General features: G+C 58.5%; 160 protein-coding genes, 2 tRNA genes, 1 rRNA gene, 1 pseudogene and 1 riboswitch. Of the genes and pseudogenes, 99 read left to right on the top strand and 65 right to left on the bottom strand.

The window, feature by feature from the left end; translation table 11 throughout:
• Positions 1 to 184 precede the first annotated feature (184 nt).
• A complete protein-coding gene (locus ABRP84_RS06730; RefSeq protein WP_023022522.1) occupies positions 185 to 706 on the bottom strand; it encodes a YbjN domain-containing protein in 522 nt (173 codons plus the stop codon).
• Positions 699 to 1,190, bottom strand: coding sequence for a YbjN domain-containing protein (locus tag ABRP84_RS06725; RefSeq protein ID WP_005283185.1), 492 nt, complete (start codon positions 1,188 to 1,190; stop codon positions 699 to 701). Before ABRP84_RS06725 ends, ABRP84_RS06730 begins: the two co-directional genes overlap by 8 nt.
• A 666-nt stretch (positions 1,191 to 1,856) precedes the next feature.
• Between ABRP84_RS06725 and ABRP84_RS06720 the strand changes: the two genes are divergently transcribed.
• Positions 1,857 to 3,073, top strand: a protein-coding gene (locus ABRP84_RS06720) for an IS3 family transposase (RefSeq protein WP_349853098.1) whose coding sequence is annotated in 2 segments (ribosomal slippage) — positions 1,857 to 2,118 and positions 2,118 to 3,073 — 1,218 coding nt in all. Because the reading frame shifts where the segments join, the coding sequence is not laid out codon by codon here.
• Between the two features lie 137 nt (positions 3,074 to 3,210).
• Here the strand turns inward: ABRP84_RS06720 and ABRP84_RS06715 are convergent.
• Together ABRP84_RS06715 and ABRP84_RS06710 are read right to left on the bottom strand one after the other, a co-directional pair.
• Positions 3,211 to 3,597, bottom strand: coding sequence for an alpha-amylase inhibitor (locus ABRP84_RS06715; protein WP_349853097.1), 387 nt, complete (start codon positions 3,595 to 3,597; stop codon positions 3,211 to 3,213).
• Positions 3,598 to 3,608: 11 nt separating this feature from the next.
• The gene (locus ABRP84_RS06710) at positions 3,609 to 3,905 is read right to left on the bottom strand and encodes a hypothetical protein (protein ID WP_302521202.1); all 297 of its coding nucleotides are present in this window, start codon (positions 3,903 to 3,905) and stop codon (positions 3,609 to 3,611) included.
• 765 nt (positions 3,906 to 4,670) lie between these two features.
• Between ABRP84_RS06710 and ABRP84_RS06705 the strand changes: the two are divergent.
• Positions 4,671 to 4,997: pseudogene (locus ABRP84_RS06705) on the top strand (transposase); the annotation flags it as partial.
• Positions 4,998 to 5,000: 3 nt separating this feature from the next.
• Here ABRP84_RS06705 and ABRP84_RS06700 read toward each other — a convergent pair.
• Together ABRP84_RS06700 and ABRP84_RS06695 are read right to left on the bottom strand one after the other, a co-directional pair.
• Positions 5,001 to 5,429, bottom strand: coding sequence for an IS3 family transposase (locus ABRP84_RS06700; protein WP_349853096.1), 429 nt, complete (start codon positions 5,427 to 5,429; stop codon positions 5,001 to 5,003).
• 121 nt (positions 5,430 to 5,550) lie between these two features.
• A complete protein-coding gene (locus tag ABRP84_RS06695) occupies positions 5,551 to 5,751 on the bottom strand; it encodes a transposase (RefSeq protein WP_023022506.1) in 201 nt (66 codons plus the stop codon).
• Positions 5,752 to 6,503: 752 nt separating this feature from the next.
• On the opposite strand from ABRP84_RS06695, the gene ABRP84_RS06690 reads away from it, so the two are divergent.
• Entirely contained in the window at positions 6,504 to 7,001 is a 498-nt protein-coding gene (locus ABRP84_RS06690) for a 3'-5' exonuclease (protein WP_023022500.1), read from the top strand.
• Between the two features lie 39 nt (positions 7,002 to 7,040).
• Here ABRP84_RS06690 and ABRP84_RS06685 read toward each other — a convergent pair whose 3' ends face one another.
• Complete coding sequence (locus tag ABRP84_RS06685; protein ID WP_349853095.1) at positions 7,041 to 8,384, bottom strand: TIGR01777 family oxidoreductase; 1,344 nt, start codon at positions 8,382 to 8,384, stop codon at positions 7,041 to 7,043.
• A 145-nt stretch (positions 8,385 to 8,529) separates the two neighbouring features.
• On the opposite strand from ABRP84_RS06685, the gene pyrR reads away from it, so the two are divergent.
• The 25 genes from pyrR (at position 8,530) to whiA (ending at position 36,192) form a co-directional block, all read left to right on the top strand.
• Entirely contained in the window at positions 8,530 to 9,138 is a 609-nt protein-coding gene (gene pyrR, locus ABRP84_RS06680; RefSeq protein WP_284771923.1) for a bifunctional pyr operon transcriptional regulator/uracil phosphoribosyltransferase PyrR, read from the top strand.
• Positions 9,135 to 10,091, top strand: coding sequence for an aspartate carbamoyltransferase catalytic subunit (locus tag ABRP84_RS06675; protein ID WP_005279061.1), 957 nt, complete (start codon positions 9,135 to 9,137; stop codon positions 10,089 to 10,091). Before pyrR ends, ABRP84_RS06675 begins: the two co-directional genes overlap by 4 nt.
• A 37-nt stretch (positions 10,092 to 10,128) precedes the next feature.
• Entirely contained in the window at positions 10,129 to 11,466 is a 1,338-nt protein-coding gene (locus ABRP84_RS06670) for a dihydroorotase (RefSeq protein WP_349853094.1), read from the top strand.
• Positions 11,467 to 11,508: 42 nt separating this feature from the next.
• Positions 11,509 to 12,669: a glutamine-hydrolyzing carbamoyl-phosphate synthase small subunit gene (carA, locus tag ABRP84_RS06665; RefSeq protein WP_349853093.1), complete on the top strand. Its 1,161-nt coding sequence runs from the start codon at positions 11,509 to 11,511 to the stop codon at positions 12,667 to 12,669.
• Positions 12,670 to 12,694: 25 nt separating this feature from the next.
• A complete protein-coding gene (carB, locus tag ABRP84_RS06660; RefSeq protein WP_284610197.1) occupies positions 12,695 to 16,036 on the top strand; it encodes a carbamoyl-phosphate synthase large subunit in 3,342 nt (1,113 codons plus the stop codon).
• The gene (pyrF, locus tag ABRP84_RS06655) at positions 16,020 to 16,859 is read left to right on the top strand and encodes an orotidine-5'-phosphate decarboxylase (protein WP_349853092.1); all 840 of its coding nucleotides are present in this window, start codon (positions 16,020 to 16,022) and stop codon (positions 16,857 to 16,859) included. Before carB ends, pyrF begins: the two co-directional genes overlap by 17 nt.
• A gap of 259 nt (positions 16,860 to 17,118) precedes the next feature.
• A complete protein-coding gene (gene mihF, locus ABRP84_RS06650; protein WP_023017443.1) occupies positions 17,119 to 17,442 on the top strand; it encodes an integration host factor, actinobacterial type in 324 nt (107 codons plus the stop codon).
• A gap of 8 nt (positions 17,443 to 17,450) precedes the next feature.
• A complete protein-coding gene (gmk, locus tag ABRP84_RS06645; protein WP_005283138.1) occupies positions 17,451 to 18,020 on the top strand; it encodes a guanylate kinase in 570 nt (189 codons plus the stop codon).
• Between the two features lie 40 nt (positions 18,021 to 18,060).
• Positions 18,061 to 18,363 (top strand): DNA-directed RNA polymerase subunit omega, encoded by a 303-nt coding sequence (rpoZ, locus tag ABRP84_RS06640; protein WP_005279075.1) that lies wholly within the window; start codon positions 18,061 to 18,063, stop codon positions 18,361 to 18,363.
• Between the two features lie 138 nt (positions 18,364 to 18,501).
• Positions 18,502 to 19,755: a bifunctional phosphopantothenoylcysteine decarboxylase/phosphopantothenate--cysteine ligase CoaBC gene (gene coaBC / locus ABRP84_RS06635; protein ID WP_284869651.1), complete on the top strand. Its 1,254-nt coding sequence runs from the start codon at positions 18,502 to 18,504 to the stop codon at positions 19,753 to 19,755.
• 97 nt (positions 19,756 to 19,852) lie between these two features.
• Positions 19,853 to 21,085 (top strand): methionine adenosyltransferase, encoded by a 1,233-nt coding sequence (gene metK / locus ABRP84_RS06630; protein WP_023022480.1) that lies wholly within the window; start codon positions 19,853 to 19,855, stop codon positions 21,083 to 21,085.
• Positions 21,086 to 21,096: 11 nt separating this feature from the next.
• The gene (locus ABRP84_RS06625; protein ID WP_349853091.1) at positions 21,097 to 23,127 is read left to right on the top strand and encodes a primosomal protein N'; all 2,031 of its coding nucleotides are present in this window, start codon (positions 21,097 to 21,099) and stop codon (positions 23,125 to 23,127) included.
• A 52-nt stretch (positions 23,128 to 23,179) separates the two neighbouring features.
• Positions 23,180 to 23,695 carry a peptide deformylase gene (gene def / locus ABRP84_RS06620; protein ID WP_349853090.1) on the top strand — a complete coding sequence of 172 codons (516 nt, stop codon included), beginning with the start codon at positions 23,180 to 23,182 and terminating at the stop codon, positions 23,693 to 23,695.
• A gap of 75 nt (positions 23,696 to 23,770) precedes the next feature.
• Complete coding sequence (gene fmt, locus ABRP84_RS06615) at positions 23,771 to 24,712, top strand: methionyl-tRNA formyltransferase (RefSeq protein ID WP_349853089.1); 942 nt, start codon at positions 23,771 to 23,773, stop codon at positions 24,710 to 24,712.
• Positions 24,709 to 26,319, top strand: coding sequence for an RsmB/NOP family class I SAM-dependent RNA methyltransferase (locus ABRP84_RS06610; protein ID WP_502879790.1), 1,611 nt, complete (start codon positions 24,709 to 24,711; stop codon positions 26,317 to 26,319). Before fmt ends, ABRP84_RS06610 begins: the two co-directional genes overlap by 4 nt.
• Before the next feature lie 10 nt (positions 26,320 to 26,329).
• Positions 26,330 to 26,998, top strand: a complete 669-nt coding sequence (gene rpe, locus ABRP84_RS06605; RefSeq protein WP_349853088.1) for a ribulose-phosphate 3-epimerase — start codon at positions 26,330 to 26,332, stop codon at positions 26,996 to 26,998.
• An 11-nt stretch (positions 26,999 to 27,009) separates the two neighbouring features.
• Complete coding sequence (gene ribD / locus ABRP84_RS06600) at positions 27,010 to 28,032, top strand: bifunctional diaminohydroxyphosphoribosylaminopyrimidine deaminase/5-amino-6-(5-phosphoribosylamino)uracil reductase RibD (RefSeq protein WP_411702209.1); 1,023 nt, start codon at positions 27,010 to 27,012, stop codon at positions 28,030 to 28,032.
• A 38-nt stretch (positions 28,033 to 28,070) separates the two neighbouring features.
• Positions 28,071 to 28,685 (top strand): riboflavin synthase, encoded by a 615-nt coding sequence (locus ABRP84_RS06595; protein WP_284869657.1) that lies wholly within the window; start codon positions 28,071 to 28,073, stop codon positions 28,683 to 28,685.
• An 11-nt stretch (positions 28,686 to 28,696) separates the two neighbouring features.
• Entirely contained in the window at positions 28,697 to 29,974 is a 1,278-nt protein-coding gene (locus tag ABRP84_RS06590) for a bifunctional 3,4-dihydroxy-2-butanone-4-phosphate synthase/GTP cyclohydrolase II (RefSeq protein ID WP_284869658.1), read from the top strand.
• Positions 29,971 to 30,447, top strand: a complete 477-nt coding sequence (gene ribH / locus ABRP84_RS06585) for a 6,7-dimethyl-8-ribityllumazine synthase (protein WP_284869659.1) — start codon at positions 29,971 to 29,973, stop codon at positions 30,445 to 30,447. Before ABRP84_RS06590 ends, ribH begins: the two co-directional genes overlap by 4 nt.
• Before the next feature lie 63 nt (positions 30,448 to 30,510).
• A complete protein-coding gene (locus tag ABRP84_RS06580) occupies positions 30,511 to 31,059 on the top strand; it encodes a PH domain-containing protein (RefSeq protein WP_284869660.1) in 549 nt (182 codons plus the stop codon).
• A gap of 3 nt (positions 31,060 to 31,062) precedes the next feature.
• On the top strand, positions 31,063 to 33,132 hold the full coding sequence (gene uvrC, locus ABRP84_RS06575; RefSeq protein WP_284869661.1) for an excinuclease ABC subunit UvrC: 2,070 nt from the start codon (positions 31,063 to 31,065) through the stop codon (positions 33,130 to 33,132).
• Between the two features lie 44 nt (positions 33,133 to 33,176).
• Positions 33,177 to 34,058 (top strand): RNase adapter RapZ, encoded by an 882-nt coding sequence (rapZ, locus tag ABRP84_RS06570; protein WP_198010490.1) that lies wholly within the window; start codon positions 33,177 to 33,179, stop codon positions 34,056 to 34,058.
• Between the two features lie 23 nt (positions 34,059 to 34,081).
• Positions 34,082 to 35,059, top strand: coding sequence for a gluconeogenesis factor YvcK family protein (locus tag ABRP84_RS06565; protein ID WP_023022456.1), 978 nt, complete (start codon positions 34,082 to 34,084; stop codon positions 35,057 to 35,059).
• Positions 35,060 to 35,202: 143 nt separating this feature from the next.
• Entirely contained in the window at positions 35,203 to 36,192 is a 990-nt protein-coding gene (whiA, locus tag ABRP84_RS06560) for a DNA-binding protein WhiA (RefSeq protein ID WP_284869662.1), read from the top strand.
• 127 nt (positions 36,193 to 36,319) lie between these two features.
• Here whiA and ABRP84_RS06555 read toward each other — a convergent pair whose 3' ends face one another.
• Positions 36,320 to 37,966: an L-lactate permease gene (locus ABRP84_RS06555; RefSeq protein WP_023022452.1), complete on the bottom strand. Its 1,647-nt coding sequence runs from the start codon at positions 37,964 to 37,966 to the stop codon at positions 36,320 to 36,322.
• A gap of 547 nt (positions 37,967 to 38,513) precedes the next feature.
• Between ABRP84_RS06555 and gap the strand changes: the two genes are divergently transcribed.
• The 4 genes from gap (at position 38,514) to secG (ending at position 42,131) form a co-directional block, all read left to right on the top strand.
• On the top strand, positions 38,514 to 39,521 hold the full coding sequence (gene gap / locus ABRP84_RS06550; RefSeq protein ID WP_349853087.1) for a type I glyceraldehyde-3-phosphate dehydrogenase: 1,008 nt from the start codon (positions 38,514 to 38,516) through the stop codon (positions 39,519 to 39,521).
• Between the two features lie 128 nt (positions 39,522 to 39,649).
• Positions 39,650 to 40,867 carry a phosphoglycerate kinase gene (locus tag ABRP84_RS06545; RefSeq protein WP_023022448.1) on the top strand — a complete coding sequence of 406 codons (1,218 nt, stop codon included), beginning with the start codon at positions 39,650 to 39,652 and terminating at the stop codon, positions 40,865 to 40,867.
• Between the two features lie 46 nt (positions 40,868 to 40,913).
• Positions 40,914 to 41,696 (top strand): triose-phosphate isomerase, encoded by a 783-nt coding sequence (gene tpiA / locus ABRP84_RS06540; protein ID WP_023022446.1) that lies wholly within the window; start codon positions 40,914 to 40,916, stop codon positions 41,694 to 41,696.
• A gap of 198 nt (positions 41,697 to 41,894) precedes the next feature.
• On the top strand, positions 41,895 to 42,131 hold the full coding sequence (gene secG / locus ABRP84_RS06535) for a preprotein translocase subunit SecG (RefSeq protein ID WP_023022444.1): 237 nt from the start codon (positions 41,895 to 41,897) through the stop codon (positions 42,129 to 42,131).
• A gap of 148 nt (positions 42,132 to 42,279) precedes the next feature.
• Here the strand turns inward: secG and pgl are convergent, their stop codons facing one another.
• From pgl to tkt, 5 genes are all read right to left on the bottom strand, one after another.
• Positions 42,280 to 43,041 (bottom strand): 6-phosphogluconolactonase, encoded by a 762-nt coding sequence (pgl, locus tag ABRP84_RS06530; RefSeq protein ID WP_005279117.1) that lies wholly within the window; start codon positions 43,039 to 43,041, stop codon positions 42,280 to 42,282.
• Positions 43,042 to 43,088: 47 nt separating this feature from the next.
• On the bottom strand, positions 43,089 to 44,024 hold the full coding sequence (locus ABRP84_RS06525; protein WP_349853086.1) for a glucose-6-phosphate dehydrogenase assembly protein OpcA: 936 nt from the start codon (positions 44,022 to 44,024) through the stop codon (positions 43,089 to 43,091).
• Positions 44,025 to 44,038: 14 nt separating this feature from the next.
• Positions 44,039 to 45,571 (bottom strand): glucose-6-phosphate dehydrogenase, encoded by a 1,533-nt coding sequence (gene zwf / locus ABRP84_RS06520; RefSeq protein WP_349853085.1) that lies wholly within the window; start codon positions 45,569 to 45,571, stop codon positions 44,039 to 44,041.
• A gap of 99 nt (positions 45,572 to 45,670) precedes the next feature.
• Positions 45,671 to 46,756, bottom strand: a complete 1,086-nt coding sequence (tal, locus tag ABRP84_RS06515) for a transaldolase (protein WP_349853084.1) — start codon at positions 46,754 to 46,756, stop codon at positions 45,671 to 45,673.
• A gap of 31 nt (positions 46,757 to 46,787) precedes the next feature.
• Positions 46,788 to 48,860, bottom strand: a complete 2,073-nt coding sequence (gene tkt, locus ABRP84_RS06510) for a transketolase (protein ID WP_349853101.1) — start codon at positions 48,858 to 48,860, stop codon at positions 46,788 to 46,790.
• Between the two features lie 364 nt (positions 48,861 to 49,224).
• Between tkt and ABRP84_RS06505 the strand changes: the two genes are divergently transcribed.
• Positions 49,225 to 50,169 (top strand): heme o synthase, encoded by a 945-nt coding sequence (locus ABRP84_RS06505; protein WP_349853083.1) that lies wholly within the window; start codon positions 49,225 to 49,227, stop codon positions 50,167 to 50,169.
• A 53-nt stretch (positions 50,170 to 50,222) separates the two neighbouring features.
• Here the strand turns inward: ABRP84_RS06505 and ABRP84_RS06500 are convergent, their stop codons facing one another.
• The 5 genes from ABRP84_RS06500 to mptB form a co-directional block, all read right to left on the bottom strand.
• Positions 50,223 to 51,191 carry a quinone oxidoreductase family protein gene (locus ABRP84_RS06500; protein ID WP_349853082.1) on the bottom strand — a complete coding sequence of 323 codons (969 nt, stop codon included), beginning with the start codon at positions 51,189 to 51,191 and terminating at the stop codon, positions 50,223 to 50,225.
• 57 nt (positions 51,192 to 51,248) lie between these two features.
• Positions 51,249 to 52,277 (bottom strand): COX15/CtaA family protein, encoded by a 1,029-nt coding sequence (locus tag ABRP84_RS06495; protein ID WP_284869665.1) that lies wholly within the window; start codon positions 52,275 to 52,277, stop codon positions 51,249 to 51,251.
• Positions 52,278 to 52,347: 70 nt separating this feature from the next.
• A complete protein-coding gene (locus ABRP84_RS06490) occupies positions 52,348 to 53,112 on the bottom strand; it encodes an ABC transporter permease (RefSeq protein WP_284869666.1) in 765 nt (254 codons plus the stop codon).
• 84 nt (positions 53,113 to 53,196) lie between these two features.
• A complete protein-coding gene (locus tag ABRP84_RS06485; protein ID WP_349853081.1) occupies positions 53,197 to 54,126 on the bottom strand; it encodes an ABC transporter ATP-binding protein in 930 nt (309 codons plus the stop codon).
• A gap of 6 nt (positions 54,127 to 54,132) precedes the next feature.
• A complete protein-coding gene (gene mptB, locus ABRP84_RS06480; protein WP_349853080.1) occupies positions 54,133 to 55,857 on the bottom strand; it encodes a polyprenol phosphomannose-dependent alpha 1,6 mannosyltransferase MptB in 1,725 nt (574 codons plus the stop codon).
• A gap of 215 nt (positions 55,858 to 56,072) precedes the next feature.
• Here mptB and ABRP84_RS06475 point away from each other — a divergent pair, with 215 nt between their 5' ends.
• The 9 genes from ABRP84_RS06475 to ABRP84_RS06435 all read left to right on the top strand — a co-directional run bounded on the left by ABRP84_RS06475 (position 56,073) and on the right by ABRP84_RS06435 (position 65,402).
• Positions 56,073 to 56,810, top strand: a complete 738-nt coding sequence (locus ABRP84_RS06475) for a helix-turn-helix transcriptional regulator (protein ID WP_349853079.1) — start codon at positions 56,073 to 56,075, stop codon at positions 56,808 to 56,810.
• A complete protein-coding gene (gene sufB, locus ABRP84_RS06470) occupies positions 56,807 to 58,246 on the top strand; it encodes a Fe-S cluster assembly protein SufB (protein WP_005283048.1) in 1,440 nt (479 codons plus the stop codon). The genes ABRP84_RS06475 and sufB overlap by 4 nt, the downstream gene beginning before the upstream one ends.
• A 4-nt stretch (positions 58,247 to 58,250) precedes the next feature.
• Complete coding sequence (gene sufD, locus ABRP84_RS06465) at positions 58,251 to 59,405, top strand: Fe-S cluster assembly protein SufD (protein ID WP_349853078.1); 1,155 nt, start codon at positions 58,251 to 58,253, stop codon at positions 59,403 to 59,405.
• A 28-nt stretch (positions 59,406 to 59,433) separates the two neighbouring features.
• On the top strand, positions 59,434 to 60,192 hold the full coding sequence (gene sufC / locus ABRP84_RS06460) for a Fe-S cluster assembly ATPase SufC (RefSeq protein WP_005279139.1): 759 nt from the start codon (positions 59,434 to 59,436) through the stop codon (positions 60,190 to 60,192).
• Positions 60,193 to 60,238: 46 nt separating this feature from the next.
• Positions 60,239 to 61,483, top strand: a complete 1,245-nt coding sequence (locus ABRP84_RS06455) for a cysteine desulfurase (protein ID WP_126319072.1) — start codon at positions 60,239 to 60,241, stop codon at positions 61,481 to 61,483.
• Positions 61,483 to 61,935, top strand: coding sequence for a Fe-S cluster assembly sulfur transfer protein SufU (sufU, locus tag ABRP84_RS06450; RefSeq protein ID WP_284631548.1), 453 nt, complete (start codon positions 61,483 to 61,485; stop codon positions 61,933 to 61,935). The genes ABRP84_RS06455 and sufU overlap by 1 nt, the downstream gene beginning before the upstream one ends.
• Positions 61,936 to 62,343, top strand: coding sequence for a metal-sulfur cluster assembly factor (locus tag ABRP84_RS06445; protein ID WP_349853077.1), 408 nt, complete (start codon positions 61,936 to 61,938; stop codon positions 62,341 to 62,343).
• Between the two features lie 93 nt (positions 62,344 to 62,436).
• Positions 62,437 to 64,068 (top strand): ABC-F family ATP-binding cassette domain-containing protein, encoded by a 1,632-nt coding sequence (locus ABRP84_RS06440; protein WP_023030716.1) that lies wholly within the window; start codon positions 62,437 to 62,439, stop codon positions 64,066 to 64,068.
• Positions 64,069 to 64,073: 5 nt separating this feature from the next.
• The gene (locus ABRP84_RS06435; RefSeq protein ID WP_005279149.1) at positions 64,074 to 65,402 is read left to right on the top strand and encodes a DUF2254 domain-containing protein; all 1,329 of its coding nucleotides are present in this window, start codon (positions 64,074 to 64,076) and stop codon (positions 65,400 to 65,402) included.
• Between the two features lie 61 nt (positions 65,403 to 65,463).
• Here ABRP84_RS06435 and ABRP84_RS06430 read toward each other — a convergent pair whose 3' ends face one another.
• Together ABRP84_RS06430 and ABRP84_RS06425 are read right to left on the bottom strand one after the other, a co-directional pair.
• Positions 65,464 to 66,828, bottom strand: a complete 1,365-nt coding sequence (locus tag ABRP84_RS06430) for a PFL family protein (RefSeq protein WP_349853076.1) — start codon at positions 66,826 to 66,828, stop codon at positions 65,464 to 65,466.
• Between the two features lies 1 nt (position 66,829).
• Positions 66,830 to 67,099, bottom strand: a complete 270-nt coding sequence (locus ABRP84_RS06425; RefSeq protein WP_349853075.1) for an ACT domain-containing protein — start codon at positions 67,097 to 67,099, stop codon at positions 66,830 to 66,832.
• 115 nt (positions 67,100 to 67,214) lie between these two features.
• On the opposite strand from ABRP84_RS06425, the gene ABRP84_RS06420 reads away from it, so the two are divergent.
• From ABRP84_RS06420 to ABRP84_RS06400, 5 genes are all read left to right on the top strand, one after another.
• Positions 67,215 to 67,883: an NAD(P)H-binding protein gene (locus ABRP84_RS06420; protein ID WP_023022405.1), complete on the top strand. Its 669-nt coding sequence runs from the start codon at positions 67,215 to 67,217 to the stop codon at positions 67,881 to 67,883.
• Positions 67,884 to 67,901: 18 nt separating this feature from the next.
• Positions 67,902 to 68,879 (top strand): nucleoside hydrolase, encoded by a 978-nt coding sequence (locus ABRP84_RS06415; RefSeq protein WP_349853074.1) that lies wholly within the window; start codon positions 67,902 to 67,904, stop codon positions 68,877 to 68,879.
• A 123-nt stretch (positions 68,880 to 69,002) separates the two neighbouring features.
• Complete coding sequence (locus ABRP84_RS06410) at positions 69,003 to 69,749, top strand: ECF transporter S component (protein WP_023022400.1); 747 nt, start codon at positions 69,003 to 69,005, stop codon at positions 69,747 to 69,749.
• Complete coding sequence (locus tag ABRP84_RS06405) at positions 69,749 to 70,441, top strand: energy-coupling factor transporter transmembrane component T family protein (RefSeq protein WP_023022398.1); 693 nt, start codon at positions 69,749 to 69,751, stop codon at positions 70,439 to 70,441. The genes ABRP84_RS06410 and ABRP84_RS06405 overlap by 1 nt, the downstream gene beginning before the upstream one ends.
• Positions 70,432 to 71,586 carry an ATP-binding cassette domain-containing protein gene (locus tag ABRP84_RS06400; protein ID WP_349853073.1) on the top strand — a complete coding sequence of 385 codons (1,155 nt, stop codon included), beginning with the start codon at positions 70,432 to 70,434 and terminating at the stop codon, positions 71,584 to 71,586. Before ABRP84_RS06405 ends, ABRP84_RS06400 begins: the two co-directional genes overlap by 10 nt.
• A 69-nt stretch (positions 71,587 to 71,655) precedes the next feature.
• Here the strand turns inward: ABRP84_RS06400 and ABRP84_RS06395 are convergent, their stop codons facing one another.
• Together ABRP84_RS06395 and can are read right to left on the bottom strand one after the other, a co-directional pair.
• Positions 71,656 to 72,231 (bottom strand): TetR/AcrR family transcriptional regulator, encoded by a 576-nt coding sequence (locus ABRP84_RS06395; RefSeq protein ID WP_349853072.1) that lies wholly within the window; start codon positions 72,229 to 72,231, stop codon positions 71,656 to 71,658.
• Between the two features lie 194 nt (positions 72,232 to 72,425).
• Positions 72,426 to 75,242: an aconitate hydratase gene (can, locus tag ABRP84_RS06390; RefSeq protein WP_023022392.1), complete on the bottom strand. Its 2,817-nt coding sequence runs from the start codon at positions 75,240 to 75,242 to the stop codon at positions 72,426 to 72,428.
• A gap of 374 nt (positions 75,243 to 75,616) precedes the next feature.
• Here can and ABRP84_RS06385 point away from each other — a divergent pair, with 374 nt between their 5' ends.
• The 3 genes from ABRP84_RS06385 to ABRP84_RS06375 all read left to right on the top strand — a co-directional run bounded on the left by ABRP84_RS06385 (position 75,617) and on the right by ABRP84_RS06375 (position 80,287).
• Positions 75,617 to 76,090: an Rv1476 family membrane protein gene (locus ABRP84_RS06385; protein ID WP_349853071.1), complete on the top strand. Its 474-nt coding sequence runs from the start codon at positions 75,617 to 75,619 to the stop codon at positions 76,088 to 76,090.
• A 1,708-nt stretch (positions 76,091 to 77,798) separates the two neighbouring features.
• Positions 77,799 to 79,181, top strand: coding sequence for an NlpC/P60 family protein (locus ABRP84_RS06380; RefSeq protein ID WP_349853070.1), 1,383 nt, complete (start codon positions 77,799 to 77,801; stop codon positions 79,179 to 79,181).
• 32 nt (positions 79,182 to 79,213) lie between these two features.
• Positions 79,214 to 80,287: a ferrochelatase gene (locus tag ABRP84_RS06375; protein WP_023022386.1), complete on the top strand. Its 1,074-nt coding sequence runs from the start codon at positions 79,214 to 79,216 to the stop codon at positions 80,285 to 80,287.
• A gap of 22 nt (positions 80,288 to 80,309) precedes the next feature.
• On the opposite strand, the gene ABRP84_RS06370 is transcribed toward ABRP84_RS06375, so the two are convergent.
• Positions 80,310 to 81,083: an Rv1486c family protein gene (locus tag ABRP84_RS06370; protein ID WP_349853069.1), complete on the bottom strand. Its 774-nt coding sequence runs from the start codon at positions 81,081 to 81,083 to the stop codon at positions 80,310 to 80,312.
• 33 nt (positions 81,084 to 81,116) lie between these two features.
• Between ABRP84_RS06370 and ABRP84_RS06365 the strand changes: the two genes are divergently transcribed.
• Positions 81,117 to 81,956: a DUF3097 domain-containing protein gene (locus ABRP84_RS06365; RefSeq protein ID WP_349853068.1), complete on the top strand. Its 840-nt coding sequence runs from the start codon at positions 81,117 to 81,119 to the stop codon at positions 81,954 to 81,956.
• 26 nt (positions 81,957 to 81,982) lie between these two features.
• On the opposite strand, the gene ABRP84_RS06360 is transcribed toward ABRP84_RS06365, so the two are convergent.
• Both ABRP84_RS06360 and ABRP84_RS06355 read right to left on the bottom strand, forming a co-directional pair.
• A complete protein-coding gene (locus ABRP84_RS06360; protein ID WP_023022380.1) occupies positions 81,983 to 82,555 on the bottom strand; it encodes a hypothetical protein in 573 nt (190 codons plus the stop codon).
• Positions 82,556 to 82,584: 29 nt separating this feature from the next.
• Positions 82,585 to 83,325 (bottom strand): TVP38/TMEM64 family protein, encoded by a 741-nt coding sequence (locus ABRP84_RS06355; RefSeq protein ID WP_349853067.1) that lies wholly within the window; start codon positions 83,323 to 83,325, stop codon positions 82,585 to 82,587.
• 339 nt (positions 83,326 to 83,664) lie between these two features.
• Between ABRP84_RS06355 and ABRP84_RS06350 the strand changes: the two genes are divergently transcribed.
• Positions 83,665 to 84,081: a hypothetical protein gene (locus tag ABRP84_RS06350; RefSeq protein WP_349853066.1), complete on the top strand. Its 417-nt coding sequence runs from the start codon at positions 83,665 to 83,667 to the stop codon at positions 84,079 to 84,081.
• Here the strand turns inward: ABRP84_RS06350 and ABRP84_RS06345 are convergent.
• Together ABRP84_RS06345 and ABRP84_RS06340 are read right to left on the bottom strand one after the other, a co-directional pair.
• Entirely contained in the window at positions 84,078 to 84,377 is a 300-nt protein-coding gene (locus ABRP84_RS06345) for a hypothetical protein (RefSeq protein ID WP_349853065.1), read from the bottom strand. The two genes, ABRP84_RS06350 and ABRP84_RS06345, sit on opposite strands and share 4 nt — an antisense overlap.
• Before the next feature lie 319 nt (positions 84,378 to 84,696).
• Positions 84,697 to 84,782 (bottom strand) — tRNA-Leu (locus ABRP84_RS06340).
• 239 nt (positions 84,783 to 85,021) lie between these two features.
• Between ABRP84_RS06340 and ABRP84_RS06335 the strand changes: the two genes are divergently transcribed.
• Together ABRP84_RS06335 and ABRP84_RS06330 are read left to right on the top strand one after the other, a co-directional pair.
• A complete protein-coding gene (locus ABRP84_RS06335; protein WP_023022376.1) occupies positions 85,022 to 85,561 on the top strand; it encodes a YbhB/YbcL family Raf kinase inhibitor-like protein in 540 nt (179 codons plus the stop codon).
• Positions 85,561 to 85,953, top strand: a complete 393-nt coding sequence (locus ABRP84_RS06330) for a hypothetical protein (protein WP_349853064.1) — start codon at positions 85,561 to 85,563, stop codon at positions 85,951 to 85,953. The genes ABRP84_RS06335 and ABRP84_RS06330 overlap by 1 nt, the downstream gene beginning before the upstream one ends.
• A 65-nt stretch (positions 85,954 to 86,018) precedes the next feature.
• On the opposite strand, the gene ABRP84_RS06325 is transcribed toward ABRP84_RS06330, so the two are convergent.
• Together ABRP84_RS06325 and ABRP84_RS06320 are read right to left on the bottom strand one after the other, a co-directional pair.
• Positions 86,019 to 87,134 (bottom strand): quinone-dependent dihydroorotate dehydrogenase, encoded by a 1,116-nt coding sequence (locus tag ABRP84_RS06325; protein WP_349853063.1) that lies wholly within the window; start codon positions 87,132 to 87,134, stop codon positions 86,019 to 86,021.
• Positions 87,135 to 87,137: 3 nt separating this feature from the next.
• Complete coding sequence (locus ABRP84_RS06320) at positions 87,138 to 88,184, bottom strand: NHL repeat-containing protein (protein WP_349853062.1); 1,047 nt, start codon at positions 88,182 to 88,184, stop codon at positions 87,138 to 87,140.
• 66 nt (positions 88,185 to 88,250) lie between these two features.
• Between ABRP84_RS06320 and ABRP84_RS06315 the strand changes: the two genes are divergently transcribed.
• The 9 genes from ABRP84_RS06315 to ABRP84_RS06275 all read left to right on the top strand — a co-directional run bounded on the left by ABRP84_RS06315 (position 88,251) and on the right by ABRP84_RS06275 (position 97,989).
• Positions 88,251 to 89,105, top strand: coding sequence for an undecaprenyl-diphosphate phosphatase (locus tag ABRP84_RS06315; RefSeq protein ID WP_349853061.1), 855 nt, complete (start codon positions 88,251 to 88,253; stop codon positions 89,103 to 89,105).
• 33 nt (positions 89,106 to 89,138) lie between these two features.
• Entirely contained in the window at positions 89,139 to 90,377 is a 1,239-nt protein-coding gene (gene mshC / locus ABRP84_RS06310; RefSeq protein ID WP_349853060.1) for a cysteine--1-D-myo-inosityl 2-amino-2-deoxy-alpha-D-glucopyranoside ligase, read from the top strand.
• A gap of 24 nt (positions 90,378 to 90,401) precedes the next feature.
• Complete coding sequence (locus ABRP84_RS06305; RefSeq protein ID WP_349853059.1) at positions 90,402 to 90,785, top strand: hypothetical protein; 384 nt, start codon at positions 90,402 to 90,404, stop codon at positions 90,783 to 90,785.
• Between the two features lie 124 nt (positions 90,786 to 90,909).
• Positions 90,910 to 91,632: an HAD family hydrolase gene (locus ABRP84_RS06300; protein ID WP_349853058.1), complete on the top strand. Its 723-nt coding sequence runs from the start codon at positions 90,910 to 90,912 to the stop codon at positions 91,630 to 91,632.
• 43 nt (positions 91,633 to 91,675) lie between these two features.
• Positions 91,676 to 91,939, top strand: coding sequence for a phosphoribosyl-ATP diphosphatase (locus ABRP84_RS06295; protein ID WP_349853057.1), 264 nt, complete (start codon positions 91,676 to 91,678; stop codon positions 91,937 to 91,939).
• A 42-nt stretch (positions 91,940 to 91,981) separates the two neighbouring features.
• Positions 91,982 to 92,827, top strand: a complete 846-nt coding sequence (hisG, locus tag ABRP84_RS06290) for an ATP phosphoribosyltransferase (RefSeq protein ID WP_349853056.1) — start codon at positions 91,982 to 91,984, stop codon at positions 92,825 to 92,827.
• Positions 92,828 to 92,938: 111 nt separating this feature from the next.
• Positions 92,939 to 94,498: an aspartate ammonia-lyase gene (gene aspA / locus ABRP84_RS06285; protein ID WP_284771887.1), complete on the top strand. Its 1,560-nt coding sequence runs from the start codon at positions 92,939 to 92,941 to the stop codon at positions 94,496 to 94,498.
• Positions 94,499 to 94,864: 366 nt separating this feature from the next.
• On the top strand, positions 94,865 to 96,172 hold the full coding sequence (locus tag ABRP84_RS06280) for an anaerobic C4-dicarboxylate transporter (protein WP_284771886.1): 1,308 nt from the start codon (positions 94,865 to 94,867) through the stop codon (positions 96,170 to 96,172).
• A gap of 149 nt (positions 96,173 to 96,321) precedes the next feature.
• On the top strand, positions 96,322 to 97,989 hold the full coding sequence (locus ABRP84_RS06275) for a formate--tetrahydrofolate ligase (RefSeq protein ID WP_349853055.1): 1,668 nt from the start codon (positions 96,322 to 96,324) through the stop codon (positions 97,987 to 97,989).
• Positions 97,990 to 97,995: 6 nt separating this feature from the next.
• Here ABRP84_RS06275 and ABRP84_RS06270 read toward each other — a convergent pair whose 3' ends face one another.
• Positions 97,996 to 98,823 carry a RecB family exonuclease gene (locus ABRP84_RS06270; RefSeq protein ID WP_349853054.1) on the bottom strand — a complete coding sequence of 276 codons (828 nt, stop codon included), beginning with the start codon at positions 98,821 to 98,823 and terminating at the stop codon, positions 97,996 to 97,998.
• A 46-nt stretch (positions 98,824 to 98,869) separates the two neighbouring features.
• Here ABRP84_RS06270 and ABRP84_RS06265 point away from each other — a divergent pair, with 46 nt between their 5' ends.
• The 13 genes from ABRP84_RS06265 to ABRP84_RS06205 all read left to right on the top strand — a co-directional run bounded on the left by ABRP84_RS06265 (position 98,870) and on the right by ABRP84_RS06205 (position 114,165).
• Positions 98,870 to 100,123 carry a M18 family aminopeptidase gene (locus ABRP84_RS06265; protein WP_349853053.1) on the top strand — a complete coding sequence of 418 codons (1,254 nt, stop codon included), beginning with the start codon at positions 98,870 to 98,872 and terminating at the stop codon, positions 100,121 to 100,123.
• A 28-nt stretch (positions 100,124 to 100,151) separates the two neighbouring features.
• Positions 100,152 to 100,988 (top strand): tRNA (adenine-N1)-methyltransferase, encoded by an 837-nt coding sequence (locus tag ABRP84_RS06260; RefSeq protein ID WP_239268120.1) that lies wholly within the window; start codon positions 100,152 to 100,154, stop codon positions 100,986 to 100,988.
• Between the two features lie 83 nt (positions 100,989 to 101,071).
• Positions 101,072 to 102,652 carry a proteasome ATPase gene (arc, locus tag ABRP84_RS06255; protein ID WP_349853052.1) on the top strand — a complete coding sequence of 527 codons (1,581 nt, stop codon included), beginning with the start codon at positions 101,072 to 101,074 and terminating at the stop codon, positions 102,650 to 102,652.
• Positions 102,637 to 104,181 (top strand): depupylase/deamidase Dop, encoded by a 1,545-nt coding sequence (gene dop / locus ABRP84_RS06250; RefSeq protein ID WP_349853051.1) that lies wholly within the window; start codon positions 102,637 to 102,639, stop codon positions 104,179 to 104,181. The genes arc and dop overlap by 16 nt, the downstream gene beginning before the upstream one ends.
• 31 nt (positions 104,182 to 104,212) lie before the next feature.
• Positions 104,213 to 104,404: a ubiquitin-like protein Pup gene (locus tag ABRP84_RS06245; protein ID WP_005279201.1), complete on the top strand. Its 192-nt coding sequence runs from the start codon at positions 104,213 to 104,215 to the stop codon at positions 104,402 to 104,404.
• Between the two features lie 38 nt (positions 104,405 to 104,442).
• Positions 104,443 to 105,822, top strand: a complete 1,380-nt coding sequence (pafA, locus tag ABRP84_RS06240; RefSeq protein WP_349853100.1) for a Pup--protein ligase — start codon at positions 104,443 to 104,445, stop codon at positions 105,820 to 105,822.
• Between the two features lie 35 nt (positions 105,823 to 105,857).
• Entirely contained in the window at positions 105,858 to 106,844 is a 987-nt protein-coding gene (locus tag ABRP84_RS06235) for a helix-turn-helix transcriptional regulator (protein ID WP_349853050.1), read from the top strand.
• Positions 106,845 to 106,848: 4 nt separating this feature from the next.
• Complete coding sequence (locus ABRP84_RS06230; RefSeq protein WP_239268111.1) at positions 106,849 to 107,802, top strand: helix-turn-helix transcriptional regulator; 954 nt, start codon at positions 106,849 to 106,851, stop codon at positions 107,800 to 107,802.
• A gap of 114 nt (positions 107,803 to 107,916) precedes the next feature.
• Positions 107,917 to 108,186: a Sec-independent protein translocase subunit TatA gene (gene tatA, locus ABRP84_RS06225; RefSeq protein ID WP_023022332.1), complete on the top strand. Its 270-nt coding sequence runs from the start codon at positions 107,917 to 107,919 to the stop codon at positions 108,184 to 108,186.
• Between the two features lie 127 nt (positions 108,187 to 108,313).
• The gene (gene tatC / locus ABRP84_RS06220; protein ID WP_349853049.1) at positions 108,314 to 109,423 is read left to right on the top strand and encodes a twin-arginine translocase subunit TatC; all 1,110 of its coding nucleotides are present in this window, start codon (positions 108,314 to 108,316) and stop codon (positions 109,421 to 109,423) included.
• Between the two features lie 21 nt (positions 109,424 to 109,444).
• Positions 109,445 to 112,261 carry a DEAD/DEAH box helicase gene (locus ABRP84_RS06215; protein WP_349853048.1) on the top strand — a complete coding sequence of 939 codons (2,817 nt, stop codon included), beginning with the start codon at positions 109,445 to 109,447 and terminating at the stop codon, positions 112,259 to 112,261.
• Between the two features lie 35 nt (positions 112,262 to 112,296).
• Entirely contained in the window at positions 112,297 to 113,418 is a 1,122-nt protein-coding gene (locus tag ABRP84_RS06210) for a M24 family metallopeptidase (RefSeq protein WP_284869690.1), read from the top strand.
• Positions 113,419 to 114,165 carry an SDR family oxidoreductase gene (locus ABRP84_RS06205; protein ID WP_349853047.1) on the top strand — a complete coding sequence of 249 codons (747 nt, stop codon included), beginning with the start codon at positions 113,419 to 113,421 and terminating at the stop codon, positions 114,163 to 114,165. It abuts the gene before it with no gap.
• Here the strand turns inward: ABRP84_RS06205 and ABRP84_RS06200 are convergent.
• Positions 114,162 to 114,971: a precorrin-3B synthase gene (locus tag ABRP84_RS06200; protein WP_349853046.1), complete on the bottom strand. Its 810-nt coding sequence runs from the start codon at positions 114,969 to 114,971 to the stop codon at positions 114,162 to 114,164. The genes ABRP84_RS06205 and ABRP84_RS06200 overlap by 4 nt on opposite strands.
• 64 nt (positions 114,972 to 115,035) lie before the next feature.
• Here ABRP84_RS06200 and ABRP84_RS06195 point away from each other — a divergent pair, with 64 nt between their 5' ends.
• From ABRP84_RS06195 to ABRP84_RS06185, 3 genes are read left to right on the top strand one after another with little or no spacing between them, the layout of a single operon-like run.
• On the top strand, positions 115,036 to 115,638 hold the full coding sequence (locus ABRP84_RS06195; protein WP_349853045.1) for an FxsA family protein: 603 nt from the start codon (positions 115,036 to 115,038) through the stop codon (positions 115,636 to 115,638).
• Complete coding sequence (lnt, locus tag ABRP84_RS06190) at positions 115,639 to 117,156, top strand: apolipoprotein N-acyltransferase (protein ID WP_349853044.1); 1,518 nt, start codon at positions 115,639 to 115,641, stop codon at positions 117,154 to 117,156. It abuts the gene before it with no gap.
• Positions 117,157 to 117,170: 14 nt separating this feature from the next.
• Complete coding sequence (locus tag ABRP84_RS06185; RefSeq protein WP_284771869.1) at positions 117,171 to 118,070, top strand: polyprenol monophosphomannose synthase; 900 nt, start codon at positions 117,171 to 117,173, stop codon at positions 118,068 to 118,070.
• Positions 118,071 to 118,148: 78 nt separating this feature from the next.
• Here the strand turns inward: ABRP84_RS06185 and ABRP84_RS06180 are convergent, their stop codons facing one another.
• The gene (locus ABRP84_RS06180) at positions 118,149 to 118,526 is read right to left on the bottom strand and encodes an RNA polymerase-binding protein RbpA (protein ID WP_005279221.1); all 378 of its coding nucleotides are present in this window, start codon (positions 118,524 to 118,526) and stop codon (positions 118,149 to 118,151) included.
• A 127-nt stretch (positions 118,527 to 118,653) separates the two neighbouring features.
• Between ABRP84_RS06180 and ABRP84_RS06175 the strand changes: the two genes are divergently transcribed.
• From ABRP84_RS06175 to ABRP84_RS06160, 4 genes are all read left to right on the top strand, one after another.
• Positions 118,654 to 118,995, top strand: coding sequence for a hypothetical protein (locus tag ABRP84_RS06175; protein ID WP_284853929.1), 342 nt, complete (start codon positions 118,654 to 118,656; stop codon positions 118,993 to 118,995).
• Positions 118,996 to 118,998: 3 nt separating this feature from the next.
• Entirely contained in the window at positions 118,999 to 119,700 is a 702-nt protein-coding gene (locus ABRP84_RS06170; RefSeq protein ID WP_349853043.1) for a YceI family protein, read from the top strand.
• A gap of 3 nt (positions 119,701 to 119,703) precedes the next feature.
• Positions 119,704 to 119,868: a hypothetical protein gene (locus ABRP84_RS06165; RefSeq protein WP_284853931.1), complete on the top strand. Its 165-nt coding sequence runs from the start codon at positions 119,704 to 119,706 to the stop codon at positions 119,866 to 119,868.
• A gap of 659 nt (positions 119,869 to 120,527) precedes the next feature.
• On the top strand, positions 120,528 to 121,433 hold the full coding sequence (locus tag ABRP84_RS06160) for a Dyp-type peroxidase (RefSeq protein ID WP_349853042.1): 906 nt from the start codon (positions 120,528 to 120,530) through the stop codon (positions 121,431 to 121,433).
• 5 nt (positions 121,434 to 121,438) lie between these two features.
• Here the strand turns inward: ABRP84_RS06160 and ABRP84_RS06155 are convergent, their stop codons facing one another.
• Positions 121,439 to 122,752, bottom strand: a complete 1,314-nt coding sequence (locus ABRP84_RS06155) for a class I SAM-dependent methyltransferase (protein ID WP_349853041.1) — start codon at positions 122,750 to 122,752, stop codon at positions 121,439 to 121,441.
• A 204-nt stretch (positions 122,753 to 122,956) separates the two neighbouring features.
• On the opposite strand from ABRP84_RS06155, the gene ABRP84_RS06150 reads away from it, so the two are divergent.
• The 4 genes from ABRP84_RS06150 to ABRP84_RS06135 all read left to right on the top strand — a co-directional run bounded on the left by ABRP84_RS06150 (position 122,957) and on the right by ABRP84_RS06135 (position 127,476).
• Complete coding sequence (locus ABRP84_RS06150; RefSeq protein ID WP_239268085.1) at positions 122,957 to 124,312, top strand: NAD(P)/FAD-dependent oxidoreductase; 1,356 nt, start codon at positions 122,957 to 122,959, stop codon at positions 124,310 to 124,312.
• 102 nt (positions 124,313 to 124,414) lie between these two features.
• A riboswitch (TPP riboswitch) is annotated at positions 124,415 to 124,510 on the top strand.
• Positions 124,498 to 125,322, top strand: coding sequence for a hydroxyethylthiazole kinase (thiM, locus tag ABRP84_RS06145; RefSeq protein WP_349853040.1), 825 nt, complete (start codon positions 124,498 to 124,500; stop codon positions 125,320 to 125,322). (Overlaps the previous riboswitch by 13 nt.)
• Entirely contained in the window at positions 125,319 to 125,948 is a 630-nt protein-coding gene (gene thiE / locus ABRP84_RS06140) for a thiamine phosphate synthase (RefSeq protein WP_349853039.1), read from the top strand. The genes thiM and thiE overlap by 4 nt, the downstream gene beginning before the upstream one ends.
• A complete protein-coding gene (locus tag ABRP84_RS06135) occupies positions 125,941 to 127,476 on the top strand; it encodes a bifunctional hydroxymethylpyrimidine kinase/phosphomethylpyrimidine kinase (RefSeq protein ID WP_349853038.1) in 1,536 nt (511 codons plus the stop codon). Before thiE ends, ABRP84_RS06135 begins: the two co-directional genes overlap by 8 nt.
• 4 nt (positions 127,477 to 127,480) lie before the next feature.
• Here the strand turns inward: ABRP84_RS06135 and ABRP84_RS06130 are convergent, their stop codons facing one another.
• Positions 127,481 to 128,083, bottom strand: a complete 603-nt coding sequence (locus ABRP84_RS06130) for a class I SAM-dependent methyltransferase (protein ID WP_239268077.1) — start codon at positions 128,081 to 128,083, stop codon at positions 127,481 to 127,483.
• Positions 128,084 to 128,199: 116 nt separating this feature from the next.
• On the opposite strand from ABRP84_RS06130, the gene corA reads away from it, so the two are divergent.
• Positions 128,200 to 129,273, top strand: coding sequence for a magnesium/cobalt transporter CorA (corA, locus tag ABRP84_RS06125; protein ID WP_239268075.1), 1,074 nt, complete (start codon positions 128,200 to 128,202; stop codon positions 129,271 to 129,273).
• Here the strand turns inward: corA and ABRP84_RS06120 are convergent.
• Positions 129,270 to 129,725 carry a PaaI family thioesterase gene (locus ABRP84_RS06120; RefSeq protein ID WP_349853037.1) on the bottom strand — a complete coding sequence of 152 codons (456 nt, stop codon included), beginning with the start codon at positions 129,723 to 129,725 and terminating at the stop codon, positions 129,270 to 129,272. The two genes, corA and ABRP84_RS06120, sit on opposite strands and share 4 nt — an antisense overlap.
• A 59-nt stretch (positions 129,726 to 129,784) precedes the next feature.
• On the opposite strand from ABRP84_RS06120, the gene gnd reads away from it, so the two are divergent.
• Entirely contained in the window at positions 129,785 to 131,236 is a 1,452-nt protein-coding gene (gnd, locus tag ABRP84_RS06115) for an NADP-dependent phosphogluconate dehydrogenase (RefSeq protein ID WP_349853036.1), read from the top strand.
• A gap of 63 nt (positions 131,237 to 131,299) precedes the next feature.
• On the opposite strand, the gene ABRP84_RS06110 is transcribed toward gnd, so the two are convergent.
• Positions 131,300 to 132,829 carry an SLC13 family permease gene (locus ABRP84_RS06110; protein WP_023022292.1) on the bottom strand — a complete coding sequence of 510 codons (1,530 nt, stop codon included), beginning with the start codon at positions 132,827 to 132,829 and terminating at the stop codon, positions 131,300 to 131,302.
• 225 nt (positions 132,830 to 133,054) lie between these two features.
• On the opposite strand from ABRP84_RS06110, the gene ABRP84_RS06105 reads away from it, so the two are divergent.
• Genes ABRP84_RS06105 through ABRP84_RS06095 form a run of 3 tightly spaced genes read left to right on the top strand, consistent with a single transcriptional unit; the run spans position 133,055 to position 136,085 of the window.
• Positions 133,055 to 134,362, top strand: coding sequence for a DEAD/DEAH box helicase (locus tag ABRP84_RS06105; RefSeq protein WP_023022290.1), 1,308 nt, complete (start codon positions 133,055 to 133,057; stop codon positions 134,360 to 134,362).
• Between the two features lie 31 nt (positions 134,363 to 134,393).
• Positions 134,394 to 135,242, top strand: coding sequence for a 3-methyladenine DNA glycosylase (locus ABRP84_RS06100; protein ID WP_349853035.1), 849 nt, complete (start codon positions 134,394 to 134,396; stop codon positions 135,240 to 135,242).
• Between the two features lie 48 nt (positions 135,243 to 135,290).
• Complete coding sequence (locus tag ABRP84_RS06095; protein WP_349853034.1) at positions 135,291 to 136,085, top strand: vWA domain-containing protein; 795 nt, start codon at positions 135,291 to 135,293, stop codon at positions 136,083 to 136,085.
• A gap of 61 nt (positions 136,086 to 136,146) precedes the next feature.
• Here ABRP84_RS06095 and ABRP84_RS06090 read toward each other — a convergent pair whose 3' ends face one another.
• The 5 genes from ABRP84_RS06090 to secA2 form a co-directional block, all read right to left on the bottom strand.
• Positions 136,147 to 136,710, bottom strand: a complete 564-nt coding sequence (locus tag ABRP84_RS06090) for a MerR family transcriptional regulator (RefSeq protein WP_005282882.1) — start codon at positions 136,708 to 136,710, stop codon at positions 136,147 to 136,149.
• Between the two features lie 146 nt (positions 136,711 to 136,856).
• Entirely contained in the window at positions 136,857 to 137,450 is a 594-nt protein-coding gene (locus ABRP84_RS06085) for a bifunctional nuclease family protein (protein WP_349853033.1), read from the bottom strand.
• Between the two features lie 38 nt (positions 137,451 to 137,488).
• The gene (ftsR, locus tag ABRP84_RS06080) at positions 137,489 to 138,235 is read right to left on the bottom strand and encodes a transcriptional regulator FtsR (protein WP_349853032.1); all 747 of its coding nucleotides are present in this window, start codon (positions 138,233 to 138,235) and stop codon (positions 137,489 to 137,491) included.
• A gap of 98 nt (positions 138,236 to 138,333) precedes the next feature.
• Entirely contained in the window at positions 138,334 to 138,768 is a 435-nt protein-coding gene (gene odhI / locus ABRP84_RS06075) for an oxoglutarate dehydrogenase inhibitor Odhl (protein ID WP_023022279.1), read from the bottom strand.
• 85 nt (positions 138,769 to 138,853) lie between these two features.
• Positions 138,854 to 141,145: an accessory Sec system translocase SecA2 gene (secA2, locus tag ABRP84_RS06070; RefSeq protein ID WP_349853031.1), complete on the bottom strand. Its 2,292-nt coding sequence runs from the start codon at positions 141,143 to 141,145 to the stop codon at positions 138,854 to 138,856.
• 87 nt (positions 141,146 to 141,232) lie between these two features.
• Between secA2 and ABRP84_RS06065 the strand changes: the two genes are divergently transcribed.
• From ABRP84_RS06065 to ABRP84_RS06045, 5 genes are all read left to right on the top strand, one after another.
• On the top strand, positions 141,233 to 142,393 hold the full coding sequence (locus ABRP84_RS06065) for a bifunctional alpha/beta hydrolase/OsmC family protein (protein WP_349853030.1): 1,161 nt from the start codon (positions 141,233 to 141,235) through the stop codon (positions 142,391 to 142,393).
• The gene (locus tag ABRP84_RS06060) at positions 142,393 to 142,791 is read left to right on the top strand and encodes a YchJ family protein (protein WP_349853029.1); all 399 of its coding nucleotides are present in this window, start codon (positions 142,393 to 142,395) and stop codon (positions 142,789 to 142,791) included. Before ABRP84_RS06065 ends, ABRP84_RS06060 begins: the two co-directional genes overlap by 1 nt.
• A 76-nt stretch (positions 142,792 to 142,867) precedes the next feature.
• Positions 142,868 to 142,941, top strand: a tRNA-Pro gene (locus ABRP84_RS06055).
• A gap of 355 nt (positions 142,942 to 143,296) precedes the next feature.
• Entirely contained in the window at positions 143,297 to 145,291 is a 1,995-nt protein-coding gene (locus tag ABRP84_RS06050; protein ID WP_349853028.1) for a site-specific DNA-methyltransferase, read from the top strand.
• Positions 145,292 to 145,294: 3 nt separating this feature from the next.
• Positions 145,295 to 147,916, top strand: coding sequence for a DEAD/DEAH box helicase (locus ABRP84_RS06045; RefSeq protein ID WP_349853027.1), 2,622 nt, complete (start codon positions 145,295 to 145,297; stop codon positions 147,914 to 147,916).
• 170 nt (positions 147,917 to 148,086) lie between these two features.
• Here the strand turns inward: ABRP84_RS06045 and ABRP84_RS06040 are convergent, their stop codons facing one another.
• A complete protein-coding gene (locus ABRP84_RS06040) occupies positions 148,087 to 148,659 on the bottom strand; it encodes a cadmium resistance transporter (RefSeq protein ID WP_349853026.1) in 573 nt (190 codons plus the stop codon).
• 149 nt (positions 148,660 to 148,808) lie between these two features.
• Positions 148,809 to 149,006 carry an antitoxin gene (locus ABRP84_RS06035; RefSeq protein ID WP_023028787.1) on the bottom strand — a complete coding sequence of 66 codons (198 nt, stop codon included), beginning with the start codon at positions 149,004 to 149,006 and terminating at the stop codon, positions 148,809 to 148,811.
• 195 nt (positions 149,007 to 149,201) lie between these two features.
• On the opposite strand from ABRP84_RS06035, the gene ABRP84_RS06030 reads away from it, so the two are divergent.
• Positions 149,202 to 150,452, top strand: coding sequence for a site-specific DNA-methyltransferase (locus ABRP84_RS06030; protein WP_349853025.1), 1,251 nt, complete (start codon positions 149,202 to 149,204; stop codon positions 150,450 to 150,452).
• Here ABRP84_RS06030 and ABRP84_RS06025 read toward each other — a convergent pair.
• From ABRP84_RS06025 to ABRP84_RS06015, 3 genes are all read right to left on the bottom strand, one after another.
• Positions 150,449 to 151,195: a CE1 family esterase gene (locus ABRP84_RS06025; RefSeq protein ID WP_349853099.1), complete on the bottom strand. Its 747-nt coding sequence runs from the start codon at positions 151,193 to 151,195 to the stop codon at positions 150,449 to 150,451. The genes ABRP84_RS06030 and ABRP84_RS06025 overlap by 4 nt on opposite strands.
• A 230-nt stretch (positions 151,196 to 151,425) precedes the next feature.
• The gene (locus tag ABRP84_RS06020; RefSeq protein WP_349853024.1) at positions 151,426 to 153,168 is read right to left on the bottom strand and encodes an ABC transporter ATP-binding protein; all 1,743 of its coding nucleotides are present in this window, start codon (positions 153,166 to 153,168) and stop codon (positions 151,426 to 151,428) included.
• Positions 153,168 to 154,601, bottom strand: coding sequence for an ABC transporter transmembrane domain-containing protein (locus ABRP84_RS06015; RefSeq protein ID WP_349853023.1), 1,434 nt, complete (start codon positions 154,599 to 154,601; stop codon positions 153,168 to 153,170). Before ABRP84_RS06015 ends, ABRP84_RS06020 begins: the two co-directional genes overlap by 1 nt.
• A 37-nt stretch (positions 154,602 to 154,638) precedes the next feature.
• Between ABRP84_RS06015 and ABRP84_RS06010 the strand changes: the two genes are divergently transcribed.
• A complete protein-coding gene (locus tag ABRP84_RS06010) occupies positions 154,639 to 155,454 on the top strand; it encodes a class I SAM-dependent methyltransferase (protein ID WP_349853022.1) in 816 nt (271 codons plus the stop codon).
• Here ABRP84_RS06010 and ABRP84_RS06005 read toward each other — a convergent pair whose 3' ends face one another.
• The 19 genes from ABRP84_RS06005 to rrf all read right to left on the bottom strand — a co-directional run bounded on the left by ABRP84_RS06005 (position 155,455) and on the right by rrf (position 173,014).
• Positions 155,455 to 156,840, bottom strand: coding sequence for an anaerobic C4-dicarboxylate transporter (locus ABRP84_RS06005; RefSeq protein WP_023022247.1), 1,386 nt, complete (start codon positions 156,838 to 156,840; stop codon positions 155,455 to 155,457).
• A gap of 277 nt (positions 156,841 to 157,117) precedes the next feature.
• Positions 157,118 to 157,786 (bottom strand): GNAT family N-acetyltransferase, encoded by a 669-nt coding sequence (locus ABRP84_RS06000; protein ID WP_349853021.1) that lies wholly within the window; start codon positions 157,784 to 157,786, stop codon positions 157,118 to 157,120.
• Positions 157,787 to 157,868: 82 nt separating this feature from the next.
• Positions 157,869 to 159,452, bottom strand: a complete 1,584-nt coding sequence (der, locus tag ABRP84_RS05995; protein ID WP_349853020.1) for a ribosome biogenesis GTPase Der — start codon at positions 159,450 to 159,452, stop codon at positions 157,869 to 157,871.
• Positions 159,449 to 160,141 (bottom strand): (d)CMP kinase, encoded by a 693-nt coding sequence (gene cmk / locus ABRP84_RS05990; protein WP_284628883.1) that lies wholly within the window; start codon positions 160,139 to 160,141, stop codon positions 159,449 to 159,451. Before cmk ends, der begins: the two co-directional genes overlap by 4 nt.
• Complete coding sequence (locus tag ABRP84_RS05985; protein ID WP_005279286.1) at positions 160,141 to 161,052, bottom strand: pseudouridine synthase; 912 nt, start codon at positions 161,050 to 161,052, stop codon at positions 160,141 to 160,143. The genes cmk and ABRP84_RS05985 overlap by 1 nt, the downstream gene beginning before the upstream one ends.
• Positions 161,053 to 161,107: 55 nt before the next feature.
• Positions 161,108 to 161,662, bottom strand: coding sequence for an SMC-Scp complex subunit ScpB (gene scpB, locus ABRP84_RS05980; protein WP_023017548.1), 555 nt, complete (start codon positions 161,660 to 161,662; stop codon positions 161,108 to 161,110).
• Positions 161,663 to 161,699: 37 nt separating this feature from the next.
• Positions 161,700 to 162,497: a segregation and condensation protein A gene (locus ABRP84_RS05975; protein WP_023017549.1), complete on the bottom strand. Its 798-nt coding sequence runs from the start codon at positions 162,495 to 162,497 to the stop codon at positions 161,700 to 161,702.
• Positions 162,498 to 162,503: 6 nt separating this feature from the next.
• Complete coding sequence (locus ABRP84_RS05970; RefSeq protein ID WP_023022236.1) at positions 162,504 to 163,376, bottom strand: ParA family protein; 873 nt, start codon at positions 163,374 to 163,376, stop codon at positions 162,504 to 162,506.
• A 164-nt stretch (positions 163,377 to 163,540) separates the two neighbouring features.
• Positions 163,541 to 164,431 carry a site-specific tyrosine recombinase XerD gene (gene xerD, locus ABRP84_RS05965; RefSeq protein ID WP_284782885.1) on the bottom strand — a complete coding sequence of 297 codons (891 nt, stop codon included), beginning with the start codon at positions 164,429 to 164,431 and terminating at the stop codon, positions 163,541 to 163,543.
• A complete protein-coding gene (locus ABRP84_RS05960; protein ID WP_349853019.1) occupies positions 164,428 to 165,066 on the bottom strand; it encodes an NUDIX domain-containing protein in 639 nt (212 codons plus the stop codon). The genes xerD and ABRP84_RS05960 overlap by 4 nt, the downstream gene beginning before the upstream one ends.
• A gap of 2 nt (positions 165,067 to 165,068) precedes the next feature.
• Positions 165,069 to 165,977: a copper transporter gene (locus ABRP84_RS05955; protein WP_349853018.1), complete on the bottom strand. Its 909-nt coding sequence runs from the start codon at positions 165,975 to 165,977 to the stop codon at positions 165,069 to 165,071.
• 15 nt (positions 165,978 to 165,992) lie between these two features.
• On the bottom strand, positions 165,993 to 167,153 hold the full coding sequence (gene steA / locus ABRP84_RS05950; protein ID WP_349853017.1) for a putative cytokinetic ring protein SteA: 1,161 nt from the start codon (positions 167,151 to 167,153) through the stop codon (positions 165,993 to 165,995).
• Positions 167,154 to 167,163: 10 nt separating this feature from the next.
• Entirely contained in the window at positions 167,164 to 168,834 is a 1,671-nt protein-coding gene (recN, locus tag ABRP84_RS05945; protein WP_349853016.1) for a DNA repair protein RecN, read from the bottom strand.
• A complete protein-coding gene (locus ABRP84_RS05940) occupies positions 168,834 to 169,715 on the bottom strand; it encodes an NAD kinase (protein ID WP_349853015.1) in 882 nt (293 codons plus the stop codon). The genes recN and ABRP84_RS05940 overlap by 1 nt, the downstream gene beginning before the upstream one ends.
• Complete coding sequence (locus ABRP84_RS05935) at positions 169,715 to 170,521, bottom strand: TlyA family RNA methyltransferase (protein WP_349853014.1); 807 nt, start codon at positions 170,519 to 170,521, stop codon at positions 169,715 to 169,717. The genes ABRP84_RS05940 and ABRP84_RS05935 overlap by 1 nt, the downstream gene beginning before the upstream one ends.
• Complete coding sequence (locus tag ABRP84_RS05930; protein WP_005282788.1) at positions 170,521 to 170,682, bottom strand: hypothetical protein; 162 nt, start codon at positions 170,680 to 170,682, stop codon at positions 170,521 to 170,523. The genes ABRP84_RS05935 and ABRP84_RS05930 overlap by 1 nt, the downstream gene beginning before the upstream one ends.
• Positions 170,673 to 171,656 (bottom strand): HAD-IIA family hydrolase, encoded by a 984-nt coding sequence (locus tag ABRP84_RS05925; protein WP_349853013.1) that lies wholly within the window; start codon positions 171,654 to 171,656, stop codon positions 170,673 to 170,675. Before ABRP84_RS05925 ends, ABRP84_RS05930 begins: the two co-directional genes overlap by 10 nt.
• Complete coding sequence (locus tag ABRP84_RS05920) at positions 171,656 to 172,477, bottom strand: tetratricopeptide repeat protein (protein WP_349853012.1); 822 nt, start codon at positions 172,475 to 172,477, stop codon at positions 171,656 to 171,658. The genes ABRP84_RS05925 and ABRP84_RS05920 overlap by 1 nt, the downstream gene beginning before the upstream one ends.
• A gap of 419 nt (positions 172,478 to 172,896) precedes the next feature.
• Positions 172,897 to 173,014 (bottom strand): 5S ribosomal RNA (gene rrf, locus ABRP84_RS05915).
• Between the last annotated feature and the right edge of the window lie 225 nt (positions 173,015 to 173,239).

The raw sequence follows: 173,239 nt of genomic DNA, 5'->3' as shown, positions 1-173,239 counted from the left end.
TGAAACGGGCCAACAACTCCAGGCACAACAACACCCTCCTAAAGGGGAAAGTGTTGCAACGACCCTCTGAACTCAAGAAGGGTAAAGGCGTCTAAAAATCCCCGCACCGTCGCCGCGCCCCAGCACGCGAATGCGTGAGGCGGGCGAACTAAGTACGGGGAGACAGGGCCTAGGAAAAGGCAGCTTAATCGTTTCCAGACGGCGCCGAGTTTCCCTCGTCGCCGTTTCCGGCCTTCGCAGCGGTTTCAGATCCGAGCTTGGCCATTTCCTCGGCGGCAGACACCATGGCGTCCTGGCCGTTGATGACGGCGTCGACGGCCTTCTTCAAAGCGGTGGTGAGCTGCTCATCGGTCATTCCGGCCGCGGCGGGAATGTCGCGCTCGGTGCGGACGACGAGCATGTCATCGTGCTCAGAAATAACGGCTCGCGCGCCAAATGCGACAGAGTTGATCTGGTTGGCGGCGAGGAAGAGCCCGGCATCGGCCTTGGAAAATGAGGCATCGGTTGGCACATCGCAGCGCACGATGACAACGGAATCCAAGACCGCAAACATGGTGGGCAGGCCATTGAGGTTGGCGGTGGCGGCGTCGATTTCGCCTTCCACCTTGGTCAGCTCAATATCGAAGGTGCCCATGGCGGCAACGACGCGGTCCAGATCGACCTCGGGCAAGTTGTTTTCGGTGGATGCGGTGGATGCATTAGTCATGGTTATGCTCCTCCCAGGTGACAAGCTGTGGGTAGTGCTCTTCAACAAAAGCCATGGACTGCAGCATGGAGTCCAAGGTGGACATTACGAAGGCACCGATCTGGTTGCGGGACAGGCCATGGGAAATGTTGATTTCGCGCACGCCGGAGACGGCCAGATTATTTTCGGACGACTCAAAAAAGCGCAGGGTGGGCGCGAAGTGCTGTTGGTTCCACTTGTTGAGAACCATGAGCAGTTGTGGGCCCTCCGAGGCTGGGGCATTACCGCGCCAGACGGAGTCCGCCACGAGGACATCGTCACGCACCTGCAGGGCAATAGCGATATTGGAAAAGCCGGTGCGCAGGATCTTTACCGTTTCGCCTTCGCCGACGGTCTGTTCTTCTACGCGGTACTCGAGCTTTTCGGAGTCAAAAATCTCACCGATGCGCTCGAGGGTGACATCCTCAATGGGCGTATCGGGATACAGGGTTGGTTCTTCAGACACGTAAGTAGTCTCAATCCATGTACTAATCGGGGATAATGGTCAACCCTGCCTAGTTTACCTAACTACACCGGCGCTTTCTGGCAAGTGAGTATTGTGGCAGGTCTTATTCACCGTCCGGGCCACAGGCTGAAGTGCGGCCTGACCCCCGGAAAATGGACACGTCGGGGGTTAGGCCCCACCCGAATGTATGTGCGATCCGCGTATAGCTAGCACCGTCAAGGAACATCGCAAGGATCTGTTTGAAGTTAGCCACAACAATGGCCTCTTTCCAAGTAGAAGTTGATGCGACACCAACGAATCGTGGTGTCGCCAACATCAACTATGAAAGAAAAACCCTTGCAGTACCAGGTACCCGTAACCCTGGTACCAACTACGCGGACTCACGGTACCAACTACCCCAAATCCACACAGATACGCAGTGGGATCGATATGATGGGGGTTAGCGGCCATCGCGGTCATATTCCTTTCGAGGATAGGTTGAAGTTGATTCGAAAGGTACCCGTGATGGTCGCCTTGCTGTGCACCGGCACAAGGCTTACCGCGGGCTACAGATACACCACACTAAAGGACACAACCCATTAGGTCCGATAACCTCAACCAACTTGGTGAGGTTACCCTCGTTTGGTGGACACCCGATTAGTGCGGATTTTGTGTCCGTAGGAGAGGATGTTCATTGTGAGTCAACAACGCCAGAAATACACGCCTGAGTACCGGCGTGAAGCCGCAAACCTAGTAATCGAGTCAGAACGCCCGATTGCTCATGTATCCAAAGAAATTGGTGTCGCACCTGGCCTTTTAGGCCGGTGGGTGAAAAATGAGCGTCAACGCCGAGGATCCTCTGATGGGCTAAGCGAGGCGGATCTTCGTGCTGAGAACGCTCGTCTGCGTCGTGAGCTGGCAGAAGCCAAGATGGATAACGAGTTTTTGTCAAAAGCGACAGCCTTCTTCGCCGCAAAGCAACGCGATCAGAAAAGTTCGAGTTAATGCAGCAGGAGAAGGCGAATTTCAGTATCAAGCGCATGGCGCGCTTGTTGAAGGTATCTCGGTCTGGATACTACAAATGGGCCCATATGCAGCAGCAACGCTTATCCGGTAATGATGATCGGACATCTTTTTACGATGATGTTGATCGTAAGATTCATCAGATCTGGAAAGACTCCGATGAGGTCTATGGTGCTCCGCGGATTACCGCAGAACTCGCCGATCGCTACCAGATCAGTGTGAATCGTAAGACTGTGGCTAAGCGGATGCGCCTGATGGGAATTGAAGGGATTTCACCGCGTGCTTTTGTGCCCGTGACAACGATTCAATCTAAACGTAAGTCGAGTCTTCCTGACCTGGTAAAGCGCATGTTTGATACCGGCGAGCTCAACCGGGTATGGATGTCGGACATTACCTACCTGCGCACCGGCGAGGGTTGGTTGTACTTATGCGCAGTTCGCGATGGTCATTCCCGCAGGGTACTGGGCTGGGCTATGGATAGTGTGCAAGATACAAGTTTGGTCGAACGAGCACTGCGGATGGCGCATACGCTGCGCGGTGATGTTCCTGACGGGCTGGTGTTTCACGCTGACCGGGGGACGCAATATACCAGTGAGAAGCTCTGGGAGGTGCGCCGCAACCTAGGTGTTGTTCAGTCTGTGGGGCGTACCGGGGTGTGCTTCGGTAACGCGATGGCCGAGTCGTTCTGGTCGACGCTGAAAACCGAGTTCTACGACCGGAAGCGCTGGCCAACCCGCGATGCTGCCCGCAAGGCCGTTGCCTACTGGATTGAAGTGGTCTACAACCGTCGACGCCGGCACTCCGCCCTCGGGATGGTCAGCCCCGTCGATTTCGAAAACCACACCACCCAAACCAGAAACGAAGAAGAAATAGCTGCCTAACCACTAGGTAGCTTGACTAGGTGTCCACGATTTGCGGGCAACCCCATTGGACCTTGGTTGGGGTTATTTTATTGTCCCAGACCGACCGTGTACGCGACAATCAGACTGACTATACCTATCCTAGATATTCGTGAGCATTAGCAGGAAACAACTCCATCAAACCTTGCTCTGTGGTTGAACCAGCTGCCGAAGTGATGATCGTGCGTTGCGTGAGGTTCGAGATATACGCATTCAGAATCTTTGCCGAAAGCGATTAAGACTTTGATTCCCTGTTTCCCTGGGCAGTTATTTGTTACTTTTACGTTGTCAGCACTTGGCTGGACGTTAACGCAGGTAGCAACCGGGGACGAAGCGGAAAAGAAACTAATTCCGCCCTTAGTTGTGTCGGGGAGAAAACCGTCTGGGTCGACAGAGAGTGGCACGGTGTCCCCAGGTTGATACTGATTATTTTCAGATGCGTGGGCGGTGACGGGGGACACTGCAGTTAGTAAAGTGCAGCCCATTAAAATGAGACCCTTTTCCACGTCATTGACAATCATCCTTTCTGGATATATTCCATAGAATTTAATTTATTCTTTTCGGGAGTTGAGGTAAGGAACATCTCTACGAAACCAGAGCCCTGAAGTATTTCATCCCACTCGATAGATTCTTCATTTCTACTTAAATCAGGGAATCTTCCCCAAAGGCGAACGACGTTTCCTTCGTGAAGTCTAGGGTTAAAGAGGTCGAAGTGGTACCAGAGCTGATTTTCGGGGGAGCCGCTGTTTCTTCCCGCTTGGATGCCGACTCCGGCTAAAATTGTTTCCTCTGGAAGTATGGTGTCTTGAAACATTTGGGTTGATATATTTTTCAAAAACTTGATTTCATCAGTTGTGATAGAAACAAATTGATTGATGACTATTCTCCTAGCGGTAGAAAGCAGTGATTATTCCGACAGGTCGGCCGTCTCCGCTTGCGGGATCTACTCGTTCTGTGGCAACAACCGTCATAACCCTTCCATTGATTGGGTAAGAGCATGTTTTCTTGCCATTTCCTGCATTTAAGCCGCCTTTGCAGTCGGGGGCGTTATGTAAAACTGTGTCAATCTCTGTAGTGGCTGGAACGAAACCGTCGTGACTGTCTTTGATGTGAGAAAGCCCAAAACCAACACTGCCGGGTTCATCTCCTTATCCTACGCGGAGTGGAAGATCCTCGCCTTTCGGACCAATGATTGTTTGGCTGATGGTCCAGTCAATTGGCTAAGCGGCCACTGCAGTGGGGGAAACAAGTAATCCGATAAATGCCGCCAAAATTGGCGGATAAAAATTTCTTTACTTTCACGGGCAACGTCTTTCAAATGTATTTGGAAGATTTGCGACGGGAGAGAATGAAACCTTTGGTGCTGATGTTGGTGTCAAGTGAGGCATGAATCAAAAAGGAAACCCTGTCTCATTAATTATGATGGTCTAACTCTCCGTTTCCCGCAAGACCTTTTTGTGAATGCATAAATTAATTTATGCATTGCTTCAATCGGGCTGCTACTCCGAAAACACAGTAGAACTTATGCCATAGTCTATGGGACTATCGCGACAGCTTTACTGATCCGATTCGCCAGCTGCTGGTGTTTCACGCCGACCGTGAAACCCAATTCACCAGTGAGAAGCTCTGGGAGGTGTGCCGCAACCTAGGCATTGACCAGTCTGTGGGACGTACCGGAGTGTGTTTCGATAATGCGATGGCCGAGTCATTCTGGTCGACGCTTAAAACCGAGTTCTACGACCGTAAGCGCTGGGCAACCCGTGATGCCGCACGCAAGGCCGTTGCCTACTGGATTGAAGTCGTCTACAACCGTCGGCGCAGGCACTCCGCACTTGGGATGGTCAGCCCCGTCAATTTCGAAAATCACATCACCCAAACCAGAAACGAAGAAAAAATCGCTGCCTAACCGCTAGGTAGCTCCACTACGTGTCCACGATTTGCGGGCAACCCCAGACGCGCATGTGGTCTGCGAGCGCATAACCTGCAAGTTTCCGCGAGTAAGTGCCAATAACGGTGGCCAGGCTTGCGCCTGGTAGTGACACATCGGCGGCGCTTGGTAAAGCCTTTGAAATCCCATGGATTTCATGATGCGTGCGACCTTCTTGTGGTTGATCGGGGTAAACGCCGTGTCCTCGTTCAGGCTTGCGGCGATGCGTTTAGCACCATAAAGACCATGCTCATCATCAAAGATGGTTGCGATCCTCGCACCAATAAGACCATCGGAACACATCTTTAACCTGCGCTTTTCACGGGTTTGGACCCATTTATTAAACGAGGAACGATTCAGCTTCAACACCTGGCACATCCGTGTGAGCCGAGTATTCGGTTCGGTGGTCATAGACACACTGGAAGCAGAACTCCCGTGAGTCTGCTTTAAGCAAAATACTTAGCGGCCTTGCGCAGGATGTCGCGTTCTTCGCGCAGTTTAGAGAATTCCTTTTCCAACTGGCGGATGCGTCTCACGATTCATTTGCCGTTTGGGCTTTATCCTGCATGGCTTTTATGCGGGCACGTTTGCCGGTGCCGTACTTCTTGACCCATGAATGCAGCGAGGCTCGGTTGATGCCGAGCTCTGCTGATGCTGCGTTCAGCGAGAGGTCCTCATTGTTTTCATAGAGGGCCACACCGTCGCGTTTGAACTGTTCGGAGTACCTGGACATGGTGGTAGATTACCTTTCTTGCCAGCCCGACTGGGCTGGATATCAGGTGTCCACCAAAAAGGGGTCAGGTCCGTCCTGCAAGCTTGCCGACATGGTCATTGGCATAACTCCGCTCAAGCTCGTGCGCGAAATACTTCGCTTGATGGTTGGAGAGGTGCAGTCCGAAGGAGATACCGGGGTTCTCATGGCGCGTGCTCTCCGGTACAGAATGGTCTGGGCTCTGAATCATAATTTTCCCGATGTAGTGAAACTGCTTGCATGTGTCAGCGTCATTCAACTTTAGCGGGCGGGGCGCGATGGGTGAAACGCTTCCAATAGATTTTGTTTCTATGCGGTGCCGTGTTGAACCCATTCAATTATCTATTCTAACGATCTAGAGTCAGCCTTGGGCCAGTCTTGCTACTCGACTTGTGAAGGTGGTTTGCTAGCGAGGAAGGGGGATTAGTACGTTTATTTGGTTGATAGGCGCTATCAGGATTGAGGGGAGGGTAGGGCTTGACCTCGGAAAGTAAACACACCGGGGTCAGGCCCGATCGGGGATGGATCGAATATGTATATAGCTTGAGTGTGGGGTTAGGTTTATAGGTATTTGTCGAAGCTGTCGGGGTAGGCCACGGCCATTTGGGTGATGGTTTGTTTCCAGCCGGAAACTCGGGCTCCTTCCATGAGTCTGCCGGCTGTCGCTGAGACTCGTTTGGACTGCTCTTTGCCGTCTGGGCTATGCCACCGCGATTCTGGAGGGCACAGAGTGGGTGGACTCCGAAGAGGACGTGGATGAACTCACCGGGTATCACTCGGTGCGCCAGGGCCCTGCGCCCATAGTGGTGCAGTCCTCCCCTAAGGCGGAGGAGGCCGCGGTGCTTGCCGCCCACATTAAGGAATGGACGCAGGGGGAGGAGGACGTCTCCATCGGCGTGCTCACCCGCACCAACCAGCGCGGGGAAGAGATTGCCCGACAGTTGGGCGAGCACGACGTTGCCGTTAGCGCCGGCCGCCGTACCTCGCAGGAGCGCCCGGTGGCCGTGATGACGATGCACAACGCTAAGGGGCTAGAATTTACCCACGTCATCCTGCTTGACGTCAACGCCGAGGCCCTCCCGCAGCGCTATCTGTTCAAGGGGCTGGCACCCGCCGAGGCCGACGAAGCGTTGCAGCGGGAGCGCGCACTGCTCTACGTTGCGGCGTCGCGTGCCCGCGACATGCTCCTAGTCAGCGTGGTCGGGGAGGCATCGGAGCTCTTGCCTGCGTAGGGGCGTTTCGGCCGCCAAGAGTATTGCAATGGCCTGGACTTAGAGCAGGCTTTCGCCGCCGAGTTCGTGCGCCAAGGCGCCGTCGATGGTGGGGTAGCGGAAGGTATGGCCTAGATCCTCCAGCACCTGTGGTTTCACGCGCTGGTCGGCCAAGGCGAGTTCTTGCGCGCCTTGCTTGCCCAAAAGCAGGGCGGGGCCGAATTGGGGGATTGGCAGGATGGTGGGGCGGTGCAATTCGGTTCCCAAGGCGGAGACGAAGTCCTTATTGAGCACCGGGTTTGGTGATACCCCATTGACCGGCCCCACAAGCTTCTCATCCACGATGGTGCGGATATAGACATCGGTGAGATCGTCTAAGGCGACCCAGCTGTACCAAAAGTTGCCGTCACCAAAGGCGCCGCCAAGCCCTGTGGAAAACAGTGCGCGCAAGAGCGGCAGCAGGCCGGAATTGCCGGACATGACGATGCCGGTGCGGATATTGACCACGCGCTTTCCGGCCTCGCGGGCGGGGTCGCAGGCTCGTTCCCAGTCCGCCACGACATCGGCAAGAAAGCCCTCGCCGCGCTCGGCGTCCTCGGAAAGCAGCTCAGCGCCGCGCTCAGAACCGTAAAAGCCGATGGCAGAGGCGCACACCATCGCCTGCACGGAATCGGTCGCGGCGACCAGGCGGGCGAGGTTTTCGGTGGGGCCCACGCGGGAGTCGCGGATATCGGACTTGTGGCTATCGTTGAAGCGCCCAAAGATGGGTTCGCCCGCCAGGTGTACGAGCACGTCGACGCCCTCGAGGAAATCGGGCCGCGGGTGGTGCGGGCGCCACTCGCGCTGGCCTGCCTCCGCCGTGCCGCGCACCAGCGGGATCACCGTGTGGCCCAGGGTTTGTAGCTGCGCGGTCAGCGCGCTGCCCACACTGCCGCGCGAGCCGGTCATCGCGATGGTCAAGGGCTTGTGGCCAAGTTGGCCTTCGCGCAGGCGGTTTTCAAAGGCAATATCCTGGATGAGCTGGTGCTGCCGATAGGCGAATACCGAGGTGAGGGCCGCGGCGGGAATGCGGGTATCTACCTCGTCCGTGATCAGCGTCCCGTCTGGGTGATCGGCAAAACGGTGCGTATGGCGCCACTTGGCAAATTTGCGGATGGGGGCGTTGACGCACACATCGCTGAAACTATAGCCGGCCTGGTAGCGCGCAAGGTCGTGCTGAGCCGTCCACTGCAAACCACCGGGCAGGGCGAGCAGGGAGGTGCCAGTGCCCAGATCGGTGGCCTGCTGCACCGGCTTCAACAAGGTGAAGGGGGCGTTCAGGCGCGTGAGCGCCCCTGGCCGGGTATGCCATTGCCAGACGTGTTCGCGGGAGGCTGGGACTACGTGCTGCGCGGAGAAACTCACTGCGTGATGCACCTCTTTCGGCTAAGCCTCACCCACGGGGTGGGTAAGGTGCTAGAGTAATACGTGTCTATCAGCATAGACGTCTACAAGTTCATTGACAGGCATCCTTTAAGGACCGCACCGTGAGGCGGGGAAGGAGGTCACGATGAGTGGAACTGACGTGAACGCGAACGAATTGGAGCTTTTAAGCGCCGATGATGTCTCGCGTACCGTTGCACGCATCGCGCACCAGATTATTGAAAAGACGGCGCTCGATTCCGCGGAGGCCCCGCGGGTCATTTTGCTGGGCATTCCCTCAGGCGGAGTGCCCCTAGCGGAGCGCCTCGCGCAAAAGATACACGAGTTTTCCGGGGTCCCCGTTCCATGGGGCTCGCTCGACATCACGTTGTACAGGGACGATTTGCGCAATTTCCCGCACCGCGCCCTGCAACCGACCTCCATCCCAGACGGAGGCATCGATAATGCCACGGTCATCTTGGTCGATGATGTCCTTTATTCCGGCCGCACCATCCGCGCCGCCCTCGATGCAGTGGGCGATGTTGGCCGGCCTTCGATTATCCAGTTGGCCGTATTGGTGGACCGCGGTCACCGCGAAGTCCCCATCCGCGCCGATTATGTGGGCAAGAACCTGCCCACGGCGCGGGAAGAAGATGTCTCCGTATATATCCAGGACATCGATGGCCGCGATGCCGTAGTCCTCACCCGCTCTACGTCTGCGGGCGATGCCGCGCAGATAAGGGGAACGCACTCATGAAACACCTCATCGATAGCGCGGAACTATCCCGCGCAGAGATCATCGGCCTGCTGGATGAGGCCGATCGTTTCCGCGAGGCGCTCGATGGCCGCGAGGTCAAAAAACTGCCGACGCTGCGCGGGCGCACGATTTATACGCTCTTTTATGAAAACTCCACGCGCACGCGCTCGTCCTTTGAAACGGCCGGCAAGTGGATGTCCGCTGATGTTATCAACCTCTCGGCGTCGACCTCCTCTGTGAAAAAGGGCGAGTCCCTCAAAGATACGGGCCTGACGCTGGCGGCCATCGGTGCCGATGCCATCATCATGCGCCACCCGTCCTCCGGCGCGCCGCAACAGCTGGCCCAGTGGGTGGACCCAGATGGCAACGGCCCCGCCGTCATCAACGCCGGCGACGGCGCACACCAGCACCCGACGCAGGCCTTGCTCGATGCCGTCACGATGCGCCAGCGACTGGGCCTGCGCGGCGATAATGGCTTTGAGGGCCTGAAGGTAAAGATTGTGGGCGATTGCCTGCACTCGCGTGTGGTGCGCTCCAACGTGGATCTCCTGCACACCTTGGGCGCGGAGGTCACCCTCGTGGGGCCTGCGACCTTGATGCCGTGGGGCGTGGACAAGTGGCCGGTCCGCGTGTCCTATGACTTTGATGCAGAGCTTGCGGATGCCGATGTCGTGATGATGCTGCGCGTGCAGCAAGAGCGCATGGACGGCGGCTTTTTCCCCTCCCACCGCGAGTACGCGCAGCTCTTCGGGCTCTCGCAGCAGCGCGCCGCGGCGCTGCACAAGGACGCCATCGTCATGCACCCAGGTCCCATGCTGCGCGGCATGGAGATTAACTACGCCGTGGCCGATATGGATAAAACCACGGTATTGCAGCAGGTCAATAACGGTGTCCACATGCGCATGGCAGTGCTTTTTACGCTGCTGACCAATGGGGACAACGCCGGGATTTAATTCGGGCAGAGCATAAGCCACGTAAAAGGGAGAGAAAATGACTACGTACCCAGCTACCGGCCGGCTGTCCGCACCGGCCGAAAACCCACTACTGATTAAAAATATTCGCCTGTACGGGGAAGGCGAGCCCACCAACGTCCTCATCCGCGGTGGCGTTATTGACGCCATCGGCCCCGAGGTGCAAGCGGAGGACGCCGAGACCATCGACGGCGGCGGCAACGTGCTGCTGCCAGGCCTGGTTGACATGCACGTGCACCTGCGCGAACCAGGCCGCGAGGATACCGAGACCATCGAGTCCGGTTCCAAGGCCGCGGCCAAGGGCGGGTTTACCGCGGTCTTTACCATGGCCAATACCACGCCGGTCACGGATCAGCCCATCATCGCCGAATCCGTGTGGGCGAAGTCCCAGGCGCTGGGGCTTTGCGATGTCCACCCGGTTGGCTCCATCACCAAGGGCCTAGAAGGCAAGTCCTTGACGGAGTTCGGCATGATGGCGCGTAGCGATGCCAAGGTGCGCATGTTTTCTGATGACGGCAAGTGCGTGCAAAACCCACAGCTCATGCGCCGCGCGCTGGAATACGCCAAGGGAATGGACGTGCTACTGGCCCAGCACGCCGAGGATGACCGCATGACTGGTGGGTCTTCCGCCCACGAGGGCGAAAACGCCGCACGGTTGGGCCTGCGCGGCTGGCCGCGCGTGGCGGAAGAATCCATCGTTGCCCGCGATGCCCTGCTCGCTCGCGATTACGGCAACCGCGTGCACATCTGCCACGCCTCCGCGCAGGGCACGGTGGAGCTCGTGCAGTGGGCGAAAGAACACGATATTCCGCTCACCGCAGAGGTCACCCCGCACCACTTGCTGATGACCGATGACAAACTGCGCACCTACGACGGCCTCTTCCGGGTTAACCCGCCGCTGCGCGAACAGCGCGATACCGAGGCGCTGCGCCAGGCGCTTCTCGATGGCACCATCGACTGCGTCGCCACCGACCACGCTCCGCATGGCTCCGAGGACAAATGCGTAGAATTCGAAAACGCCCGACCGGGCATGTTAGGGCTGGAGTCCTCACTCGCGGTCATCGCCAAGCTTTTTGTGGAAACGGGCTTGGCGGACTGGCGCTTTATCGCTCGCGTCATGTCCGAGCGCCCCGCCGAGATCACGCGCCTTCGAGGCCACGGTCGCCCCTTGGAAGTAGGGGAGCCAGCCAACCTCACCATCGTCGACCCACAACACCACTGGGTATCCGATTCCGCGCAGCTCGCATCCAAATCCCAGAACAACCCATACGCGGGCGAGGAATTTGGCGCGCGCGTCACGCACACCATCTTGCGCGGGTCGGTAACGTTCGATCTGAACGCCGGTACTCAGGACTAACCTTGCACACAGCAACCAATCAAGGCACAGAAAGGCCACGACGTGACTGATAAAACCCCAGCAATCCTCGTCCTTGCGGATGGGCGTACCTTCCGTGGCTACGGCTTCGGCGCGACCGGCACGAGCCTCGGCGAGGCCGTGTTTACCACCGCGATGACCGGCTACCAAGAAACGATGACGGATCCGTCCTATCACCGCCAGATCGTCGTATCGGCAGCACCGCACATCGGCAATACCGGCTGGAACGATGAGGACAACGAGTCTCACGGCAATAATATCTGGGTCGCAGGCCTCGTTATCCGCGATCTTTCCCGCCGCGTATCCAGCTGGCGCGCTGAGCGCAGCTTGAGCGAAGAAATGCAGGCGCAAGGTGTCATCGGCATCCGCGGCATCGATACCCGCACCCTGGTGCGCCACCTGCGCAACTATGGTTCCATCTCCGCGGGCCTCTTCTCCGGCGAGGCCGCCGCCCGGCCCGTCGAGGAACTCCTCGAGGAAGTAAAGAGCCAATCCTCCATGGAGGGCGCGGATCTTGCCGCCGAGGTATCCACCGATAAGCCCTATGTTGTTGAGGCCCAAGGAGAAAAGAAGCACACCATCGTCGCCTTTGACATGGGCGTGAAGTCCGCAACGCCGCGCTACCTCTCCCAGCGCGGCATCGAGACCATCGTAGTGCCGTCAACGACCACCTTTGCAGAAGTTCAGTCCTATAACCCGGATGGCGTCTTTGTCTCCAACGGCCCGGGTGACCCGGCTACTGCCGACGACACCGTTGCCACCATCAAAAAGGTGCTCGCGGCGGACATCCCGTTCTTTGGCATCTGCTTTGGCAACCAGCTGCTCGGGCGCGCGCTGGGCCTAGATACCTACAAGATGAAATTCGGACACCGCGGCATCAACGTCCCGGTACGCAACCTGCTGACTGGCAAGATCGACATCACCTCCCAAAACCACGGCTTCGCGCTGCAGGCGCCAGATAATTACGACCTGGCCGATAAGGACGCCGAATTCGCCTCGGACTTCGGCTCGGCCCACATCACGCATATCTGCTTGAACGATGACACGGTCGAGGGCGTCGCCCTGCGCAATGGCATGGCCTTTTCGGTGCAGTACCACCCGGAATCCGCCGCCGGCCCGCACGATGCCAACCCGCTCTTTGATCAATTCTTAGAGCTCATGGCCAACCACACCCCGAATAAGTAGTCACCCAGGAAAAGGAAGAAATATTATGCCAAAGCGCACTGACATTAATCACGTCCTGGTCATCGGCTCTGGGCCCATCGTCATCGGCCAGGCCTGCGAGTTCGACTACTCCGGAACCCAGGCCTGCCGCGTCCTCAAGGACGAGGGCCTGCGCGTGACCCTGGTGAACTCGAACCCGGCCACCATCATGACCGACCCCGAGTTCGCTGACCACACCTACGTCGAGCCCATCGAGCCGGAATACATCGAAAAGATCCTGGTCAAGGAGTCCGAGGAAGGCCACCCCATCGACGCCGTGCTGGCTACCTTGGGCGGGCAAACCGCGCTGAACGCCGCGGTGCAGCTGGACCGCCAGGGCATTTTGGATAAGTACGATATCGAGCTCATCGGCGCCGATATCGATGCCATCGAGCGCGGCGAGGACCGCCAGAAGTTCAAGGACATCGTGGCCTCGGTAGGTGGGGAATCCGCCCGCTCGGCGGTGTGCCACAACATGGATGAGGTCCACGAGACCGTCGACAAGCTCGGCCTGCCCGTCGTGGTGCGCCCGTCCTTTACCATGGGCGGCCTGGGCTCTGGCCTAGCCTTCAATAACGAGGATTTGGATCGCATCGCCGGCGGCGGGCTTGCGGCCTCCCCGGAGGCCAACGTGCTCATCGAGGAATCCATCCTCGGCTGGAAAGAATTCGAGCTCGAGCTCATGCGCGATGGCGATGACAACGTGGTCGTCGTCGCCTCCATCGAAAACGTCGATGCCCTGGGCGTGCACACCGGTGACTCCGTGACCGTGGCGCCGGCGCTGACGCTGACGGACCGCGAGTTCCAGAAGATGCGCGATCTGGGCATCGACATCATCCGCGAGGTCGGCGTTGATACCGGCGGCTGCAATATCCAGTTCGCCTTGAACCCGGATGATGGCCGCATCATCGTCATCGAGATGAATCCGCGCGTCTCCCGCTCCTCGGCGCTGGCCTCCAAGGCCACGGGGTTCCCCATTGCAAAGTTGGCCGCGAAATTGGCCATTGGCTATACCTTGGACGAGGTGCAAAATGACATCACCGGCGAAACCCAAGCGGCATTCGAGCCGACCTTGGACTATGTCATTGTCAAGGCGCCCCGCTTTGCCTTCGAGAAGTTCCCCGGCGCCGATGACACCTTGACCACCACGATGAAATCGGTGGGCGAGGCCATGGGCATCGGCCGCAACTACATCTCCGGCCTGAATAAGGTGATGCGCTCGCTGGAAAACAAGCCCAACGGGTTCTGGACCAAGCCGGATGAGTATTTCGCGGGCGAGCGCGCCACCGACGTGCAGGCGGTGCTCAAGGATCTCGAGCGCCCCACCGAGGGCCGCATGTACGATATCGAGCTGGCCCTGCGCCTTGGCGCTACGGTCGACGAGGTCCACGAGGCCTCCGGCGTGGATCCATGGTTCATCGCGGAGCTCGAGGGCCTGGTGGAATTCCGCCAGGAGCTTGTTGATGCCCCCGTGCTCACCGAGCAGCTCCTGCGCGAGGCCAAGGTCTTTGGGCTTTCCGATGCCCAAATTGCCGCCCTGCGCCCCGAGTTCAACGGCGAAGACGGCGTGCGCAGCCTGCGCTGGCGCATGGGCATTCGCCCCGTCTTCAAGACCGTCGATACGTGCGCCGGTGAGTTCGAGGCGCAAACGCCGTATCACTATAGCTCTTATGAGCTGGACCCCGATGCCGAAACCGAGGTGCACCCGGCGCCGGAAGGCTCGAAGGGCAAGGTCATCATCTTGGGCTCTGGCCCGAACCGCATTGGTCAGGGCATCGAATTCGATTACTCCTGCGTGCACGCCGCCCTTGAGCTTTCCCGCAAGGGCTATGAGACCGTGATGGTCAACTGCAACCCTGAGACGGTATCGACCGACTATGACACCGCTGATCGCCTGTACTTCGAGCCGCTGACCTTCGAAGACGTCATGGAGGTCTACCACGCAGAGGCAGCCTCCGGCGAGGTCGCCGGCGTGTTGGTGCAGCTGGGCGGCCAAACCCCGCTGGGCCTGGCAGAGCGCCTCGACGCCGCCGGCGTGCCCGTGGTGGGCACCAGCCCCGCGGCCATCGACTCCGCCGAGGACCGCGGCGAATTCGGCAAGGTCCTCGATGAAGCAGAGCTGGCAGCGCCATCGTATGGCACCGCCACCTCCTTCGAGGAGGCCCGGAAGGTCGCAGCCTCCATCGGCTATCCGGTTCTGGTTCGTCCTTCCTACGTCTTGGGCGGCAGCGGCATGGAAATCGTCTACGATGAGCAGTCGCTGGAGAACTATATCGAGCGCGCCACCGAGCTCTCCCCAGACCACCCGGTCTTGGTGGACCGCTTCTTGGACTCGGCCATCGAGATCGACGTCGACGCCCTCTGCGATGGCAACGAGGTCTACTTGGGCGGTGTGATGGAGCACATCGAGGAAGCCGGCGTTCACTCCGGCGACTCCTCCTGCGCCCTGCCGCCGATGACGCTGGGACCAGAGGACATCGACAAGGTACGCGAATCCACGCGCCGCTTGGCCGAGGGCATTGGCGTAAAGGGCCTGATGAACGTCCAGTTCGCCTTGAAGGATGACATCCTTTATGTCATCGAGGCCAACCCGCGCGCCTCGCGCACCGTTCCGTTCGTTTCCAAGGCGACCGGCGTGCCGCTGGCTAAGGCCGCCGCCCGCATCATGATGGGATCCACCATCGCGGAACTGCGGGAAGAAGGCCTCATCCCATCGGCCTACGACGGCGGCTCCTTGCCGCTTGACCACCCGATTGCGGTCAAGGAAGCGGTCTTGCCCTTCGAGCGCTTCCGCCGGCCAGACGGCAGCCTTCTCGATACCCTGTTGTCGCCGGAGATGAAGTCCACCGGTGAGGTTATGGGGCTGGCCACCAACTTTGGTGCGGCCTATGCCAAGGGTGAAATCGCCGCCTTTGCCGTGCCGCCCACGGAAGGCACCATCTTCGTCTCCGTGGCCAACCGGGATAAGCGCACCCTGATTTTCCCCATCCAGCGCTTGGCGCGCATGGGCTACAACATCGTCGCTACCGCAGGTACCGCGCAGATGCTGCGCCGCAATGGCATCGAGTGCGAGGTTGCCGTCAAGGTCTCTGAGGCCAAGGAGGGCGAAGAGTCCATCGTGGACAAGATTTTCAACGGCGAGATTGACTGGATTCTCAATACGCCAGCCGGCTCTGCCGGTGCGCGCCACGATGGCTACGATATCCGCGCCGCAGCGGTGCACATGGGCCTGCCGCTCGTCACGGTGGTCCAGGGCATTACGGCGGCGGTGCAGGGCATCGAGGCGCTGCGCCAGGGTGATTTGCAGGTCCGTGCACTTCAGGAGCTTGAGCATGGCCCACGTAACTAAATCCTTTGGCCAGCGCTTGGAAGGCGCCGGCCGCGAGCGCGGGCGGCTTTGCGTAGGCATCGACCCGCACCCGTACCTCTTAGAGCACTGGGGGCTGGAAAATACCGCAGAAGGCCTGCGCACCTTCAGCCTGCGCTGCGTCGAGGCCTTTGCGGACACCGCTGCCTTGGTAAAGCCGCAGGTGGCCTTCTTCGAGCGCTTCGGCGCTGCTGGCTTTGCGGTTTTGGAAGAAACGCTGGCCGGCCTGCGCGAGGCAGGATGCCTGACGGTAGCAGATGCCAAACGCGGCGATATCGGCTCCACGATGGAAGGCTATGGCGATGCCTGGCTAGGGGAGACCTCGCCGCTGCGCGCTGACTCGGTTACACTTTCGCCTTACCTCGGCGTTGGGGCGCTGGGCGCGGCCATTGCTACGGCGCAAGAAAACAACCGCGGCGTCTTCGTCTTGGCGGCAACCTCTAATCCAGAGGCGCGCGCCATTCAGGCGGTGCCCGCGGGGACTGCGGACTCGATTGCCCAGGCGGTTATCGATGAGTGCGCCGCCTTTAATGCCTCAGCGCTTGAGGCTGGCGTTGCTGGAAGCGTCGGCGTTGTGGTGGGCGCGACCGTCGAGAACCCGCCCCGCTTGGACGCGCTTAATGGCCCGGTGCTGCTTCCCGGCGTCGGCGCCCAGGGGGCGGGTCCCGCGCAGGTGCACTCCATTGTGTCTGCGTGCCCGCAGCTTGGGTTCGCCAATGTCTCGCGCGCCGTCTTGCAACGCGGCCCCCAGGTCGATGACCTGCGCAAAGCGGTAATCGATACCGCGGACCAATTCCGGGATTAGAACACGCGGCGGGGCCAATTAACGGCCGCGCCGTTTACCTGGTATTTTGGTCTAAGCATGTGCGTTGACGTGCTAAAACGAGCGGCCCATCTGGGCCGTTGATCGTCATCGTGTCACTAGCGGTGCTAGGATAATCAGAAGTCGGTGTGCTCGAAGGTTCAGGGTAACTTTCCGCGGTATTTCCATCGCGTTTGGCAACCGGAATCTGGTACCAAGTATCAGAAGTAATAGAAGCAATCTAATGAATCGGAGGAAACTCGTGGCCCTTCCAAAGTTGACTGATGAGCAGCGTAAGGAAGCTCTCGCAAAGGCCGCTGAGGCCCGCAAGGCTCGCGCTGAGCTCAAGGCTGCGCTTAAGCGCGGCGAGACCGACCTGAAGGACGTGCTGGAAAAGGCTGAGACCGATGAGATCATCGGCAAGACCAAGGTTTCCGCACTCCTCGAGGCTCTGCCTAAGGTTGGCAAGGTCAAGGCCAAGGAAATCATGGAAGATCTGGAGATTGCGCAGACCCGTCGCCTGCGCGGTCTGGGTGAGCGCCAGCGTCGTGCTCTGCTTGAGCGCTTCGGTTACGACGACGAATAATCACGTCTATGGCTGACGCAACTGCTCGCGGTCGCCTCGTCGTGTTGGCGGGTCCTTCCGCAGTGGGGAAATCCACCGTAGTCTCGCGTCTACGGCATGACGTCGAGGGGCTGTATTTCAGCGTGTCTATGACTACGCGCCAGCCCCGCCCCGGGGAGCAAGATGGCGTGGATTATTTCTTCGTCACCCCTGAGGCCTTTCAGGAACGCATTGATGCCGGTGAGATGCTCGAATGGGCAGATATTCACGGCGGATTGCAGCGTTCCGGAACACCCGCCCGGCCCGTAGAAGAGGCCTTGGACGCCGGTCGCCCGGTCCTCGTCGAGGTCGATTTGGCCGGTGCGCGCAGCGTTCGCAAGGCCTTGCCGGAAGCGGATTTGGTCTTCTTGGCCCCTCCTTCCTGGGAGGTGTTGGTAGAGCGCCTGACCGGTCGCGGTACCGAACCGCAAGACGTCATTGATCGTAGGTTGCACACTGCGTACGAGGAACTAGCTGCACAGGATGAGTTTGATCACGTTGTGGTCAATGAAAACCTAGATGAGGCAGTGGCCGCCATTAGTGATATCCTGCGTGGATAGACTCTTCTTTTGACCATCTTCAACCAATGTAAAGGTGCATGTGACTAACGTGACCACCCCTTCTAACACTGAATCCGCGAAGTCGGAACCGGTATTTGATGACCCGATTGGCATTACGGACCCGCCAATCGATGAGCTGTTGGACAAGGTTTCTTCCAAGTACGCCTTGGTAATTTTCGCTGCCAAGCGTGCGCGCCAGATCAATAGCTACTACCAAGAGCAAGATGAAGGCGTCTTTGAGTTCGTCGGCCCACTGGTTAACCCAGAGCCCGGCGAGAAGCCACTGTCCATCGCGCTGCGCGAAATCGACGCAGGCCTGTTGGACCACGAGGAAGGCAAGTAACTAGCGCGCGCTTTCGCGTGCGCACCTTGTGCCTCATTTCAGCCCCGTCCGGCCAACCCCACATGGTTTCACTTTTGTGGAACTACCGTGGTGGCCGGGCGGGGCTCTTGCCATGCCTGCACGGTACGATTGGGCGATGTGACTGACTTAAAATCTCCTCGCAATATCGTGTTGGGCGTTGCCGGTGGCATCGCCGCGTATAAGGCCTGCCACTTGGTGCGCAATTTCAAAGAACATGGCGATAATGTCCGCGTCGTTCCCACAGATAGCGCATTGAACTTCGTAGGTGCCGCCACTTTTGAGGCATTATCCGGAAATCCGGTTTCCACCAGTGTTTTTGAAGCCGTCGAGGACGTTCAACACGTAGCTGTAGGGCAGGAGGCTGATGCCGTGGTCATCGCCCCTGCCACGGCTGACCTCATTGCGCGTTTGGCTGCGGGACGCGCCGATGATCTCTTGACCGCGACAGTGCTGGTGGCAACGTGTCCCATCATTGTGGCGCCTGCCATGCACACCGAGATGTGGAATAACCCAGCGACACAATACAACGTAAAGACCCTGCGCCGGCGCGGAATTACCGTCATGGAGCCGGCACACGGGCGTCTTACCGGAAAGGATACGGGCGCAGGAAGGCTGCCAGACCCAGAACAGATTGCAGCCATCGTACGCACCGAACTCGCTGGCTTTCATATCGACCACAGCTGGTCGGGGCTAAAGGTTGTTATCTCCGCCGGTGGCACGCAAGAGGAATTGGATCCGGTTCGCTATATAGGAAACCGTTCCTCCGGGCGGCAGGGGTTTGCGCTGGCAGAGGTGGCCGCGCACAAGGGTGCGGATGTCACGATTGTGGCCGGCAATACGGCGGAGTTGCCGGTACCGAGCGGCGCTACAATCCGGAATATCGTGTCCGCGCAAGACCTAGAAACCGCGATGCGCGAGGAATCCCGCGATGCCGATATCGTCATCATGGCCGCGGCGGTCGCGGACTACCGGCCTGCGAACGTGGCCGAGTCCAAGATGAAAAAGGGCAAAGCGGATGATGTGCTTGCCGCACTGGAGATGGTGGAAAACCCAGATATTTTGAAGTCTCTCGTAGCAGCGCGCGAGGAGGGTGAGGTGCCGCAGGATTGCGTCATCGTTGGTTTCGCGGCCGAGACGGGAGATGCAGATTCCTCGGCACTGAAGTATGCCCAAGAAAAATTTGCGCGAAAGGGGTGCGACGTCCTGATGGCCAATGAGGTTGGCCGCGGCGTGACCTTTGGCCAGGAAAATAGCGAGGGGTGGATCCTGCGCCGGAACGCGGAACCGCAGCGCGTAGAGCACGGATCTAAGCAGGTAGTCGCGGCGCAGATTCTCAGCGTCGTGAATGAAATGATTGAACCGGGAAATTAAATATTGCGTTTATAGACCGCTTAGTCTAGGGTGGCGATATGATGGGTAGGGGCAGAATGCCTCGGTATCGAATACGTAATAATCAAAGGAAGTTTTTGTGACTGATAACGCTGCAGTGGAAGCTCGTCTTTTTACAAGCGAGTCCGTTACTGAGGGGCACCCAGATAAGATCTGTGACGCCATTTCGGATGCCATCCTGGATGCGCTTTTAGATAAGGATCCGGAGTCCCGCGTCGCCGTGGAAACGCTGGTTACCACCGGCCAAGTACACGTCGTGGGCGAAGTTCGCACCAATGCCTACGTGGAAATCCCGGCTCTGGTGCGTGAGACCCTGAAGTCCATCGGCTTTACCTCTTCCGATGTGGGCTTCGACGGCAATACCTGTGGCGTTAATATCGCCATCGGCGAGCAGTCGCAGGAAATCGGTGCGGGCGTGGATACCTCCACCGAGGCACGCGATCAGGGTGCTGATTATGACGAAGAAAATGACACCGCCGGCGCCGGCGACCAGGGCCTGATGTTTGGTTACGCGTCGAATGAAACTGCGGAGTACATGCCATTGCCTATCGCCTTGGCACACCGCCTGTCCCGCCGCCTGACTCAGGTGCGCAAAGAGGGCATTGTGGACCACCTGCGCCCGGATGGCAAGACCCAGGTGACCTTCGCGTATACCGAGGACAATGAGCCGTCTCACCTGGATACGGTCGTCATTTCTACCCAGCACGATCCTGAGGTAGATAGCAAGTGGCTAGAAACCCACCTGCGCAGCGAGGTGTTGGAATGGGTTATCAAGGACGCCGGCCTTGATAAGTACTACACCGAGGACACCAACCTCTTGGTCAACCCTTCCGGCTCCTTCATTTTGGGTGGCCCGATGGGCGATGCAGGCCTTACCGGGCGCAAGATCATCGTGGATACCTACGGTGGCATGGCCCGCCACGGCGGCGGTGCTTTCTCCGGCAAGGACCCCAGCAAGGTGGACCGCTCTGCGGCCTACGCCATGCGTTGGGTGGCTAAGAATATCGTCGCCGCAGGCCTGGCAGACCGCGCAGAGGTGCAGGTGGCCTACGCCATCGGTCGCGCCAAGCCGGTCGGCCTATACGTCGAGACGTTCGGCACCGCGAAGCAGAACTTGACCGATGAGCACATCCAAGCTGCCGTCAATAAGGTCTTTGACCTTCGCCCAGCCGCCATCATCCGCGAATTGGATCTGCTGCGTCCTATCTACGCCCAGACCGCCGCCTACGGTCACTTCGGTCGCACCGACGTTGACCTGCCTTGGGAGCAGTTGGACCGCGTGGAGGAATTGCGCGCTGCCGCTGGTCTGTAGAATATGGGCTTATGCCTAAGAAAACACCCGCCGCCCGGAAACCGGTCGCGCGGGTGTTGCCTCTTTTAGGGGTTGCTCACCTTGATCGGGGATTTGATTACCTGGTAGATGAGGCCGAATCTGACAGTGCCCAAGCCGGGGTGAAGGTACGCATCCGGTTCAATGGGCGCCTGGTGGATGCGATCATCGTCGAGCGCAAGCATGATTCCGACTTCGGTGGCCAGCTGCGCTTTATTGAGCGAGTCATCTCGCCATTCCAGGTCTACCCACCGCAGCTGTCCCGGCTGGTAGAAGCCCTGGCGGATCGCTATGGCGGGATTTGCTCCGATATCATTCGCTCTGCCATTCCGCCGCGCCATGCAAAGGCAGAAGAAGCGGATTTGGACACCCCGTGGGAAGCTCTCGGCGCAGCCAGCGAGCCCGATTTATCAGGGTGGTCTGCCTATCAGCATGGTGAAACGTTTGTTGATTCCATCTTGGGCGGGAAGTTAGCCCGCGCCGCGTGGCAAATCGCCCCCGGCGATGAATGGGAAGACGCGCTGGCGGCCTTAGCTGCCAAGGTCGCCTTGGGCGGGGGAGGCGTACTTATCGTCGTCCCAGACCAAAAGATGGTTGATGCCCTGGAAAACGCCCTGCGCGCTGTCGTGGGGCCGAAACAAATCACGGTGCTGACCAATAGTATGGGCCCGCAAGCGCGCTATCGCCGCTATCTTTCGGCCTTGGTGGGCCAGGCGCGAATAGTCATTGGTACGCGCTCGGCGGCTTTTACTCCCGTGGACAACCTCCAGCTAGCTGTTATTTTTGATGACGGTAACGATAACTTGGTGGACAATATCAAGCCCTACGTCCACGCCCGGGAGGTGCTTACCACCCGCTCTGCCTTTGAAAATTGCAGTTTCATTGCGGCCAATCATTCGCGCACGGCAGAAACCCAATTATTGGTGGACTCTGGGTGGGCACACGACCTTATACCGAGCGCCTCAACCATAGAAGCGCGCCGGCCCGATATTTTGGCCATTGGTGCCTACGGGCTGTCCATTTCCCGGGATTTGGAGGGCGGTACGACCTCTGTGCAAGCGTCGGCCTTTCAGGCAGCACAGCAGGCCCTCGACCGCGGTGAACCGGTGCTTGTGCAGGTCCCGCGCAAGGGCTACGCGCCTATTTTGGCTTGTCGAAAGTGCCATTCTCCTGCGCGGTGCCGCCACTGTAACGGGCCATTGGGGTTGCCTCCGAGCTCCGAGCGCTCAAGCGAGGAGGCGGTCATGCCTACCTGCCGCTGGTGTGGGCGCATTGCCACCAATCACCGCTGTACCGAGTGCGGCTCGCCGCGGCTGCGCGCCATAGTTTTAGGCTCTGAACGCACCGCGGAGGAATTGGGGCGCGCCTTTCCCAATACATCCGTTGTGGTCTCCGGCGGAAATAAGGTTGTGGGCTCAATTGAAAATGCCCCGGCATTAGTGATTGCCACCCCGGGCGCTGAGCCGCGGGTGAAAGGCGGCGCCTATGGCGCGGCCCTCTTATTGGATGCGGGCACTTTGTTAAACCGGCAAGACTTGCGCGCCACCGAGGACTGCCTGGCCAAATGGGCGCAGGCGGCCACCATGGTCAGGCCGCATTTTAAGGGCGGGCGCGTCATCATCGCTGCGGATCCGGAACTTCCCGTGGTTCGCCACTTCATAAGTTGGGACATGGTCGCGGCCGCGGCAGAAGAATTGCGTGCCCGGCGCGAGGTGCGCTTTCCGCCGGCCGTGCACTTCGCCGCCATTGACGGGGCGGACGCCGCTTTGGATTCCTTCGAGCAGTTGGTGGATCTGCCAGAGCACGCCGAGGTTCTAGGCCCGGTTCCGCTCCCGCCAGGGGACAGCCTCCCCGGGGAATACGATGCGGACCGCTTTGGCCCACCGCAACGTCTAGTGGTGCGAGCCCCGCTGGGGCCGCGGTCGCAGCTTGGGCGCGCATTGCGCAAGGCTAATGCGGCGCGCAGCGCCCGGAAGGATGAATTGCCACTACGCATCATGGTCGATCCCATTCACGTGGGTTAGAAGTGCGCATAAACTTAGGCGAATAGGCAGTACATGAGGAAGGGAAGAAGCAGTGGCAGAATTAGACATCAGGCTCTACGGGGATCCCGTACTGAGTACGCGGGCAGAAGAGGTTACTACCTTTGACTCTGGTCTTCGCACTTTGGCACAAAACATGCTGGAGACCATGGATGCCGCTGGTGGGGTAGGGCTGGCGGCGAATCAAGTGGGCATACTCAAGCGCTTCTTTGTCTATGACTGTTCGCATACTCAGACCGGGTTGCGCGGGGCTCTGATTAACCCTGTGTGGACGCCTTTGGGAGAGGACATGCAGACTGGCCCGGAAGGCTGCCTATCCATTCCTGGGATTCGCGCCGATACGCCGCGGCACAATCGGGTATTTGTCTCTGGGCGCGATGTAGAAGGCCGGCCGGTGGGAATGGTGGCCTCCAGCCTTTTGGCGCGGTGCATTCAGCATGAAACCGATCACCTTGATGGGGTGTTATTCCTGCGCCGGCTTGGTGACGACGACCGCAAGGCCGCCATGCGCACCATCCGCGAAGCCGAGTGGTTTAATACCGCGGGCTAGGCGAGCTTCGGCAACGCAGGCGGGGTCGTTGTACCCTAGAATTTTCACCCGAGACCTCGAGGAGACTCATCCAGTATGCGGATTATTTTTGCTGGCACCCCAGAGCCGGCGGTGGTGGCATTGGAGAAATTGCTTGCCTCCAGCCACGAAGTGGTAGCGGTCATTACCCGGCCCGATGCAAAGAAGGGCAGGGGCCGCAGCCTTCACCCGAGCCCGGTGAAGGCGCTGGCGCAAGAACACGGCATCGAGGTGCTAACCCCGGCCACGCTGCGGCCTGGTACGGAAGATGGCGATAACCTGCGCCAGCGCTTGGCCGAGCTGCAGCCAGAGGCCATCCCGGTGGTGGCCTATGGCAATCTCATTAGCAAGGATCTCTTGGATGTCGCGCGCCATGGCTGGGTCAACCTGCACTTTTCCCTTCTTCCCGCCTGGCGGGGTGCGGCACCGGTGCAAGCGGCTATCGCGGCGGGCGATGATATTACCGGCGCGTCCACCTTCCGGATCGAAGAAGGCCTGGATACGGGCCCGGTCTTCGGCACGGTCACAGAAACCATAACCGGGACAGATACTGCGGACGACCTGCTCACGCGCCTGGCGTATTCCGGCGCGGATCTCCTGGTAGCCACCATGGATGGGCTCGAGGCCGGCACGCTGGAGCCGCAGGCCCAAAATGGGGAGGCCACCTATGCGTCGAAAATCTCTACTGCCGCAGCCCGCATCGACTGGACGCAGCCAGCGTTTGCCATTGACCGGCATATCCGCGCCCACACCCCGGGCCCGGGCGCGTGGACGCTGCTTGACGATGCCCGCCTCAAGGTAGGCCCGGTCCGCCTCACCGAGGGCATCGACAAGCTCCTGCAGCCTGGCGAGGCGCTGATTAGCAAGGACGCGGTGTATATCGGGACCGCGACGCAGCCGGTGCAGCTGGATAGGATTCAGCCACCGGGCAAAAAGATGATGAATGCGGCCGATTGGGCGCGTGGATTAGGAAAGAACGCAGAGGTGAGGTTCCAGTGACTGGTGGATTCCGCTCCCGCAGTAAGTCTGGCGACAAGGCGCCGGAGTCTAAACAGCACGGCAAGAACGGCGCGCCCCAACGCGGCGGTGGGCAGCGAGGCAAGGCTCAGCGCGGCCAAGGTCAGCGTAGTTCTGCCCAGCGCGGACGCGGCACACAAGGCCAACGCAACCGCGACTACCGGGATAACCGAGGTAATCGAGGTACTCGGGATGCGGGCGCAAAGAACAAAGGCGCGGGGAAGTCACTTGTGCAGGCAGCCATCGACCAGGGCGTGGATCCGGCCCGCGCTGTCGCCTTCGAGGTGGTGCGCCGGGTAAGCGAAGAGGAGGCGTTTGCCAACCTCGTCTTGCCCAAGGCACTGCGCAAGCAGAAGCTTTCTGGCCGCGATGCCGCATTTGCCATGGAGATTACCTATGGCACCCTGCGCACCCTGGGCGTGCTCGATGCGGTGATCGCGCAGTGTTCTTCGCGCGAGCTTGAGTCAATCTCGCCGGTGGTCATCGATGCGCTGCGCTTGGGCACCTACCAGGTGCTGTATACACGCGTAGAACCCCACGCGGCGGTAGATACCTCCGTCCGGCTCGTTGTAGCAGGTGGGGAAGAAAAAGCTAAAGGATTCGCCAATGGCATCTTGCGCACCATTACCCGCACGCCACCGAATGAGTGGCTCAAGCGGCTCGCCCCAGAAGGCGAAATCGCAGGCCTGGCCTTTAGGCATGCGCACCCAACGTGGATTGCAGAGTCTTTTGCCCGCGTTGTAGACCCCGAGGAATTGCCCGCTGCCCTAGCGGCGGATTCCGAGCGCCCGAGCGTGCACCTAGTGGCGCGTCCAGGCGAAATTTCCGCCGAGGAATTGGCGCTGATTACGGGAAATGAAGAAGGTACCTATTCGCCCTACGCGGTGTATATGGATTCCGGGGACCCAGGCCAATTGGAACCGGTTCAGCAGGGAATGGCCGCGGTACAAGATGAGGGCTCGCAGCTTATCGCCCGCGCGGTCTGCGAGGTGCCCGTCAGCGGTACTGATCAGGGACGTTGGCTCGACCTGTGCGCGGGCCCGGGCGGCAAGGCGGCCCTGATGGGGGCCTTAGCGCGCATCGAATCCGCGCACGTTGATGCGGTGGAGGTATCACCGCACCGCGCGAAACTGATTGAAAAGACCGTGCAGGGGTTGCCGGTGACCGTCCATGTGGCCGATGGCCGCGACCCGCAGGTGGGCTCGGGCTTCGATCGCATCTTAGTGGACGCGCCGTGTTCGGGGCTGGGCGCTTTGCGGCGCCGTCCAGAGGCACGCTGGCGGAAATCTGAAGCCGATATTGCCGAGCTTTCGACATTGCAATTCGAGCTATTGTCCTCTGCTCTCAAGCTCGTGCGGCCGGGCGGGGTCGTGGTGTATTCCACGTGTTCGCCGGATCTGCGCGAAACCCGCGCCATCGTGGACCAGGCGGTAGAAAAGCTGGGCGCCCAGGAGCTGGATGCGCGGGAATTTATCCCTGATATGGGCAATGTGGGCAAAGAAAAATCCGTCCAAATGTGGCCGCACCGCCACGGCACCGATGCCATGTTCATGGCGGTATTGCGGCGCGGCGATGAGGAAGGGCGCTAGGATTAACGGTATGCCTGCACCACTTATTTCTCCGTCAATTTTGGCTGCTGACTTCGCGCGGCTAGGTGAACAACTAGAGGCCATCTCGAATGCCGATTGGATCCATGTAGACATCATGGACGGGCACTTTGTGCCCAACCTTTCCTTCGGTCCGGATATTACGGCCACGGTGAAAAGGTCCACGGATAAGCCGCTTGACGTGCACCTCATGATTGAGGAGCCGGCGAAATGGGTGGAGACTTATATCAAGGCCGGTGCCACCACCATCATTTTCCACGTGGAAGCGGTTGAGGGTGAACTAGCCGCGGTGGAATTGGCAGAAAAGATTCGGGACTTAGGCGCGTGTGCCGCTTTTTCCATCAAGCCGGATACGCCTATCGAGCCGTGGCTGGATAAGCTGCACCATTTTGATGAGGTGCTGGTCATGTCCGTGGAACCAGGTTTTGGCGGGCAGAAATTTATGCCCGCCATGCTGGATAAGGTCCGCGCCCTGCGCGAAAGCATTGACCAGCAGAACCTGGATACCGTCATTGAAATCGATGGCGGCATCGATCCGGAGACCATTGGCTTGGCCGCGGAGGCCGGGTGCGATTCCTTCGTGGCCGGTTCGGCCGTATTCAAAAACGATGATCCAGCGCAGGCTGTGGAAGAACTGCGCGCGCTTGCGGCGCGTTCATAATGGCCGGCGCGATGGATGAAACCAACGTTTCCGGAGCTTTGGTTCAGGCCATGCGGGCCGGTGCGGTGGTGCGCGGTACCACGAGCCCCAATCCACCGGTAGGTGCGGTGATTTTATCCGCAACCGGCGCCGTTGTGGGCATTGGTGCGACCCAGCCGGTGGGCGGTGCCCACGCGGAAGTCATGGCGCTGCGCGCGGCCGGCGAGAAGGCGCGCGGCGGTACGGCCGTGGTTACCCTGGAGCCGTGCGCACATACGGGCAGGACGGGTCCCTGCGCCACCGCACTTATCGATGCCGGAATTGCCCGCGTGTACTACCTGCATGCCGACCCCACACCACAAGCAGGCGGGGGAGCGCAGGCCTTAGCCGCAGCCGGGGTTGAGGTGGGCCAGCTCACCGCACCAGATGGCGTCGAAGACGCGGTGCTTGCATGGTTGCGCGCTGTGAAGCTACAACGCCCGCATGTCACCCTGAAATTTGCGCAGACCCTAGATGGATTTACCGCTGCCGCCGATGGCACGAGCCAGTGGATCACCGGGCCTAAGGCCCGCGAGTGGGTCCACGCCGATAGGGCGCGGCGCGACGCCATCATCATCGGCACCGGCACCGCGCTTGCCGATAACCCCTCGCTTACTGCACGTAATGGCGATGGGAGCCTGCGGGAGCACCAGCCGCGCCGGGTGGTCATCGGCAAGCGCGAGCTCCAGGCCGCCGGTGAGAAGGCCTCTCACCTGCAGCAACTGGGATTCGAACAATATGACACCATCGAGGGCGCGTTGAAGGAGCTGTATGCCAGCGGCGCGCGGAACGTCTTGGTTGAAGGTGGGGCGGGACTAGCCCAGAGCTTCATCGAGGCCGGTGTTGTGGACGCGCTTGCTGCGTATATTGCCCCTATTTTGCTAGGCCAGGGGCGCGGGGTTCTGGCAAATGCGGTGGCGCACACGCTTGCCGATGCCCCACGTTTTACCACCGTGCGCACCACCAACCTCGGGCCCGATGTCCTCATCGAATACGAGGCGCGGAACGAGCGTTAAAAGATTAGATACTTTAGAGATAAATACAAGGGGAATCATTGTTTACAGGGCTAGTACAAGAGCTAGGCACGGTGGCCGCACTTGAGCCACAGGCGGATTCGCTGCGGTTGAGCATCCGCGCGCCGCAGACGGTGAGTGACGCGCGCCTAGGGGATTCCATTGCCATCAATGGCGTGTGCCTTACCATCGCGGAATTGGATGGGGATATTTTCTGCGCCGATGTGATGCAAGAGTCATTGGATCGGACGGGACTCGGTCAGCTGGATGAAGGCGCGCGGGTGAATGTCGAGCCGGCAGTACTGCCCACCACGCGGCTGGGTGGACACATTATGCAGGGCCATGTCGATGGCACAGCACGGTTGGTCTCGCGCGAGCATTCGGAGAATTGGGACGTGCTGCGTTTTAGCTTGCCCCGCGAGCTTGCCCAGTACGTCGTGGAAAAGGGCTCTATTGCGGTCAATGGCACGTCTTTGACGGTCAGCGCCGTAGGTGACGACTGGTTTGAGGTCTCCCTTATTCCCACCACCTTGCGGGAGACGACGCACGGCGAATCTCAGCCCGGCGATATCGTAAACCTCGAGGTGGATGTGCTGGCGAAGTATGTAGAAAAGATGCTTCACCCCGAATCCGGAATTGCTCAAGCAAAGGACTAGACTGCTAGGTTATGTTCGCGACTGAAGAGAGCATCCATTTTGATGCCATCGATCACGCCATTGCGGAGATTGCCGCCGGCAAGCCGGTCATCGTCATGGATGATGAAGGACGGGAAAACGAAGGGGATCTGATCTTTGCCGCGGAACTGGCAACCCCGGAACTGGTCGCGTTTATGGTGCGGTATTCCTCCGGATATGTCTGTGCCTCATTAATGCCGGAAGATTGCCAGCGGCTCGATTTGCCGCCGATGATGGCGCAGAATCAGGATGTGCGCCAGACCGCGTATACGGTCACCGTGGATGCTGCGACGGGTTCTACCGGAATTTCTGCGGCCTCCCGCGCGGAAACCATCCGCCGCTTGGCTGATTCTTCGACTCGCTCCAGTGACTTCACCCGGCCCGGCCACGTGGTCCCCTTGCGCGCGCGACCCGGCGGAGTATTAGAGCGCGATGGGCACACGGAAGCCGCCGTCGATTTGGCGCGCCTTGCAGGCCTTCGTCCCGCCGGCGTGCTGTGTGAAGTCGTATCAGAAGAAGACCCGACGGATATGGCCCGCGGGCCGGAACTGCGCCGCTTTGCCGATAAGCATGGCCTTGCGCTGATCTCTATCGCGCAGCTTATTGAGTGGCGCCGCCACCATGAGGTGCAAACCCAGCGCGCGGTGGAAACCCGCCTGCCCACGGAGTATGGCGAATTCACCGCGATTGGTTACCGCCATGACCTTGACGGCCAAGAACATATTGCCCTAATCGCCGGGGATCCCGCGCAGCTTCGTGGAGCCCGCGATGTCGTGGTGCGCGTGCATTCCGAGTGCCTTACCGGTGACGTCTTTGGCTCGCGCCGGTGCGACTGCGGCCCCCAATTGCAGGAATCCCTGCGCAAGGTGCAAGAAGTCGGCAGCGGGGTAGTCATTTACCTGCGCGGCCACGAAGGCCGCGGAATCGGATTGGTGCACAAGCTCCAGGCGTACCGCCTCCAGGACGAGGGCTGGGATACAGTCGATGCCAACTTGGAACAAGGACTGCCAGAAGATGCCCGGGAGTATTCCGTGGCGGGCCAGATCCTGAAGGACCTTGGGGTGGAATCGGCACAACTGTTGACCAATAACCCGCACAAGGGGGAAGGGCTCGCCGGATTCGGCATCGAAGTCAGCCAACATACCCCACTTACCATCGCCGCCAACGCCGATAATATTCGTTATCTGCGGACCAAACGCGACCGCATGGGCCACGATCTTCCGCAGGTGGCACAGTGGGACGCGCAGCACGAAGGAGAATTAGGCAAATGAGTAAAGAAGGATTACCCGCTATCGCGCAGGTAGATGCGCGCGGCCTCCGCGTCGCGGTCGTGACCGCGACTTGGAACGAAGAGGTCTGCGATCAGTTACACCAGCAGGCGGTGGAGACCGCACGTGCTAATGGGGCAGAGGTTGCGGAGTTCCGCGTCGTCGGTTCCCTGGAATTGGGCGTGGTTGTTCAGGCGGCCGCGCGGAAATTCGACGCCGTCGTTGCCTTGGGTTGCGTCATCCGCGGCGGCACTCCGCACTTCGATTATGTCTGCGATTCCGTCACCCAAGCCCTAACGCGTATCTCCTTGGATGAATCGACGCCGATTGGCAATGGGGTCTTGACGGTCAATGATCAGCAGCAGGCCATCGACCGCGCAGGATTCCCTGACTCGGCGGAAAATAAGGGCGCAGAATCCATGATTGCGGCTTTAGACACCGCGTTGCAATTGCGTAGACTAAACACAGAATATTAATAAAAGGCCAATCGAAATCCTGACCACTTACAGGCAGGCAGGACTTCCAGAGGAGTAAAGCACATGAATGAGGCCGCAGCCTCGAATGAACCCCAACCGCGCCGCACCCTTAGTGATGCGGAGGTATTGGCCTATACCAGCGCGGATCCCTTCGCACGGACCACGTCGAAGCCGTGGGAATACACCGCCAAGTCCCCGTTCTTGCGAAAGATTGCCATCGGTTGGGTCATTCTTGTCATGGCCATCCATATCTTTATGGGTGTCACGCTCGATATTTCCTTTACCGGTGCGCACGTGACCACCATCGATAAATTCGCCTTTCCTGGTGTCGGCGTAGTCATTTCCATCTTGTCGTGGATTGCGCTCAACCGGCCGCGACTGCGAGCCAATGAAGACGGGGTAGAGGTCCGCAATATCATCGGCACGCGCTTTTACCCGTGGCAGGTGATATATGGGCTGTCTTTCCCCGTCGGCCAGCGCATGGCCCGCCTTGAGCTGCCCGAATTTGAGGCCGTCCCCGTGTGGGCATTACAGTCCGGCGATAAAGACACCGTGATCACAAGAGTCCGTGACTTCCGCGATCTGGAAGCCAAATACATGCCGCAGGATTAAGCATTGGCAGATCCAACGACCTATCGCCCCGCCCCGGGAACCATTCCGACGGAGCCGGGCGTATATAAGTTCCGCGATGAGAACGGGCGCGTCATTTACGTAGGCAAGGCCAAAAACCTGCGGGCGCGCCTGTCTAATTATTTCCAAGACATTACGCAACTGCACCCGCGCACGCGGCAAATGGTGTTGACCGCGAGCTCTGTGGAGTGGACGGTGGTTGCCAGCGAAGTTGAAGCGCTGCAGCTGGAATATACCTGGATCAAGCGGTTCGATCCGCACTTTAACGTCATGTACCGCGACGACAAGACGTATCCCATGCTTGCCGTCTCCGTGGGAGAGGTGGTTCCGCGCGCCTTTTTCTATCGCGGTCCTCGGCGCAAGGGAGTGCGGTACTTTGGCCCCTATTCCCATGCGTGGGCGGTGCGGGAAAGCCTCGACCTGCTCACCCGCGTCTTCCCCATGCGCACCTGTTCTAAAGGCGTATATAACCGGCATGAACGGCTGGGGCGGCCGTGCCTTTTGGGGTACATCGGCAAGTGCGATGCGCCCTGTATCGGGCGGGTGAGCAAAGAAGAACATCGCGAAACCGTCAATGAGTTGGTCTCATTCATGAATGGCAATACGGCTGGTGTTAGGCGCAAGCTGGTTAAAGACATGGAGGCTGCCGCCGAAAACCTGGAATTTGAGCGTGCCGCGCGGTTGCGCGATGACCTTGGGGCCATCGATAAGATCATGGAGCAGCAGGCGGTTGTCTTTGCCGATGGCACCGATGCCGATCTGATTGCGTTTAATTCCGATGAATTGGAAGCCGCGGTCCAAATTTTTCACGTGCGCGGCGGCAGGATCCGGGGCCAGCGCGGCTGGGTTGTTGAACGCGCCGGCGACCAGGCAACCTCTGAACCCATCGAGGAGGGCCAACCCGATCCGGCCTTGCCCGCCTTGGTGCAAAACTTCCTCATCCAGTTTTACTCCGATGCCGTGGAGCGAGAAGAACAAGAAGCCCGTGAGGATGCGGCTTTAGCTGCGGATGTGCCACGACGCGGCGTGGACCAGGAATCGCACATGGAACAGCGCCATGTCCACGTCATACCGCGTGAGATTTTGGTCCAAGCCATGCCGGAAGAATCCGAACAAGTGGTCTCCCTCTTGGAAGAGCTGCGTAGCGCGCGGGTTGATCTGCGCGTACCGCAACGGGGTGACAAGCGTTCGCTTATGGATACCGTGGAAAAGAACGCTAAGGAGCAGCTGCGCCAGCATAAGCTCAAACGCGTCGGTGACCTTACCGCGCGGTCCGCGGCGCTGCAGGATATCCAGGATGCCTTGGGGATGGACCAAGCACCGTTGCGCATCGAGTGCACCGATATTTCGCATATCCAGGGCACCGATGTCGTCGCCTCCCTGGTGGTTTTTGAAGACGGTATCCCGAAGAAGTCCGATTACCGGCGCTACCGCATCAAGGAGGCAGCCGGCGATGGGCATTCCAATGACGTCGGCTCCATTGCGGAGATCACGCGGCGCCGGTTTAAGCGCCACAACCAAGATAAATTGGCGAACCCGGATGAGGAAAAGGAAGAATCCTCCTTCGCGGAAGAAAAAGTGGCAGAAGAATCCGCTGAGGCAGGCCGCCGCTTTGCCTATCCTCCTCAGCTGTTCATCGTGGACGGCGGCGCGCCCCAGGTGGCTGCGGCGCAAGAGGTATTTGATGAGCTGGGCATCGTCGATGTCACCCTCGTGGGGCTGGCCAAGCGCTTGGAGGAAATCTGGGTGCCAGGGGATGATGAACCGGTGATTTTGCCGCGCAATTCCCAGGCTCTGTTTTTGCTGCAGCAAATTCGCGATGAGGCACACCGATTTGCCATCACCTATCACCGGCAACAACGCTCTAAGCGCATGCGCTCCTCGGCGCTCGATGCAATTCCGGGGCTTGGTCCGCAACGCCGGACGGATTTGGTCAAGCATTTCGGTTCCGTCAAAAAGCTCAAGGCGGCCACGGTGGATGAGATTTGCGAGGTCAACGGCTTTGGGCTGAAACTGGCGCAGACCGTCTACGATAAGTTGCACGACGCACAGTAAATAAGCAGCTTTCTGGCAGAAGTGCCGAGCGCGAAAACGCTAGACTGGTGTGCATGACGCACTTCGACACTCCGCCCATCTTGATTACCGGCATGTCCGGCGGCGGGTTGAGCTCCGCCGCCAAGGTTTTTGAGGATAAGGGCTACTATGTGGCGCATAATATCCCGCCGCGCGCCATCGTGGACCTGTGGAAATTGTGTAACCAGGAAGAAACGCCCGTTGAAAAGGTAGCGGCGGTAACGGACGTGCGCTCTCGCATGTTTCCGGGCTCCCTCATGGAGACCATCGATGAGCTAACGGCATTGGGCATGAAACCCACCGTGCTCTTCCTTGATGCTCGCGATGACGTGCTCATCCGTCGCTTCGACTCCGTGCGTCGCACCCACCCGCTGCAAGGCGACGATACCTTGAAGGTGGGTATCCAACGCGAACGCCAAGCGGTGGCGGAAATTAGGGATCGCTCCGATATCATCATTGATTCCACGAACCTGTCGATTCATGATTTGCGCCGGGCTATCGAAGCTGCGTTTGGCGAATTTCAAAATACCAATCAGCACGTCACGGTGGAATCGTTCGGTTTTAAGAATGGTTCCCCGCGCGATGCGGATATCGTCGTTGACGTGCGCTTTTTGCCCAACCCCTATTGGATTCCGGAGCTGCGCGGCTGCCGCGGTACAGATGCGCCCGTGGCCGATTATGTCCTGTCGCAGCCTGCCGCGCAGAAATTCGTGGATAATTTTGTCGCCATGTTTTCCACCATGCTGGAGGGATACCGGCACGAGGGAAAGAACTTCATCACCGTGGGCGTCGGCTGTACGGGCGGGCATCACCGCTCGGTGGCGGTAGCTGAGGACATCGCCAAGCGCCTGCGCGCTAATGACACCCTTGACGTCAGCATTTTGCACCGGGACATCGCCCGTAATTAGGGCTGAGGAGCAATAATAACTGTATGAAACACCCTTCTCATATGGTCTGCCTTGGCGGCGGCCATGGCCTTTATCAAACGCTTTTATCCGCACGGCGCAGTAATGCGGCGGATATTTCTGCCATCGTGACGGTTGCCGATGATGGCGGTTCCTCGGGGCGCCTGCGCCGGGAACTGGATATCATTCCGCCCGGTGACCTGCGCATGGCGCTGGCCGCGCTAGCCGATGACAATCGCGTAGGCGAGCTGTGGGGCAAAACCCTTCAGCATCGCTTCGGCGGCAATGGCGCCATGGCTGGCCACGCCGTGGGCAACCTCATGATCGCGGGTTTGACCGGGGTCTTGGGCGATTATCAGGCCGCCTTGGACGCGGTAGCGGAGCTTACCCACTCGCACGGGCGGGTCATCCCCGTGGTTCCGCACCCCTTAGAGATTGAGGCCGATGTCTCAGGGCTTGACGATGACCCCCGAGTCATGCGCCAGGTCCGCGGCCAGGTCGCGGTGGCATCGACGCCGGGGCATGTGCGGCGCGTGCGAATCCTGCCTGAAGCCCCACAAGCCAATCCCGCCGCGCTGGAGGCCATTAGGCAGGCTGACCTTATCACCATCGGTCCAGGATCCTGGTTTAGTTCGGTCTTGCCGCACACGTTGGTGCCAGAAATCGTCCAGGCCATTTCTGAGTCCAATGCTTTGCGCGTGGTCATGCTCAACCTGTCGGCCGAGCCGGGAGAAACCCAAGGCTTTTCCGCGGAGCGCCACGTGCATGTGCTGGCCCGTCACGCCCCGGATTTGCGCATCGACCGCATCGTCGTGGATGCGGCAGCGCTGCCAAATGAAAGCGAACGGGTATATGTGCAGCGCGCCGCGCAAGCCTTGGGCGCACGCGCGGTATTTGCGGATGTCAGTATCCAGGATGACAATGGACAGCGATTGATGAAACACGATCCAGACAAACTTTCTTCTGTCATCGTGGATCTTTATAACGAGTACCGGCGGGCCTAGCTAAGGTCAGGCCAGCCAGTCCTCAGGGCGCGGGACTCGGTAAAATAAGAGAATTCCGTTTCCCACGCAGTAGTTGGTGTGCGTGGGACCGTGCATTGCACATGCGTCATTCGTGACTGTGACAGAGAAATGGGGCGAACTAGGTGACCACACCGTTGACCGAACAGGTCAAAGAAGAACTAGCGGCGGTTGGCGTGACACGTCAGTCCGCGCGTGCGGCGGAGCTTGCATCTATCCTGCGCTTTGCGGGAGAAGTAGATGTCTCTGGCGAGAGCATGGCCTATGAGCTTGAGCTCGATAACCAGGCAATTGCGCAGCGCATCCTCGTGGAATTAGACGAGCTTTACGGGATCGAAGCGGAAAGCCACGTTGTCGGCCCTGCGGGGACGGTGAAGAAATCGCGCGTCATCGTGCGCATCACTAAAGGAGCGAAGGAGCTTACCCGGCGCCTAGGCCTGATTACTCGCTCCGGTCATGCCGTGGTGGGTCTTCCGCCGCAGGTCATTTCCGGCACCGTGGCTGATAGCGAGGCGGCGTGGCGCGGTGCCTTCCTTGCGCACGGCAGCCTGACGGAACCAGGGCGCTCTTCGGCATTGGAGGTAACCTGCCCCTGCCAAGAGGCCGCGTTGGCACTCGTGGGCTGCGCACGGCGCCTGGGGATTTCCGCGAAGACTAAAGAGACCCGCGGCGAAGATCGGGTGGTTGTCCGCGACGGCGATGCCATCGGTGCACTGCTTACCCGCATGGGCGCGCAAGTGACCCGCTTGTCTTGGGAAAAGAAGCGGGTAAAGCGTGAGGCGCACGATACTTCGCGCCGGTTGGATAATTTTGATGATGCCAACCTGCGCCGCTCGGCACGGGCCGCCGTGACCGCCGCGGCGCGCGTGGATCGGGCGATGGAAATCCTCGGTGATGACGTTCCTGAGCACCTAGCCGATGCCGGCCGCTTGCGCGTGCAGCATCGCGAGGCCTCGTTGGAGGAGCTTGGCAGGCTCGCGGATCCGCCCATGACTAAGGATGCCGTGGCCGGGCGCATTCGGCGCTTGTTATCCATGGCGGATAAGCGGGCCGAAGAATTGGATATCCCCGATACCAACGAGTCCATCTCGGACGATCTTTTTGGTGACTCATAATCGCAGGGCACGATTGACTTCAGCTCATTGATCCACGAAAGGCGGGAAGGAATGCATTGAGGTGCTTTCCTTCCCGCCTTGTGTTGTGCCGCGGCTGAGGTGCTTTTAGTTAGCGGTGGCTTGTGCTTTATGGGACCAAGAAGCCCAAGACGTTGGTCATCAAGAAGACGATGACACAGACAACGGCCAAGAACGCGATGGAGTAGCCCACGACGTTTTTCAGGATGACGGATTCCTTGCCTTCCATGGATACGGCGGTTGCCGCAATGGCCAGGGACTGTGGCGAAATCATCTTACCCACAACACCACCGGCGGTATTGGCGGCCAGCATGAGGTCAGGGTTCACACCAATGCGGTCAGCGGCGGCGACCTGCAGGTTGCCAAAGAGCGCATTTGCAGAGGTATCGGAGCCAGTAACCGCGGTACCAATCCAGCCCAGCACCGGAGCGAAGAGCGCGAAGATGGAACCAGCGGAGGAAACGAATTCACCGATGGCGATGGTCTGACCCGAGTAGTTCATCGTGTAGGCCAAAGCGAGGACCAAGACAATGGTCAGGCCGGAGAACTTCATGCGGTTGGCAACTTCACCAAAGGCCTGCACGGGTTGGGCGAAGCTGAGCTTGTAGCGGCCGTTTTCGTTCCAGAAGTGGTAAACGATGGCCACAATAATGCCGGAGAGCAAGAGCAAGGTACCCGGGTTGCCAAAGACATTGAAGCTAAAGCTGGTGTCCATGGCCTCACCGTTAGTGCCGATGACGGTGCCATCAAGCAGCGGCCACGCGAACTTCAGCTTCCAGAATCCGAAGATCGCTGGTGCTGCGGTAGCAACGGCAAATACTGCGGTAACGACGGCGTAGGGCAGCAGCGCCATCCAGATGCGGCGGCCGTTCAAGTCGGTCGCGGTTTCTGCGGCGGGCAGCTCCATGCGCTCGCGCAGCTGGGTAACGCCCCGTGGTTTCCACACGCGGAGGAAGATGAAGGCGGCCCCCAAGGACACAATGCAGGCAATAACGTTGGTGAGCTGGTAAGCAAAGAAGGTTGCGGTAAGCCACTGTGCTCCGGCAAAGGAAATACCGATGACCGCGGCGGCGGGCGCAGTTTCCTTCACGCCGCGCATGCCGTCCAGGATGAATGCGATAAGGAACGGGACGATGGCGGCAATGACCAAGACCTGCAGGGCAATAAGGCCGGCAATATCTTGGGTTTGCTCGGCGGTACGTCCGCCGACCTCACCGGCGGTGGTGACTGGAATACCAACTGCGCCGAATGCGACTGGAGCGGTATTCGCAATAAGAACTACCGTGGCTGCGCGCAGAGGCTTGACGCCGAGCGCCATAATCATCGTGGCGGTAATGGCCACGGGGGCACCGAAGCCCGCAAGGGCTTCAAGGAGGCCACCGAAGCAGAACGCGATGAGCATCGATTGGATGCGGATATCGCCATCGCCTAAGAGATCGAATGTCTTACGTAGATCTTCGAAGCGGCCTGAGGCGACCGTGATCTCGTAAAACCAAATTGCCGTAATAATGACCCAGACAATGGGCAGTAGGCCGAAGAGCCCACCGCGGACTGCAGAGGACAATGCCATATCGACGGGCATCGCAAAGGCAACTATGGCTAGGATGATGGAGGTCGCAAGGGCGACGGCTCCTGATGTATGTGCGCGGGCTTTAAAGCCCATCAACATAATGAAGAAAGCGACGAGGGGGAGAATCGCCACGAGCGCGGTGAGCCCAAGACTGTCTCCCACAACAGAGGTGTTTATCTCAAACATTGAGTATCCTCGATTCTAACGGGGGTACTATCGCAGACGCATTCGGTCTGCGGGGGGATGTAAATTTGTTGCTCACGCGTTTCAGGAGAGAGATTAGCGCCCAGCGAATGCTCGAGTGCTACCTGGAACACAGTGAGTTAGCGATAAGCATATCGCGTCATAAAAACTGTGGTGTGATTTGGGTTAAATTAGTTTATAGCACCGCATCTTTGGCGATCGGTGTGCGAGGAAGTGGGAAAATGCTTCGCGTAGTGATATATCGCACATTAACGGTGTAAAGTCCACAAGAACCAACCTAAACGGGCTTGAACAGCCGGTTCATTCGGAAAAAACAAAAGAACTCGGGAAGATTGTACGCCTATATCGGGAAAGTTTCAGATACTGCACTGCCAGCCGTGAAGGCCTCTGCACGCTGTTTAAAGGCTCTGTAGTATTGCGGTTGTTGGGCAAAGCCTCGGGCACCTTACTCACCCAGAGCAGTAAAGTACTCGAAGGACCCGCGGTAGGCCCATAGAAATAATTACTCGACTCTTTGAGGAGATTTACAGTGACTACCCGCGTAGGCATTAACGGCTTTGGCCGCATTGGTCGTAACTTCTTCCACGCTGTTAACCGGACCGACAATGACCTTGAGGTCGTTGCCGTCAACGACCTGACCGATAACCAGACTCTCTCTAACCTGTTGAAGTACGACTCCGTACTGGGTCGCTTCGACGGCGAGATTACCTACGACGATGACTCCATCACCGTCAATGGCAACCGCATCCGGGTCTTCAACGAGAAGGACCCGAAGAACCTGAAGTGGGGCGAACTGGACGTAGACCTCGTTATCGAGTCCACCGGCCTGTTCACCAACGGTAACGACGCAAAGGCTCACATTGAGGCCGGCGCCAAGAAGGTCATCATTTCCGCCCCTGGTAAGGAAGTTGACGCAACCTTCGTCTACGGTGTTAACTCCGACACCTACGACCCAGCTGAGCACAACGTTATTTCCGCAGCTTCCTGCACCACCAACTGCTTGGCTCCAATGGCCAAGGTCTTGAATGACAAGTTCGGTGTGGAAAAGGGCCTGATGACCACCGTTCACGCTTATACCGGTGACCAGCGCCTGCAGGACGCTCCCCACAAGGACCTGCGCCGCGCCCGCGCCGCAGCCGTCAACCTGGTACCTACCTCCACCGGTGCAGCTAAGGCCGTGTCCTTGGTTCTGCCTGAGCTGGAAGGCAAGCTGGACGGCTACGCTATGCGCGTTCCGGTCATCACCGGTTCCGCAACCGACCTGACCTTCACCGCTTCCCGCGACGTCACCGTTGAGGAAATCAACGCAGCACTCAAGCAGGCAGCTGAGGGCGAGCTGAAGGACACCCTCGCATACACCGAGGATCCTCTGGTTTCCACCGACATCGTAACCTCCCCGCACGGCTGCATCTTCGACGCCGGCATGACCAAGGTCTCCAATGGCAACCTAGTCAAGGTTCTGGGTTGGTACGACAACGAGTGGGGCTACACCTCCCAGCTCGTCCGCATGACCAACCTAGTTGCAGAAAAGCTCTAAAGTTCTGATACAGAGCAGCCCTTAATGCGATACCGGCCACAACGAACGCCCTGACGGCACGACGTTGTGGCCGGTATCATTTTATGTAGCAACCTCAACTGCAGAATCCACTCTAAAAGGAGTAACACATGGCTTTTAAGACGCTAGATAACCTGCTAGAAGAAGGCGTAGAGGACCGCCACATTCTGGTCCGCTCTGACTTCAACGTGCCGCTGGATGATGACGGAAATATCACCGACCCCGGCCGCATTACCGCTTCTCTTCCCACCATTAAGGCGCTGGTCGATGGTGGCGCGAAGGTCATCCTTTCCGCCCACCTCGGCCGACCCAAGGGTGAGGTAAATTCCAAGTACTCCCTGGCCCCGGTTGCAGAAGCGTTGTCTGAAGCTTTGGATCAGTACGTTGCCTTGGCCAACGACGTCACCGGCGAAGACGCCCACGAGCGCGCGAACGGGCTAAACAGCGGCGATGTCATGCTGGTAGAAAATGTCCGCTTTGATCCGCGTGAAACCTCTAAGGATGAGGCAGAGCGCGGCGAATTCGCCGACGAGCTCGTTGCCCTGGCTGCCGATAACGGCGCTTTCGTCTCCGACGGCTTTGGCGTTGTGCACCGCGCGCAGACCTCGGTATATGACGTCGCCAAGCGCCTGCCCGCCTACGCCGGTAAGCTGGTGGAAAAGGAATTGGACGTATTATCCACCGTGGCAAAGGATCCGGCGCACCCATATGTCGTTGTGCTGGGTGGCGCGAAGGTTTCCGACAAGCTTGGCGTTATCGAAGCCCTTGCTGGAAAGGCCGATAAGATCATCATCGGCGGCGGAATGTGCTACACCCTGCTGGCAGCCAAGGGCTACAACGTTCGGGAGTCCTTGCTGCAAGAGGACCAGATTGAAAACTGTAAGAGCCTGCTGGAGCGCTTCGGTGACAAGATTGTCCTGCCCGTTGACCTCACCGCCGCCAGCGAATTCGCCGCAGATGCTGAGACCAAGGTCGTTGAGCTCGATGGCATTCCTGAAGGCTGGATGTCCTTGGACATCGGACCGAAGTCCGTCGAGAAATTTGCCACCGTACTGGCAGACTCCAAGACCGTATTCTGGAACGGCCCCATGGGTGTATTCGAAATGGAAGCCTTCTCAAAGGGCACGGCTGGGGTAGCGCAGGCGATTATCGATGCCACCTCCTCTAACGGGTCCTTCTCCGTCGTCGGCGGCGGCGACTCCGCGGCCTCCGTGCGCACCCTGGGCCTCGATGAGGAAGGCTTCAGCCACATTTCCACCGGAGGCGGCGCATCCCTCGAATACCTCGAGGGCAAGGAGCTGCCGGGCGTTTCCGTGCTCGAAGCATAAACCGCCTAAAACAGTTAACTAAAGGCGTACAAAGAAAGGACTAATTATGGCACGTACACCACTTATTGCTGGTAACTGGAAGATGAACCTCGATCACATTGAGGCCATCGGCTCCGTTCAAAAGTTCGCGTTCTCCCTGCCGGAGGATTACTACGACAAGGTAGATGTAGCCTACATAGTTCCATTTACCGATATCCGTACGATTCAGACGCTCGTTGAGGGCGATAAGCTGAAGATCACCTACGGTGCGCAGGACATCTCCAAGCACGAGTCTGGCGCCTACACCGGTGAGGTATCTGGCCAGATGCTGAACAAACTGGGATGCAGCTGGGCAGTCGTCGGCCACTCCGAGCGCCGCGAATACCACGGCGAAACCGACCAGCTGGTCGCTGAGAAGGCCGCAGCGGCCTTGGAAAATGGCATCAGCCCCATCGTCTGCGTGGGTGAGCCGCTCGACGTGCGCGAGGCCGGCACCCACGTTGACTACGTGGTGAACCAGACCCGCGATTCCCTGCAGGGACTCAGCGCCGAGCAACTAACCAAAACCGTTATCGCCTACGAGCCCGTGTGGGCCATCGGTACCGGCAAGGTTGCCTCCGCTGATGACGCGCAGGAAGTCTGCGCCGCTATCCGCGGCCTGGTCAAGGAACTCGCGGGGGACGAAGTTGCCGACGGCATCCGCATCCTGTACGGCGGTTCCGTAAAGGTTGACTCCGTTGCTGATATCGTCAGCAAGCCGGACGTAGACGGCGGCCTTATCGGTGGTGCTTCCTTGGTAGGAGAGGACTTTGCCAAGCTGGCTGCCAATGCCGCTAATGCCGTTAGTTAACAGGCGTTAACAACCATCACAAGGTGACTGGTATGCCGCGGGTTGGGGTGAGCCCTTCCCGCGGCATGGTGTACAGTAGGCCCTTGTGATTGCTTTGCGTAGGCAAAGCAGGTAAGTACTTCGCGCTGGTGGCTAGCGTGTCCTTCGATAGTACGCAGAAGGTGCCACTGGGCGTACGTTGAGAAAAGGAAGAACCTCATGGTCTTAGCACTGGAAATCATTTTGCTAATTTCAGCTATCTTGATGACCATCTTTGTGCTTTTACACAAGGGCAAAGGCGGCGGCCTGTCTAGCCTTTTCGGCGGCGGTGTGCAATCGAACCTGTCCGGTTCGACCGTGGTGGAAAAGAACTTGGACCGCTATACCGTCGTCATGGTGATTATCTGGTTGGCCTGCATCGTTGGCCTAAACCTCATTCAGGCGTACGCGTCCTAAGACGCAAGGGGCGGTACCCCGCTAAGCTTTAGCGAGGACCTGCCCAGACAACAGCGCCGGTACTTCGGACCCGGAACCTTTCGCAGAGAAAGGAAAGGAGTCGAGGTACCGGCGCTTTGTACGTTAAGCAGGAAGGGCGGCGGGGCTTTTAAAGCTCCTGAGCGGCATCGTCTGCCAAGAACAGGATCGTTTCTTTCGTCCCTTGCGCACCAGCGGCCGGGCATTCTTCAGCGTCGACGCCGTCAACGATGTTCTTTGCGGCAGTGGCCTTTTCTTCACCGGCGACCAAGAGCCAGACGCGCTCAGACCTATTGACCGCCGGCAACGTCAGGGTGATGCGCTCGCTGGGCGGCTTCGGCGAATCGTGTACCGGTACCGCGAGTTCTTCCTGCTCACGGATGGCAGGAGAGTGGGGGAACATGGAGTTAATGTGGCCTTCTGCGCCCATACCCAAAAGGTGTAGGTCGAAGCCTAAAGGCGCGAAGTCCTTTAACTCTGGCTCGTAGGCATTGGCGGCCGCCTCCATGGAGACCGCACCGAGGTCGAAACCGTGGATATTCTGATCTGGGATATCCACGTGATCGAGCAGCGCGGAACGCGCTTGGCCTTCATTGGAATCTGGGTCGCTGACCGGAACATTGCGCTCATCGCCAAAGAAGATGTGCACGCGGGACCAATCGATGCGCAAGGCGGGGTAGTTCTCGCCTTGCTGCTGTGCGGCGAAGTCTAAGCGCGCGAGCTCGTGCAGCAGCCCAATTCCTGCGCCCCCGCCAGTTAGTACGACTCTTGCCACGCCGTCACCATGGAGGCCACCGTTGCCGGCCTGAATACCGGCGATGGTCTCAATGAATTTGAGTGCGGCTTGGGAAATAAGGTCATCTACATCGCTGACGCGGTGAAGCGTTACCATTCGGTATCAGAATCCTTTGCAAAGAATCGGTATGAGCAAGTGCGCTATTAAAGCTTACTGTAGTCTACTTCTCCCAGAGCACGAAGCGCCTGAGCATAAGTTTTATCGGCGTCGAGGTGCCGCAATTCCTCCGAGAGGATTTCGGTTTGCGTGCGCGGGCTCAAGCTGACCAGTGAGTCTGGCGTGCCAGGCACGCGCACCCGCACGGTGCGCTCGTCCACGACATCCACATCCACGTGGGTCGTCTCCCGGTTAAAGCGCAGGTGGGTAACCGGGAAATAGCCACTATTAGCTTCCTCGGCCGTGCGCTGTACCGGGACGCTGAGGCGGTCGAGCAACCAACCCGCTGCGAAGTTTGGCGCAGGATGCCCGGCGGGGCCGGCGACCTCTACCGATATCACCTTCTCATGGGGATGGTGATCGAGCGCCGATGCGACAACCCCGCGCCATAGCGTGATGGAGGCCCAGGACATATCGGAATCGCCGGGGGAATAGCCATCAGATAGCGCGCGCAGATCCTGCTCGCCCACGGTGCCTTTATGAGCCACATTGGTGATGCGGCGTTGGGCCAATTTGCCCACGGGGCTCTTTGACGGCACCTGGGGGCACACGTTGGGCCACCATGCGACTAGCGGGGTATCCGGCAGCAAGAGCGGGGTGAGCACGGACTCGGCTTGATCCGCGAGCGCACCATGCAATTGCATGACGACGGTCTCAGAGGCACCGGCCTCGCCGCCGACGCGGAGCTGGGCATCGAGCTGGGTATCAGAATTCGGGTCGCCGGGGACCACGACGAGCACGCGGGAGGGGTGTTCATGAGAGGCATCGCGCACAGAGGCAAGGATTTGCTCCAGATCGTCACCTTCTTGTGCCTCCACGATTAGGGTGAGCACCCGGCCCGTGGTGCGGGTGTAGTGCTCTTGGGCATCGACAAGCTTCTTGGCTATTTCACCGGTGGTGGTATTAGGCAATGGAATAATCATTGACTACGTCCCTTCTACGGGCGGCGCCAGGAATGACCCCGGCGGCGCAGCATCTTATCGGCTGAGGTGGGCCCCCATGTACCCGCCTTATAATCTTCGGGCTCACCATGCTTGGACCAGTAATCGATGATCGGATCCAAAATCGACCACGATAGTTCGACTTCTTCATTGGTGGGGAACAGGGATGATTCATCGAGGAGGGCATCCAAGATGAGGCGCTCATAGGCCTCGGGGGATTCCTCGGTGAATGCCTCGGCATAGGCAAAGTCCATGTTCACATCGCGTACCTCCATGGTGGAGCCCGGCACCTTTGAGCCAAAGCGCATGGTCACGCCCTCATCTGGCTGAACACGGATAACCACCGCGTTTTGGCCAAGGGCATCGGTTTCGCCATCGACAAAAGGCTGGTTCGGTGCGGCCTTGAAGACTAGGGCGATCTCGGTGACGCGGCGCCCCAGCCGCTTGCCCGTGCGCAGGTAGAACGGAACGCCTCCCCAGCGCCGCGAATTGACCTCCAACGTACATGCCGCATAGGTCTCAGTAGTGGAGGCGGGATCAAAGCCTTCTTCTTCGCGCAAGCCCTTTACATATTCCGAGCCCTGCCAGCCGGCGGTGTACTGGCCACGAGCGGTGGTCTTATTCAGCGGATGCACCGGCTGCGTGGCGCGCAGTACCTTGACCTTTTCGGCGCGCAGCGCCTCCGGCTCGAAGGAGGAGGGTTCCTCCATTGCGACGAGGGCGAGCAGCTGCAGAAGGTGGTTTTGAATAACGTCGCGTGCAGCGCCGATTCCGTCATAATAACCAGCGCGGCCGCCGAGGCCGATATCTTCAGCCATGGTAATTTGCACGTGGTCGATATAGTGAGCGTTCCACATTGGCTCAAAAATCTGGTTGGCAAACCGCAGGGCCATGATGTTTTGTACGGTTTCTTTGCCCAGGTAGTGATCGATGCGGAAGACGGCCGATTCGGGGAAGACCGCGTTGACGATTTCATTGAGCTCGCGCGCGGATCCCTGGTCATGGCCAAAGGGCTTTTCGATGATCACGCGGCGCCAGGAATCCTCCATGGAATTGGCCATGCCCACGCGTTCCAATTGGTGGCAAATATCGGAGAAGAACTCTGGCGGCACCGAAAGGTAGTACGCCCAGTTGCTTCCCGTTCCGCGGGCCTTATCCAGCTCGGCCAACCGCGCAGAAAGCCTGTCGAAGCCCTCATCGTCGAAGGAGCCTTGCACGAACTCGATTCCCTGGGATAAGTGCTCCCACACATCGTGGTTAAAGTCAGTGCGGGCACCGGCTTCTACCGCGTTACGGAAATAATCGCAGAAGTCCGCGTTATCCCAGTCCCTGCGGCCATAGCCGACGAGCGTGAAGCCGGCGGGCAAGAGGCCGCGGCTGGCAAGGTCATAGATGGCTGGCAGGAGTTTTTTGAAAGCTAAATCGCCGGTCACGCCAAAGATGACCATGCCTGCGGGGCCCGCGATGCGTGGCAATCGTTTATCGGCGGCATTACGCAAGGGATTGGCCCAAGCGGCTGAGTCCGTCACGGATTATCCTTCCTGGAGGGAAAAGCTAAGCAGTCTTTCAACTAATGGCGTCATAATGCCCCGCCGGCTTTCCGGCGGGGCTAGGACCACGGTCGTAGTTTACGCGAGTCGCTGATTGAGGGAATCAAGGAGGTCATTCCACGCGGCGACGAACTTATCCACGCCCTCGCGCTCAAGGACCACAAAGACATCTTCTAGGTCAATGCCCACCGATTCGAGCTGGGAGAAGACCTTCTCGGCTTCTTCGCCGGCAGTGGATAGGGTATCTCCGTGGAAACCACCTTCCTGCAGGACCGCATCAATGGTCTTTTCCGGCATGGTATTTACCGTGTGCGGCCCAGCCAGCTCGGTCACGTACAGCGTTGCTGGGTAGTCAGGGTTTTTTACGCCCGTGGAAGCCCACAGTGGTCGCTGTACGGGTGCGCCTTCTGGGAGGCCGTTGTCACCGAGCAATTCCTCTTGGAAGAGGGCGTAGGCACGCTGGGCGTTAGCGACACCGGCCTTGCCGCGGAGGGACAAGGCCTCTTCGGAACCGATAGCCTCTAAGCGCTTATCAACTTCCGTATCTAGGCGGGAGACGAAGAACGATGCGACCGAATGGATCTTGGTGATGTCCTTGCCACCCTCGGCCGCGCGCTTGAGCCCAGCCTGGAATGCGGAGATGACCTCGCGGTAGCGAGACACCGAGAAAATCAAGGTGATGTTAACGCTGATTCCATCTGCGAGGGCATCCTCGATAGCGGGGAGGGAGCCTTTGGTCGCCGGAATCTTGATCATCGCATTGGGGCGGTCAACTTGGGCCCACAGTTCGCGGGCCTGCTTGAGGGTTGCCGCTGCATCGTCGGAGATGCGCGGATCCACCTCGATGGATACCCGGCCATCCTGGCCGTCGGTATCGGCGTAAATATCGGCGAAAAGGTCACAGGCGTTTTGCACGTCCGTAATGGCCAAGGAGTAGACGGCCTCATCGACCGAGGCGTTCTTCTCCTTCAATGCAGCCAAGTCCGCGTCATAGGCCGTGCCACTAGTCATGGCAGTGGCGAAGATGGCCGGGTTGGTCGTTACACCCACGATGGACTTGGAGGAAATAATCTCTTTTAAGTTTCCAGACTCCATACGCTGACGCGAAAGATCATCGAGCCACGTCGAGGTACCTAATTGGGCAAGTTCAGAAATGTTATTCATAGTCATTCCTTTAAGCGTCGGTGAGGTGGGCTTAGCGCTGCGTATCGGCGATGCTCTCGCGTGCGGCATCGGCAACAGCAGCAGAGGTGAAGCCAAACTTTTCGAAGAGCTCGTCGCCGGGAGCGGAGGCGCCGTAGTGCTCTAGTGAGACGTTGCGGCCGAAAGTACCGGTGTACTTGTGCCACGACATGGCGAGGCCAGCTTCGACGGAAACGCGGGCCTTCACGCTGCTGGGCAGGACCGATTCGCGGTACTCTGCGTCCTGCTCGTTGAACCACTCCAGGCACGGTGCCGAAACCACGCGAGCGGCCGTGCCTTCGCTTTCGAGCTGCTGGGCGGCTTCCACGGCGAGCTGTACCTCCGAGCCGGTGGCCAACAAGATGACGTCTGGCTCATCCTTAGATCCTTCGACCAAGGTGTAGGCGCCGCGGCGAACGCCATCGCGTGCCTTTTCCTTGGTGCCTTCCAAGATGGGGAGGTTCTGGCGGCTGAGCGCAAGGCCCTTCGGTGCAGCCTTGTATTCCATCGCTGCGGCCCAGGCCTGTGCGGTTTCATTGGCATCGGCAGGGCGGATAACGGACAGGTTCGGAATGGCGCGCAACGCCGACAGGGTTTCTACCGGCTGGTGGGTAGGGCCGTCTTCGCCCAAGCCAATTGAATCGTGCGTCCACACGTAGTAGGTATCGGTAGACATCAGCGAGCCGAGGCGAACGGCTGGGTACTGATACTCGGAGAAGATGAGGAAGGTACCGCCATACACGCGGGTATTTCCGTGGAGGGCAATGCCGTTCATGATGGCGGACATCGCGTGCTCGCGAATGCCAAAGTGGAGGTTGCGGCCATAAGGCTGTGCGGACCACTTATTGGTGGTGATGTTTTCAGGACCGAAGGAATCTGCGCCCTTAATCACGGTGTTATTGGAACCCGCCAAGTCGGCCGAGCCGCCCCACATTTCCGGCAAGGCAGCAGCCAAGGCTTGGATGGTCGCCTCAGAGGCTTTACGGGTGGCAATCGCGTCACCTGGCTCCCATACAGGCAGCTCGGCGTCGAAGTTCTCCGGCAATTCGCGTGCGGTCACGCGGTCAAAGAGCGCCTTATTCTCGGCGTTTTCCGCTGCCCAAGCGTCGAACTTCTCCTGCCACTGCGCGTGCTTTTCGGCACCGCGCTCACGCAGCTTGCGGGTGTGGGCCAAGACCTCATCATCGATGTGGAAAGTCTTTTCCGGATCGAAGCCGAGCACGTCCTTGGTGGCGGCAACTTCGTCATCGCCAAGCGCGGCGCCGTGGACGCCACCGGTGTTCATCTTGGTGGGGGCCGGGTAACCAATCACCGTCTTAACGCGGATGAAGGAAGGTCGCTCCGTTTCCTGCTGGGCATTGCGCACTGCCTCTTCAATGGCGACGACGTCCTCGCCGGATTCAACGGTCTGGACGTGCCAGCCGTAGGCCTCATAGCGCGCGGCGACGTCCTCGTTGAAGGCGATATTGGTGTCATCCTCGATGGAAATCCGGTTATCATCCCAGAAAACGATCAGGTTGCCCAGCTTCTGGGTGCCAGCCAGGGACGATGCCTCTGCGGTAACGCCTTCCTGCAGATCACCATCGGAGGCAATGGTATAGACGTAATGGTCAAATGGGGATTGACCGGTTGGTGCCTCAGGATCGAAGAGGCCGCGTTCCTTGCGGGCGGCCATGGCCATACCTACCGACGATGCAAGGCCCTGGCCGAGCGGGCCGGTGGTGATCTCCACGCCATCAGTGTGGTGCACCTCAGGGTGTCCAGGGGTAAGCGAGCCCCAGGTGCGCAGCTCCTGGAGATCTTTCATCTCCAAGCCGAAACCGCCCAAGAAGAGCTGAATGTAGAGGGTGAGGGAGGAGTGGCCAACAGACAGCACGAAGCGGTCGCGGCCCGCCCAATTGACGTCATTGGGGTCGTGGTTGATGACGCTCTGGTAGAGCGTGTAGGCGAGGGGAGCAAGCGACATCGCCGTGCCTGGGTGCCCAGAGCCGCAATTTTGGACGGCATCGGCAGCAAGCACGCGCACGGTGTCGACCGCGCGAGTATCGGTCTCTGTCCAGTCGTCCGGATAACGGCGCTCGACCATAGCTTGCAGGTCTGGGGACAAATTATCTTTCGACACGGTATAAGGCCTCGCTTAACTCTAGGCGTTAATTGCTGAACTCCACACAGTCTAGTTACTTTTTTGACGGCGGTGCGGAATTATTGAAAGCTGCGGGTAACCGGTAAGCTGGCATGGCTAAGCGGTGTACGGCATAGCATTAGTTACTCTCTGCATTTCCGCTGCATTGATACGATCCATGTGCAGCGCATTTTAAATGTAAGCCATAGTGTGAATTAATTCTCCGGAACTTTTGTGCCGGGGTGTGCGACCACTACACCGTGGGCATGCCGCGCTGTGTAGCGTGTGTGCTGTAGATCAACGTCTGTTCAGATAGTGGAGGAATTCCTTGGAGACCATCAAGGCCTATTTTGCGCTAACGAAGCCGAGGATTATTGAACTCCTCCTCGTGGCCGCAATTCCGGCGATGCTCCAAGCACAACGGGGTGTTGAGGCGGTTTCTGAAAATATCTGGCTCATCATTTCCACCATTTTCGGTGGATGGATGGGCGCTGCGGCCGCCCATACCTTTAATAATGTGGTCGATTATGAAATTGACCAAAAGATGCAACGCACCCGCGCGCGGCCACTAGTGCGCGCCACGATTTCTAAGCGGAACGCGGCGATCTTTGCCTGGATCATGCTCGTGGTGTCGGTGCTTTGGCTGGGAATCCTTGCAAATTCTTGGTTGGCGGCGTTCTTCGTCATCCTCACGAACTTTTTCTATGTATTCGTCTACACCAAGTTTTTGAAGATGCGCAATGCCCAAAACATCGTGTGGGGCGGTTTAGCAGGATGTATGCCGGCCATGGTGGGCTGGGCCGTGATCCGCGATAACGCGCCAGCGGGCGAGCCCGACCGCTGGTGGCAGGCAATAGTGCTATTCCTTATTATCTTTTTCTGGACCCCGCCGCACACTTGGGCCTTGGCCATGAAATACAAGGAAGATTACCGAAAGGCCGGCGTTCCGATGTTGCCGGTAGTGGCGACGGAGCAAGAGGTAACCCGCCAAATCGTGTGGTATTCCATCGGCACGGTCATCGTCACGCTGCTCATCGTCCCCGCGGCATCGTGGATTTACCTCATCTCAGCCGTTACTTCCGGCGCGGTCTTTTTGTGGCTATCCATTCGCCTGCACCAAGGCGTAAAGAAAGGCGCAAAGGTAAAACCCATGCGCCTGTTTATCTATTCAAATAATTACCTATCGGTACTCTTTATTGGCCTGTCTATCGATGCCGTCTTGGGTTGGGAACCAATCGGCCGGATGCTCGGTTGGTCCGCCACCCTGTTTTAGATTCCAGCAGCACGGTCAAGCGTGAGCCTTTGTAGCTCGCGCTTCTTTCTGCTTTAGTCCTGCTTTACCCGCAGGACAATAGAACCGGTGGTGCTGCGCGATTGTAGATCGCGGTGGGCCTGCTCTGCTTCCTCCAGGGGATAGGAGGCCGATACGTTGAACTTGAGGTCTCCGTCCATGACGGCCTGGACGACCGCTTGCGCGCGCATCTGGAATTCGCCCTCTTGCGCCGTCCACGCGCCGAGCGAAGGCCGGGTCAAGAAAATAGAGCCATGCTTATTGAGCAGCTGGGGATCGATGGGCTCAACCGGGCCGGAAGCAGCACCAAAGAGTGCGACAGTGCCGCGCGGACGAACGGCCTCGAGCGATTCGAAGAAGGTGGATTGCCCCACGCCGTCATAGACCACATCGACGCCGCGGCCGCCGTTAAACCGGCGAACCTGCTCGCCCAGGCCATCGCTGTAACGGAAGACGTGGTCGGCGCCGCACTTGTACGAGATCTCTTCCTTTTCATCGGTGGAGACGACCGTGTAGACCGTTGCGCCCAAAGAGGACGCCATCTGGGTCAAGAGCTGGCCCACACCGCCCGCACCAGCAGTGATGAGGCACGTGGCGCCTTTGCCAAGCTCATACACGCCGTGGGAAAGGAAGTGGGCGGTCATGCCCTGTAGCAGCATGGAGGCAGCGATCTCGGTGGGAAAATCATCCGGTACGGCGACAAGGCCATTCCGGGGGACGCAGACCTGCTCGGCATAGGAACCAAAGGCGTGGTGCCATGCCACCAGGGTGCCCTCCGCAATTTCTCCCTTGGGATCATGGACAACGCGCCCCGTTCCCTCAAAGCCAGGGATAAAAGGCGTCTGGGCGTTATAGATACCCTCGCGGTAGTAGGTATCGATATAGTTCACGCCCGCCACGGTGACATCGACTAAGACTTCGTCCTCAGTGGGCGTGGGCGCAGGAACCTCGGCGTAGCGCAGGACTTCCGGCCCGCCCGTTTCTGTGATCTGGATAGCATGCATAGGGCCATGCTATCCCACAAAGCCCAGTAGCTGCAGAAAAATGGTGCTGCCTAGGTCCTAGACGGCGGCGCGTTCCTCTTTTAATGCGTGCTGGCGAACGGCGTATTTATCGTCGCCGGCGGGAGAGCCTGAGATGAGGTCTGGCGTGCCGCCGACGCGGTGGCGCCCGTGTGCCCAGAGCAGGGCGGTAAAGCCGGTGACCACGGCGGACATACCGATGTGGAAGGGGACCGTCCACCGCGGCACACCCAGGTAGAACTGCAAGACGCCCACCGCCCATTGGATGAGGATGCAGACGATAAGGACCCACCCGGCCCTCTTGGTCTCCTGCGGGGTGCGGTGCTTGTACAGCAGGAAGACGGTAATGGCGGTAAAGATGAGGTAGACGTACATGCACATGGCGTGGGCGATGGCCATGGACTCGGTATCTACATCCAAGCGGCCGTCCATTCCCACTCCGGAGTCGCCGGAGTGGACGCCAGAACCGGTCACCATGGTGCCAGTAATCAGGACGATCGAGAGGGCGATGGTCGCAATGACGGCGATGATGCGAATAGCTTGTGGGAAGCGCGGCTGTGCGGTGCCATCATCGGGTTCTTTGATGCGGGCGTACAACATGCAGGCAAGCCACACCAGCACCATGGAGGGCAGGAAGTGAAGCGCCACGGACCACCAGCGCAGATCCAAGTGCACGGAGATGCCGCCGATGACGGCCTGCAGGACGATGCCGGCCACGTTGAGCCAGGCATAGACCCTGAGCTCAGGACGGCGGCACGCCATATACATGGCGATGACTGCCGCGCCGGCGGCGGCGGAATCGACGAAGGTGAGTAGGCGGTTACCAAATTCAATGATCTGGTGGATTGCCGGGGCTGCGCCTTCGACCGGCACCAAGGAACCAGGCTGGCATTGGGGCCAGGTGGGGCAGCCCAGGCCGGAGCCAGTGACGCGGACGATGGAACCAGATACGGTGATGCCGCCTTGGCAGAAGATCAGGATCAGCGCGATGAGGCGCTGTTGCTCCACGGTAGGGACGGCTTCTTTAAAAAAGCGTTTAGTTCTGGTCCAGTAATTCACAAGCTGCATCTTACTAGGGGGTGTGTAGCGAGCCGAAACCTTTGGCTCTATTTCGCGGGGAACTGGGTATAACTCACATTTAGCCGTCGAAGCGGAACCAACGAACGGCCGCATACGACGCCACTGCCAGCCACGCGGTCAAGGAAATGAGCTCGATGCCGGGGAAGATGGAATTGGAGGCATCGGCAAGCGCGCCCGCTAGCGCCACCGTAGGAACGATATTGAGCAGGCCATTATCGCCCAAGCCTTGGGAGTACAGGGCCCATCCGACGATCGCCAGCAGGATGAACCAAATGAGGTTAGCCAGTGCGAGTACGGCCTCAGAGCTGAGGGTCCCGCCAAGCACCAAACCCATGGCGGTAAAGGCAGCGACGCCAAATATGAGCGAGACGATCATGAGCAGAATGCCGGGCGCACTGATGCGCAGGCCCAAGGCAAAGGCCGTGGCACCGAGCACGAGAATCTGGAATACCACCATCGTCAACACGCCGATGATTTTGCCGCCGATAATCGCCCATGCCGGTACGCCGGAGGCGCCGGTGCGCTTTAAGGCCCCGTAGCGGCGGTCAAAGGCCAGGGAAATGGCTTGCCCGGTAAAGCCAGCCGATGTCGCCGCCACCGCAAGCACCATGGGAAAAACCTCGTGCAGACCATGGCCGGTGGTGGATTCCAAGTGTGCGGTCCCAATCAGGATGGTGAGCGGGATAATGATGCTGAGCAATTGTTGCTCGCCGTGGCGCAGCATGAGCTTGGCCTCCATGCCGCCTTGGGCAAGGATGATGGCGACTGCACTCGCCCGCTTGGGTGCCGGGCGGAAGGTGCCGGGGGAAAACGTTGCGCTCATAATCGGGGGCCTACTCCTTGAAAATTCAAAGTGGTGGTTGTAGGTACTGGTGATTCTAGGATGAAGACAGGACACAGGGCTTCATCAACTGCGCAAGTGCCTGCCTGTGAGATCGAGGAATACTTCCTCGAGGTTCCGGTGGTGGGATTCCAGGCTTCGCAAAAGCACGCCTTGCCGGGCGAGCTCGGCGGCGAGGGCGGAAATCAGTTCCGGCGAACTGGGCTGGCTCACCCTGTAGTGCAGCGGCCGCGAGGCGGTCGTGGGGATCCCAATTCGCTGCAAGGTGTCCAAGTCAACTGCGGAGTTGGCGCTAAAACTAAAACCGGCGCCCTCGCCCTGGGAGGTAAGTTCTGCCGGGGTTCCCTGCGCCACGAGCGCGCCGTGATCCATGATGGCGATGTGATCTGCCAGCGATTCAGCCTCATCCATCAGGTGGGTGGTCAATATAACGGTGGCCCCGTCGCGCTTGAGGGCGCGGATGAGATCCCACACGGCGAGACGGGATTGGGCGTCCATGCCCGCGGTGGGTTCATCGAGGAAAACCAGCTCTGGCCTGCCGATGACCGCGAGTGCGAGCGATAGCCGCTGTTGTTGCCCGCCGGAAAGCCGCCGGTAGGACGTGCGTGCAACGCCTTGCAGGCCCAAGGTTTCTAGCAGCCATTCCGGTGGCAGTGGATTGGCGTTATAGCGAGCCGTCAATTCCAACATCTCTAGCACGCGGATACCTGAGTAGGATCCGCCGCCTTGCAGCATGATTCCCACTTTTTCGCGCACCTTATCTGGTGCGGTGCTGGGGTCAAGGCCCAATACCTTAATGGAACCTGCGGTGGGGTGGATAAAGCCTTCAGACATTTCGATGGTGGTGGATTTGCCAGCACCATTGGGCCCAAGCAGGCAGAATATTTCGCCATGTGCAACGCTCAGGCTGAGCCCGTTGACGGCTGCCGTGGGGCCAAATTTCTTTACCACACCTTCCAAGGACAGGGCGGGGCTATCGGCTGGAATTACATTCACGGGTGCCTAGTTTAAGACACGGATTCCATTTCGGCGCATAGCAACCCACCACACTCCGGCCACTACGGCGAATGCGCAGGCAGCGGCGATATAAATGGAAAGCACCGTTCCCGCAGGTAGGCCCAAGCCGCGCGGGAGTACGAAAAAGCTCATCGCACCGGTATAGGCAACGACGCTAAACCGGAAGATGTGCCGGTTCGCCCACGCCGCCAACGGCAAAACGGCCCACAGGATGTACCAGGGGTGGACCACTGGGAAGAAAATGACGAGCACCAGGGTAGAAATTCCCAAGCCGCCGACGGGATGGATATATCCGCGCAGGGTGGCATACAGCATGCGGGCCATGAAGGCGACGGCGACCAAGACGCCGAAACTGCGGGTGATGGTCAATATGGCGTCTGTATGGTCCCCAAGCCCTAAGAACATCCCGAGGAAACCGGCGCCCACTCCCACAGCCGTGGATAGGGAAAGCCAGGAGCGAATCGTGGCGGCGCCGCCTTGCCCGGTAATCCATCCGAGGTTAATGCCCGTGATGAGGCTGATGAGCGCAATGGTGGCTATGAGCACCGCAGCCTGCACGGCGATGGCCGTGAATAAGGCCTTCCAGCGCGGCACGCGCGCCTGCACGTGCAAGTGGCGGGCATAAGCCATGCCGATAAAGCCGAGCCCAATAAAGCCGGTGACCTTGACCATTCCGGCGCTGGATAGGAAAATTCCCGAGGCTATCAGCGCTAAGTAGGCCCCTCTTTTATCCTGCCCCAGCTTATCGATGCCCCTTAATCCAAACTCCATGCCCAACAACGACAATCCAAGCATGATGGATTCATTATGAATACCGCCGACGAGGTGAAGGATGGTCAGCGGGTTCAAGATGCCGAGCCATAGTGCGGAGGCAGGGGAGACGCGGCATCGCTGAGCAAGCTGCGTGATGGCCCAGCCGGCCACGATGATTCCTACGATGGAAAGTAGGCGGTGGGCGATGACGCCTAAGACAATGGAATTTCCGGTGGCGATGCTGACTATGGCCGCCAGCCCCAGGGCAACTGGCCCATAGGGCGACGGTGAATTTGCCCAGATAAACGGAACGGAACGCGCGAGTTCGTTGCCAGCACCCAAGAGCTGCACCGGGCCGGCGGAATAGGGATCCATCCCTTGGGCCACGATGGAGCCATTGGCCAAATAAGAATAGATGTCTTGGGTAAATAAGGGAGCGGTGAAGATGAGGGGGATGACCCACCCAGCCCACGTGATCCACAACTGGCGCGGGGACACGAGCCGGCGGGAGCGACCGCTGGCGGGCTCGCCGGGTCGCGCCTGGCGCAGCGGGGTGCCCACGAATGGGGCTAGGAAAATCCAGGCAGTAACTAAAAGCCCCACGCCCACCATGACAAGGGCAGACGAGGTCTGCAGCATGCGTGACATGAGCGAGCCAAAGGGCACATTGTCATAAGGGTTGCCCACTACAGGCAGCGCGCCTGCTCCCAAAGCGCCAAAGGCAATGAGGAGGGATCCGACGGTTCCGGCCCACCGCAAGATGAAAAAGGTGCGCTTTTGGGAGACCGTGGTGTGCTGGAGAACCTCTGGCGCTTGGGTGATGAAATCGTAGCGAGTATCACCGGCTTGCGCGCCTGTTCCTTCAGCGTGCAGCTGCGCGGAACGAGAACCTGCGGTACCCAAGCGTGGCAATTCTGCCTTAACGCTATCGAGTACTCCCCGTAGTTTCCCTTTCATGGCTTTAGACCTTACGCGAGGACCGCGGGGTGGGAAATTCCCCCCCGCCGCCACGCCCGGTAACTGCAATGGTGGCATTCCGGAATGAATTAAGGAACACTAGTGTTGTCTAATGATGAAAGCGCAGTTATGGCGCTTGCGTAGCGACGGCAATTTCGGCGCGACGGAGCGCGGTGGCTGCAGGCAACTGACCTAAGGAAGGGAGGTTTTAGGGCATGGGTAACTCACAGCGCGCGGCAGCGGCGCATGTGGCGGTTAAAGAATCGCGGTCCACGGATGGTGATACCCGCCGCCAGGTACTGCTGCTATTGCTTAAAGATGGCCCTGTAACCGCCTCTTACCTGGGTGAGCGCCTTGGTCTTTCGACCGCCGGGATCCGCCGGCATTTAGACATTCTGGTGGAAGAAGAACTAACGGAAGTTGTCGAGCGCCGTCCAGTTTCTCGTTCGCGGATGCATTCCGGAGCGGGTCGTGGGCGACCGGCAAAGCACTTCCGCCTGACGGATCGTGGGCGTGCGCAATTTGGCCACGCCTATGATGAATTAGCTTCTGAAGCGTTGACCGCGCTGCGCTCTGCGGGCGGTTCAGAGGCTGTAAAGAACTTCGCTAAGGCTCGGTTTGAGCGCATCATCGCCGATGTGCGTCCCTTCGTGGACGCGGAAGAATCGGTTGAGGAAGTAGCGCGCAAACTGGCTGAAACCCTGGATCAGCACGGGTACGCCGCAACCGTGGACCGCGCTGGCCAGGGAGTGCAAATCTGCCAACACCACTGCCCGGTTGCCCATGTGGCGGCGGAGCATCCCGAACTGTGCGAGGCAGAGCAGGAAGTCTTTTCCGCCCTCTTAGGCAAACACGTACAACCTTTGGCGTCTATCGCAGATGGCCACGGAATTTGTACCACGAATATCCCCTTGACACCTGTCAAAACTAATACTGAAAGGAGCGAGTCATGACCCAGGCACAATCGGCACCTGACAATAAGATGACCGATGATGAGATCATCGATTCTATTGGTGCGTATGAGTACGGCTGGCACGACTCTGACTCGGCCGGCGCTTCTGCCGCCCGTGGCCTGAACGAGGACGTTGTCCGCGATATTTCCGCAAAGAAGGGCGAGCCCGAGTGGATGCTGAACCAGCGTCTCAAGGCTCTGAATATCTTTGATAAGAAGCCTATTCCCTCTTGGGGAGCGGATCTCTCCGGCATCGACTTTGACCAGATCAAGTACTACGTCAAGTCCACCGAAGAGCAGGCGCAGACCTGGGACGACCTCCCGGATGATATTAAGGCCACCTACGATAAGCTGGGCATCCCTGAGGCGGAAAAGCAGCGCTTGGTTGCCGGCGTGGCCGCACAGTACGAGTCTGAGGTTGTCTACCACCAGATTCGCGAGGACCTGGAAAGCCAGGGCGTTATCTTCGTCGATACTGATACCGCGCTGCGCGATTACCCGGAGCTTTTTAAGGAACACTTCGGCACCGTTATTCCTGCCGGTGACAATAAGTTCTCCGCGCTCAACTCCGCAGTGTGGTCCGGCGGCTCCTTCATTTACGTGCCGAAGGGCGTGCACGTTGACATCCCGCTGCAGGCCTACTTCCGTATTAATACCGAGAACATGGGCCAGTTCGAGCGCACCCTCATCATCGTGGATGAGGATGCCTACGTTCACTACGTGGAAGGCTGCACCGCGCCCATCTACAAGTCTGATTCCCTGCACTCCGCGGTGGTGGAGATCATCGTGAAGAAGGGCGGCCGCTGCCGCTATACGACGATTCAGAACTGGTCCAGCAACGTCTACAACCTGGTGACCAAGCGCACCAAGGTGGAAGAAGGCGGCACCATGGAATGGGTCGATGGCAACATCGGCTCCAAGGTCACCATGAAGTACCCGGCCGTGTGGATGACCGGACCGCACGCTAAGGGTGAGGTACTTTCCGTCGCCTTCGCTGGCGAGGGACAGTTCCAGGACACCGGTGCGAAGATGACGCACATGGCGCCCTACACCTCCTCCAATATCGTCTCCAAGTCCGTTGCCCGCGCCGGCGGCCGCGCTGCTTACCGCGGCTTGGTGCAGGTTAACCAGAATGCGCACCACTCCACGTCCAACGTGGAATGCGACGCCCTGCTCGTGGACAATATCTCGCGTTCGGACACATACCCGTATAACGACATCCGCAACGAGTATGTCACGTTGGGCCACGAGGCAACCGTTTCACAGGTTTCTGAAGAGCAGCTGTTCTACCTCATGTCCCGCGGCATTGCGGAAGAAGAAGCAATGGCAATGATCGTGCGTGGCTTCGTTGAGCCGATTGCTAAGGAGCTGCCGATGGAGTACGCCCTCGAGCTCAACCGCCTCATCGAACTGCAAATGGAAGGATCGGTCGGCTAAAGAAATGGTCGCTTCGAACGAATTCAATCCGGATAAGATCACCAAGGGTGACGTCTTTACCTCTACCAACGTGGAGGATTTCCCGGTACCGCACGGCCGCGATGAGGTCTGGCGCTTTGTTTCCCTGCGCAAGCTGCGGGGCCTGCACAACGGGGAATTTGCTCAAGCGGTTGCCCAGGACGTCAAGGTAAGCGAGCATCCAGGCGTTTCTGCGGAGACTGTAAGCCGCGACGATGAGCGCCTTGGCCGCGTGGGCAAGCCTTCTGACCGCGTGGCTGCCCAGGCATGGACCTCCATGCCGGAGGGTCAAGTGGTAACCGTTGACCCTGAGGTGCAGGTGGAAGATCCCATCACCATTACCTATACGGGCAAGGGCGACGACGTGACCTCATTCGGTGCCACTTCCATCGAAGTTGGCCACCATGCAGAAGCCACCGTTGTGCTGAAGTACGTTGGTTCCGGCACCCACGCGGATAACGTGGAGTTCATCCTCGGCGATGGCGCGCACCTGACCGTCATCGTGGATGTCGACTGGGAAAACGACGCGGTGCACCTGTCTAACCAGGTAGCACAGGTGGGACGCGATGCCGTGCTGCGCCATAACTCCGCCATCTTCGGCGGCGAGGTCGTGCGCATTGTCCCGCGCGTGAACTTCACCGCTCCCGGCGGCGACGCCGAGTTGCTGGGTGTGTACTTCGCCGATTCTGGTCAGTACTTCGAAAACCGCATGCTCGTGGATCACTCGGTTCCGAATTGCCGGTCCAATGTCCTGTACAAGGGCGCATTGCAGGGTGAGAAGAAGAACGAAGCTCGTACCTGCTGGGTAGGAGACGTGCTTATCCGCTCCAACGCACAGGGCACCGATACTTATGAGACGAATAATAACCTCATCCTTACGGACGGTGCGCGCGCTGACGCTATCCCGAACCTGGAGATTGAGACCGGTGAAATCACCGGCGCCGGCCACGCCGCAACGGTTGGACGCTTTGACGATATCGAGCTGTTCTACCTGATGTCGCGCGGCATTCCGGAGGCAGAGGCTCGTCGCCTCATCATTCGTGGCTTCTTCAATGAGGTCATCCACCGCATCCCGGTGCAATCCCTGTCCGAGGAACTGGAAAACCGCATTTCCGAAGAACTGGAAAAGATCTCCGCTTAACGCACTTACAGAAGGAAACCCACACACTATGTCTACTCTGGAAATTAAGAATCTCCACGCCCAGGTTCTGCCGAACGAAGAAAACGGCGAGCCCAAGGAAATCCTCAAGGGCGTCAACCTCACCATTAACTCCGGCGAGATCCACGCCATCATGGGGCCGAACGGCTCCGGCAAGTCCACCTTGTCCTACACCATTGCTGGTCACCCGAAGTACGAGGTCACCGAGGGCGAGGTGCTTCTCGATGGCGAAAACCTCCTCGACATGCCCGTCGACGAGCGCGCTCGCGCCGGCCTATTTTTGGCCATGCAGTACCCAACCGAGGTGCCGGGCGTAAAGGTATCGCAGTTCATGCGCTCCGCCGTGACCTCCATCCGCGGCGAGGCCCCCAAGCTGCGCGAGTGGAATAAGGAACTTACTGAGGCTCGCGAGAACCTGAAGATTGATAAGTCCTTCATCTCCCGCTCCGTCAACGAGGGCTTTTCCGGTGGCGAGAAGAAGCGCCACGAGGTCATGCAGCTGGACATCCTAAAGCCCAAGTTCGCGGTCATGGATGAGACCGACTCCGGCTTGGACGTTGACGCGCTGCGCATCGTCTCTGATGGCATCAACCGCTACCAGGATGACACCAATGGCGGCATCTTGATGATTACCCACTACAAGCGCATCCTGAACTACGTGCAGCCTGATTTCGTGCACGTATTCGCTAACGGCCAGGTTGTGAAGACCGGCGGGGCCGAGTTGGCAGACCAGCTTGAGTCTGACGGCTACGACCAGTTCCTGCAGTAAAGACCAGCCCAGTGCTGGTTCATCCTCGATGAATCGAAGAAGTTTTATGTCTGGATTTGATGTAAACGCAATTAGGGAGCAGTTCCCGATCCTGCAGCGCACCGTGCGCGGCGATAAACCGCTGGTGTACCTGGATTCGGGGGCTACCTCCCAGCGCCCACTGCCGGTGTGGAAGGCAGAGGAGGAGTTCGTTCTCCATACCAACGCCCCCGTCCACCGCGGCTCGTATCAGCTGGCCGAGGAGGCGGATAACGCCTATGAGTCGGCCCGTCAGGCCATCGCGGCCTTCGTTGGCGCGGACCGCGATGAGATTGCCTTTGCCAAAAACGCCACCGAGGCGCTCAATGAGGTTGCCTATACGCTTTCCGATGAGCGCGCGGGCGAGCTGTACGTGGGAGAGGGCGATACCGTCGTCATCACGGAGCTTGAGCACCATGCCAATCTCGTGCCGTGGCAGGAGCTCTGTGAGCGCACCGGTGCCACCTTGAAGTGGTACTCGTTGACTGACGATGGCCGCATCGACTTGGATTCGCTCGAGCTCGATGAATCCGTCAAGGTTGTTGCGTTTACTCATCAGTCCAATGTGACTGGCGCGGTTTCCGATGTCGAGGAAATGGTGCGCCGTGCTCGCGAGGTCGGCGCCATGGTGGTGCTCGATGCCTGCCAGTCCGTCCCGCACATGCCGGTGGATTTCCACGCCTTGGATGTGGATTTTGCCGCATTCTCGGGCCACAAGATGTGTGGTCCCAATGGCGTGGGAGTGCTTTACGGCAAGGACGAATTGCTGCGCAAGCTTCCCCCGTTCCTCACGGGTGGCTCCATGATCGAGGTAGTGAAGATGGAAGGAACCACCTTCGCGGAACCGCCCACGCGCTTTGAAGCGGGAACCCAGATGACCAGCCAGGTCGTCGGCCTCGGCGCCGCGGTGAAGTTCCTCGAGGAGGTGGGGATGGATAATATCCATGCCCACGAGCAGAAGCTCACCGCCTATGCCTTGGAACAGCTTCGTGAGATTCCGGGGCTGCGCATTATCGGCCCAGAAACGGCTGAGAACCGCGGCGCGGCCATCTCCTTTACCGTGGAAGGCGTGCATCCGCACGATCTGGGTCAGGTTCTAGATGACCAAGGCGTATCCATTCGCGTTGGCCACCACTGCGCGTGGCCGCTGCACCGCGCCTGCGGTGCGCAATCTACCGCACGCGCTAGCTTTTACCTGTACAACACGGAAGCCGAAGTAGATAAGCTGGTAGAAGCCATTAAGGCCGCCCGCGATTTCTTTGGAGTTGCCTAATGAATCTAGATTCGATGTACCAAGACGTGATCTTGGATCACTATAAAAACCCGCAACACGCGGGGTTGCGCGAGCCGTTCCAAGCAGAGGTTCACCACGTGAACCCCTCGTGCGGCGATGAGCTCACGTTGCGCGTCAACCTTTCCGCGGACGGCAAGACCGTTGAAGATGTGTCCTACGACGCCGAAGGTTGTTCCATCTCGCAGGCATCGACGTCCGTCATGGCGGAAGAGATCGTCGGCCTGTCTTTGGAAGAGGCCAATAAAAAGCTTGCCGAGTTTGAAAAGATGGTCACCTCGCGTGGCCAGGACGATGGCGATGAGGACATCATCGGCGATGGTGTTGCTTTCGCGGGCGTTTCCCAATACCCGGCACGAGTTAAATGCGCGCTGCTAGGGTGGAAGGCTTTTCAGGCCGCCACCGCAGATGCGCTCAATGAAGTGGAGAAGTAAATGACCGATCCCGTAGATCCTTACCAGAACGAGAATTCGTCCTTCAGCGCAGGCAGTGAGCGGCCAGAGCAGACGGAAGAACAGCTGTCGAAGGCCTTTGACATCACCGAGTTCATGCGCGATGTCATCGACCCGGAGCTCGGCATCAACGTCGTTGACTTGGGCTTGGTCTATGACCTGTGGCTGGAAGAAGAGGACGGCAAAGAGCTAGCCATGATCAACATGACGCTTACCTCGCCGGCCTGCCCTTTGACCGACGTCATTGCGGAACAGGTTGAGGACATCGTTACCGGCAAGAAGCTTGCCGATGGCGTGCGTATCAACTGGGTGTGGATGCCGCCTTGGGGCCCACACATGATTTCCGAAGAAGGCCGCGAGCAGCTCCAAGCTCTGGGCTTTGCGGTTTAATCACCACGGAATAGTGGGAAAGCGGCGGTAGTATTACCGCCGCTTTTTTGCGTGAATTAGTGCCTTGGGCTTTGATTGCTAGACTGGCTTGTCGTGATTGTGACCAATGATTTTGAGGTACGCGTAGGCGCCCGCACGCTTCTCGATGCCCCCGGACAGCACCTCCGCGTCCAGCCCGGCGACCGCATCGGGCTAGTGGGCCGCAATGGTGCGGGAAAGACCACGACCATGCGCATCTTGGCCGGCGAGACCGAGCCCTATGGCGGCACGGTGTCTCGCTCGGGTCCGATTGGCTACCTTCCGCAGGATTCGCGCGAAGGCAATATCGAACAAACCGCGCGCGAGCGCGTGCTTTCTGCCCGCGGGCTGGATGATATTAAACGGCGCATGGCCAAGCAGCAAGAGCTGATGGAAACGGCCACGGATGAGAAATTCCGCGATAAGGCCATCCGTAAATACTCCCGCTTGGAGGAACAATTCGATTCCTTGGGCGGCTATGAGGCCGATTCCGAGTGCGCTCAAATCTGCGATAACTTGGGCCTGCCTCAGCGCGTTTTAGATCAAAAGCTCAAGACGCTATCGGGTGGCCAACGCCGCCGCGTGGAGCTGGCGCAGATCCTTTTTGCAGCCAGCGAAGGCTCGGGTAAATCCCAGACCACGTTGCTCCTGGATGAGCCCACTAACCACCTAGATGCGGATTCCATCGTTTGGCTCCGCCAGTTCCTGTCCAAGCACGAGGGCGGACTGGTCATGATTTCCCACGATGTCGAGTTGCTCGAGGCCGTGTGCAATAAGGTCTGGTTCCTCGACGCGGTGCGCGGCGAGGCGGATGTCTACAACATGGGCTATAAGAAATACCTCGATGCCCGTGCTACCGATGAGGCCCGCCGGCGCCGCGAGCGCGCGAATGCGGAAAAGAAGGCCTCCGCGCTGCAAAAACAGGCCGCGAAATTGGGTGCCAAGGCCACCAAGGCCGCAGCGGCGAAGCAGATGCTAAACCGCGCCGAGCGCATGATGAATGACCTCGATGAGGTGCGCGTTGCGGATAAGGTAGCCAATATTAAATTCCCCGAGCCCGCCCCGTGCGGCAAGACGCCCATGAACGCCAAAGGCTTGACCAAGATGTACGGTTCGTTGGAGGTGTTCGCGGGCGTGGACCTGGCCATTGATAAGGGCTCCCGCGTCGTTGTCCTGGGGTATAACGGTGCCGGTAAGACCACTTTGCTCAAGCTCCTGGCGGGGGAGGAGCGCACCGATGGCGAGGGTGGCATCGTCAGTGGCCATGGTTTGCGCATTGGCTACTTTGCGCAGGAGCACGACAATATCCACCCGGATAAGAGCGTATGGGAAAACACCATCGAGGCCTGCCCCGATGCGGACCAGCAAGAGCTGCGTGGGCTGCTGGGAGCGTTCATGTTTTCCGGCGATAAACTGCAACAGCCCGCCGGAACGCTGTCCGGCGGTGAGAAAACCCGCCTGTCGCTGGCTACGTTGGTCTCCAGCCGCGCGAACGTGCTGCTTCTCGATGAGCCGACCAATAACCTCGACCCTATCTCTCGCGAGCAGGTGCTCGACGCGCTCAATACGTACACGGGTGCCGTCGTCTTGGTAACCCACGATCCGGGCGCAGTGAAGGCGCTCGACCCTGAGCGGGTGATCATCATGCCGGATGGCGATGAAGACCTGTGGTCCGATGAGTACATGGAAATCGTCGAGCTGGCTTAAGCCTGATGAAGACGCTGATCGAGAGGATGCCCGCCTGGCGGGATAAGTTTTGGGTCATTCCCGCCGTAGCGGTAGCGGTAGCCGTCGTGGCGGCCGAAGGCATGTTGGCGCTCGACCGCAACTTCGATCTGGCGTTCTCTCGACTCTACGACGGTAGTGCGGAAAGTGCCCAGGGCCTGCTCACCGCCGTAGCAACCGCCACGCTGTCTCTGGCCGGCACCCTGTTCTTTATCACCCTGACCGCGCTTTCCGGCGTGGTGACGGTGATGGGCCCGCGCCTATTGCACGAGTTTTTAAAGGACCGTTCCATCCAGTCCACGCTGGGGATCTACCTGGCGACTTTTACCTACTCGCTGCTCTCTCTGCGTGCCGTGCGCGCCGGCGGCGAGGGCAAGCAAGAACACGTTCCCTCGCTCAATGTCGCTGTCGACATCGCCTTGGCGCTTATATGCGTGGTCTTTTTGATTTATTTCATCGTCCACATCGCGCAGTCCATTAGCATGTCTCATGTAGTGCACGTGGTGGCCCAGGATGTGGAAGAGCACATGCGGCGCCTCATTGAGCGCGGCGAAGAAGAAAAGGTTGCCAAGGCACCAGGTTCGGATTTCTATGAATCCGCCGATGCAACCCGCAGCTCCCAAACGGGGTACCTGAAGTTCGTGGACTACGAGTCCATTGCCCAAGCGGCCGCCGAAGAAGAGTGCGCGGTTCACCTGGGTGTTGCCCCGGGCGATCTCGTGCTAGAAGGCGAGGTCATTGCCCACGGCGTGCCGCACATGCCGGAAAACATTGAAAAGCACATCGTGGTCACGCAGCACCGCGAGGATGCCTCTGCGCACGACCCTCGGTTTACTGCCCGGCACCTCGCAGAGATTGCTGCTCGCGCTCTCAGTACCGGCGTCAATGATCCTTATACGGTCATCGACATCATTGACCGCTTCACGCAAATCTTGGTGGTCATTGGGGACAAGCGCTTGCCGCAGGGGATTATGCATATCGATGGCGAGTTCCGCTTGGACTATCAAACCTTTAGCTACGAACAGATCATTGAGGCGATGTTCACCCAAATCCGCCGCGATGCGGCCGATAACGCCGAGATCTATCTGAGCCTGTTGAATAACCTGGCCAAGGTGGTCGCGCTGCTGCGGACCGTGGAACGCCGCAATGTCCTAGATGAAGCGGCGGAGGCCATCTACTCCGATGCGGGCCGCCAGGTCGGCGGCGAGGTGGAGTTGCGCCAGTTAGAAGATTCGTTTCAGCACTTCAAAGCAAACCTCGCCCGGTGGGAAGAATCCGAAAAGCCGGGCGAGGAGAATGAAGACTCCGAGTCCTAAGGGGAGCTTTGCGCGCTTGTCCTAGGCGCGCTTCTCCCCCTAGGTGTGGATTACTCCGCGCCTAGTTGCGGAATCCGTGCACCGGTGCGGGGATAAAGCCACCGCGGTTGATGAACTGCGAATTGCCCACCTGATTGACCGGGATGATCGGTGCATAGCCCAAAAGCCCACCGAAGCTGACCTCGTCGCCCACCTTGGCGCCAGGTACCGGAATGACGCGCACGGCGGTGGTCTTATGATTCATCACGCCGATCGCGGCTTCATCCGCAATCATGCCGGAAATCGTGGCCGCAGAGGTATCGCCAGGCAGTGCAATCATGTCAAAGCCGACCGAGCAGATGGAGGTCATGGCCTCCAACTTGTCCATTGAAATGGAGCCGGACTTTACGGCATCGATCATGCCCCTGTCCTCAGAGACCGGAATGAAGGAACCGGACAATCCGCCCACGCGCGAGCATGCCATCATGCCGCCCTTCTTGACGGCATCGTTAAGCAGCGCCAATGCCGCCGTCGTGCCGTGCGTGCCCACCTGATCGAGGCCCATGTGCTCGAGGATATGTGCCACGGAGTCGCCGAGTTCTGCCGTGGGGGCCAAGGAGAGGTCAATGATGCCGAAGGGAACGCCGAGGCGCTCGGAGGCCATATTGCCCACGAGCTGCCCGGCGCGGGTGATCTTGAAGGCCGCCTTCTTTACTTCCTCAGCCACCTGATCCAGGCTTGCGCCTTCCAAGGAGCCGAGGGCGCGGTCCACCACGCCGGGGCCGGAGACGCCAACGGAGACGACGCAGTCAGGCTCCTCGATGCCGTGGAAGGCGCCGGCCATAAACGGATTATCGCCCACGGAGTTGGCAAAGACGACGAGCTTGGCGCAGGCAATCGCGGAATTATCCTTGGTCAGCTCAGCGGCTTCCTTGATGACCTCGCCCATCTGCTTCGTCGCATCCATGTTGATGCCGGCGCGAGAGCTGGCGATATTGATCGAGGAGCACACTACGTCCGTCTCGGCCAAGGCTTCGGGGATGGAGGAAATGAGCTTTTGCTCTGCGCTCGTCGCACCCTTTTCTACCAGGGCGGAGTAGCCGCCGACGAAGTTAACGCCTACTTCCTTGGCGGCCTTGTCCAGCGCCCGTGCGGCGTCGACCGGGTTGCCATCCAAGCCTGCGACGACGAGGGAAATTGGGGTGACGGAGATGCGCTTGTTGACGATCGGGATGCCGAGCTCACCTTCGATGCCCTCACATACCTCAACCAAGTGGCCTGCTTGTTGCGTTACGCGGTCATAGATGGCCTGGCAGGTAGCTTCCATGGTCGAGCGCGTGCATCCCAGCAGGGAAATGCCCATCGTCACGGTACGGATATCGAGACGATAATTTTCGATCATCTCGATGGTGTCCAAGATATTGGTGGTATTAAAACGCGTGCTCATGTTAAATCTCGTTCATGGCGGTAAAGAGGTCTTCGGACTGAATGCGGATGGATTGCTGCTTTTCCTCCGCAACCGGGCGCATCCGCTCCTTAATGGTCTGGATGGACACGGCATCCGAGTCGAATTCGACGCGGAGGATCATGGTGAAGTAGTCACCCATCAAGGTCTGCGAGACGTCAACGACGTTGATGCTGAGATCAGCAAGGGTCGTGGTTACTGCTGCAATGATTCCGGTGCTATCGGCACCGGTAACGGTCATAATGGCATACATAGTCAGTATTCTATCTGGTTCGGTGTGTAACGCTCGCACCGCGGTCGCGGCATGTAGTGACTTAGCTGCGGAAGCGTCGCTGCAGCATAAAAAATGCGCTGTTACGATGGGCGCTATGACTGATACTAAGAAAAAGATTTTGTACATTGGCGGACACGGCAAGGTAGGACTGCTGGCGGCTCCAAAATTAGCGGCTGCGGGCCACGAGGTTCACTCGCTTATCCGTAACCCAGAACAGAAGGCCGATATCGAGCAGGCCAACGCTACGCCGGTTATTGCAGATATTACTGAGCAGTCCGTTGATCAGTGGGCCGAGCTTTTCGCAGATTATGACGCGGTTGTGTGGGGTGCCGGAAATGGTGGCCGTGGCGGTGCAGAGCTGACGTGGGCGGTTGACCGCGACGGTGCCTTGGCCGCCATTGAGGCCCTAGAAAAGCTGGGCAAGGATGTCCCGCAATTCGTCATGATTTCTTATGTCGGCTCTCAGGTTGCGACGACGGACCCAGCCGATGAGAAGTGGTACGCCTACGTGGAGTCCAAGAAGGAAGTAGACAACCGCTTGGCAGACAGCTCCATTCCGCACATCATCCTGAAGCCCGCTGGCCTGACGGAAGAGCCTGCGCAGGGGCTGGAATTCGCTGAGGACAAGATGCTGCAGGAGGGCCAGACCTCGTCTCGTGACCTAGTGGCAGACGTCATCGTGGAGGTACTGGGTCGCGAAGAGCTTCCAACGTCTCCAGTCGTATTCGTCGACGGCGACAAGCCAGTAAGCTCCATTAAGTAATAGTCAGCCAGGCTATCTATGAGTCTCTCGCGCCCAACCGTATTGCTCGACTGCGATCCAGGGATTGATGACTGCCTCGCCCTAATGTATTTGGCGGGGCTGCATCACGCAGGCGAGATCGAATTGGTGGGCGTGAGCACGACTGCTGGAAACGTCGAGGTCCAGCAGACTGCCGCCAATGCACGGTGGATTTTGGATCTTTGTGGATTACCGGAAGTCCCCGTCGCCCCAGGGCGGCCGGATCCGCTCGAGGTCGAGCTGATCACGACACCTGAAACCCACGGGAAGTCCGGCTTGGGCTATCTTTCCGCGCCCGACCACGATTTCGGCGATATTCACTGGCAGGAGTTGTGGTCGACCGCAATTGCCCGCAACCCAGGTCTGCACCTCATCATTACCGGCCCGGTAACTAATTTGGCGGACTTCGAGCGGGCGCATGGCGATGCCGTTGCGCGGTGCGGCTCGATTACCATCATGGGCGGTGCCGTTAATTACCGCGGCAATACGACGCCGACCGCGGAATGGAATTTCTGGGTAGATCCGCGCGCAGCAGCTAACCATTTTCGAGCCTCAGCGGCACCACCCAGTACTCTCTGCTCGCTCGAGGTTACCGAGCAACTTCTCATCACCCCAGAACGGTTAGCAGAAATTGTGGGGCTGCTCGGCACCCACCCAATGGCTGATAAACTGCCGGAGATACTGCGGTTCTACTTCGAGTTCCATCAAGCGCAAGAAGAAGGCTACCAAGCCCAGATCCATGACCTTCTGACCTGCATCATCGCCCTAAAGAAGGTATCGTTCGAGGCGGTAGAAACGACTATTGACGTGGAAGCGGACTCTGCGCTGATGCGCGGGACCAGCGTCGCAGACCTCCGCAATCACTGGGATCGGCCGGCTAATGCCTCGTTGGTGACCAGCGCAGACATTCCAGCCTCCCACCGCGAATTCGACAGGGCGCTGCGCAGCTTGGGCGCGCGTGTTGCTCAAGGCGAATAAATCTTTTACCCTAATCCGCAGCGCATACGCCACATTTTCCTACGCTGAGGTGACATAGGCTGGGACCAAAAGAGCAGTGTGCCCCCATTCTCCTTTACACATTGATGGATTAGGAATACCTCTATGCCTCAGCTTTCTCTTACCCCTGCTCGCCGGGGGATGGTCATCGCGGGCGCCGCGCTAGTCGTCGCCACGTGGATCTACTTGGTGCTTTTTCGCCCGACCGATTGGGAGTCCGTAGCGGGCTCCGCCGAAGCCTTGATCACCTTGGCCGGCTACCTCATTGGTGCGGCTCTTTTGCTTGCCGGCACCGTGCCGTCCCTCCCGGCTCGTACCATCGCCATTATTCCCATCGCCTTGGTTCTTAATATCGTAGTGGGCCAAATCATCGGATCGAGCGGCATTCCGCTGTATATCGACTCCGTAGGAACCATCTTGGTAGCGGCCCTCGCGGGCCCCATCGCCGGGCTCGCTACCGGTACGTTGTCATCGGTGGTCTGGGGATTGCTCAACCCGATGGCGCTCCCATTCGCTGCCGTTTCCGCTGCGACCGGATTCCTTTCTGGCTGGGCCATTCAAAAGGGCGCGTTCACCAAGATCTGGAAGGTCATCGTCAGCGGCGCGATTATCGGCATCATCTGCGGCATGCTCGCCGCACCCGTAGCCGCCTTCGTCTACGGCGGTACGGCTGGTGTCGGTACCGGCGCGCTCACGTCCCTCTTCCGCGAACTGGGCAACTCTTTGATTGCATCCGTCACCATGCAGTCCCTCATCTCTGACCCACTGGATAAGGTCGTTGTATTCCTCATCGTGTGGGCTGCCGTGAAATCCTTGCCCAAGCGAACCCGGGAATCCTTGCAGCCTCGCTAATGTATCGCCTTCACCCGTCGACGGTCCTCACCATTGCTGCGTGCGGCTGGATACTTATCCTTGGGCTCAATAGCCCACTAGTCTCCGCGCTCGTGGCAAGTGCGATGCTTGCCTATGGCGTGTGGGCCACGAGATCCATCGCGATCGTCTTGGCATCCGGGGCGCTCTGTGTCCCAGTGGTCCTATCGATGTTAGTGATCCACGCCCCCTATGGTGATAACCAACTGATTCCGCTAGTCACAAGCGATGGCCTGCTCATTGCAGCCACACTAGCCCTGCGCTTTTTCGCATTAATGGTGTGCTTCATCGTGGCGATGTCCGTGCTGCGAATTTCCGATATTGCGAAATGGCTACAAGTCTCGCGCGCGGGGCACAAAATTGCCTACATCGTTGGTGCTTCACTGCAATCTTTGCCTCAAGGCGCGCAGGCATGGCGGACCGTCCGCGATGCTAACCAGCTGGCCGGAATCAAAGTGACGTGGCGCAATACTATTTCTCGGGTGGTCATCCCGGTGATTTCGCGCCTATTGATTCAAGGCACCGAGCGCGGCCACGCCCTAGCCGCCGCGGGCTTTGATGAAGAGGGAACTAGGACCCTTTTGCGGCCGGTACCGGATTCTGCCGTGTCCCGCGTGCTGCGCTGCATCGTTCCCTTAGGAACCATAGGAGTCATGGTCTTTGTATGGATATAGACGATATTCAGCCGAGTAAAGGAACCGTCGTTCAAGTACTTGTTCCTTCGGATGCGATCGCGGAAAACGTAGCGCAAAAGCTAGGAGAAAAATTCTCGACGTCCGCCATCATCGGTACAGACTCGTCCGCCCAGATGAGCTATTTGCGCGATACCTGTATCGAAGAAGTAGTCCTAGGCCTAGAAAACCAAGGTGAGGACCCAGCGCGCATGCAGGTGCGGGGAGAGGAAATGCTCGCGGCTGTGGGCCTGAGCGATTACGCGGAGAAGAACCCCACCCAGCTCTCTGGTGGTCAGACCCGGAGGCTCGCAGCTGCGTGTGTGGCGATTCGCGAACCCGAGGTCCTTATTATTTGCGAGCCGAGCGCGGGTCTTGACCCCACATCGCTGGCGATGATGGTGAAGCTATTGCATTCGCTGCGCAATACCTGCGTTCTTGCTGTGTCATCGATGCATTGGCCCGAATTGGGCGGTCACGTTGTAGGAGAGATCCCGCAACCGGTCCCACTTAGCTTGGAAGCGATTTCGTCCCATGGACCGCGGGAAAATCTCGGCCCGCTTACGGCGCGCCGCGGACAAGAAAAGAAGCGGTGGTGGCAGTCGGCGAAGCCTTCCGGCACTACCTTTAGCGTCGGGCCAGTGACCATTCCCATCCGCAGCGGCAGTGTGACCTGGTTGCGCGGGGCAAACGGCACTGGAAAGACATCGCTTCTGCGCTCCGCCGCCGGCCTTGATGGGGCACAGCGCCCAGCTGAGCCCCGGGGATTGGTCCTCCAATCTCCTTATGACCAGGTAATATATTCCACTTTGGGGGATTTTGTTCCCGATACCGTGTTACGGGAGCTGCTGGAACTTGATGCCGATGAGCACCCATTGGATCTGCCCGCTTCCCGGCTCAGGCTGGCCCAAACTGCACATGTGGTGGGGATGGGCCACGCCATCGTGCTCATGGATGAGCCGGATAGCTTGCTTTCGCTAACGGATCGAGCGCTGATGCATCAACTGATTCATAGGACGCTGGAATCAGGAACGGCAATAATCCTTACGTGCCACGATCCAGGGTTCGTCGAAGAGATCGCGCAGTATGTCAGTATCCAAGAAGTGGAACTGTCCAGCACTGACGGCATCCAAGAAGACACCAACTAAGCGTGGCGGCGTTGAGTCGCTGCCTTCGCCTCCTGCTAAGAAATCAGAAAGGCGAAGGCTGGTGCGCGGTTAGCGCTGAGGCGAACTAGAACTCCGGATCGATTGCTCTACCAGATCGAGGACGCGCTCCAGGCTATCCGTATCTCCCAAGGCGAGCCTATTAATAAACCCATCCATGAAGGTTTCCAAATAGCACACCAGGGTATCTATATCGACGTCGTCTCGCAGGCGGCCTTGCTCTGCGTTGGAGGCGAGGCGGGCGCGGATAGCCTCGTCACGAATGGACTGGTGCTCTTTCCAGCGCGCAGCAAATGATGGGTCCGTGCGCAATAGAGAAGTGATCTCTAGACGCGTGGCAAGCCAATCGTGGCGTTCTGGGTGACGCAACATTTCACGCATGACTTCGACGAGGCCATTATTAGCCACTACTTCCGCCTGGCGCGCGGCATCTTCGCGGGCTAAGGAAAGAAATAGAGATTCCTTGTCCCCAAAGTGGTGAAAAATGGCGCCACGTGATTTCCCGGTGGCTTGTTCTAAGAGGCGAACCGTCGCACCCTCATAGCCATGCTCGGCAAAGCAACGTCGCGCCCCAACGAGAATTTCGTGCCGCCGCCGATTTAACTCAGATTCACTCACGATTGGCATAGTGAGGTCGTCTCCTTTTAGGAATAATTAATACTTCAAGTTAAGTATGTTCTGAAACGAACATAGTACGACAATAAAGAAACGCGGGGCCGCAGAGCCCTCTACGGGAGAGAGCGGTGCGACCCCGCGTCTTCAAGCTCAGCGACGAGCACTAAGCCCAAAAAGCTTAGTACTTTTCCGTCGCATTAAGTGGCTTAGTTCGTCACCATCTGGCGCAGCACGTACTGCAGGATACCGCCGTGGCGGAAGTACTCTGCCTCACCCGGGGTGTCGATACGTACGTTAGCGTCGAACTCGACGGTGTCATCAGAGTCTTGCTTGGTAGCGGTGACGTGAACGGTCTTCGGGATGGAACCGTCGTTGAACTCGGTGATGCCTTCGATGTCGAAGGTCTCCGTACCGTCCAGCCCCAGGGACTCGTGGGACTCGCCGTCAGGGAACTGCAGTGGGATAACGCCCATACCGATGAGGTTCGAGCGGTGGATGCGCTCGAAGGACTCGGTGATGACTGCCTTTACGCCCAGAAGGTTGGTGCCCTTTGCAGCCCAGTCACGGGAAGAACCGGTGCCGTATTCCTTACCAGCAATAACGACCAGTGGGATGCCGGCTTCCTTGTAGTTCTCGCATGCATCGTAGATGTATGCCTGCGGTGCGCCCTCTTGGGTGAAGTCGCGGGTGTAACCACCGGTCTCATCCACCAGCTGGTTGGCCAAGCGGATGTTGGCGAAGGTACCGCGCATCATGACCTCGTGGTTACCGCGGCGGGAACCCAAGGAGTTGTAGTCAGAGCGGGAAACGCCGTTCTCATCCAGGTACTGCGCGGCCGGGGTGCCCGGCTTGATGGCAGAAGCAGGGGAGATGTGGTCGGTGGTGACGGAATCGCCCAGCTTCGCAAGAACGCGAGCGCCCTTGATGTCCTCAACTGGGTCCGGTTCGGTCGGCATGCCCTCGAAGTACGGAGCCTTGCGGATGTAGGTGGAGTCCTCATCCCACTCGAAGGTCTCGCCCTCTGGGACATCCAGGTTGCGCCATGCGTCGTCACCCTTGAAGACGTCGGCGTAGTCAGCCTCGTACATCTCGCGGGAGATAGCGGACTGGATGGTGTCCTCGATCTCCTGTGGGGTAGGCCAGATGTCCTTCAAGAAGACATCGTTGCCGTCTTCGTCCTGACCCAGCGGCTGGTTGTCGAAGTCGAAGTCCATGGTGCCGGCAATAGCGTAGGCGATGACCATGATTGGGGATGCCAAGTAATTCATCTTGACGTCCGGGGAGATACGGCCCTCGAAGTTGCGGTTACCGGACAGAACTGCGGTAGCTGCCAAGTCGTTCTCGTTGATGGCTGCAGAGACTTCCTCTGGCAGTGGGCCGGAGTTACCAATACAGGTGGTGCAGCCGAAGCCGGATAGGTAGAAGCCCATGGCCTCGAGGTCCTTCCAGAGGTCTGCGCGCTGGAAGTAGCCATCGACAACCTGGGAACCAGGTGCACAAATGGTCTTAACCCATGGCTTGGAGCGCAGGCCCTTTTCGGCGGCCTTACGTGCAATCAAACCTGCACCCACCATGACGGATGGGTTGGAGGTGTTGGTGCAAGAGGTGATGGAGGCAATTGCCACCATGCCGTGGTCAAGGGTGTACTCGCCACCGTTATCAGGTTCAACGGTGATCGGGTTGGAGTGACGTCCCTTAGCGCCAACGGCGGCGGACTCGCCGTGGCCCTCGCGCGACTTGTTCAAGCCACCGGTGACGTCCTCATCGCCAGGCGCGCCGCCCTCAGCGGACATGCGCTTTGCCTCAACGGAGGAGTCATCCACGCATACCTCGTCGGTGGTGTAGTTGGACAGATCCTTACGGAACTGTTCCTTGGCCTCCGAAAGGAGGATGCGGTCCTGCGGGCGCTTCGGGCCGGCGATGGATGGCTCAACGGTGGACAGATCGAGTTCGATGTACTCGGAGTACTCCGGCTCCGGGGTGTCCTCTGCCAGCCACATGCCCTGGGCCTTGGCGTACTGCTCCACGCGGTCGATCTGCTCTTGCGGACGACCGGTGAGCTCGAGGTACTTGGTGGTTTCTTCGTCGATGGGGAAGATGGCCGCGGTGGAACCGAACTCTGGCGACATATTGCCGATGGTGGCGCGGTTAGCCAGCGGGACGGACTTAACGCCGTTGCCGTAGAACTCTACGAACTTCTGGACAACGCCGTGCTCACGCAGCATCTCCGTAATGGTCAAGACGACGTCAGTTGCGGTAACGCCGGTCGGGATTTCGCCGGTGAGCTTGAAGCCCACTACCTTCGGGATGAGCATCGATACCGGCTGGCCGAGCATGGCAGCCTCTGCCTCGATGCCGCCAACGCCCCAGCCCAAGATGCCCAGGCCGTTTTCCATGGTGGTGTGGGAGTCGGTACCGATACAGGTATCAGGGTATGCAAGGCCCTCGTTGTCGAAGACAACGCGGGACAGGTACTCGATGTTGACCTGGTGGACAATACCGGTGCCCGGAGGAACAACGCGGAAGTTGGAGAAGTTCTCAGCACCCCAACGCAGGAACTGGTAGCGCTCTTCGTTGCGCTGGTACTCGATTTCAACGTTCTTCTCAAGAGCGTCGGTGGAACCAAAAGCCTCGACGATGACGGAGTGGTCAATAACCATCTCGGCCGGGTTCAGCGGGTTAACCTGGTCTGGCGTACCGCCAAGAGCGGAAACGGCCTCACGCATGGTTGCGAGGTCGACGACACAGGGAACACCGGTGAAGTCCTGCATGAGGACGCGGGCTGGGGTGAACTGGATTTCAGTATCCGGCTCGGACTTTGGATCCCAATTGGCGAGGGCCTTGATGTGGTCCTCGTTTACATTCTTGCCGTCCTCATTGCGCAGCAGGTTTTCTGCCAGCACCTTGAGGGAGTACGGCAACTTCTCCATGCCAGGAACCGTGTTGATGTCAAAGTAGTCGTAAGACTTACCGTTGACATCAAGGGTCTTCTTGGCGTCGAAGGAGTTCAAGCTTTCAGTCACAGGGAGCTCCATTCCTTGTTGATAAACAGTCTGTTCTGTTTTGTACTCGCCGCCTACTGGGGTTGCGGGATAAGCAAAAGGTGCGCGACCACATAGTAGTCGAGACGAAGCCATGGGGCCCGCAGTGCCAAAGGCGGCAAAGAACGCGATGGTTCACCTATTTATTGTAGAGGTAAAAACCTTCCGTTGCTTCAATTGTAACGGGACAAGCGTTCTGTTTAAAGCTTTTGGTCGCACTCGGCGCGTTTACTGTGTGGGCGGCGGCGGTAACCATTATCTTTAATGCAGAAGGACTACGGGATAAGCGCAGTGCATGACCCCCGATTTCGGGTGCACGAGCCTCCGTAGTAGAGAAGAAGAGGGAAGAGGGTTGAATGGTTCCGGGTGAAGTGGACGTCCCGCAGCTGGCTCAGCAGCTCAAGCAGGATGGCGTAGCTTATTCCGCACCCTCCCTGGAATCGGATGCTCAGCTGAATGCACACGTCGCCGAGCAACTGCGTGAAGGCGACGGGCTCGCCGTGGTCGATGTCTTTGTCTCCAAGTCCGCTGACGCGCGGGACATTGCACAAGAGCTCCATGATGCTACCGATCTGCACACCGTCATCGTGCAGACCCCGCGCCATGTCTCTTCGGTTAGCGAGAACTATAGCCGTGCGGATGTTGAATCCACCCAAGCGCAATTGAAGCCGGGACTTAACCAAGTCGATCTTGTGCAGCAGTACTATGCGGGGCTTGAGCAAAGCAACTTTCCGATGCTCGCGATCGTCGCCGTCGTCGCCATACTCGCCCTACTTTTCGGCGGCTTGAGTTATTGGCGCGCCTCCCGTTATCGCGAAATTCGGGGATAAGTAGCGGCCATTCAGGAGGCCGCGATCCGGGGAAAGCGGATGTATCAAGGAGTCCAAGCGTATCCAACTTCTAGCTATGTTTGTTCGAAAAAGTAGAAGAAAATTTTCTCTTTTAGTGCTCGGAACGCCCCAAAAACCATCCGTTGAAGCGGGCTAAATTTTGCGGCCGCATGAGCGTCGTGGGGCATCGCACTGAAGGAACTCGCGGTGCCCGCCCTGAGATTTATGGAAAATGGTGTTTAGGCATTGGCGTGATCCATCGGCCCTTTACGGGTGCCCTTTGGGTGACTCCGGGTCGCTGCGAATGAAGAAAACTCTCATTGCCTAAAAGTGTCAGGGAAGTGGGGGAGGGGCCAAAGTAAAGGCTTAGTGGTTGACTTGCGCCGGGGGAGTGGTTCCGTGGCAGTGAAACGGCCCCGGTTTGGTTGCGATTCAGAGCGCAAGGACCTTGAAAATATAAAAACCAAAGTGATGAACATCACAATAACGGGATGGTAACAAAATTATTGCAGGTTAGGTACGCCTGTTGTGTCATGTGGTTTAACTTGACTCCCCATAATTAAGTGGAATGTGTGCGAAAAGGGCGTGTCGTGACGTATGGTTCGAGTGTCGACTCAAGGGACATGAATATCTTCTTGAGTTCATGGGCTTAGCCTTGACGGTCAATTGAAGATTCACACGGGTATGTGGGGAAGCACGCCTCGCGGGAATCGAGGAATTGGCGGTACTTGGGAGTCAATGAACCACGAGGGATCTCTCGAACGGGAGAGTAGAAAAACTTTTCACTTGAGCGATGTCAATGTTCGAAAAATAAACATCAACCCACCTTCCTTAAAAGTGGTGAGACGAGTTCGCTAGAGCTCCATCGTGTGGGTATGCGGGTGTGGTTCTTGGTCGAGCCCTTCAATATTGGATTCCCAGTGAAGCGGGGATCCAGGCACAAGGTTCGCCGAGGAGCGCAGTCGGGTACGTGCAGAATGAGAGAATGAGGGAACCGGGATCACACTAGGGCCAGCATTGTGTGGCCTGTTCATGGTTTGTGGCCGCTTGCCCTCGCAGGGATGATTTCAGGCAACCGGGATCTACGGTCCCATCGTGAAGCTGTACCTCCACTGCGCCGCGGCGAGTTGCGCCAAGGATCATAGGGCAGTTCTCACTGTGCCAAGCGCAGCGTGCAAGGGGACTGGATTCAACCAGTTACCCGTAAGAACCGCGCACCACAAGTGAAGCTTTATGAAGATGTGCCAATCTTAAATTGGCAACGCGATGGGAGAAGAAGATGCTCCCTGCAGCGCTAGAGCGCTCACACTCACAGTAAACCGCGTAGTACACGTGGAGAAATTGCACCATATATGTCGCTGGTATGGGGAAATAGCAGCGATTGATGGGCATTGAGTCGTGGAGTTACTGAGTTAAGCTTCAGCACATAGAGCTTTCATAGATGTGCGCACTCCCTAGGTGAAGTCTCTTCAATTTTCGGGCTCATGTGCCGTATACATCCTGGGGCCGCGGGCTGCCAGGGCGATAACCCATACCCATAAGCTTTTGGGTGTGTAGCTATCGGATTCCGAATATCGCAATGAAGACTCTGAGCTTGCTGCTGTGCGGAAATGCGCAAGCTTTAAGTGTCTCGGGCATTCCTGTGCCTAAGTGCGGAGCAGTGAGTCCCTTTCTTAATTGGAAGGTGGTCCAAACAAGGAGAATTCCAGTGGCCACCATTCGTCTACCGCGCATCCGACATGTTCGCGCAACTATCGCTGCAGTCGTAGGTGCCGCAGCGCTATCGCCCCTGACGTCCATCGCTCCCGCGGGAGCAGATGAGCACCCCGATCCTACCCAAGTCGGTACGGTTGCAGATGGTCCGAGCGCCGATGCCGATGACTCGATCGCCCGTGCTGTAACCAACGCTGATGCTCAGCAGCGGGAAGTAGATCATCTGCGGCAGCTGCTCGACCAGGCGGAGGAGCAAGCGGCGGCCGCGACGGAGCGCATCTCCCAGCTTTCGGCCGACCCTGAGGTTGCGGACGATGCAACAGAGCTTGACCAAGCTTATGCCGATAAGCGCGCGGCCGAATCGGCAATGGTCGAACATCGCCGCAATTTGGCCCAACGAGAGGCTCAGATGAGCGCCACCCGCAGCTTCGCTGAGGCCTCTTTTGCCCACCAGCAGGAGACGGCGGAAGTGTCCCAGCAGGGTGACCTTCCAAAGGTGCAAAATCAAGATAAAAACCTTGACTTTAAGGTAGGAGCGGATGCTCTTGCCGATGATCCCGTCAAGCCCCAAGACTTGAATGAAGACAAGGCTCAAAACTTTACCGACGAGATTATTCCGGATGAAGCTACACTCCCTGAGGCGACAAATGATGACGCCGTCGTCGAGGGGCAGAAGGACGCAGCTGCCCCGAAGGTGGAGTTCGGCACCGCACTTAATCAGGGAGCCACGCCGTCCTTTAACACGGTCGACTACGGCACTGGTTCATCGGCATCGGACGTAGTGGACATTGCAGGCGAGCTCGCCGCAGCCGTCGACGAAGATGATGTACGGGGGCTGTTGGAGGGCTCTTCAGACCTGTTGGGGATTGGCAGCCCGAATACGGCGCCATCGGCAAGCACCGATCCTTCCGCTACCGGTCAGGGGTCAGGAGCGCCATCCAACTCTGCTCCGGGCAATAGCAGCCAGATTGAGGCGGTAATTGCTCGCGCAGAATCTGTCATCGGAACCCCATACGTGTGGGGCGGCGGCGACAACAATGGCCCAACTGGCGGCCTCCGGGACGGCGGCGTTGCCGATAGCTTTGGTGATTACGGCCGGAGCGGTTTTGATTGCTCTGGATTGACTAAGTACGCGTTCGCCGCAGCAGGCCTGGACCTTCCGCACTACACCGGTGCGCAGTACCAAATGGGCAACAAGGTTTCGCGCGACAACTTACAGCGCGGCGACCTCATCTTCTACGGCGCCGGCGGTAGTCAGCATGTTGCGATCTACTTGGGCAATGACCAAATGATTGAAGCCCCGCAGTCTGGCCAGAACGTACAGGTCTCCCCCGTGCGCTGGGCTGGTGCGACCCCGGATGTCGTGCGTCTTCTCTAATTCTTAGCCTTGTGGTTGCTACTATTTAGGGCATGACTGACGCACAGCATCCTGCCCAAAATTTCGACGCCCTGCTCGTTCTTTCTTTCGGTGGCCCGGAAGGAAATGAGGAGGTCGTTCCGTTTTTAGAGAACGTTACGCGGGGCCGCGGAATTCCGCGCGAGCGCTTAGAAGTAGTGGGCGAGCATTATTACCACTTTGACGGGGTAAGCCCGATCAACGGCCTGAACCGGGAGATTATCAGTAACGTCGAAGGTGAGTTGAAAAAACGCGGACATAATCTACCGGTTTATTTTGGCAATCGGAACTGGCATCCCTTTGCCACAGCTACCGCAGAGAAAATGGCGGAAGAGGGGATCCGCACGGTGGCCGTCTTCGCCACCTCCGCTTGGGGAGGCTACTCGGCGTGCCGGCAATACGATGAAGACATCGCTGCAATGCGGCAACACCTTGCAGATAAGGCTCTGCCAGAAATCGAATTCACCAAGATTCGACAATTTTATGATCACCCCAAGTTTATCGCGGAGATGGCCGATGCCGTCGCCGAGGCCTGGCGCCGTATCCCCGCCGAGAAAATGGAGAGCGCGCGCATGCTGTTTACAGCCCACTCGGTGCCGAATGCACACGATAATGTCGGCGGTGCAGACGGGGACAAAAACCTTTACTCCCGGCAAGTAGCCGAAGCCTCCCGTCTGGTGGCCGAGCGCGCCGGAATTTCTGATTACGACTTGGTGTGGCAATCGCGCTCCGGTAACCCGAAGACGCCGTGGCTGGAACCGGATATCGTTGACCACACCACCGAAATCCATGACCGCGACGGGGTAGGCGCCGTAGTGGTGTGCCCCATCGGTTTCATCTCCGATCACATGGAGGTCATCTGGGACTTGGATTCCGAACTGCAAGCCGCAGCCGATGAGATGGGAGTACAGGTCGAGCGCGCCCGCACCGCTGGCCCCTCCCAGCGGTTTGCGGGCATGGTGGTGGATCTGGTGGAAGAACTCGAACAGGGGAAGCCGTGGGAGACCAGCGGGAATGTCACCGTACAAGGGTGCACCACCAACGGCGCGCCCTGCGCTGCAGGCTGCTGCGATATCCGCGCCCACTAAAGGGGCCGCGTGCGAGCCTGCTTCAGCGAGCGAATTCCGCTGCCGAATAAGCCACTCCCGTCATCCGCGCCTGCCGGATATGGCGCCATAGGCGGAGGAGCTGCGGGTCGAGGCTGTGATCGTTGATCCTATCCGTAACGGTTTCGATGATCGCGGCAACGCGGTCCGCACGTGCAAAGAGCTTCGCAGCCCGGGGCGGGGTGGCCGGTGGTAGGCCGGGCGTGTCATAAAAATCGCTCAGGGTCCCCACCGTGAGCCGGGGATTAATCAGCGCGGTGGACTGGTAGCCGGTGGCCGTAATGAGATCAGCGGATTCATCCGTCGCCTTAGTTAACAAGGCGTCCGCTTCGCCGGGGCTCAGCCATGCCGGTGAGGGCAGCGGCTGATCCTCGCGGATCACTTGCCATGCCGTGTGAGCTTGATGGGGATGGGGGACAAGGACCAGCGTGACTTCCGGGTCGTTGGTGCGCACAACGATGGCGCCCGCTGAACTTTGCGCGGCCGCACGGGCAGATTCCGATCCTGCGGGAAGTGCGGGCGCTTCACCCGGGCCAGATAAAATAAGCCGGAGGAGAGGCTCCCCGCCCGCGCCTGGCTGAGAGGTGAGCTCATTCGTTTCGGCCCGCAGGAGGGCAAGCAAATCGATAAAAGGGGATTCATCGACGCATTCGGGGCGCCCGCCCAGCTCCGTCAGGGCATCAAGCAGCTCATCTGTTGTCTCATGTCCCCATAACCACGCAGCGAGCCAGATGGCGGAGTTTTGGAGAGGGGACCACACTTCGGCGCGCATATCCATGGCGAGCAAGTGTAGTAGATAGACTATCGGGTCATGAGTTTAGATCCTTATGGCGGAGATATTTTTGCTGGGCACCGACGCAGCAAGCCCACCCAGTACCCAGAGGTGCCGGCAGAGCCGGGCATGGTGGTAGAAGTGCGCGGTGATGACTTTGTGGGCGCCGTATTAGGCGTGGATAAGACCGTCTTTGGTGAGGTCGTGCGGCTAGAAGACCGCCACGGCGTCGAGCGAGTATTTAACCTTATTAAAGGCGGGTTCTTAGTAGAAGGTCAGCCGGTGACGCTTACGAGGTACGTGCCCAAGCAAGCACCCCGCAAATCCAACTCGGGATCTAGGCGGGTAGAAAACGTAGAAGCCAAGGTGGCAGCGCCATCGCGCATTTGGGTCGAAGGCGTCCACGATGCCGCCATCGTGGAAAAGGTGTGGGGGCATGACCTGCGCGTAGAAGGCGTGGTCGTGGAATACCTGGAGGGCTTGGACAACCTCGAAGAAAGGCTCGCCGAATTTCAGCCTGGCCCCGGCCGCCGGGTAGGCGTGCTCGCGGATCACCTGGTCAAAGGGTCGAAAGAAACACGAATGACCGAGTCAGTGGGGGAGCACGTTCTAGTCACCGGCCATCCTTTTGTTGATATTTGGGCGGCAGTAAAGCCGCAACGGGTAGGCCTGCAAGCATGGCCGGAGGTGCCGCGGGGCGAAGATTGGAAGACCGGGATTTGTCGCCGCGTGGGTTGGTCCGACCCCTCCGACGGGTGGCGCCACGTGTATAACGCGGTCCATTCTTTCCGGGACCTAGACTCCAGCCTTATCGGTGCGGTCGAACGGCTCGTGGATTTTGTGACCACGCCAGAGCTGCAGAAATCAGACCTTGTCTAGGCTCCAATAAGCGGTGCTTTCCGGGCTTAGGCTAGATTGGCGCGTTCAATGAGGTTGACCGCCAATTGCCACCCGGCCATCTCGGCGCTCCAGCCCGCAGCCTGCAGCCTTTGGGACATCGCCTGTTTGGAAATGCCCAATTCTTCTGCGGCCTCATTTTGATTGAGCCCCGCCCTTACGAGCGAGGTCGCCTCGCGGCCCTCGATGGTGCGCTTATTAAGCACGTATCCAATGAGCGCGAAGGCAGCGGCAATATCGCTTGCCTCCGCAGAACGGCCGCGCTTATTGAGCTTGGTATAGACCTGCCCCATGCGCGCGGAATTCTTGAGCGCTGCGGTCGCCACGTGGCGCGCGCTCTCCTCGTCAGCCTGGTTGCCGGGGCTGATGCCGATGCCGATGGCCCAGTCGCCATCGGCAAGCAAGGCCATGACGACCTCACACACTGCGGTGGCGGAATCGACAACGGCGCATATATCCTCCACACCAAGGACATGAAACTCGCCGACGCCCTCGAGAGTGGATAGCGCGGCGGCCGAGCGCTGCACGAGCTCAGCGCGGCGCACGGAACGCCCACGGTAGCGGGCATGGACAGCGAGCACGAGGATCCTCCTTCATCGCGAGCAGTTCGTTACAGTCTACCGCTTAACCTTGACTGGACGGGAGTCGGCAGGCGCGAATCGAGTACAAGCCCGCCTATGCCGGCGAGGGCAAAGACGATAAAGGCAGCGATAATTCCGGGACTGGCCGTGCCAGTAAGGGCATCGCCGAAAAAGACGCCAATGACCGTGGTAGGAATCGAGCCGAACAACGTAGCTACCGTAAAGTGCGAAACGCTGATGGGGGTAAGCGCAGCGACATAGTTGAGAAGGCTGAAGGGCACTCCCGCGACCATGCGCAGGGAAGCGATGGCCAGCCAACCGCGCCGCTCGAGGTGGGCATTGATGGTATAAACCGCAGGATGAGCAAGGTGCGGCCTAATCCAGTCTCCGAGCAGGCTGCGCACAATCAGCAGCGATAATACGGCCGAGATGGTGAGCGCGAATAGCGAGATAGCAAGACCCTGCCAAGGGCCGAAAAGGATGCCAGCTGCAATTGTCCAGATGGTCCGGGGTAGGGGAAATTGCGTAAATATGACATAACTTAGCGTGAAGGCAACCGGAAACCACGCGCCAAGGCGGGCAGCGGCGGCCCACATCTGGGAGAGATCGGGAATATCGAGCCAGATAAAAAGCGCAACTCCAGCAAGTGCGAGCGCGATGATGAGGCTCCAGCGTCGCGGTGACCACGCGCGGATTGAGCCCCAAGCAGAGTGGATGAGTTGAACGCAGAAGCTACCAAAGCTGCGTATCCAATCCCGGAAAGTGGTCATGCGTTTGTATCGTAGTCGGCGAGGACCGTGCTTATAGAATTATCGGCTTCAGCAACAGAATGTCCTGGGGCCTAGCGCCGATGTGTCCACTTTCCGAGGATCAGGCCCAGTTAGGATCGTAGCTGGGGAAGATTAACTTAGAACGTCTATAACGTGACCAATACCTTGGGGGAACGCACTTGTCTTTAGGTGAGCGCGACTAGCTAATTCGCGATATAGTCAGAGTGCCTTCAATAAATAAGGAGGAAATATGCGTAAGGTTCTCTCTTTTACCGTCCCAACAACCTTGGTTTCTATAGCACTTATTTTTCCCCGCCTGCTCTAGCCGATTCTTCTCCTATGGATGAAGGAACCACTGACGATAGTTTTACCTTCACATTCGGCGGCAATGATATGAATTCCCGTGCAACTTATGGTGCAATCGGGGCAGGAACTTGTACAGGTACGTTTGCAGGTCCACGAGTCGAGGCCGGTAACAAGCTCACTTATGGTCTGCATGTCAAATGCGGTGGAAGTGGCTTTCTGCCATTAAGCGCCAAAATTCGTCTTCAAGAAGAGCATGTTGGATTTTTCTACCAAACTGTAGATGAAATGGAGAAGAATCTCACTGAGGGCGGCTACGGGTTTGTTCGAGGTGAAGTAGATTGCGGATCCTCTAATTCAGGGCATGACTATCGTATCGACGGAGAAATCCGAGCAGGAGACCATACAGGGTATGGCGTCTCTAAAGAAGTGCATCTCCCCTGCGATGTTTAACTGTCCCGTAAAAGCCAGGCAGTCAGTTCTTTTATTGCTTGGCTTTTCCCTCCTGGATAATTAGTATTCAATTCTGCAGAGACAGATTCAAATATTTTGCTGGAAATCCCCTGAGCTCTATCGGAGCTAATGTTACCGCGTAGATCATCTAGCGGTACAGAGAGCATGGCATCGTTACTCGGACGCATCCAATACGAGCGCATATCATCAGCGTAGATTTTTGGGAAAGTTCCTAATACCTGGGACTCAAGAACAACATTGCCAAAAATTAATGAGGTCAATCGTTTTTCTTCCATGAGGCTAATTCTATAGAAATAACCTAGGTTTGTGGCTTAAGGAACATTTTGTGTGGATAAACCGATGTGGGTTCCTGGGACAGTCTGGTATAAAAACCTGATCTTGATTTCGAATAGGCTCCAACAGCCTGGGGTTGCTCGGAAAGCGTAGGAGAAAAAGCAACTCACGCTGGCTAGGCTAGAGAAAAACTCACACTACGAGTCCACCCAGGCGTCCGAGGAAATGCTCCTTAAGGCACACACGCCATGCCGTCCAGGACACCACAAAAACGAAAAATCTCGAGGCACCGCAGGAACGATGTCTCGAGACTTCACAATGTGCCCGGAGGGGGACTTGAACCCCCACGTCCGTTAATAGGACACTAGCACCTCAAGCTAGCGCGTCTGCCATTCCGCCACCCGGGCAGGGTGTTTGCCACCTCTCGGTTGGGCACCCCGAAACTTTATCGTGTTCCGCTATTGGAATACAAATCGCCAGGTAAATCCTCATAAAACGGACGATCTCAAGGCGGTGAAAATACATCCTTGTAACTTGGGTAGCCGTAGCGCGAAAGCAGGAACGCGGTACGAAACCAGCCGCCTAGTGGAGGGTTAGTGGGGAGGGACATCGACAAGCGCGTGTGATCTGCGGTACAAAGGGGTACATGACTTCTTATGCAGATGACACTCGATTCCCCGGACCTGACCCATACGCCCCGCTGCGCGATCTCCCCAGCTTCGGGCTGTCTTCTACCGACTTGGTAGAAGGCGATGAGATCCCAGAAAAGCACCGCGCGCCGGAAAGCGTGTCCCCGCAGCTGGCATGGTCCGGGCTGCCGGAGGGAACCAAGTCTTTGGCCGTCACCTGCTTTGACCCGGATGCACCGACTGCCTCCGGTTTCTGGCACTGGGCCGCCTTTAATATCCCCACCGATGTCTCCGAGCTGCCCACCAATGCCGGTGCGGCAGAGGACCTTGGCATCGACGGTGTTATCAGCCTGCGCAATGATTCCGGCAACCGTACCCACTTTGGTGCTAATCCGCCGGCCGGCCACGCGCCGCACCGCTACCTCTACGCGGTCCACGCCGTAGACGTAGAAACCCTCGACATTGATCCGGATTCTTCCCCGACCGTCCTCGGCTTCAACCTGCACTTCCACGCACTGGGCCGGGCAATCCTTTGGGGCTGGTACGAGGCCAAGTAATGGCGAGTTCCGCTCCTAAAAATCCAGTGACCCCACCTGCAGCGCTGCGGGTGGGTGGCGCTTTTTTGGTCGTCGCTTTTGTGCTGGTGCTTTTCGCCCTCATCTCCGTTTTTAGCGATGGATGGGGCGCGCCCTTCGTGTGGACCTACAGCAACCTTGCGATGATCATCGCGGCGGTGATGGTGGGTGCCTTTAGCACAATGAGCAAGGAGCATGCAGGCAGCCGCGCGCAGATCATCGCCTTGGCGGTGGCGGTGGCCTTGATCATTGCTAGCCGCTTTCTGCCCCAGCACGATATCCTGATTCAGCAGCAGTATTGGCTGCTCTTTTATGCCGGCATGTCCGCCATCTGCGCCTTGATTTTGCGGCGCAGCGTCATGGCGACCTCTTAAGCGGGTCCCTAAAACAAGCAATGCCAGGTGTTTCTACACGTGGCATTTTGCTATCTGGTGGGCTGCTAGTTTATTGCCTTCCACGGCAGGTTGGAGCCTACGGCCTCAGAAATATTGTTCAGGCCGTGGGTGCGAATTTGCTTGGCGATGCCCCTGTGAATATCCCGAATCCAGTCCGGACCACCGTAGATGAGCCCGGTATAGCCCTGGAGAAGGTTGGCACCTGCGGCAATCCGCTCCCACGCTTGCTCCGGGGTGGTAATCCCGCCGACGGAAATCAGGACGAGCTGCGAGCCCACGCGCTCGTTAAGGCGGCGGAGCACCTCTAAGGAGCGCTCGGCTACGGGGGGACCGGAAATTCCACCGGCGCCAAGGGCCTCTACCTTCGCACGGGGAGTGTTAAGTCCCTCGCGGGAGATGGTGGTATTGGTGGCGACGATGCCGGCAAGGCCCAGTTCCACGGCGAGATCGGCGACGGCATCGACATCGGCATCCGAAAGATCCGGTGCGATCTTGACCATGACGGGAACATCGGTGGATTCTTGCACGGCGCGCAGGATGGGGCGAAGCGATTCGACCGCCTGCAGGTCCCGCAACCCGGGGGTATTGGGGGAGGAGACATTGACCACCAGGTAGTCCGCCAGGCCGCCTAAAACGGAGGCGGAGCGGCGGTAATCATCCACGGCGCGTTCTGCCGGGATGACCTTGGTTTTGCCAATATTAATACCGATGACGTCGTTGTACCGGCGCTTGCGCAGGTTCTCTGCCACGGCGGCCGCACCCTCATTATTAAAGCCCATCCGGTTTAAGATGGCGGCATCTTCTTTGAGGCGGAAGAGGCGGGGAGTCGGGTTACCCGGCTGCGCCTGCGCCGTGACGGTGCCCAGTTCGGCGTAGCCGAAACCAAGGGGGGACCAGGCATCGGCAGCCGCGGCGTTTTTATCAAAACCGGCCGCCAGGCCAAGCGGGCGCGGGAAGGTGATCCCACAAACGTCTTGTTTCAAGACTGGATCGTTGACCGGCAGGACGCGGCCAAGCGCGCGATTGGCGGGTCCTGCCGCGTGCAGACCGTGCAGGCCAGAATTGATAATACCGTGGATGCGCTCGGGGCTTAAGCGAAACATTCCGCGCAGCGCTAGCTGATAGGCGCCTTTGCGCAGCGAATCGAAGGTCGAAACCATGGATTAAGACTCCTTTTTCAGGTGCGGATCCGCCACGAACTGCAGCCCGTGGCCGGATGCGGAGGCAACCACGATGGTGCCATTGGAAAGAACGGAAATATTCTGGGCATCGGCAAGCGTGGCAAAGTCGCCGCGGGATTCGGGAACGCCCTTGTCAATGGAATAGGCGTGCGCGATGTTGTTATCGGTGGTGGTAGCCCATGCGAGCTCGCGCGAGTCATCCCAGGCCACCGCCCACGGGGTGCCGTCCACCACGCCGTATTGGTGCAGGCGGACGACGTCATCGGAGGTATAGACCGCGATCCGGCCGCCCTCGGTATCGGAGGCGAGCACAACGCCGTTGTCACCCACTGCGATTTGGCCGACACCCTGGCCAGCGCGCAACCGGCCACCGGCGCGGTCATTGGGCCAATCGATATTCTGGATGGTGGAATCCGACCGCTGAATGCGCACGATACCGTCATCGCCATCCGCATTGGGAACGGCGAGCATCTGGTCCGAGCCGGCCTCGACGGAGATTTCGCCGTCCCGCTTGCCATCCTTGTACCGGCCGACCATAGCGGAGTCGCCCGCGGTGACAAAGACCTCGCCGGTCGAAATCTGGGTCGCGGCGCTGACCTGGAAGTCCTCGTCCATCTTGATTTCCCCCGGTGACTCCGGCGCAGAAGGATCGATGAGCAGGACCTTGTCCGAGCAGGCCAGGACGAATCCAGCCTCAGAAGAGCTCAAATCGCCGCAGGTGGAATCGATATCGATGGTCTTCGCCTTTTTGGCGGCAAAATCGTCCTGGCTGCCAATGCGCACCTGGTCCGCGGTGCGAACGGCAATCGTATCTTTCACCGCAGCCAGATCCGTAATGTCCTCATCGAAATCGATGACCGTGCCGGCAGGATCGGTGTCACTGGGAGAAGCGGCCGGGGTGGCGTTGCCCTTCACTGCGGTTTCGGGATCACCGCCTACGCCCACGGTGGAATCGCAGGCGGCCAACGCAGCAGTGGAGAGCGCTAGCAGGCTGGATAGTACGAGTGTGGAGCGGGATCGTGATTTCACGGATACTTATCCTAACAGCGCGCGTTGCGATTTCCCGAAGCCGTGCGCGGCGGTAGTGTATGGCGGGTGATTTCTGATACCGCGACTGAAGCAGTTTCTTGGGCACAAGTTATCGTTTTATCCATTGTGCAGGGGCTTACGGAGTTTCTCCCGGTAAGCTCCTCGGGGCACCTGCGCATCGTTTCCGAGCTTTTTTGGGGCAACGATGCCGGCGCTTCCTTTACCGCCGTTATCCAGCTCGGCACCGAGCTTGCCGTGCTGGTCTATTTCGCCCCGATGATCTGGCAAATCCTCTCTGGGTGGCTGCGCGGGTGGACCAATCCCGCTTCGCGCGGGCAGGACTGGCGCATGGGCTGGATGGTCATCGCCGGATCCATTCCCATCGGCGTCATCGGGTTGGTCTTTGAGGATGCCATTCGCGGGGCGTTGCGCAACCTGTGGATCACCGCCGCGATGCTGATCCTCTTTTCCTTCGTCTTCATTGCCGCTGAACGCGTCGGCTCCAAAAAGCGCGGTTTTGAGGAGCTGACGATGAAGGATGCCATCATCATGGGCCTGTGCCAGTGCTTGGCGCTCATTCCTGGCGTTTCGCGTTCGGGCGGCACCATTTCCGGTGGTCTTTTCCTGGGCCTCGATCGCGAGGTGGCCACGCGCTTTAGCTTCCTCTTGGCCATTCCGGCAGTGCTGGCTTCGGGGCTTTTTTCGCTTCCCGATGCCTTCGCACCCGAGTCCGGCCAAGCCGCTTCCGGTATGCAGCTGCTCGTCGGCACCGGCATTGCCTTTGCCTTGGGCTATGCCTCGATCGCCTGGTTGCTGAACTTCGTGGGCAACCACTCCTTTGCGTGGTTCGCGGCCTACCGGATCCCCGTGGGCATCCTCGTGATGATTCTGCTGGCCTTGGGAGCCCTACAGCCCATTTAAATCCACCCATAAAGAAGCGTTAGGATAGGTGCCATGCATTCTTGGCCAACACCTTCTTTTAGCCCCGTCCCAGGCGATGCGGCACAGCTCTATCTCTACGATTCCGCGAACCAAACCAAGGCCCCCGTGCAGGTGAATGGGGATACCGCCACCATGTACGTGTGCGGTATTACCCCGTATGATTCGACCCACTTGGGCCATGCAGCCACCTACCTCACCTTCGACCTGATTTACCGGCAGTTCTTGGATGCAGGCAAGAAGGTCAATTACGCGCAAAATATCACCGACGTCGATGACCCACTCTTTGAGCGCGCGGAGCGCGACGGCGTTGATTGGCGCGAACTCGGCACCTCCCAGATCGACCTTTTCCGCTCGGATATGGAGCTTTTATCGGTCATCCCGCCGCAGCACTTCATTGGCGCCATGGAAGCGGTCGATGAGATCGTGGACATGGTGCAAAAGCTGCTGGATAATGGCGCAGCCTATGTGGTCGATGACCCTGAGTATCCCGATGTGTATGCCTCCATCGATGCCACCGAAGAATTTGGTTATGAATCCAACTACTCGATGGAACAGATGCGGGAATTTTTTTCTGAGCGCGGCGGTGACCCCGACCGCCCGGGCAAAAAGCACCCCATGGATGCCTTGATTTGGCGCGCCCACCGCGAAGGTGAGCCGGCGTGGGATTCTCCCTTCGGTCCCGGCCGCCCCGGCTGGCACATCGAGTGCTCTGCCATCGCCACCAATTACTTGGGTAGCACCTTTGATATCCAGGGCGGCGGCAGCGATCTGAAGTTCCCGCACCATGAATTCTCCGCCGCGCATGCAGAGGCCGCATTGGGTGTCGACCGCATGGCGCAGTTCTATGTCCACACCGGAATGATCGGCCTGGACGGCGTAAAAATGTCCAAGTCCCTGGGCAACTTAGTCTTCGTGCACAAGCTCGTGGAGCAGGGCGAGGATCCCTCCGCCATTCGCCTCGGCGTATTTTCCGGTCATTACCGCGCCGAGCGGGACTGGTCCGATGAGGTGCTCGACCAGGCCAAGACCCGCCTGGCCACGTGGCGCTCCGCCCTGGAAACCCCTGGGTCCCTGTCGGCTGCGGAAGGTGCGGTAGCGGGGCTTCGCCAAGCGCTTGCCGATGACCTCGATACCCCCACCGCGCTGCGCGCCATCGACGATTGGGCAGCCAGCGACCGGGGCGAAGACGAGGAAGGCGCCGCGGAGTTGGTGCGTACCGCACTTAATTCGCTGCTCGGCGTGCAGGCCTAGCCAACTTAGGGCAATATCGACAGCATGAGCATTCGCACAGATTTCCAACCCACCGTTGATGAGTTCATTGCTGATCTTAAGTCCTTCGCCACTGGCGATTACCTCAAGGACGAGGAAAAAGAGTTCTGGGAGGCGCCGTTTGACGCAGCGGTGCTCCCAGAACTTAAACGCCACCTCGAGCAGATGTTGGATGGGTTGGACGGGCTGCCGGACGATCCTGATGGTAGCCAGCTCGCTGCGGTGTTGAATAAGACCGTGCAGAAACTCGCCACCTTTAATCGCAAGCAGCACGATGCGGTGGTGGAGCCGGAGGAAAAGGAAGAAATCGCCGAACTTATGTACAACGCTTCTGCGGCTACTGGTGCCGATGATGAGGCGCTCTCACAGATTCCCGAGTTGGACTTCTAAGACCCTTAACGGCTAGAGCCCGCGGTGGGTAAATGCCTAAGGTGTAGATGATTAATCACCGCGCAGCGCGAATATTTTCCCCGTTGAGTCGAAATTCTATGCCGGAAACGCCGGTGGAGTGTGTATGACCACAGTGAGTGATTCCAAGCTTTTATCCCGTCCCGCGGCAATTTTCTGGGATATGGATGGCACCTTGACCAACTCAGAGCCCTTGTGGGGTGAGGCAACGTACTATCTCTCGGAAGTGCTGGGCAAGCGCCTGACACGCAGGCAACGCATGGATACGGTAGGCGCAACTTTTCCTACGACGCTGCGCATTTGCGCTGATAACGCTGGAGTTTCCTTAGGTGAAGGTGACCTCGAAACTTACCGGCACAAGATGTTTGATTATGTGAAGACTCTTTTTGCTGGCCGCCTAGAAATCTTTCCCGGAATCCCGGAGCTTTTATCCTCGCTGCACCAAGACGGCATGCCTATGATGGTCACGACAAATACGGACCGCGACGTCGCGGACGCCGCCATCGCAGTCATAGGCCGCGAGTATTTCGTAGATACTATTTGCGGCGATGAAGTTCCCACTGGCAAGCCCGCCCCAGACGTGTACGTGGAAGCGGCCCGGCGCCTTCAACTTGATCCAGCCCAGTGCCTCGTTTTCGAAGACTCTCCGGCCGGTATGCGCGCGGCCGTTGCCGCCGGGTGCACCGTTATCGGGTTGCCCGAGGATGAAGGCGTAGAAGTACCGGACGGCGTAGTGGAGATCTCCCGGCTGCGCGATTCTCGCCACCTCGCGGGCGCGCGTCATCATGATGTCTACGGGTGGTTCCAGGCCATCCAGGAAATGAACTAAAACCCTTCGCATTGGCTGCTTGCCTGTGGAACAATAGGTAGCTGTGAAGGATTTTGAGACACTTTTTGCTGAGCTAGTGAACAAAGCAGACCAGAAGCCAGAGGGCTCTGGGACCGTTAAGGCCTTGGAAGAAGGCGCCCACCATATTGGCAAAAAGATCATCGAAGAGGCGGGCGAAGTATGGATCGCCGCCGAATACCAGTCCGACGAGGAACTGGCGGAAGAAATGTCGCAGCTTATCTATTGGACGCAGGTCATGATGATCAAGCGCGGCCTGCGGCCTGAAGATGTTTATAAATACCTATAACTTGTTGCCACCTGTGGTGGAGCAAACTTCCTGGAGAACAGCATGATCAAAATTGCAGTACCAAATAAAGGTTCCTTATCAGAAGCGGCTTTAGAAATCCTTGGTGAGGCCGGATACAAGGGACGCGGCCACTCCAAAACCCTAAACGTGGTGGATCTTGACAATGGGGTGGAGTTTTTCTTCCTCCGCCCGAAAGACATCGCGATCTATGTCGCACGCGGTGTGCTTGATCTAGGGATTACGGGACGCGATTTGGCGCTCGATTCCAATGCCCAAATCAAAGAAGTCCTCTCGCTCGGCTTCGGTGACTCAACATTTCGCTACGCCGCCCCCCAAGGAGAGGGGTGGGATATCTCTCATCTAGAGGGCAAGCGCGTGGCAACGTCGTACCCGAATTTGGTCCGCCAGGACTTGGCGGAGAAGGGGATTTCCGCCGATGTGATCCGCCTCGACGGGGCGGTAGAAATTTCCATTCACCTAGGCGTGGCCGATGTCATTGCTGATGTCGTGTCAACTGGTACTACGCTGCGGCAGCAGGGTTTGGCGCCCTTTGGTGAGCCCATCGTCAGCTCGGAAGCCGTAGTCATCAAGCGCCACGATGCAGAAGTAACTCCGGAAGAGCAGGTTGTCTTGGGTCGCATCCAAGGTATTTTGCACGCCCGCACTTACCTCATGATCGACTACAACATCGCGGAAGAAAATCTCGATAAAGCAGCTGGTGTTACTCCGGGCCTGACTGGGCCGACGGTTTCACCATTGGCGCGACAAGACTGGGTGGCGGTGCGCGCGATGGTTCCGCAAAAAGAAGCCAACCAGATTATGGATCGACTTTCCCAACTCGGTGCAGAGGCTATTTTGGCTTCCGATCTGCGCATTGCCCGCTTTTAGGGGGATTATTAAATTCTTGGTCGTCCCAACTGGGGCGAAACGTGGCTACCATTGGCGCTGGAGATTATTCACTCGGACATCATTCTCGACAGGCAAAGGAGCCGCGCCACCATGGCAAAGTCGTCTAAGAAAGAAGAAAAAGACACTAAGTCTGCCGCAAAGGACGCGCAGGAAAAGCAGGAGGATAAGACCACTCATTCTGCACAGAAAAAAGTAGCGGAGCAGAAGAAACCGAAGACGTCGAGCAAAAACACTCGTACGGAAACCGACCTGATCGGTGACTTGGAAATTCCTGCTGACGCCTACTTTGGTGTCCACACTGTCCGCGCGATGGATAACTTCCAGATTTCTTACGTGACCATCAACACCATTCCGCACTTCATCCGCGGCATGGTGCAGGTCAAGAAGGCTGCCGCGATGGCTAACCGTCGCCTGCACGTGCTGCCAAAGAAGAAGGCGGAGGCCATCATCTGGGCGTGTGACCAGATCTTGGACGAGGGCCGTTGCATGGACCAATTCCCGCTCGATGTATTCCAAGGCGGTGCCGGCACCTCGTTGAACATGAACACCAATGAGGTCGTTGCCAACTTGGCCCTTGAGCACTTGGGAGAGGAGAAGGGCTCCTACGACATCATCAACCCCAATGACGATGTCAACATGTCCCAGTCCACTAACGATGCCTACCCAACTGGTTTCCGTCTGGGCCTGTACGCTGCCATCGATGACTTGGTCGTGCGCATTGACAGCCTGCGTTCTGCATTCCAGGACAAGGGCAATGAGTTCCAAGACATCCTGAAGATGGGCCGTACCCAGTTGCAGGATGCCGTCCCCATGACCTTGGGCGATGAATTCAAGGGCTTTGCTAATAACCTCAACGAGGAGCAGGCCGTTCTGCGCGATGCACAGAGCCGCTTGCTGCAGATCAACCTCGGCGCAACCGCCATCGGCACCGGAGTTAACACTCCAGCTGGCTACCGTCACCAGGTAACCGCCGCCCTGTCTGAAGTCACCGGCCTGGAGATGAAGACTGCAAGCGACCTTATCGAGGCCACCTCTGACTGCGGTGCCTACGTCTTCTTGCACTCTGCCATCAAGCGCGCTGCCATGAAGCTCTCCAAGATCTGTAATGACTTGCGCCTGCTTTCCTCTGGCCCGCGCGCTGGTCTTGGCGAGATCAACCTGCCGGCCCGCCAGGCAGGTTCCTCCATCATGCCGGGTAAGGTCAACCCGGTTATCCCTGAAGTTGTCAACCAGACCTGCTTCAAGATCTTCGGCAACGACCACGTCGTGACCATGGCCTCAGAGGCAGGCCAGCTGCAGCTCAACGTGATGGAGCCGGTCATCGGTGAGGCACTGTTCCAGTCCATCCGCATCATGGGCAACGCGGTTGATGCGCTGCGTGAGAAGTGCGTCACCGGCATTACCGCCAACGCTGATGTGTGCCGCCAGTACGTGGAGAACTCCATCGGTATCGTTACCTACCTGAACCCATTTATTGGTCACCACAACGGTGACGAGATTGCAAAGGAATCCCTCAAGACCGGCAAGGGCGTCAAGGAACTCGTGCTGGAGAAGGGCCTACTTGATGAGGCAACGCTGAACAAGGTGCTGTCGGTAGAAAACCTGATGCACCCAGAATTTCGCGGTCAGCTTTTCTTGGATGAAAACTAAGTAAAGTTCGCGAGCCATAGTGCCGCATGAGGTGGGAGATGCCCATCCTCATGGCGGCACCGATCAGTCCGCACACACCGTGCTTTCTTTCCTCCCTTTGGGGGTGGGGAAGCGCCTCGCGGTGTGTGCGGTCTCTTTCGTCTCTGCCCGCAGTGCGGCTTTACTTCCGCCCCATAGCGCAAAGACATCAAACCATACCGAACGGTTTATAACGCGAGGTAGAACACATGTGGGAAGCAACACAAACGGGCAGAATATGTAAATAAAACAACATATTCAGGGCAAAATAGAAATGTAAGGGTGGTCCACGACCGGCAGGCGTAGGTGGGGCCACCACGTGTAGTTGAGAACGTGTGGAGCGTATCCATGGTTATTATTCATATTGTCATCGTTCTCGCAGCCATTATCCTGGGTGCGAGAATTGGGTCCATAGGCATCGGCATGGCCGGCGGCCTGGGCGTTCTCCTTTTGGGCGTTGCGGGAGTTCCAGTAACTAGGGACGACATTCCGTTCGACGTCATTGCCATCATTATGACGGTGATTGCGGCTATTGCCGCCATGCAAAAGGCCGGCGGCATGGACTATTTGGTTCATGTGGCCGAGAAGTTCCTGCGCAAAAACCCCAAAAAGATTACGTTTTACGCACCCATCGTGACCTGGTTGATGACGGTCTTGGCCGGTACCGGGCACACCTCCTTTTCCACGCTGCCGGTCATCGTTGAGGTGGCCAAGGAGGGCAAAGTTCGCCCGTCGCGCCCATTATCTATCGCGGTCGTCGCCGCACAGATGGGTATTTGTGCCTCGCCGATTTCTGCTGCAGTTGTCATCCTGGCTGGTCTGCTTGAGCCCATGGGCGTGGGCTACCTCCAAGTACTCGGTGTCCTGATTCCAGCTACCTTCCTTTCCATCTTCCCCGCCGCATGGGTGGCCAATAAGTTCGGCAAAGAACTAGAAGATGACCCTGTATATCAGGAGCGCAAGGCGCAAGGCCTGGTGAAGGAGCCGATTGGCGCTAGTAAATATGAGCCAAAGGAAGGCGCGAAGTCTTCCGTAGTCATCTTTCTCATCGCCATCGTCGTTGTCATGGCATGGGCTACCATTTCTTCCGAACAGGTTGGCCTGATTACGGATCCCACCTTGCCGCGCAATGAGGCGATTATGACCGTCATGCTCTCGGCCGCGACGATCATCGTCTTGAAAACCAAGATTCCGGCCGCTGACGTCCTCAATACTCCGGTATTTAAATCGGGAATGTCTGCCTGCATCTGTGTGCTGGGTGTTGCGTGGTTGGGAACCACCCTCATCAACCACTACTTGGACGATATTCAAGCTCTGGCTGGAGACGTCATCGAGGCCTCGCCATGGTTGCTGGCAGTGGTGCTCTTCTTCGCCGCAGCCCTGCTGTACTCGCAGGCTGCTACTACCAAAGCACTCATGCCCGCCGCATTGGCGCTGGGAGTTAGCCCGGTTACCGCCGTGGCCGCATTTCCGGCAGTATCTGCTCTGTTCATCCTGCCGACGTACCCAACGTTGCTGGCAGCAGTCGAGATGGATGATACAGGCACTACCAAGATCGGCAAGGCCGTATTCAACCACCCATTCCTTATTCCGGGTGTGGTCAGCATTTTCGGTTCCGTACTCCTGGGCTATGCGCTCGGTGCGGTAATCATTTAGCGAGTCCTCCAACTCGCGCTCCCAGTGGCGTCTTCTCCTCGGAGAGGGCGCCACGTTTATGTGAAGGCTCCACCAAAAGAAATGTTCTGCTTCACAGTTTATACCCCCATGCGACTTGGCTAATGTCAGAAATCGGTAGGGTAGGTGCCATGACTACGCAGCCATCCGATGTTGAAATCGCACAAGCCCATAACCTGCAGCCGATTGCGGAGATCGCAGCCAAAGCAGGAATTCCCGAAGATGCAGTAATTCCTTTTGGTTCCACGAAAGCCAAGGTGGATATCACCAAGGTGGATAACGCCAAGGACAAGCGCGGCAAGCTCGTGCTGGTAACAGGAGTATCTCCGACACCGGCCGGCGAGGGTAAATCCACGGTCCTCATCGGCTTGACCGATGCGCTGGATCAGATCGGGAAGAAGGCCATCGTTGCCCTTCGTGAGCCCTCTCAGGGCCCCGTAATGGGCATTAAGGGAGGCGCAGCAGGCGGCGGCTACGCCCAGATTGTGCCGATGGAGGATATCAACCTGCACTTTACCGGTGACTTCCACGCCATTGCCGCGGCAACGAATACACTTGCGGCCATCATCGACAATCACATTCACCAGGGCAACCAGCCGGGCATCGATCCACGCCGCGTGACGTGGCAGCGCTGCGTCGACGTGAACGATCGCGCGCTGCGCAACGTGGTAACTGGCCTCGGCGGATCGGCACACGGCGTACCGGCAGAAACAGGCTTTACCATTACTGCGGCCTCAGAGATCATGGCGATTTTGTGCTTGGCGACGAGCCTCGATGACCTCAAGCAGCGCCTAGGCGATATTACCGTCGGGTTTACCTATGACCAGCGGCCAGTGACCGCGCGCGAGCTCGATGCGGAAGGCGCGCTCACCGCGCTGATGCGCGATGCCTTGAACCCGAACCTGGTGCAAACCCTCGGCGGGGTTCCCGCACTCGTGCACGGTGGCCCGTTCGCCAATATCGCGCACGGCTGCAACTCTTTGCTGGCAACGCAAACTGCCCTGCAGTTCGGCGATATCGTGCTGTCTGAAGCCGGCTTCGGCGCGGATCTCGGCGGTGAGAAGTTTATTGATATCAAGTCCCGGTTTGGTGACCTGGACGTGGCCGGCGCAGTGGTCGTGGCGACGATTCGCTCGCAGAAGTACAACGGGGGCGTTGCCAAGGATAAGCTCACCGAGGAAAACGTTGAGGCGCTGCAAAAGGGCATCGTCAACCTCGAGCGCCACGTGGAAAACCTGCGCAAGTTTGGTATCAAGCCCGTTGTCGCACTCAACCTTTTCTGGGCCGATACTGAAGCAGAGCGCCAGTTCATGCGCGATTGGGCCAAGGACTTCGGCGTGGCCTTGGAAGAGGCCAACGTCTGGGCCGAAGGCAGCGCGGGAGCGACGAAGCTGGCCGAGACCTTGTTGGAAAACCTCGAGGGTGGCGCGCAGCAGCTCTACGATCCTGAAGAAGGCATCGAGGCCTCCATCGAGACCATCGCCCGCGAGATCTACCGCGCGGACCGCGTGGAATACGGCTCCAAGGCTGTGAAGGACTTGCAGTACATCAAGGACAATGGCTGGGATAGGCTACCCGTTGTCATTTCCAAGACGCAGTATTCCTTCTCCGATGAAGCAACCGCATTGGGTGCCCCGGAAGGACACACGCTGCACGTGCGCGAGCTGCTGCCGCGCACCGGTTCCGGGTTCATCGTGGTGCTTACCGGCAACGTGATGACCATGCCGGGCCTGCCCAAGAAGCCGGCGGCCAATAATATCGACGTCGCCGCCGATGGCACGGTATCCGGGCTATTCTAAAACGAATTAATCCGCCGCGGAGCCCGGCCAACCCGGGTACTCCGGAGGCGTGCCGCCAAATTCGGGGCAAATCGCCTGATGCGCGCACCAATTACAGAGCTTGGAGCGTTTCGGGCGAAAATCCCCGGCGCGCCCATCGGCCTCAATCTTGGCCCACAGCTGGCCTAGATCGCGCTCGAAGTATTCGAGTTCTTCTTGGTTGGGGGATAAGAACATCGAATCCAGCACCTTTAGATACATCAGACGTAGCTGGTGGGGGATGATCCCCAGCAGGCGCCAGTACACCAGGGCATAAAACTGCATCTGGAATTGAGCGCTCTGGGAAAAGCGCGGTTTTGGTTTCTTTCCCGTTTTATAATCCACAACGCGCACCTCGCCGGTGGGCGCGCGGTCCACGCGGTCAATAAACCCGCGCACGGGGACGCCATTGGGCAGGACTGTATTGACATACATCTCGGTTTCTTGGCAGTCGAAGCCCTGTGGGTTTTCCATCTGGAAATAGCCCTTGAGCAGCTCGCGGGCGGCGACGAAGAAGTCATACGTCTCTTCTTCGGGCACGAGTTCTAGCAGTTCAGCGTCCTCTTCTGTCATCGCGGCCCAGATCGGTTTGATCATCTTTACCGCTGCTGGGTAGGTGCGCTCTTCACGCGGGAGTTTATGCGTTTCTTCTAGGACTGCGTGAACCAGGGTCCCCTTAACTTGGGCGATGGTCTTGGGCTCCGGAATCTTGTCGATGGCCCGGAAACGATAGAGCAGCGGGCACTGCTGGTAGTCGGAGGCACGCGAGGGCGACAGGGCAAGGGGACGGGGGCGGGGAGTAGATGTAGTAGCCATGATGTATCTAGCCTATCGCTGTTCGTTTCGTGGCAAGCTAGAAGGCATGAGTTATACCGATAAGTTCCTTGATTTCTTGGCGGCCTCGCCGTCGTCGTACCACGCCGCGCATGAGGTAGCGCGCCAGCTGCAAGATTCTGGTTTCCAGGTCCAGGATGAGCGCGAGGACTGGTCGGCCACCCCGGGCGGTCACGTCATGGTCCGCGGCGGTGCGGTTGCCGCGTGGTACGTGCCGGAAGGCACCGATAAGAACTCCGGTTTCCGCATCGTTGGCTCGCATACTGATTCGCCGGGGCTGGCGCTCAAGCCCACGCCCGATTTTTCGGCTGTAGGTTGGCAACAGGTCGCGGTGGAAATCTACGGCGGTGCCTTGCTGCACACGTGGTTTGATCGTGAACTTACCGTCGCCGGCCAGGTGGTGACCACGGATGGGCGCCAGCACCTCGTGAATACGGGTCCAGTCCTGCGCCTTCCTTCGCTGGCCATTCACTTGTACCGCAAGGATGAGTTCAAGCCGGACCGCCAAAAGCACATGCAGCCGGTGCTGACGGTCGGCGATGAAGAGGCGTCGATCCTGCAGGTGGTGGGGGAGCAGGCGGGCATCGCCAAGCAGGATATTGCTTCCTTCAACCTGATTACCGCCGATGCCGCCCGGGGTGCCGTCTTTGGCGCGGGCGAAAAGTTTATCGCGGCTGGCCGCATGGATAACCTATCTTCGGTGCACGCCTCGCTGGAGGCCATGCAAAGCGCTGCGCAGGACTATGACGGCTCCGATATTTTGGTCATGATGGCCTTTGACCACGAGGAAGTGGGCTCGAGTTCCCGCTATGGTGCCGCCGGCCCGATCCTGCAGGACGTGCTAACCCGCACCGCCCGCACGCTGGGGGCTAATGAGGAAGAGCGATTCCAGATGTTCGCTCGCTCCAGCTGCGTGTCTGCCGATGCCGCGCACTCGGTGCACCCCAATTACGCGGATAAGCACGACCCCACCCACCAGCCGATCATTGGGCAGGGCCCAGTGACCAAGATCAACGGCAACCAGCGCTACGCCTCCGACGCACAGACGATTGCGCTGTGGGAGACCGCGTGCGCCAAGGCTGGGGTTCCGGTGCAGCGTTTCGTGGGCAATAACGATGTGCCGTGCGGCTCTACCATCGGCCCCATTACCACAACCCGGCTGGGTATCGACACCGTCGACGTGGGCGTGCCGATGCTCTCAATGCACTCCGCGCGCGAGATGGTGGGCGAGCAGGACCAAATATGGCTCTCGCGGGCACTTGAGGCATACTTGAAGGGTTAGTACCCACAACCTCGAGGAGTTTTGCGGCATGGCTTATTCTGGCCCCTTTTCCTATGGCGACCGCGTGCAGCTGACGGACGCCAAGCGGCGCCACTACACGGTCATTTTGAAAGAAGGAGGCCAGTTCCATTCCCATAAAGGCATAATCAACCACGATGACATCATGGGGATGGATGAAGGTTCCGTCATCGAGTCCACCCTGGGCTCGTCCTTCCTGCTCTTCCGCCACCTCATGGTGGATCACGTCTTATCGATGCCGCGCGGTGCCGCCGTCATTTACCCCAAGGACGCCGCACAAATCTTGGTCGAGGGCGATATCTTCATGGGCGCCCGCGTGCTTGAGGCCGGTGCGGGCTCCGGCGCCTTGTCGATGTCCCTCCTGCGCGCCGTGGGCCCCGAAGGCCACGTCTATTCCTATGAAATCCGCGATGATCACCTGGAGTACGCGGTCGATAACGTCGAGGAATACTTTGGCGCTCGCCCCGAGTGGTGGTCGCCGCGCCTAGGCGATCTCGGTGATGTCACCGCTGAGGACCTCGGTGGCCCCGTCGACCGCATCATCTTGGACATGCTGGAGCCTTGGGAGAACCTGGAGACCGTGCGCGATCTGCTGATCCCTGGCGGCGTGTTCATGACCTATGTGGCAACGGTCCCGCAGCTGATGAAGGTCATGGAGGGCATCCGCGAGCTACAATGCTTTACCGAACCGAAGGCGTGGGAATCCCTCGTGCGCGAATGGAAGGTAGAAGGCTTAGCCACCCGCCCGGAGCACCGCATGAACGCGCACACCGCATTCCTCATTTGGACCAGGCGGCTTGCCGATGGCGTGACCCCGCCGCGCCCCCAGCGCCGCGCCCGCAAATAGGATGCGCAGTATTTAAGTACACGGATGTAATTAATTGCTAAAGTGGCCTCGCTCATACCTTGTCGCGCGTTAAAGTGGTGTGCATGGATGAAGCCACGGATAATAAGCGGCAACTCAGCCAGCTTGCTGCGCGCAACCAAAAGCTGGTGGAGCTATTACAGAAATCGCGCGCCGAGCTCGAGCAGTTATTTGCTGAGGTCAATGCACTTGCAGAGCCCGCCTCTACTTACGGCGTCTTTTTGGCCTACTCGCCGCACCAAAGCGAGGTAGGCACCACCGCGGAGGTCTATACCAACGGCCGCGTCATGCAGCTCAAGGTCTCCCCCAACGTGGAGCCGGGCAGCCTGCAGGTGGGCCAACAGGTTCGGCTGGGCGATGGCTTCGTGGTCGTCGAAGGCTGCGCCCCTACGAGCACCGGCGAACTTGCCACCGTGGTCGAGCGCTTGGACCAGCGCCGGGCCGTCGTGGCTAATTCCGCGGGGGATAACCGCGTCGTCCTGCTCGCACAGGCGCTGCAAGAAAGCGTGCGCGCGGGCGAGGTCGTGCTGCTGGATACCAAGGCTTCCGTGGCCGTGGAAAAGGTGGACCAGGCAGAGGTTTCCCAGCTTTCGCTGGAAGAAGTACCCGATGTGCGCTATGAGGACATCGGTGGCTTGAATGAGCAGATTTCGCAGATCCGCGATTCCGTCGAGCTGCCCTTTATCCACCCCGAGCTCTACCGGCAATATGGGTTGCAACCGCCCAAGGGCGTATTGCTTTATGGCCCACCCGGCTGCGGAAAGACGCTCATTGCTAAGGCCGTGGCGAACTCCCTGTCTACCCAGATGGGGGGAAATGGCTCCAGCTACTTCCTTAATGTCAAGGGCCCAGAGCTGCTGAATAAGTACGTCGGCGAAACCGAGCGCCGCATTCGGCTGATCTTTGAGCGCGCCCGCGAGCTCGCCCAGGCCAGTGCGGATCGCCCCGTGGTCATCTTCTTTGACGAGATGGAATCCATTTTCCGCACCCGCGGATCCGGGGTTTCGTCTGATATGGAAACCACCGTCGTTCCCCAGCTGCTGACGGAGCTCGATGGCGTGGAGGGCCTCAGCAATGTGGTCATCATCGGCGCCACCAACAGGGAAGAGCTCATTGACCCCGCCATCATGCGCCCGGGCAGGCTGGATATGAAGGTGCGCATCAATCGCCCCACCAAGCGCGGCGCGCGCGAGATCTTCGCCCGCCACTTCGATCCCTCCATTCCACACGTGGGCGATATTGACGAGCTCATCGGCGATGCCGTAGATGAGCTCTATAGCGATAGGCCTTTTGCCCAGCTGCACTTTAGCAATGGGCAGCGCCAGGTCCTGCACTACCGCGATTTCGTCTCTGGCGCGATGATTGCCAATATCTTGGCCCGGGCTAAGAAGCTAGCCATCAAGGAGGCTTTATCGGACCACGGTGCGCAGCGCGCCGCGGAGGAAGGCGATGGGGGCGTTAAAGGGGGCATCGGCAAGCAGCACCTGCGTGCCGCCATCGCCGCCGAGCAGGCGGAATCGGAATACATGCCCACCTCAACCAACCCCGAGGAATGGAGCAAGATTGTCTCCGCGGATCACGGCGGATCGCGTGTGACCAGTGTGGAACTTTTAAGCGGAAGGAGCGGTACGTGGCCCGCGTGCTAGGAACGGAAACGGAATACGGCATTTCTACGCCGGATTCGCCGGAGGAATCCCCAATCATTACCTCGACCCATGCGGTCGTGGCCTATGCAGCTCTGTATACGGGCGCGCGTTCGCGCTGGGATTTTGCAGAAGAACACCCCTTGCGGGACTCCCGCGGTTTCGATCTCAAGCGCTACGATACGGTTCCCGTGGTAGACCCCAATGCGGTGGGGGTGGCCAATGTTGTCACCCCGAGCGGGGCGCGGTTCTATGTGGACCACGCCCACCCCGAATATTCGGCTCCGGAGTGCACGAATGCTTGGGAGGCGACGCTCTACGATGCCGCCGGCGATTACACCCTGCTGCAGGCACGGGATGCCGTGGCGGAGCTGACGGCACAGGGAAAGTCCGTCTTGGCGGACCGGCAGCCGTGCCCGCCGCTGCGGTTGTACAAGAATAACGTCGATGGCAAGGGCGCCAGCTACGGTTCGCATGAAAATTATCAGTATGCCCGCAGCACCGATTTTTCGGTCATGGCCCAGGCGCTCATTCCCTTCTTCGTGGCCCGGCAGGTCGTCATCGGTGCTGGGCGCATGGGCCGCGGGGAGTTTGGGGAGGAACCGGGGTTCCAGATTTCCCAGCGCGCGGACTATATCGAGCAGGAAATTTCCCTGGAAACCACGCTCAACCGCGGCATTATCAATACCCGCGATGAGCCCCATGCCATCCACGATGACTTCGGCCGCCTGCACGTCATTATCGGCGATGCGAATATGTCGCAGACCTCGACGCTGCTGAAATTGGGCATGACCTCGCTGGTGCTCGATGCCATTGAGGCCGGCACGGACTTTAGCGATTTGCGCCTTGCCGATGCCGTCGCGGAGGTGCCCCTGGTAAGCCGCGACCTCGAATTGCGCCACCGGCTCACGCTTGCCGATGGCCGCGAGCTCACCGCCCTCGAGCTGCTCGCCGAATACCGCCGCCGCCTGCAGCCGGAGACTTCCGCCGACCACAAGGTGCTGGCGGCCTGGAACGAGGCGGTAGGGCTGCTTGCCGATGACCCCCTCAAGGCCTCCCACCTCCTAGATTGGGTGGCCAAGTACCGGTTGATCAAGAGCTACCTCGACCGCGGCATCGCCCCAGATGACCCCAAGCTGCGCCTTATCGACCTGCAATATGCCGAAATCGATCCGGCGAAGTCGCTGCACTATGCGCTGGTGCGCAAGGGCCAGATGCGCCAGCTCTTTAGCGCCGAGGACCTGCGACGGGCCGCGGCCGAGCCGCCCGCCGATACCCGAGCATATTTCCGCGGGCGCATAACGCAGAAATTCGGCGAAGATATCATCGCCGCCAGCTGGCAAAGCCTCACCCTGCGCCGTGGTGCTACGGACGGGCGCTCCCGCAATGGCGTCTGGGCCACCGTGGCCATGGATGATACCCGCGGCCTTACCCGCGCGGACTGCGAAGGCATTATCGAGGGCGCCAGCAGCGTAGAGGAGTTACTTGAAGGGCTTGCTGCCATCGGCATCCAGCCCGAGTATCGTAAGTAATGATCACCTAATATGAGGAAAGGATGACACCGTGTCCACTTCGAATCGCCAGGTCAGTAGCAATAATGGGGGAAATGGCCCCGAGTCAGAGGAAGAATTTACCGCTACCCAGCTCAATATCAACACCTCCGGCACCGATGATCTCTTGGATGAGATCGATGGCCTGCTAGAAAATAACGCGGAAGAATTCGTCCGCTCGTACGTCCAAAAGGGCGGACAGTAGGCGTGGAATCCACCCGTCCCGTTTTTGCTCGGCGGATCATGGGCATCGAAACCGAGTACGGCCTGTCCACGGCGACGCCGAAGAGCCAGCGGGCATTAAGCCCCGATGAGGTTGCGCGCGTGCTCTTCCGGCCGATCGTGGAAAAATACGCCTCGTCCAATATCTTTGCCACCAATGCCAGCCGCCTGTACCTCGACGTCGGCTCGCACCCTGAGGTAGCCACCGCCGAGTGCGATAGCCTCAGCCAGCTCATCGCCCATGAATGCGCCGGTGACCGCGTGATGAACCGCCTGGCCCTGCAGGCGGAAGACGCTTTGGCCGAAGAAGGAAACGAGCGCGCGGTCTACCTTTTTAAGAACAACGTGGATTCCGCCGGGCACTCCTTTGGTTGCCATGAGAATTACCTTATTAGCCGGCACATGGTGCTCAAAGACCTGGGCGTAGCGCTCTTGCCGTTCTTGATTACCCGCCAACTTATCTGCGGGGCGGGAATGGTGCAGCCTGCCAAGGGCGACCACCCCGCGCAATTCCTCTTATCCCAGCGCGCCGATCAGGTATGGGAGGGCGTATCGTCCGCGACCACCCGCTCCCGGCCCATCATCAATACCCGCGATGAGCCGCATGGGGATTCCAAGCGCTTCCGCCGCATGCACATCATCGTGGGCGATTCCAATATGGCAGAGCCCACCATCGCATTGAAGGTCGGCTCCACCCTGCTCATGTTAGAGATGCTGGAGGCAGGCTTCGAGCTGCCCGAACTCGAGATCGCAGATCCAATCCACCACATTCGCACCATCGCGCGAGATGTGACAGGATCGACACCGCTGCCGCTTGTTAGCGGGGGAACCATTACCGCCCTAGAAGTCCAGCAGCAGCTCTGTGCGCGGGCGCGCGATTGGCTCGCTCACCGCGAGGATGCCGGCACACCCACGGCGGAATTGGAGCGTGTGGTTGACCTGTGGGAGCGCATCCTGCGCGCCATCGAGACCGGAGATTTCTCCGGCGTAAACCGCGAGATTGATTGGGTCATTAAGCTCGAGCTGCTCGAGCGCTACCGCTCGCGCTTGGGCGGTGACTGGGCGCATCCGAAACTTACTCAGGTTGATATGACCTATCACGATATCCGGCCAGGGCGAGGTTTGTATGACGTGCTGCTGCGCCGCGGGATGATCGAGCGCTGGATTGAAGATGAAGACATCGAACGTGCGGTATCGACCGCGCCGCCGACCACGCGTGCGGCCTTGCGCGGCGCGTTCTTGGCTGCCGCCGAAGACTGCGGTGCGCACGTGACCGTGGATTGGACGCGGCTGAAGGTCAACCGCCCAGAACCTCGCACGGAGGAGCTGCTGGATCCTTTCGCGTCCACAGATCCGCGCGTTGCGGCATTGCTAGACTATATGCACGATAATCACGCCTAAGGCGTGCACATTGAGCACAGGGGAGAGTAGACAACGTGGTGGCATCACGATCCACGCCGAGCCGGCAGGATGCGGCTGTAGAAAGGCTCACCAACCTATCCTTTGCGCTGCAAGGAGCGGCGAATTCGGGTGGTTCACCGGACCGCTCCGCGGCCTGGATTCGGAGCCACGTCGCAGGCTATAGCGATAAATCCGACGAGGCTTTTACCAAGGCCCTGGCGCGCGATATCGCCACCTTGCAACGCGCCGGAGTTCCAATCGTGCACACCGGTGGGGAAGACGGCGCCTCGTACCGCCTCGACCAAAGCAATTACCAGCTCCCGCCGGTGGAATTCTCGCCGGAAGAAGCGATGGTGCTTGGTATCGCAGGGGGAGTGGGAACCCCTGGTGGATTGAGTGATTTCTCTTTGTCTGGGTGGACCAAGATCGCCGCCTCGGGTGCCTCCCGGAACTTGGAGGGCGCGCCCATTTATACCGCGGTCAATGACATCACCCGCCTTGCCCCCGAGGTGATCACCTTCGTCTTGGCCGCCGTACGGAATAAAATCCGGATCACCTTTGCCTACCGCCCCCACCCAGCGGCGGAGACCGTGCGCCGCACCATGGATCCCTGGGGAGTAGTCAATCACCAGAGCCGCATCTATATCGTTGGCTTCGATGTTGACCGCGCCGCCCCGCGCGTCTTCCGCGCCCTGCGGCTTTCCGATATCAAAAGGTCGCACCAGCCGGCTGAGCATTCTGAGCCGACGGTGGACATCGACAAGCTCGTCAAAGAGGCGCTACAACGCGGCGAAAAGGTGGATGCGACCCTGTATATTCCAGAGGGTCAAGCCCAAGAGCTAGAAAGCGTGGGCACGCGCACCGCCGATGGCACCGTAGTGCTTACCGGGGTCCAGAAGGATTGGTTGGTGCGCAGCGCAGCGGGCTATGCCCCAGAAGTAAAAGTGCTCGATCCCCCCGAGGTGCGCACTGACATCATTAATCTATTGCGCGCAGCCGCCAACCACAATGGAGCTGAGTAAACCAATGGCCGATGGATCTCATAAACTGCAAGCGCTCGTCCGGTCGCTCAACCTCATCCCGTATTTTCAAAACCATCCGGATAAAACCCCGATGGAGGCGGCCGCGGATTTGGGGATGGACCCAGGAGAGCTAAAAGATGCCGTGGACCGGCTATTTTGCTCTGGGACTGGCCGCAATACCGAAGAGCTCATCGATCTCTCTTTCAGCTACCGCGATGGTGTCACCATCTACAATGACCAAGGTCTGGGACAAGCATTGCGGCTTACCCCAACCGAGGCAGGCGCCCTCTTGCTTACCCTAGAATCCCTCGAGGCCATGCCCGGGCTGCTGGATGCCAGGGCGATTAAGTCGGCCGCGGAGAAATTGCGCTCCATTATGGATGAGCGCACGCTGAGTATCTATGACACGTTATCGACGGTGGACCCGCAAGAATCCGATATCCAGGCAACCTTAAACCGCGGGCTCAATGAAAAACGGCGCATCCGGATGCGCTATTGGAGTGCTTCATCTAATAAGGAAACCGAGCGCCTAGTTGATCCGGCCCGGATCTTCATCGTGGATGCCGAGCCTTATCTCGCGGCATGGGAAGAAGATAAGCAGGGGCATAGGACCTTCCGCATCGACCGCATCAAGCATGCCGAGTTGACCGAGGAAACTGCTCATCCGCGCCTCAAGGAGCTGGATTTCGACGCTGCAGCACCCTTTAATTTAGGTACGGCGGATTCCGTGGAATTAATCATTCATGAAGAATTCACTTGGCTTGCAGAATACTACGATATGCAACTAAGCAAACGCCTAAAAAACGGCACTGTAGCTGCAACGATGCAGGTAGGATCGGTGGATTGGCTGGTTCGTTTCGCCCTCGGGCAGGCCGATAGGTTACGCGTTATAGCCCCTCAATCTATTGTGAATCTCATTGCGGAACGCGGAAATGCCGCGTTGAAGGGCTATACTTAAAATTCAGTTACTGCACGCACATGCGTCTTAAAATTGCCTCGCGAATTCTCCCCGCGAAGGGAGAGAGCGCGGCGGCCATCTGGCGCAGGCAAAGAAGAACCGAAAGAGGATCTTATGACCTTAGGACCATTGGAAATCGGCCTGATTGTTCTCGTCATCATCTTGCTATTTGGCGCGAAGAAACTGCCCGATCTTGCTCGTTCCATGGGCCGCTCGATGCGCATTTTCAAATCTGAGGTCAATGAAATGCAATCGGAGGACACCAAGCGCTCTGAGGCTCAAGCTCAATTGAGCCAGAAGCGCCAGCAGTCCGATGAGGAGTTCTGGAACCGCCCAGATATGCAACCTGGCCACCAGCAGGGAAACACTTCTTCTCAGAATTAACGCCTTCTGCCTGCTAGAAACGCGAACACGCTTTGCTTATGTACTCGCCAGCCGTGCCGGCGCGCGGCATCCAGATACCGAGTGAGCAGGGTAGTGTTCGCTCTTGTGCGTTGAAAGAGCCAAATTGATGTCCTCACAGTCCCACCCTGTCGGTGAACAAGGATCCCGCGTGCGCCGCAAGCGGCGAGGTTTTTCACGCAAGCCCAAGAATCCAACGGGCGAGATGACCTTAGTGCAGCACCTGCAAGAGCTGCGGCGAAGGATCATTATTTCCTTGTTGGCCTTGGTTATCGGTGCGATCATCGGTTTCATTTGGTACCAGCAGGCGCCCTTCCGGATTCCGCCGCTGGGAGAAATTCTGCGCGAGCCTTATTGCTCATTGCCGGAAGATAAGCGAGCCAACTTCAACAACGATGGCGAATGCCGCTTGCTTGCCACCAGCCCCTTCGAGATGCTCATTTTGCGCCTGAAGGTCGGTGCTTTGGCCGGTACGGTGATTTCGTCCCCAGTCTGGCTCTACCAAGTGTGGGCATTCATCGTCCCAGGCCTGCATAAGAACGAGCGCCGCTATACCTTGAGCTTCGTCGTTGTGGCCGTCTCACTCTTCCTGGCGGGCGCCGTCTTGGCCTACTTCATCTTGTCCGTGGGCTTGGAATTCCTCGTCGGCATTGGCGCTGAGTATCAAACCGCAGCATTAACTGGCGAGCGATACTTCTACTTCCTCTTGGCGCTCTTGCTCATCTTCGGCATCAGCTTCGAGATTCCTCTGTTAATCGTTTCGCTCAATCTCATCGGCGTCTTGGAATATAACCACGTCAAGGACAAGCGCCGCATCGTCATCGTCGTGGTGATGATTTTTGCCGCCTTCGTGACTCCAGGCCAAGATCCTTTCACGATGGTGGTATTGTCCGCCAGCCTCTTGCTGCTTATTGAGATTGCCTTCCAGTTCTGCCGCATTCACGATAAACGCCAGAACCGGCAGCGCCCTGAGTGGATGGATCTTGATGATGAATCCGCGTCCGCGCTTGATGAGGGCCCCACGGGCGTGGGTGGACCCGCGCCTGTCGATGCTCCATCGGGCGTGTATGCCTCCCCAAAGCCCACGGCACCTAGCGCGTCATCGCAGACTGTCCGCGCGGAAAAGCGGGCATCGGATAGCACTTCGCATCAGACTGGGGATCGCAAGGGGCCGCCACGGCCTACCGATGAAGGCGGCTTTTTCGACGATGTGCTTTAAGCACGGGTAGCCTTGTGAGATATGACTGAAACTCACCTGGATACCTTCGCTGCCGGCCTCCCATACCCCTTGGATGAGTTCCAGGTGCAGGGGTGTGAGGCGGTAGAAAGTGGCCAAGGTGTGCTCGTTTGCGCCCCTACTGGCGCAGGTAAAACCGTCGTTGGCGAGTTTGCCGTTTCTTTGGCCTTAAGCCGCGGCACGAAGTGCTTTTATACCACCCCGATTAAGGCGCTGAGCAACCAGAAGTACCACGACCTCGTCGCTGAGCACGGCGAGGATGCCGTTGGTCTGCTTACTGGCGATGTCTCTATCAACTCGGACGCCGAAATCGTGGTGATGACCACTGAGGTGCTGCGCAATATGATCTACGCGGTTTCGCCCGTGCTGGATAGGCTTACCCACGTGGTCATGGATGAAATCCACTTCCTTGCAGATGCCTCCCGCGGTGCGGTCTGGGAGGAAGTCATTTTGAACTTGGCGGACCACGTATCCATCATTGGGCTATCTGCCACCGTGTCCAATTCCGAGGAATTCGGTGAATGGCTCGCCACGGTCCGCGGAGATACCTCTGTCATTGTGACCGAACACCGTCCGGTCCCACTTGATCAATGGATGATGTTGGGCCGCAAGATTTACCCGCTCTTCGAGCCGGAATCCGGCGGCCAGGTCAATTCCGAATTAGAGCGCCGCATTCAGCGCTTGGAGGCAGGCGATAGCGATGATGGGCGCGCGGACTATAAATCCGGCAAGGGTTTTCGTGCGAGGGCGCGCCACAAGGGCGGCGGGCGCAGCGAATTTCATGGTAAAGCGGGCGGGCGTTCCGGTTCCTCCCGGCCGCAAGATCGCTACCGCCCCTTAGGGCGCCCTGAGGTGCTGAAGGTGCTGCAATCGCAAGATATGCTGCCCGCGATTACCTTCATCTTTTCCCGTGCCGGTTGTGATGGCGCGCTCTATCAGTGCCTGCGCAGCAGGATGGTGCTGACGACGCAAGAAGAAGCAGAAGAAATCAAGGCCATCGTCGATGCCGGCGTCGAGGGCATCCCAGAAGAAGACCTCCAGGTCCTAGACTTTCGGCGGTGGCGCGAAGCGCTCTCGCGTGGTTTTGCTGCCCACCACGCAGGGATGCTGCCGGCATTTCGCCACATCGTCGAAGAACTCTTTGTTCGCGGCTTGGTGCGCGCCGTATTCGCAACAGAGACCCTTGCCTTGGGCATTAATATGCCCGCCCGCACGGTGGTGCTCGAAAAGCTCATTAAGTTCAATGGCGAAGCACACGTGGACCTCACGCCAGGCCAATACACGCAGCTGACTGGGCGCGCTGGCCGGCGCGGAATCGATACCCTGGGCAACGCGGTCGTGCAGTGGGCACCGGCTATGGATCCGCGTTTTGTCGCCGGTTTGGCTTCGACGCGCACGTATCCACTCATTTCTACGTTTGCACCGGGCTATAACATGGCCATTAACCTGCTGGGCATGCTCGGTTTTGAAGACTCGCTGCGGCTGCTGGAAAAGTCCTTCGCACAATTCCAAGCCGATGGCTCCGTGGTGGAAGAAACCCGCGAATTAGAACGCGCGGAGCATCGCGTGCGCGAGTTGCGGGAGCAGCTTGACGATGCCGTCGATGCCCTCGCACCACCAGCTAAGGACGGCGAAGATCCCGCTGAGGTGCTCATGGATTATATCCGGTTGCGCCGCGAGCTAACGGCAGAAGAAAAACAATCCAAGGTTGATAAGGAACACCAACGCACCCAGGAAGTAGTCGCGGTGCTAGCCCGCCTGCAATTGGGCGACGTCATCGCGATTGCCGGAAAGAAACGGCCCACCCTTGCCGCGGTGGTCAACCCGGCCAACCAGACTGAGGATCCACGTCCGTGGGTGACCACGGAATCTGGGTGGTCTGGGCGCATCGATGCCACCGGGATTAGCAATCCACCGATTCAGCTGGGCCGTATTAAGATCCCGAAGCCGGTGCGGAAGAATCCGCGGCGCAATACCAAGTACATCCAGGATGTCTTCCGCCGCGAAAAGTTTGATCGTCCGAAGCGGATGAAGTCGAAACCACGCCTGCGGCCAAATAAGAGGGTAGGCGAGTTGCGCGATGCCATTCGCGAGCACCCTGCACACGAGTGGCCCGCCACCGATAGGGAGCAACTGGCCGGCGTGGCACAGAAGTTGGCGCGCCGCGAGCGCGACCTCGAAAAGCTGCAGGCCAAGGTGAATAAGGCGACCGATACATTGGGTCGCACCTTTGAACGCATCGTGGATCTGCTCGCGGAGATGGACTATGTCGAATTCTCTGGCGCGGGCAGCGATCGCACGCCGGTGATTACTGAGGAAGGTGAGCGCCTGGCCAAGATTCATAGCGAATCCGATCTGCTCGTTGCCCAATGCCTGAAGCGCGGCATTTGGGATGAGCTGGATCCGGCGGAATTGGCCGGCGTTGCTTCCCTGTGCTGCTTTGAAAACAGGAAGGCCACTGGGGGCCAGCCGGAGGCGGCAACGGACCGCATGGCCGATGCCATGAATGCGACCTGGCGCATCTATACCGAGCTCAGCGCGGATGAACGGCGCCACCGCCTGCCGCCAACGCGCGAGCCAGAAGCCGGTTTTGCGCTGGCCATTCACCAGTGGTCGGCGGGTGCGCCCTTGGGCTATTGCATGGCGGCGGCCAATGAAGCGGGAGCGGAGCTTACCCCCGGTGACTTCGTGCGGTGGTGCCGCCAGGTCGTGGACCTACTGCAGCAAATCGCCAAGACTGGCTACGATGGCCAGATCCAGCGCAACGCGCGCCGCGCAATCGATGCCATCCAGCGCGGGGTCGTCGCGATCGGGGCTTAAGCTAGCCCGTCCTACCGGCTAGTAGACTGTGGGGCATGACTACTCAGGCTTTTTCTCCCGAAGTGTATTCGCGCCGGCTCGCGGCCGCGCAGGAAGCGGCCGCCCAGCAGGGCATTGACCTTTTGCTGATTGGCACCGGCCCCGATTTCGCCTACCTGACCGGTTCGTGGGTATCGTCCCACGAACGCCTGACGGTGCTGGCCGTTCCCCAGAGCGGCACGCCGTGGATCGTCTCGCCGAATACGGATATTACGGATATTAAATCGGCGCCCGTCGGCAAGCTCGATGTGGAGCTGCGCGGGTGGAATGACGGCGATAATCCCTACGAGCTCGCCCTCAAGGGCGCTGCGTCAATTAAGAAGGTCGCGCTGGGCCAATCCCTAACGGCGGATCATATCCTGCAGTTCCAGGGGCTCGTATCTGATGCGGACTACGTTCTTGCCACCTACGCGCTGGCAGAGCTGTTTACCCGCAAGGACCAAGCAGAAATCGCGGAGCTGCGCAAAGCCGGCCAAGCCATCGACGCCGTGCACGCCAAGGTCCCCGAGCTTCTGCAGCCCGGCCGCACCGAGGCCGAGGTGGCCCATGAACTGGAAAAGCTCATCCTCGAAGAGCATTCCATCATTGACTTCGTCATCGTGGGGTCCGGCCCGAATGGCGCCAATCCGCACCACAGCTTCTCCGACCGGAAGCTGGCTGCGGGCGAGCCCGTCGTCGTGGATCTCGGCGGCACCCTGCCCTCCGGCTACCACTCCGATTGCACCCGCACCTACGTCGTAGGCGGCGATCTCAGCCAGGCGCCGCAGGACTTCCAGGACGCCTATGCCGTGCTTTACGATGCCCAAGCGGCCGCCCGCGCCGCCGCCAAGCCCGGTAGCACGGCTGAAGAAATCGACGGGGTTGCTAGGAAGGCTATTGCCGATGCCGGCTGGGGCGATAAATTCGTCCACCGCACCGGCCACGGTATTGGTCTCTCGACCCACGAGGAGCCCTTCATCATGGAGGGCAATGACCTGCCGCTGGAAGAGGGCATGGCCTTTTCAATCGAGCCGGGCATTTACCTGGAGGGCCAGTGGGGCATGCGCCTCGAGGACATCGTGGTACTTACCAAGGATGGCTACGAGTCCCTCAACGTCGTTGAACGCGAAGTGCGCTAAGTGGCTGGCGTACTGATCCTAGGCGGGCGCAGCGATATCGGCGGCGAAATCGCCCAGCGCGTGGCCCGCGGCAACGACATCGTCCTCGCAGCGCGCGGGACGCAGGGGCTTGAGGAGATTACCTCCCAGCTAAAGGCCGCTGGTGCGCGCAGCGTCCACCAGCTGTCCTTTGACGCAGCGGACTTTTCCCAGCACCGCCAAATCTTTGCCGAGGCCAAGGAACGCGTCGGCGCCATTGAGCTTACCGTGGTCGCCTTTGGCATCCTGGGGGATCAAGATAGGGCGGACACCGATCCTGCCCACGCAGCACAGATCGCCACCATCGACTACACGGCCCAAGTCTCCGTGCTGACGGTGGCGGCGCAGTCGATGCCGCGCGGCCACATCGTGGCCTTTTCTTCCATCGCTGGGTGGCGAGCACGGCGCGCCAATTATGTCTACGGTTCCACCAAGGCCGGGCTGGATGCTTTCTGCCAGGGCCTTGCGGACAGGCTGCACGGCAGCGGGCTCGGCCTGATTACCGCGCGCCCCGGGTTCGTCATCGGATCCATGACCCAAGGAATGAAGCCAGCGCCGCTGTCGGTGCGGCCAGGCGATGTCGCCGATGCCGTCGTCGCCTGCATAGATAACGATGACCGCCGCGGCCAGGCGCGCAGCCATACCCTGTGGATCCCAAGGGCGCTGCAAGCCTTGGCATGGGTCATGCGGTTGGTGCCCCGACCCATCTGGCGGCACATGCCGCGTTAGTCGGCCTCATCCTCCCGCAACAGGGGCGAGTTGATGTCGAAGATGAAACCGCGCGGGGCGAGCACGCGGAGGACGACCTCAGCATCGCCCTCTGCGATGTCGTGAAAGACTAAGCCACCCCACGGGGTGACCGTGATGTTTACCTCGAGCTGGCCGATAAGCTGCGCGAACTGCGCCGGGATGGCGCCTTGGTAGACCCCCGCGCCAAGGTCGACCACGCCTTCTGCCTGGTGCTCGTCCAACCAGCCAATGGGCCCAGGTTCTGCGTTAAGCTCCGCGTCACTTGTCACACCGCCCTTCGTCTCGGTGCTTTGTGCACCGAGGCGTTGGAGGTGGGCTGCGGCATCGGCAAGCGAGAGGCCTGCGGTAGGGATGTCGGCGGCGGGGGACTGGGTGATATTCAAGGTGGCATCGTCAAGCAGACGCATGCTGACCTGCGTGGCAGAAGCCGGGAGATCGTCGGTAGCGGTAATCGCGAGCGACTCCACGCCGGGCTGTTCGGTATTCAGGTGCGTGGCCAGCTCGCGCGCGGCCTGCTTCGCCGCGGCAGAAAGGGGAGAGGCCAGCACAGGAATGTGGAAGCTCTGCAACTCCAATTTATCCAGCTCAGCCGCCAGCTGCGCCTTGTCCGTGACGCCCCGCAACTCGATGGCGGAATTGGGGCGAATATAAACGCTGCCATCGGTCCAATGCGCCGCGCAATAACCCAAATGGATCCAATCATTGGGGCTGGTAAACCCGCCCACAACGTGTAAGCGCAGGCAAGTGCCGGACTCGGGGTGCTGGAAAAATTCGGGGTAATGCATAGCTTGCCAGTCTAGCCTGAGTGTTGCCAGCATATCGCCAGCATTGCTCGTTAAACTGAAAGTTATGCCGTTTTTATATCTCGTCCTCTATATGCTGGCGGAAACCTTAGCGTTCTGGGCCGTCGCCGAGTGGATTGGCGTCTTTTGGGCGCTCATTGCCCTGTTCATCACCATGTTCTTTGGCATGTCCATCGCTGGCATTGAGGTGCGCCGGTTGATGGGTAAACAAGTAGAGCAGGCCGGTGACGGGACCTACTACGTGCGCGATGACAATGTAGGAAAAACCGCCGGCAACGTGGGCTTGACTTTGGCCGGTGGCATGTTGTTGTCCCTGCCTGGGTTCTTGACCAGTTTTCTGGGGATTCTGCTCATCTTTGCCCCAACGCGGTCGTTGTTTCGCAAGGTTATGGCCGTATCCATCTATCGCAAGGTGGAGAATTTGGGGGTACGCATTTACGAGGCATCGCCCATGGCGCAGCAGCACGATAGCTATGGCAACTTTGGTTCCTTTGGGCAAGCAGCGGGGCAATCCTTTGGCCAGTCATCTGGTCGGAGCGACTCCCACGAGGTAATTGATGAGGAAGAGCTGCGCAACTGGTCCGAGAACCTAGACCCTGATGACTTCGGCCCCCGTGGCGGCGATGATGGTTCGCAGGGTGGAAAATAAGTGGCGGTATTTTTCGCTCGCTTGGTCATAGCGGGCATTTCTGGTGCGCTGACCTTTACCGCCGTTGAGCCGCGCGGCTGGTGGTGGGGCGCGATTATTGGCATCGCCCTGCTGTATGTGAGCCTGATGCCGTGGCGTGGGCGACAGGTGCGCGGATCCTTAGGCGCCCTTTTGGCGGTGACGCACGGACTGATTCTGTACCTGCTGAGCCTGCCCTGGATCGGCGAGTTGGTGGGGACCGTGCCCTATGCGGCGCTTGCTATCTGGCTTTCGGTCTATGCCATCCTTTTGGGTATCTTCGGGGCCGCAGTGGCGCGATGGCGATATGGATTTCTGGTCTTTCCCTTCGTGTACCTCGCCGTTGAGGTCCTGCGTTCCTCTGTGCCCTTTGGCGGTTTCCCTTGGGTCAAGCTGGCGTGGGGGCAAATTGAAGGGCCCTTAGCCAATCTCGCCCCGTGGGGCGGGACCTCGATGATCACGGTGGCAACGGCATTGTGCGCCTGCGGCCTGGCTGGCTTGTTGCTGCGCGGCGGGCGGCTAAAGGTAGCCGCTGGCGCCGCGCTCATCCTCCCGCTAGTTGCAGGACTCGCGGCTGGGCGCGGCATCGATCCCGCAGATACCAAGGTTGGCGAGACCAAGGTAGCCGCCATCCAAGGCAACGTGCCGCGCAGTGGTTTGGATTTCGCCGGGCAACGGCGGGCGGTGCTGAATAACCACGTCCAGGAAACGGAGAAGCTCGCCCGCCGCGAAGACGATATAGATCTGGTGATCTGGCCGGAAAACTCTTCTGATATCGACCCTTTCCGTGACGGCGAGGCGGCCCAAGCCATTAGCGGGGCCGTCGATGCCATTGACGCGCCAGTGCTGGTTGGCACCGCCACCCGCGATGAAGTGGGTGCGCGCAATACCATGCAAGTCTTTACTCCCGGCCACGGGGCAGGCGACCATCACTATAAGAAGTACCTACAGCCGTTCGGTGAAACCATGTCCATGCGGGACTTCTTCGCGCATTTCTCGGACTACGTCGACCTCGCCGGGGATTTCAAGGCAGGGGACGGGCCCGGTGTGGTCTCCATGAATTCCGTCGCGGTAGGTGTGGCGACCTGTTATGAGGTCTCCTTCGATAACGCCTTCCACGAATCCGTCAACAACGGCGCGCAGATTCTCACGACGCCTACCAATAACGCTACGTTCGGCTTTTCCGATATGACCTACCAGCAGCTGGCCATGAGCAGGCTGCGGGCGCTCGAAACCGACCGCGCCGTCGTGGTCGCAGCCACCTCTGGGGTGTCCGCACTCGTGCACCCAGACGGCAGCGTGAGCCAATCCTCGGAGCTCTTTGAGCCCGCGGCACTGGTAGAAAGCCTGCCACTGAAAACCGGTGAAACATTTTCGGTGCGCTACGGTTCGCTCATGCAGTGGCTGATGGTTATTATTGGTACCGTCTGCGCACTCATAGCCGTGCGTATCAACCGATTGGGTCGTACACCTCGCGGTGTCGGCGCTAAAGAAAAGTAGGAGCATTAATTACTGTGAGCACTCTTGATTCTGCGACGCTGGTTATCATCCCAACGTATAACGAGATTGAAAACCTTCCCTTGATTACCGGCCGCGTCCGCGAGGCGCTGCCAGAGGTTCACATCCTCGTTGTGGATGATAATTCCCCTGACGGCACCGGCGAGAAGGCCGATGCTTTCGCTGCAGAAGATGACCACATTCACGTGCTGCACCGCGAGGGCAAGGGCGGCCTCTTGGGCGCTTATATCGCCGGCTTCGAGTGGGGCTTGGAGCGCGACTACCAGGTCCTTTGTGAGATGGATGCTGATGGCTCCCACGCCCCAGAGCAGCTGCACCTGCTGCTGGAGGAGATTGACAAGGGCGCCGACCTCGTCATCGGCTCCCGCTATGTGCCAGGCGGCGAGACCGTCAACTGGCCGGCATCCCGCGAGTACCTGTCCCGCTTGGGCAACCTCTATATCTCCTTCGCGCTCGGCACCGACCTGTCCGATATGACCGCAGGCTACCGCGCTTTCCGCCGCGAGCTGTTGGAAGACATCGACTTTGACGAGCTGTCCAAGGCCGGCTACATCTTCCAAGTGGACTTGGCCTTCCGCGCGGTCAAGGCTGGATACGATATCCGCGAGGTGCCCATCACCTTCACCGAGCGCGAGTACGGCGAATCCAAGCTGGATGGTTCCTTTGTCAAGGATTCCCTCTTCGAGGTAACCAAGTGGGGCGTGGCCCACCGCGCGGAGCAGGTGAAGGATTTTGCCGGCGAGATGTCCAAGCTGGCGGACCACGAGGTCAAATACGGCTCTGTTCACAATGCCGGCCAGAAGGCCCGCAACGGTGTGGGCTGGGCCACCAACTTGGCCAATGAGCTGGGATACTTGGTCAAGCACCAGGTGGGCCAGCTGACTAAGAAGAAGTAATCTAAGCAGCAGAAAGCCCGTACCCCAACGCCACCGTGGCGGTCAGGGTACGGGCTTTAATTAATTCCGCTTGAGCCTTTAAGACTTCTTCTGCTGTTCCTGCTCCTTGAGGAGGCGCGCAGCGGTCCGACGGCGGGAGCGCAGGTGGTTAATGCGCTCTTCCAAAAGCTCATCGAGCTCCTCGATGGAGCGACGCTCCCGCAGCATATCCCAGTGTGTGCGCGGTGGCTTGATGGGCTTAGCTTCCACGCCTTCGCCCTCTACGAGGTGGCCCAGTTTGCCATTCTTGCACATCCATTCTTCAGGGATTTCTGCCTCATGTGCAAAGGGCACCTCATAAATCTCACCATCGTCCGTGCGGTATTTCACCATCTGACGCGGTGCGAGGTCGTGGTCGCGGTCAGTTTCGTAGCTGACTGCACCCATACGGCTGCCACGGAGTACGCGATCTGCCATGCAACATCATCCTTTTCAAAGAGATCCCTGATTGACGGCGATAGTTTCGCCTAAGAGCTATTTATTATAACGAACACCCACGCGGTATTGTTCCCAGCCCGCCGTTTAATGGACTAAAGTGTATCGAGTGATCCGTACAGCTAGTCGTGAAAGCAATGTCGGTTCCTGCCAATGGTGTGGAAAGGATATTGACCAAGGCGGTAGGGGACGACCACGTAAGTTTTGCAGCGCCTCGTGCAAACAGCGTGCCTATGAACAAAGAAACAATGTTAGTGGCACGGATATTCCTGCCGATGCAGTAATCTTAAGCCCAGATAAAGTGCAAGGTTTGCGCGACGGCCTTTTTGAATTGCGGTGTTCCGCAGAAGACATTCATACCGCCGCGGAAGAAGGCGCGAGCGCGGAAGAGCTTTCCAGTCTGTGTGAGGAGCTTGTTTCGCTGGCTCGGCGTTTAGAAGGACTTCGATAGTAGATGAAAAAGCTTTTTTATAACCGGAAACTTGTTGTTACCATTTTCGTGGTTTTAATCCTCGTGCTTACCGCCGTAGCGATCGGCCCGATTGTGTACTCGCTTTTCAAAAGCGGCGGCGTCAAGACGGAGCCCGTGACTGCCGATGGCGCCAAGGCAGCCTCGACTCCGCTCGACGGTTCCTGGTCAGTGGCCAAGGGTCGCGCCGATAACCACACTTCGGTGGGCTTTACCTTCGACGAGGTTCTGCCCGCGGAGAGGACGTCCACCTCCGGGTCGACCACGGAGGTCACCGGTCAGGCGAAGATTTCCGATTCCACGCTGGAATCCGCCACCATCACGGTGAATATGGATGCTCTTACCACGGACAAGAAAGTCCGCGACCAAAACATGAAGTCCAAGCTCTTTAAGACCTCAGACTTCCCAGAATCTTCCTTCACGCTTACCAAGCCCGCCTCGCTTGCCGATGTCCCCGAAGACGGCACCATCGGCTCCGTCAAGCTCACCGGTGACCTTACGATCCAGGACAAGACGCAGGAAATCACCCAGGAGTTCGATGTCCTGCGTGACGGTGACGATATCGTCATTGGCGGCGACGTTCCGATTAACCGCCTGGACTACAACGTGGAAACCCCAGACATGCTGGCGGCTAAGGTCGCCGAGGACGGCGAGATCAACCTGCGCATCTCCTTGAACAAGGATTAAACCGTGAATTCTCGCCGCTTAATTTCCGCCCTGTGGTTCCGCCTTATAGTCGTCATAGCTTTCTCGATTTTCGTCGCGGTCCAGCAAATGTGGCTAGTCACAGCGATTGCAGCATTGCTGGCGGTATTAACCATCTGGCAGCTATGGAGTGCCTATAAAAACCAATAGAGAACCAAGGCTTCCCCCCTTTAATTAACGTCACTGTGACTAAATACCGGGGTATAGCAAGCGCCTTAACGCAGCAGCGGGAAAGTCCCGCTATCGGCGCCCGTCCACACAATTGGGCGTTTAGGCTGTTGGGGCTGTTCGCTAGGCACCCTAGGTAAGCCCAAGCGGATTCGAAAGGCTGGCTCGCTTCAGGTATTCAAAGGCGTCTCGGCAAAGTCTGGGCCAACTTATCCGCGGAACCTTCAAACCTTAGCACGCCGCATCCAAAACAAGCAGGGCGGTCAACGCTCCGGACCGAACCGCGAACACGGCAGTCAGCATCGCACGCAATTCATACACGCTCAAGCCGCCCGCAGCTTAACCTGCAGAACTCCATAATTGTCCGATAATGTACATTATGTCATTGTAGATCCGTGGAAGTCCCTCCCACCGGGACCGAGGCCCGTCAGTTTAGAATGTTCAAGCCATTCACAGCGCAGTATGTTCCAAATTGACAAATAGTGCCCTCCAAAAGCCCTAAATCGGCCCACTATTTGTCAAAACGCATCAAACCCTGCACATCACGCATCAAAGCCCACCCACCAAAGCATCCACATCACACCACAGCGCCACATACACCAAACGTGCAATGCCCAAAGCGAACACATATGCTGGAACTCATGACTATTCAACGCGTTGTCACTAAGCCTTCCCGCGCCGCCCTGTTCCTAGTCTTGGACATTGCGGAAGGCGGCGAGCAAGCCACTCGGGACATGCTCTCCGCTTTTAGCGATACCTTCAAGTCCGTCAATTTCCGCCACAATGAGGGCGAGCTGTATACGGTCGTCGGCATCGGCGCGTCCATGTGGCCGCGCCTTACCAGCGCTCCCCGCCCGGACAAGCTCAAGGAGTTCGAGCCGCTGGAGGGTACCTACAAGGCGCCTTCCACCCCCGGTGATATCCTGCTGCATTTCCGCGCGAACACGTATGACCTTTGCCACGAGATGGCGCGCCAGGTCTTGCGCCAGCTGGGCGATGCCGCCACCGTCATCGATGAGACCCAGGGCTTCAAGTACCTGGACCAGCGCGACCTCCTAGGCTTTGTGGATGGCACCGCCAATCCCCTCCCCGAGGAAGCTCTAGAAACAGTGCTGCTTGCCGATGACGCCGATTATCCCCGCGGCTCCTACGTCACCGTGCAAAAGTACACCCATGACCTAGATAAGTGGAGCGGTATCAGCACCGAAGAGCAGGAACGCGTTATCGGGCGCACCAAGGCCGATGACGTGGAGCTCGATGAGGATGCGCAGCCCTCCAATTCCCACGTGTCTCTCAATGACCTCGAGGAAGATATTTACCGCGAGAACATGGTCTTCGGTTCCTTTGCTGCAGGTGAGATGGGCACGTACTTCATTGGATATGCGAAGGACCCAGAAGATATCAACGAGCGTTTGCGCAATATGTTCATCGGCGATCCTGAGGGCAATTATGACCGGATCCTGGATTTTTCCAAGGCCCTGACCGGTACGAACTTTTTCGTCCCGAGCGTTGACCTGCTAGACGAATTCGACGAGCTTCCGCACTAAAGAGCCTAGCGGCGCCCGCCGCGATTGCGGTGGGTTAGGCCAAATTGCACGGAATCGATCATCCCGAGCGTCATGAGCGCCTCGCGAAGTGCGAATTGGAAGGTCCATAACCTGCGGAAAACCGGATCAAAGCCTGCGGCGGCGGCCTCGCGCAGGTGCCCATCGAAAAAGGATCGCTGCTGGCGCAGAGACTCAATATAGTGGCTGCCCACGTGCGTTTCGGACACGATGCGCAGGTGAGAGTTCTTATCCACGAGCCGGTGGAGATCCATAGTCAGCGGGTAGTCGAGGCCGGGCCAGATATAGGCCCGCATGGCCTGCAACGATGCTCGGGCCGCGTCCGACATGGATTCGGTGGCCACGATGGATTGAAAAGCCGCCCGCCCGTTTGCGGTAAGGAAGCGATCGAGGACCCGGATATACGCCTTGCGTTCGCGCGGGCTTAATTGCTCGAATTTTTCCACGCTGATAATCGCGTCGTAGTGCCCGCGCCACTGCTTCGGGCTCGGAACGGAATCCGGAATCCGCTCTACGTGGATAGAATCTTCCGTTCCGGCAAAGACAAGCGCCTCGCGCATCTGGGTGATTTGTTCGACATCGCTGGTCAGGACGTCGACTGTGGCGCGGCGCTTGGTAGCGCGTATCGCGGCCTGCATCCCGGCCGCGGGATAGACAAGAAGGTGGGTACCGGCGCCGGTGCGGGTGGCATCGAGAAGCCAGTCTGCCGCCCTGCGCTGCGCCTCTCCCAAGTCATCCCGGTCCACATTGGTGGGCTCGCTCACCGTGGTGACATCGACAAAGTGGCTCTTCGGCTCCCTGCCGCCGGCTTTCGGGCTAAAGCTCTCGACCGTTTCCCGGATCGTCGTCGGCACGCCGCTGGAGAAAATCCCGCCAACGTGGCTGAGGCCATCGCCGGCATAGAGGCGCACCAAGTCGAGCGGCAGCTCCCCTGGCTCAGAATCACGCACGCTTACCCCTTGCGGTTTGGGAAGGTACCCCACCTGCAGGAGCTTGCCCAAAACTTTTACCAATTGGGCGGAGGATTCGACGGTCCACTCGCCTGCCATATAGCTTTCGGCAAAGCCTAACCATCCGGTAGCGGCGATCCGCTCAAAGAGCGCATCGTGACCCACCTTCAAATCGGGGCCGCCAGCAGCATCGAGTTCGAGCTCCAAGCCGGCGCTATCGCAGGCCTTGGCAAATTCTGCTTCGGCCCGGCGGGATTTTAGCGTCGCCCAGCGCTGCGATGGCACGGTCGCGATATTGGGCCATGCCTCCGCGTCGATGGAGCGTAGATGCTCGGGGGTGGAAAAACTCATGGTTTGGGGAGCGCTCCTGGGTGCAAGGGGTCACGGTGTGGGCTTATTTTAGCCAGTTTCTGAGCGGTTTCGGTCAAGACGCTCCGCAGGAAAGGAAACCCGAAACGCATGTAAATGGGCATCAAGTATGCACGTTATGTGACGAGCGTTTACACTATACGGGTACTTAAATTAAGCTTTCTCGAGGAAGGTCGCATTAATTCCATGACTGATACCCCTTATCGTCCAAACGGAAGCCGTCACCACGTTGTCGTGGTTGGCGGTGGATTCGGCGGTCTTAACACTGTGAAGAAGTTAAAGAACGCCGATGTTGAGATCACCCTCATCGATAAGAAGAACCACCACCTGTTCCAGCCGATGCTCTACCAGGTGGCAACCGGCATGATTTCCGCAGGTGAGGTTGCGCCCTCGACCCGCCAGCTGCTGCGCAACCAGGATAATGTGGACTTTGTCAACGGCAACGTGACCGACATTAACCTGGAAGACCAGACGGTTACCGCCGAGCTCGATGACTTTTCGCGCACCTACTCCTATGACTCCCTTGTGGTCGCCGCTGGCTCCAGCCAGTCGTACTTTGGCAATGACCACTTTGCGGAGTTTGCACCTGGCATGAAGACCTTGGATGATGCCTTGGAGCTGCGTTCCCGCATCATTTCCGCCTTCGAAAAAGCTGAGCTTACCGATGACCCCGCTGAGCGCGAGCGCCTCCTCACCTTCATCATCGTTGGCGCCGGCCCGACCGGTGTGGAGCTCACCGGCCAGATCGCTGAGTTGGCTAACCGCACGCTTAGCGATGTCTACTCCACCTACGGCACCTCCGCCGCTAAGATTTACCTGCTTGACGGCGCGCCACAGGTACTCCCGCCGTTTGGCAAGCGCCTCGGCCGCCGTGCCCAGCGCACCCTGGAGAAGGAAGGCGTCAACGTGCGCCTGAACGCCATGGTGACCGATGTCAACGAAGACTCCGTAACCTACAAGAACATGAAGACCGATGAAGAGGTCACCCTCGAGGGCGCGACCAAGATCTGGTCCGCTGGTGTTTCCGCTTCCCCGCTGGGCAAGATGGTCGCTGACCAAGCCGGCGTCGAGGCTGACCGTGCGGGCCGCGTCTCCGTGAACGATGACATGACCGTTGGTGACTTCAACAACGTCTACATCATCGGTGACATGATGTCCCTGAACCGCCTGCCGGGCTTGGCGCAGGTGGCAATTCAGGGTGGCGAGCACGTCGCCAAGCTCATCGAGACTAAGGTGGACGAGGAGTCCACGGCCGATGAAAAGGAACCTTTCGAGTACTTCGACAAGGGCTCGATGGCCATCGTGACCCGCTTCAATGCCGTTGTGAAGCTGGGCAAGACCGAATTCTCCGGCTTCCCAGGCTGGTTGGCATGGTTGGGCCTGCACTTGACCTACGTCGTTGGCCTGCGCAGCCGCTTGGCCGTATTGGTCAACTGGGCAGCTAATATCCTCTCCCGCAACCGCGGCAACCTGGAGATTACTACCCAGCAGCGCATCGCCCGCAACCTCATCGATGAGGCAGAAGAAGAAAAGAAGAACTAAATTCTCCTCGGCACCAGCCGCCGTCTCACTCCCCGCCTGCGGGGCTGTGGGCGGCGGTTTTGTTGTTTTCGTTCCTATTTTCCCATTTTTGTTAGGCTTGGACATTACAACATGGGGTGCCACGCACCGTGGCTGAGATAAACCCATCGAACCTGCTCTCAGTTAGAACTAGCGAAGGGATTGTTGTGGACTTATCATTTCTGCGTGCCCACGATGCGGTGCGCGATACCGCTCCACTTATTCAGTGCTTGACCAATAAGGTCGTCAGCAATATTTCTGCCAATGCGCTATTAGCCATCGGCGCCAGCCCGGCAATGGTAGATACTCCGGAAGAGTCGCAAGAGTTTGCGAAGATCGCCAGCGGCGTGCTCATCAATTGCGGCACGCCGAATTCCGAGCAATACGCCGGCATGCGTGAGGCAATCGCCGGTGCGACCGCGGCTGGAAACCCGTGGGTCCTTGACCCCGTCGGTGCGGGCGGGCTGGAAAAGCGCACCGAGTTCATGCATGAAGTCTTGCCGCAGGGCCCGACTGCGATTCGCGGCAACGCCTCCGAAATCATCGCCTTGGCTGGAACCGGAGCCGGCGGGCGCGGCGTGGAATCCACCGATGGCGTGGAGGCCGCGCTGGAACCAGCACTCAAACTTTCCCGCGAAACTGGGGCCGTCATCGGCGTATCTGGCCCCACGGATCTCATCGTGCAGGCAGGCGAAAGGCCGCGTGCGGTAAGCCTCGAGTCTGGGCACCCGATGCTGCAAAACGTCATCGGAACGGGGTGTTCGCTAGGTGCCATCTGCGCGGCCTACCTGGCAGCGTGGGATGATCCATTCGCGGCTATGATCGTCGCGCATGCGCATGTCGGGGCCGCGGGCAGCGTTGCCGCTGAGAAATCTACTGCGCCTGGCTCCTTTGCGGTTGCCTGGCTCGATGCGCTGCATGAGCTCACCACTGACGCCGTCGAAGAGCACATCTCTGCCTCCGAGGTCGCGGACGTTGCGGGGCTAGCATGAGCATCGATTGGACGCTGTATCTCATCACCGATCCTAAGCTCGCCGGCGGGCGGGACAACGTAGTTCCCATCGTGCAAGAGGCGGTGCGCGGCGGGGCGACCGTCGTGCAATTGCGCGATAAGGAGGCCAGCGACGAGGAGGTGGAAGCTACCGCCCGCGAACTCATGAAGGTCTTGGGCGATGTCCCGCTCTTTATCAATGACCGCGCCGAGGTAGCAGCCAGGGTGGGCTGCCACCTGCACATTGGCCAAGACGATATGGACTTATCCCAGGCTCGCGCGCTGCTCAGTCCCGATAAGCTCATCGGGCTTTCGGTGGGAACGCAGCAGGAGTTGGACGCCATCGATCCGCAGCAATCCCCCGACGTCATTGGCATTGGCCCGGTTTACTCGACGGCGACCAAGAAGAATGCGCCAGCGGGAATAGGCGTAGAGGCCGCCGGCCGGCTTGCCACCGCGGCGCGCGAACGCGGCATCGAGTCCGTCGCCATCGGCGGCATCAAAGCACACAATGCCCATGAACTTTCCGGAAGCGACTTCGCAGGGATCTGCGTGGTCAGCGACATCATGGCTGCCGATGACCCGGCAGCCGCAGCACACAACCTAAAGGAGGCCTACCGTGGCTAAAGGTACCTACCCTCGAATTCTCTCGATTGCTGGAACCGATCCCACAGGCGGAGCCGGCATCCAGGCCGATCTGAAGTCCATCGCCGCCGCGGGCGGGTACGGAATGAGCGTGGTCACTGCGCTGGTCGCCCAAAATACCCAGGGCGTGCGCAGCGTCCACGTCCCGCCGCTGGATTTCCTCCAGGAACAGCTGGATTCGGTCTGCGAGGACGTAGACATCGATGCCATTAAGATCGGCATGCTTGCCGATGCCAACATCACCGACCTCGTGGCCACCTTCCTCGACCGCATCGACCCATCCGTCCCCGTGGTCTTGGACCCAGTCATGGTTGCCACCAGCGGCGATCGCCTCTTGGCCCCCGAGGCGGAAAAGGCGGTGCGCGAACTGTGCTCCCGCGCTGATGTCATCACGCCCAATCTCAAGGAGCTGGCCGTACTGACGCAGACGGAGGAAGCCGCGGACCTGGATCGTGCCATCGAGGTGGCTAAGGCATGGGCCGCTGAGGCGGATACGGCGGTCATCGTCAAGGGCGGACACCTTGATTCGGCGATTGCCGATAACGCCGTGGTCACCGGCGATGGCACGGTTCACCGCGTGGAATCGGCCCGGGTGCAGACGAAGAATACCCACGGCACTGGCTGCTCCCTCTCCTCTGCCCTCGCAACGCGGCTCGGCGCAGGCGATGATGCCGCAAGCGCCCTCGAATGGTCCACGGACTGGCTGCACGAGGCGATTGCCAATGCGGATGCGCTGGCCGTCGGCAAGGGCAGCGGCCCGGTGGACCACCTGCACCGCTCGCAGCGCTTGATGCGGGCTGCATCCTCGGTCCCGCTTCCTCACCTGGCTGGGCCTTTGGAAGAGGTGGAAAACCCGGAACAACCGCGGGTTGCGGCCGCAGGCCCGTACACGCAGCGCCTGTGGAATATCGCTGCGGATCACTGGGAGCAGGTAAAGGTACTCCCCTTTATTCAGAAGCTGGGTTCCGGTGCACTTGCCAACGATGCTTTCAGCTTCTACCTCGATCAGGATTCGCAGTACCTGGCGTCCTACTCGAAGGCCCTGGCTCGCCTCGCCAGCCAGGCACCCGATACCGCACAGCAATTGCACTGGGCGCAGGGCGCTTATGAGTGCCTCGCGGAGGAGGCTGAGCTGCACCGCGGGTGGTTGAAGGACTCGGCCACCACGGCGCCCTCGCGGGTGACCAGCGCCTACACGGATTTCCTCATCTGCAGCACGCATACGGACGATTATGCCGTTGGCATCGCGGCGGTGCTGCCCTGCTACTGGCTGTATGCAGAGGTAGGCCTGCATTTGGCGGAATTCGACTCGCCCGATCACCCCTACCATGCTTGGTTGGAGGTCTACGGCGGCGAAGATTTCCTCGCCGGGGTGCGCGAGAGCATCAAGATTGTGGAGGAAAACCTGGAGCAGGCGGATGAGGCCACTCGGACCCGCGCCGAGCGCGCCTTTATCAGCGCCAGCATCCACGAGGTCGATTTCTTCGACCAAGCGGACCGGCGCTTTTAAGGCCTTAGGCCAAGAGGTCCGCGCCAGGCCTAGATAGCACGGCGACCAAGAAGGTGGAATGCTCCGAAAATAGCTTCATGTCCCAGGAAGAAAACGTGAAGTCAACGCGGTAGCCCACCTTCTGCGCCATATCGAGGAAGTCCTGGAAGTCCCATCCGCGGCCTTCCCCAAAGCCGGTGACGAAGCGCCCTCCGGGGGTCAGCGAGTTAAAAATATTTCGCAGTGCTTGCTCGCGGCCGTCCACGGCCAAAAAGCCCATGACGTTTCCTGCGGAAACAGCCAAGTCAAAGGGGCCTTCAGGAACCTCTTCCGTGCACAGGTCCCCGACGAACCACTCGCCGTCGGGGAAGTCATGTTCGGCGTGTTCGATCAAAATGGGGTCCACGTCAATGCCCACCACGCTGTGACCGCGGCGCAGCAATTCCCCGCCGACGCGGCCGGTTCCACAGCCGGCGTCGAGGATGGTGGAATTGCGCTCCACCATGGCATCGACAAGCCGGGCCTCCCCATGAATGTCTTTGCCCTGCGCCTCCAGCATCTTCCATTTGCGGGCGAAATTATGGGAGTGGGCGGGATTGGCTTCGGTAACTTCTTTCCACGTTGGCATAGATTCGATTATATTACCCACCGTCGGTGTAAGCTTTACCCGCTGCGTAAAACGTGGCCCGTTTTACTACTTGATTGCGTTACTATCCGCACTACCGTGCAAAGGAGGCTGAAACGATGCCGTCCGTACCCACGCCCTTTAGGGGCCGAAAGAAATCCACGCCTCCTAGTCAGCCCTCCTTCCCGCCGGTTCCCGCGGAGCGCGCCATTGAGCACTGCCGCGTCTTCGTCGATGGTGAGGCCCTACCCGGCGAGTATTCCGCACATTCCGCCCTGGAAACCGTGGCGGAATATGGCCGCGGGTTTGTCTGGGTGGGCCTGCATGAGCCTTATGAATCTCAGATGACGAAGATCGCCTCGCAATTTGGCATCCACGAGCTCATCGTGGAAGACGCCGTTATGGCCCACCAGCGCCCTAAGCTAGAGCGCTACGATGACCAGCTCTTTGTGGTGGCCCGCTCGGTGAATTACCGCGACCACGATGAGGTGCAAGATAAGCGCCAGATCATTTCTACGGGCGAAATCCAGATGATCATGGGCTCTAACTTCATCATCACCGTCCGCCACGGTGCAAAGTTGCCTAACTTGGCTTACACGGTTGAAGACGAGCAGGACTTGGTGGAGCTCGGCCCCGTCGCCATGGCCTGGAAGATCCTGGACATGATGGTGGACCGCTACTCCGAGGTGGCGCGCCTTATTAGCGATGAAGTCGATGAACTCGAAGAGGAAATCTTTACTCCAAACCTCAAATTCGACGTCGACCGCATTTACATGTTCAAGCGCGAAGTCTTGGAAATGAAGCACGCCATTTACCCGCTTTCTGCGGCGTTAAAGGCAATGGTCTCGGATCACAAGGACCTCATCTCTAAGCAGATCCGGTCCTACCTGCGCGATGTCTATGACCACGAGCTCGTGGTCAATGACTTGGTGGCCAGCTTCGATGAACGCTTGACCTCGCTTATTGATGCCTCGGTGGCCAAGGTCACCATGCAGCAAAACTCGGATATGCGCACCATCTCCGCGGTCGTCGGCATGTGGGCCGCGCCGACCCTCGTCGCCGGCATTTACGGCATGAACTTCGATATCATGCCGGAGCTGCACTGGGCCTTTGGATATCCCATGGCAATAATCATCATGGTCGCTGTCGTTGGCGGACTGTGGGCGTGGTTCCGGAAGAACCACTGGCTCTAGCTACGCTCACCCATAATCATCGTGCGCAACGTGGTGCGTGCAACCAAGGTGTCTCCTTGGCGCATTTCTACGCTCCACACGTGGGTCCGGGTGCCTAATTGAATGGGGGCGGCCACCGCTTCTAGCTCGCCCTCACCTGTCGCTTTGATGAAGTCCGTGGAGTTATTGACTCCCATCGCTGGGGCATCGGCAGCCGCGACGCTGGCAAGGGAGGCTACCGTTTCCGCGATGGTGCAATATAGCCCGCCGTTCGCCACGCCCCAGGGTTGGTGGTGCTGAGGGGTCACGGTGAGGTGCGCGCGGGCCTCGGTCGGGCCCACGCGGTCGAAGGTGAGCCCGATGAACTCAGCAAGCCCGTCGTTGACCGAATTTAGTTTCTCCAGCTCCTCCTCGTTGAGCAGGCGCGTGTGCGCGGTATGAAGTAAGTCATTGAGTATCTGGGTATCTGACATAGCCTTCAAGCTTAGCCGCCAGCGCGGCGAAAGTGAGGCGGTGACGTAGGATAGGCACCATGACTGAAAAGAACGAACTCGCGCACATTGGTGTAGTCGGCCTAGCGGTAATGGGCTCCAACCTAGCCCGCAACTTTGCCCGCAATGGCAATACCGTCGCCGTCTATAATCGCAGCCCAGAAAAGACCCACGCCCTCATTGAGGCCCACGGTGACGAAGGAAACTTTATTCCTTCCGAGTCCATCGCGGATTTCGTGGCTTCCTTGGAGCGGCCCCGCAAGGCCATCATCATGGTGCAGGCGGGCAAGGCCACCGATGCGGTCATTGACCAGCTTGCCGATGCCATGGATGACGGCGATATCATCATCGATGGCGGCAATGCGCTGTTTACGGATACCATTCGTCGCGAAAAGGAAGTGGCCGAGCGCGGCAAGCACTTCGTGGGCGCGGGCATTTCCGGCGGCGAAGAAGGCGCCTTGAACGGCCCGTCCATCATGCCTGGTGGTCCGGCCGAGTCCTGGGAGACCTTGGGCCCCATCCTGGAGTCCATCGCTGCCGAGGTAGATGGCACCCCGTGCGTGACCCACATTGGACCGGATGGCGCCGGCCACTTCGTTAAAATGGTCCACAACGGCATCGAGTACGCCGATATGCAGGTCATCGGCGAGGCCTACCAGCTGCTGCGCTACGGCGCTGGCATGGAGCCTGCCGAGATCGCGGAAATCTTCAAGGAGTGGAACTCCGGCGACCTGGACTCTTACCTCATTGAGATCACCGCCGAGGTACTGGCCCAGAAGGATCCGGATACGGGCGCCCCGCTTGTCGATGTCATCCTGGACGCCGCCGGTCAAAAAGGTACCGGCCGCTGGACCGCCATCAACGGCCTCGAATTGGGCGTGCCAATTACCGGCATTGCCGAGTCCGTCTTTGCCCGCGCACTGTCTTCTTCGAGCCAGCAGCGCGCCGCCGCGCAGGAGGGTCAGCTTCCGGCAGGCACGAACACGGAGTTCGACATCGATAAGGATGCCTTCATCGAAGACGTTCGCCGGGCCCTTTATGCAGCCAAGCTCATCGCCTACTCCCAGGGCTTCGATGAGATCAAGGCCGGTTCCGCCGAATTCGGTTGGGATGTCGATCCGCGTGACCTGGCCACCATCTGGCGCGGCGGCTGCATCATCCGCGCTAAGTTCTTGGACCGCATCCGCGAGGCATTTGATACCAATCCAGAGCTTCCCGCTCTGATCCTTGATCCCTACTTCAAGGGCGAGCTGGAAGATCTCATCGAACCGTGGCGCCGCGTCGTCGTCGCCGCAACCCAGATGGGCCTGCCCGCTCCGGTCTTTGCCTCTTCGCTGTCCTACTACGACAGCCTGCGCGCCACGCGCCTGCCAGCCGCCCTTATCCAGGGCCAGCGCGACTTCTTTGGCGCGCACACCTTCAAGCGCACCGATAAGCCCGGCACCTTCCACGTCGAGTGGTCCGGTGACCGCAGCCTGACGCAAACGGACTAAACTGCCGTACACATAGAGGGAGGACCTGCTCGGTGCAGGCCCTCCCCTTTTTAGTACCTGGACTTAGACCAAGCCCAGCCACGACCAGTAGGTGGCAGAAAGCAGGAGGATAAGCAGGTATCCGACGATGGTCAGCGGGATACCAGAGCGAAGGAATTGTTTGGTGCTAAAGGCACCGGTGCCATAGGCCAGCATATTCTGCGGCGCCGAGACGGGAAGCAAGAATCCGAAGCAGATGACGAACTGCTGAATGACCACGAAGCCGATGCCGCCGTTAGGCACATCCAGCGTGGAGGCCAAAGCAATAAAGACCGGGATGAGCGCGGAGGCAAGCGACGTAGCAGAGGCAAAGCCCAAGTGGATGAGGATATTAAACAGCGATACCAGCGCAATCGTTGCCAGAATCGGCAGCGAATCCAGCCCCATCAGCCCGAAGGTCTTTTCTGATAGCCACGTGGCAGCGCCCGTATCCAACAGGAATGAGCCGAGCGAAATGCCGATGGCAAAGACGATGAGGGTACCCCAGCTCACAGATTTTTGGGCCTCTGGCCAGGTAAACACGCCGATCTTCGGTAACAGCATCAGGGCAACGGCCACCGCGGTAATGACGGCCGAGCTAATCGGGTGCAGTAGCCCTTCGGTTGCCCAGAAGAAGAGCAGGAGGAGGGAAAATCCGATGAGCCTCTTCTCTTCCGGTGAGGTGGGCCCGAGGTCTTCTAGCTGCTTGGCGATGAGCTCCTTTCCTCCCTCAATGCGCTCCGTTTCCGGTTTGATGACGGCGCGCATGATGAAGTACAGCGCAATGGACATCAGGATGGACCACGGTGCGGCCCAAATGAACCATTGGCCCCACGAGACCGACTGCCCCATTTGATCCTCGATAAACCCCACCGCCACGAGGTTTTGTGCGGCGGCGGTCTTAATGCCCACGTTCCAGATCGATACGGCCTGCGCTGCGGTAATGACGAGTAGAGCACCCAGCTTCGACTCATAAGACAGGCCGAAGGCGGCTACCATACCGAGCAAGATGGGTACTACGGCGCCCGCACGCGCGGTGGCAGAAGGAACGAAGAAGGCCAAGATGATGGCAATCGCAATGGCGCCGATAACGATGTGGGAGGTCTTCTCCCCCGCGACCTTCAGCACGTACAGGGCAATCCGCTTATGCAGGCCCGTAGCTTGCATCGCCCCGGCCAGAATCAGCGCTGCGGCCACGAGTGCTACCGCGGAGGAGGAAAATCCTGCCATCGCGACCTTGAGAGCGTTGGAGGTGCCGTAGATGCCATCGGATTCTGGATCCGGCCCGAGCCCCAAAAGCAGGGAAATAAGGCCAACGATGAGCAGGGCGCTTACCGGATAGCTCACGGCCTCGGTCACCCACATGATCACCGCGAAGGCCAGCATGCCCAGAGCCACTTTGGCGGGCCAGTCGAGTCCTGGAATCGGGATAAGTAAGACGACCGCTAGAGCCACGAAGGCCAGCGCGAACCACACGGCATCAAGGTGAAACCTCTCCTTCTTCGTGGGCTCTGTTGATTCCTGCGGTGAGGAGTGGGAAGAAGTACTGGCTGCGGATGCTTGTGCTTGAGCCATGTGACGACTCCTTAACAGTTCGGTGTGGCCTTGGAAGGGGCCGGTGAGTGGAGAAAAAGATTTGCGTGCTTCCCAGCACCACCTTCCACGTTAGGTAATAACCAGTGAAATACCTAAAGCAGGGGCTTATTTTTGCTATGGGATTTCTCACTTGTAGCTTAGCCCACCAATCGTGCGTCGGGCGATGCGGGATTTTGCGCGTCCACCAGTTAGAATTGCCCAACGATGACTACTTTTGCCGAACTCGGCTTACCTCAGCGCGTGGTTCACGTTTTACACAACCAAGGAATCACGGAAGCTTTCCCCATCCAAGCCGCAGCCATCCCCGATGTACTCGCAGGCAAGGACGTACTTGGCCGCGGGCCTACCGGTTCCGGTAAGACCTTTACCTTTGGGCTTCCTACATTGGCCCGATTGGCTGGCTCGGGCGCCTCTACCCCGGGCCAGCCCCGCGCGGTCGTGCTCGCCCCCACCCGCGAGTTAGCGACGCAGATCCAACAACGCCTCGATGAGCCCGCCGCCGCATTAGGGCTACGCGTCCTCGCCGTGGTCGGCGGCGTTAATATCAACCATCACATCCGCTCTCTGGCACGCCCAGTAGACCTCTTGGTCGCCACACCTGGTCGCGCCCAAGATCTCATCGCCCAAGGGAAGTTGTCCTTCGACAAGGTACAGATCACCACTCTTGACGAGGCAGACCAGATGGCCGATATGGGTTTTCTTCCCCAGGTGCGCAAGCTTTTAAACTACACCCCGCCCACCGGTCAACGGCTGCTTTTTTCTGCGACCCTCGACGGGGACGTCAATAAGCTTGTCGAGCAATTCCTGCACGATCCCGTGGTCCACTCCACAGCTCCAGTTGCCGCGGCGGTGGAATCGATGTCGCACCACCTATTTTTCGTGGGCGATCGCCCCGCCCGCAATGAGGTGGTTATGCGCATCGCTGCGCGCGCAGGCAAGACCATCATGTTCATGCGTACCAAGCACGGCGTGGACAGGCAGGTAAAAAAGCTTCGGCGTGCCGGCATTAACGCCTATCCACTGCACGGAGATAAGGGCCAGGGGGCGCGCAGCCGCGCCATTTCTGGCTTTGCCGATGGCTCCATTCCAGTCCTCGTAGCCACCGATATTGCGGCGCGCGGCATCGATATTGCAGACGTTTCCCTCGTCGTCCACGTGGATCCGCCTGCAGAACACAAGGCCTACCTGCACCGCGCAGGGCGTACGGCGCGCGGCGGCGCAACAGGCACGGTGGTTACCTTGGCCACCGATGAACAGCGCTCAGAGGTAGCTGCCCTCATCAAAAAGGCCGGTGTGCGCGCTACCGAATACGATATTTCCCACCGCGAAAACCCGGCCGGTGCCCCTGAGCTGCGCACGGTCACCGGCGCCCGCAAGCCGCACGGACCGGCACTTCCGCCGCCGGGCCAAAACAGTTCTAACGGCTCGGGCCAGCAACAAAAGAAGCAGCCTCCACGCCAACAGAAGCGGCAGGTTGGAGGAGCTAAGAGGGGTAAGGGGCGGCGTCGCTAAGCGCCAGTGCAATAGAAAGGAGGATGTGCGCGTGCAGGTTTTATCTACCGCTGACTGGACCGCCCGCATAAATGAGCACGAGCGGCGGGCAGCGGACCGCCTGGAGAGGTTTCGCCATCCGGGCAGCTATCACCCGGTGTTTGATTTCCTTTTTGAGTACTACCCTGTCCGGCCGTCGCATCTAAAGCGCTGGCACCCGGGCATCGACACGGCACTCGAGGGTAATGCACCCCAGGCTAGCTGGCGCGATTACCACGAGACTGCGGACGGCATCACCGTGGACGTGGAGTCCTATATGCAACGCCGCGGAAGTTCCGTTGACTATATTTTGGATCTGCTGCGGCGCTCTGCCACCAACCCGGTGCACTTTGATTGCTTTGGTCTGCACGAATGGGCGATGGTTTACCACACCGATTCCCCACGCCATGATCTCCCGCTGCGCTTAGGCGCAGAAGGAACCAACCGGGTCGTTGATACTCATTCTCTAAAGTGCTCGCATTATGATGCGTTCCGTTTCTTTACCCCGCCCGCGCGTCCGCTCAATTTGACGGTTCTCAACCGTGAGGATCAACCGGCCAACGACCAGGCAGCCTGCGTGCACGTGACCATGGATCTTTATAAATGGGCGTGGAAGCTCGGCCCCTTGGTCCCAGGTGATCTCTTCCTCGATTGCCTGGATCTGGCTATCGATGCCCGCATCCTTGACATGGAGGCCTCTCCGTATGATTGCCGTAATTGGGGCCTTGGGGTAGTTCCTATTGAAACACCAGAGGGCAAAGCGACGTATGTCAACCGTCAACGGGGCCTCGCGCAGCGAGCCCAACCACTGCGTGAGCGGCTTGTCGCAGTAATGGAAAAGGCTTATTGCCAGTTACACTAGATTAAACGCATCATGCGCTGGCTCGGGAGTTTTGGAGAAAGGCACTACATGGCACGGCACTCAAACGGGGAAAACAGATTCGCACTAGCCGGCTGGGTTATCGCGGTTATCATCATCGCAATCCTTGCCGTCATCGCACCTTTAATTTTCCTGTTGCGCGCTGGGGATGACGCTGGAGAGCCTACAGCCGCAGATACCGCACACGAATCCTCTGTGGAAAACAACCCAGGAGGATCCTCCTCTCCTGGTGCGACGGACACCGGCGAAGGGGGCAAAGAAGCTTCCTCGTCCAGCGTAGACATGGCGCCCAATACTCTCCTGCTCGTTGATACTTCTGCGAATATGACCGCGATGTTTGACGCAACGCAACAAGCGCTATCTGGCACCGCAGAAAAACTGAGCGACAACAATAGTCAGGTTGCCTTGTGGAACTACTCGTCCCCCATTTCGGAGGCCGCGGCGGTGGGGTACCGCGACAACCTCGGATTCGGCAATGGCTCTGAGGTGCCGCAGACACTCGCGGCATTCGGCACCGGTGGTGTGCCGCAATCGCGCAGCGCTACAATCGCCGCACTGAATACCGCAGCGGATCAAGCCGCTGACACCAACCGAAAGACACGGGTCGTCCTCGTTACGACCGGTACTGAGCTCGACATAGACGATGCCCAGTTTGCAGCCTCCCTTGACGGTGCCAAGTCAGACAACGTAGAGCTATCCGTTGTCCACGTGGGCCCAGGGGAAGTCGATGAACAGCTAAAGGACGCTGCTGACAACTTCACTAGTGTCGATGCGGGTACGCAAAAGGACCTCAACGCCGCGATCGATAAGGCCGCTGGGGTTTAACCAAAAAGTTCTCCCTCCACCCCCGTGAGCTGGGGTCTGGAGGGAGAACTTTTAAGCAGGCTTAGGAGCTCTTGCGATTGCGGCGAGCGGCAAGCTCATCGAGGCCAACCACATTGTCATCGGGCAATTCCTCGATGCGCTCTGCGGGGAAGGACGTAATCGTGCCGGACAGTTCCTTCAAGATTCCCGGTACGGCGATGCCGAAGACACCCTGACCGCCGGCGAGAAGGTCAATGACCTCATCATTGGAGCGGCACTCGTACACGGTGGTGCCATCAGAGACGAGGGTGAGTTCAGCCAGATCGTTAACGCCGCGGTCATGCAAAGATTCCACGGCTAAGCGGATATTCTGCAGGGAAATACCGGTATCGAGCAAGCGCTTGACAATCTTGAGGACCAAGACGTCCTTGAAAGAATAGAGGCGCTGCGAACCCGAGCCGCGTGCGGTGCGAATGGAGGGGTTGACCAAGTTGGTGCGTGCCCAGTAGTCCAACTGGCGGTAGGTGATGCCAGCAACTTGGCAGGCGATGGGCACGCGGTACCCCACTTCTTCGTCCGGTCCCACATCAAAGAGGGATTCTTGGACGTACTGGGACTCGGACTGAGTGTCCTCGGTGATGCTCACGTAATTACTCCAATGGGGTTTGTTGGAAGCTCTAAAGATCAATTAAATGCCAAGCGCACACCCCCGTCAAGCGGTGCTTGCTTAACCTTCGAGTACAACTTTAGACTTTAAAAACCACATTGTCACCATTAGTCACACGCGTGTCATTAATTTTTTCCGTCTTCTTCCCCCGTGTGGAAATCGGATTCATCCATACCAAGGCTGCGCATCATCTCTTCAAAATCGGCATCGGCCTGCGCGTTTCCAGATGCAGAGGTGCTTTCCTCAGCAGAGGAAGCATCGCTATCTCGCCCGTCCTGGGTGGGGGTAGGAAGTTCAAGGTCGAAGTATTCCTTGATGTCCTCCTCGCTGGCGAAAACGGATACCTGCGCCAAAAGCGCAGACTCTGCAAGAATGGGTACCTTAAAGTGGTCAGCTACCGCCAAGGCATCACTTACACGAGCATCAAAAACCTCGCCTTGCGCGGTCTGAATATCCACCATGAATGTGCCTTGATGGTGGTTAACAATCTCGATGGCCTCGACGCCACCTGCAGCCTCCAAGACCTCACAGAGAAGATCGTGAGTCGTGGGGCGGTTCGGGCGCTGGTCAGCAAAAACTGCTGCCAATTGGATTCCGTCTACGGCGGAGAGCCAGACGGGAATGAGGCGATTCTCTTCGGGCCAACGCAGCAGCGCGCAGATATCATCTTCTGGCCCAAGCTGGTGAATGCCGTGAAATTCAAGGGTTACATCACTCATAGCTACCACTCTCCCACATGGGAGGTGGCCATGGTGAGTTAGCCGTTAAATTCGTGGCGCAAATCCGTCTTCACCAAGGTGGCATGCAAAGAAACGACCAGCGCCGTCATCTGCTGGGAGAGTTCTTCTGCCTGCTGGTGCGCGGTATCGGAATTCGAGTGCGCTACGGGGGCCGCGACCTGGGATATCAAGTCCGCTTGGCGGCGTGCGCTATTGCGCAGGGACTTCAGCTGGCTAGCGCTAAAGCCGAATGCCTGCAGCGCTACTGCTGCAGAGGCGATGGCCACGTCGTCCGTATTGAAAAATCCCGCGGCGTCCGGCTTAATGAGCTTGTCCTTGATAAAGGTGGCAATATCCGCCTCGGATGCTCCGGCTTGCTCTGCTACCTCGGCATCGGTCAGGCGCGTGACCGCAGGTGCTTTGAACTGCTGCGGGGAAAGCAGGGTCTCCGCATTGCCAGCAGAAACAATGGCGGTGACCTGCCCAGAATCCATTGCTTCCAGTTGCTCACGGATGACCTTGAGCGGGGTGTAGTTATCCCGCTGGGTGGTCAAGATATAGCGCAGCCTATCCACGTCTTCCTGCGTAAACCGGCGGTAGCCGGAGGCAGTGCGCTGGGGAGAAATCAGCCCCTCGGATTCGAGGAAGCGGATTTTGGACACAGTGACATCAGGAAATTGCTGATTCAGCGTTTCTAAGACCACACCAATGGACATGGTCTTAGCCTTCTTCGTGTTCGGGCTCTTGCGGCGAGCTGTTGCCGCCGCGGATTCTGCTGCGCTCACTGTGTCTATCTCTTTAAAGTGTCTCAGTAGTCGTTGGATATAAAAGGAGACTAAACCGTTTTAACCAAGGCCGGCAAAACGGTTTGTCTGCTGCAGTATTAATCCTGCTTGGTGATGAAGACGAGGCGGAATTTACCGATCTGAATCTCATCTCCAACCTCGAGCACCTGCGAGTTGCGCGGTTCGCGGTTGACGTAGGTGCCGTTCAGGGATCCCACGTCTACTACCTCGAATTGGCCGTCATCATTCTTGCGGAATTCAGCGTGACGGCGGGAGACGGTGACATCATCCAGGAAGATATCTGCCTCTGGGTGGCGCCCTGCCGTGGTAGTGTCCTGGTCCAGCAGGAAGCGGGCACCGGCATTGGAGCCACGCTTGACCACAAGCAATGCCTGGCCATCCTCCAAGTTTTCCGTACCTACCGCAGAGGTTTCGGTTCCCTTGGTGCCATTTTCCATTTCCTTGAGCAGGTCAGCGCGGAATACAGAGGTGGTCTCCACCTGTGGTTCCGGGGTTCCGGTGTTCTCGCTCATTGTTACCTCCGGGGATTAGTTTTGAGTTACTTATACCAATAATAGCGACTCTTCCGAGTCTGTGATCTCTCAGTGGGCAATTATTTCACCGAAAAATATTTCCGATGCCGCTCAACACGGAATTTCCCTGCCCCGCAAGGGGGTTATCAGAAACCATATAGGTCCAAGTTGCGCTTGGACGGTTCAACCCAGAGTCTGCAAGGTGTGCCCCCTCGGCGTCAATAGGCACCTGCCTGAAGGTCTCTACCGCCTGATCGACTGCCCGTTGCGCTAAGTCCTTAAACTCGCGGACCGCAATGCGGTGATATTCGTCAATTGGGGTCTCGCGCGCGATGGCGCGCAAGTGGATGGATTCTCGCACATCATCGAGCAGCTCGAGATGATCGGCCCAGCCCATGTCGAGGTGATACAGCATGATCTCCCGCGCCGCCTGAATCCGCGCTACCTCTGGGAGATCCGCAAGCTCGCTCGCCCGCTCTGGGGCGCGCTCAGCTAGTTCCTGCCACGCTTGGTCTGTATCCAATAGCGCTGCACGGCGCTTATCGATGATGATGCGCTGATCCGCCAAGAGCTGGTTATACTTCCAGGTTTGGGCGTGAATTTCTAGCAATTGACCCTCTGTTACCCGCTGGCAATGTGCCACAAAGTCCTGCACCCGTTTGGATTCGATAAGGCCGCCAGGGCCGGGCTGCGCGCTGACCTTTTCCCCCGCACCGCCTTGTTGCACCACATCATCTTCCAGCGAGACGAAAAATAGGGCCAAGCCTGGGTCTCCTTGCCGGCCTGCACGCCCGCGCAGCTGGTTATCGAGCCGCGCGGTGCGGTGCCGAGAGGTTCCGATCACGGCAAGGCCGCCGCGCTCGGCCACCTCATCGTGGTCGGCCTCATCGGCGCCGCCGAGCTTGATGTCGGTACCGCGGCCGGCCATTTGTGTGGAGACGGTTACCCGTCCTACATCGCCGGCTTCGGCGACAATCTGTGCCTCTTCGCGGTCATTTTTGGCGTTGAGCACGTTGACTTCGATATCGCGATCGCGCAAGGCCTCAGCCAAATTCTCTGATTCCGCCACGTCTTGGGTTCCCACAAGTACAGGTTGACCAGCATCGTGCAGGCGGGCAATTTCTTCGACGATTGCCGCTGACTTCTCCCCTATGGTGGCAAATATACGATCCTGCTCATCAAAGCGCTGCAGTGGCTTATTCCGATCGATAACGGAAACGTGCAGGTCATAAAATTGCCGCAGCTGGTCGGTGGCCTCTACCGCAGTGCCCGTCATCCCGCAGACCAACGGGTACCTGCGCATGAGTTCTTGCAGTGTAATCGTATCGAGGATGCGCCCGCCCTCAGAGACCTCTAAGCCCTCTTTAGCCTCTACCGCAGCCTGCAGCCCGTCGGGCCAGCGCTGCAGGTCGGCGACGCGACCACGGGAGGCATCGATAAGCTGCAGCTTGCCGTCCACCACGATGTAGTGAATATCGCGGATCAACAGCGCCTTTGCGTGCAGCGCTAAATTGACCTTGACCAGGACGGTGCCGATATTGTCTTCGGAATAAAGGGAATCGATGCCGAGCTCTCGCTCTACGCGGGCTGCGCCGACATCGGTAAGCTGCACCGTGCGCCCATCATCTGAGATGACGTACTCGTGGTTCTCCCGCAGCCGAGAGACCACATTGGTAATTTGCCCCGTGGGAGCCTCACCCGGGCGGTTTCCGGCCAGCACCAGCGGTACAAGGGCCTCGTCAACTAAGACGGAATCGGCTTCGTCCACCAAGGCGACATCGCCAGGAGCCTGCACCGCCTGTGCGCGTTCGGTGATCTGATTATCGCGCAAAAGGTCAAAGCCCAATTCATTAACGGGGGCGTAAATAATATTCTGTGCATAGGCCGCGCGGCGCTCATCCGCACTCATGCCCTCCGTCACGGAGGCTACCTGCAGCCCAAAAAATTCCACGACAGGCCGCATCCATTCGGCATCGCGGCTGGCCAGATAGTCATTGACCGTCACGATGTGGACGCGCTTCCCAGTCAGCGCGAAACCCGTTGCGGCCATCGCGCCGACGAGCGTCTTGCCCTCACCGGTAGCCATTTGAATGACATCGCCGGTAAGCAGTCGCAGTACCGCCTGCGATTGGACGGTAAATGGGTGCAGGCCCAGGGTGCGTTCGCACGCTACGGCCAAAGCGCCCAGGAATTGCGCCTTGTCTGCGACCTCACCGCCGCGCACCGCATCGCGGGCGGCTTGAGCCACGGCAGCATCGTCGCTCTCCGCGAATTTCTCCGCGGCGGAGCGAGCTTCATCCACGATGGCCTTGGATTTCTTATCGTTTCGCTCGCTTTGCGAGCCCATCGCTTTCCAGAACCAATCGAATGCTCCCACGACAATTCCTCCTTTAGGGACTGGCTTCCTACGACTCTAGTCAACCTCATCTGGCTTGGAACTTATGGGGCCGTTATTGTAGGTGCCATGCAATCCGTCAATGTTAAGCTGCCGTCCAGCCGAGGAACCGAGATGGCAGGAACCATCGACTTTCCTGATGCTCCCCCTCTCGCCTTCGCCGTCTTCGCGCATTGCTTTGCCGGCTCGCGCCATACCCCTGGCGCGGCCCGCACCTCGAAGCAATTAACGGAATTCGGTATCGCCACCTTGCGCTTTGATTTTCCCGGTTTGGGGCAATCAGAAGGCGAGTTCGCGGACACCACGTTTAACCAGAATGTCGACGATATCCGCGCCGCCGCGGACTGGCTAGAAGAACACTATTCCGCACCACAGATGCTCATTGGTCACTCCTTGGGCGGCGCAGCGGTGCTCAAGGCCGCCACGGCAATGAAAAAGATTCGGGCCGTTGCCACCATCGGCGCCCCCTTCGATCCGGCGCACTCCGTGCTGCACTACGCGGATAAGATCGGCGAGGTAGACGCTAATGGCGAGGTCGAGGTCGTCCTAGGCGGCAGGGCGCTGACCATTTCGCGTAAATTCCTAGAGGATTTGGCAGAAACCAACCCAGAGGAATACCTGCCGCGGTTGCGCAAGCCACTCTTGTCCCTGCATTCTCCCATCGACCAAACGGTGGGCATCGACAATGCGCAAAATATTTTCCGCATGACCCGCTATCCCAAGTCCCTCGTCTCGTTGGATAAGGCCGATCACCTGCTGACGAAACAGAGTACGGCGGCCCGCGCCGCTGATCTCATCGGTGCATGGTCGCGGCAGTTTATCGTCCCCGACTATGAACCCGAGGAAGTGGGTACGGATGCCGCCGTTGCCAGCCCTGCTATCGGCACCAAATTCGGTGTCGTGGTGCGCCACAATGATCATTCCGTTACCGCGGACCGGACCAAAAAGGAAGGCGGCAAGGGCAAGGGCTTTACCGCAACCGGCCTGCTCATGTCGGCCTTGGCAGCTGCCTCCACCCAGGCCATCAAGGAAGCCGGCAAGAAGCTTGCGCTTGACGATGTCCACGTGACCATCACCCAGACCGGTTCCACCTCTTTCGAGCGCCGCATCGAACTAAAAGGCTCCTTGGACGATTCCGAGGTCGATGCACTGCGCGTAGCCGCGCGCGATACCGACATCGAGCGCATGGCCGCCGGCGCCACCATCACCGATATCGTGGACGCCAACTAATGGTGGCCCTCAACCCCATCGCCGATTCCCGCCGCTGCCCCTGCACGAGCGGGCTGAGCTTTGGCGAATGCTGCGGCAAGTACCACGCTGGTGCCAAAGCTCCCACGGCGGAGGCCCTCATGCGGTCACGCTTTAGCGCCTTCGTCAGCGGCGATGAGGACTACCTCCTGCGCACCTGGGATCCGGTGACTCGGCCCAGCTCATTGGACTTGGCTGACTCCCCCATTCGTTTCTACCGCCTCGATATCCTCGATACCGAGCGCGGTGGCCTAATAGACGATGAAGGCATCGTGGAATTTGAAGCCTTCTACAAGGGTGAGGCAGTGGGCTCCCAGCGGGAGCGATCGTCTTTCCGGCGCCTTAATGGCGCATGGGTCTATTCCACCGGCGAGCTTTAATGCAGGTCACGGCCTAGATTTCACTGTGGAATTATCCTGATGTAATCTAGGGCAGTCGCGAAAAACAAAGCGACGCCGGGCTATGGCGCAGTTTGGTAGCGCACTACACTGGGGGTGTAGGGGTCGCAGGTTCAAATCCTGTTAGCCCGACAAATTATCCCGACGGGTTTGCGAATCTAGATTAAATCATTTGCGAAACCGTCTCTGACAGATAAACCCACCGCGTTATAGCGGTGGGTTTAGTCGATGTGGCCTTGTGGGCATCTGTAAACGATAAGCCAAGGGACATGGTTCCCCCTCTAAAACGACTTCTAGGGTTAAGTAGCAAAAGGGGATATAGACATTCTTTAGGAATATTCAGAGTAGCAGCTTGCGTCGTCGTTGATTGATGCTTAACCCCAAAGGGACGTGTCACCACAACAGAGGCACCGCGGTGTCACACTACGCCCCTGCTGGATAAACTGGGTCTGTTCAATCCTCGGTACACAAAAGGAGTGCACGGCCTATGACCAAGCAGCGTCTAGAGCTGACGTGGTACAACAAAGATAAAGCTCTTATCCCCACTGAGCAGGGTAAATATGGCTACACGTGGGTTGACCCGACCGACCCACGCTACTGTCAGACTCACTTTTTAGATTACGGTGACGTGGTACGCGGCGAGCAGCAGCCCAAGCAGGAAGGACGAACCTACTCCGAGCGTGCTGACTTCACGCCCACCGACGACAACCTGCTGTTCCTGGGCGAGTCTGGAGACGTTCTGGAAACATTGACCCGTGTGCCAGAACTAACTGATAAGTACGTAGGTCAGGTTAAGTGCATTTACATCGACCCGCCTTTCAACACCGCGCAGACGTTTGCTAACTACGAGGACAACCTGGAGCACTCCGTGTGGCTGACCATGATGCGCGATAGACTGTTGCACCTTAAAAAATTGCTGAGCAATGACGGCTCCATCTGGGTACACCTGGACGACGTGGAGAACCACCGTATGCGTCTGCTAATGGACGAGGTTTTCGGCGCGGAGAACTTTGTAGCCGAGGTAGTATGGGAGAAGACGTACTCGCCGCGCAATGACTCCAAGGGTATTCCCGCTGTTACCGACGTGATTTTGGTGTACTCCAAGGGCGGATTCGTCCCTAACCATTTGGCACGGACAACGGAGATGAATGCGCGATACAAGAACCCAGACCTCGACGGGAATGGGCCGTGGAAAAACGCCGATACTACCGCCCCCCTTGCCCAGGAACGGGGTTATTTTGGCGGAATTTGGCACCCTATTACAAAGGAGTTCGTGTACCCACCAGGCAGTAGGCACTGGTCACTGAACTACCACCGCCTTCTCAAATCACTTAACGAGTTCACCCCGTATCAAGCCGTGCCCCCAACCCCAGAGAACGTCGAAACTCGCGCTCGTCTAATGGGGATTGACCCTTCGGAGGTTCGCACGGACATGCCGGACCTAGTTCCATGTCAACCAGAAGAAGCGGCTGCGTCCGAGACGGTGGAGCGTATTAGCTCGGGAGGGTGGCCAGAGTTCTTTATCCGGGAGTCTGGGTTCGGTCGAAAGGTTTGGTTATCCGGGGTTTCTGGACGTGCACCAATTAACCTCTTGAAATGGGAGGAAGTAGGTCACACGGACACCGCCGCAAAGGAAATTCGCGCACTGTTCTCTGGCACCACTGCGTTCACCACGCCGAAGCCGGAGCGCCTGCTAGAGCGTATTATCCACATCGCCACTAACCCCGGTGACATTGTGGTGGACGTGTTTGCTGGATCGGGCACCACTGCGGCGGTGGCGCAGAAGATGGGCAGGCGTTGGGTGACGTGTGAGCTAAACGAGGACACGTTCAACCGATTTACCCGGCCACGGTTGGAGAAGGTGGTACGTGGCGAGGACTTAGGCGGTATCACCGTCACCAAGGGCGAGCGCGTGGACGCAAGCGCCGATGGCTTACCGGAGGGGTTGACACCGGAGGACGCGCAGAAACTCACGTCGCTGTTGAACAAGGCAGTCAGGGACGAACCAGAGTTGAAAAAGTCCTCCGACCTGCGCGCAGTGAAGCAACTGGTCAAGACCAAGAAATCACCGGACACAATCAACTGGCGCGGTGGTGGCGGGTTTACCGTGGCACGGTTGTCTCGGGACTGCTTCGACGTGGATGAGGACACGGGCCTGGTTGTCCTCACTGAGGACGCGACCGCGCGCAACCTGTCCGCAGCAGTCGCCGCGCACCTGCGGTTTCGTATGACTCCAGACGACCCGGTATTCCCGGCCAAGCGGGAGAAAATGAACTTGTTTGTCACCCGCCAGCCACTCACCCAGGAGTTCATCGACGAGCTGGTGTACTACGTACCTGATGGTGAAGCAGTGACCGTTGCTGCTACCTCCGCTGACTCTGACTTAGGCCGCTACCTGCATAAGGCCTGCCCTGGATCACGGATTATTCACCTGCCTGATGGACTGTTTACCCGTACCCTCTCTCACGCTAAGGAGGCCTAGACCATGACTCTTCACCTTTCCTACGACCCAGCCCTGGTGAACGAACTCTCCGCGAGCTTTGGACTGCGCGCGGCCAATACCCGCGCACTCGATACTCTCGCGCGCCGAATGGATAGCGGTGTGGACGGCGCACATGCGCTGGTGATGGACATGGCTACGGGTGCGGGCAAGACCTATGTCATGGCCGCGTTCATCGAGTACTTGCGCCGCGGTGGTGTACACAACGTCGTGGTGGTAACACCCGGCTTGGTGGTGCAGACCAAGACGGTAGCCAACTTCACCCGCGGCTCTGGCAAGTTCATCGAGGGTGCAGCACTTGATCCGGTGGTTATTACCCCAGATAACTACAAGTCCATGGCAGCAGGGCGTACCGAGGCCGAGCAGCAGTCGGCCTCCAGCGTGTTCGTCTTTAACATTCAACAGCTTATCACCCCGAAGAAGATGGAGGGTGAGACCAAGGGCGGAGGTAAACAGGCCACCGCTCGCGGCATCCGCAAGTTCTCCGAGTACGCAGGAGTCCTCTACGACGACTTGGCCTCCCGCGACGACCTGGTGGTCATTGCCGACGAGCATCATCTGTATTCCGCGTCTGCTGCCTCCTTCCACGCTGCGATTGCTGACCTCAACCCGGCCATGCTGGTAGGACTTACCGCGTCTGCTGACGATGACGACGATGTGGTTTTCCGCTACACCCTGCGCGAAGCCATAGGCGATAAGTCAGTGAAAACGCCGGTCATTGTCTATCGCCGCGACGGCTACGGCGAGCGCGAACAGTACCAGCAGTTAAAAGACGCGGCTACCCTGCGCGAGTTCAAGCAGCGGTACTATGACGACTACGCCGCCCACCATGCTGATGATGGCACGTCCCCGATTAATCCGGTGATGATGGTGGTGTGCGAAAACATCGCCCACGCCACCGAGGTCGAAGAGCTACTGGCAGGCCCCGAGTTCTTCAATGACCCGTATGCGGTACTGCGCGTGGACTCGGACTCCATGACCGAAGAAAAGACCACCCTGCTCAATGGCCTGGATAACCCAGATTCTCCGGTGCGCGCGGTGGTAAGCGTCAACAAGCTCAAAGAAGGCTGGGATACCCGCTCGATTGCAGTAATGGTGACCCTACGCGCCATGGATTCCGACATCTTGACCCAGCAGACACTAGGCCGCGGGCTGCGACTGCCGTTTAAGCGATACACAGAGGTAGAAGCTATCGACACCCTGGAAATCGTGGCTCACGACTCGTTTAGGCGACTTCTAAAAAGCGAGAAAGTGTTGCATTCCTTCGGTGTAGACACCCGCCCGCAGGAACCGGGTACCAACACTGATACGAAGACGGATACCGACACTGAAACAGGTACCGAACCGCCGCAGCCAGATACCGGCACCGTTTCCGTGCCGCCGCAGCCAGAAACCGATACAGGAGCTCGCCCTGGCACCAGCCCGGCACTTACCGTGGCAGACGATCCGGGAACCGACACCACAGGTCAACCGGATACAACTACCCAGGGGGACACGGAATTAGCAGGTCAGAATACCTCGAATAAGCCGGTAGGCCAGCTGCGCGAACTGGGTGGGCAAGGCCGCGACCTTGATAACTGGCATGATGAGGCGACCACTCCTGCGGTGGTGGAGCTGGTGGAGCGCTTCAGAGATGTCTCCTTCTGGTTCCCGTACACCACCTGTATGCGCGAAGACGAGTTCTTCCCGCTGCACAAGCTCACCAATGCCAACATTGTTGCAGCCGCCGGAAAAGTATCCGACGAGGCCACCAGCGAGATGGAGCGCTACAAGCTCAAATTCACAGCGCACACCATTATTCCGAGCCGCCTGGAACAAATGCAGGTGCAGTCGGTAGCCATTGATACTGACACTGCCCGGCGTGAAATCAAAGCGATCATCTTGGCTAACAAGCTCATTGACCGCAACAGCCAGAATCTAAGCCAGCTGGATAACCGCATTGTCCCAGCCTTTATGAACGCCGTCTCCGTCTCAGAGTGGACGGTTGATGCACTGGCCACAGCTAATGAAGCGTTGCGGATGATGATTTCGCAGGCAGTTAAGCAGTTCACTGCGTCGCTAGAGCCGGCTGTCCGGCTTGTGCCGTTGCTGCTTCCCCATGAGCATCGCCGCAGCTATCAACTTCCCAAGGGACGTGACATTATCCCTCTCCCGGAGGATAAGACGAAGTTTATTCGCCGCCAGTACTACTCCGGCTGGAAGAAAGGCCTGTACAACGCAGCTGCCTTTGACTCCTACTCGGGTGAAGCAAAGCTGGCTGGTGACCTCGATGTGTCTCCCGATGTTGAGTGGTGGACGCGGCTATACCCAGAGGATCGAGCCAGCATTGGCTATGCCGCGCGGCGGTCGTACTACCCGGACTTCATTGTGCGCGATAAGGAGGGTAGAACCTGGATTGTCGAAGGCAAGGATGCCGGTGGCCGCGATAACGACGAGGTGCAAAAGAAGCGTGCTGCTGCGGAGGAGGCCATCAATTTGATGGCCAGCCACCCAGATATGTCGGGTGTGAAAATCGGCTATGTGATTGCCTACGAGGACACGATCTCCACTGCTAGTTCTTGGCGGAGGCTGCTCAGCGTGTCCGATCCGGTTGTGTCGCCTAATTAGGTAACTCTGCCCACCGCCCCGGCCTGCCAACCGACGGAACCGGCCACGGAAACCGGCGGAAACCACCGCTGTGGCGCGCGTTGTTGCAGGCGATGTGGTGGTTTCACGAAAGACTCATCCCACGGCCAAGGATTCATTTCCGCCGCCGTGGGATTTTCTGTATTCCTCTACTACACCGCAAATAGGATCGCAGTGCCCAGCAGGATAAGCACCGTGGGGAATAAAACGCTCTCCCATTTCTCTAGTGCCTCTGCCACCGCTGGCCGTGTTGCCACGAATTTCGCCGCCGCTACTAAGCCGGCGACCAAAACGAGGAATACAGCACAATACGCCACGATCTCAGCGGGAGTAGAAGTGGTAAATACCGGTAGGTACACACCGATATTATCGCCGCCATTGGCAAAGGTGACCCCGGCAACGGCAGCGATGCTGAGCTTCTTGCCGGAAACAGCATCATCATCCTCTTCCCCGTGAAAGGCCTCCCAGGCTGCCCAAAGGCCAATGCCCAGGGGAATAAGCCCGAAAAAGCGTATCCAGTCTTCCGGAAAAATAGCGCTAAGCCCGAGCCCCAGCGCCACGGAGACTGCGAGGATCCCTAAAAATCCCAAGTACTGCCCCAAAAGAATGGCTTTGGTCGTGCCTTTCCTGCCAGCGCCCCGGGCAAAGAACAGCGAGAGAACAACGATATCGTCAATATTGGTGACGATGAACAAGACGATTGCGGATGCGAGAGTAGTAAGCACCCCAGCAAGGTTAGTCTAAGGTAGCGCGCCCGATCCAGATCGGGTTCTCACCGCAGAACCGGCCATAGATATAAGTGGAGCCCCCGTTCCTGTGCGGAACGGGAGCTTAATAATATTCGATTTTGCCTAATCAGAAATTAGGGCACGAACTACTTGTTCTCGTCGTCACCATCGTCATTGGTGCCGAGCTTGTCATCAATGGCATCGCGGGCCTTATCCACCTGGTCTGCCTTGTCCTCGCCCAGCTTGTCCTTGGCAAAGTCCTCGGCCTTGTCCAAGCCTTCCTTGGTAACTTCCTCGCCCTTTTCGGAGTTCAGTGCTTCCTTTGCCTTGTCAAAGATGCCCATTGCTAATCCTTTCGTTGATTACTTCGTTTAACGATTGCCGTGTCCCGGCAACACTACCCACGATAACCACACTGCCGAGGCTTCGCCACCAGAAAATTCACAGACTTGAGGCAAATCGAAGACCAAAGGTGGGTAGAGACGCTAAAGTGATAGCGTTAATGAGATCAATGCTCAGCTCGCACGGAAAAGGCAAAAATGACGCACACTAACCCTGGTGCAGACGGCAACGCCGCGGAATTTTTTGGGTTGGTATGGCCTGGCAAGCAGGCCGCGCGCGCTGCGGCAGAAACTCCCCTCACCGCCAAATTTGAGCTAGATGCTCCGTTAAGCACCTCTACTACCTCGCCCAATAGCATCCACTTGGCCGATAACCTGCCGGTTCTACAGCACTGGGCTGCCTCGGGTGAGACCTTTGATGTCATCTACATCGATCCGCCGTATAACACTGGCCGGGACTTTGTCTATCGCGATAATTATCGCGCGCGGCGCGAGGTGAATTCCGGCAGCTATGCCCAGTGGCACGCCGAATGGCTGTCCATGATGTTTCCCCGGCTCATGTTGGCACGCCGCATTCTGGCGGAGAGCGGCTTTATATTCGTCTCCATTGGAGAGGCCGAGGCTGCTAATACCCGCAAGGTTTTGGACGAGGTTTTTGGCGAGGGTTGCTATGCCGGGCAATTTATTTGGAAAAAGGCGGGCACTGGAAAAAACGATTCCAAGTATGCAGTCATAGAACACGAATACATCCTCTGCTACGCCAAGAACCCGGATAACCCTGGGTTCAATTTAGATGCAGAGGGCTATACCAGCACCAAATACAACCACGAGGATGAACGCGGCAAATACTCCTTGGTGCGCCTAGATTCTAAGACTCTGGGGTATCTACCGTCGCTAGATTTTCCCATTTCCTCGCCCGATGGCAGGCAACACTGGCCGGATCAGCCGGCTGGCCACAGACATGTGGCGCGCTGGCGGTGGGGCAAGGACATGGTGGAAAAACGCTATGATGAGCTGGTATTTCGGCGCGGATTTGTCTATACCAAGAACTATCAAAAGACAGGAGCACGCCCGCGATCCATCCTTGATGGACAGAGATTCGGCGTAACGCGCACCGGACGCCGCGACGCAGAGGACGTCATGGGCATAGAAGGAATCTTTGATTTCCCCAAGCCGGTACGCCTAATTAAGCATCTGATAGCCATTGGTGGCAGGCCCGATGCCCGTGTGCTCGACTTTTTCGCAGGCTCGGGCACCACGGCGCAGGCGGTCATCGAACTCAACCGAGAAGATAAGGGCGAGCGCAGCTTTCACCTGGTGCAAATTCCAGAGTCCACTGCCCCCGACAGTGCGGCGCACCGGGCAGGCTTTCTCAGCGTCACGGATATTTGCGTAGAGCGCGTGCGATCCGTGCCTGGGTCCTCTTTCCGGGCCTACCGCGCGACCTAGGTTTCGCGCGTGCCCTCGGGCCTGCCGGGAATGCCGAAGAAGTCCAAGACGCGGTCAGTGGCGAAGAATTGTCCTACTTCATTATTTTTGTCTCCAAGACCACCCGGCCACACGTGGGACCCGCCGCCGATGCGGATATGCTCCAGCGGTGCGGAGCAGCCCCGCCAATGCATGTCGAGGGCATTATTGACCAAGCGGTTGGTTTCTACCTTCTCCGAGCATTTATTGCGCTTGCGGTCCTGCTCTAGGACAGATTCAACGGAGAAATACTTGGTCTTGTGCCGAGTTCCGCCGTAATAGCCCACGACGGGATCATCGGTGCCGTGCATATCGAGGCGCCCTACCGGTTCATGGGCGCAATCTTTCAGAATATCTTCGTAATATGCAGCGGAGATAGTGGCAACCGAATGGAAGATGCCGGGCATTTGACAGGCCAAATAGGCTACGAAGCCACCGCCATTGGACATGCCGGTGGCAAAAAGCTGCGAATCATCAACGTTATAGGTCGCACGCAGGGAATCGAGGATGTCAAGAACGAATTTTTTGTCTTCGCTCCCGCTGGTTTTCGCGTATGGCGCGGGGCTCCACGCTTTCTCTTTTCCCGCGGGAAATACAGTAATGGCTTGTGCCGCATCAAGGCGGGAATAGTCGCGCAAGTTTTCCGCTGACTGCCCCCACCCGTGAAAAGCCATTACAACAGGCCACTCTTTTTGTGCCGTATAACTTTTAGGCACGCTGAGAATAAATGAGCGCCCGGACGGCAGGTTAATCGTCGAATACGATCCCGGTTCTGGACCACTGAGCGGCGCAGAGGTAGGAATCCCGAGCTGCGAGGCAGCCGACCCGTGCGATTGCGTGCTTTCGCTGCGTACCGCCGAGTCCGATTCTTCCTCATTATTTGCGCATGACACGCCCAGCGCCGCCACGCAGCACAAGACTGCGGTGCTCAACGTCGCGCGCACCGGCCTCCGTCTCATGATTTTCGTCCCTTCTGCCAAGCGGCCCATAACTGTTTATAGCGGCCCCCATAATTTAGCAGCTCTGCATGACTACCCTGTTCTACCACCCGGCCATTATCCATGACCACGATGGCATCGGCACGCGAGGCCTGGTCCAGGCGGTGCGCTACCACCAAGGCGGTTCGGCCCTCCATTACTGACTCTGCGGCGTCTTCTAAGGATTCAGCACCCACCGAGCCTGCTTCCGCCGTGGCTTCGTCCAATATGATGATACGCGGATCCAACAGTACGATTCGGGCAAGCGCCAATTGCTGCGCTGCCACGGGGTCTAGCGGCATTCCTTGCGCGCCCACGATGGTATCGAGGCCTGCCTCCAGATCGAAATACCAGTCGGCCCGGACTTGGCGCAGCGCCTGCACCATTTCCGCATCGGTAGCCTGCGGCGCCGCGAGCGCAAGATCCTCGCGCAGACTCCCGGAAAAGACGTGCACCTCCTGGGAGACGAGGGCGAGGCGTTGGATACGCTCGGCATCGGAAAGCAGGGCAACCTCGACGCCATCGACAAGCACGGTGCCTTTATCCGGAACGCGCAAGCCCGCAAGCAACGCTGCCACGGTGGATTTTCCTGCCCCAGACGCCCCGACGAGGGCAACCGTTTCGCCCGGCTTAATCTTTAGGTTGACTCCCTCGATGGCCCAAGAGTTATCGCCATAACGGAAGGAAATATCCCGCATATCCACGCTGCCATCGCCCCTCGGTGCACCGCTATCCGGTACCGGTGCGGGCGGATCGATAACCACGCCAACGATGCGCGCCAGCGAAGCATACCCAGATTGCACTGTATCTAGCACGCGCATCAGCCCCATTAGCGGCCCGCGCAAGCGAATGAGTAATAACATCGCTGCGGTGACCGCTCCAACCGTAAGCGCATTAGCCTGCACCACCCAAAAGCTTACCGCCAAACCGCTGGCTAATAAGACCAGTTCAATGCCGGTGAGGTGGGCCTGGAGCACCATCATCGTCCGGCGCGCGTTATACCCCTCTTCCACCACACGCCTTGAAGCCGCGCCGATCCGATCGTGCATCGTATTTTCCATGCGGAACGCGCGCACCGTGTCCCTGCCGTGGATCGCTTCCAAAAGCCTGCGGGCGCGGTCCGCCATAGCGGCGCGCTCAGCGGCATACCTGCCTGGGGCACGCCGCAAGTAATACCGGCCGGCTAAGAAATACAGCGGGGTCACGGCAACAATGACCACGAGGTATTGCCGGTCCACCGTAAGTAGTGCCACTGCCGTTGAGGCAATGACAAAAATGGATTTCGCCAGCACGGGGACCGTTTCTGTAACCGCGGCGGATAGCTCCGCCACATCATCCGTTGAACGCGATACCAAGTCCCCAGTTCCGGCATCCTCGACGCGGTGCGTGGGAAGGCCGAGTGCCGTAGAGACCATATCCTCGCGCAGGGACGCAATAACGCGCTCGGTCAGCTGAGAGAGTACATAGAATCCCGCTGCCGAGAGTGCAGCAGATACTGCGGCGACCCCGATAAGCAGGGCTCCGAGGAGGGCGATGCTGGTGCCCGTCGTCACGGCATCGACAATCTTGCCGAGCAGGATCGCAATGCTGACATTGGCCGCTGCCCCGGCTATCAGGAACACCACGGCAATAACGGCGCGCCGGCGCGCGTGCGGAATGGCCGAAAGCTGCTGTGCCACAACCTTTCTTACCTGTGGCCAGGTGGCGGTGGGAAAACGCATTAGGACTCCACCCCCACTGCATGCCACGCGGGCGCCGATGTATAGACGATGGTGGGCTTATCCTTCCGGTAGTCCGCAACGCGGTGGGCTACCTCTTGTTCGGTAACGGAATCGACCGCCGTCGTGGGATCAGAAAGAATCAGCACCTCTGGATCCGCTGCAATGGCACGGGCAAGGGCGACTCGTTGCTGCTGGCCGCCGGACAGATTGTTTCCGCGCTCACCCACGGCGCGGTCAAGCCCACCGGGAATATCCGCGCCAGCAGCCACCTCTAGGGCCCGTGCGGCCGTATCCGCATCCGGATGGATATTGTCTTGTACAGTCCCGTCAAACAGCATGACCTCGTGTGGCACGACGATGAATTTTTCCCGGGGCAGCTCCCGTAGTTCTTCCGGAGCATGCCCATCGATCGCAGTCACCCCTGGCCGCAGCGCAGGAACCTGTGGCGCAGCGTCCTCGGGCAGGCCAGGCGCTCGCAGTAGGCCTACTATTCGCTGCGCACTCGCCTGCGCCGCGGCCCACCGGGAAGCGATATTTCGACCCAGCATGGTCATCGGGGTAATGATGAATTGGGTTAGGCCAATAATCATAATGAGCTCGCCAATGCTCATCTGCCCATTCAGCGCTAGGTAGCCAGCAGCAACGGCGACGGCGATGACATAGATCGAGCCCAGTGCCTCGGTAGAAGCATTCAATCCTGCCTGCGCCGCATTGGCCTCAACGGTTCGCTCGTAGGCGGCATCGGAATCACCCGCATAGCGCTTGCGCACCGTACCTATCGCACCGATCCCCTTAATAATGCGCAGGCCATGGACAATATCCGTCGCCGTCGCACTGGCGCGGCCCAATGCCGCTTGCCGGATACCAGAACGCTTGCGCAATGGACCAGCCGAGCGCAGCGATCCCCACACCACGATGGGACCGCCGCATAAGATGGCCACTCCTAGCGGCAGATTCGCCCGGCTGGTCATCACCGCAACATAAATGATGGACGTAATCTCTGCCACCGGAAACACCGTCATCATCACGGCATTTTGTACGCGGGTCGCATCGGTAGAGGCAATGGCCAATAACTCTCCTGGCGTGCGTTTCGGACCACCCATCCCCTTGGGATCCATAATCCGATCCGTAATTGCCATGCGCACGTCGTGGCCGATAATGAGCATGCTGCGCGCATTGAGTCCACGGCCAAACCACCCGGTGACGGCATTAACCGCGAAGGCTAGCACCAGGAGTACAAGCCACCACGACAGTCGTCCGATCGATCCTTCCACCACCGCTTCATCGATGGCATGACCCACGATGACCGGCGTTGTGCCATTGAGAACGAAGGAGATAGCCATGCACACAGCGGCGGGGATGGTCATCCCAGGCCGGGAGAAGACAGTCTTCAGCAACCACCGCCGATCTGATGGTTCTGGAAGTGTTGCCATAACAAGCCATTCTAATTCCCGGTAGGTTAGATAGCCTATGTCGACTCGCCACCCCAACCCCCAGCACTTCCCCAGCTACCGAAATCCCTCTGCGAAGCAGAAGCCTACCTTCAGCACCGATCCCCAGCGCACCCAGGCAGCGCGCGCCTTCCACCACGGTGCACATACCTATCAGGATGTCCGCCCCCATTACCCGCCCGAGGTTGCTGAGCTCATCGCCGGAGCCCACCGCGTTGCCGATATCGGCGCCGGCACCGGCAAACTTACCGAGTCCCTCACCAATCCCAACGTGTTTGCGGTCGAGCCATCTCCAGACATGGCCCGCGTGCTCCACCACCGCCTAGACGTTCCCATCATCCGCGCCACGGCCGAGCACACCGCGCTTGCCGATGCCTCCCTCAACGCCGCCTGCCTCGCCCAAACCTGGCACTGGGTCGACGTTGCCGCCGCTTCCGCCGAGCTGGACCGCATCCTCGCGCCGGGCGGGCGCGTCCTTTTAGTGTGGAATACCCTCGACGTACACGCGGATCCCTGGATCCTTCGGTTAAGCCGCATCATGCACTCTGGCGACGTGCATAAGCCCGGCTTCTATCCGGAGTACAAGACGCCTTGGACCTTAGACCGCGAGGTCCGTCTAAGCTGGACCCACGAACTCACCCCAGAACAGCTCCACCAACTCATGCACACCCGCTCATACTGGCTCAGAAATAACGAGGCCATCCACGAGCGCATGACCCACAACCTAAACTGGTACCTCTACGAGCACATGGGCTTTTCTGCCGGGCAAAAACTACACATCCCGTACCGCACGGATGCTTTCGTGCTGGTACGGGAGGCGAAGTCTCGCGACTGATTACAGGAGAACCTGGGCCAAGAGGGAGCCGACCACACAGGAGGTAAATACGGAGATCGCTCCGGGGATAAGGAACGAGTGGTTGATGACGTATTTGCCAATTCGCGTCGTACCCGTGCGATCGAAGCCGATGCAGGCCAAGTCGGAAGGATACGTGGGCAAGATGAAGTAACCATAAGCCGCACCGTAGAAACCAACGATGACAGCCGGGTCAATGCCCAATTGCAAGCCAATGGGAGCAATTGCTACCAGTGCAGCAGCCTGCGAATTGACCAACTTGGACACAACTACCAACACGACGGCGTAGGTCCAAGGGGCCGCCTCAACGACAGAGCCCAAGTTCGTCTCCAGTGCATCGATGTGGGATTGGAAGAACGTATCTGCCATCCACGCAACACCAAAGACGGAAAATACAGCTGTCATGCCGGCCTTGAATACTGGCGTAGATGCAATCTTTTTAGTATCTACCTTGCAGCTAAGAAGGATGATGGCACCGGCGACGAGCATGACCATCTGGATGACTAGGTTCATGGATACAGGGCTCAGCTCGCCGTCATCACCAGGAACCAGTGGGCGCAGGAACTCGAAGGCGCCGAGGAGGACCACGCAGGCAATAGCGATGAGGAAGACGACTACCGAGCGCTTAGCCTCGCGGGAAAATTCCTTACCGATGAGCGAATCGGCGCTCTTATTGATGCTGGCGGCAAACTCTGGGTCTTTCATCCGCTCTTGGAAAGCCGGATCCTTGTCCAGGTCCTTTCCGCGACGCAGCGACCATAACGCAGCGAGAACAACACCGCATAAGGATGCGGGAAGCGCCACCGTAAGAATCTGCGGAATCGAATAAGCCTTGTCGATAGCTCCAGCATTTTCCGCAAGGATCGACGCAAGAGAAACGGTAGCCACGGACACGGGCGAAGCGGTAATACCCATCTGGGCCGAGGTCGAAGCCACTGCCATTGGACGCTCAGGACGGATGCCCTTTTTGAGCGCGATGTCTTCAATAATCGGAAACATGGTGTAGACCACGTGGCCAGTGCCGCAAAGTACGGTAAGGAACCAAGTAGTCAGTGGTGCCAAAATGGTGATGCGCTCTGGATGAGCACGCAAGAACTTCTCCGCATGCTGCATCATCACTTCCAAACCTTGTGCTTGTTGCAGCGTGGCTGCGCAGCCGATAACGGCAATGATCGTAAGCATGACCGACACGGGGGGCTCGCCCGGTGCCAAGCCAAATACGAAGACCATCAGCATCAAGCCGATGCCAGAAATTAATCCTAGGCCGATCCCGCCATAGCGGGTGCCCAAAAGCAAAGCACTTAAAATGATTATGACTTGAAGCACGATAGCCAGGACTGAATCCGGGGCAATCACATTCGCTAACATGTCATGCCTTTCAAACAGAAAGTAAATGGTTGACAAGTTTTATCCTATCGGCGCCATAGTGCTTTCACCGAAGCGAAAAGGAGAGCGAAGTGTCACACCATTGTTGGTGACACTTTTGCTCTCCTAAGTGGTAAAATACCGGGTTAACCGGCGAAATTATGTAGTTTTGAGGCGCCCTGATGCCTCTACAGTGAGCTCCGGCTGTGCCGGCGAGACAAGCTCAACTACACCTCACGTGCCAACCCCGAAAGCTGTTGCGCACTTAGTTGTCGACTCCTCAGGCCTTGTCCTTCCCGGACTTTAATTCGACCTTGTACTGTAAGTGATTTTTCACTGCGGGCCACTCATGCCGCAGCACGCTGTACACGCAGGTATCTCTGACTAACCCGTTATCCAGTATCTGGTGGCCGCGAAGGATCCCGTCCAGATACGCCCCTAGGGATTCCAACGCGCGGCGGCTTTCGCGGTTAAAGGAGTTGGTGGTAAAAAACACGGATAAGCAATCAAGCTGCTCAAATGCATGGCCCATGAGGGCCAGTTTGCAATCAGCATTAACCGCCGTATTCAGCGCCGATTGCCTGTACCAAGTGTATCCGATTTGTGCGCGCCTGTTATCTAGGTCTAAGGCCTGATAGCCAGTCATTCCCACCGTAGTGCCAGCAGAGTCAAATACCGTAAAAAGCTGCGACCCGTGGGAGTCATACCAAGAAATGCGCTCTTCCACGGCTTTTTCCATCTCGCTCGGTGATGGAACCTTGGTGTACCACCGCTTCCATAATTCCCCGTCCTGCACCGCCTCAGCCAGTCCAAGGGTATGGTCTACGCTCAACGCCTTGAGAGTGATATTTTGCCCGTGCAAGATCTCGATTTTCTGTGACACCGTATGTACCTTCTTGCTTTCTGGGCCTAAGCCAATGAGCTGATGTCTTTCAAGCTTAGCTGCCAATGACACCGAGGGTAATGAGATAGATAAAAACCGAGCGAAGCCCCACGGTTGTGGGTGCTTCGCTCGTTGTCGCAGTGAACTCTTATTTCCGCTTTTTACCTCGGCGTTCGCGCACGCGCACGGCGATGCGGATGGGAGTGCCGTGGAAACCAAATCGCTCGCGGAACTTGCGCTCAAGGTAGCGCCGGTAGGATGCATCGAGGAATCCAGTGGTAAAGAGAACAATCGTCGGCGGCTGGGGCGATGCTTGCGTAGCAAAGAGCACGCGCGGCAAGCGATTATTCTTCATCGGCGGCGGGTTGGCCGCAATCGCCTCACGCATCCAGTTATTGAGCTGACCGGTAGACACGCGCTGATCCCAGCTTTCTAGGGCCTCGATCATGGCCGGCTCCAGCTTTTGCAAGGCGCGGCCGGTCTCAGCCGAAATATTAACGCGGGTCACCCACGGCAAGTGCCGCAGCTGCTCGTCAATCTCACGGTCGAGGTAATAGCGGCGATCCTCGTCCATCAGGTCCCACTTATTGAACGCAATGACCAAGGCCTTACCGGATTCGAGCACCATATTGAGCACGCGCTGGTCCTGCTCGGAGATCTCCTCGGAGGCATCGATAAGCATGATGCATACCTCGGCCGCATCGATGACGCCGCGGGTGCGCAAGGACGCATAATACTCGTGGCCCTGCGCGTTCTTGACCTTCTTGCGCAGGCCCGCGGTATCGATGAACTTCCACAACTGCTCATCTAGCTGCACCAGCGAGTCCACGGGATCCACCGTGGTGCCGGCGACATTATCTACCACCGAGCGCTCCTCACTGGTGAGCTTATTGAGCAACGAAGACTTGCCCACATTAGGCCTGCCGACGAGCGCGACGCGGCGAGGGCCCGACGTAATCGAGGTCTCGCGCGGTTCTTCGGGGAAGCTGCGCAGGATCTCATCCAGCACGTCCGCGCCACCGCGTCCGTGTTGTGCGGACACCGGCCACGGGTCCCCGAGGCCCAAGGCGTAGAACTGCGCCATATCCGCATACTGGTTATCGGAATCGAACTTATTCGATACCACGATCACCGGAACCGGAGACTTTTGCAGGCGGCGCGCCATAACCTCATCGGTTTCGGTAATGCCTACTTTGGTGTCTACCACCATTACGATGACATCGGCGGTATCCATCGCCATTTCTGCCTGGCGGGCGATATCGGCGTGCATGCCTTTGACGTTGGGATCCCAGCCGCCGGTATCCTGCACGATAAAGCGCTGCCCATTCCAGTCCGCCACGTAGGACACGCGGTCACGGGTAACGCCAGGGTGGTCTTCTACGACGGCCTCGCGGCGGCCGAGGAAGCGATTAACCAGCGAAGACTTGCCCACATTCGGCCGGCCCACAATAGCGACGGTGCACAGGGCTTCTTCGGTGGCGTCAGCAAAGTCTAGCGATTGCGAGAGCTGCTCCCACTCGTCCTCGCTTAAAGGCTGCTCTAGGCCTTCCTCATCCCCGTAATCGGCCTCGCCGAACTCCGACTCATCAAAGTCGTAGTCAAATTCTTCAGCATCGAAATCGTCCGTAGCCCACCCCGACGAGGTCTCGACCGTTTCCTCGTCGAACCTACCCGCAGGGTAATGGAACTGCGTGACTTCTTCCTCTGGGGACTCAAAATCTTTATTGCTCATGAGCGGGACTCCTTAACCACGTTGATAAGAGCCTGCACGACGTCCTCCGGGCTCATGTCAGAGGTATCGACGATAGTGGCATCGTCGGCTGGGCGAAGCGGCGAGGTGGCGCGGGAAGAATCCGCGGCATCGCGGCGCTGCACATCCGCCAGTACCGATTCAAAATCGGAGGCAATGCCGGCCTTTTCGTTTTGATCGTGCCGGCGCTGCGCACGGACTTCCGCAGAAGCCGTCATAAAGGCCTTCGCAGGGGCATCGGCCAGCACCACGGTGCCGATATCGCGGCCCTCTACAATGGCGCGGTGGGCGCGCTGTGCCAGCGTGCGCTGCAATGCCACCAAGTTCTCCCGCACCTCTGGGATGGCAGATACTGCGGAGACGTTCTGGGTGACCTCATCTTCCCGGATGACGCGGGAGACATCGGCGCCATCGAAAAGCACCTGCGTGGAATCCGGATCATCGGAAACCTCCAAGGGCAGGTTAGCCGTCGCGGAAATGACCGCTTCCTTGTCCGCGGGATCCACGCCTTGGCGCAATACCGCCAAGGTTGCCACGCGGTACATGGCGCCGGTATCGATGTATTTTGCATCCAATTGCTTAGCTAGGGCCCGGCATGTCGTGGACTTTCCCGTTCCGGAAGGGCCATCGACCGCGAGGATCAGGCCTTCATCAGGCATATTCGAAATCATTACATCCCCACCGCCTTGTACAAGCTCGTCAACTCGTTGGAATTCAGTGCGCGCAGCCCGCCGGGCTTCATATCGCCCAATTGGACCGTGTGCAGCTTGGTGCGCACCAGGCGCTGTACGGGATAGCCGGCTTCCTTCAGCAGGCGGCGCACGATGTGCTTGCGGCCTTCGTGCAACTCGACTCGGACCAGAGAGAACCCCTGATTCTTGTCCACTACCTGCACGAAATCGGCCTTGGCTAGGCCATCTTCTAGCTCGATGCCCTCTTTAAGCTGGCGCACCAACTTATTATCGGCCTCGCCCAATACCGTGGCTAGGTAGGTTTTCTTCACCTCATACTTGGGGTGCATCAGGCGGTTGGCCAATTCCCCATCGTTGGTGAGGATGAGCAGGCCTTCCGTATCCGCATCCAAGCGGCCCACATGGAATAGGCGCTGGCCCGAGGCAACCTTTTCAGACACCACGTCACCCACGCAGGGGCGGCCGAGGTCATCTGACATCGTTGACTGCATTCCGCGGGGTTTATTGAGGATGAAATATTCTTGGTCTTCGTTGACGTTAACGCGAACACCGTCGACGCGGATGACGTCCACGGCGGGATTGACCTTCACGCCCTGCTTGAGAATGACATTGCCATTTACTTCGACACGGCCGGCATCAATGAGGATCTCCGCGTGGCGGCGCGATGCGACGCCCGCCTTGGCCAAGACCTTCTGCAGGCGCTCACCTTTGGGCTTGTCGTCATCGACTAGCCAGTCAGCGCCCAAATCGCGCGCCACCGATTCAGCGGTGGCCTTCTGCTTTTTCTTGGAAACGTGTTGATTACGAGCCGGCTTGGCATTGGAGACAACGATATCGCTGTCTCGCTGCTTCTTATCCGGTGTGCCGTCACGGCGAGCGGGAGGAGTCACTGAAGTGTCCTTTTCTCTCGAAGATATGAAATTACCTGCGTGAGTCTACCCCACCTCAGTACTCTTCGTCGATTGCATCGACATCTGGGAGAAGCGGCGCCAGATCCGGAAGGCGTTCCAACGAGTCTATGCCTAGGAGTTCAAGGAAAAGTTCGGTGGTTTCATACCGGTGCGACGCCCCTTCGAACTCGTCCTGCGGGAGCTCCCGGATGAGCCCACGCAGGTTAAGGGTGCGCATCACGCCGTCCACGTTGACACCGCGGACCGCAGAGACCTGCTGGCGCGTGACCGGTTGGCGATAGGCCACGACGGCGAGGGTTTCCAAGGCCGCGCGCGAGAGCTTTGTTTGTGCCCCATCCAATAAGAACTCCTCCACCGCGCTGGCGTTTTCCTGGCGCGTATAAAACCGCCAACCCTCTGGCGTTTCGCGCAGCTCAATTCCAGATCCGCGGCTATCGAATTCGCGTTGGATGGCCCGCAAGCAGTCACTAATGACCGCCGGTTCCACGCTAAGCGCCCGCGCCAAGGACTCTACGGATGCCGGCGAATCAAGAACCAGCAAAATCGACTCGAGGCGGGACCGCAATTGCGAAATGAGCGGAAGATCCATGCCCCTTAGAGTACAACCACGGACGGCGGTGCTAGCACTAGTCCCAATTTGCTGCTGCAACGACCGCGGGATCTACGTCCAAGCCGGTCCAGGAAAGGTCCAGCTGGCCCAGCGCTTCCTCCTGCTGGGCATCGACCGCCTTGGCCTTAAACAGTTCCAAGAGCGCCAAGAACCTGCCGACGATATGCATGGTTGTGGTGCAATCCCGGGTAAGCGAGGAAAAACTTGTCCACTGCCCAGCGCCCATGAGTTTGAGCGTTTCGAGGATCTTTCCAGCCTGTTCGGGTACGGAGACGGCAACGCCATGAATATGGCCCGTTGCCACTTCTTCCGGCGGCTTGGGGCGAAAGACACCCGCCGCCATTTCCGCAAAGCTCGCTGGAGTATGCCCCAGGGTTACGGGAGGTAAAAGCTCCGCAAATTGCTCCTCGATGCTCACCGCGCGCGGATAACTGCGCTGCGCCTCCCGCTGCCAGCGGGCAAATTGGTCCGCCGCCTGTTTATAGGCCTTGTACTGCAACAGGCGGGCAAAAAGCAGGTCACGCGATTCCAGCAGCTCCAGGTCCTCTAGGTCATCGACCTCGCCCCGCGGCAATAGCCGTGCGGCCTTTAAGTCCAACAGCGTTGCCGCCACGACCAAGAAATCAGTCGTCTCATCCAAATCCGCGTTCTCGCCCAACTGCCGCGTGTAGCCCACAAATTCATCGGTCACCTCAGACAAGGCCACATCCGTGATATCCATCTTCTTGGCCTGGATGAGCTGCAAAAGCAGATCAAATGGGCCCTCGAAATTCCGCAGGGCAATGCGAAACCCCGTAATCTCTGGTTGCGTCACGGTAGCTTAAACGGTCGAGCGCTCGATGACTTCCTTCGCCAGATCGCGGTATTGCTGCGCGGCCTGTGAATTGGGCGCCCACGAGGTGATGGGCTCGCCGGCCACGGAGGTTTCTGGGAAGCGGACGGTACGGGTAATGACGGTATCGAATACTTGATCCCCAAAGTATTCCACCACGCGGGACATTACCTCGCGGGCATGCTTGGTGCGCCGATCAAACATGGTGACCAGAATGCCCATGACTTCCAGATCGAAGTTGATGCGGTCAGAGACCTTTTCCACCGTATCCGTCAGCAAGGCAAGCCCGCGCAGCGAGAAGAACTCGCATTCCATGGGGATGATGACGCCCTGGGAACAGGCCAAGGCGTTGACCGTAAGCAGACCCAAGGAAGGCTGACAGTCAATAATGATGAAGTCATAGTCGCGGCGCACCGGACGCAGGGCTCGCGCCAAGGTATGCTCGCGGCCTACTTCATTGACCATCTGGATCTCTGCTGCGGAAAGGTCAATATTGGCCGGAACGAGGTCCATGCCGGACACGCTGGTGTGGTGAATGGCGGAGTGGATAGAGGTATGGCTATCCAACATCACGTCATAAATCGAGTCCTCGATGTCGTCATGGTTTAATCCCAGCCCAGCCGAAAGGGCGCCTTGCGGGTCCAAATCAACCAGTAGGACCTTGCGTCCATACTCTGCGAGGCAGGCCCCCATATTGATGGTGGACGTGGTCTTGCCCACGCCGCCCTTTTGGTTACACATCGAGATGATGGTGGCGGGCCCATGTTTTTCCAAGGGGGCGGGTTCCGGCAGCTCGCGGACAGGGCGGCCAGTTAGCCCCGTCTCTACATCAGAGGCTGAAAAGAGACCCTCTTCGCTCACAGTCAAACCTTCTTCCTTGACGCCAAGTCATGGACCATGACATTTGGCATAGGGTTGCTTACAACGTTGTAACTATAGCGTACCCGCTCCCCTTTATGACTACCGAGACTTTGCAAATATCAAGTCTCTAACTTTGACTTAAGCACTTGCTGCACGAGTGGAAGCTACGCCCGCGGATGCGCTGTCCGCCACACTTCCCGCAAGGAATCAGCAGTGACGTGCGTATAGATCTGCGTCGTAGTCACTGAGGAATGCCCTAAAAGCTCCTGCACGGTGCGCACATCGGCACCGCCTTCGAGAAGGTGCGTGGCAAAAGAATGGCGCAGCGTGTGCGGGGAAATAGATTTATCCAACTGGCTACGCTGCGCGGCCGTCTTAATAATGGACCACGCGCTTTGCCGCGAGAGCGCGCCGCCGCGCGTATTCAAAAACAGCGCGGCGGTCTTCCCCTTTCCCAGCACCGGCCGGGCGCGCACCAAGTAGGCATCGATGGCCTGCCTGGCGTGCGAGCCAAGGGGTACAAGCCGCTCCTTATTGCCTTTGCCATGCAGCATTAAGACGTCATCGGCAGTAGCTACGTCATCGACGTTGAGCGAGATTACCTCAGAGATGCGCGCCCCAGTGCCATAAAGCACTTCTAGTAGCGCCCTATCGCGAAGGTCAACCGGCGTTTCCGTAGGCGTCGATTCGATGAGCCGTGACACCTCATCCACGCTCAAGGTTTCCGGCAAGTGTTGCCCCGTGGAAGGTGGGCTTACCTCGACGGCAACATCGCTATCGACCTCGCCTTCCGCAACGGCGAATTTATGCAACCCGCGCGCAACAATGAGGGCACGGTTGGCAGAAGATACCGCCATATTTTCACGCAGATCCTTTAAATAGGCCTCCACCATAGGTCGAGTTACCTGCCGTAGGTCCTGGACCCCATTTGCTGCCAGCCAGTCCACATACCTGCGAATATCCCGCCGGTAATTGCTCAGGGTATTTGCTGAAACGCCGCGTTCGACGGCGAGGTGATTCAACCAAGTCTGAGCGATGTCCTCCGCAGCAGTCACTGCTTTTTCAAGTCCGGTCCGCTGCGGCGGGCAGCCATATGGGTCGGGCGCAGATCGAACGGGGCATCCACCGGACGAGTCGGCTTCCCGCCAATGACCGTGGCATACGCGGATAAAATCCCCGCGCAGGCAACGGAGTTAACGATCTCGCCGGCCAGCACCTTGTCGACTGCCCTATCTAAATCCACCCAGGCCAAGTCCATATCGGCTTCTTCATCCCCGGTATCCTGCAGCGCCGGAACCTCGCTTAGATCACGCGCAAGGAAAATCCGCACGGCTTCCTCACAAAACCCCGGTGAGGTCACCATATCCGTGAGAACTTCCCAGTCCTTCGCGGCAAGGCCCGCTTCCTCCTGCAACTCGCGCTGCGCGCCTGAAAGCTCGTCCTCGCCCTTCACATCGAGCAGTCCTGCGGGCAGCTCCCACAGCCGCTTGCCGACGCTATGCCGGTACTGATGCACCATCGCGATCCGCCGATCCTCATCTAAGGCGACCACCGCGACGGCTCCTAGGTGCTCGATGATCTCCCTATCCGCCGTGTTGCCTCCTGGCATGGACAAGGTATCGCGGCGTACGGCGACGATAGGCGCATCAAAAATTAACTCTGAATCCAAGACCTGAAAATCGTGGGCCACTGTTATTTCTCCTCTTCCGGTAGGGCGGAATCTGCGCTTTCTGCCGATCCGTAGTCTCCCCTGCCCCCATTAAGCTGTTCTTCGGCGGCGGAAATCACAGCAATGCGCTCTACCGCGCGCTCAATGCCGTCTACGGTAGAAAGATCCACGTCATTGGTGCGCAATTGCTCTACTGTCTTATTGTCCTGGGTCTGCTTGCTCCGCGCGCTCATCACCACGCTGCCATTGACCTCATCCAAGGCGGTGGCAAACTCAGCCAAGGTGTCGGAATAATATCCGCGCACCCCGCTGCCAGAAACAATGAGGATGGACTGGGCAGGAAGGATAGTACCGTCCTTATAATCAATAAAATCCTTATCGCGCAGGGCACGCAGTAGCTCAGATCGCTCCTTTACGCTAGCGAGCGGCTCTGTGCTTTCTGGGTCCATGGATAAGGCCGCGCCCAAAACCTCGCCGCCATAGCTTCCCACGGTTTTATCGAGTCCCTTAAGATCTGCCTTTTTCGGGGCCTTATCTTTAAGGATTTTTACGATATCGTCTTTGCTTTCCCCGCGCAGGAAGTCTTTACTTAGCTTGATTTCCCCGGCAGCGGTGGCCCCGGAGGCTTCTAAGAGCTTCGTGATATCAGAAAGATCGCTGCTATTTGCGTCATCGGTGGAAATGACCAGCACCGGCCGCTGCGATAATGTACCGGAGACCAGATCTGGAGCTACATCACTGACGATGTCATCGCTCGCCTCATTTTGGTTTTGCAAGATCTTATTTTCTTGCACCACCTTGCGGTGTTCCGCACGGATCGGGTCATCGTCAGCCACGCTGGTGGTCAGGTTGGGCGCGATCACCAAGGCACCGAGGGTCACACCAACCGCCGCCCCTAGTCCGAGGCCCGTAATTAGTTGCGCTTTCGCCATATTTTTACCCCCCGCTTAGAATAGGCTCGACCAGGTCTGGCTTAAATTACTCAAGAAATCCTGGCTCCCGCCGAAGCCCACGATCAAGATGATCGCTGCAATCGCCACCAAGATGCTTAGAAGGGCCCATAGCCAGCCAAGGTGTGAGGACGGAGCGGAATACAGGTTGATTACTGCCTCAGCATCGACCACCTTGGTTCCGGCCTTCAGCCGAGACATTACAGCAGACGGAGCCACGCGGTTGGCAAAAACATCATCGAGGTCAAAGCCGCCACCTGACTGCACGATAAGGCCCGCACCGTGGTAATCCGCAAAGAGCAGCGCTAAATCCGTGGCCGATTCCGAAGCCGCCGGAAACGTCATGGCCCCGATGCCCAATTCTTGGATGCGGTCAATGCTCTCCACGCTGCCTTCTGGATCCGCAGGCACCACAATGCGCGCGCCGCAACGCAGCGCCTCATCGCTTACCTTGGCAGGATCGCCAATGATGAAGTCAGGCTTATATCCCTGCTCCAGCAGAGAATCCGCGGCTTCATCAACCGCAATGAGCAGCGGTTCATACTCCCGGATGAAATTGCGCAATTCTTTCAGCTGGGAGCGGTGGTCTTCAGTGGGAGATAAAACGATGACCTTCCGGCCAGCTATCTCGGAACCGGATGCGGGGACCCCGAGGCCATCGATAAGCAGCGGGCCTTCAGAATTAATGAAGTCGATGGAGCTCGCGAAATAGGACTCCATGTGGTCAATGAGTGCGCTTTGTGCCGCCTTGAAGTTCTTGTCTGCGCGCTCCCGGGAAACCTTCTGCCCCGTCCCGACTACTTTATCCGCGACGTAGACCTTTCCATCGTCCCCAATATGTGCCTTCTTGCCATCCTTAAACTCCGAGATAAATTCCTCGCCGAGGCCTTCGAGGAGGTCAATGTCGGCATCGAGAAGCATGTGCGGACCGCAATTAGGAATGGAGCCAGTAGAAAACCTGGCGACGTTGACCACCGCTGAGGGCTGCAATTCCACGAGGGTTTGTGCCTCGGGCCGAGAAATATTCGCCGCATCAATAACGGCGATATCACCTTCAGAAAACTTCTTAAGACCTTTCGCGCCCGGGGTGCAATCGCGCAATGCAGCATGCTCACCAGGATGATCAGGGGTACGGGAAAACAGAGCCATGGGCTCCATTGTTCCTTGCTTAGTCCGCCAGCTGGGTAAGGCGCGCGGAAGCTTCTTTTTGTGCGCGATCAAAAAGCTCTTGGGCATGCGCGCGCCCCGTCTCGGTGTCATCCAAACCGGCCAGCATGCGCGCCAATTCTTCCACGCGCTCCTGTTCCGTTAGCTCGGCTACCCCAGAGGTAAATTTATCTTTCGAGACATGCAAATGCGCATCCGCATACGCCGCTACCTGCGGCAGGTGGGTCACGACGATAACCTGATTGTGCGCAGCCAGCCGTGCTAGCCGACGCCCAATTTCTACCGCCGCACGCCCGCCCACGCCAGCATCGACCTCGTCGAAGACCAATGTCGCACCGTCCTCGCTGGCGAGCACAACCTCAAGGGCAAGCATGACTCGAGACAACTCGCCACCGGAGGCCGCAGTGGCCAAAGGCTTCCCGTTGAGCTGCAGCTCCGCAGCATCGGCGCCTGTCTTGGAATACTTTGCCGCGGAAAGCTCAACCGACATAGTGGAATTGGGCATGGCCAATCCATGCAGCTCTTCAGTCACCAACTTGCCCAGCGCCTCCGCCGCTTTCCGGCGGCTCTTCGTAAGCTTCGCCGCCTTCCGCTTCATCTCCTGCTCGGTCTCTTTGACCTGCGCCTTAAGTTCCTCGAGGACTTCAGTGGAGGTATCCATCGACTGCAATTTGGACTCCGCCTCATCGCGCCACGCCAAAACACCATCGATATCGCTGGCGTATTTACGGGTCAAGGCTCGGAGATCCTGTTGGCGTTGCAGAGACTTTTCCAGCAGATTCGGATCTGCCGGCAGCCCCGCGAGGTATCCACCGAGCTCAGCTGAAATATCGCCTAGCTGCGAGGTGATTTCAGAAATGCGCTCGCCCAAATCCGCCAGCTGCTTATCCGAGGATCCCACTAACGCCGATCCCGCGCGCCCGAGCAGCGAAGAAGCAGCCTCATCAATCTCTTCCGTTCCATCAATCGCTGCCAAGGCAGTATGCGCCGATTCGCGCAGACCGTCGACGTCTTGCAAGCGCTGCACCAACTGCACCAGCTCCGCGTCTTCCCCTGGCTCGGGCGCCACACCGTTGATTTCCTCTAAGGCATATTGCAGGCGGTCAGCTTCCTGGGCAAGTTCCCTACGAGACTCCGTGCGCCGACGATAATCCTTGGCCAAGCTGCGCCATTTTTTAAAGGCCTCCGCATAGTCTTCCCGGATGCCCGCCAATTGCGGGTCCGCACGATCTACCGCCGCGAGCTGCTCTTCTGGGGCCAAGAGGCGCAATTGATCGTTCTGACCATGCACGGTAATTAGCTCCCGCGCGAAATCTCCCAACGTGGCGGCCGGTACGGCTCGCCCTCCCAAATATGCCCGCGATCGCCCCGCTGCTGAAACGGTGCGCGAGACAATAAATTCACCATTTTCATCTGGCTCGCCGCCCACCGAGTCCACCAGCTGGCTAATGCTCTCCTTCGCGGAACTAAAATGACCTTCTACGGCTGCTTTTTTAGCGCCATCGCGCACCCGAGAAGCATCGGCACGCCCGCCTGCCAACAGTCGAAGCCCCGTGACCACCATGGTTTTTCCTGCACCGGTTTCACCGGTCAATACGGTCAAGCCCTCCGACAATTCCGCAGAGCTATGGCGAATGACTCCTAAATCATTGATAGAAATATCGACAAGCACTATTTCTCCTTCGGTCCGCGCCAGCCTTCCACGGGCAACCGCAGCTTAGAGACCAATCGATCCGTAAAAGGTTGATCATCCAACCGCACCCAGCGTACGGGGCGCTTGCCGCGCACCACCTCGACGCGGGCACCCGGCGGCATAATAAGTTCCCTGCACCCATCCAAGATAACCACGGCCGGTGTAGTTTGCATGGTTGATTCCACTGCAACGAGTGAGTTCGGGGAAACTACTAGCGGTTTGGTAAACAGCGCATGTGCATTATTCGGCACGACCAAGATTGCATCCAGGGATGGCCACAGCACTGGACCTCCAGCTGAAAACGCATACGCCGTAGAACCCGTTGGGGTAGAAATCAGTACGCCATCACAACCGAACGACGAAACGGGGCGCCGGTCGATCTCCAAAATTGCATCCAGCACGCCTGACCTGTTCTGGTTTTCTACCGAGGCCTCATTCAAAGCCCAACTGCTAGCCAGTTGGTGACCGTTGGCATCCGAAATAGAGACATCCACCGTCAACCTGTCCTCTACCCGGTAGCTTTTCTCGATCACGCGGGCGACGGCTCCGTCTAATGACTCCACCTCCCATTCCGCGAGGAAGCCTACGTGGCCCAGATTCACTCCGAGGACCGGGATATCTACCGCCCGCGCCATATCGGCGGCGCGCAGGAAGGTGCCATCACCGCCTAAAACAAGGACCAGTTCGCATCCTGCCGCAGCAGCATCAGAATGCGGCACGTGTTGGAGCCCCGGCAAGACGGTTTCGTCCGCGCACACGCGCACCGTTATCCCCGCTTCCTGCAATAATTCGGCTGCACGGGAGGTAGCCTGCAGGTTCTCTGCACGATTGGCATGCGGAACCAACAATATCTCTCGCATTATTGCGGACCTTCTTCAACGGCAGTATCAATCATCTGTTTCATTGTAGCCATGTCCGTGGACATACCGTCCTTTTTCAGCCACAAGAAATACTCCACATTTCCACTCGGGCCTGGCAATGGGGAAGCAACGACACCGTGCAGGCTAAGGCCTAAAGACAGCGCAAATTCGGCCACGTCTTGCGTAACTTCTTTCCGCATCTCCGGCGACCTGACCACTCCGCCACTGCCGATACGCTCCTTGCCCACCTCAAACTGCGGCTTGACCATCGGCAGCAACCACGCGCCGTCCTTCATGCACTCCACAATTGCTGGCAGCACCAGTTTCAAGGAAATGAAAGATAGATCCCCGACCATGCCGTCGCACAGGCCATTGGTCAGCTCCGGATCAATAGTGCGGATATTGGTCCTATCCAAAACCGTCACGCGGTCGTCATTTTGCAGTCGCCACAATAATTGCCCATACCCTACGTCAACGGAGAGCACCTCTCGTGCGCCAGAAGCCAAGCACACATCCGTAAATCCTCCGGTCGATGCCCCTGCATCCAAGATGCGACCATCCATGTCGACGTCGAATGCGGCAAGCGCACCCAGAAGCTTATGCGCTCCGCGGGAGGCCCACTTGTCCTCCTCAGACTCCTCGACCTTGATGGAAACTTCAGGATCCACGACAGTTGCGGGTTTTTCTGCCTTAAACCCGCCGACTGTCACACGGCCGGACTTGATCATCTCGCGGGCTTGTTCACGAGATCGCGCGATCTTTCGGCGCACGAGTTCTGCATCCAGCCTGCGGCGTTGTGGTGGCATTAGTTCTCCTGCAAAGCATTCCGCAACACGGAATGCGCCCTGTCCAGTTGGTCGACTTCTTCTGCAAGCGTTGGCGCATCTTCGCCAAGGATCGTCGAAATCTCTGAATCTACTTCTTCAGGCTCCTTTACGGCCCGAAAATCATGCGGCTTTACCGCCATTTCGACACAACCTTTTCCGCAAACTCACTGCGAGGTTGAATATACCGAGGCGGTGACGGCATCGACCACGCCACTTCCAAGACTGTGCGAAGCGCTTGTACCGAGGTAGAAGATTCATTTCCACCCTGCAAAAGAACGTCGTACCCATCGCACCGCGCAGTAAAGTCCCCTTGCGGCCCCGGTCGCACCTGCGAAATAGGCAGCGAAAGCTCGTGCATGCCCGCACCAATGAAGTTGGGCCGTGCCTCCACGGGGGCCTCGATAAGCTCCAGCTCGCCCGATACGCCGGTCAAAACATGGAAGGTATTCATCGCTGCGGCATTACCGCCGACGATATCGGTGTCTAACCTGTCGCCTACTGCCAAGGGCTTTTTTGACCCGACCTTTTTGGCCGCGAGGAAGAACATCGCTGGTTCGGGTTTGCCGGCAGAAACAGGCTCTACTCCCGTTGCCTTTTGGACTGCGGCGACCAAGGAGCCATTGCCAACACCTAGTCCCCTCTCAATTGGAAGGGATGTATCCAAGTTCGAAGCGAAAAACTTCGCCCCTGCCCGAATAGCCAGCGCACCTTCCGTTAGCTGTTCCCAGCCCACGAACTTATCAAAGCCTTGGAGGACAGCTGCTGGTTTATCATCGGCGCTCGAGACCACGGAAAAACCCATGTCCTTGGCCAAGTCCCGAAAAGAATCCGCGCCAATGATTAGCACCTTCGCACCCGAGGGAATTTCCTCGCTGGCTAACTGCAATACCGCTTGGGCGGACGTGATGATATCACCAGAATCCGCCTTCAAACCGATATCCGTTAGCATCGTTGCAACCGATTCTGGGCTGCGCGACGCATTATTTGTTACATACACTGCGGGAACGCCGCACGTATTAATGACGTCTACCACGTTGCTTAAAGGACGGCCGCCTTCCCAGACAGTTCCATCCAAATCCAATAGTAAAGCGTCATGTTTGCTTAAAACACTCATTAGTTACATTCCGCCAATCGGTCAGCGGCATCGGTCCAATCACCCTCATCAATGGCGATGGTGTGTTCAAACCATTCGCGGGCTTCATCCGTGCGACCCGCGGCAAGCAATGCATTTGCATAGGCATACGACAACCTACATGCGCTTACTCCCCGGTCGCTGCGGTCAGGTTGCGCCCTCTGGATGGTAACCACCGCTGATTCGGGCTGATCCAGGTCAAGGCGGGCACCTGCCAGGACGATCGCTAATTCAATAGCGGATTCTGGGTCCAGTTCCTTGGCCTCCTGGCTGCGCCCCAGTTCCAATGCCTTTTCCGGCCGACCCAAACCACGTTCACAATCGGCCATAACCGCGAGCATTCCTGGACCGCCAGAAATACGGCGGGCGGCACGCAGCTCAGCCAGCGCCTCTTTCCACTCGCCGGCACGGTATGCAGCGATGCCATTAACTTCTCTGGCGATAGCCACGCGGCCTGCCCGATCCTTAGCCGCACGCGCATGCCGCAGCGCCAATTTTGGATCATCGTCCATCCATGTCGCCGCCATGATCATGTGCTTGGCGACGTTCTCAGAGTTCTCTTTGGAAAGAGATTTCAGGTCTTGGAGCACCAATGGGTCCAAGTCATTGATATCAACCTCTTCAGGAATATCCGGATCCGTCATACGTCGGTTGAGTCGCTCTTCCCTATAACCAGAGCGCTGTGGAGAAAAAGACTTCTTCTTTCCCCCTCCCCGAGAATCGCGGTCCCCCGAATTGCGTGGCTTTCGACCCCGACGGTCCTGTGCACGGCCATTACGGCCGTGCTGGTTGCGCTCCGACATTCAGTCCTACCCTTTCTTGGTTGGAACTCGCACAGAAATACCGCACCCATTCTACAGTGCTCAACGACGATCAAAGAATCTGGAGAATTCGCTACCAACGCATAGGCCTGAGCGCGGAAGGTAGACACGCCGAGGCAGCTAGCTATGTTCTATGAGGTAGCGTTGTTGGTCACGGCTTCGCCATCAATGAAGTCGTGGATTAACCGGCGGGTATCGGCCGCGGTAGAAGCCATGCTGGCATGCACATGCCTACCCTAATAATTGAACGTACTGTGGTCTCAATTGCCACATATCCCGTTGGGGTGTGAAAACGACGGTGGTCCCCAACAAGGCCACACCAGCCCGAAGTCTATCCTGGGTGGTGGTCTCTGTTGGGGACCGTCATCAACACTGTATGTAATTATTGTTTTGTTGTTTGGTGTCGGCGGTGACTTACTCTCCCACAACCTCCCGGTTGCAGTACCATCAGCGTGTACAGGCTTAGCTTCCGGGTTCGGAATGGGACCGGGCGTTTCCCTGTAGCTATGAACCACCGACAAACCTATCAGAACACTACCCAACACTTCGTGTGTGGTGTTGTGTCAGATACTGCATAGTGGACGCGACACACACGATGTGTGTTTGTTTACTCGCTCAACAAGTCCACCCAACAATCCAACCTCCAAACCACATAGTGTTTTGGGGTTTGTTGTGGTGTGTTTGTCTTGGTCAATTAGTACCAGTAGCCTTCACACCTTACAGTGCTTCCAAGTCTGGCCTATC

It is taken from the genome of Corynebacterium sp. KPL2861 (assembly GCF_040225475.1).
Classification (GTDB): Bacteria; Actinomycetota; Actinomycetes; order Mycobacteriales; family Mycobacteriaceae; genus Corynebacterium.
The sequence above is the reverse complement of the archived record's forward strand: the minus strand, read 5'-3'. Positions and strand labels throughout refer to the sequence as shown.

Coding starts and splice junctions, on each gene's coding strand:
- mptB (WP_349853080.1), bottom strand. CDS start 55,857: ATGAAAGGGAAACTACGGGGAGTACTCGATAGCGTTAAGGCAGAATTG.
- ABRP84_RS06395 (WP_349853072.1), bottom strand. CDS start 72,231: ATGCCAATCGTGAGTGAATCTGAGTTAAATCGGCGGCGGCACGAAATT.
- ABRP84_RS06500 (WP_349853082.1), bottom strand. CDS start 51,191: ATGCATGCTATCCAGATCACAGAAACGGGCGGGCCGGAAGTCCTGCGC.
- ABRP84_RS06095 (WP_349853034.1), top strand. CDS start 135,291: ATGGCACGGCACTCAAACGGGGAAAACAGATTCGCACTAGCCGGCTGG.
- carB (WP_284610197.1), top strand. CDS start 12,695: ATGCCAAAGCGCACTGACATTAATCACGTCCTGGTCATCGGCTCTGGG.
- ABRP84_RS06020 (WP_349853024.1), bottom strand. CDS start 153,168: ATGCGTTTTCCCACCGCCACCTGGCCACAGGTAAGAAAGGTTGTGGCA.
- ABRP84_RS05930 (WP_005282788.1), bottom strand. CDS start 170,682: ATGGCGGTAAAGCCGCATGATTTTCGGGCCGTAAAGGAGCCTGAAGAA.
- arc (WP_349853052.1), top strand. CDS start 101,072: ATGGATGAAGCCACGGATAATAAGCGGCAACTCAGCCAGCTTGCTGCG.
- ABRP84_RS06160 (WP_349853042.1), top strand. CDS start 120,528: ATGACTATTCAACGCGTTGTCACTAAGCCTTCCCGCGCCGCCCTGTTC.
- ABRP84_RS06215 (WP_349853048.1), top strand. CDS start 109,445: ATGACTGAAACTCACCTGGATACCTTCGCTGCCGGCCTCCCATACCCC.
- ABRP84_RS06105 (WP_023022290.1), top strand. CDS start 133,055: ATGACTACTTTTGCCGAACTCGGCTTACCTCAGCGCGTGGTTCACGTT.
- ABRP84_RS05925 (WP_349853013.1), bottom strand. CDS start 171,656: ATGAGTGTTTTAAGCAAACATGACGCTTTACTATTGGATTTGGATGGA.
- ABRP84_RS06170 (WP_349853043.1), top strand. CDS start 118,999: ATGAAAAAGCTTTTTTATAACCGGAAACTTGTTGTTACCATTTTCGTG.
- ABRP84_RS06300 (WP_349853058.1), top strand. CDS start 90,910: ATGACCACAGTGAGTGATTCCAAGCTTTTATCCCGTCCCGCGGCAATT.
- ABRP84_RS06525 (WP_349853086.1), bottom strand. CDS start 44,024: ATGATTATTCCATTGCCTAATACCACCACCGGTGAAATAGCCAAGAAG.
- rpe (WP_349853088.1), top strand. CDS start 26,330: ATGCCTGCACCACTTATTTCTCCGTCAATTTTGGCTGCTGACTTCGCG.
- ABRP84_RS06435 (WP_005279149.1), top strand. CDS start 64,074: ATGAAGACGCTGATCGAGAGGATGCCCGCCTGGCGGGATAAGTTTTGG.
- ABRP84_RS06060 (WP_349853029.1), top strand. CDS start 142,393: ATGGTGGCCCTCAACCCCATCGCCGATTCCCGCCGCTGCCCCTGCACG.
- ABRP84_RS06385 (WP_349853071.1), top strand. CDS start 75,617: ATGGTTCCGGGTGAAGTGGACGTCCCGCAGCTGGCTCAGCAGCTCAAG.
- ABRP84_RS06400 (WP_349853073.1), top strand. CDS start 70,432: ATGGATATAGACGATATTCAGCCGAGTAAAGGAACCGTCGTTCAAGTA.
- ABRP84_RS06275 (WP_349853055.1), top strand. CDS start 96,322: ATGACTACGCAGCCATCCGATGTTGAAATCGCACAAGCCCATAACCTG.
- ABRP84_RS06365 (WP_349853068.1), top strand. CDS start 81,117: ATGAGTTTAGATCCTTATGGCGGAGATATTTTTGCTGGGCACCGACGC.
- aspA (WP_284771887.1), top strand. CDS start 92,939: ATGGCAAAGTCGTCTAAGAAAGAAGAAAAAGACACTAAGTCTGCCGCA.
- sufC (WP_005279139.1), top strand. CDS start 59,434: ATGTCTACTCTGGAAATTAAGAATCTCCACGCCCAGGTTCTGCCGAAC.
- ABRP84_RS06325 (WP_349853063.1), bottom strand. CDS start 87,134: ATGGTTTCGACCTTCGATTCGCTGCGCAAAGGCGCCTATCAGCTAGCG.
- ABRP84_RS06260 (WP_239268120.1), top strand. CDS start 100,152: ATGGCTTATTCTGGCCCCTTTTCCTATGGCGACCGCGTGCAGCTGACG.
- ribD (WP_411702209.1), top strand. CDS start 27,010: ATGGATGAAACCAACGTTTCCGGAGCTTTGGTTCAGGCCATGCGGGCC.
- steA (WP_349853017.1), bottom strand. CDS start 167,153: ATGGAGCCCATGGCTCTGTTTTCCCGTACCCCTGATCATCCTGGTGAG.
- ABRP84_RS06375 (WP_023022386.1), top strand. CDS start 79,214: ATGACTGACGCACAGCATCCTGCCCAAAATTTCGACGCCCTGCTCGTT.
- ABRP84_RS06545 (WP_023022448.1), top strand. CDS start 39,650: ATGGCTTTTAAGACGCTAGATAACCTGCTAGAAGAAGGCGTAGAGGAC.
- ABRP84_RS06065 (WP_349853030.1), top strand. CDS start 141,233: ATGCAATCCGTCAATGTTAAGCTGCCGTCCAGCCGAGGAACCGAGATG.
- scpB (WP_023017548.1), bottom strand. CDS start 161,662: ATGGATCTTCCGCTCATTTCGCAATTGCGGTCCCGCCTCGAGTCGATT.
- ABRP84_RS06355 (WP_349853067.1), bottom strand. CDS start 83,325: ATGACCACTTTCCGGGATTGGATACGCAGCTTTGGTAGCTTCTGCGTT.
- tal (WP_349853084.1), bottom strand. CDS start 46,756: ATGAATAACATTTCTGAACTTGCCCAATTAGGTACCTCGACGTGGCTC.
- ABRP84_RS06230 (WP_239268111.1), top strand. CDS start 106,849: ATGGCCGATGGATCTCATAAACTGCAAGCGCTCGTCCGGTCGCTCAAC.
- der (WP_349853020.1), bottom strand. CDS start 159,452: ATGAGCAATAAAGATTTTGAGTCCCCAGAGGAAGAAGTCACGCAGTTC.
- ABRP84_RS06495 (WP_284869665.1), bottom strand. CDS start 52,277: ATGCAGCTTGTGAATTACTGGACCAGAACTAAACGCTTTTTTAAAGAA.
- odhI (WP_023022279.1), bottom strand. CDS start 138,768: ATGAGCGAGAACACCGGAACCCCGGAACCACAGGTGGAGACCACCTCT.
- ABRP84_RS06455 (WP_126319072.1), top strand. CDS start 60,239: ATGTCTGGATTTGATGTAAACGCAATTAGGGAGCAGTTCCCGATCCTG.
- ABRP84_RS06475 (WP_349853079.1), top strand. CDS start 56,073: ATGGGTAACTCACAGCGCGCGGCAGCGGCGCATGTGGCGGTTAAAGAA.
- ABRP84_RS06555 (WP_023022452.1), bottom strand. CDS start 37,966: ATGTTTGAGATAAACACCTCTGTTGTGGGAGACAGTCTTGGGCTCACC.
- ABRP84_RS06120 (WP_349853037.1), bottom strand. CDS start 129,725: ATGTCAGATACCCAGATACTCAATGACTTACTTCATACCGCGCACACG.
- ribH (WP_284869659.1), top strand. CDS start 29,971: ATGAGTAAAGAAGGATTACCCGCTATCGCGCAGGTAGATGCGCGCGGC.
- corA (WP_239268075.1), top strand. CDS start 128,200: ATGCCGTCCGTACCCACGCCCTTTAGGGGCCGAAAGAAATCCACGCCT.
- ABRP84_RS06280 (WP_284771886.1), top strand. CDS start 94,865: ATGGTTATTATTCATATTGTCATCGTTCTCGCAGCCATTATCCTGGGT.
- ABRP84_RS06030 (WP_349853025.1), top strand. CDS start 149,202: ATGACGCACACTAACCCTGGTGCAGACGGCAACGCCGCGGAATTTTTT.
- ABRP84_RS06370 (WP_349853069.1), bottom strand. CDS start 81,083: ATGGATATGCGCGCCGAAGTGTGGTCCCCTCTCCAAAACTCCGCCATC.
- ABRP84_RS06625 (WP_349853091.1), top strand. CDS start 21,097: ATGCCTAAGAAAACACCCGCCGCCCGGAAACCGGTCGCGCGGGTGTTG.
- ABRP84_RS06430 (WP_349853076.1), bottom strand. CDS start 66,828: ATGAGCACGCGTTTTAATACCACCAATATCTTGGACACCATCGAGATG.
- ABRP84_RS06590 (WP_284869658.1), top strand. CDS start 28,697: ATGTTCGCGACTGAAGAGAGCATCCATTTTGATGCCATCGATCACGCC.
- ABRP84_RS06085 (WP_349853033.1), bottom strand. CDS start 137,450: ATGAGTGATGTAACCCTTGAATTTCACGGCATTCACCAGCTTGGGCCA.
- gnd (WP_349853036.1), top strand. CDS start 129,785: ATGACTGAAAAGAACGAACTCGCGCACATTGGTGTAGTCGGCCTAGCG.
- thiE (WP_349853039.1), top strand. CDS start 125,319: ATGAGCATCGATTGGACGCTGTATCTCATCACCGATCCTAAGCTCGCC.
- hisG (WP_349853056.1), top strand. CDS start 91,982: ATGATCAAAATTGCAGTACCAAATAAAGGTTCCTTATCAGAAGCGGCT.
- ABRP84_RS05935 (WP_349853014.1), bottom strand. CDS start 170,521: ATGCCACCACAACGCCGCAGGCTGGATGCAGAACTCGTGCGCCGAAAG.
- ABRP84_RS06700 (WP_349853096.1), bottom strand. CDS start 5,429: ATGACCACCGAACCGAATACTCGGCTCACACGGATGTGCCAGGTGTTG.
- ABRP84_RS06110 (WP_023022292.1), bottom strand. CDS start 132,829: ATGGCTCAAGCACAAGCATCCGCAGCCAGTACTTCTTCCCACTCCTCA.
- ABRP84_RS06695 (WP_023022506.1), bottom strand. CDS start 5,751: ATGTCCAGGTACTCCGAACAGTTCAAACGCGACGGTGTGGCCCTCTAT.
- tpiA (WP_023022446.1), top strand. CDS start 40,914: ATGGCACGTACACCACTTATTGCTGGTAACTGGAAGATGAACCTCGAT.
- ABRP84_RS06005 (WP_023022247.1), bottom strand. CDS start 156,840: ATGTTAGCGAATGTGATTGCCCCGGATTCAGTCCTGGCTATCGTGCTT.
- ABRP84_RS05955 (WP_349853018.1), bottom strand. CDS start 165,977: ATGGCGAAAGCGCAACTAATTACGGGCCTCGGACTAGGGGCGGCGGTT.
- ABRP84_RS06180 (WP_005279221.1), bottom strand. CDS start 118,526: ATGGCAGATCGCGTACTCCGTGGCAGCCGTATGGGTGCAGTCAGCTAC.
- ABRP84_RS06050 (WP_349853028.1), top strand. CDS start 143,297: ATGACCAAGCAGCGTCTAGAGCTGACGTGGTACAACAAAGATAAAGCT.
- secG (WP_023022444.1), top strand. CDS start 41,895: ATGGTCTTAGCACTGGAAATCATTTTGCTAATTTCAGCTATCTTGATG.
- ABRP84_RS06425 (WP_349853075.1), bottom strand. CDS start 67,099: ATGTATGCCATTATGACCGTTACCGGTGCCGATAGCACCGGAATCATT.
- ABRP84_RS06010 (WP_349853022.1), top strand. CDS start 154,639: ATGTCGACTCGCCACCCCAACCCCCAGCACTTCCCCAGCTACCGAAAT.
- ABRP84_RS06335 (WP_023022376.1), top strand. CDS start 85,022: ATGACTTCTTATGCAGATGACACTCGATTCCCCGGACCTGACCCATAC.
- ABRP84_RS06710 (WP_302521202.1), bottom strand. CDS start 3,905: ATGTTTCAAGACACCATACTTCCAGAGGAAACAATTTTAGCCGGAGTC.
- ABRP84_RS06490 (WP_284869666.1), bottom strand. CDS start 53,112: ATGAGCGCAACGTTTTCCCCCGGCACCTTCCGCCCGGCACCCAAGCGG.
- ABRP84_RS06730 (WP_023022522.1), bottom strand. CDS start 706: ATGACTAATGCATCCACCGCATCCACCGAAAACAACTTGCCCGAGGTC.
- ABRP84_RS06210 (WP_284869690.1), top strand. CDS start 112,297: ATGACTACTCAGGCTTTTTCTCCCGAAGTGTATTCGCGCCGGCTCGCG.
- tkt (WP_349853101.1), bottom strand. CDS start 48,860: ATGGTCGAGCGCCGTTATCCGGACGACTGGACAGAGACCGATACTCGC.
- ABRP84_RS06420 (WP_023022405.1), top strand. CDS start 67,215: ATGACTGATACTAAGAAAAAGATTTTGTACATTGGCGGACACGGCAAG.
- ABRP84_RS06200 (WP_349853046.1), bottom strand. CDS start 114,971: ATGCATTACCCCGAATTTTTCCAGCACCCCGAGTCCGGCACTTGCCTG.
- tatA (WP_023022332.1), top strand. CDS start 107,917: ATGACCTTAGGACCATTGGAAATCGGCCTGATTGTTCTCGTCATCATC.
- ABRP84_RS06330 (WP_349853064.1), top strand. CDS start 85,561: ATGGCGAGTTCCGCTCCTAAAAATCCAGTGACCCCACCTGCAGCGCTG.
- mshC (WP_349853060.1), top strand. CDS start 89,139: ATGCATTCTTGGCCAACACCTTCTTTTAGCCCCGTCCCAGGCGATGCG.
- ABRP84_RS06265 (WP_349853053.1), top strand. CDS start 98,870: ATGAGTTATACCGATAAGTTCCTTGATTTCTTGGCGGCCTCGCCGTCG.
- ABRP84_RS06150 (WP_239268085.1), top strand. CDS start 122,957: ATGACTGATACCCCTTATCGTCCAAACGGAAGCCGTCACCACGTTGTC.
- pgl (WP_005279117.1), bottom strand. CDS start 43,041: ATGGTAACGCTTCACCGCGTCAGCGATGTAGATGACCTTATTTCCCAA.
- ABRP84_RS06675 (WP_005279061.1), top strand. CDS start 9,135: ATGAAACACCTCATCGATAGCGCGGAACTATCCCGCGCAGAGATCATC.
- ABRP84_RS05920 (WP_349853012.1), bottom strand. CDS start 172,477: ATGTCGGAGCGCAACCAGCACGGCCGTAATGGCCGTGCACAGGACCGT.
- ABRP84_RS06270 (WP_349853054.1), bottom strand. CDS start 98,823: ATGGCTACTACATCTACTCCCCGCCCCCGTCCCCTTGCCCTGTCGCCC.
- sufU (WP_284631548.1), top strand. CDS start 61,483: ATGAATCTAGATTCGATGTACCAAGACGTGATCTTGGATCACTATAAA.
- ABRP84_RS05940 (WP_349853015.1), bottom strand. CDS start 169,715: ATGCGAGAGATATTGTTGGTTCCGCATGCCAATCGTGCAGAGAACCTG.
- ABRP84_RS06580 (WP_284869660.1), top strand. CDS start 30,511: ATGAATGAGGCCGCAGCCTCGAATGAACCCCAACCGCGCCGCACCCTT.
- ABRP84_RS06445 (WP_349853077.1), top strand. CDS start 61,936: ATGACCGATCCCGTAGATCCTTACCAGAACGAGAATTCGTCCTTCAGC.
- pyrF (WP_349853092.1), top strand. CDS start 16,020: ATGGCCCACGTAACTAAATCCTTTGGCCAGCGCTTGGAAGGCGCCGGC.
- cmk (WP_284628883.1), bottom strand. CDS start 160,141: ATGATTTCGAATATGCCTGATGAAGGCCTGATCCTCGCGGTCGATGGC.
- sufD (WP_349853078.1), top strand. CDS start 58,251: ATGGTCGCTTCGAACGAATTCAATCCGGATAAGATCACCAAGGGTGAC.
- sufB (WP_005283048.1), top strand. CDS start 56,807: ATGACCCAGGCACAATCGGCACCTGACAATAAGATGACCGATGATGAG.
- ABRP84_RS06130 (WP_239268077.1), bottom strand. CDS start 128,083: ATGCCAACGTGGAAAGAAGTTACCGAAGCCAATCCCGCCCACTCCCAT.
- ABRP84_RS06670 (WP_349853094.1), top strand. CDS start 10,129: ATGACTACGTACCCAGCTACCGGCCGGCTGTCCGCACCGGCCGAAAAC.
- tatC (WP_349853049.1), top strand. CDS start 108,314: ATGTCCTCACAGTCCCACCCTGTCGGTGAACAAGGATCCCGCGTGCGC.
- ABRP84_RS06035 (WP_023028787.1), bottom strand. CDS start 149,006: ATGGGCATCTTTGACAAGGCAAAGGAAGCACTGAACTCCGAAAAGGGC.
- ABRP84_RS06405 (WP_023022398.1), top strand. CDS start 69,749: ATGTATCGCCTTCACCCGTCGACGGTCCTCACCATTGCTGCGTGCGGC.
- pafA (WP_349853100.1), top strand. CDS start 104,443: ATGGGCATCGAAACCGAGTACGGCCTGTCCACGGCGACGCCGAAGAGC.
- fmt (WP_349853089.1), top strand. CDS start 23,771: ATGCGGATTATTTTTGCTGGCACCCCAGAGCCGGCGGTGGTGGCATTG.
- ABRP84_RS06345 (WP_349853065.1), bottom strand. CDS start 84,377: ATGGAAGAAAAACGATTGACCTCATTAATTTTTGGCAATGTTGTTCTT.
- ABRP84_RS06410 (WP_023022400.1), top strand. CDS start 69,003: ATGCCTCAGCTTTCTCTTACCCCTGCTCGCCGGGGGATGGTCATCGCG.
- ABRP84_RS06045 (WP_349853027.1), top strand. CDS start 145,295: ATGACTCTTCACCTTTCCTACGACCCAGCCCTGGTGAACGAACTCTCC.
- ABRP84_RS06195 (WP_349853045.1), top strand. CDS start 115,036: ATGCCGTTTTTATATCTCGTCCTCTATATGCTGGCGGAAACCTTAGCG.
- pyrR (WP_284771923.1), top strand. CDS start 8,530: ATGAGTGGAACTGACGTGAACGCGAACGAATTGGAGCTTTTAAGCGCC.
- gmk (WP_005283138.1), top strand. CDS start 17,451: ATGGCTGACGCAACTGCTCGCGGTCGCCTCGTCGTGTTGGCGGGTCCT.
- ABRP84_RS06155 (WP_349853041.1), bottom strand. CDS start 122,752: ATGAGTTTTTCCACCCCCGAGCATCTACGCTCCATCGACGCGGAGGCA.
- ABRP84_RS06015 (WP_349853023.1), bottom strand. CDS start 154,601: ATGGCAACACTTCCAGAACCATCAGATCGGCGGTGGTTGCTGAAGACT.
- ABRP84_RS06415 (WP_349853074.1), top strand. CDS start 67,902: ATGAGTCTCTCGCGCCCAACCGTATTGCTCGACTGCGATCCAGGGATT.
- ABRP84_RS06565 (WP_023022456.1), top strand. CDS start 34,082: ATGAAACACCCTTCTCATATGGTCTGCCTTGGCGGCGGCCATGGCCTT.
- ABRP84_RS06305 (WP_349853059.1), top strand. CDS start 90,402: ATGAGCATTCGCACAGATTTCCAACCCACCGTTGATGAGTTCATTGCT.
- ABRP84_RS06350 (WP_349853066.1), top strand. CDS start 83,665: ATGGATGAAGGAACCACTGACGATAGTTTTACCTTCACATTCGGCGGC.